Origin of the sequence: Arthrobacter sp. SLBN-112, from assembly GCF_006715225.1 — a bacterium.
Lineage (GTDB): Bacteria > Actinomycetota > Actinomycetes > Actinomycetales > Micrococcaceae > Arthrobacter.
On record NZ_VFMU01000001.1, the window covers coordinates 3,264,600 to 3,494,701 of the forward strand.

At 65.6% G+C, this 230,102-nt stretch carries 212 protein-coding genes, 1 tRNA gene and 1 riboswitch (2 of these 214 cut by a window edge); of the genes, 89 read left to right on the forward strand and 124 right to left on the reverse strand.

What is annotated here, in order from left to right:
• Positions 1–318, forward strand: the 3' portion of a protein-coding gene (locus FBY33_RS15000; protein WP_142031241.1) for a MaoC/PaaZ C-terminal domain-containing protein. The gene continues 594 nt to the left of window position 1, outside the view; 318 of the gene's 912 nt are visible here — the last part of the coding sequence; its start codon lies beyond the left edge, outside the window; it ends in the stop codon at positions 316–318.
• A gap of 24 nt (positions 319–342) precedes the next feature.
• Here FBY33_RS15000 and FBY33_RS15005 read toward each other — a convergent pair whose 3' ends face one another.
• The 5 genes from FBY33_RS15005 to FBY33_RS15025 form a co-directional block, all read right to left on the reverse strand.
• On the reverse strand, positions 343–1,395 hold the full coding sequence (locus FBY33_RS15005) for an FUSC family protein (protein ID WP_142031242.1): 1,053 nt from the start codon (positions 1,393–1,395) through the stop codon (positions 343–345).
• Positions 1,396–1,488: 93 nt separating this feature from the next.
• Positions 1,489–2,598, reverse strand: coding sequence for a serine hydrolase domain-containing protein (locus FBY33_RS15010; RefSeq protein WP_142031243.1), 1,110 nt, complete (start codon positions 2,596–2,598; stop codon positions 1,489–1,491).
• Positions 2,599–2,643: 45 nt separating this feature from the next.
• Complete coding sequence (locus tag FBY33_RS15015) at positions 2,644–3,696, reverse strand: glutathione S-transferase family protein (RefSeq protein WP_142031244.1); 1,053 nt, start codon at positions 3,694–3,696, stop codon at positions 2,644–2,646.
• Positions 3,697–3,716: 20 nt separating this feature from the next.
• Entirely contained in the window at positions 3,717–4,466 is a 750-nt protein-coding gene (locus FBY33_RS15020) for a M50 family metallopeptidase (RefSeq protein ID WP_142031245.1), read from the reverse strand.
• A 172-nt stretch (positions 4,467–4,638) separates the two neighbouring features.
• Positions 4,639–4,941, reverse strand: coding sequence for a DUF4193 domain-containing protein (locus FBY33_RS15025; RefSeq protein WP_018761323.1), 303 nt, complete (start codon positions 4,939–4,941; stop codon positions 4,639–4,641).
• A 204-nt stretch (positions 4,942–5,145) separates the two neighbouring features.
• On the opposite strand from FBY33_RS15025, the gene FBY33_RS15030 reads away from it, so the two are divergent.
• The 3 genes from FBY33_RS15030 (at position 5,146) to FBY33_RS15040 (ending at position 7,561) form a co-directional block, all read left to right on the forward strand.
• Positions 5,146–6,288: a glycosyltransferase family 9 protein gene (locus FBY33_RS15030; RefSeq protein ID WP_142031246.1), complete on the forward strand. Its 1,143-nt coding sequence runs from the start codon at positions 5,146–5,148 to the stop codon at positions 6,286–6,288.
• The gene (locus FBY33_RS15035; protein WP_142031247.1) at positions 6,285–7,256 is read left to right on the forward strand and encodes a glycosyltransferase family 9 protein; all 972 of its coding nucleotides are present in this window, start codon (positions 6,285–6,287) and stop codon (positions 7,254–7,256) included. The genes FBY33_RS15030 and FBY33_RS15035 overlap by 4 nt, the downstream gene beginning before the upstream one ends.
• A gap of 74 nt (positions 7,257–7,330) precedes the next feature.
• A complete protein-coding gene (locus tag FBY33_RS15040) occupies positions 7,331–7,561 on the forward strand; it encodes a hypothetical protein (RefSeq protein WP_142031248.1) in 231 nt (76 codons plus the stop codon).
• Between the two features lie 132 nt (positions 7,562–7,693).
• On the opposite strand, the gene FBY33_RS15045 is transcribed toward FBY33_RS15040, so the two are convergent.
• Positions 7,694–8,719 carry an NADPH:quinone reductase gene (locus FBY33_RS15045; protein ID WP_142031249.1) on the reverse strand — a complete coding sequence of 342 codons (1,026 nt, stop codon included), beginning with the start codon at positions 8,717–8,719 and terminating at the stop codon, positions 7,694–7,696.
• Between the two features lie 128 nt (positions 8,720–8,847).
• Positions 8,848–10,344 carry a phospholipase D family protein gene (locus tag FBY33_RS15050; RefSeq protein WP_235010588.1) on the reverse strand — a complete coding sequence of 499 codons (1,497 nt, stop codon included), beginning with the start codon at positions 10,342–10,344 and terminating at the stop codon, positions 8,848–8,850.
• A 384-nt stretch (positions 10,345–10,728) separates the two neighbouring features.
• Here FBY33_RS15050 and FBY33_RS15055 point away from each other — a divergent pair, with 384 nt between their 5' ends.
• The gene (locus FBY33_RS15055) at positions 10,729–11,190 is read left to right on the forward strand and encodes a GatB/YqeY domain-containing protein (RefSeq protein WP_142031251.1); all 462 of its coding nucleotides are present in this window, start codon (positions 10,729–10,731) and stop codon (positions 11,188–11,190) included.
• Between the two features lie 488 nt (positions 11,191–11,678).
• The gene (locus FBY33_RS15060; RefSeq protein ID WP_142032913.1) at positions 11,679–12,959 is read left to right on the forward strand and encodes an alpha/beta fold hydrolase; all 1,281 of its coding nucleotides are present in this window, start codon (positions 11,679–11,681) and stop codon (positions 12,957–12,959) included.
• 105 nt (positions 12,960–13,064) lie between these two features.
• Here FBY33_RS15060 and FBY33_RS15065 read toward each other — a convergent pair whose 3' ends face one another.
• From FBY33_RS15065 to FBY33_RS15075, 3 genes are all read right to left on the reverse strand, one after another.
• The gene (locus tag FBY33_RS15065; RefSeq protein WP_235010589.1) at positions 13,065–13,655 is read right to left on the reverse strand and encodes a cupin domain-containing protein; all 591 of its coding nucleotides are present in this window, start codon (positions 13,653–13,655) and stop codon (positions 13,065–13,067) included.
• Positions 13,656–14,384: 729 nt separating this feature from the next.
• Positions 14,385–15,419 (reverse strand): AAA family ATPase, encoded by a 1,035-nt coding sequence (locus FBY33_RS15070; protein WP_142032918.1) that lies wholly within the window; start codon positions 15,417–15,419, stop codon positions 14,385–14,387.
• Between the two features lie 130 nt (positions 15,420–15,549).
• Positions 15,550–17,889, reverse strand: coding sequence for a hypothetical protein (locus tag FBY33_RS15075; protein ID WP_142031252.1), 2,340 nt, complete (start codon positions 17,887–17,889; stop codon positions 15,550–15,552).
• Positions 17,890–18,249: 360 nt separating this feature from the next.
• On the opposite strand from FBY33_RS15075, the gene FBY33_RS15080 reads away from it, so the two are divergent.
• A complete protein-coding gene (locus tag FBY33_RS15080; RefSeq protein WP_142031253.1) occupies positions 18,250–18,978 on the forward strand; it encodes a PspA/IM30 family protein in 729 nt (242 codons plus the stop codon).
• A 281-nt stretch (positions 18,979–19,259) separates the two neighbouring features.
• On the opposite strand, the gene FBY33_RS20380 is transcribed toward FBY33_RS15080, so the two are convergent.
• Together FBY33_RS20380 and FBY33_RS15085 are read right to left on the reverse strand one after the other, a co-directional pair.
• Complete coding sequence (locus FBY33_RS20380; protein ID WP_160141967.1) at positions 19,260–19,436, reverse strand: hypothetical protein; 177 nt, start codon at positions 19,434–19,436, stop codon at positions 19,260–19,262.
• A 220-nt stretch (positions 19,437–19,656) separates the two neighbouring features.
• Positions 19,657–19,739: transfer RNA gene (locus tag FBY33_RS15085), tRNA-Leu, on the reverse strand.
• A 169-nt stretch (positions 19,740–19,908) separates the two neighbouring features.
• On the opposite strand from FBY33_RS15085, the gene FBY33_RS15090 reads away from it, so the two are divergent.
• Together FBY33_RS15090 and FBY33_RS15095 are read left to right on the forward strand one after the other, a co-directional pair.
• Positions 19,909–21,213, forward strand: a complete 1,305-nt coding sequence (locus tag FBY33_RS15090) for a M20/M25/M40 family metallo-hydrolase (RefSeq protein WP_142031254.1) — start codon at positions 19,909–19,911, stop codon at positions 21,211–21,213.
• Between the two features lie 11 nt (positions 21,214–21,224).
• The gene (locus FBY33_RS15095) at positions 21,225–22,385 is read left to right on the forward strand and encodes an acyl-CoA dehydrogenase family protein (protein WP_142031255.1); all 1,161 of its coding nucleotides are present in this window, start codon (positions 21,225–21,227) and stop codon (positions 22,383–22,385) included.
• A 23-nt stretch (positions 22,386–22,408) separates the two neighbouring features.
• On the opposite strand, the gene FBY33_RS15100 is transcribed toward FBY33_RS15095, so the two are convergent.
• Entirely contained in the window at positions 22,409–22,642 is a 234-nt protein-coding gene (locus tag FBY33_RS15100; RefSeq protein WP_018771130.1) for a DUF5703 family protein, read from the reverse strand.
• A gap of 40 nt (positions 22,643–22,682) precedes the next feature.
• Here FBY33_RS15100 and FBY33_RS15105 point away from each other — a divergent pair, with 40 nt between their 5' ends.
• Positions 22,683–22,949 (forward strand): hypothetical protein, encoded by a 267-nt coding sequence (locus tag FBY33_RS15105; RefSeq protein ID WP_018771129.1) that lies wholly within the window; start codon positions 22,683–22,685, stop codon positions 22,947–22,949.
• Between the two features lie 25 nt (positions 22,950–22,974).
• Here the strand turns inward: FBY33_RS15105 and FBY33_RS15110 are convergent, their stop codons facing one another.
• On the reverse strand, positions 22,975–23,910 hold the full coding sequence (locus FBY33_RS15110; protein ID WP_142031256.1) for an aldo/keto reductase: 936 nt from the start codon (positions 23,908–23,910) through the stop codon (positions 22,975–22,977).
• A gap of 51 nt (positions 23,911–23,961) precedes the next feature.
• Here FBY33_RS15110 and FBY33_RS15115 point away from each other — a divergent pair, with 51 nt between their 5' ends.
• The 4 genes from FBY33_RS15115 (at position 23,962) to FBY33_RS15125 (ending at position 27,560) form a co-directional block, all read left to right on the forward strand.
• Entirely contained in the window at positions 23,962–24,795 is an 834-nt protein-coding gene (locus FBY33_RS15115; RefSeq protein WP_142031257.1) for an undecaprenyl-diphosphate phosphatase, read from the forward strand.
• Between the two features lie 15 nt (positions 24,796–24,810).
• Entirely contained in the window at positions 24,811–26,088 is a 1,278-nt protein-coding gene (mshC, locus tag FBY33_RS15120) for a cysteine--1-D-myo-inosityl 2-amino-2-deoxy-alpha-D-glucopyranoside ligase (protein ID WP_142031258.1), read from the forward strand.
• Between the two features lie 294 nt (positions 26,089–26,382).
• Entirely contained in the window at positions 26,383–26,709 is a 327-nt protein-coding gene (locus tag FBY33_RS20750; protein WP_235010312.1) for a helix-turn-helix domain-containing protein, read from the forward strand.
• Positions 26,710–26,747: 38 nt separating this feature from the next.
• A complete protein-coding gene (locus FBY33_RS15125; RefSeq protein WP_235010310.1) occupies positions 26,748–27,560 on the forward strand; it encodes an IS3 family transposase in 813 nt (270 codons plus the stop codon).
• A 714-nt stretch (positions 27,561–28,274) separates the two neighbouring features.
• Here FBY33_RS15125 and FBY33_RS15130 read toward each other — a convergent pair.
• Positions 28,275–29,180, reverse strand: a complete 906-nt coding sequence (locus FBY33_RS15130) for a PAC2 family protein (protein ID WP_142031259.1) — start codon at positions 29,178–29,180, stop codon at positions 28,275–28,277.
• A gap of 199 nt (positions 29,181–29,379) precedes the next feature.
• Between FBY33_RS15130 and FBY33_RS15135 the strand changes: the two genes are divergently transcribed.
• From FBY33_RS15135 to FBY33_RS15220, 18 genes are all read left to right on the forward strand, one after another.
• Positions 29,380–30,063 (forward strand): HAD family hydrolase, encoded by a 684-nt coding sequence (locus FBY33_RS15135; protein WP_235010661.1) that lies wholly within the window; start codon positions 29,380–29,382, stop codon positions 30,061–30,063.
• Positions 30,056–31,255 carry a site-2 protease family protein gene (locus FBY33_RS15140; RefSeq protein WP_142031261.1) on the forward strand — a complete coding sequence of 400 codons (1,200 nt, stop codon included), beginning with the start codon at positions 30,056–30,058 and terminating at the stop codon, positions 31,253–31,255. Before FBY33_RS15135 ends, FBY33_RS15140 begins: the two co-directional genes overlap by 8 nt.
• Before the next feature lie 95 nt (positions 31,256–31,350).
• Positions 31,351–32,415 (forward strand): tRNA (adenine-N1)-methyltransferase, encoded by a 1,065-nt coding sequence (locus FBY33_RS15145; protein ID WP_142031262.1) that lies wholly within the window; start codon positions 31,351–31,353, stop codon positions 32,413–32,415.
• 83 nt (positions 32,416–32,498) lie between these two features.
• Positions 32,499–34,250 (forward strand): proteasome ATPase, encoded by a 1,752-nt coding sequence (gene arc / locus FBY33_RS15150; RefSeq protein ID WP_142031263.1) that lies wholly within the window; start codon positions 32,499–32,501, stop codon positions 34,248–34,250.
• On the forward strand, positions 34,247–35,920 hold the full coding sequence (gene dop / locus FBY33_RS15155) for a depupylase/deamidase Dop (protein ID WP_142031264.1): 1,674 nt from the start codon (positions 34,247–34,249) through the stop codon (positions 35,918–35,920). Before arc ends, dop begins: the two co-directional genes overlap by 4 nt.
• A gap of 84 nt (positions 35,921–36,004) precedes the next feature.
• Entirely contained in the window at positions 36,005–36,208 is a 204-nt protein-coding gene (locus tag FBY33_RS15160) for a ubiquitin-like protein Pup (protein ID WP_018761343.1), read from the forward strand.
• An 80-nt stretch (positions 36,209–36,288) separates the two neighbouring features.
• On the forward strand, positions 36,289–37,110 hold the full coding sequence (gene prcB, locus FBY33_RS15165) for a proteasome subunit beta (protein ID WP_142031265.1): 822 nt from the start codon (positions 36,289–36,291) through the stop codon (positions 37,108–37,110).
• 1 nt (position 37,111) lies between these two features.
• On the forward strand, positions 37,112–37,822 hold the full coding sequence (gene prcA, locus FBY33_RS15170; RefSeq protein WP_142031266.1) for a proteasome subunit alpha: 711 nt from the start codon (positions 37,112–37,114) through the stop codon (positions 37,820–37,822).
• Positions 37,823–37,831: 9 nt separating this feature from the next.
• The gene (pafA, locus tag FBY33_RS15175; protein ID WP_142031267.1) at positions 37,832–39,196 is read left to right on the forward strand and encodes a Pup--protein ligase; all 1,365 of its coding nucleotides are present in this window, start codon (positions 37,832–37,834) and stop codon (positions 39,194–39,196) included.
• Positions 39,197–39,312: 116 nt separating this feature from the next.
• A complete protein-coding gene (locus tag FBY33_RS15180; protein WP_142031268.1) occupies positions 39,313–40,281 on the forward strand; it encodes an FKBP-type peptidyl-prolyl cis-trans isomerase in 969 nt (322 codons plus the stop codon).
• A 62-nt stretch (positions 40,282–40,343) separates the two neighbouring features.
• Positions 40,344–40,739, forward strand: coding sequence for an FKBP-type peptidyl-prolyl cis-trans isomerase (locus FBY33_RS15185; protein ID WP_142031269.1), 396 nt, complete (start codon positions 40,344–40,346; stop codon positions 40,737–40,739).
• 91 nt (positions 40,740–40,830) lie between these two features.
• On the forward strand, positions 40,831–42,816 hold the full coding sequence (locus FBY33_RS15190; protein WP_142031270.1) for a helix-turn-helix transcriptional regulator: 1,986 nt from the start codon (positions 40,831–40,833) through the stop codon (positions 42,814–42,816).
• A 10-nt stretch (positions 42,817–42,826) separates the two neighbouring features.
• Positions 42,827–43,174, forward strand: a complete 348-nt coding sequence (locus FBY33_RS15195) for a hypothetical protein (RefSeq protein WP_142031271.1) — start codon at positions 42,827–42,829, stop codon at positions 43,172–43,174.
• A gap of 32 nt (positions 43,175–43,206) precedes the next feature.
• Positions 43,207–43,479 (forward strand): Sec-independent protein translocase subunit TatA, encoded by a 273-nt coding sequence (gene tatA / locus FBY33_RS15200; protein ID WP_056333928.1) that lies wholly within the window; start codon positions 43,207–43,209, stop codon positions 43,477–43,479.
• A gap of 48 nt (positions 43,480–43,527) precedes the next feature.
• Positions 43,528–44,322 carry a twin-arginine translocase subunit TatC gene (gene tatC, locus FBY33_RS15205; protein ID WP_142032920.1) on the forward strand — a complete coding sequence of 265 codons (795 nt, stop codon included), beginning with the start codon at positions 43,528–43,530 and terminating at the stop codon, positions 44,320–44,322.
• A 20-nt stretch (positions 44,323–44,342) separates the two neighbouring features.
• A complete protein-coding gene (locus FBY33_RS15210; RefSeq protein ID WP_142031272.1) occupies positions 44,343–47,267 on the forward strand; it encodes a DEAD/DEAH box helicase in 2,925 nt (974 codons plus the stop codon).
• A 58-nt stretch (positions 47,268–47,325) separates the two neighbouring features.
• Positions 47,326–48,993, forward strand: coding sequence for an amidohydrolase (locus tag FBY33_RS15215; protein WP_142031273.1), 1,668 nt, complete (start codon positions 47,326–47,328; stop codon positions 48,991–48,993).
• A gap of 96 nt (positions 48,994–49,089) precedes the next feature.
• Positions 49,090–49,833 (forward strand): polyprenol monophosphomannose synthase, encoded by a 744-nt coding sequence (locus FBY33_RS15220; RefSeq protein ID WP_142031274.1) that lies wholly within the window; start codon positions 49,090–49,092, stop codon positions 49,831–49,833.
• A 94-nt stretch (positions 49,834–49,927) separates the two neighbouring features.
• Here the strand turns inward: FBY33_RS15220 and FBY33_RS15225 are convergent, their stop codons facing one another.
• From FBY33_RS15225 to FBY33_RS15245, 5 genes are all read right to left on the reverse strand, one after another.
• Positions 49,928–50,275: an RNA polymerase-binding protein RbpA gene (locus FBY33_RS15225; RefSeq protein ID WP_026266052.1), complete on the reverse strand. Its 348-nt coding sequence runs from the start codon at positions 50,273–50,275 to the stop codon at positions 49,928–49,930.
• Positions 50,276–50,517: 242 nt separating this feature from the next.
• Positions 50,518–51,465 carry an SPFH domain-containing protein gene (locus FBY33_RS15230; RefSeq protein WP_142031275.1) on the reverse strand — a complete coding sequence of 316 codons (948 nt, stop codon included), beginning with the start codon at positions 51,463–51,465 and terminating at the stop codon, positions 50,518–50,520.
• Positions 51,466–51,487: 22 nt separating this feature from the next.
• Complete coding sequence (locus FBY33_RS15235) at positions 51,488–51,961, reverse strand: NfeD family protein (protein WP_142031276.1); 474 nt, start codon at positions 51,959–51,961, stop codon at positions 51,488–51,490.
• 128 nt (positions 51,962–52,089) lie between these two features.
• Complete coding sequence (locus FBY33_RS15240; RefSeq protein ID WP_142031277.1) at positions 52,090–52,971, reverse strand: putative RNA methyltransferase; 882 nt, start codon at positions 52,969–52,971, stop codon at positions 52,090–52,092.
• A 70-nt stretch (positions 52,972–53,041) separates the two neighbouring features.
• On the reverse strand, positions 53,042–53,722 hold the full coding sequence (locus FBY33_RS15245) for a peptide deformylase (protein WP_142031278.1): 681 nt from the start codon (positions 53,720–53,722) through the stop codon (positions 53,042–53,044).
• 53 nt (positions 53,723–53,775) lie between these two features.
• Between FBY33_RS15245 and FBY33_RS15250 the strand changes: the two genes are divergently transcribed.
• A complete protein-coding gene (locus FBY33_RS15250; protein WP_142031279.1) occupies positions 53,776–54,189 on the forward strand; it encodes a nuclear transport factor 2 family protein in 414 nt (137 codons plus the stop codon).
• A gap of 31 nt (positions 54,190–54,220) precedes the next feature.
• Here FBY33_RS15250 and FBY33_RS15255 read toward each other — a convergent pair whose 3' ends face one another.
• Genes FBY33_RS15255 through FBY33_RS15265 form a run of 3 tightly spaced genes read right to left on the reverse strand, consistent with a single transcriptional unit; the run spans position 54,221 to position 57,336 of the window.
• A complete protein-coding gene (locus tag FBY33_RS15255; protein ID WP_142031280.1) occupies positions 54,221–55,390 on the reverse strand; it encodes an FAD-dependent oxidoreductase in 1,170 nt (389 codons plus the stop codon).
• 1 nt (position 55,391) lies between these two features.
• On the reverse strand, positions 55,392–56,087 hold the full coding sequence (locus tag FBY33_RS15260; RefSeq protein ID WP_142031281.1) for a methyltransferase domain-containing protein: 696 nt from the start codon (positions 56,085–56,087) through the stop codon (positions 55,392–55,394).
• A 13-nt stretch (positions 56,088–56,100) separates the two neighbouring features.
• A complete protein-coding gene (locus tag FBY33_RS15265; protein ID WP_142031282.1) occupies positions 56,101–57,336 on the reverse strand; it encodes a type III polyketide synthase in 1,236 nt (411 codons plus the stop codon).
• 416 nt (positions 57,337–57,752) lie between these two features.
• Here FBY33_RS15265 and FBY33_RS15270 point away from each other — a divergent pair, with 416 nt between their 5' ends.
• From FBY33_RS15270 to FBY33_RS15280, 3 genes are all read left to right on the forward strand, one after another.
• Positions 57,753–58,859, forward strand: a complete 1,107-nt coding sequence (locus FBY33_RS15270) for a tyrosine-type recombinase/integrase (protein ID WP_142031283.1) — start codon at positions 57,753–57,755, stop codon at positions 58,857–58,859.
• Positions 58,853–59,191, forward strand: coding sequence for a helix-turn-helix domain-containing protein (locus FBY33_RS15275; protein WP_235010590.1), 339 nt, complete (start codon positions 58,853–58,855; stop codon positions 59,189–59,191). The genes FBY33_RS15270 and FBY33_RS15275 overlap by 7 nt, the downstream gene beginning before the upstream one ends.
• Positions 59,192–59,405: 214 nt before the next feature.
• Complete coding sequence (locus tag FBY33_RS15280; protein WP_235010591.1) at positions 59,406–60,698, forward strand: recombinase XerD; 1,293 nt, start codon at positions 59,406–59,408, stop codon at positions 60,696–60,698.
• Between the two features lie 282 nt (positions 60,699–60,980).
• Here FBY33_RS15280 and FBY33_RS15285 read toward each other — a convergent pair whose 3' ends face one another.
• Positions 60,981–61,211, reverse strand: a complete 231-nt coding sequence (locus FBY33_RS15285) for a hypothetical protein (RefSeq protein WP_142031285.1) — start codon at positions 61,209–61,211, stop codon at positions 60,981–60,983.
• A 409-nt stretch (positions 61,212–61,620) separates the two neighbouring features.
• Here FBY33_RS15285 and FBY33_RS15290 point away from each other — a divergent pair, with 409 nt between their 5' ends.
• Complete coding sequence (locus FBY33_RS15290) at positions 61,621–62,070, forward strand: hypothetical protein (protein ID WP_142031286.1); 450 nt, start codon at positions 61,621–61,623, stop codon at positions 62,068–62,070.
• A 69-nt stretch (positions 62,071–62,139) separates the two neighbouring features.
• On the opposite strand, the gene FBY33_RS20555 is transcribed toward FBY33_RS15290, so the two are convergent.
• A complete protein-coding gene (locus FBY33_RS20555) occupies positions 62,140–62,289 on the reverse strand; it encodes a hypothetical protein (RefSeq protein ID WP_200831396.1) in 150 nt (49 codons plus the stop codon).
• Positions 62,290–63,048: 759 nt separating this feature from the next.
• On the opposite strand from FBY33_RS20555, the gene FBY33_RS15295 reads away from it, so the two are divergent.
• From FBY33_RS15295 to FBY33_RS15315, 5 genes are all read left to right on the forward strand, one after another.
• Entirely contained in the window at positions 63,049–65,376 is a 2,328-nt protein-coding gene (locus tag FBY33_RS15295) for a bifunctional polysaccharide deacetylase/glycosyltransferase family 2 protein (RefSeq protein ID WP_142031287.1), read from the forward strand.
• A 314-nt stretch (positions 65,377–65,690) separates the two neighbouring features.
• Positions 65,691–66,461 carry a glycosyl hydrolase family 18 protein gene (locus FBY33_RS15300; protein ID WP_160141968.1) on the forward strand — a complete coding sequence of 257 codons (771 nt, stop codon included), beginning with the start codon at positions 65,691–65,693 and terminating at the stop codon, positions 66,459–66,461.
• Between the two features lie 65 nt (positions 66,462–66,526).
• On the forward strand, positions 66,527–67,120 hold the full coding sequence (locus tag FBY33_RS15305; protein WP_142031289.1) for a hypothetical protein: 594 nt from the start codon (positions 66,527–66,529) through the stop codon (positions 67,118–67,120).
• 57 nt (positions 67,121–67,177) lie between these two features.
• Entirely contained in the window at positions 67,178–67,579 is a 402-nt protein-coding gene (locus FBY33_RS15310) for a DUF3054 domain-containing protein (RefSeq protein ID WP_235010592.1), read from the forward strand.
• A gap of 113 nt (positions 67,580–67,692) precedes the next feature.
• On the forward strand, positions 67,693–67,974 hold the full coding sequence (locus tag FBY33_RS15315; protein WP_043456257.1) for an Lrp/AsnC family transcriptional regulator: 282 nt from the start codon (positions 67,693–67,695) through the stop codon (positions 67,972–67,974).
• Positions 67,975–67,990: 16 nt separating this feature from the next.
• Here FBY33_RS15315 and trpD read toward each other — a convergent pair whose 3' ends face one another.
• Entirely contained in the window at positions 67,991–69,046 is a 1,056-nt protein-coding gene (trpD, locus tag FBY33_RS15320) for an anthranilate phosphoribosyltransferase (protein WP_142031290.1), read from the reverse strand.
• A 148-nt stretch (positions 69,047–69,194) separates the two neighbouring features.
• Between trpD and ctaE the strand changes: the two genes are divergently transcribed.
• The 4 genes from ctaE to qcrB all read left to right on the forward strand — a co-directional run bounded on the left by ctaE (position 69,195) and on the right by qcrB (position 73,527).
• A complete protein-coding gene (gene ctaE, locus FBY33_RS15325) occupies positions 69,195–69,833 on the forward strand; it encodes an aa3-type cytochrome oxidase subunit III (protein WP_200831397.1) in 639 nt (212 codons plus the stop codon).
• Between the two features lie 86 nt (positions 69,834–69,919).
• Entirely contained in the window at positions 69,920–70,708 is a 789-nt protein-coding gene (qcrC, locus tag FBY33_RS15330) for a cytochrome bc1 complex diheme cytochrome c subunit (RefSeq protein WP_142031291.1), read from the forward strand.
• Between the two features lie 100 nt (positions 70,709–70,808).
• Positions 70,809–71,879 (forward strand): cytochrome bc1 complex Rieske iron-sulfur subunit, encoded by a 1,071-nt coding sequence (gene qcrA, locus FBY33_RS15335; protein ID WP_142031292.1) that lies wholly within the window; start codon positions 70,809–70,811, stop codon positions 71,877–71,879.
• Positions 71,857–73,527 (forward strand): cytochrome bc1 complex cytochrome b subunit, encoded by a 1,671-nt coding sequence (qcrB, locus tag FBY33_RS15340; protein WP_142031293.1) that lies wholly within the window; start codon positions 71,857–71,859, stop codon positions 73,525–73,527. Before qcrA ends, qcrB begins: the two co-directional genes overlap by 23 nt.
• 135 nt (positions 73,528–73,662) lie before the next feature.
• Here qcrB and FBY33_RS15345 read toward each other — a convergent pair whose 3' ends face one another.
• Positions 73,663–74,433 (reverse strand): GntR family transcriptional regulator, encoded by a 771-nt coding sequence (locus FBY33_RS15345; RefSeq protein WP_142031294.1) that lies wholly within the window; start codon positions 74,431–74,433, stop codon positions 73,663–73,665.
• A 158-nt stretch (positions 74,434–74,591) separates the two neighbouring features.
• Here FBY33_RS15345 and FBY33_RS15350 point away from each other — a divergent pair, with 158 nt between their 5' ends.
• Positions 74,592–74,885: an HPr family phosphocarrier protein gene (locus FBY33_RS15350; protein WP_142031295.1), complete on the forward strand. Its 294-nt coding sequence runs from the start codon at positions 74,592–74,594 to the stop codon at positions 74,883–74,885.
• A gap of 76 nt (positions 74,886–74,961) precedes the next feature.
• Here the strand turns inward: FBY33_RS15350 and FBY33_RS15355 are convergent, their stop codons facing one another.
• From FBY33_RS15355 to FBY33_RS15375, 5 genes are all read right to left on the reverse strand, one after another.
• Complete coding sequence (locus tag FBY33_RS15355; RefSeq protein ID WP_142031296.1) at positions 74,962–75,363, reverse strand: cytochrome c oxidase subunit 4; 402 nt, start codon at positions 75,361–75,363, stop codon at positions 74,962–74,964.
• On the reverse strand, positions 75,360–77,087 hold the full coding sequence (ctaD, locus tag FBY33_RS15360) for an aa3-type cytochrome oxidase subunit I (RefSeq protein ID WP_142031297.1): 1,728 nt from the start codon (positions 77,085–77,087) through the stop codon (positions 75,360–75,362). Before ctaD ends, FBY33_RS15355 begins: the two co-directional genes overlap by 4 nt.
• A gap of 10 nt (positions 77,088–77,097) precedes the next feature.
• Positions 77,098–77,970 carry an aa3-type cytochrome oxidase subunit II gene (ctaC, locus tag FBY33_RS15365; RefSeq protein ID WP_142031298.1) on the reverse strand — a complete coding sequence of 291 codons (873 nt, stop codon included), beginning with the start codon at positions 77,968–77,970 and terminating at the stop codon, positions 77,098–77,100.
• Between the two features lie 185 nt (positions 77,971–78,155).
• A complete protein-coding gene (locus FBY33_RS15370) occupies positions 78,156–78,545 on the reverse strand; it encodes a HesB/IscA family protein (RefSeq protein WP_056336786.1) in 390 nt (129 codons plus the stop codon).
• Between the two features lie 184 nt (positions 78,546–78,729).
• Positions 78,730–80,184 (reverse strand): dipeptidase, encoded by a 1,455-nt coding sequence (locus tag FBY33_RS15375; RefSeq protein ID WP_142031299.1) that lies wholly within the window; start codon positions 80,182–80,184, stop codon positions 78,730–78,732.
• A gap of 92 nt (positions 80,185–80,276) precedes the next feature.
• On the opposite strand from FBY33_RS15375, the gene FBY33_RS15380 reads away from it, so the two are divergent.
• Positions 80,277–80,879 (forward strand): DUF3043 domain-containing protein, encoded by a 603-nt coding sequence (locus FBY33_RS15380; RefSeq protein ID WP_142031300.1) that lies wholly within the window; start codon positions 80,277–80,279, stop codon positions 80,877–80,879.
• 69 nt (positions 80,880–80,948) lie between these two features.
• Here the strand turns inward: FBY33_RS15380 and FBY33_RS15385 are convergent, their stop codons facing one another.
• The gene (locus FBY33_RS15385) at positions 80,949–82,019 is read right to left on the reverse strand and encodes a quinone-dependent dihydroorotate dehydrogenase (RefSeq protein WP_142031301.1); all 1,071 of its coding nucleotides are present in this window, start codon (positions 82,017–82,019) and stop codon (positions 80,949–80,951) included.
• A gap of 92 nt (positions 82,020–82,111) precedes the next feature.
• On the opposite strand from FBY33_RS15385, the gene FBY33_RS15390 reads away from it, so the two are divergent.
• The gene (locus FBY33_RS15390; RefSeq protein WP_142031302.1) at positions 82,112–83,077 is read left to right on the forward strand and encodes an alpha/beta hydrolase; all 966 of its coding nucleotides are present in this window, start codon (positions 82,112–82,114) and stop codon (positions 83,075–83,077) included.
• On the opposite strand, the gene FBY33_RS15395 is transcribed toward FBY33_RS15390, so the two are convergent.
• The 3 genes from FBY33_RS15395 to leuA form a co-directional block, all read right to left on the reverse strand.
• Entirely contained in the window at positions 83,062–83,922 is an 861-nt protein-coding gene (locus tag FBY33_RS15395) for an isoprenyl transferase (RefSeq protein WP_142031303.1), read from the reverse strand. The genes FBY33_RS15390 and FBY33_RS15395 overlap by 16 nt on opposite strands.
• A gap of 2 nt (positions 83,923–83,924) precedes the next feature.
• Positions 83,925–84,677, reverse strand: a complete 753-nt coding sequence (recO, locus tag FBY33_RS15400; RefSeq protein WP_142031304.1) for a DNA repair protein RecO — start codon at positions 84,675–84,677, stop codon at positions 83,925–83,927.
• A gap of 84 nt (positions 84,678–84,761) precedes the next feature.
• Positions 84,762–86,501: a 2-isopropylmalate synthase gene (gene leuA, locus FBY33_RS15405; RefSeq protein ID WP_142031305.1), complete on the reverse strand. Its 1,740-nt coding sequence runs from the start codon at positions 86,499–86,501 to the stop codon at positions 84,762–84,764.
• 253 nt (positions 86,502–86,754) lie between these two features.
• Between leuA and FBY33_RS15410 the strand changes: the two genes are divergently transcribed.
• Positions 86,755–88,707 carry a M13 family metallopeptidase gene (locus tag FBY33_RS15410; RefSeq protein ID WP_142031306.1) on the forward strand — a complete coding sequence of 651 codons (1,953 nt, stop codon included), beginning with the start codon at positions 86,755–86,757 and terminating at the stop codon, positions 88,705–88,707.
• A gap of 78 nt (positions 88,708–88,785) precedes the next feature.
• On the opposite strand, the gene FBY33_RS15415 is transcribed toward FBY33_RS15410, so the two are convergent.
• From FBY33_RS15415 to FBY33_RS15435, 5 genes are all read right to left on the reverse strand, one after another.
• The gene (locus tag FBY33_RS15415) at positions 88,786–90,375 is read right to left on the reverse strand and encodes an LCP family protein (RefSeq protein ID WP_142031307.1); all 1,590 of its coding nucleotides are present in this window, start codon (positions 90,373–90,375) and stop codon (positions 88,786–88,788) included.
• A gap of 97 nt (positions 90,376–90,472) precedes the next feature.
• Positions 90,473–91,432 carry a GTPase Era gene (era, locus tag FBY33_RS15420; protein ID WP_056336755.1) on the reverse strand — a complete coding sequence of 320 codons (960 nt, stop codon included), beginning with the start codon at positions 91,430–91,432 and terminating at the stop codon, positions 90,473–90,475.
• A complete protein-coding gene (locus FBY33_RS15425; RefSeq protein ID WP_142031308.1) occupies positions 91,416–92,747 on the reverse strand; it encodes a hemolysin family protein in 1,332 nt (443 codons plus the stop codon). The genes era and FBY33_RS15425 overlap by 17 nt, the downstream gene beginning before the upstream one ends.
• Positions 92,744–93,217, reverse strand: a complete 474-nt coding sequence (ybeY, locus tag FBY33_RS15430) for an rRNA maturation RNase YbeY (RefSeq protein ID WP_018769271.1) — start codon at positions 93,215–93,217, stop codon at positions 92,744–92,746. Before ybeY ends, FBY33_RS15425 begins: the two co-directional genes overlap by 4 nt.
• Entirely contained in the window at positions 93,214–94,302 is a 1,089-nt protein-coding gene (locus FBY33_RS15435) for a PhoH family protein (protein WP_142032926.1), read from the reverse strand. The genes ybeY and FBY33_RS15435 overlap by 4 nt, the downstream gene beginning before the upstream one ends.
• A 396-nt stretch (positions 94,303–94,698) precedes the next feature.
• Between FBY33_RS15435 and FBY33_RS15440 the strand changes: the two genes are divergently transcribed.
• Positions 94,699–95,616, forward strand: a complete 918-nt coding sequence (locus FBY33_RS15440) for a GerMN domain-containing protein (RefSeq protein ID WP_142031309.1) — start codon at positions 94,699–94,701, stop codon at positions 95,614–95,616.
• Here FBY33_RS15440 and FBY33_RS15445 read toward each other — a convergent pair.
• From FBY33_RS15445 to hrcA, 3 genes are all read right to left on the reverse strand, one after another.
• Positions 95,609–96,382, reverse strand: coding sequence for a 16S rRNA (uracil(1498)-N(3))-methyltransferase (locus FBY33_RS15445; RefSeq protein WP_142031310.1), 774 nt, complete (start codon positions 96,380–96,382; stop codon positions 95,609–95,611). The two genes, FBY33_RS15440 and FBY33_RS15445, sit on opposite strands and share 8 nt — an antisense overlap.
• Positions 96,383–96,384: 2 nt before the next feature.
• On the reverse strand, positions 96,385–97,512 hold the full coding sequence (gene dnaJ / locus FBY33_RS15450; RefSeq protein ID WP_142031311.1) for a molecular chaperone DnaJ: 1,128 nt from the start codon (positions 97,510–97,512) through the stop codon (positions 96,385–96,387).
• Positions 97,513–97,599: 87 nt separating this feature from the next.
• The gene (gene hrcA / locus FBY33_RS15455; protein ID WP_142031312.1) at positions 97,600–98,613 is read right to left on the reverse strand and encodes a heat-inducible transcriptional repressor HrcA; all 1,014 of its coding nucleotides are present in this window, start codon (positions 98,611–98,613) and stop codon (positions 97,600–97,602) included.
• 172 nt (positions 98,614–98,785) lie between these two features.
• Here hrcA and FBY33_RS15460 point away from each other — a divergent pair, with 172 nt between their 5' ends.
• Together FBY33_RS15460 and FBY33_RS15465 are read left to right on the forward strand one after the other, a co-directional pair.
• Positions 98,786–99,637: a DUF3097 domain-containing protein gene (locus tag FBY33_RS15460; protein ID WP_142031313.1), complete on the forward strand. Its 852-nt coding sequence runs from the start codon at positions 98,786–98,788 to the stop codon at positions 99,635–99,637.
• 152 nt (positions 99,638–99,789) lie between these two features.
• Complete coding sequence (locus FBY33_RS15465) at positions 99,790–100,200, forward strand: DUF4870 domain-containing protein (RefSeq protein ID WP_142031314.1); 411 nt, start codon at positions 99,790–99,792, stop codon at positions 100,198–100,200.
• A 32-nt stretch (positions 100,201–100,232) separates the two neighbouring features.
• Here the strand turns inward: FBY33_RS15465 and hemW are convergent, their stop codons facing one another.
• Both hemW and lepA read right to left on the reverse strand, forming a co-directional pair.
• Positions 100,233–101,462: a radical SAM family heme chaperone HemW gene (gene hemW / locus FBY33_RS15470; RefSeq protein ID WP_142031315.1), complete on the reverse strand. Its 1,230-nt coding sequence runs from the start codon at positions 101,460–101,462 to the stop codon at positions 100,233–100,235.
• A gap of 25 nt (positions 101,463–101,487) precedes the next feature.
• The gene (gene lepA, locus FBY33_RS15475) at positions 101,488–103,344 is read right to left on the reverse strand and encodes a translation elongation factor 4 (protein WP_200831398.1); all 1,857 of its coding nucleotides are present in this window, start codon (positions 103,342–103,344) and stop codon (positions 101,488–101,490) included.
• A gap of 172 nt (positions 103,345–103,516) precedes the next feature.
• Between lepA and FBY33_RS15480 the strand changes: the two genes are divergently transcribed.
• Both FBY33_RS15480 and rpsT read left to right on the forward strand, forming a co-directional pair.
• A complete protein-coding gene (locus FBY33_RS15480; protein ID WP_142031316.1) occupies positions 103,517–104,068 on the forward strand; it encodes a type II toxin-antitoxin system PemK/MazF family toxin in 552 nt (183 codons plus the stop codon).
• Between the two features lie 169 nt (positions 104,069–104,237).
• On the forward strand, positions 104,238–104,498 hold the full coding sequence (gene rpsT / locus FBY33_RS15485; protein ID WP_043454339.1) for a 30S ribosomal protein S20: 261 nt from the start codon (positions 104,238–104,240) through the stop codon (positions 104,496–104,498).
• A gap of 88 nt (positions 104,499–104,586) precedes the next feature.
• Here rpsT and holA read toward each other — a convergent pair whose 3' ends face one another.
• From holA to leuS, 5 genes are all read right to left on the reverse strand, one after another.
• The gene (gene holA, locus FBY33_RS15490; RefSeq protein WP_142031317.1) at positions 104,587–105,603 is read right to left on the reverse strand and encodes a DNA polymerase III subunit delta; all 1,017 of its coding nucleotides are present in this window, start codon (positions 105,601–105,603) and stop codon (positions 104,587–104,589) included.
• The gene (locus FBY33_RS15495; RefSeq protein ID WP_327436756.1) at positions 105,537–107,372 is read right to left on the reverse strand and encodes a ComEC/Rec2 family competence protein; all 1,836 of its coding nucleotides are present in this window, start codon (positions 107,370–107,372) and stop codon (positions 105,537–105,539) included. The genes holA and FBY33_RS15495 overlap by 67 nt, the downstream gene beginning before the upstream one ends.
• 294 nt (positions 107,373–107,666) lie before the next feature.
• The gene (locus FBY33_RS15500) at positions 107,667–108,551 is read right to left on the reverse strand and encodes a ComEA family DNA-binding protein (protein ID WP_142031319.1); all 885 of its coding nucleotides are present in this window, start codon (positions 108,549–108,551) and stop codon (positions 107,667–107,669) included.
• Positions 108,552–108,644: 93 nt separating this feature from the next.
• Positions 108,645–109,646 (reverse strand): DegV family protein, encoded by a 1,002-nt coding sequence (locus tag FBY33_RS15505; protein ID WP_142031320.1) that lies wholly within the window; start codon positions 109,644–109,646, stop codon positions 108,645–108,647.
• An 84-nt stretch (positions 109,647–109,730) separates the two neighbouring features.
• Positions 109,731–112,256: a leucine--tRNA ligase gene (gene leuS, locus FBY33_RS15510; protein WP_142031321.1), complete on the reverse strand. Its 2,526-nt coding sequence runs from the start codon at positions 112,254–112,256 to the stop codon at positions 109,731–109,733.
• Positions 112,257–112,544: 288 nt separating this feature from the next.
• Between leuS and FBY33_RS15515 the strand changes: the two genes are divergently transcribed.
• On the forward strand, positions 112,545–114,083 hold the full coding sequence (locus tag FBY33_RS15515; RefSeq protein ID WP_142031322.1) for an FAD-dependent oxidoreductase: 1,539 nt from the start codon (positions 112,545–112,547) through the stop codon (positions 114,081–114,083).
• A gap of 123 nt (positions 114,084–114,206) precedes the next feature.
• On the opposite strand, the gene glpK is transcribed toward FBY33_RS15515, so the two are convergent.
• From glpK to FBY33_RS15530, 3 genes are all read right to left on the reverse strand, one after another.
• A complete protein-coding gene (gene glpK, locus FBY33_RS15520) occupies positions 114,207–115,721 on the reverse strand; it encodes a glycerol kinase GlpK (RefSeq protein WP_142031323.1) in 1,515 nt (504 codons plus the stop codon).
• A gap of 41 nt (positions 115,722–115,762) precedes the next feature.
• The gene (locus FBY33_RS15525) at positions 115,763–116,512 is read right to left on the reverse strand and encodes an MIP/aquaporin family protein (RefSeq protein WP_142031324.1); all 750 of its coding nucleotides are present in this window, start codon (positions 116,510–116,512) and stop codon (positions 115,763–115,765) included.
• Between the two features lie 93 nt (positions 116,513–116,605).
• Positions 116,606–118,444, reverse strand: coding sequence for a glycerol-3-phosphate dehydrogenase/oxidase (locus tag FBY33_RS15530; protein WP_142032930.1), 1,839 nt, complete (start codon positions 118,442–118,444; stop codon positions 116,606–116,608).
• Between the two features lie 126 nt (positions 118,445–118,570).
• Between FBY33_RS15530 and FBY33_RS15535 the strand changes: the two genes are divergently transcribed.
• Genes FBY33_RS15535 through FBY33_RS15550 form a run of 4 tightly spaced genes read left to right on the forward strand, consistent with a single transcriptional unit; the run spans position 118,571 to position 122,436 of the window.
• The gene (locus FBY33_RS15535; protein WP_142031325.1) at positions 118,571–119,536 is read left to right on the forward strand and encodes a sugar-binding transcriptional regulator; all 966 of its coding nucleotides are present in this window, start codon (positions 118,571–118,573) and stop codon (positions 119,534–119,536) included.
• Positions 119,537–119,555: 19 nt separating this feature from the next.
• Positions 119,556–120,425 (forward strand): aldo/keto reductase, encoded by an 870-nt coding sequence (locus tag FBY33_RS15540; RefSeq protein ID WP_142031326.1) that lies wholly within the window; start codon positions 119,556–119,558, stop codon positions 120,423–120,425.
• Positions 120,426–120,433: 8 nt separating this feature from the next.
• On the forward strand, positions 120,434–121,363 hold the full coding sequence (locus FBY33_RS15545; protein ID WP_142031327.1) for an alpha/beta fold hydrolase: 930 nt from the start codon (positions 120,434–120,436) through the stop codon (positions 121,361–121,363).
• The gene (locus tag FBY33_RS15550) at positions 121,360–122,436 is read left to right on the forward strand and encodes a glycosyltransferase family 4 protein (protein WP_142031328.1); all 1,077 of its coding nucleotides are present in this window, start codon (positions 121,360–121,362) and stop codon (positions 122,434–122,436) included. The genes FBY33_RS15545 and FBY33_RS15550 overlap by 4 nt, the downstream gene beginning before the upstream one ends.
• Before the next feature lie 12 nt (positions 122,437–122,448).
• On the opposite strand, the gene FBY33_RS15555 is transcribed toward FBY33_RS15550, so the two are convergent.
• From FBY33_RS15555 to pyrR, 13 genes are all read right to left on the reverse strand, one after another.
• Positions 122,449–124,533, reverse strand: coding sequence for a primosomal protein N' (locus FBY33_RS15555; protein WP_142031329.1), 2,085 nt, complete (start codon positions 124,531–124,533; stop codon positions 122,449–122,451).
• A 110-nt stretch (positions 124,534–124,643) separates the two neighbouring features.
• A complete protein-coding gene (gene metK, locus FBY33_RS15560) occupies positions 124,644–125,879 on the reverse strand; it encodes a methionine adenosyltransferase (RefSeq protein ID WP_142031330.1) in 1,236 nt (411 codons plus the stop codon).
• 135 nt (positions 125,880–126,014) lie between these two features.
• Positions 126,015–127,247 carry a bifunctional phosphopantothenoylcysteine decarboxylase/phosphopantothenate--cysteine ligase CoaBC gene (gene coaBC, locus FBY33_RS15565; RefSeq protein WP_142031331.1) on the reverse strand — a complete coding sequence of 411 codons (1,233 nt, stop codon included), beginning with the start codon at positions 127,245–127,247 and terminating at the stop codon, positions 126,015–126,017.
• Positions 127,248–127,285: 38 nt separating this feature from the next.
• Entirely contained in the window at positions 127,286–127,546 is a 261-nt protein-coding gene (rpoZ, locus tag FBY33_RS15570; RefSeq protein WP_003800778.1) for a DNA-directed RNA polymerase subunit omega, read from the reverse strand.
• 15 nt (positions 127,547–127,561) lie between these two features.
• Positions 127,562–128,155, reverse strand: coding sequence for a guanylate kinase (gmk, locus tag FBY33_RS15575; RefSeq protein ID WP_142031332.1), 594 nt, complete (start codon positions 128,153–128,155; stop codon positions 127,562–127,564).
• A 44-nt stretch (positions 128,156–128,199) separates the two neighbouring features.
• The gene (gene mihF / locus FBY33_RS15580) at positions 128,200–128,517 is read right to left on the reverse strand and encodes an integration host factor, actinobacterial type (RefSeq protein ID WP_200831400.1); all 318 of its coding nucleotides are present in this window, start codon (positions 128,515–128,517) and stop codon (positions 128,200–128,202) included.
• Positions 128,518–128,627: 110 nt separating this feature from the next.
• Entirely contained in the window at positions 128,628–129,506 is an 879-nt protein-coding gene (pyrF, locus tag FBY33_RS15585; protein WP_142031333.1) for an orotidine-5'-phosphate decarboxylase, read from the reverse strand.
• On the reverse strand, positions 129,499–132,813 hold the full coding sequence (gene carB / locus FBY33_RS15590; RefSeq protein ID WP_142031334.1) for a carbamoyl-phosphate synthase large subunit: 3,315 nt from the start codon (positions 132,811–132,813) through the stop codon (positions 129,499–129,501). Before carB ends, pyrF begins: the two co-directional genes overlap by 8 nt.
• Positions 132,813–134,102 (reverse strand): glutamine-hydrolyzing carbamoyl-phosphate synthase small subunit, encoded by a 1,290-nt coding sequence (gene carA, locus FBY33_RS15595; RefSeq protein ID WP_442858332.1) that lies wholly within the window; start codon positions 134,100–134,102, stop codon positions 132,813–132,815. Before carA ends, carB begins: the two co-directional genes overlap by 1 nt.
• Positions 134,083–134,601: a PH-like domain-containing protein gene (locus FBY33_RS15600; protein WP_142031336.1), complete on the reverse strand. Its 519-nt coding sequence runs from the start codon at positions 134,599–134,601 to the stop codon at positions 134,083–134,085. Before FBY33_RS15600 ends, carA begins: the two co-directional genes overlap by 20 nt.
• Complete coding sequence (locus FBY33_RS15605) at positions 134,601–135,941, reverse strand: dihydroorotase (protein WP_142031337.1); 1,341 nt, start codon at positions 135,939–135,941, stop codon at positions 134,601–134,603. Before FBY33_RS15605 ends, FBY33_RS15600 begins: the two co-directional genes overlap by 1 nt.
• Positions 135,941–136,966 carry an aspartate carbamoyltransferase catalytic subunit gene (locus FBY33_RS15610; RefSeq protein ID WP_142031338.1) on the reverse strand — a complete coding sequence of 342 codons (1,026 nt, stop codon included), beginning with the start codon at positions 136,964–136,966 and terminating at the stop codon, positions 135,941–135,943. Before FBY33_RS15610 ends, FBY33_RS15605 begins: the two co-directional genes overlap by 1 nt.
• Complete coding sequence (gene pyrR, locus FBY33_RS15615; RefSeq protein WP_056336647.1) at positions 136,963–137,550, reverse strand: bifunctional pyr operon transcriptional regulator/uracil phosphoribosyltransferase PyrR; 588 nt, start codon at positions 137,548–137,550, stop codon at positions 136,963–136,965. Before pyrR ends, FBY33_RS15610 begins: the two co-directional genes overlap by 4 nt.
• Positions 137,551–137,728: 178 nt before the next feature.
• Here pyrR and FBY33_RS15620 point away from each other — a divergent pair, with 178 nt between their 5' ends.
• Complete coding sequence (locus tag FBY33_RS15620; RefSeq protein WP_142031339.1) at positions 137,729–139,006, forward strand: PrsW family intramembrane metalloprotease; 1,278 nt, start codon at positions 137,729–137,731, stop codon at positions 139,004–139,006.
• A gap of 65 nt (positions 139,007–139,071) precedes the next feature.
• On the opposite strand, the gene nusB is transcribed toward FBY33_RS15620, so the two are convergent.
• The 14 genes from nusB to FBY33_RS15690 form a co-directional block, all read right to left on the reverse strand.
• Positions 139,072–139,482, reverse strand: coding sequence for a transcription antitermination factor NusB (nusB, locus tag FBY33_RS15625; RefSeq protein WP_018761427.1), 411 nt, complete (start codon positions 139,480–139,482; stop codon positions 139,072–139,074).
• Positions 139,482–140,045 carry an elongation factor P gene (efp, locus tag FBY33_RS15630; protein ID WP_018769313.1) on the reverse strand — a complete coding sequence of 188 codons (564 nt, stop codon included), beginning with the start codon at positions 140,043–140,045 and terminating at the stop codon, positions 139,482–139,484. Before efp ends, nusB begins: the two co-directional genes overlap by 1 nt.
• Before the next feature lie 171 nt (positions 140,046–140,216).
• Positions 140,217–140,735: a tetratricopeptide repeat protein gene (locus tag FBY33_RS15635; RefSeq protein WP_142031340.1), complete on the reverse strand. Its 519-nt coding sequence runs from the start codon at positions 140,733–140,735 to the stop codon at positions 140,217–140,219.
• Complete coding sequence (gene aroB, locus FBY33_RS15640) at positions 140,735–141,826, reverse strand: 3-dehydroquinate synthase (RefSeq protein WP_142031341.1); 1,092 nt, start codon at positions 141,824–141,826, stop codon at positions 140,735–140,737. The genes FBY33_RS15635 and aroB overlap by 1 nt, the downstream gene beginning before the upstream one ends.
• Positions 141,823–142,392: a shikimate kinase gene (locus FBY33_RS15645; protein WP_142031342.1), complete on the reverse strand. Its 570-nt coding sequence runs from the start codon at positions 142,390–142,392 to the stop codon at positions 141,823–141,825. Before FBY33_RS15645 ends, aroB begins: the two co-directional genes overlap by 4 nt.
• Positions 142,392–143,591: a chorismate synthase gene (gene aroC, locus FBY33_RS15650; protein WP_142032931.1), complete on the reverse strand. Its 1,200-nt coding sequence runs from the start codon at positions 143,589–143,591 to the stop codon at positions 142,392–142,394. Before aroC ends, FBY33_RS15645 begins: the two co-directional genes overlap by 1 nt.
• Positions 143,592–143,614: 23 nt before the next feature.
• On the reverse strand, positions 143,615–144,475 hold the full coding sequence (locus FBY33_RS15655) for a shikimate dehydrogenase (RefSeq protein WP_142032933.1): 861 nt from the start codon (positions 144,473–144,475) through the stop codon (positions 143,615–143,617).
• Entirely contained in the window at positions 144,472–146,139 is a 1,668-nt protein-coding gene (gene mltG / locus FBY33_RS15660) for an endolytic transglycosylase MltG (RefSeq protein WP_142031343.1), read from the reverse strand. Before mltG ends, FBY33_RS15655 begins: the two co-directional genes overlap by 4 nt.
• Positions 146,136–146,735 carry a Holliday junction resolvase RuvX gene (ruvX, locus tag FBY33_RS15665; RefSeq protein WP_142031344.1) on the reverse strand — a complete coding sequence of 200 codons (600 nt, stop codon included), beginning with the start codon at positions 146,733–146,735 and terminating at the stop codon, positions 146,136–146,138. The genes mltG and ruvX overlap by 4 nt, the downstream gene beginning before the upstream one ends.
• 7 nt (positions 146,736–146,742) lie before the next feature.
• Positions 146,743–149,421, reverse strand: coding sequence for an alanine--tRNA ligase (alaS, locus tag FBY33_RS15670; protein WP_142031345.1), 2,679 nt, complete (start codon positions 149,419–149,421; stop codon positions 146,743–146,745).
• A gap of 126 nt (positions 149,422–149,547) precedes the next feature.
• Positions 149,548–149,778 (reverse strand): DUF6167 family protein, encoded by a 231-nt coding sequence (locus tag FBY33_RS15675; RefSeq protein ID WP_235010594.1) that lies wholly within the window; start codon positions 149,776–149,778, stop codon positions 149,548–149,550.
• A 17-nt stretch (positions 149,779–149,795) separates the two neighbouring features.
• On the reverse strand, positions 149,796–150,170 hold the full coding sequence (locus FBY33_RS15680) for a DUF948 domain-containing protein (protein ID WP_142031346.1): 375 nt from the start codon (positions 150,168–150,170) through the stop codon (positions 149,796–149,798).
• Between the two features lie 145 nt (positions 150,171–150,315).
• The gene (rpsD, locus tag FBY33_RS15685; protein ID WP_142031347.1) at positions 150,316–150,942 is read right to left on the reverse strand and encodes a 30S ribosomal protein S4; all 627 of its coding nucleotides are present in this window, start codon (positions 150,940–150,942) and stop codon (positions 150,316–150,318) included.
• Positions 150,943–151,111: 169 nt separating this feature from the next.
• On the reverse strand, positions 151,112–152,566 hold the full coding sequence (locus FBY33_RS15690) for a replication-associated recombination protein A (protein ID WP_142031348.1): 1,455 nt from the start codon (positions 152,564–152,566) through the stop codon (positions 151,112–151,114).
• 64 nt (positions 152,567–152,630) lie between these two features.
• On the opposite strand from FBY33_RS15690, the gene FBY33_RS15695 reads away from it, so the two are divergent.
• On the forward strand, positions 152,631–153,299 hold the full coding sequence (locus FBY33_RS15695) for an acVLRF1 family peptidyl-tRNA hydrolase (protein ID WP_142031349.1): 669 nt from the start codon (positions 152,631–152,633) through the stop codon (positions 153,297–153,299).
• A gap of 16 nt (positions 153,300–153,315) precedes the next feature.
• On the opposite strand, the gene FBY33_RS15700 is transcribed toward FBY33_RS15695, so the two are convergent.
• Positions 153,316–154,140 carry a GNAT family N-acetyltransferase gene (locus FBY33_RS15700; RefSeq protein ID WP_442858333.1) on the reverse strand — a complete coding sequence of 275 codons (825 nt, stop codon included), beginning with the start codon at positions 154,138–154,140 and terminating at the stop codon, positions 153,316–153,318.
• A gap of 86 nt (positions 154,141–154,226) precedes the next feature.
• Complete coding sequence (aspS, locus tag FBY33_RS15705; RefSeq protein WP_142031350.1) at positions 154,227–156,023, reverse strand: aspartate--tRNA ligase; 1,797 nt, start codon at positions 156,021–156,023, stop codon at positions 154,227–154,229.
• A 96-nt stretch (positions 156,024–156,119) separates the two neighbouring features.
• Between aspS and FBY33_RS15710 the strand changes: the two genes are divergently transcribed.
• Complete coding sequence (locus tag FBY33_RS15710) at positions 156,120–157,376, forward strand: APC family permease (RefSeq protein ID WP_142031351.1); 1,257 nt, start codon at positions 156,120–156,122, stop codon at positions 157,374–157,376.
• An 8-nt stretch (positions 157,377–157,384) separates the two neighbouring features.
• On the opposite strand, the gene hisS is transcribed toward FBY33_RS15710, so the two are convergent.
• The gene (gene hisS, locus FBY33_RS15715; protein ID WP_142031352.1) at positions 157,385–158,752 is read right to left on the reverse strand and encodes a histidine--tRNA ligase; all 1,368 of its coding nucleotides are present in this window, start codon (positions 158,750–158,752) and stop codon (positions 157,385–157,387) included.
• Positions 158,753–158,983: 231 nt separating this feature from the next.
• Between hisS and FBY33_RS15720 the strand changes: the two genes are divergently transcribed.
• The 3 genes from FBY33_RS15720 (at position 158,984) to FBY33_RS15730 (ending at position 162,363) form a co-directional block, all read left to right on the forward strand.
• A complete protein-coding gene (locus FBY33_RS15720) occupies positions 158,984–159,802 on the forward strand; it encodes a peptidylprolyl isomerase (RefSeq protein WP_142031353.1) in 819 nt (272 codons plus the stop codon).
• A gap of 67 nt (positions 159,803–159,869) precedes the next feature.
• Positions 159,870–161,489: a DUF349 domain-containing protein gene (locus FBY33_RS15725; RefSeq protein ID WP_142031354.1), complete on the forward strand. Its 1,620-nt coding sequence runs from the start codon at positions 159,870–159,872 to the stop codon at positions 161,487–161,489.
• Positions 161,490–161,589: 100 nt separating this feature from the next.
• The gene (locus FBY33_RS15730; RefSeq protein ID WP_142031355.1) at positions 161,590–162,363 is read left to right on the forward strand and encodes a type IV toxin-antitoxin system AbiEi family antitoxin; all 774 of its coding nucleotides are present in this window, start codon (positions 161,590–161,592) and stop codon (positions 162,361–162,363) included.
• On the opposite strand, the gene FBY33_RS15735 is transcribed toward FBY33_RS15730, so the two are convergent.
• The 9 genes from FBY33_RS15735 to pdxT form a co-directional block, all read right to left on the reverse strand.
• Complete coding sequence (locus tag FBY33_RS15735) at positions 162,244–164,577, reverse strand: RelA/SpoT family protein (protein WP_442858334.1); 2,334 nt, start codon at positions 164,575–164,577, stop codon at positions 162,244–162,246. The genes FBY33_RS15730 and FBY33_RS15735 overlap by 120 nt on opposite strands.
• A gap of 207 nt (positions 164,578–164,784) precedes the next feature.
• Positions 164,785–165,801: a protein translocase subunit SecF gene (gene secF / locus FBY33_RS15740; protein WP_142031357.1), complete on the reverse strand. Its 1,017-nt coding sequence runs from the start codon at positions 165,799–165,801 to the stop codon at positions 164,785–164,787.
• Complete coding sequence (gene secD, locus FBY33_RS15745; protein ID WP_142031358.1) at positions 165,801–167,558, reverse strand: protein translocase subunit SecD; 1,758 nt, start codon at positions 167,556–167,558, stop codon at positions 165,801–165,803. Before secD ends, secF begins: the two co-directional genes overlap by 1 nt.
• A 99-nt stretch (positions 167,559–167,657) precedes the next feature.
• Positions 167,658–168,065, reverse strand: coding sequence for a preprotein translocase subunit YajC (gene yajC, locus FBY33_RS15750; RefSeq protein ID WP_142031359.1), 408 nt, complete (start codon positions 168,063–168,065; stop codon positions 167,658–167,660).
• A 212-nt stretch (positions 168,066–168,277) separates the two neighbouring features.
• Positions 168,278–169,363 (reverse strand): Holliday junction branch migration DNA helicase RuvB, encoded by a 1,086-nt coding sequence (gene ruvB / locus FBY33_RS15755; RefSeq protein WP_142031360.1) that lies wholly within the window; start codon positions 169,361–169,363, stop codon positions 168,278–168,280.
• Positions 169,356–170,000 (reverse strand): Holliday junction branch migration protein RuvA, encoded by a 645-nt coding sequence (gene ruvA / locus FBY33_RS15760; protein ID WP_142031361.1) that lies wholly within the window; start codon positions 169,998–170,000, stop codon positions 169,356–169,358. Before ruvA ends, ruvB begins: the two co-directional genes overlap by 8 nt.
• An 89-nt stretch (positions 170,001–170,089) precedes the next feature.
• A complete protein-coding gene (gene ruvC, locus FBY33_RS15765; RefSeq protein WP_142031362.1) occupies positions 170,090–170,668 on the reverse strand; it encodes a crossover junction endodeoxyribonuclease RuvC in 579 nt (192 codons plus the stop codon).
• A 32-nt stretch (positions 170,669–170,700) separates the two neighbouring features.
• The gene (locus FBY33_RS15770; RefSeq protein ID WP_142031363.1) at positions 170,701–171,456 is read right to left on the reverse strand and encodes a YebC/PmpR family DNA-binding transcriptional regulator; all 756 of its coding nucleotides are present in this window, start codon (positions 171,454–171,456) and stop codon (positions 170,701–170,703) included.
• Between the two features lie 3 nt (positions 171,457–171,459).
• Positions 171,460–172,170, reverse strand: a complete 711-nt coding sequence (pdxT, locus tag FBY33_RS15775; RefSeq protein ID WP_142031364.1) for a pyridoxal 5'-phosphate synthase glutaminase subunit PdxT — start codon at positions 172,168–172,170, stop codon at positions 171,460–171,462.
• Positions 172,171–172,261: 91 nt separating this feature from the next.
• Between pdxT and FBY33_RS15780 the strand changes: the two genes are divergently transcribed.
• Both FBY33_RS15780 and FBY33_RS15785 read left to right on the forward strand, forming a co-directional pair.
• Positions 172,262–173,554 carry a Mur ligase family protein gene (locus tag FBY33_RS15780; protein WP_200831401.1) on the forward strand — a complete coding sequence of 431 codons (1,293 nt, stop codon included), beginning with the start codon at positions 172,262–172,264 and terminating at the stop codon, positions 173,552–173,554.
• Positions 173,551–174,306, forward strand: a complete 756-nt coding sequence (locus FBY33_RS15785; protein ID WP_142031366.1) for a type 1 glutamine amidotransferase — start codon at positions 173,551–173,553, stop codon at positions 174,304–174,306. Before FBY33_RS15780 ends, FBY33_RS15785 begins: the two co-directional genes overlap by 4 nt.
• Positions 174,307–174,370: 64 nt before the next feature.
• Here FBY33_RS15785 and FBY33_RS15790 read toward each other — a convergent pair whose 3' ends face one another.
• Positions 174,371–175,732: a ferredoxin reductase family protein gene (locus FBY33_RS15790; protein WP_142031367.1), complete on the reverse strand. Its 1,362-nt coding sequence runs from the start codon at positions 175,730–175,732 to the stop codon at positions 174,371–174,373.
• Positions 175,733–175,895: 163 nt separating this feature from the next.
• Between FBY33_RS15790 and FBY33_RS15795 the strand changes: the two genes are divergently transcribed.
• Complete coding sequence (locus FBY33_RS15795; RefSeq protein ID WP_142031368.1) at positions 175,896–177,908, forward strand: M3 family metallopeptidase; 2,013 nt, start codon at positions 175,896–175,898, stop codon at positions 177,906–177,908.
• A 277-nt stretch (positions 177,909–178,185) separates the two neighbouring features.
• Here FBY33_RS15795 and pdxS read toward each other — a convergent pair whose 3' ends face one another.
• The 6 genes from pdxS to FBY33_RS15825 form a co-directional block, all read right to left on the reverse strand.
• On the reverse strand, positions 178,186–179,112 hold the full coding sequence (gene pdxS, locus FBY33_RS15800; RefSeq protein ID WP_026265780.1) for a pyridoxal 5'-phosphate synthase lyase subunit PdxS: 927 nt from the start codon (positions 179,110–179,112) through the stop codon (positions 178,186–178,188).
• Between the two features lie 137 nt (positions 179,113–179,249).
• On the reverse strand, positions 179,250–179,873 hold the full coding sequence (gene pgsA / locus FBY33_RS15805) for a phosphatidylinositol phosphate synthase (RefSeq protein WP_142031369.1): 624 nt from the start codon (positions 179,871–179,873) through the stop codon (positions 179,250–179,252).
• Positions 179,863–180,450: an HIT family protein gene (locus tag FBY33_RS15810; RefSeq protein WP_056336549.1), complete on the reverse strand. Its 588-nt coding sequence runs from the start codon at positions 180,448–180,450 to the stop codon at positions 179,863–179,865. Before FBY33_RS15810 ends, pgsA begins: the two co-directional genes overlap by 11 nt.
• Before the next feature lie 18 nt (positions 180,451–180,468).
• Complete coding sequence (gene thrS, locus FBY33_RS15815) at positions 180,469–182,478, reverse strand: threonine--tRNA ligase (protein ID WP_142031370.1); 2,010 nt, start codon at positions 182,476–182,478, stop codon at positions 180,469–180,471.
• Positions 182,479–182,594: 116 nt separating this feature from the next.
• Positions 182,595–186,086: a DNA polymerase III subunit alpha gene (locus tag FBY33_RS15820; RefSeq protein WP_142031371.1), complete on the reverse strand. Its 3,492-nt coding sequence runs from the start codon at positions 186,084–186,086 to the stop codon at positions 182,595–182,597.
• Between the two features lie 28 nt (positions 186,087–186,114).
• Positions 186,115–186,465, reverse strand: a complete 351-nt coding sequence (locus FBY33_RS15825; protein WP_142031372.1) for a DUF6504 family protein — start codon at positions 186,463–186,465, stop codon at positions 186,115–186,117.
• Positions 186,466–186,595: 130 nt separating this feature from the next.
• On the opposite strand from FBY33_RS15825, the gene FBY33_RS15830 reads away from it, so the two are divergent.
• Entirely contained in the window at positions 186,596–186,985 is a 390-nt protein-coding gene (locus tag FBY33_RS15830; protein ID WP_056336538.1) for a hypothetical protein, read from the forward strand.
• Between the two features lie 24 nt (positions 186,986–187,009).
• Here FBY33_RS15830 and FBY33_RS15835 read toward each other — a convergent pair whose 3' ends face one another.
• Positions 187,010–187,333 (reverse strand): chorismate mutase, encoded by a 324-nt coding sequence (locus FBY33_RS15835; RefSeq protein ID WP_082566821.1) that lies wholly within the window; start codon positions 187,331–187,333, stop codon positions 187,010–187,012.
• A 16-nt stretch (positions 187,334–187,349) separates the two neighbouring features.
• On the opposite strand from FBY33_RS15835, the gene FBY33_RS15840 reads away from it, so the two are divergent.
• Positions 187,350–187,772: a VOC family protein gene (locus FBY33_RS15840; protein ID WP_142031373.1), complete on the forward strand. Its 423-nt coding sequence runs from the start codon at positions 187,350–187,352 to the stop codon at positions 187,770–187,772.
• Between the two features lie 27 nt (positions 187,773–187,799).
• Here FBY33_RS15840 and FBY33_RS15845 read toward each other — a convergent pair whose 3' ends face one another.
• Entirely contained in the window at positions 187,800–188,561 is a 762-nt protein-coding gene (locus FBY33_RS15845) for an SOS response-associated peptidase (protein ID WP_142031374.1), read from the reverse strand.
• Positions 188,562–188,693: 132 nt separating this feature from the next.
• On the opposite strand from FBY33_RS15845, the gene FBY33_RS15850 reads away from it, so the two are divergent.
• Positions 188,694–188,951, forward strand: a complete 258-nt coding sequence (locus FBY33_RS15850; protein ID WP_043454512.1) for a mycoredoxin — start codon at positions 188,694–188,696, stop codon at positions 188,949–188,951.
• Between the two features lie 41 nt (positions 188,952–188,992).
• On the opposite strand, the gene FBY33_RS15855 is transcribed toward FBY33_RS15850, so the two are convergent.
• The 4 genes from FBY33_RS15855 to FBY33_RS15870 all read right to left on the reverse strand — a co-directional run bounded on the left by FBY33_RS15855 (position 188,993) and on the right by FBY33_RS15870 (position 193,005).
• On the reverse strand, positions 188,993–189,742 hold the full coding sequence (locus FBY33_RS15855) for a lipoate--protein ligase family protein (protein ID WP_142031375.1): 750 nt from the start codon (positions 189,740–189,742) through the stop codon (positions 188,993–188,995).
• A 68-nt stretch (positions 189,743–189,810) separates the two neighbouring features.
• On the reverse strand, positions 189,811–191,523 hold the full coding sequence (locus tag FBY33_RS15860) for an ABC1 kinase family protein (protein ID WP_142031376.1): 1,713 nt from the start codon (positions 191,521–191,523) through the stop codon (positions 189,811–189,813).
• A 4-nt stretch (positions 191,524–191,527) separates the two neighbouring features.
• The gene (locus FBY33_RS15865; RefSeq protein ID WP_142031377.1) at positions 191,528–192,070 is read right to left on the reverse strand and encodes a PadR family transcriptional regulator; all 543 of its coding nucleotides are present in this window, start codon (positions 192,068–192,070) and stop codon (positions 191,528–191,530) included.
• 131 nt (positions 192,071–192,201) lie between these two features.
• A complete protein-coding gene (locus FBY33_RS15870) occupies positions 192,202–193,005 on the reverse strand; it encodes a thioesterase family protein (RefSeq protein ID WP_142031378.1) in 804 nt (267 codons plus the stop codon).
• A 159-nt stretch (positions 193,006–193,164) separates the two neighbouring features.
• Here FBY33_RS15870 and FBY33_RS15875 point away from each other — a divergent pair, with 159 nt between their 5' ends.
• Entirely contained in the window at positions 193,165–193,842 is a 678-nt protein-coding gene (locus FBY33_RS15875; protein ID WP_142031379.1) for an endonuclease/exonuclease/phosphatase family protein, read from the forward strand.
• A gap of 45 nt (positions 193,843–193,887) precedes the next feature.
• On the opposite strand, the gene FBY33_RS15880 is transcribed toward FBY33_RS15875, so the two are convergent.
• The 3 genes from FBY33_RS15880 to FBY33_RS15890 all read right to left on the reverse strand — a co-directional run bounded on the left by FBY33_RS15880 (position 193,888) and on the right by FBY33_RS15890 (position 196,925).
• A complete protein-coding gene (locus FBY33_RS15880) occupies positions 193,888–195,687 on the reverse strand; it encodes a glycosyltransferase (RefSeq protein WP_235010596.1) in 1,800 nt (599 codons plus the stop codon).
• A gap of 442 nt (positions 195,688–196,129) precedes the next feature.
• Entirely contained in the window at positions 196,130–196,645 is a 516-nt protein-coding gene (locus tag FBY33_RS15885; protein WP_142031380.1) for an NUDIX domain-containing protein, read from the reverse strand.
• Between the two features lie 88 nt (positions 196,646–196,733).
• Complete coding sequence (locus FBY33_RS15890) at positions 196,734–196,925, reverse strand: DUF1918 domain-containing protein (RefSeq protein WP_142031381.1); 192 nt, start codon at positions 196,923–196,925, stop codon at positions 196,734–196,736.
• Positions 196,926–196,998: 73 nt separating this feature from the next.
• Between FBY33_RS15890 and FBY33_RS15895 the strand changes: the two genes are divergently transcribed.
• Positions 196,999–197,505, forward strand: coding sequence for a metallophosphoesterase family protein (locus FBY33_RS15895; protein WP_142031382.1), 507 nt, complete (start codon positions 196,999–197,001; stop codon positions 197,503–197,505).
• A 154-nt stretch (positions 197,506–197,659) separates the two neighbouring features.
• Complete coding sequence (locus FBY33_RS15900) at positions 197,660–198,553, forward strand: glucose 1-dehydrogenase (RefSeq protein WP_142031383.1); 894 nt, start codon at positions 197,660–197,662, stop codon at positions 198,551–198,553.
• Positions 198,554–198,580: 27 nt separating this feature from the next.
• Here the strand turns inward: FBY33_RS15900 and FBY33_RS15905 are convergent, their stop codons facing one another.
• The 4 genes from FBY33_RS15905 to FBY33_RS15920 are packed head-to-tail and all read right to left on the reverse strand — an operon-like array spanning position 198,581 to position 201,332.
• Positions 198,581–199,027, reverse strand: coding sequence for a DUF1810 domain-containing protein (locus FBY33_RS15905; RefSeq protein WP_142031384.1), 447 nt, complete (start codon positions 199,025–199,027; stop codon positions 198,581–198,583).
• Between the two features lie 35 nt (positions 199,028–199,062).
• Positions 199,063–199,638 (reverse strand): DNA alkylation repair protein, encoded by a 576-nt coding sequence (locus tag FBY33_RS15910; RefSeq protein ID WP_442858335.1) that lies wholly within the window; start codon positions 199,636–199,638, stop codon positions 199,063–199,065.
• A complete protein-coding gene (locus tag FBY33_RS15915; RefSeq protein WP_142031386.1) occupies positions 199,590–199,949 on the reverse strand; it encodes a TraR/DksA family transcriptional regulator in 360 nt (119 codons plus the stop codon). Before FBY33_RS15915 ends, FBY33_RS15910 begins: the two co-directional genes overlap by 49 nt.
• Before the next feature lie 21 nt (positions 199,950–199,970).
• Positions 199,971–201,332 (reverse strand): lytic transglycosylase domain-containing protein, encoded by a 1,362-nt coding sequence (locus FBY33_RS15920; protein ID WP_142031387.1) that lies wholly within the window; start codon positions 201,330–201,332, stop codon positions 199,971–199,973.
• Between the two features lie 260 nt (positions 201,333–201,592).
• Positions 201,593–201,762, forward strand: a riboswitch (cyclic di-AMP (ydaO/yuaA leader).
• Positions 201,763–201,765: 3 nt separating this feature from the next.
• Here FBY33_RS15920 and FBY33_RS15925 point away from each other — a divergent pair.
• Positions 201,766–202,608: a LysM peptidoglycan-binding domain-containing protein gene (locus tag FBY33_RS15925; RefSeq protein WP_142031388.1), complete on the forward strand. Its 843-nt coding sequence runs from the start codon at positions 201,766–201,768 to the stop codon at positions 202,606–202,608.
• A 104-nt stretch (positions 202,609–202,712) separates the two neighbouring features.
• Here FBY33_RS15925 and FBY33_RS15930 read toward each other — a convergent pair whose 3' ends face one another.
• Genes FBY33_RS15930 through FBY33_RS15945 form a run of 4 tightly spaced genes read right to left on the reverse strand, consistent with a single transcriptional unit; the run spans position 202,713 to position 206,109 of the window.
• Entirely contained in the window at positions 202,713–204,179 is a 1,467-nt protein-coding gene (locus tag FBY33_RS15930; protein ID WP_142031389.1) for a protein adenylyltransferase SelO, read from the reverse strand.
• Positions 204,163–205,110 carry a ribonuclease Z gene (locus tag FBY33_RS15935; protein WP_142032941.1) on the reverse strand — a complete coding sequence of 316 codons (948 nt, stop codon included), beginning with the start codon at positions 205,108–205,110 and terminating at the stop codon, positions 204,163–204,165. Before FBY33_RS15935 ends, FBY33_RS15930 begins: the two co-directional genes overlap by 17 nt.
• Complete coding sequence (locus FBY33_RS15940; protein WP_142031390.1) at positions 205,103–205,627, reverse strand: mycothiol transferase; 525 nt, start codon at positions 205,625–205,627, stop codon at positions 205,103–205,105. The genes FBY33_RS15935 and FBY33_RS15940 overlap by 8 nt, the downstream gene beginning before the upstream one ends.
• Before the next feature lie 50 nt (positions 205,628–205,677).
• Positions 205,678–206,109, reverse strand: coding sequence for a hypothetical protein (locus tag FBY33_RS15945; protein WP_142031391.1), 432 nt, complete (start codon positions 206,107–206,109; stop codon positions 205,678–205,680).
• A gap of 301 nt (positions 206,110–206,410) precedes the next feature.
• On the opposite strand from FBY33_RS15945, the gene FBY33_RS15950 reads away from it, so the two are divergent.
• The 5 genes from FBY33_RS15950 (at position 206,411) to FBY33_RS15970 (ending at position 213,477) form a co-directional block, all read left to right on the forward strand.
• Positions 206,411–207,277 carry a universal stress protein gene (locus FBY33_RS15950; RefSeq protein ID WP_142031392.1) on the forward strand — a complete coding sequence of 289 codons (867 nt, stop codon included), beginning with the start codon at positions 206,411–206,413 and terminating at the stop codon, positions 207,275–207,277.
• 64 nt (positions 207,278–207,341) lie between these two features.
• Positions 207,342–209,051 (forward strand): DUF4389 domain-containing protein, encoded by a 1,710-nt coding sequence (locus FBY33_RS15955; RefSeq protein WP_142031393.1) that lies wholly within the window; start codon positions 207,342–207,344, stop codon positions 209,049–209,051.
• 74 nt (positions 209,052–209,125) lie between these two features.
• Positions 209,126–209,593 carry a universal stress protein gene (locus tag FBY33_RS15960; RefSeq protein WP_142031394.1) on the forward strand — a complete coding sequence of 156 codons (468 nt, stop codon included), beginning with the start codon at positions 209,126–209,128 and terminating at the stop codon, positions 209,591–209,593.
• Positions 209,594–209,634: 41 nt separating this feature from the next.
• The gene (locus FBY33_RS15965; protein WP_142031395.1) at positions 209,635–210,645 is read left to right on the forward strand and encodes a polysaccharide deacetylase family protein; all 1,011 of its coding nucleotides are present in this window, start codon (positions 209,635–209,637) and stop codon (positions 210,643–210,645) included.
• A gap of 12 nt (positions 210,646–210,657) precedes the next feature.
• Positions 210,658–213,477, forward strand: coding sequence for an HAD-IC family P-type ATPase (locus FBY33_RS15970; RefSeq protein ID WP_142031396.1), 2,820 nt, complete (start codon positions 210,658–210,660; stop codon positions 213,475–213,477).
• Here FBY33_RS15970 and FBY33_RS15975 read toward each other — a convergent pair.
• On the reverse strand, positions 213,474–214,136 hold the full coding sequence (locus tag FBY33_RS15975) for a hypothetical protein (RefSeq protein WP_142031397.1): 663 nt from the start codon (positions 214,134–214,136) through the stop codon (positions 213,474–213,476). The two genes, FBY33_RS15970 and FBY33_RS15975, sit on opposite strands and share 4 nt — an antisense overlap.
• 234 nt (positions 214,137–214,370) lie before the next feature.
• Here FBY33_RS15975 and FBY33_RS15980 point away from each other — a divergent pair, with 234 nt between their 5' ends.
• The 3 genes from FBY33_RS15980 to FBY33_RS15990 are packed head-to-tail and all read left to right on the forward strand — an operon-like array spanning position 214,371 to position 215,509.
• Complete coding sequence (locus FBY33_RS15980; protein WP_142031398.1) at positions 214,371–214,628, forward strand: SHOCT domain-containing protein; 258 nt, start codon at positions 214,371–214,373, stop codon at positions 214,626–214,628.
• 39 nt (positions 214,629–214,667) lie between these two features.
• Positions 214,668–214,985: a DUF3040 domain-containing protein gene (locus tag FBY33_RS15985; protein WP_142031399.1), complete on the forward strand. Its 318-nt coding sequence runs from the start codon at positions 214,668–214,670 to the stop codon at positions 214,983–214,985.
• Complete coding sequence (locus tag FBY33_RS15990) at positions 214,982–215,509, forward strand: hemerythrin domain-containing protein (RefSeq protein WP_142031400.1); 528 nt, start codon at positions 214,982–214,984, stop codon at positions 215,507–215,509. Before FBY33_RS15985 ends, FBY33_RS15990 begins: the two co-directional genes overlap by 4 nt.
• A 66-nt stretch (positions 215,510–215,575) precedes the next feature.
• Here the strand turns inward: FBY33_RS15990 and FBY33_RS15995 are convergent, their stop codons facing one another.
• Positions 215,576–216,055: a universal stress protein gene (locus FBY33_RS15995; protein WP_142031401.1), complete on the reverse strand. Its 480-nt coding sequence runs from the start codon at positions 216,053–216,055 to the stop codon at positions 215,576–215,578.
• 270 nt (positions 216,056–216,325) lie between these two features.
• On the opposite strand from FBY33_RS15995, the gene FBY33_RS16000 reads away from it, so the two are divergent.
• A complete protein-coding gene (locus FBY33_RS16000) occupies positions 216,326–217,006 on the forward strand; it encodes a response regulator (protein WP_327436757.1) in 681 nt (226 codons plus the stop codon).
• A 27-nt stretch (positions 217,007–217,033) separates the two neighbouring features.
• Here the strand turns inward: FBY33_RS16000 and FBY33_RS16005 are convergent, their stop codons facing one another.
• A complete protein-coding gene (locus FBY33_RS16005; RefSeq protein ID WP_142032945.1) occupies positions 217,034–218,686 on the reverse strand; it encodes a GAF domain-containing sensor histidine kinase in 1,653 nt (550 codons plus the stop codon).
• 233 nt (positions 218,687–218,919) lie between these two features.
• Here FBY33_RS16005 and FBY33_RS16010 point away from each other — a divergent pair, with 233 nt between their 5' ends.
• From FBY33_RS16010 to FBY33_RS16025, 4 genes are all read left to right on the forward strand, one after another.
• Positions 218,920–219,378 carry a pyridoxamine 5'-phosphate oxidase family protein gene (locus FBY33_RS16010; protein ID WP_142031402.1) on the forward strand — a complete coding sequence of 153 codons (459 nt, stop codon included), beginning with the start codon at positions 218,920–218,922 and terminating at the stop codon, positions 219,376–219,378.
• Positions 219,379–219,447: 69 nt separating this feature from the next.
• Entirely contained in the window at positions 219,448–220,314 is an 867-nt protein-coding gene (locus FBY33_RS16015) for a universal stress protein (RefSeq protein WP_142031403.1), read from the forward strand.
• Between the two features lie 22 nt (positions 220,315–220,336).
• Entirely contained in the window at positions 220,337–222,874 is a 2,538-nt protein-coding gene (locus FBY33_RS16020) for an HAD-IC family P-type ATPase (RefSeq protein ID WP_142031404.1), read from the forward strand.
• A gap of 13 nt (positions 222,875–222,887) precedes the next feature.
• On the forward strand, positions 222,888–223,310 hold the full coding sequence (locus tag FBY33_RS16025) for an Hsp20/alpha crystallin family protein (RefSeq protein ID WP_142031405.1): 423 nt from the start codon (positions 222,888–222,890) through the stop codon (positions 223,308–223,310).
• 50 nt (positions 223,311–223,360) lie between these two features.
• On the opposite strand, the gene ppsA is transcribed toward FBY33_RS16025, so the two are convergent.
• The 4 genes from ppsA to FBY33_RS16045 all read right to left on the reverse strand — a co-directional run.
• Positions 223,361–225,790: a phosphoenolpyruvate synthase gene (gene ppsA / locus FBY33_RS16030; RefSeq protein ID WP_142031406.1), complete on the reverse strand. Its 2,430-nt coding sequence runs from the start codon at positions 225,788–225,790 to the stop codon at positions 223,361–223,363.
• A gap of 47 nt (positions 225,791–225,837) precedes the next feature.
• Positions 225,838–228,393, reverse strand: coding sequence for a cation-translocating P-type ATPase (locus FBY33_RS16035; RefSeq protein WP_142031407.1), 2,556 nt, complete (start codon positions 228,391–228,393; stop codon positions 225,838–225,840).
• Positions 228,390–228,851: a universal stress protein gene (locus FBY33_RS16040; protein WP_142031408.1), complete on the reverse strand. Its 462-nt coding sequence runs from the start codon at positions 228,849–228,851 to the stop codon at positions 228,390–228,392. Before FBY33_RS16040 ends, FBY33_RS16035 begins: the two co-directional genes overlap by 4 nt.
• 63 nt (positions 228,852–228,914) lie before the next feature.
• A protein-coding gene (locus tag FBY33_RS16045) for a heavy metal translocating P-type ATPase (protein ID WP_142031409.1) crosses the window boundary here: on the reverse strand, positions 228,915–230,102 show its 3' portion. 786 nt of this gene lie beyond the right edge of the window; only the last 1,188 of its 1,974 coding nucleotides appear in the window; the start codon falls outside the window, past its right edge; the stop codon is at positions 228,915–228,917.

Genomic DNA, 230,102 nt, shown 5'->3' on the forward strand with positions numbered 1-230,102 from the left:
CGTGCCTACGCCGCAGTGTCAGGGGATTTCAATCCGATCCACCTGAGTGTGCTCTCGGCCAAGGCCCTGGGCATGCGGCGGTCGATAGCTCATGGAATGTACCTGGCCTCGCGTGCGCTCGCAGATGTTGGGCCTGCCCGTGGCGACTCATTCACGTGGGACGTGGAGTTCGAGGCTCCCGTTTTCCTGCCCTCCCGGGTTGCCTTGGAAATTGCCACCGATCACAGCGGTTCGGGGTCATGGAAGCACTCCCGGTTCGTCGCCTGGAGCCCCCGCTCCGGGCGCCGCCACTTCAGCGGGACAGTTGCCGCGCTTTAGCCAAACCGCGCCCCGGCCCAGGGCCTAGTCCTGCGGGCGGACAGCCCGCAGGATGCGGTGGAGGCTGAGGAGGACCGACTCGGAGGCCGGAACGGTCCCCTCGGTCGATTCCCTGCCCGCTGCGGCTGCCATGCAGGCTTCCACTGCTTTTTCCGCGGCATCGAACCGCTGTTTCTGGGTCTGTTCGTCAGCCTCGCTATAGGAGGCCAGGAGCTCTCCGGTTGCCGTGATGGCAGCTGAAAGCGGTTCACTGTCCTGCAGCGGGATTTCGTACGGTAGGTCGCTTTCCCAGATGACGTCGGAGAGCACGTCCGTCATGTCCTGGATGTGGAAGGTCACCCGTTCAAGTTCGCGCAGGTCGCGGTAGTCCTTGTCAACGTCCCTGGGGTGCAGCTTCCGCCTTGGGTTCGCGCGGCGGCTGGCGTCGGCTTCCTTGACCAGGTGCCGCACCGAGCTTGCGGCCGAGGCCAGCTCGTCCGACCGCCGCGACCAGTCCTCGTGTTTGGGCGGCCATTCCTCTGTTATTGCCGCCCCCATGTCGGTCAGCTGCCGCCCAAGGGCAACGCGCAGTTCGTTCAGGCTTGAAGCCGCTGCATCAAAGTGAAGTGGCGGAAAGATGAGGAAGTTTACAGCGATGCCCACGGCCACGCCGGCACCCATCTGGACCAGGTATCCGAACGAGAAATCGTCCGCGTTACTGCCGCCTACGAGCAGGACCAGCAGGGCCGCCGTCGGAATCCAATCGCTGCCCGAACCGATACCCGGTAAGCCGCCCAGCAGCACACCGATCCCCATGAAGAGTGCCACCGTCAACGGGGAGGGCTCGGCAATGCTGACCAGGATGAAGGCGAGGCCGATTCCCATCGCCAACCCCGCGAGTGCCTGCGCCCCCTGCCGCACCGAGCCGGCGACGTTGTGGTACATGGCCACCAGGGCGCCCAGCGGCGCATAGTACGCGTAATGCGAGGCCGCACCCGGCATAAGGGGCGCGATGGCGAACGCAAGGCCCGCGGCAAGCGCCGCCTTGGCAGCCAACTGCAGCCGCTGCGCCGCAAAGGCAGCGGAAAGCCCCGCCACCGATTGTTTGAGAAGTTGGGTCCCCCGAGCCCACCGTGCATCCGGTCGCGCTTGAGTATTGCCCATCCGGACCACAGTAGGGCCGGAGGCTCCTCAGGACAAACCGGCAGCGGAGCGCCGCACTTCTGCGGCCAGGCGATGCGCCCTTCCCGGCGTCCGGCCTTCCTCCTGCCGGCGCGGGATGTAGCCGAAGCCCAGCCCGTAGGATGGATCCGCAAAACCGAGCGCAGCGTTGGCACCCTCATGGCCGAAAGCCCGGTGGCTGCCAAAATTCCGCGAAGGGTGGGGCTTCATGAAGACGACGGCAAACGCGTTGTCCAGGCCGGAAGAGCGGTCTAGGCCCCACACCTGTTCCCGGGTCATGGCCTCCACCGTCCGGCTTGCCAGGAACGGCTGCCTGCCGTCGACACCTGTGGTCGCGGCGGCGTAGAGCCGCGCCAGGCCTTCCGCTGAGCCCACCCCGCCGGCGGCGGACATTCCGGCGGCCCGGACGCCGGGGATGTTCGGCAGCTCCATGATGGTGCTGACGGGCGCGTTGCTGTTGAGGCCTTCGAGGCTGAGCGGGTCAATCCAGGCCTGGCCGGGGTCTTCCTCGTAGAGGACGTCCCGGTATCGCGGCTCAAGATCCTCCGGTAGGCCGAGGAAGAATTCCACTTCCTGCGGCTTCCGGATCCTGCGGTGGTACATATCCTGAAGCGTCTCGCCCGTGACACGGCGGCACAGCTCCTCCATCAGGATTCCAATGGTCAGGGCATGGTAACCGAACTGCCGCCCGGGCTCCCACGCGGGAGCGGCAGCGGCAAGGCGTGCCGCGGCCGCAGGCGTGGTGAACTCTTCAAGGCCGAAACCGCCCTCGACTCCCATGAGCCCAGCCTGGTGCGACAACGCTTCCCTGACCAGCAGCCTGTCCTTCCCCTGGGCCCCGAATTCGGGCCAGTAGTGGGCCACTGCCTTGTCAAGGTCAAGAACACCATCCTGGACAAGCAGGGCGATGACCATGGCCGCAACGCCCTTGGAGCAGGAATAGGCTCCGGTCAGGGTTTCGGCACCCATGTCCGGGCCACCTGTCAGGCGGACTACCGGTATCCCGTGGTGGTAGGCGGCAAGCTGTGCGCTGTAGCGGGGGTCGCCAGCAAGGAATGACTCAAACAGGGCCAGGACGTTTTCGTACCCGTCGGCCACGAAGCCAAGAGATGTCTGCATGCCCTCCAGTGTAAGAGGAAAGCGGTTTCCTACTATGGGATTGGGTTAGCGCAGCACTCCGTGTCCCGGCGCAACTTCCTCGCCTGGCCGGACGGGACCCGGCGGCGTGCCGTCGCCGAATGGCCGGCCACCCAGGGACTCCCTGCCATGGTCCTCCAGCCATCCACTCAGGTCCGGGCCGGCAGGAACAATGCCGGTGGGATTGATGTCCTCGTGCACGATGTAGTAGTGCTGCTTGATCTGCACAAAGTCGATGGTGTCCCCGAAGCCCGGCGTCTGGAACAGGTCCCGTGCGTAGCCCCACAGGTTGGGCATCTCACTCAGTTTCTGCCGGTTGCACTTGAAGTGGCCGTGGTACACGGGGTCGAACCTGGCAAGGGTGGTGAACAGGCGCACATCTGCTTCCGTGATGGTGTCGCCCACCAGGTAGCGTTGCCGCGACAAGCGGTCCTCGAGCCAGTCCATTGCGGTCCACAACCGGTCGTACGCTGCGTCGTAGGCTTCCTGGGAACCGGCGAAACCGCATCGGTAGACGCCGTTGTTGACCTCTGTGAAGACGCGCTTGTTCACCTGGTCGATCTCGCCCCGAAGGTGTTCCGGGTAGAGCTGCGGCGCCCCCGGCCGGTGGAACTCGGTCCACTCGGTGGAGAAGTCCAGGGTGATCTGCGGGAAGTTATTGGTTACAACTTGGCCAGTATGGACATCCACGATGGCAGGCACTGTGATTCCCCGCGGATAGCCCGGGAAACGTTTGAAGTAAGCCTCTTGCAGGCGTTCTATGCCAAGGACCGGATCAACTCCGCCGGGATCGAGGTCGAACGTCCAGGACCGCGCGTCATGCGTGGGGCCGGGCTGGCCCAGGGAGATCGCTTCTTCCAGCCCCAGGAGCCTGCGGACAATGACCGTCCGGTTTGCCCATGGGCAGGCGCGGGCGGCGATGAGGCGGTACCGCCCCGCTTCCACCGGCCACCCCGGTTCTCCGTTGCTGCCCGGAGAGGCGTCCCTGGTGATCCGGTCCTCAATGTAATTGGTGTCCCGGGTGAACTCGGCACTGCCGGTCACATAGGCTCCACGGGTACTGTGTGTTTCCTGGCTCATGCCCCAAGCCTATGCGCCTCCTACCGGTTCCAGGCGCCTTCCAACAGGATTACCGAGACGGGCTGCCAGGCCACCAGCCAGGACCCCGCTACCAGGAGGGTGAACAGGGCAATCCACACCCCGGAGGGAACAGACGTGGCCCGGTACAGCAGGTAGGCATCGGAGGTCCCAAGACTTCCACGACGCCGGACGTGGACCTGCGTGAGTTTGAGCAGGTCGCGGACAGCAGCCACCAGGAGTGCAAGACCGAAGATGACGGCCACGTGGCCCACGACTGAGGCCGGCGCAAGGATTGTCAGGGCGGCCGCGGCGGCGATGGCGGCGGCAGTGATGAGGAAACCGGCGAGGTTGCGCAGGAAGATGAGCGATGCGGTCAGGACCAGGGCGCTGACGGCCATGGCGGCGGGGCCCCACCCGCGGAGCCCGCACCATACAAAAGCGGCGCCGGCCATTGCAGGTACCGGGTATCCCCAGAAGCAGGACCAGGCTGCTGCAACCCTGCTCCTGCTGTAGGAGGTGGTGGTCCCGGAATGGTCCAGTCTGAGGCGGATTCCGGCCAGCCGCTGCCCGGAGGTCACGGCCGCGAACGCGTGGCCCAGTTCATGGACGGTGGTGGCCAGGAGCCCGAAGTAGCGCCAGGTGCGGCGGGGTATGGACAGCGCGACGGCGGCAGCCAGGGACAGCAGCATCTCCACCCAGGTGATGTTGGGTACGTCTGCCTGCGTGAACGCAGCTGTGAAGGCGTTCCATAAGCTGGCTGGGCTGTCCACCGTTGCCTCCTTGGCTGCCGGTCGGCGTCGTAATTGTCTTCTCCAACGCTATGCACCCCAGCTGGGTGCTGCCTTATAGGCATGGGCTTAAAGCCGAAAGGCACGCCGTGTGCGGCGTGCCTTTCGGCTTTGGTCGGGTCGTTGGGATTACCGCCCCGGGGAAGGCTGTTGATTAGCCTTCGCACTCGGTGCAGTAGCTGTGGCCGTCTTTTTGACGGGCAATCTGCGACCGGTGGCGGACCAGGAAGCAGGAATAGCAGGTGAACTCATCCTCAGCCTGCGGGATGACCTGGACTACGAGCTCCTCAGCGACAAATTCGCCGCCAGGGACGCCGGCGCCGTCCAGTCCGTCAGCCTCGTCCAACTCCTGCACAACACTGCGGGCGTCGGGAGCATTTGCTGACTGGAGCTGCTCGAGTGAGTTGTCCTGCGATTCCTTGACGTCGGAACGCAGTTCATCGTAATCGGTTGCCACTTTGGGTGCTTCTCTTTTCTTTGATTGGCTGTCGGGTATGAAACGTACAGCATAGGGCGGGTATTCCCCAACAGGGAGGGTAGATCTGCCGCCTATTGGGTAAAGGTTCAAAGGAGAAGCCGCAGGTTTTGTAAGCGCAGTGCGGCTGCATGGGCAGTGGTGGGACGGTGTGCCGGTCCCCCTGCATGACGGAAGGGGCAGTGTGTGGAACAACTCACCGCAGAGTTCGGAGGTGCAGGACAAGTCGGTGTGGGCGTCGGTCCTGTGCTGGAGAAGTTCATCGACGTGTCCAGGATTGTCGTCCTCCGTGGTGGGGGACTGGGCGACCTGATTTTCGCCATCCCGGCGATGGCCGCGTTGAAGGCGGCGTATCCCCGATCCACCATCACACTGCTGGGAACCCCCATCCACAAGGCGCTGCTGGGAGCCCTGAAGAGCCCAGTGGATGAGGTGGTGGTCCTGCCTTTCGCCGAAGGAGTCCGGCCCGGGGAAGAAGATTCAGCTGAACTGGACCGTTTTTTTGCTGACATGCGCCGCCGCAGCTTCGACCTCGCTGTCCAGCTGCACGGCGGCGGCCGCTATTCAAATCCCTTCCTGCTGCGGCTCGGCGCCCGCCACACCGTAGGGACCCGGACCGCCGATGCGGCCAGCCTCGAGCGCACCATTCCCTACCTCTACTACCAGCACGAACCACTCAGGGCATTGGAGGTAGCCGGATTCGCCGGTGCCTTCCCGGTCGATCTCGAGGCCCGGCTGGCACCCGCTGCCGGGCTGGCAACCCATAAAGCCGGCGACGGCGGTGGCGACCGCCCGCTGGTGGTAATCCATCCCGGCGCCACTGACCCCCGCCGTCGCTGGCCCGCTGACAAGTTCGCTGAACTTGCCGCAGCCTGCGCAGCCGATGGCTCGGAGGTGGTCATCATCGGGGACAGCAGCGAGCAGGATCTCGCTGAGGGGATCGCGGCCCGGGCGGGGTCGGCGGCTGTCCATTCCATGGCCGGCGCACTGGATATGGCAGGACTCGTGGCGCTGCTGGCGGAATCTGACGTGGCGGTTGCCAACGACAGTGGTCCCCGGCACCTGGCCCAGGCGCTGGGCGTGCCCACGGTCGGTATCTTCTGGGCCGGCAACGTCATTAACGCGGGGGCGCTGGGCAGGAGCCTGCACCGCGTGCACGCTTCCTGGGTTACGGCGTGCCCCACCTGCGGCATTGACGTGACCCAGGTGGGCTGGACCGCACCCCGGTGCGTCCATGACGACTCTGTAGTGGCTGGGATCGGCGTGCAGGAGGTCTACGAGGATGTCCGCAGCCTCGCCGCCACGAAATTCGCAAAGCAGGACGTATGAGCGGCCCGACGACGGCGGGACCAGCCAGCGATCGGCTTCCCGCTGACGGTAAACCGGAGCTCCTGGTCCTGCGTGCCTTGAAGCTGGGAGACCTGTTGGTGGCCGTACCTGCGCTGAAAGGCATCCGGCGGGCGTTTCCCGAACACCGGCTGCGCTACGCAGCGCAGGGGTGGCTGTCGGAAGCCCTGGGGCTGGTGGGCGGATACGAACTGTTCCCCACGCACGGCCTGGACGAGCCATTGGCGATGGAACCAGGACTGGTGGATGTGGCCGTGAACCTGCACGGCAGCGGCCCGGAGAGCCAGGGGCGGATTGAGGCACTGAAGGCCAGGCAGACCGTTGGCCACCGCAGCGCCCACCGGGATGGCCCGCCGTGGCGGCCTGAACTGCACGAGCGCGAACGCTGGGTGAGGCTCCTGGAGTGGCATGGCATCGAAGCTGACCCGCTGGACGTAGGGCTGAACACTCCCCACGTCCCCAGCCCCGTCCCCGGCGCAACAGTCCTTCACGTCGGGGCCGCTTACGGCAGCAGGCTCTGGCCAGCGGAACGCTTTGCGGCGGTGGCAGCGGCCCTCTCGGAAGCCGGGCATCAGGTGGTGTTCACCGGCGGGACCTCGGAAAGGGACCGCGCAGAGGAAGTATGCCGGCTCGCAGGACTCCCGGGCACCACCATGCTGGCCGGTATGCTGGGCCTCGGAGAGTTCGCGGCCACGATCGCCGCCGCACGCCTGGTGGTCTCTGCCGACACCGGCGCCGCACACCTGGCATCCGCCTACGGGACTCCTTCCGTGGTGCTTTTTGGGCCGGCACCGCCGGAAATCTGGGGGCCGCCCCCGGGGCCCCACGTTGTCCTGACGTGCGCGGAACTGCGTCTCGGGGACACGTTCGCGGCCCGGCCGGATCCTGCCCTGCTTGCCGTCCAGGTTTCCGACGTCATGGCTGCCGTGAGGGGGTTGGGACTGCTGTAGACCGTGCGGGATTGTCCCTAATTGAGTGCGTCTGCAGGGGTTGGCTTTGGGCCCGAGGGCCTAAAATTGGATGCATGAGCACTGAGCTGGTAATTGCTTTGGTGTTGGGGTCGGCGTTCCTATGGGTCACCATAACGCTGACCATCCTGTCCGCCATTGACCGGCCCGAAAGGAAAGCGCGCCGGCAGGAACGGCGCGAACTCCGCATGGCGAACCGGCGGATTGCGTACCGCCCGGTTGCCGCGGGTTCCCATCCCCAAGCAGGGACCCGGCATCCGCGCCGCCGCAGCCTGCACCTGCATTGACGACGGCGGGGCCCGCCCGGGTGCAGTGGCGTGGAGCACCCGGGGCGGGAAAGCACGCCCAGCCAGGCGCCCGCCGTCGTACGCCTTGCGCTGAAGGCCACCCAGCCGGTCAGGTGGCCCGGGCTGTCCTTTTCAGGGTGCCGGTGCCACGTCGATAAGTACCTTTCCGACTGTTCCCTGCTCCACTGCTTCGTGGGCTGCAGCCGTCTCTGTGAGGGCGAACCGCGTCAGGGGCAGGCCATGTTCTTCGCCTACCCCAAGCGCACCTGCGGCGAGGGCCTCGGCAACGCCGGCTACAGCATTCTGTTTCTGCTCGTCCGTGACGGTGTAGGTGAGGATGAATTGATAGCGGACATTCCTGGTCATGCTTTCGCGGATTGGGACCGTGAGCGATTCGCCGGGGTTGGCGGCGTAAATTGAGATGGTCCCGCCAGGCTTGAGTACGTGCAGGTTGGCGTCGATGTTGGCCGGTGCGTTGACGTCCACGATGATGTCCACTCCGTCGGGGGCTGCCTCATGGACGGCGTGGACGACGTCGGCCTGCCGATAGTTGATAACCGTGGCGGCGCCGGCGCGGAGGGCGAGTTCCGCTTTCCGGTCTCCGCTGACGGTTGTGATGACGGCAGCACCGGCCCACCGTGCCAGCTGGATGGCTGCGTGGCCGACGGCGCCTGCACCGCCGGTGACCAGCACGGTCCGGCCTGCCAGGGCGCCGGGGGAAAGCCTGGCCGGTCCATCCTCGCTCGACGTCAGCGCCCGGTGCGCTGTCAGTGCGGGAATCCCGAGCGAGGCGCCGGTCTCAAAGGATTCGGCGTCGGGAAGCGGCACCGCTTTGTGGGCGGGCACCACGACATATTCCTGTGCGGTTCCTTCATTGCTGCCCCAGGCCACATCCCATAGCCAGACGCGGTCGCCCACGCCGAATCCTGTCACTCCCGGACCCAGCTGGTCGATGACACCGGCTCCGTCCTGGTTGGGAACCTTGGCGGCGTCCAGTCTGCTGCTGCCGCTTCCGGCCCGTGACTTCCAGTCGGTGGGGTTCACTCCCGACACCACCAGCCGGACCCGGACCTCGCCCGGACCTGGATCCGTCACAGGCTTGTCCCGGAGCTGCAGCACCGATGAGGGACCGGTTTCCTCGTACACAACTGCCTTCACGTCTTCTCCCACGTCCGGATGCATTTGCTTTACCGCTCAAACCTACCGAACCCCTGCCGCCCAGGGAGGCAGGAAGGGCCAGGGGAAATGCCCAGGCTGGAAGCGGGCACGCGTCGGGCGGGTATTCCCTAGAAGCGGGGCGTGCCGCGGAGGCGGCGGGGCCGGCCGTCAGGGTCCACGAGGAACCGGTAAATGGGATCGGCCCACAGGCGCTGGAGGGGCGTGACGGGTTCGGTGACATGGCGGCGGACCTGCCCTGCCGGGCGGGGCGCATGGCGGCCGCCACGGTGCCACTGGTCCAGGGCATCTGCCGTGCTCTTCCACAGCTGCAGTGCTGCCCCGTTTATGTGGAGCCGTGGATCGTCTTTCTCAAGGCCCAGGTGTTCCGCCCAGAGCTCGAGCCTCAGTTCCTTGGCGAGCGGCGGGTGTGGCGGGCTGCCGGATTCTTCCGGCGGCATGCCGTCGGCGGAGGTGTCCATTACGGCGCAGGTGAGCTCGCTGTCGGTGGTCCAGGACCGCCGGTTGAAATTGTCTGAACCACAGGTGAACCAGGTGTCGTCAATGATGCAGATTTTGGCGTGGACGTAGATCGGAGTCCCCTGGCTGTTTTCGAGGTCGAATATGCCTACCCTGTCGGGTGCGGCCCGGCGGAGCATGCTGATGGCCCGCAGTTGCCCAAGGCGCTTGGGCGGTCCACTCAGTGGGCCGTCGGTGTCCGGGTACCTGGGCACAACAATGATCACGTTCAGCCCGGGGTTGCGTTCCAGGGCAGTTGCGATTCCCGCTGCCACCTCTGTGGACCACAGATATTGATCTTCGACGTAGATGACCGAACGGGCCTGGGCGAACGCCTTCGTGTAAGCGCGCGCTATGCTCCGCTCTCCATGTGGTGCGAAGGGGAATGGCGGGTGCTTCACGCCGTAGGTCCGCAACAGTTGCACGGCATGCGGACCTGCCGGCGGTGGGGGAGGAGCGGACTCGGGGAGCGGTTTGGGATGCCTGGGCATACGGGCCAGGCGCTGCAGCAGCATCCGGTACGGGGTCCGCCGGTCCAAAGGGTGCGGATCGTTCCACCGCTCGGCGAACACCGCCAACACATCTGCAACCACCGGGCCGCGCAGTTCAAGGGCGGCATCGTGCCACGGGGGCCTCTGCCCGTAACGGGAATCCATCTTCACCGCCTGGGCGTCTCCCGCATGGCCGGCGTCGTCGCGACGGCTGTGCGAAAGGTCCAGCCCACCCACAAACGCCACATCGCGGGAGGGGTCGGTACGACGGCGGATGACCACCAGTTTCTGGTGATGGGAGCCGAAGAGACGCACTCGCTGATCCAACAGCGCCTCGCCGCCTGAGTCGTTGATCTTCCGGCTGAGAAGTTCATTGGAGCGGCCGCTGATAGGGGCGGACACCCGTTCACCATGGGATCTCCAGACGAGGCCCCGTACTTCCACGCCAGAGCGCGCCAGCCCTGCGAGCAACCCGCCAATGGTCGTGCCGCCCGCCTCCAGCTGCTCGTCGGCATCGCCGCGCCAGTCCGTGAACCACACCCGGTCTCCCGCCTGCAGTACCGACAGTTCCTCATGAAGCCTGGAAAAGTAGGCTGCGCCATGTACCAGGGGACGCACCAGATTGCCTTCTGACCAGGAGCCGGATTCCGTACCGGCAGCCTGGACATCCGATGCAGCATTTCCCCGCTCAGCCCGATTCAGAAACCACTTGCCAACCGTGCTGTCCACTTGGCGCTCCTTCCGGGGCCCGGGAAACAGGCCGCTGCGATTTCCAAACTAGCCTACGGCCGGGCATGAACCTGCCGCTTCTGGTGGACGGCACCGAAAAGGTTCAAGGCAGCAACGCCCAACCGCTGCGTCGGGAATAGGCTTATGCAGGATCGTCCCAAGCGAGGGCACCTTGGCCGCGGTCCGGCTCCCGCAATGTGCGTCCGGTGGGATTGGGCCACCGACCGTAGCGACCCCATAGCTCCCATCCGCAACGAAAGAATGAGTCAGACCATGTCACTGAAGGAAAAGCTGAAGGGCGATGTCATCGTCCACATGAAGGCGGGCAACAAGGTTGGCCTGACCACCGTGCGCAACGTCCTGGGCGAAATCGAGACGCGGGAGAAATCCGGCAAGACCCCGGTGGAGCTCGATGACCTACAGATCACCGCCCTCCTGCAGAAGGAAGCGGCCAAACGCCGTGACACCGCCGCCACCTATTCTTCGGCCGGCCATCACGACCGGGCCCAGGCCGAGATCGCCGAAGCCGAGGTCATTGAGGCCTACCTCCCTAAAGCCCTGACCCGGGAGGAAGCCGAACACATCGTCGATGAGGTCATCGCCGGCCTGAAAGCGGACGGCACGGAACTGACGATGCGCTCCATGGGCGCGGTCATGAAATCTGTCACCCCCAAAATTGGCGGCCGCTTTGACGGCAAGGCCATCAGCGAGATTGTGAAGGCCCGCCTGGCGTGATCCAGAATGCCGGCCTCACACCGGGACATGGGATATGGGCCGGCGGCGATTGGGGGGCGGCATCCGGTCTCAGAGATACCTTGGCCGCCGGCCCTGTCCCTATGTGTAAGGCCCTGCCCCAGCAGCAGGATCTTGTTTCCAACGGTAAGGCCGGTTCCTGAACGACAGCCCACGTTCGCCGCAAGTTTCGCTCAAGACTGGGCCTCGTGGCCCTCTTGGATGCGACGTCCCGGGAACGCATCGGGAATCGCGACTGAAAGCAGGGTCAAAGCCTGTGGTGCGGGCCTATAGTCAAAGGGACGGCACGTGCCATTTGTGCGGATTGACCGTACTCGCGCGGCGCCACATTACAAGGAATCGAGCCCACTGTGGCCACTACCCCCGGAACGCCCCTGCCCGGCCCCCGCCCCCTGCCCAGTGGTCCAGAACATCCATCCGGCCAGGGTTCCGGCGCAAGGTGGCCCATTGGCCGCGTTGTGGCCGGAACAATGGCTGCAGGACTCTTCGCTGCTCTGCTCCTGGCAGCTGCCCCTTTCATCCGGGCGCGTGAGAGCGAGGTCACGGGTGCGGTGCTGTGCGGCTTTGCGGTGGGGTGGGGCCTGTTGGCCCTTCTGTCAGCCCGGTTCACTGACCAGCCGCAGCGATGGGCTGCAGCACCTGCGATTTTCATGGGGGCGTCCGGTTTGCTGTTGGCGTGGTTCGGCGCCCCGGTGGATGTCGTGCTCAGCTGGGTGTGGCCGCCCGCCCTGCTGGCCTTGGCGATCTGGATGTTTTTCCGTTCACGCCAGCAACTGCATAGCCGGAGCAGGCAATGGGTGCTTTACCCGGTCATCGCGGTGCTGGCCCTTGCCTCGGTAGGTGGCGCCTCCCAGACGCTGGGCGCGGCGGCTGATGCGCAGGCCTTCCCAATGCCGGGCCAGCTGCTCGACGTGGGTGGCTACAGCCTGCACCTCAACTGCACAGGCACGGGAAGCCCCACCGTGGTGCTCCAGCCCGGAGCCGGTGAGATGTCATCCAACCACATACTGATTTCGGCGGCGGTGTCCGCCCGGACACGGGTCTGCGTCTACGATCGGGCCGGCAGGGGCTGGAGCGGGCCCGCCGACACGGTCCAGGACGCCACGCAGATATCTGCGGACCTTCATTCCCTGCTGCACAGCGGCAACGTACCGGGGCCCTACGTGCTGGCTGGTCATTCCTTTGGCGGTCTCTATGTGCAGACCTTTGCCGCCAACTACCCGGATGAGGTCGCCGGCATGGTGCTTATCGATTCAACGAACCGGGCACCGGCGGCTGTGTCCCGGCCGGTTGCCGTCCGCGGGGGGTACAACCTCCTTGGCCGGGTCACGGCCTTCATCTCAATAGTGGGCCGGGTCGGTTTGCTGCGCCTGTATGCACCTTTCGAGGATGTCAACAGCCTCCCACCACAGCAACGGGACGAAATCCGCGCCAATATCGCTGACCCAGGCAACATGCGCAGCACTCTTGACGAGTACGTACAAGCGAACACCTCGATGGAAGAAGCCGCATCGCTGCAGGATTTTGCGGGCAAGCCCCTTGTCGTCCTTACAGCGGGCGTCGGCAATGACGCCAAGCACGAGGCGTCGCAGAACGGCTTGGCCACGCTGTCCACCAACAGCCTTCACAAAACCATCGATTTTGCGTCCCATGAATCGCTCGTCGCCGAACCTGACGCCGCAGCAATCACCACCCAGGCAATCCTGGACGTCGTCGGTTCGGTAAGGACTGCGGCGCCCTTGGCAAAGTGACGCCCGGGCTCACCAGCGGCAGGCTACGTCCAGCCGCTGTACTTATTTCAGTGGCCGTCGGCCAGGGCCTCACAGCAGTTGGTAAATGCACCTCTGCGCAGCCTGTTACTCCGATGCCCGGTCCTGGAGGGGCCCGACTTCGTCCGGATGGCTGTCAGTGTTTTGGTAATAGCGGACTTCGAACATTTTGGCGCCGGTTGCCGAGACCCAGGGGCCATGCTTCATGCCCGGCGGGCGGGTAGCCCAGTCTCCCGTGTTGAAAGTGCGGTTCAGGCGCTGGTCGACGAATGAACCTTCGAAGATGAATACCTCTTCCCAAAAGTCATGGACCAGGACACCGTTTGGTGACGTATCGGTTCCCGGCTCAAACTTCAGGATGCGGGTGACACAGCCGTTCCTGTCATCACGCGCCAGGACCGCTTCCGAAAGCCCTTCAATGTGTGGTGTGCAGGGCGTGAACTCCACCGATGACGTTGGAGTGAACTCAAATTCGGGTTTTGCCACTTCGCCTCCAAGTTCATCAATTAGGAGATGCTCGGTCCCAGCTGTTCCGCCGCCCCGCCCGGAGAGGGCCGGGGTGGCTGTGCTCGGTCGTCGAGTGCCCAGGAGAGTCGAGTACTCAAGCACGCGCACGCGTTCGTTTTCAAACGCGACGCGGTAATTCTCCGGGTTCGTCTGGACAGGATCCTTCGCCATGAACGGAATATACGCCTGTGGCAGCCTTCGGAACCAGAGACTTCGGGTCAACGCGTTCCATCGGCGTCTTCAATGGTGACACCCGTGGAATCGATGGCTGCCGGGCTGGTTGGTGGGCTTCCTTGTGCCCCGTCGGGGGAGGGTGGTCAGCCGCGGACTCTCCTGATCCTCATCCTGTGCTGCCTGGGGGCAGGCGTGGGACTGGTTGTTACGGGGCGGGGGCGCCGCCAGGGCCTGTGGGGCCGATAGCTGATGGGGTCAGGGGGCGGCGGCGCTGAAGCCACTCTCGAGGAGCCTTTCCTGCGGCGCCGCATCGCCAGGAGAACGAGAATGGTCAAGCCGATCCATACGAAAGCGGCAACGAATATCAAAGCTACCGCCTGACCCGTGCTCATGACTCGACTGCCTGCGCTGAGCCGAGACCGTTCCTGCAAAGGCTTCCCGAGCGGTCACCCTCGTTGCCCATACATAGCGCGACGGCAGCTGTCATCTGGGGTGATGAACGGAAAATCCAAGGAGCCTGTTTCGACAGGATGCCCGTGAACGGAAGGTCTGGCGCTGGATGATGGTCAGCAGGGGTGGACATGGCGCGTGGCTTTCCGCGATGGTTCGGCTGACTTCATAGCCCAATGAGTCAAGTTTCCGCTCGTGGGGACGGCGTGGCAATAGCATGCAGCGGCAGCTATGCCGTATTCCCGCCGCCACGAACAGGAGCCCGGCGAACTGTGGTCAGACGAACCAGCGCCACCAGCGTGGCTGCTCCGGTTCCGGCGTCGGTTCCGGTTCAGGTTCCTCGCCTAGAGCTAGCGCGGCTTCGACGATGTCGTCCCCGGTGAGCGTCATGACGGCCTCACGATCGAGCGCATCGAGGCTTTGTTCCTCGTCGAGCGACAGTCGCAGCGCCTGGCGGTTGAGCGCCTGCTCGAACAGGGTGCGGGCGAAACGGGCGTTGCCGGAGTCCTCGCCCGCGTGGAGCCCTGTGAAGATGCGGCGCAGCACCTGGTCCGCCCCCGGCTCCAGCCTGTACTCGTGCTGGGCCAGCATCTGGTGGAAGATCATCTGGAGGGCGTCGACGGAATAGTCGGGAAAAGTGATCTCACGGGCAAACCGGGAGCGCAGGCCGGGGTTCGAGAGCAGGAAGGATTCCATCAGCCGGGGGTACCCGGCCACGATCACCACCAGGCGGTGGCGGTGGTCCTCCATCCGCTTGAGCAGGACCTCGATCGCCTCGGGGCCGAAGTCCATCCGGCCGTCCTCCGGTGCCAGCGCGTACGCCTCGTCGATGAACAGGACACCGTCCAGCGCTCGCCGGATCACCCGGTCCGTCTTGAGGGCGGTCGCGCCGACGTACTGCCCCACCAGGCCCGAACGGTCGACCTCAACCAGGTGGCCTTTCTGCAACAGTCCCACCGCGCGGTACATCTCGGCCAGGAGCCGCGCCACGGTGGTCTTGCCTGTGCCCGGGTTTCCGAGGAATACCAGATGCTGTGAGGTGGCCACCTCCGGCAGGCCATGCGCCTTTCGGCGGGCCTGGACCTGGAGCAGCGCGACGAGGGCCCGCACCTGTTCCTTCACGGTTTCCAGTCCCACCAACGCGTCGAGCTCGGCCTGCACCTCGGACAGCGGCCGTGCCGGCCCGGGCCTCGCACCGATGAGATCGCCGACCAGGTCGTCCACGCGCTCTGAACCGGGCAGCTTGAGCTGATCGGCCAGGTGGCCGATGGTTTCGCGCAGGTCGTCGAGCGGGTGGCGGCTGGGAGCCATGCATCCACTGTAGTACTCGGTTCCCGAGCGGGGTGAAGTTGGCCTCACCAGTATTAACTCGCTTTTGGTCGAAGTATTCGTGCGGTTGCCGAGGTACTGCAGTCAATTCTTTACCGGCCGCTCCAGCGGGTTAGAAGCTGCCGTACTCGATCCTGGCCGGAGCACCAGTGGGAACGGTGATCCGTCCGCCCTGGAAGTCCTGAGCGGTACTGCCGTCGGCCGTGACGTAGTTGTCGGTCGTCGGGTAGCCGAGCCTGCCCCACTCAAAGCCGGTCCCGGCCCAGGCGTCGCGGGTCTTGCCGGTCGAGAGCCCAACACCTGTGGCCGGACTGGAGATCAGTGCCCCCTTCTCGAAGTTGACGTACGAGCCGCCGTCCTTCAGTCCGATCACCCTGTTGGTGCCGGGGAACCCCAGGGCGGCCAGACCACCGGCTGCGTCGAACTTGGAACTGAAGTCCGAGGGCATCGAGTACGCGCCGAGGCGCGGGGACCAGAAGATCGTCCCGCCCTGATAGTTCTGCTTGACGCCGCCGTCGACCGGAATCTCATCGCTGATGGGATAGCCGAGGTAGCCGTTCTCGAAACCTGCCTGTGCCCATGCACCGCGGGTGCTGCCGACGGAGACATGGGCTCCGGTGGCAGGGGACCAGAGGATGGAGCCGCGCTGGAAGTTCTGGTACAGGCCGCCATTCTTGATGGCCACTTGCGGGCTGACGGCTGCGCCGAGGGTGGGACCCATCTCTTCGTGCTTGGTGAAGATGTCCCCGGTAACGGCGTAGGTCCCGACATTCGGCAGGTGGTGGATGACGCCGCCCTGGTAGTTCTGGGCGACGCCGCCGGAGATGCCGTACTCGTCCGTGATCGGGTAGCCGAGGGAGCCGTGCTCAAAGCCATAGCTGGCCCAGACGTTACGGATGGAGCCAACGGAGAGGACCGGACCGACGCCAGGTGTCAGGATGATAGCGCCACCCTGGTAGTTCTGGAACGCGCCGCCGTCCTTGAGACCGGTGACGACGTCACTGACCGGATAGCCAAGTGCGCCCCACTCGAAACCGGTGGAGGCCCACTTATCCCGGATTGGACCGGCGCTGATTGCGGCACCCGATGCCGGCGAGAACAGGACCGCGCCACCCTGAAAACCCTGCCATGAGCCGCCGTCCCTGATGCCGCGGACCTCATCGGTGGTCGGGTAGCCCAGGGGGCCGTTCTCAGCGCCCTGCGCCCGCCACTTGCCGTTGATGCCGGCGGTTATGGCGTGAGTCCCGCTGGCAGGTGAGGAGAAGATGGCGCCATTCTGGTACGCCTGGTACGAGCCGCCATCCTTCAGGCCAGTAATCACGTCGCTGACGGGATACCCGAGTGCGCCGTTCTCGAACCCGGTTTCGGCCCACTTGTCCCGGATCGGGCCAAAGGCAGAGATGCGGGCACCACTGGCGGGGGAGTGCATAATGACACCTCCCTGGTAGACCTGGTAGACGCCACCGCCCCTGAGACCGCCGACCTCGTCGGTGACCGGGTAGCCCAGCGGTCCGCTTTCGAATCCGAGCGATGCCCACTTGTCCCGGGTCGCTCCCCAGGAGAAGTGTGCGCCGGATCCTGGAGACCAGACAATGGCCCCGCCCTGGTAGTTCTGGAAGGCTCCGCCGTCCTTCAGACCCCCGGTCTCGTTGGAGGAGGGGCTCCCGAGCTGGCCTGCGGGTCCACCGCCCTGCTGGTACTTCTCTGCGATGACCCCGAAAGGATTGGAGGAGTACGGCGTGAAGATGTCATCGACAGCACCCATGATGATCCGGTCTCCGGGCCGGTTGCTGCGGAGGAATCTGTTGACCACGTCCAATGTGGTGGAGAGGCAGCCGGCGGACGTGGTCCGGCCGGCGTGCAGGAAGATCGCATAGGAGGCACCCTGCACAGTGTTCATGTCGGGCTCGCGGTTGTAATTAATTACCGCTGCCTGCTCGTAGTAGCCCTGGTTCATGTAGGTGTAAAGGTTCTCGTCAGAGGACCCGCCGCTGCCCTCGAAGTATTGGTTGTAGGTGGGGCCATATTCCCCGCCCCACCGGGAGTTCGCGTTGACCGTGTGGTACACCAGAGCTGTCCCGGGGTTGGCTCGGCCAAGAGCCTCCGTGACACTGTACGAGCCGGTCGGGGACTTGAAGGTGTCCTCCCAGGTCAGCCCGGGCGGAGCGAAGCCCTTGAGGCCGGCGTAGCCCCAGTCCTGCCATTCCTGCACGTAGCTGTTGCCGGAGCGGACGCAGCCGGTGATGGTGACAACGTTGGAATCACGGTTTGTGGCGGTGGCGAAGGTGACGCGGGTGGCGCCGAAGCTGTTGTATTTGACCTGACCCGCGGACAGCCGCTGGCAGGGGTTGTTTACCTGAGATGCCGCCTGAGCGCTGCCGGCTCCAAGAATGGCATTGCCCGCGATGGCGATCACCACCAGCGCGAGTGATAGTGGTTTGGTTTGGTGCACAGTTCCTTCTTCCCGTCGACGCAGCAGGGCGCCTTCCTGATAAGCGGTGAAGCGCAGAAGGACTATAAACCCGGGCTGACATGGGGAAATACGGTTTCTGGCGCGGCTGCCCCTAGGCTACCCGTCCTGCTGCACTTCTCACGCCATCGTGTACGTGGCGGGAGATAAGTGGGCTGCGGCTGCCGCACACATAAAGCCCATGAGCATCCAGGACGGATCTCTCTTCCATTCCGAAGGCTCCGGCACTCACCCTGCTGGGCCTTTCCGCTGCCCGGCGGAACCAGGGGCGGCTCCGAGGTGCTGGCATCCGTCGATGCCGTCCACATAAAATTTGAAATCATCACCGATAGAAAGACCGCCGTGAAGCAGAGTATTTTCGCCCGTGTCGCCCAGCTGGCCAAGGCCAACCTGAACGCCCTCCTGGACTCTGCGGAAGACCCGCAGAAGATGCTGGACCAGATGGTCCGGGACTACTCGGAGAACATCCGCGAAGCCGAGTCCGCGATCGCGCAGACCATCGGCAACCTCCGGATGGCCGAGGAAGACCAGGCCCGCGCCGTGAACGACGCCAAGACCTGGGGCAGTAAGGCGATCGCCGCCTCGAAGAAGGCCGACGAGTTCCGGGCAGCCGGGAACAGCGTGGACGCCGACAAGTTCGATGCCCTGGCCAAGGTCGCCATCGGCCGGCAGATGACCGCTGAATCTACCGCCAAGGCCCAGGAACCGAACCTGGCCGCGCAGAACCAGGTCGTCGACAAGCTCAAGCAGGGCCTGGACCAGATGCGCGGCAAGCTCGGGGAGCTGACCGCCAAGCGGAACGAACTGGTCAACCGTTCACGGGTCGCCGCCGCCCAGTCCCGGGTCCATGATGCGCTCAAGGCCCTTGACGCCGGCGACCCGACCTCGGCCATCGGCCGGTACGAGGAGAACATCCGCCGGCAGGAGGCCACGGTCCGCGGCCAGCAGGAACTCGCCGCCTCATCCCTGGACGCGCAGTTCGCGTCCCTGGAAGACCTCGGCGAGCAGACCGAAGTGGAAGCACGGCTCGCCGCCCTCAAGTCCATGGACCGGAAAGCCATCGACTACTAAGGGGGCTCTGACCGAAAGGTTGTAGACACCCGGCCAGTGGACGCCATTGCCTTCCACCACGACCTCCTGGGCGCCGACGACCCGAAGAGTTCCTTCACCCTGACCTGACTGGATTTCATCCAGTCGCCGTGGCGGGTCAGGTGATGGATTCTTCCACCATCCCGGCCAGCATCTGGAACCTGACTCCGGATCCTGTTCAGCTAGGTAGGTTGGTGAAGGCGCCTACCCGATCCCAGCGGCGATGGCCGCTCCACGAAATTCCGCAGGCATCCGGCACCCAGCTAGGTCTGGGCGACCCTGTCATTGGAGTTGCGGGTCTCCGCGCTCTCGACAGGGCTCCTGAGGCCGGCCGGCGGCCCGCTCCGGGCTTTGACCAAGGCAATCAGTAAGGTCAGGATGGTGCCCATCCAGGCAATTGCGGCCAAGAACACCAGGCCGATTGCCGCTAAGGGGTGCATGCCGAAAGCCTAGGACTTAAAGGGCGGGAATCCCGGACGCAACTCCGCAGCATCGCGGCCGGAATTTCCGCAAATTCGGGCACCCGTAGCTGGGATACACAGGGCGCGAAAAGAGTGCACCCCGTTCGCTGGGCGGACCCAGGAACACCTTAAGGAGCCGGCGTGGTGGGAGAAACAAAGAAGCCCCGGAAAATCAATGATTTTCCGGGGCTTCCGTTTGTGCGCGGAGGGGGACTTGAACCCCCACCCCCTTTCGAGGACTAGCACCTCAAGCTAGCGCGTCTGCCATTCCGCCACCCGCGCAGGTGGTATTTCGGGAAGCCGTCCCGCCTTTCAGCGTTTCGCGCCTCTCCGAAGCAGCGAGAAAAACTCTAACATGACTTTCCGGGAACAACGAATCGAGGCAAGTAGGTAGGCTGAGGGCAGCGATTCAGCTCGTGCCAACCAGTCATTCCCTACCAAGGAGCCTCCAATGCCTGACGTCCTGCCCGAGGATGAAGTTGTCCGGATCTGCCAAGAACTCATCCGGATCGACACCTCCAACTACGGTGACGGGTCAGGACCGGGGGAGCGCGCCGCAGCAGAATATGCCGCAGGACTCATCGAGGAAGTGGGACTGGAGGCGGAGATCTTCGAATCCGCCCCCGGCAGGGCCAACGTTGTGACCAGGATGGCAGGGGAGGACCCCTCCGCCAGCGCCCTGGTGGTCCACGGCCACCTGGACGTCGTCCCGGCACTGCGGGACCAGTGGTCTGTGGACCCGTTTGGCGCGGAACTGAAGGATGGCCTCATCTGGGGGCGCGGCGCCGTCGACATGAAGGACATGGACGCCATGATCCTTTCAGTCCTGCGGAACTTCGCCAGGGAAGGCAGGAAGCCCAAGCGGGACATCATCTTTGCGTTCTTCGCTGACGAGGAAGCCGGCGGCGTCTACGGCGCGCGCTATGCCGTGGACAACCGCCCGGAACTTTTCGAGGGCGCCACCGAGGCCATTTCGGAGGTGGGCGGCTTCTCGGCAACTATCGGCGGGCAGCGGACGTACCTGCTGCAGACGGCGGAGAAGGGCATCTCGTGGCTCCGGCTCGTTGCACACGGACGGGCAGGCCACGGCTCGCAGATCAACACGGACAACGCCGTGACGCGCCTGGCGGGCGCCGTAACGCGCATCGGCGAGTACAAGTGGCCCATCGAGCTCACGCCCACCACCCGGCAGTTCCTTGACGGCGTGACAGAACTCACGGGCGTCGAGTTCGACGCCGACAATCCGGACCTCCTGCTCAACCAGCTTGGCACCGTGGCCCGGTTCGTCGGGGCCACCTTGCAGAACACCACGAACCCGACGCTCCTCAAGGGCGGATACAAGCACAACGTCATCCCCGAGTCTGCCGAAGCCCTGGTTGATTGCCGCACCCTGCCCGGCCAGGAACAGCAGGTACTCGAAATCGTGCGCGAACTCGCCGGCAACGGAGTGGATGTCAGCTACGTCCACAACGACGTCTCCCTTGAGGTCCCGTTCGCAGGCAACCTGGTGGACTCGATGATCGACGCCCTGCACAAAGAGGACCCCGGCGCGAAAGTGTTGCCCTACACGCTTTCGGGCGGCACGGACAACAAGTCACTCAGCCGGCTGGGCATCACCGGCTACGGCTTCGCGCCCCTGATGCTCCCGGACGAGCTGGACTTCACGGGCATGTTCCACGGCGTGGACGAGCGTGTGCCGGCAGACTCCCTCAAGTTCGGCGCCCGGGTGCTGAACACCCTGCTCACCAACTACTAAGGGGACCTGCCGTGGCTCCAGAGGACCTGCTGCCGGATGAGCTCCTGGAGCGCATCCGGGGCCGCGCCGCAGGGTACGACCAGGACAACGCCTTTTTCCACGAGGACCTGCGGGAGCTTGCGGCGGCAGGGTACCTGAAGCTTTTCGTGCCAGCGTCCGACGGCGGCGCGGGCCTCGGGCTCGAAGCGGCAGCGCAGTGCCAGCGCAGACTGGCAACGGCCGCCCCGGCCACCGCGCTGGCCGTCAACATGCACCTGGTGTGGACCGGCGTCGCGCACGTCCTCGGAGCCCGCGGCGACCATTCCCTGGCCTTCGTCCTCAAGGAAGCCGCGCAGGGCGAGGTCTTCGCGTTCGGCAACTCGGAGGCGGGCAACGATTCCGTCCTCTTTGATTCACGGACGGTGGCCACACCGGGTGCAGATGGAAGCTACTCGTTCACGGGGACCAAGATCTTCACCAGCCTCTCGCCGGCCTGGACCCGGCTGGGAATTTTCGGGAAAGACGCTTCGGCGCGTGACGGGGACGGGGAACTCGTCCACGGGTTCATCAGCCGTGTAACCCCCGGCTACCGGATCCTGGACGACTGGGACACCCTGGGCATGCGGGCAAGCCAGTCCGCCACAACGGTCCTTGACGGTGTGACCGTGGCGCCGGACCGGATCTTCCGGAAGCTGCCTGTCGGCCCCAACGCCGACCCGCTGATTTTCGCGATCTTCGCATGCTTCGAAAGCCTCCTGGCCGCCGTCTACACCGGGTTGGGTGAACGCGCACTGGCCGTGGGCGTGGAGACCGTCAAGCGCCGCACCTCGTTCAAGAACGGCGGACGCAGCTACGCGCAGGACCCCGACATCCGCTGGAAGGTGGCGGACGCTGCCATGGTCATGGACAACCTGTACCCGCAGCTCCGGTCAGTCACGGCCGACGTCGACGCCCTGGCCGACCACGGGGCCCAGTGGTTCCCCAAACTGGTGGGGCTGAAAGTGAACGCCACCGAGACGGCACGACGCGTGGTGGACCTCGCCATCCGCGTCAGCGGGGGATCGAGCTACTTCAGGGGCTCCGAGCTGGAGCGGCTCTACCGGGACGTGCTTGCGGGAATGTTCCACCCCTCCGACGACGAGTCCGCCCACAACACCGTAGCCAACGCCTGGCTGGGCCCGCTGGAAGACTAGACGGTCCGCTGGACTGTCATTCCCTAGACGGTCCGCTGGACCTGCATCACCCGGCGCCGGAGCCAAAAGCGCCTGCCGCCGCCCACGTAGAGCTTGCTGCGTTCCAATTCCCACTTGCCGTATTCGGAGTGTTCCACCAGGCGCCGGCGTGCCTCCGGCAGGGAATCATCAGGGCTGACGGTCAGTACGAGGTACTCGTACTGCCGCAGATAATCCCGCTCCCGCTGGACCGAGCTGGTGAGAAATTGTTCCTTCATTTGCTCTCCATTTTCGTCCTTTTCCGGCTAACGTGAAGTCATGAGCATCGATCCGCGTGTCGCGCTTTCGTCCCTGACCACCGCTTTGGAAGAACACCTTATAGCAGCATCGAACCGCCGCGGGGACGGTGACCCCTCTGTGGAGGCAGCCTTCTTCGCCGTTGCCGATGCCTTCGAAGTTTACGAGGACGCGCTCTACGAGGCCTACAACGAGGTCACTCCGTTGCAGGTTTTTGACGACGAGGACGAAGAGGACGAAGAAGCCGACGTGGACGAGGACGAGGACCTGGAAATCGTCGAGGAATAGCAGCGCCGGTCGAATGCGGCCGGCCCTAGAAGGCGGCGGAAACATCCTCCAGGGCCCGTGCAATCTGCGGTGGCAGCGGTGCGGGCTGGACGTCGAGGATCTCCTTCAACTGCACGGGCGTGCGGGCGCCGACAATGGCGGTGGCAACTCCCTGCTGTGACAGCAGCCATGACAGCGAGACATCCTGCGGACTGCGGCCCAGGCCGTTGGCAGCCATGCACACGGCATCCACGATGCGCGACGGCTTCTCCTCGAGGTAAGGCTCCACATAGGCCGCTTCGCTGGCCGACGCCCCGCGCGATCCGCCGGGTATGCCGCCCCGGTACTTCCCGGTGAGGACACCCCGGCCCAGCGGAGCCCAGGCCATCAGGCCCATCCCGGCATCCTCGGCGGCCGGGATCAGTTCCGCCTCCGCTGTTCGCTCAAGGAAGGAATATTCGGCCTGGACAGCCACCAGCGGCACGCTGCTGGTGGCCGCGGCCTTCGCCGCCTGCCAGCCCTTGAAGTTCGAGATTCCGACGTACCGCGCCCGGCCGGTCCGTACGGCAAATTCCAGCGCAGCCAGCGTTTCATCGAGGGGAACGTTGCCGTCCCACGCCTCCGCAAACCAGAGGTCCACATAGTCCGTGCCCAACCTGGCCAGGCTCGCGTCAAGTCCGGTGAGCATGGCATTGCGTGACGTGTCCACCGCACGGCGCCCGTCCGGCGTCGTCATCCCCGCTTTGGTGGAGATGGAAATCTCCGTGCGGGACACCACATCACCCAGGAGCGAGCCAAGGATCACCTCCGAGCCCCCGCCCGCGTAGGACGCCGAGGTATCCACGTGCCGGCCGCCGGCGTCAAGGAAAGTACGCAGCAGCTCCGACGCGTCCTGTTCATCAGTTTCCCCGCCCCAGGACCGGGTGCCCAGGGAGAGGGCTGAGACTCGCAATCCACTGTTCCCCACGTAACGCTGCTGCATAGCAGCAAGCTTACGGGCTGATGCCCTACTGCCATGCCGTAGGGTCTTAGCGTGAACTGGTTTGAAGCGGCCCTGCTGGGCCTAGTGCAGGGACTGACCGAATTTCTACCTATTTCATCGAGCGCACACCTGCGGATCGTGGGGGAATTCCTCCCCAATGCCGAGGACCCGGGCGCGGCCTTTACGGCCATCACCCAGCTCGGCACCGAGACCGCCGTCCTGATCTTTTTCTGGCGCGACATCGTCCGCATCGTCAAAGCCTGGGCAGGATCCCTCAGGGGCAGGGTGCCGCGGCACGATCCTGATGCCCGCATGGGCTGGCTGGTGATCCTGGGCAGCCTGCCCATCATCGTGCTGGGCCTGCTCTTCCAGGACCAGATCGAATCCGTGCTCCGCAGCATGTGGATCGTAGCCACCATGCTGATCGTCTTCGGACTCTTCCTCGCCGTGGCCGACGCCGTGGGCGCCCAGAAACGGGACCTTACCCACCTGACCTACAGACACGGCATCCTCTACGGGCTGGCGCAGGCCCTGGCCCTGATTCCCGGCGTCTCCCGCTCCGGGGGCACCATCACCGCCGGCCTGCTGATGGGCTACACCCGGGAAGCCGCGGCGCGGTACTCATTCCTGCTCGCCATCCCTGCGGTCTTTGGCAGCGGGCTCTACCAGCTGTACAAGGTGGTGACCAAGGAGGGCATCTCCGGCCCGTTCGGCCTGCCGGAAACGGCCCTCGCCACCGTGATCGCGCTGGTGGTGGGCTACGTCATCATCGGCTGGTTCCTGAAGTTCGTGTCCACCCGCAGCTACCGGCTTTTTGTCTGGTACCGGATCTTCCTGGGACTGGCCCTCTACCTCCTCCTCGGTTTCGGCGTCATCAGCGCCTAGGACTAGGCTTGGCTTGTGAAATCCTGGACTTCCCGCCCCGTTCCTGCCCTGCCCGGAAACATGCCCGCCCTGCGGCTGTTCGATACCGCGGCAGGCCGCGAAGTGGCGCTGGAACCGGAAACCAGGCCATCCATGTACGTCTGCGGCATCACGCCCTACGACGCAACACATATGGGCCACGCTGCCAGTTATGTGGCCTTTGACCTGCTGAACCGCGTCTGGCGGGACGCCGGCAGCGAGGTCTCCTACGTCCAGAACGTGACGGATGTGGATGACCCCCTGCTGGAACGGGCCGCGGCAACCGGCGTGGACTGGCGGGACCTTGCCGCCGAACAGGTGGAGCTCTTCCAGACAGACATGGAGGCATTGAATGTGCTGGCGCCGGACCACTATGTGGGCGCGGTCGAGTCCATCGGCCTGATTGTGCCCGAGGTGGAAAGGCTGGTCAGCCTGGGCCTGGCGTACCAGGTTGCCGGCACCAACGGGGAACCCGACGGAGATGTCTATTACGACGTCGAAGCGGCCGGCAAGCAGTCAACGGCACCGGACGCCTGGGCCTTGGGATGTATTTCCCACCTGGGTGAAAGCGCCATGCTGGAGCTTTTCGCCGAACGCGGCGGGGATCCCGGCCGTGCCGGGAAGCGGCAGGCCCTTGATCCGCTGCTGTGGCGGGTGGAACGGCAGGGCGAGCCGAGCTGGGCCGGTGGGAGCCTGGGCGCAGGCAGGCCCGGCTGGCATATCGAATGCACCGTCATCGCGCAAAAGTACCTGCCGTCGCCCTTCACGGTGCAGGGTGGCGGCTCGGACCTGATCTTCCCGCACCACGAGATGGGCGCCGGCCATGCCTACTCCCTGGCCGGGGTGCCGCTTGCCCGGCACTACGCCCATGCAGGCATGGTGGGGCTCGACGGAGAGAAGATGAGCAAGTCCAAGGGCAACCTGGTGCTGGTCTCCAAGCTTCGCGCCGCCGGTGAAGACCCGGCAGCCATCCGCCTGGCAATCCTTGCCCACCACTACCGGTCCGACTGGTCCTGGACGGACGAAGGCTTCAGCGCCGCCAAGGCAGACCTGGCAGTCTGGCGGAAGGCACTCGACCACGCTCCGGAGGGTTCGGGCCAGGCCCTGCTGGCCGAAATGCGTGAGGCACTGGCAGCGGACCTCAACGCGCCGGCAGCGGTTGCCGCTGTCTCGCGCTGGGCACGGTCCGCGAACGACGGCGGTGCTGCCGCCAGCCCCGCCGACCGCGCCCTGATTAAGGACGCGGTGGACGCCCTCCTGGGCATCCGGCTCTAAGGCTTTGGCTCGCGGCAACGGACAGCGCCGCACCAAACAGCTCAGCAGTAAACAGAAGGGGGCCGGGCCAGGATGAACTGCTCCCCGAAAGTTGGACTGAGAAATCAGTTCTGACTTTCGGGGAGCAGTTTTATGCATGGAAGAAGTTCGTTGTCTGAGGAACAGCGCGAGGCCGCGGTGGCGCTGTTTGAGATCGGGTGGGGCTCCAGAGCTGTAGCAACCAGGCTCGGGGTGGGTCGGAAGCCGATCCTCCGGTTGCACGACAGATGGCGCGTTCGTGGAGATACTGCTCTTGTGACCAAACCAGGCAACCGCGTGTATTCATTCGAGCTCAAGCTCAACGCCGTGCAGCGATATATTTCCGGCGAGACCAGGGTCGCACTGGCCAAAGAGCTCGAACTGTCCTCGCCGCATCTGATAGCCGTTTGGGCGATGCAGTTCCGGGCTGAGGGCGAGGAAGGCCTCCGCCCGAAACCTAAAGGCCGCCCAAGGAAGACCCCAGATACCCCTGCGCAGCAGGAACCGGAGCTGCAGCGGCTGCGGCGTGAGAACGAACGCCTGCGTGCAGAGGTTGCCTTCCTGGGAAAAGTAAACGCCTTGAGGGACGGGGAACAGCGCTAAAGGTTCGCGCTGTCATCGCTCTCAAGGCTGAGCACAGGTTGGAAATTCTCCTGGACGTGGCCGGGTTGGCCCGGTCAACGTTCTTCTACCACCAGGCCAAACTTAATGGCCCCGATCCGCGGGCTTCCCTGAAGACCGCTATTACAGAGATCTTCACGAAGAACCATGGCCGCTACGGGCACCGCCGGATCCATATCGAACTGCTCAAGCAAGGCTGGAGGGTCGCAAAGAAGAGCGTGCTGAAGCTGATGCGTTCCCTCCGGCTGGTCTGCAAGGTCCGAAGCAGGAAGCGGTACAACTCGTACCAGGGCGAGCAGGGGATCGTGGCCCCTAACCTGCTGAAACGCCAGTTTGACGCGGACGCCCCAAATCAGAAGTGGGTTACCGATGTGACCGAGTTCAGCGTCGGTGACCGGAAGCTCTACCTCTCACCGATCATGGACCTTTTTGACCGACAGATCATCTCCTATGCCATTGGCACGTCGCCCAATCTAGAGCTGGCCAATGCCTCGCTGCGCGGCGCCTTGGCCACCTTGGAGGACGGGCAGAAGCCACTAGTGCACTCCGACCAGGGATTCCAGTATCAGCACAACTCCTGGCGCACACTCTTGGCGGATGCCGGCGCGGTCCAATCGATGTCCCGCAAAGCCAACTGCTACGACAACGCCGTGATGGAGAACTTCTTTGGACACCTCAAGGAAGAGCTCTTCCACCGCGTCCGTTTCCTCAACACCGACTCCTTGGCTGCGGCGGTGCACGAATACATCCGTTGGTACAACACCGAAAGAATCTCCACCAAACTCAATGGTCTGAGTCCTGCGCAATACCGTGCACACGCCCTTGCGGCTTAATCCGCCGATGAGGATCTAAGTTTTCGAGAGCTGTAAGTTGCTCCAACCGTTAGGCTCAGGCATGGACTTGTCACTGTTGTGGGCCGTACTCGCAGCGCTCCTAGCCATCGTCTGCTTCGTCCTTCTGTACCGAACGACGAAAGTGGATCAAGCTAAGCGCAAAGGTCTTTTCCTACAGGTGTTTGGCCTGATGGCAGTGATGGCAATTTTCATCGTCCTATCGATAGAGCAGTAGCGCGGTTTCGTTCTTCGGAAGGAAAGGAAATAGCGTGGTCGACAGGTTCCAGGACATGCCACCCAAAACGAGGCGCTTGGTCCGAGTAGGTTCCTACTCGGCAACACCCGTCATCTTGCTCGGAGTGGTTTTGAGCATGTTCATTGACTTCCGCTTCGTACTCCTACGGTCGTGCTGGTCGCATCGCGGTCCTCGTGCCCCTCGGTGTAGCTGCTAAAAGGGAGCAGAGAGCGCTATCTGATCAGCCAAGAGAGCAGCAGGAAAAGCCGTAGTCGCATCCCCCTAGGCACGTGCCTACGCCAAGAAGGCTCCGTCCCATGTGGGACGGAGCCTTCTTAGGAAGCCGAACTTTCACAGTTAGAGTAAGTTCCTACAAATCTCAGTCCAACTTTCGGGGACCACTTCAGGATTTCTCCCGGCCCGGCCCCCTTCCCTTTAACGTCTCCGCAACGTCAGGTCCCTTTAGAGTCTCCCCAACGTCAGGGCCGGTCCTGGCCCCGCCGCTTCAGGTAGCGTTCAAATTCGCGGGCAATGGACTCGCCGCTGGCCTCAGGCAGGTCGGCGGTGTCCTTGGCTTCCTCCAGTTGCCGGACATAGGCGGCAATTTCCGGGTCCTCCGTGGCCAGTTCGTCCACGCCACGCTCCCAGGCGTCCGCTTCCTCCGCCAGCTCGTGGGTATCCAGCGGCACCTGCAACAGCTCCTCGATGCGGTGCAGGAGGGCGAGCTGGGCCTTGGGGGAGGGCGCCTGTGCCACATAGTGCGGCACCGCGGCCCACAGCGATACGGTTGGGATTCCGGCCAGCAGCGCCACCTCGGACAGGACTCCCACGATGCCCACAGGGCCTTCGTACTGTGACGCTTCCAGGTTCATCCGTTCCCGAAGTTGGGCATCATCGGACGACGTGCTCACCGGGATGGGGCGGCTGTGCGGAACGTCGGCCAGCAGCGCCCCCACCAGCACCACGTAGTCCACGCTCAGAGCCTCCGCATGCACCAGCAGCTCAGCAGTGTAGGCGCGCCACTTGTAGGACGGCTCGGTCCCCTGCACGAAGATCACATCCACGTTGGAGTTGGGCGCGCTGGCTTTGTAGATGCGGGTGGAGGGCCATTTGATCTTGCGTTCTCCGGCGGCGTTCCTGCGGACGGTGGGCCTGGTGAACTGGAAGTCGTAATACTCATCGGCATCGATGGATGCCACTTTCTTGCCGCCCCACAACTTGTTCAGGTACCGCAGCGAATCGCTGGCCGCTTCTCCGGCGTCGTTCCACCCCTCAAAGGCGGCAAGCATTACGGTTACGCGCTGTCCGTCAGCCACCGGCTGCAGGAACCGTTCCCGCTCGGGTCCGGCACCTTGTTCGGCGGTGTCTCCCTCGAAGCTATTCATTTCTTCACCCTACGTCCAAGGTGGACGCTCGTGCATGGAATGAAGCACCGCAAATCGCCGGTAAACCGCGCATAGGGCACCCGGCCTGCGTCATATTCGCCAAGGGCGTAGCCCACAGGCTCCGCCCAGCCCCGCCCCGTAGACTGGCTGCATGCGATTTCCTGCCGCCGGTTCCCCGCTCAAAGCCGTCCTATGGGACATGGACGGGACCATCGTGGACACAGAGCCATACTGGATTGCCGCCGAGCGTGCCCTGGTGGAAGCCCATGGCGGCACCTGGAGCCATGACCAGGCAATGCAACTGGTGGGCCAGTCACTGACGTTCTCCGCGGGCCTGCTCCAGCAGGCCGGCGTTGAGCTCGAAATCCGCGAGATCATCGATTCCCTGACGGCCCAGGTCATCAGCAGCGTCCAGCAGCAGGTGCCATGGCGCCCGGGCGCCCGTGAACTCCTCGAGGAACTGCACCTCGCCGGCGTGCGCTGCGCCCTGGTCACCATGTCCGAGGGGCCGCTGGCCCGCGAAGTGGTGGCCAGCCTGCCCCGCCCCTACTTTGAAGTCCTTGTGACCGGCGACACCGTCACCCGGGGCAAGCCGCACCCCGAGGCGTACCTGACCGCCGTCGAGCTGCTGCAGGAAACTGATCCTGACCTCGGCATCCACCACTGCGTTGCCCTCGAGGATTCTGTCCCCGGCGTGGCCGCGGCCGTAGCCTCCGGCGTCACCACCGTGGCGGTGCCGCACATCGTTCCACTGCCGGACGACGGCAGTTACGCACTCTGGGACTCCCTGTCCGGCCGCAGCCTGGTGGAGCTCGAAGCCCTGCTTTTGAGGGCGGAGGCAACGGGGCCTGCCGCCACGGCAGCCGGTGGCTCCCGTGGCTGAACCTGACACGCAACGGGGCACGGAACCCGGCACGCCGGCCACCACAGGACGCCGCGAGGGCATCCCGCTGGGACGCATCGCCGGCGTTCCGGTCGTGCTTGCCTATTCGTGGTTCGTGATCGCAGCCTTCACCGTCATCGCCTACGGGCCAGTACTGGCGCGGAACAACCCCATGCTCGGCATGAGCGCCTATCTCGTCGCGTTCGCCTACGCCGTCCTGCTCCTGATCTCTGTGCTGGTACACGAACTCGCCCACGCCCTCACCGCCAAAATCTACGGATGGCCCACGCAAAAGATCGTCCTCAACCTCTGGGGCGGGCACACGCAGTTCGAAAGCTTCACAGCTTCCCCCGGCCGGTCCGTACTGGTGGCGCTGGCCGGACCAGCAGCCAATTTCGTCCTCGCCGGCGGGGCCTGGCTGCTGCTGGGCACCAACAGCCTGGGAAGTGTCGCCGAGATCCTGACCAACATCTTCATGTGGGCCAACTTCCTGATCGCCGTCTTTAACGTCCTGCCGGGCCTGCCGCTGGACGGTGGCCGGCTGGTCGAGTCCATCGTGTGGAAGGCCACCGGCAGCCAGGCGAAAGGAACTGTCGCCGCCGGCTGGGGCGGGCGCATCATCGTCCTGGCGATCGCCTACTGGTTCCTTCTTCGCCCGTACCTCGCCGGCGGCGAGCCGGACTTCAGCCTCCTCATGATTACGATTCTGGTTGGCGGATTCCTGTGGATGGGTGCCTCCGCTTCAATCCAGCAGGGCACGCTGCGGGGTCGGCTCCCGCTGGTGAGTGCAGCGGGATTGTCGACGCCGGCCGTGGGCGTACCTGCCAGTGGCACCGTCAGCGACGCCCTCCGCCTGGCGGCGGCCGGAACAAAGTCAGTGGTGGTATGCGGACCGGACGGCCGGCCGCAGGGCGTGGTGGACCCTGGCGCGCTGGCCTCGGTGCCCGGTGCAGCCGCGGATTCAACCCCGGTCACCGCCATTTCTTTTCCCCTGGCTGCCGGGGCCTACGTTCCCGAGTGGTCCAAAGGGCAAGAGCTGATCCAGTTTCTTTCGCAGCTTGAGGGGCGGCACTATGCAGTGGTGGACCACAATGGCGCAGTGACCGGACTGCTGACCCAGGACGTCGTCCTTGCGGCCATCACCGGAAAGAGGCAGCGCAACGATAAGCACCCGCAGGGGCAGAACCGGTAGAGTTACCTGCCGGTCGTGCATTGCCGCCGTAAAAGCCCCGATATCCCTGGGGACTTTGCCCGCGGCACAAAAGGTTTACAGGAGCGAGGAACATCATGAGCAGCGAAACTGCGGTCAACGACGCCACGGGAGCAGCGCAGGCCGGTGCTCCCGCCGGCGGCTCGCAGCCGGTGGGAGCTGCCCGTCGCCGGGGTCCCTTCCGCGAAGGTGAGCGTGTCCAGCTCACCGACGAACGCGGCCGCATGAATACCATCACGCTTGAACGCGGTGGCGCCTTCCACACCCACCGCGGCTTCCTGAACCACGACGAGATCATCGGCAAGGTGGACGGCTCCGTTGTGGTAAACAACGTTGGCCAGCAGTACCAGACCCTCCGCCCGTTGCTCTCCGACTTCGTGCTGTCCATGCCCCGCGGTGCCGCCGTCGTGTATCCCAAGGACGCAGGGCAGATCGTCACCATGGCGGATATCTTCCCCGGCGCACGTGTGGTGGAGGCCGGCGTGGGCTCCGGCGCCCTGTCCATCTCCCTGCTCCGCGCCGTGGGCGATAACGGCTACCTGCACTCCTTTGAGCGGCGCGAAGAGTTTGCCGACATCGCCCGGGGAAATGTGGAGACCATCTTCGGCGGCCCCCATCCTGCCTGGCAGATCTCCCTCGGCGACTTCCAGGAGGAAGTGGTCAAGGCTGAGGAGCCCGGCTCCGTGGACCGCGTGGTCCTGGACATGCTGGCACCCTGGGAATGCCTCGACGCCGTCGCCACCGTCCTCGCCCCCGGCGGCGTCTGGATCAACTACGTAGCGACCGTCACCCAGCTGTCCCGTACGGCGGAAGCCATCCGCGCCGACGGCCGTTTCACTGAACCCGACGCCTGGGAATCGCTGGTCCGCGGCTGGCACCTGGAAGGACTCGCAGTCCGGCCGGACCACCGCATGGTGGCCCACACCGGATTCCTGTTGGTCACCCGGCGCCTCGCCGACGGCGTCACCGGCATTTCAGTCAAGCGCCGGCCGTCCAAGACCGAATTCAACGAAGAGGACGTCAATGCCTGGACTCCCGGCGCGGTAGGGGAGCGGGCAGTATCTGACAAGAAGCTGCGGCGGGCAGCCCGCGACGCCATCGCGGGAACGAACGTGGTGGACACGCCCGAGGTTACGAACTAGTCCACATTTCGGGAGTCTCCATCCCTACCCGGCATCTTGGGACTAATGTCTTTAAGAGAAGCGCAGGAAGGGGCTGATACATCATGGAGACACCAAACCAGGACTCCGGACGTACACCGGCAGAGCAGTCTGCCGCCAACGACCTCTCGGTTGCTGACCGCCAGGTCAACATACTTCGGGACAAGCTCAGGCACATCGACCGCCAGTTGGCAGCGGCGACGCAGAACAACACCAAGCTGGTCAGCATGCTTGAGACGGCCAAGGCGGAGATCCTCCGGCTGAAAAACGCCCTGGACCAGGAAGGGCAACCGCCGTACAGCTTCGGCACCATCCTCCAGATCAATCCGAAGCGCCAGCCTTCACCGGGCAGCAGCGGCCAGGCTGCCACCGAGGAATCGGTGGATATCTTCAACGCCGGCCGGAAGATGCGGGTGGGCGTCAGCCCCCTGGTGAACATTAACCAGCTGGCGGTAGGCCAGGAGGTACTGCTCAACGAAGCACTCCTGGTAGTTGCAGGACTCGGCTATGAACGCGCCGGCGAGCTTGCCACGCTCAAGGAGATGCTGGGGCGTGACCGTGCGCTGGTGGTGGGCCGGGCCGACGAGGAACGGGTGGTCCGGCTTTCCGGCGCGCTCCAAGCCGAGAAGCTCAGGGTTGGCGATGCCCTTTCCGTGGACTCCCGGACCGGCTATGCACTTGAGAAGGTGCCGCGCTCCGAGGTGGAGAACCTGGTGCTCGAAGAAGTTCCGGACATCACCTACGAGGACATCGGCGGCCTTGGTCCGCAGATCGAGCAGATCCGGGACGCAGTCGAACTGCCGTTCCTGCACCCCGACCTCTACCGTGAACATGGGCTTAAGGCCCCCAAGGGAATCCTGCTGTACGGTCCTCCGGGCTGCGGCAAGACCCTTATCGCCAAGGCCGTTGCCAACTCCCTCGCTGCCCGCGCCGCCGAACGGTCCGGGAACGTGGACCTGAAGAGCTACTTCCTGAACATCAAGGGGCCTGAACTCCTTGACAAGTATGTAGGTGAAACAGAGCGGCACATCCGGCTGATCTTCTCCCGCGCCCGGGAAAAGGCCTCGGACGGCAGCCCCGTCGTGGTGTTCTTCGACGAAATGGACTCCCTGTTCCGCACCCGCGGAACCGGAATCTCTTCCGACGTCGAAACCACCATCGTGCCCCAGCTGCTCAGTGAGATCGACGGCGTGGAACGCCTGGACAACGTCATCGTCATCGGCGCATCCAACCGTGAGGACATGATCGACCCCGCCATCCTCCGCCCAGGCCGGCTTGACGTCAAAGTCAAGATCCAGCGTCCCGACGCGGAAGCCGCGGCAGACATCTTCAACAAATACATCACCACGGACCTGCCGTTCCACGAATCGGATCTCGCTGAACACAACGGGGACATCCAGGCCACGGTTGACGCCATGGTCCAGCGCACGGTTGAAGCCATGTACTCCACGGACAAGTCCAACGAGTTCCTTGAGGTCACCTATGCCAACGGGGACACCGAGATGCTGTACTTCAAGGATTTCAACTCGGGCGCCGTGGTGCAGAACGTGGTGGACCGGGCCAAGAAGTACGCCATCAAGGACCTACTGACCACCCACCAGAAGGGGCTCAGGATCGAGCACCTGCTGCGTGCGGTGGTGGACGAATTCCGCGAACACGAGGACATGCCCAACACCACCAACCCCGACGACTGGGCACGCATCTCCGGCAAGAAGGGCGAACGGATCACCTATATCCGTACCATCGTCCAGGGCAAGGCCGGGCAGGAGCCGGGCAAGTCCATCGAGACGATGCCAACCACAGGGCAGTATCTATGACGGATGCAAGGGGACCTGCCGCCGGGGAATCACTCCCCGTCGGCGGTGCCATGCGGGTGATGGGGGCGGAAACGGAGTACGGCATCCACGCTCCATCCGCTCCCTCGGCCAATGCCACCATGATGAGCGCCCGGGTGGTGCAGGCCTACGCCCAGGTCACCAGGCAACGGGCGGCCGGCGGGGCAGAAACCCGCTGGGACTACACCGACGAAGAGCCCCTGCACGATGCCCGGGGCTGGACCGTGGACCGTGGCGCTGCACACCCCAGCCAGCTGACCGACCAGCCACCGGTGCTTGACGCGGAGGCGGTGGCCCTGGCCTACGGCCGTGAAGAACTCGAGCTGGACGGCCAGGACGAGTCCGGGACCCTGCTGATGAACATGGTCCTGGGCAACGGAGCCCGCTTGTACGTCGACCACGCCCATCCCGAGTACTCAAGCCCTGAGGTCACCAACCCGCGGGACGCGGTGGCGTGGGATGCTGCCGGCGACCTGGTGGGGCTGGCCGCCGTCCGCCGGCTGGCCGCGGACCCCGCCCTCCCGCCGGTCAACCTCTACAAGAACAACACAGACAACAAGTCCGTGTCCTACGGTTCCCACGAAAACTACCTCATGCCGCGGTCTGTCCCTTTCGGCGACATCGTCCGCGGGCTCACACCCTTCTTCGTCAGCCGGCAGGTGGTATGCGGCGCCGGCCGGCTGGGGATAGGACAGGACAGCTCAACGCCCGGCTTCCAGGTCAGCCAGCGGGCCGACTTCTTCGAGGCCGAGGTCGGCCTGGAGACCACCATCCGGCGGCCCATCATCAACACCAGGGACGAGCCTCATTCGACCGCCGATAAGTACCGGCGCCTCCACGTCATCATCGGTGACGCCAATCTCAGCCAGGTGTCCAACTACCTCAAGTTCGGTACCACGGCCATGGTCCTTAGCCTGATTGAGGCAGGGCTGGCTCCCAGAATCGAGGTCTATGAGCCCGTCGCGGCACTCAAAACGGTGAGCCACGATACCTCGCTCACCGCAAAGCTGCGCTTGCTGGACGGACGGCGGGTCACAGCCCTGGACATTCAGTGGATGTACCACGAGGCGGCGGCCAAGCTGGCCCAGGACACCGGCGTGGGCGACGCCCTGGACGGTGACGGGCACACCCATGACGTCCTGGAACGGTGGGCTTCCGTCCTCACCCAGCTGGACAGTGACAGGGCTGCCGCTGCCACTTCCGTGGAGTGGCTGGCGAAACTTACGCTGCTTGAGGGCTACCGGCAGCGCGATGGACTGGAATGGAACGACGCCCGGCTGGGCCTGGTGGATCTCCAGTGGGCCGATATCAGGCCGGAGAAGGGCCTCTACTACCGCCTGTTGTCCAGGAACCGCATGCAGCGCGTGGTGGAGGATGCCGCCATTGCCGCTGCGGTGACAGAGCCCCCCGCCGACACCCGGGCCTTCTTCCGTGGAAAATGCATCAGCAGCTTTGGCAAGGATGTGGTTGGCGCAAGCTGGGATTCGGTGATCTTCGACGTGCCGGGTTACGGACGGCTTCAGCGGGTGCCCACCAGGGAACCCCTAAGGGGAACCAAAGCCCTCACCGGAGCGTTGTTTGAGCGCTACCGGGAAGCGGGACCGTTCCTCGGGGAACTGCTGGGACACAACAGCACTCCGCCTGCGGCATAAACCGCGCCGGAACGCCCGTCCCGTGGCAGGATGGGCATATCGGAGGATCCGCCGGATCCACCGGAGGAAGAAGGAGGGAAACCAATGGCAGGCCAGGAGCAGCAGCAGCCGCAGTCACGTGACAGCCAGGTCGAGGACGACATCCCCGAGGCACCACCGGCACCGCCCGAGGCCCAGGCTTCGGCATCGACCGAAGGCGTGGACGACCTGCTCGACGAAATTGACGGCGTCCTGGAATCCAACGCCGAGGAGTTCGTCCGGGCATTCGTGCAAAAGGGCGGCCAGTAACCCGGACCCGGAAGGTGGCGGAAGCCGCGGACGGCCGGAATCTGTACCGACGTTGAAGTACCACGTTCAAGGAGTGATGAGTGCAGGAATCAACCGCCAACCAGGTAGCCGCCAACGCCACCTCGTCCTTTACCGAGCACCTGCAGCGGGACCGGCCCGAGCTATTGCCCTTTAGCCGGTCCCTCCAGGGTGGCGCGTCCACGGCTGTCCCGGTGCAGGTTCCACACGCCACCACGATCGTTGCCATGAGTTATGGCGGTGGTGTCCTCATGGCGGGCGACAGGCGCGCCACCATGGGCAACATCATTGCCAGCAGGCACATCGAGAAGGTCTTTCCGGCAGACCACTTCTCTGTGCTTGGCATTGCCGGAACAGCCGGCATAGCAATTGACCTGACGCGCCTCTTCCAGGTTGAACTTGAGCACTACGAAAAAATTGAAGGAACCCAGCTCAGCCTCGAAGGCAAGGCCAACCGGCTGGGGGCCATGATCAGGGGCAACCTCCCGATGGCCCTTCAGGGCCTGGCCGTTGTGCCCCTGTTCGCAGGCTTCGACACCAGCGCCGGTGTCGGCCGGCTGTTCTCCTATGACGTCACCGGGGGCAGGTATGAGGAGCACGAACACCACACCGTGGGCTCCGGGTCGGTCTTCGCGCGGGGTGCGCTGAAGAAGCTCTGGCGGCCCAACCTCACCGCAGCCGAAGCGCTGTCTGTGGCCGTGGAGTCCCTGTACGACGCCGCAGACGACGATTCCGCCACCGGCGGACCGGACACCGTCCGGCAGTTGTGGCCTGTGGTCTATACGGTGGACAGAACAGGAGCCCATCGGGTGCCCGAGGCTGACCTCGCGGCTGCTTCGCGCGCCGTGATTGAAGCACGCACCGTCGCCGGACGGGAGGCCTGACATGACCCAGCAGTTCTATGTCTCGCCCGAACAGCTGATGAAGGACCGTGCGGATTTCGCGCGGAAAGGCATCGCCCGCGGCCGGTCGGTTGTGGTCATCAGCTGTGCCGACGGCATCGCGCTCGTCGCCGAGAATCCTTCGCCGTCCCTGCACAAAGTCGGCGAAATCTACGACAAGATCGCCTTCGCCGCGGTTGGCAAGTACAACGAATTCGAAAGCCTCCGCCAGGCGGGCGTCCGCTATGCAGACGTCCGCGGGTACTCCTACGACCGCGAGGACGTCACCGCCCGCGGCCTGGCAAGCGTCTACGCGCAAAGCCTGGGGGCTGTCTTCACCGCCGAGCAAAAACCGTTCGAGGTGGAACTGGCGGTAGCCGAAGTGGGCCCCACCCAGGCCGATGACCACCTGTACCGGCTGACTTTTGACGGCTCGATCGCCGATGAGCACAGTTTCGTCGTCATGGGCGGCCAGGCAGAAAAAGTGTCTTCAGCCATCGAGGCTGGTTGGCAAGCATCCCTGGGCTTCGCTGACGCTGTCCGGCTGGCTTTGAAGGGACTTACCCCTGCCCAGGAGGGAGAGCAGCCGGCAGCACCGTTGCCGCCGGGCGCACTCGAAGTGGCAGTCCTGGACAGGCTTTCCGAAAACTCACGCGGCACCCGGCGTGCCTTCCGCAGGCTGAACGACGCGGACATCACAGCACTGCTGGCCTAGGAGGACGACATGGACAAGAGAATCTTCGGCATCGAGACCGAGTTCGGGATCTCTTACTCGAGCCCCGATTCGAGGCCGCTTGCCCCGGAAGAGGTGGCCCGGTACCTCTTCCGCAAGGTGGTCAGCTGGGGGCGCTCGTCCAACGTGTTCCTTACCAATGGTTCGCGGCTGTACCTCGATGTTGGGTCCCACCCCGAATACGCCACCGCCGAATGCGACGACCTCGCACAGCTGATCGCCCACGACCGTGCGGGTGAGCTCATCCTGGATGACCTGGTGGATGAGGCCCAGGCACGGCTGGCCGCCGAAGGCTTCAATGGCACCGTTTACCTTTTCAAGAACAACACCGACTCCGCCGGCAATTCGTACGGCAGCCACGAGAACTACCTGATTCCCCGCCGTGGGGAATTTTCCCGCCTGGCCGAAATCCTCATTCCGTTCCTGGTCACCCGCCAGCTCATCGCCGGCGCCGGGAAGATCCTGAAGACCCCGCATGGGGCCACCTATGCGTTCTCCCAGCGCGCCGACCACATTTGGGAGGGAGTGTCCTCCGCGACTACACGGTCACGGCCGATCATCAACACGAGGGACGAGCCGCACGCGGACGCGGAGTTCTACCGCCGGCTTCACGTCATTGTGGGCGATTCGAACATGTCAGAGGCCACTGCCCTGATGAAGGTCGGCACCGTGGACCTGGTCCTGCGGATGATCGAAGCGGGCGTGATCATGCGCGACATGAGGATGGAGAACCCCATCCGAAGTATCCGCGAAATCTCCCATGACCTCAGTGGCCGGGCACTGGTCCGCCTTGCCAACGGACGCCAGCTCACTGCCCTGGAAATCCAGCAGGAGTACCTGACCAAGGTCACGGCCTTCGTCCAGGAGCACGGCGCGCACAACCCGCATGTACCGCTGATCCTCGATCTGTGGGAGCGGACTCTGCACGCGATTGAATCCGGTGACACCAAGGGGATTGACACCGAGATCGACTGGGCCATCAAGAAGAAGCTGATGGACAACTACCGCGAACGCCACGGCCTGGGCCTGGACGCGCCCCGCATTGCCCAGCTCGATCTCACGTACCACGACATTTCCCGCAGCCGTGGGCTGTTCTACCTGCTGCAGTCACGTGGGGCCGTGCGCCGGATTGTCGATGACACCGTCATCAAGGGAGCCGTGGACGCACCGCCGCAAACCACCCGCGCCAAGCTGCGCGGCGACTTTGTCCGCCGTGCACAGGAACTGGGCCGTGACTACACGGTGGACTGGGTGCACCTGAAACTGAATGACCGCGCCCACCAGACGATTCTGTGCAAGGATCCCTTCCGCAGCGTCGATGAGCGCGTTGATGCGCTTCTGGACTCTATGGGCTGACGTCCAGCTTCAGGGTCTATTCTGGATAAGGTCCTTTTAACGGGACCTCTGCACGATGCTCTCCGCTGCCATGCGGAAATGTCGTATCCACCCTGCCCCGACGAAAGTTTTCCTACGTGCGCCGACTACTAGCAATCCTCCTTCCCGGCCTGCTGCTCCTGACTGCCTGCGGAGGCAACGCCTCCCAGCCCGAGCCCAGCAGCCAGTCCGCCGGGGAGACTGCAAAGTTCGACTCCCTCAAGCTGACCGACAACGGGGACAAGAAGGCCCCTGGCGTGGACTTCGACAAGCCTCTGACTGTGACCGAGCCAACCATCAAAGTGGTGTCCGAAGGCAGCGGCGACGCCGTGAAGGCGAACCAGATTGCCAAGGTCTCCATCCTGGCGCTGAACGGCACGGACGGTTCCCAGCTTGAGGATACGTTCGCCAACGAGCCTGAGAGCCTTGAGCTGAATGATGAGCTCAAGACCAGCAGCGCAGTCATTTACAACGCTTTCGTGGGCGCAAAGGTCGGGTCCAGCCTGGCGCTGGCCGTCCCCGGCCAGCAGAGTGCAGCATCGACGAACCCCAGCCCGTCTGACGGCGCCAGCCCCAGCCCGGGCGCCGCAGCAGCGCCCAGCCAGCTGCTGATCATCAAGGTTCTTTCCGCTGCCGACCCCGCCCCGGTGCTGGACAAGCCCCAGGGTGAAACCGTAACGCCGCCCGCCGGGCTGCCGACGGTCACGGAAAAGGACGGCATCCCGGAAATCAACGTTGCGGGTGCCGCGGCCCCCACGTCCCTCGTGTCGCAGGACCTGATCAAGGGCACGGGCGCCACCGTCAAGGAGTCCGACACCCTGACCGTGAACTACGTGGGCGTCAACCTCGCTGACGGCACCAAGTTCGATTCCAGCTTCGACCGCGGCCAGCCCGCCACCTTCCCGCTGACGGGCGTCATCAAGGGCTGGACCCAGGGCCTCGCCGGCAAGACTGTCGGCTCCCGTGTCCTGCTGGTCATCCCCAAGGACCTGGCCTACGGCGACGCCGGCCAGGGCCAGGCAAAGGGCGACCTGGTCTTCGTAGTGGACATCCTCGGGGTCAAGTAGCAAGACTTACAAGGACGCCGCGTCCCTCGCGGCACCCATCACACCCACGCATAGGAGCAAGCATGTCTTTTGGACAGCGGGAATTTGACCGCCAGAAGCCCGAGATTGATTTCCCGGAAGGCGCCGTCCCCACGGAACTCGTCATCACAGACCTCATCGAGGGTGACGGCCGGGAGGCCCAGGCAGGGGACACCGTCTCCACCCACTACGTCGGGGTTGCCTGGTCCACCGGCGAGGAATTCGACGCCTCCTGGGGCCGCGGCGCACCGCTGGACTTCCGCGTCGGCGTCGGGCAGGTCATCCAGGGCTGGGACCAGGGCCTGCTGGGCATGAAGGTCGGCGGCCGCCGCCGCCTTGAGATCCCCTCCGAGCTGGCGTACGGCTCGCGCGGTGCAGGTGGCGCGATTGGCCCCAACGAAGCACTGATCTTCGTCGTGGACCTCGTGGCCGTCCGCTGATTGAACGGGCAGCGCGGCAGTACTGGAGGATATTCCTCCCATACTGCCGCGCTTTCTGCGTTCCCCGGGGGAGTTTAGTAACGTAACGAACGTGTCCCTATCCCGTACTGAACGACTCCTCAACCTGCTGATTGCCTTGCTCAACACCCGCTACGGGCTGCACCGCAGCGAACTGCGCGAAAAGGTCTACCACGACACCTCCGGCAACGACGTCGCATTCGGACGGATGTTCGAGCGGGACAAGAATGACCTGCGGGCGATGGGTTTCGACGTCGAGACGCTGACGGACATGGGCTGGAGTGAGGACGACCCCGCCACCACCAGGTACCGGATCGGCAAGGAGTCCAACCGGCTCCCGGATGTCCAGCTGGGGCCCGAGGAATGGACCGTCCTCCTGCTGGCCTCCCAGTTGTGGGAGCGTGCGGCGCTGGGAACCGCCGCGCAAAGCGCCCTCCGCAAGCTTCAGGCTTCCGGCAGGATGGCCGAGGTTGAACTGCCGGCCGGGGTCCAGCCACGGATCAAACCCGCAGGGCAGGCGTTCGATGACATCGTGGCCGCCATGCACGCCCGGCATCCCGTCACATTCACGTATCTCGCGGGCACCACCGGTAAAGAGGAAGAACGCACTGTGGAGCCGTGGGGCCTGGGCAGCCGGTTCGGCCAGTGGTACCTCATGGGCTACGACCGGGCACGGAAGGCGCCCAGGCACTTTCGGCTGTCGCGCTTCACCAGCGCCGTGACCACCTTGGCAAGGGAGCAGTACACACCCCCCGTCGACTTCAATATCCGTGCTGAGCTTGACCGGCTGCCTGAACTGCCGCTGCGCACCGCCGTCGTGGACGTCAGGGAGGGGCACCTGCTGGCCCTGCGCCGCCGTGCCGTCCAGGGCGCCCTGGAGCAGGTACCAGGACAACCCCCTGAGGGCTACGACCGGCTCTTCGTGGAGTACCGGGACCCGGAGGTCCTTGCCGAAGAACTGGCTTCCTACGGACCTGATGCCCAGGTACAGGAACCGGCCGGGCTGGCCGCTGCCGTGCGGCGCAGGCTGCAGGCCGCAGCCGTGTTCAGCGACGCACCTGTTCCCGCCTACACCTTTGCCGATATCCGCTCCCGGGCCGCCCGTAAGGGGACGTCGGAGGACCAGCTCAAGCGCATGCTGCAGCTGGTGCCGTTCCTGGTCCATAACCAGGGCCTGCACATCCAGGACGTGGCACAGCACTTCGGTGTCACCCGGGAGGAGCTCGAGGCAGACCTGCGGATCCTCATCTGCTCAGGGCTGCCGGAGGGTTATCCTGACGACCTGCTCGATATCCAATGGGAAAACGACCACGTCTTCATTACCCAGGACCTTGACCTGAAGAAGCCGGTCCGGTTTACCGTGGCGGAGGCATGCGCGCTGCTGACGGGTCTTGAAACCCTCAACGGCCTGCCGGACCTTCCCGGCGGCGGTGCCCTGGAATCTGTCACGTTGAAGCTCCTGGCTGCCGCAGGCGAGGAGGGACTGCAGGCTGCCTCCATCGCCGGGCCGCAGGTTGCACCGGCGGACGCCGGAACCCATGCCACGGTGCGCCAGGCCATCGAATCCCGCTCCCAGCTCCACCTGACCTACCTGTCACCCCAGCGGGACGCCGTGACAGAGCGCGACGTTGACCCACTGCGGCTGTATTCCCTGGACAACACCTGGTACCTCGAAGCCTGGTGCCACCTGGTGGACGGGCTGCGCAATTTCCGTTTGGACCGGATACAGGACGTGCACCCCACCGGCGAACCCGCCGCCCCGCATGGGCCTCCGGAGGGCGGCGTCCCGGCCAAGCTGTTCACCGCGAACGACGACGACACCATGGTCACCGTCCAGCTCACCCGGCAGGGGAGGGGGCTGGCGGAGGACTACTACGCGGAGCGCACCGCGGAGTTGCCCGACGGCGGCCTGGTGGCCGAAATCAGGTTCGGCAACACTGCCTGGCTGCCGATGTTCGTGGCCCAGCATGGCGGTTCAGCCCGGATTTTGGCCCCGGCGGATCTCGCTTCCGTCGCGCGCGACTGGCTCGCGGCCTCGCTGGCCAGCTACGACCGATAGACTTCTCAGCATGCCTTGGTGGTCCTGGATTCTCATATGGGTGGCGCTGGTCGCAGTAGCCCTGCTGTTCTATGTCCTGCTGGGCATCCGACTTTTCCGCCAGTTCATGGCCACGATGAAGGATCTCGGTGCCGCAGGCGAAAAGCTGGGACACCTGAACCCCATTGATCTGCCGGAGGAATCTGCAGATCCGGCCCGGGCTCTGCCAGGCTCAGCCGTTTTTGCCTCACCCGCTGTCATGCGACATGATTACGAGGCATCCAAATGGGCCCGGCGCGAGGAACGCCGCCGCCGGCGGGTGCAGCGTAAAAAGGACCGGGGCCAGCCGCAGGCGCTCGGAGATCTCGACTTCACATAGAAGTAGGATGTACGTAGAGGAAAGGATTTCCCGTGGGAAGACTCTTTGATGGCCCCTGGCCCATCGTAATCATCATCGTTGTTGCTTTGTTGCTCTTCGCCGCCCCGAAGCTTCCGGCCATGGCCCGCAGCCTGGGACAGTCAATGCGGATCATCAAGTCCGAGGTCAAGGAAATGAAGAACGACGGCAAAGCCGACTCCACCGAGGCAAATGGTCCGGTGGAAGGCACCATCGTGAACCACCCCAAGGCGAAGCCCGGTGAGCCGACAGACGGCACTGACGTTCCGCCGTCGACCCGCGCCTGACCTCCCGTGGCACTGTCGCGGGCCCGTAAAGCCAACCCCGAAGGGCGGATGTCGCTTTGGGAGCACCTCAACGAGCTGAAGAACCGGCTGATTAAGTCGGCCATCGGCGTCGTCATTGGCGGCATTGGGGGCTGGATACTTTACGATCCGCTGCTGAAGGCCCTGGCTGAACCGGTCAACCGCATCTCCAATGAGACCGGCGGCCTCGCGGCCATCAACTTCGGGACCATCGCGTCGCCCTTCGACTTCAAGCTCCAGATGTCGCTACTGATCGGGGCGGTCATTTCCAGCCCCATCTGGATCTACCAGCTCTGGGCCTTCATCACCCCTGGGCTGACGTCCAAGGAACGCCGCTACACCCTCGGCTACATGGCGGCCGCCATTCCGCTGTTCCTGGCAGGAATCTGGGTGGGCTGGCTTGTGGTGCCGCAGGTGGTCCACGCGCTGACCCAGTTCACCCCGGCGGGCTCCTCCAGCGTCATCGACGCCCGGACCTACATCGAGTTCGTCACCCGGATGGTGCTCATGCTGGGCCTGGCCTTCCTGGTCCCCGTGGTGCTGGTGGGCGTCAACATGGCCGGAATCGTCTCCGGCCACACCATCCTCAAGGCCTGGCGCATCACCGTCTTCCTGGTCTTCGTCCTGGCCGCCATTGCCGCGCCGGGCGCGGACGCGATTTCGATGTTCATGCTGGCCGGACCGCTGCTTGCACTGTTCTTCGCGGCCATCGGCATCTGCATCATGAACGACAAGCGCCGCGAACGCCGCCAGGCGCGGCAGGTTGAGGAAACCGAGGCCACCGCCGATGTCGCAACCCCAAGCAGCGAACTGAAGAAGCTCTAGCCTGCCGTTAGGCTTGGGGTATGTCCTCCACCACCGGACCCTTCTCCGCCGGCCCCATCGATCCTGAAGAAATGTCGCCGGCCGAGAGATACCGTGCCAGCGCTGAACGCCGGGCCGAGGCCGCCACCTACCTTGGCGCGTTCATCCGGACCCTGGACTTCGAGCTTGACGACTTTCAACGGCAGGCATGCCGCTCCCTGCAGGAAGGCAGGGGAGTCCTGGTGGCTGCCCCCACCGGCGCCGGCAAGACCATCGTGGGGGAGTTCGCCATCTACCTCGCGCTGCAGCGGGGCCTGAAGGCCTTCTACACCACGCCCATCAAGGCGCTCAGCAACCAGAAATTCAGTGAACTCGCCGAAAAATACGGCGTAGACAATGTGGGGCTCCTCACCGGGGACACCAGCATCAACGGTGATGCGCAGGTGGTGGTCATGACCACCGAGGTCCTCCGGAACATGCTTTACGCGGACTCGGCCACGCTCGGCGACCTTGGCTACGTAGTCATGGACGAGGTCCACTACCTCGCCGACCGGTTCCGCGGGGCCGTCTGGGAGGAAGTCATCATCCACCTGCCCAGCGAGGTCCAGGTGGCGTCACTGAGTGCGACCGTTTCCAATGCCGAGGAATTCGGCGCCTGGCTGGACACCGTTCGTGGTGACACCGACATCATCGTTTCCGAGCACCGCCCGGTTCCGTTGTGGCAGCACGTCATGGTGGGTCGGCGGATCATGGACCTGTTTGCCGGGGAGACCACTTTCGACGAAATCGCCCCGCCCGTTGAGGAAGACGAGCAGCAGCCGGCCGCGTCCGGCAAGTCCCGCGACGCCGGCAAGGGGCGCGGTTTCGACGTCAACCCGGACCTGCTGACGGTGGCCCAGAGCGAGAGCCGGCAGAGCTTCCGCAGCAGGCCGGGGCCCGGGGGAAGGGGCCAGCGCGGCCGGCGCGGAAACGACCGCCCGGTCCGTGCTGCAGAGCCGATGGGGGTGCGCCCCGCCAGCCGCCCCCAGGTGATCGCCAGCCTGGACCGGATGGACCTGCTGCCGGCCATCACCTTCATCTTTTCCCGCGCCGGTTGTGAGGCGGCCGTCGCCCAGTGCGTTGCGTCCGGGCTCTGGCTCACCACCGAGAAAGAGCAGCGGATCATTGCCCAGCGCGTTGACGAGGCGGGGCAGGACATCCCGCCGGACGACCTTGACGTCCTGGGCTTTTGGACCTGGCGGGACGGGCTGCTTCGAGGCTTCGCCGCCCACCACGCCGGCATGCTGCCCACCTTCAAGGAGGTCGTTGAGAAACTGTTCGTTGATGGCCTGGTCAAGGCTGTCTTCGCCACGGAGACCCTCGCCCTGGGCGTCAACATGCCTGCCCGCTCGGTGGTGCTGGAAAAGCTGGACAAGTTCAATGGCGAAGCCCATGTGGACATCACCGCGGGTGAGTACACCCAGCTGACCGGCCGCGCAGGCCGGCGCGGCATCGACATTGAAGGCCACGCCGTAGTGCTGTGGCAGCCGGGAACGGATCCGACGGCGGTGGCCGGGCTGGCATCGCGGCGCACCTACCCGCTGAACTCCAGTTTCCGGCCCACCTACAACATGAGCATCAACCTGCTGGCGCAGTTTGGCCGGGCCAGGGCACGGGAGATCCTGGAGTCATCCTTTGCCCAGTTCCAGGCGGACCGGTCCGTGGTGGGCCTGGCCCGCCAGGTGCGGAGCCGTGAGGAATCCCTTGCCGGCTACGCAAAATCGATGACCTGCCACCTGGGCGACTTCACGGAGTACGCCCGGTTGCGCAGGGAATTGTCCGACGCCGAGAACGCCACTTCCCGTACCAAGTCCCGCGTCCGGAAATCCCTTTGCGACGACTCCCTGGCGCGCCTCCTGCCCGGCGATGTGGTCGACGTTCCCGGCGGCCGCGCCCCCGGGCCCGCCGTCGTCCTTAGCTCGGACCACACCAGCCGCGAACCCCGGCCGGCCGTGCTGACGCTGGACAACCAGTTGCGCAGGATCGGCGCCGACGACCTCGAAGGTCCCATCGCGCCGGTTACCAGGATCCGCATCCCCAAATCCTTCAACGCCAAGGTGCCCAAGTCGCGCCGGGACCTCGCGTCCTCTGTCCGGAACGCCCTGCGGGAAAACCGTCCGCCCGCCCCGGGCCAGAACCGCAACCACGACTTCGGCCGCGGCGCCGCCCTGCCCAACCAGGAAAAGCGCATAGCGGAGCTGCGCCGGGCCCTGAAGGCCCACCCCTGCCATGGGTGCAGTGAACGGGAAGACCACGCCCGTTGGTCGGAGCGCTGGTGGAAGCTGCGGCGCGAAACGGACGGCCTGGTCCGCCAGATCCAAGGCCGGACCAACACCATCGCCAAGACCTTCGACCGGGTCTGCGATGTGCTGTCCGCTTACGGCTACCTCGAAGATGCCGGAGACGGCAGGCTTAACATCAGCCCTGACGGCCAGCGGCTCCGCAGGATCTACGGCGAGAAGGACCTGTTGATCTCCCAGTCGCTGCGGCTGGGCGCGTTCAATGACCTCGACGCCGCCGAAGTTGCTGCACTGGCCAGCGTGCTGGTCTACCAGGCCAAACGCGAAGACCGGGGCCTGCGGCCGCGCATGCCCAGCGTCTCGCTGGAGACCTCCGTGGACATTGTGGTCAAGGAATGGTCCGTCCTTGAGGACGTGGAAGAGGAGAACAAGCTTCCCCTGACCGGCGAACCTGAACTGGGACTTATGTGGCCGCTGTATAAATGGGCCCGCGGCCGCCACCTGCAGGATGTCCTCAGCGGCACCGATCTTGCCGCCGGCGACTTTGTCCGCTGGGTGAAGCAGGTTGTGGACCTTCTGGACCAGCTTGCCAAAATCCCCGGCCTCGACCCGCGGCTGGCACGGCTGTGCGCCGAAGCGATCAACCTCATCCGCCGCGGTGTCGTGGCGTATTCATCCGTTCTCTAGCCCCGTTGTCCAACGCCGGCTGCTGCCGGTGCGCCCCCACCCAGGAGACTGCCCCGCCATGCCCCGCCCCGATGCAACGTCCCGCTCCGATGCCACCCCCCGTCCCGCGCCGGTGCTGTACCGCAATGGTTCGGTTTACACGGCAGCGGATCCCTTCGCAACCGCCATGCTGGTGGACGGTGACACCGTTGCCTGGGTTGGCTCAGAGCAGGCCGCATCCTCCATCGCGGACAGTTCCATGGACATCATCGACCTCCGCGGCGCCCTGGTGGCACCGGGATTCGTCGACTCCCACATCCACCTGACCGAAACCGGAATCGCGCTGGACTCGCTGCAATTGGGGACGGCCACCTCGGCCAGGGCGCTGCTGGATGCCGTCGCGTCGGCTGGCGGGGAAGGGCCCGTGCTCGGCCATGGCTGGGACGAGTCCATCTGGGCTGATCCCGCCCTGCCCAGTGCCGAGGAACTGGAGCGGGCGTCCGGCGGCCGGCCGGTCTACCTTTCCAGGGTGGACGTCCACTCGGCCTTGGTGTCGACGTCGCTGGTACAGTCGGCGGAGCTTCGCGGCAAGGACGGGTACGACGGCGGTGCCCGGGTCATGCGGGCAGCCCACGACGCCGCCCGGCTGGCAACCCGGCAGCTGCCGCAGGATGCGCTGAAGCGGCACCAGGCCCGTGCACTGGCAGAGGCCGCCGCCAACGGATATGTCGCCGTTGTCGAGATGGGAGCCCCGCACATCGGAGGCGCCGAGGACGTGCGGCTTGCCGCAGCTTGGAATGAGGCCCGTCCGGGTGCGCAGCGCTTTCCCGAGGTGCTGCCGTACTGGGGCGAGCTGGTCTCGTCCGAGGCGCAGGCCCGTTCCCTTGTGGAGCAGCTTGGTGGCGGCATCCAGGGGCTGGCAGGGGACTTAAACATCGACGGATCGATCGGATCCAGGACGGCCGCCCTGCGCACTGGCTACAGCGATGCCGGCCAGGAGCGCGGCAGCCTGTACCTCAGCGCCGACCAGGCGGCAGCCCATCTTGCCGCCTGTTCCCTGGCAGGGATCCAGGGCGGCTTCCATGTGATTGGGGACGCCGGGCTGGACGCTGCGCTGGAGGCACTGGACCTGGCAGCCAAAGAGGTGGGCGAGCAGCGGGTGAGGGCCGCGGGCCACCGCTTTGAGCATGTGGAGATGGCTGACGCCGCGGCTGTGGCCAAGCTGGCCCACTACTCCGTGACCGTCAGCGCCCAACCCTCCTTCGATGCGGCATGGGGCGGAGCCGGCGCCTTATACGAGCGGAGGCTGGGGGAGCGGAGCCGGTCGATGAACCCCTTCGCCGCTTTCTACTCCGCCGGAGTTCCTGTCTGCTTCGGCAGCGACAGCCCTGTCACGCCGCTACGTCCCTGGTCCAGCGTGCGCGCCTGCGTGGAACATAACAACCCGGAGCAGCGCATTTCCGCACGGGCAGCCTTCCTGGGCCACACGCGTGCCGGCTGGAGGGCCGCACGCCACACCAACCCCATGGCCGGACAGCTTGTTCCCGGGTCGCCGGCCAGTTTCGCCGTGTGGGAGGTGGAGGAATTGATGGTCCAGGTGGCTGCCGGCAGGGTGCAGTCATGGAGCACCGATCCGCGGGCCAGGACCCCGCTGCTGCCGGCACTGGACACGGGCTCCGATCCGGTATGCCTGCAAACCGTAAAAGACGGTGCCGAACTCTTCGCCAGCCCGGCCCTGCGTTCCTGACGCAGCAGTCCTCCGCCCTATAATGGGTAGTTGCGCCCGCCGCCGGCAAGGCCCGGCATCAGGTGCTCCGACCACCTCCACCAGGAAAGGCCCTTTGTGCGCGTCCTTACGATCATTCCCACCTACAACGAACTGGAATCGCTGCCCAAGACGCTCCAGCGCCTTCGGAAGGCCGTTCCGGCGTCGGACGTGCTGGTGGTTGATGACAACAGCCCCGACGGCACCGGCCAACTTGCCGACGGATTCGCCGCCGAGGACTCCCAGGTCCACGTCCTGCACCGCAAGGGCAAGGAAGGCCTGGGCGCCGCCTACATCGCCGGCTTCAAGTGGGGCCTGGACGCCGGCTACGACGTCCTCGTCGAGATGGACGCCGACGGCTCGCACCAGCCCGAACAGCTTCCCCAACTGCTCGAAGCCGTGGATCAGGGCGCAGACCTGGCCATGGGCTCGCGCTGGGTTCCCGGCGGCAGCGTGGTCAACTGGCCGCTGTACCGCCAGGCGATCTCCAGGATCGGCAGCACCTACGCCCGGCTGATGCTCGGCCTGCGGATCAAGGACGTCACCGGCGGCTACCGGGCATTCCGCAGGACCACCCTGGAAAAGCTCAACCTGGACCAGGTTGACTCGGTGGGCTACGGCTTCCAGGTGGACCTGGCATGGCGCGTGGCCAAACTGGGGCTCCGCATCGAAGAACGCCCCATCACCTTCGTGGAGCGCGAACTCGGCGCCTCAAAGATGAGCGGCAACATCGTGATCGAGGCAATGGTCAACGTCACCCGCTGGGGACTGGCAGCCCGCTGGAACACCCTGACAGGCAAGCTGAAGAACAAGCAGGCGTAGTCTTCCTTTCCGGAGCCGACGGCATCCGCGGAAACAGAAGAAGGGGGCGGCCCCGCACGAGAGTGCGGGGCCGCCCCCTTCTTTGGGACTAACCTTATGCCGAGCGGCGTTCTCCGCGGCGTTCGCGCAGGATGGTCAGGCGGTCCTCGAGGATCTGTTCGAGTTCAGGAAGCGAGCGGCGTTCCAGCAGCATGTCCCAGTGCGTGCGGACTGCCTTGTCATTGCTGGTGTCCGGCTTCTCGCCGTCAACCAGGAGCGCTTCCTTGCCGGTCTTGGAGACCCACACCGGAGGAATTTCCGCCTCGGAGGAGAACGTGACGAAGACCTGCTCGCCATCTGCGCAACGGTACTCGACCCGCTGGCGCGGAGCCGGCTCGACTCCGGACTCGGTCTCCATGCTCTGCGCACCAAGGCGCATGCCCCGCAGGCTGCGATCGCTCATGTTTTCTCCCTCTGTCGGTTCGCGGTTGAAATCTCCGCGTTGGCCGGTGGCAACATTGCACCGCCGGACTTCTGTGTGCATTGTGCTGCTTCATTAGATTCAACGCATTGCGAAGCTTGGTTGTTCCAGCTGGTAGTCTCCTGCCGGACAAATACCCAATTATACGCGCGTTATCCCGCCTGAACCAAAACTGGGAGGGTTCCGTGGCCGGCCACGGAACCCTCCCAGCGTTCTTTGATTACCTAGGGCTGGCTGCGCTCACCCTGCACATCGTCGAAAAGCCCGCCGGCAGCGGGGGTTTCCGCACCGGCGCCGCCGAGGGCGTTGCCGATACCCTTCAGGGCTTCGCCAACTTCACTCGGGATGATCCACAGTTTGTTGGCGGAACCCTCGGCCAGCTTGGGCAGGGTCTGAAGGTACTGGTAGGCCAGGAGTTTCTGGTCCGGGTTGCCCTTGTGGATGGCGTCGAAGACCTTCTGGATTGCCTGCGACTCACCGTCCGCACGGAGGATGGCTGCCTTGGCCTCGCCCTCGGCCTTGAGGATGGCGGCCTGCCGCTGGCCCTCGGCGGTGAGGATTGCTGACTGCTTGGTTCCTTCGGCGGTGAGGATGGCTGCACGGCGGTCGCGTTCGGCGCGCATCTGCTTCTCCATGGAATCCTGGATGGAGTGGGGCGGATCGATGGCCTTCAGCTCTACCCGGGAGACGCGGATGCCCCAACGGCCCGTGGCCTCATCGAGGACCCCGCGAAGCTGTCCGTTGATCTGGTCGCGGGAGGTGAGGGCTTCCTCCAGGTTCAGTCCACCCACCACGTTGCGGAGGGTGGTGGTGGTGAGCTGCTCCACGGCCTGGATGTAGTTGGCGATTTCGTAAGTGGCTGCCCGCGGGTCCGTGACCTGGAAGTAGACCACGGTGTCGATGGAGACCACCAGGTTGTCCTCGGTGATGACCGGTTGCGGCGGAAAGGACACCACCTGTTCACGCAGGTCCAGAAGCGGCAGCAGCCGGTCCACGAACGGGATGAGGATCGTCAGGCCGGGGTTGAGCGTCCGCTGGTACTTGCCAAGCCGTTCAACGACGCCGGCACGGGCCTGCGGAATGATCCGGACGGACCGGACCAAAACTATGATGACAAAGACGATCAGAACCACCAGCACGATGGCCAGTGCGGTTCCGCCTGCGTTTTCCATACAACTCCTTGTTCCCCAATTGTCAGGCTGTATCTGGACCGGTGGCCGCCGGGGGCGGTACCGAAACCACTGCTGTTGCGCCATCGATGGCTGCCACTACCACCTTCTGGCCCGCGGGAAGGATCCCCGCGGCGGAGCGGGCGCTCCAAATATCGCCGCCGATTTTCACCAGGCCGCCGTCGGAGGTCACGGCCTCCATCACTATGGCCGGCTCACCGATCAGCCGGTCCACGTTGGTCCGTTGCTCGGCCGGGCCCTTCTTCAGGTGTGCGAGAGCCACCGGCCGGACAAAGGCCACCATGAGCAGGGACACCACGCAGAAAACCACTACCTGGAGCCAAGGTTCTGCGCCGGCGAAGTCGGCTACCAGTGCGGCGATCGATCCGCCGCCGAGCATGATGAAAAACAAGTCAAGGGTGATCATCTCGACCACTGCAAACGCCAGGAAAGCCGTGAGCCACAATGCCCACCAGTTTTCGCCAAGCCACTCGAACATCCTTGTTTCCCCCTTCGCCACGGGGGAGCCGCATCCGCGGGCCCGCCAGCAACTGTCCTTTCATCGTAGTCCGCGGACCTGCCCCGCGGGCCCGTTCACGCCGGCTGCGGGGGATAGTGGCCAAGTCGTTACGGGGCCGCGTTGCGCTTGGGCGTGAACACGAAGAGCCGGAACTTTGCGTCGGCTGTTACCGGCTCCCGGGAGTCTTCGAGCCGGGCGGCGATCTGCCCCAGGTCCAGGTGGTGCCCGGCCGGTCCCATGAAGGCCAGGTCGGCGGCGGCGGTACGCGTCAGCTCCAGCGGGATGTCGACGTCGAGGGTGGTGTCAAGTTCGAAATGTTCCGCCATCGCCCCGGCCAGGCGCTCGTCCTTGCCCTCTTCGATACCAAGCATCCCGGTAACGGCGGCGATATCCGCAAGGTGCCCGGTTCGCGGTGTCACCACCACCAGCACGCCTTTGGGGCGAAGGACCCGGGCAAATTCGGCCGGGTTCCGCGGGGCGAAGACCACCGTGACGGCGTCGACCGAATTCTCCGCAACCGGCAGCGGCCGCCAGATGTCCCAGACCAGGTTCACGGCCTCCGGATTGAGCCGTGCAGCCCGGCGAAGGGCAAATTTGGAAATGTCCAGGCCGATTGCGGATACCTGCCGCCCCCCGGCCGCTGCGGCGTCGAGGATCCCGCGCAGATAGTGTCCGGTGCCGGTCCCCGAGTCCAGCACCACTGCACCTTTCTGGGGCAGGTGGGGCACGACGGCGGCGGCCACGGCCTGCGCCAGCGGAAGGTAGGTGCCGTTCCCCAGGAAGTTGAAGCGTGACGCCACCATCGCGGCACTGTCCGGCTCGAAGGGGCTGCCCTTGCCCACCAGGAGATTGAAATAGCCCTGCCGGGCGGCGTCGAAACTGTGGCCGTTTGGGCAAAGCAGGCGGGGCTGGCGCGCAGCCGTCGCGGCGAGGTGTTCCAGCGGATGTGAGCAGACAGGGCAGAGGAGGGGGAAATCCGCGGAAGGCATGGGAACCATTTTAGGGCGGCCGGACTTCCCGCCCCTGTCTGCTGTCACTGCCTCCGGGGAACAGCGAAGGTCAGCCGAGCGATATGCCGGCCGGCCCGTCGTCGAACCCCAGCCCTTCCCTCGCCTTATTGATGCCGGCGTCGGCCCAGTGCGCTGCATATTCGGCATTGCTGCTCAGCGACCGGAGCTGGGCGCGGTCCAGGTACAGGATGCCGTTGAGGTGGTCCGTCTCGTGCTGGACGATCCGTGCCTGCCACCCGGAGAACTCCCGCCGCTCCGCCGCGCCGTCGGGCGTCAGGTACTCCAGGAGCACGGCGTCGGGCCGCGCCACCACCGCCTGGAGCCCGTTGACGGAAAGGCAGCCCTCATAAAACGGGGCAAGTCCGGACCCCAGCGGCGTGTACCGGGGGTTGAGGATGGCCAGGAACTCCAGCGGCCTCCGGTTCCGCAACGCTGCGGCGTCCGGGTCGACGTCGAACTGGTCTTCCACCACGGCGAGCTGCAGGGGGATGCCCAGTTGCGGGGCGGCCAGGCCCACGCCAGGGGCCTCATGCATGACCTGCCGCATGACCTCGATCAGGCGGGCCAGCTCGTCTGCGGAGAGCTGGCCGTCGAACGCGGCGGCACGCTGGCGGAGCGCTGGGTGGCCGGCCTGGACGATGGGCGGGAGGGACCCGGCGGACAGGATGCGCTCAACAATCTCACGGATTTCGCCGGCGCCGGCGGTTGTTGGGGGAACAGTCTGGGTCATGGGGACAGCCTACTGGCGGATAGGTTCAGGACCCTTGAGCTAGGGTCTACTGCATGGCTGATGACTCTTTACCCCCGGCATCCCCGAAGGAGCACGTCCTGGAATTCATCCGGCTCCTTGAGGCGGGCGGGGGAGCGGAGGACATCCGGCCCTTCCTGTCGGAATCATTCGTATTGACGGAGGCTCCGCATCTCCTGGCCCCTGAAGGTTCCACCCGGACATTGGCGGAAGTGCTCACCGGCGCGGACCAGAGCCGCGGGCTGGTGAAGGACCAGCAGTTCATCATCCGGCGGACCACCTGCCAGGGCGGCCGGGTGGTGGTGGAAGCAGACTGGTCGGCGACGGTGCTGATGGATCTGCGGTACTGGGACCGTGGCGAAACCATCCGGGCCAGGACGTCCTCGGTGTTCGAGGTGCGCGACGGTGCCATCGTGAGCCAGGACAGTTACGACTGCTATTACCGGTAGCCCTGCAACTGCAGGTCTGGACGTCAGGCTATTAAGTTATCTGTTGCATGGTGAAGCGCCTGGCCGCCCACTGGTTCACCCTGGGAATGGCAGCGGCAGCGCCGATCGCGCCAGTGCGGACCCGAAGGAGCGGCCGGGACAGCGGCCTGCCCAGCATCATGTTGATTTCGGCCTGCCGGCGGGATGCGGCGGCAGCCCGGCGCCGGTTCTTCTCGAACTCCCGGACCCTCCTCCCCGTGGATTCACCCGCCAGCGCGGCACAGATCAGGGGGACCAGCTCCGCAGCGTCCAGCCAACCCAGGTTCATGCCCTGCCCGCCAATGGGGCTGATCTCATGGGCCGCGTCCCCCAGGAGCACAGTCCGCCCAGTCACCATCCGCCGGGCCGTCACCGCCCGGACGCTGAACGCGCTCAGCATGGAGTTCGTAGCTGAATCAGGCAGGAAGCCGGTCCGGCTGTGCACCAGTTCCGCCAGCTCCCGGGGTCCTGCTTCAGGCTGGGCGGGCCGGTCCAGCCGCACCACCCAGCGCCGCACCCGGCCGGGCAGTGGAAAGGACTCGACGATCCCTTCCGGTTCGAGGAACAGGACGGCCTTGTCCCCGTAGCCGCTGCCGTCGTCGAAATCCCCCATGAGGTAGTGGTCGGGATACGCCTTGCGGACCACCGGGACGCCCAGCGCGCCGCGAAGCAGTGACCGGGCTCCGTCTGCCGCCACCAGCAATGCGCCGGTGGCGCTGCTGCCGTGGCTGCTTGGGATCGTGGCACCCGGGCTGGCCTGGACCGTGGCAGTGACCTTGTCGCCGTCGTCCCGGATTGCGGTGACGTTGGCACCCCTGACCAGTGCCCCGGGGTCCAGCGCGCGGACCCGGTCCTCCAGGAGTTCCTCGGTCCTGAACTGCGGCAGGGCAAGGACAAAGGGATAGTGGTCCGAGACGGCGTCGAACGCCATGGTTCCCACTGTTCTCCCGCCGCTGACCGCCATGCCCGTCCTGATGCGGACGCCTTCCTGGACCAGGCTGGACGCAACCTGGATTCCGGCCAGTGCCTCCAGCGCCGGAGGGTGGATGCCGATGGCGCGGGTATGCCGGTTCCGTGACTCCCGCTGTTCAAGAACCTTTACCCTTACGCCTTCCTGCAGGAGCGCGGCAGCCAGGTACAGGCCCACGGGACCGCCGCCGGCGATCAGGACATCGGCGTCCACGTCAGCCCCGCCGGTACGTGATGACCTGGTGGAAGGCCGACGAGCGCTCCACGGACCAGCCCGGGGGAGCGGCGGCCGCCAACTCGGCCGGCGTGTAGCTGCGCCGGATGGAGGTGAGGCCGTCCTCCCGGATGAAGGACTGCCGGAACGGCAGGGCGGCCAGGCCGAAGAGGGCAAATGCGGCCGGGCTGCGGACCAGGTCGTTGTGCAGTACCTTCCCGGTTGCCAGGATTTCGGAGTCCGCCAGGAGTCCCCGGAGCTCCTCCGGTGTCAGATGGTGCAGCACATGATTGGAGATGACGACGTCGAACCGGGCACCTTCGCTGACCAGGTCACTGCTGTGCGCCTTGCGGAATTCGACGCCGGCCATGGAGGGGCGCTGCCGGGCGAAACGGTCTGCGCGGGGATCGGGATCGATGCCCGTGATGTGCATCGCCTTGCCGTCCCGCGCCGCCCAGCGGGCCAGCATCACGGCGAGATCGCCGCCGCCGGATCCCATGTCCAGCACCGTCAAGGGGTACGGGTGGGGCGTAATGATGGGTCGAAGCTCCTTGACGTAGAGTTTCCGCCAGCCGGACAGCACCCTGTTGATGACACCAAACTGCCGGTACGTGTTGTCCAGCAGGCGGGCATCACAGTCCGGCCGGTCCATCTGCTCGACGTCCATGGTGGCTCGTTGGCGCAGCAGGATTCCCATTTGGACAGCCCCGTCAGGCTACGGGCGCTTCGGCGGCCGTCCGGTTTTGGAACACCCTCAGGTCAGCCTCTGCGGCCTTATCCTCCCCATGCAGGGTTTGGCCGCCAGTTGCTTGCCGGAGCTTGGTGAACAGGCCGGTTTCCACGGTCAGGCCGGGACCAAAGGCCATGGAGCAGATGCGCTCGTCCCCGGCAGCACCTTCCTGGAGGGGTTGTTCCAGGATGTGCTTGAGGACGAAGAGGACCGTGGCGCTGCTCATGTTGCCGTAGCTGCGCAGGATCTCCCGTGCAGGGACAAGCTGCGCATCGCTGAGGCCAAGCCTTGACTGCACCTTGTCCAGGATGCTGCGGCCGCCGGGATGGATGGCCCAGTGGGGGATCGCCGTGTAGGGGAGTGCTGCCAGTTCCGGTTCCGTTTCCAGAAGGGGCTCCAGCGCGCCGACAATGTGGTCATCGATGATGTGCGGAACGTAGTTTCCAAGAACCATCTCGAAGCCGTTGTCGCCGATGTTCCACGCCATGGAATCCTCACCGACAGGCGTCAGGACCGTCTCGAAGTGGTCGAGCTTCATCAGCGCGGTTTCGTCGGTGCCTTGGCGGGCAGTCACGACGGCGGCTGCGGCACCATCGGCGAACAGTGCCGAGCCCATGATGGTGTCCGGGTCGTTGGATGTGCGGACGTGGAGGGAGCACAGTTCGGCGCAGACAACCAGGACGACGGCGTTGGGGTCCGCCTCGCAGAAAAGTTTCGCTGCGCGGAGCGCGGGAAAGGCCGCGTAGCAGCCCATGAAGCCCAGGTGGTAGCGCTGGACTGCCGGGTTCAGGCCAAGTTCGCGGACCAGCTTGTAGTCGGGGCCAGGGTTGAAGAAACCGGTGCAGGAGACTGTCACGAGGTGAGTTATGTCAAGTAAATCGAGTTCCGGGGCCGCTTGCAGGGCAGCGCGGGCGGCTTCCACGAACAGTTTTGTGGCCTCGCGGGCAAAGATATCGTTGCGCACTTTGGTGCTGGGATTCAGCAGCAGCCCGGTTTCCTGGTCGTAGAACTGCGGGTTTTCCGAACGGGACGCGTTGGTGAGTTCCTGCACGGCCGTGAACCTCGTCTCGATGGCTGCACCATCGAAACACGTATTGACCAGCCGTGAACCCAAACGGGACAGGCCCGGCTGGGCCGCAAACACATCACGGGCTTCGGACTGGATCAGCTTTGTCCCCGGAACTGCTGTTTCAAGTGAGCGCACATAGACCGTCATTGATTCATTCTTGACGGGCACCAGAATAAAGACAATGGGGTTTGCGGCTTTGACCAGCGCTTTTGCCCCGGCGTTTCAGAGTCGCCAGTGCGCTGGTTGCGACTCCAACCCCGGCCTAGCCGAAGGCGCCGATAATCTACATTATGTCAAGTAGTACTCTGCGTATTGCATCAGATGAATCAATTCGCCCCAATGCCCTGGAGCCTCACGGAATTGATGGGCAGCCCGGAATTCCGCGGATTTTCCGGGGGCCGTGCTCATGATTCTCGCCTTCGAGGCTGCCGCTTCTGGGCAGTGGAGTCTGGGCGTGACGTTGATTGACGGGCCTCTGAACTGCGGTTTTGTGCTGATGATGCATTTAATGAATCATTGATTCAGGTATTGAATGTTTCTTGAGGCCGATTTGGGGGCAAGCTGTGGCAGTTGATGGGTCCGGGCGCGTGCTGCAGCTAGGTTCTGTTTCTCTGCTGCATCCCGAGGAACAAACGCTGGAGGACATGTTCACGGGCTGGCGTAACCAGCAGCTCTCCCGGAACCTGCAGTTCGACACAATTGATAAGGGCATCGGGTGTGTCCGCAGGTTCGTGGACCATGTGAACGAGTTCCCCTGGAACTGGGCTCCTGAGCATGTCGAGGAGTATTTCGGGGATCTGCGCTCGATCCATCAGCTGAAGCACTCCACCATTCGTGGTTACCAGTCCACCCTTCGCCGTTTTTCGTCTTACGTGTCGAACCCGGACTATGGCTGGGACAGGGTCTGTGAGCAGCGCTTCGGGACGCACCCGTCCCAGGTCTTCTTTGACTGGAACACCGCTTCACACTCCCAGGAGTACGAAGGGCGCCCTGCCAAGCGGCCCTTCACCAAGGCCGAACTGCAGAAGCTGTTTGACTATGCTGACGACCAGGTCGAACTGATCGCAGCCTCGGGCAAAAAGGGCTGGAAGGCGGCCTACCGGGACGCCGTCATGCTCAAGGTGACCTACTCGTACGGGCTCAGGTTCAACGAGCTCCGGCACCTGCAAACCGTTGACTTCGCGACCAACCCGCAGGCGCGCAGGTTCGGGAAAGCCGGTGTCTGCAAGGTCCGCTTTGGCAAGTCACGCAAGGGCTCCCCCCACAAACCCCGCAGCGTCCTGACGGTCTTCGATTGGACCGCCGGTGTCATCGAGGATTGGCTCGCCAACGGGCGCGGCACGCTTGAAACCCTGGACCTGTTCCCCAGTGAACGCGGCGGCCTGATCTGCGAATCCACTCTGCTGCGCCGCCTCCGGCGATACCTCGCCGAGCTGGGAATGCCGATGGAGGGCCTGGACCTGCATTCCCTGCGCCGCTCCTATGCAACGCACCTGCTGGAGGACGGGTGGGATCCTAGATTCGTGCAATATCAAATGGGCCACGAACATGCCTCCACCACCGGGATCTATCAGTTCGTCAGCGACGACTTCCGGAACTCCACCCTGCGGGCTGCCTTGGACCGCACCATGGACGAAGTCCTGGGCGTGCAGATGAGAGGCCAGTGGTGAGGCGCGAAGTCGAATACAAATGGCGTCTCTCCGAGCTCATGGCGGCAAGGGGTCTCCACAACACCACCGATCTCATCCCTTTACTGGCCGAGCGCGGCATCACCTTGTCCCGGCCACAGGTCTACCGGCTCGTCAACCAGAAACCCGAACGCGTCGCACTGCAGGTCATCGCCGCGATCTGTGACATCTTCTCCTGCGGGCCCGAGGACCTCATCACCGTCACAGCAGCTGACGCCCGAGCGCGCAAAACAGGCACCAACGCCCCGAACGTCGTCGACCTGAACCGCACCGTCCGCCCGCGCCGGGCACGCATCATCGACGATGCCGACTGACAAGCCCCAAGGCCTTAGCCCCCGTAACACCAGCCGCGGCCGGCCACGCACCACCGGGACCGCCACCTGCGCACGCTGCGGCCGCAACGCCGGCCGAACCCGGGCCACCTGGCCCGAAGGACGAATCTGTGGCCCCTGTTTCACCGCCGCGACCCGAACCCACGGGACGTGCCCGGACTGCGGCCAGCATCGGCTGCTACCCGGACCGCCGGACATGAGCGGAGGGCCCCGGTGCGCACCCTGCGCCGGAATCCTCCACGACTTCCACTGCACCCGCTGCAACGGTGAAGGTGAGTTCTACCGGCGCGGCATCTGCGCCCGCTGCGCCCTCCGGGAAGACCTCAACCGGCTACTGCTGACAGACTCTTCCGACCCAGAAGCAGCCAGCAGAATCGTCGATGTCCTCTGCAAGGCAGACCGGCCCGAAAGCATCATCACCTGGAAGCGCTCCCCCAAAGTCCAAGCCCTCCTCGCCGCTCTATCCCGTGGCGAGACGCCGCTGACGCACGAAGGACTCGATGCCGCGGCTGAATCAGCGAACCGCGAAGCCAATCACCTGCGCGCTCTGTTCATACATCACAACCTCCTCCCCCACCAAGACCCGTATCTGGCCCGGTTCGAGACCTGGATCGACGACAAGCTCCGCGACTTGCCCGAGGAAATCGCCAAACCCGTCGCACAATTCGCCACCTGGCACCACCTCCGGCGCATACGGTCCATCACAACACCCGAGAAGAGCGCTCAAGCCCCGGTGCACTCGGCGAAACAGGAGATTACCGAAACCATCAAGTTCCTGGACTGGCTCTGGGACACCCACCAAGGGACAGCGGCGAGCTGCACCCAACAAGACATCGAAACTTGGCTTGCCACCGGCCCCACGACCAGAAAAGCCATCCGCACCTTCATCGTCTTCATCAAGAACACCGGGACTAACCACCGCGTCGAAATGGGCCACTACACGGCCAAAAGCCGCCCCGCGATCACCCAGGAACAGCGCGTGGCCTGGCTGCGGGAACTGCTCACCGGCACCAACGAATCCCTGCCCTACCGAATCGCCGGGATTCTGCTCCTTCTCTACGCCCAACCGCTCGTGCGGGTAGCGAAACTCCGGGCCGACGCAATCGAACCCAACGAAACCACCGGCAACGTCAGGATCACCTTCGGCATGCACCCGGTGCCTGTTCCTCAGCCCTTCACCGACTTGCTACGGGAACACCTTCAAAATCGTCCGAACCTGAGGACAGGATCAGACACCCAAAGCCCCTGGCTCTTCCCCGGAACCCGCGCCGGGCAGCCCCTTCACCCGAACACGATCATGGACAGACTCCGCAGCCTGGGCATCGACTTGCGCGGCGCACGAAACAGCGCCTTCGACGAACACCTATTAGTCTCGCCACCGCCAATCGTCGCCGACGCACTCGGATACAGCCACCAAATCGCATTCCTCCACGCCGACGCAGCAGGCGACGCCTGGTCCCGCTATGTAAACCTGCGAAGTGGACTTTGACGGCGGCATGCTCCTATGAACCTGGTAACTCGGAGCTCGCCAGGGAAGTAGGCGGTACTCTCATTTCATCTCAGCCGCTTATTGGAAAGCCTGTGAGGAAACATGCACGCGAGAATGGCCAATCAAACGGGCGACCTTTTTGACCCGCTGACAATCATCATCATTGCCGCAGTCGGCATGGCGATAGTCATCAGCGCAGGAATTGTTTGGTTCATCCGCTCTCGTCGGAAATAGGCACCCAACCCGGGCCGGCCAGCCCGGTTTCTGCTGCCAAGGCAGGGTCTAAGTGTTTGCTGTGAGGAGGGAGAAAAGGATCGTCACTGCACCAATGACAACGAAGACAACTCCACCAATCAGATAAAGGGCCGGTCGGATCACCGTAGCGGTGGACTCTCCAAGCTCACCGAAACGCCGGAAGTATGCGGCGGCCCAGTGCGCCATTCGTTCACGCTTCCATATGGAAAGCGAACCGACAAACAGTAGAACGAGCCCCATGCTCACAGAGGTGGTCATGGATCAATCTCCCACGAGGCTTAGGTGGCTTCAAGGGCCGAGAACAACTAACGCTGCGTACGCACCCTTACAGTCGTCGTTGACTGCCACGCCGCAGGATCGGATTAGATCCAGTCGGCAGCCCACGGCCGGTAATACGCCCACATGCAATCCGCAGGGATGCCAGTAGAACAATGGTTATTGCACCTGAGGCACGATCATCCCTCCTCCACCCAGCACCCGCGAGGCCAGCAAGCCCGAAGGTTTCTTTGCCGCCCGCCGAACTCTAGAGAGCCAGTCAGCATCCCGCAGCTCGAGTGAAGCAGGGTCAATAACAACTTGATGCAGCGGTGTGCACGTACGATGCCTTCAGCACTGGCGGCGGTTGGCCTGGGGATCAGTGCCCGCACTAATGGGTTAGGGGGAACCAGTGAAACGTATTGTCGGAATTGCCCTGGCCACGGCCTTTGTCCTCGGTGCCGTCGCATTCTTCCTCGTCCAGTCTGCGGACGAAAGGGCAACGACGGATATGGTTGCCCGCGCTGGACGATTCGCCATCCCGGCTGACTGGAAGCTTGCCCAGGAGATCGTTCGCTCGGAGCACTTCCTGTGCATCAGCACGAACCCGTGCCCCAGCCTCTACCGGGAATGGGACACAGGGAAAGAGCTGACCGCAAACGACGTCACAGCCATCGTGTCGGGAGTCGGCTTCGAGATGAAGACCGACCGTCCTTGCCAGCGGCAATCGAACGCCATCGGCGTCACTACCATCTGCCACTCTTCCGGCACTGACGGCGACTACAACTACATGCTCAACGTCGCCAGCCCTGACCCGAATGAACCTCAGAGCGTCACCCTCATTGTCAGACCTGTCCACTGATCCCTGGAAATCGTGAGGATTTCCTTGAGCCGCGGAACAAGGCGGCAATTCCGTTCAGTGACCGTGGGACTAGTGACGCCGCTGCATCGAGGCCCCGACCACGGCACCGATGCCAAGTCCCAGCGCGAGGCCCCAAAACGGCGTATGGAACAGTGCCAGCCCCAGGCTGATCCCCAAGGCAGCACCAAGCAGGCTGCAAATCCACAAGGCCTTGTTCACTGTGCCTCCAATATGGCTGGGCTGACCCGGCTTCCTGCTGCGACCCTACTGCATACCTATCCCCTGGGGCCTGAAAATGGGGAGCCGGCCCTGCAAGTTGGGTAGCTCCCACCCATGGCGCCATCCGCAGGGCGATCTAGCCTTTTGGACATGTCGGCAGGCCGTACAGGTCTGCTGCGGGCACGCAATGGAAGGCTTCCTATGGCTCCCTTCCATGTTCAAGCAGTCGGCGGCGGCGCCCGGTTTTCCTGATTCTTCCTAGGACGCCCCATGCTTGAATTCCCCCGACGCCAGGCCTGCATGCCTTGCCCCGCCATTTGCGGCGGATGCCGCACTGAAATGCACAAGGAGGCGCTTCGGCAAGCCCCCGGAATACCTGTGGTCCTGCTGCGACCGGCAGCTGTCAAAGTTCGGGCCATCCACGCCACAGCCCTCGCTTATACAGTGACCCACGTCCTCGTTGAGTGGGACGGAAGCACGGGCTACCACCTCGGCTGGGAAGCCGGCTGGCTTATCCGCAGGTGCCCTCAATGAACACCGGCCAGGGGCTACCTATCAGCCCTTCAACCTTGGGGGCTGCCCGGGCGGGGCCCGAAACCGGCTTAGGTAAGTACCACCCAAAACTGCAATCAGGTACGTCCTACGCGTGTTCGCCCTGAAGGCGCAAACCTATCGTCGTGGGCAGGACGGCAGCTGCTTCCCAGGCGAGGGTTCCTCCCCCGCATAAATGTTCTCCAGGTTTTCCACCCAGGGGCCTCCATGACGAACGTCTCCTCCTTTTTTCCCGACGTCCAGCCACCCGTGTTTTTCGATGCCAGCGGAAAGCGCTGGTATCGAATCCTGAACGTACTCCTGGCCGCAGCGCTGTCCGTTGTTCTGGCACTGTGCGCTGTACTGCCCGGCGCCACCGCTCCCCTGCGGCAGGGCCAGCTGAATCAGTCTCCCGACTACCCCCGCCGGCTGCTTGCCCAGCAGTATCTGAAGAACATTCCAAAGGTCGGCTACGAGCAGGGCAACGAAATCTTCCATCGCATCGCGCTTGTGGAGCGGCGTGATGGCGCCACCCTGCTGACGGACCCCTTCAGTAACGAAGTCTGGCGTGAGGCGACGCCGAAGGAAGCTAAAGCCATTGGCAAAAGGCCCTACGCTGTGGAAGCTTACGGACTTCCCCCGGACCACACGCTGATGCTGACCTTCGATGACGGACCGGACCCGCGCTATACCCCGGAGATCCTGGACCTCCTGTCGCGCGAAGGCGTTCCGGCAACCTTCTTCGCCATAGGTGACAACGTCGTCGAAAATCCCGAGATCTTTCGTCGGATAGCGCGGGAGGGCCACATGGTAGGCAACCACACCATGAGCCACATCGACTTCTGGGCGCATGACGATGCGTACAACAGGCAAGAGATTATTGGTGAGGACCGGGTGCTCCGGGCGGCGGACAATTACGCTTCGAGACTGTTCAGAATCCCCACAGGCAATCCGGAGAACAACACTCTTGCCCTGCTCCAGGCGCAGCAGCTGGGGTACCTGCACGTCAACATGGATCTGGACACCCGGGACTGGGAGTATGAGCCAGGGACCTCCGTCCCGGTTCCTGACCTCGACGGTCTCGGGCACGTCATGCTGGTCCACGACGGTGGTGGGGACAGGACGGCCACAATTGAGATGCTGAAGGAATTCATTCCCAAAGCCAAAGCCCAGGGGTATCGCTTCAGCACCCTGGAACCCATGCTGCCAGACGGGTTCGTCCCGCAACGCACCGCTGATGCCGGCCTGCCGGACAATCTCACCTTCGGAGCACTTACCGCCTATTTGGTAACGCCCAGTGTGGTGATGAACTGGCTGTTCTGGTTTGGCATCGGATCGTTGACCGTCCTGACTTTCCTGTTCGTTGTCCTCGCCCTGGCCAACAATGCCCGGCAGAAGAGGAGGAAATGGGACCCGCCTGACAGCAGGGACTGGCCCTTTGTCAGCGTGGTCCTCCCGGTCTACAACGAGGAACCGGTGGTTGCCAAGACACTCGACGCCCTGAAAGCCAGTGATTACCCGCACTTTGAAGTGGTGGCAGTCAATGATGGTTCCACGGACGCCACCCTTGACGTCCTCAGGAACTACGCCGCCGGCTGGCCACAGCTTAAAGTCCACACCCAGCCCAACAGCGGCAAGCCGGCGGCAAGCAACAACGGCATAGCGCAGTCGCGTGGGGAGATCGTCGTGACTTTGGACGGCGACACCTTGTTCGAAGCCCAGACCATCCGCATGCTGGCGCGCCACTTTGTGGCACCCTCCGGAGCCAAGGAAGTCGGCGCCGTCGCAGGACACGTGAAAGTGGGCAACCGGCGCAATCTCGTTGCCCGTTGGCAAAGCCTGGAGTATCTGTCCGGCATCTGCGTCACCCGGATGGCAGAGGGCCTCATGGGAGCGATCTCGATAGTTCCGGGTGCCTGCGCGGCGTGGCGCAGGGATGCACTGGTGAAAGCCGGCGGATACTCCGATGCAACACTTGCCGAAGACGCGGACCTGACGCTGTCCCTCCAACAGTTGGGGTACAGCATCGTCCAGGAAAACCGGGCGGTGGCATGGACCGAGGCGCCGCTCACGCTGTCAGGATTGTTTAAGCAGCGACTGAGGTGGACCTACGGCAACATCCAGACGCTCTATAAACACCGGTCCATGTTGCTTAACCCGAAGTTCGGCGCATTGGGCATGCTGACCATGCCCTACGCACTGGTCTCCGTGGTGGTCCCGCTGATCTTCATGCCATTGGCAGCGGCGGTGGCCGTACTTAGCCTCAGCCGTGGTGAATGGCAGGCCATCGCCTTGTTTTCCGCCTTCGTGACGGCAACCCACACGGTGGTCTCCCTCGTGGCGGTGGTCATGGTGCGCGAGAGTCCATGGCATCTGCTGATCGTGCCAATCTACCGGCTCATCTATGAACCGCTTCGTGCGTATGTCGTATTTGGCGCGGCCATTCGGGCATTGAGGGGATCCGCCGTCGGCTGGTACAAACCCCAGCGAACCAACAGCGCCGAACTGCCACCTTCCGCCGTCGACCACCACCCCCTCTCCCCCACCGCCCCGTGACCCTCCGGCCGTGAAAACTTTCCTGCCTTTAAAATGCTGGCATCCCGTCCTTCTCCTGGCCGTCTTCACCCTTGGCAGCTGCAGCATTGCCGGGACGGACGGCCAGCGTGCCGAAGCTGGAACAACGCCGGACCAACCCACGGCGGGATGGTTCGGGGGCTACTTTGACGTCACCCTCCCCCCACGGCCGGAACTGCGATATGCGGCCTCCGGCAAGGCCACCATGGTGCTCGCCTTCATTACAGCCGATCCAGACGAACCATGCGCCCCTTCCTGGGGCGGAACATTACAGCCTTGAGGAGGCCGGCAATAAGTTGCATCTCGACGCGCAGATACGGCAGTTCCGGGCGGACGGCAACGACGTTGCCGTCTCATTCGGCGGCCAACGGGGCCAGGACTTGTCAATAGCCTGCCACGATGCAGCAGCGCTTGCGGACGCCTACGGGACTGTCATCAGCCGGTATGGGCTGGACGTGCTCGACCTGGATGTTGAAGGATCCTCGGCTGAACCTTCCGCCATGCGGTTGCGGGCAGAGGCGGTTTCCCGGCTACAGGCAGGACGTCCGGACGGACAGCCCCTGCAGGTCTGGCTGACGCTGCCTGTCACAAGGAGCGGCCTGGACAGCGACGGGAAGAACAGTGTGGAGGCGATGCTTGCCGCCGGAGTCGACGTGGCAGGGATCAACATCATGACCATGAACTTCGGGCCGCTCGAGAACGGAGTGAGCATGCTGGCCGCATCCCGGCAGGCAGCTGAGGCCACCCATCAGACGCTGCAACAGTTGTACTCGCAGGCAGGTATGCCGGCAGATTCCGCACAGACATGGAGGAGAATCGGACTCACTCCCATGATTGGAGACAATGATGTCCGCGGCAACACGTTCACGCTTGACGACGCCGCCGGGCTAAACAGCTTCGCCGTCGAACACGGAGTAGGCCGCCTCTCCCTGTGGTCGATTAACCGGGACACCGGCTGCACCATTCAGGAGGAGTGGCAACGCCCCTCCAGCCACTGCAGCGGTATTGACCAGGACACCGGCGACTTTGCCAATGAACTCAGCCGCGGCTTCACGGACAGCAGTTGACCATGGTGCGATGGGAGACTTTTAATCTTTCCAGTCAGATTGCCGGCAAAACCGGGAGGCGGCGAATGGGCGGGCGTGCCCTGACTGCGGCAGCTACTGTCTGCGTTGCGCTCGCAGCCAACGCATGCACCGGGATTCCGCCCAGCCGCCCGGAGGAGTCCATAAAGACGGACGTCTATGTCACGGCCTATACCTGGTTCGACAACACGCCTCCCGGGTCCACCAAGATCAGCCATCCCGTCCTGCACCAAGCAGCCGGCGGCGCGGGGACCTACGCTGATCCGGTGACCATCGCCGTCGGGCATTCCCGCGCGACCGGGCAGGACGTTCTTGACATTCCTGCAGGCACCCGAATCTACCTCCCGGACGTCCGCCGCTACTTCATTGTGGAGGATACCTGCGGGGACGGGCCCGAACCCGAGGAAGGCCCCTGCCATACAGGGGCGGAGAAATACGGCAATGCAAAACAGTGGATCGATATGTGGATTGGCGGCAGGTACGAATCCCAGTCCTTCGTGCGAAAGTGCGCCCGGAAAGCGACAGGCGTCAGTACAGCCATCTTCAACCCCAGGGACCATTACCCGGTAGCTTCAGGCCACGGCGTCATTCACGACGGCAAATGCGATGCCGGCTACGGCAACAGCGTGCCTGGACAGTGAATGGCCGCGGCGAACCAGGTCCGTGGGCACACTGAATGGGCGGCTAAGCTCGAAACCATGAGCTCCTTGAAAACGAAGGCGGCGGCAGCGGCTTCCGGAAAGACGATGCTGGCAGCCGCAGTGGCCGATGTCGTGTTGATCCTTGCCTTTGCCGCCATAGGCCGCGACGCGCATCACCGGGAGGAGCCCATCCTGGGTGTGCTGCTGACTGCCTGGCCCTTCCTTGCAGGGGCAGCAGCGGGATGGGCCGCTTCCCGGGCCTGGCGCCGTCCCTTGTCGGTTCTCCATGCCGGAGTTCCCGTATGGCTTGGCAGCCTGATCGTCGGCATGCTCCTCCGGGCACTTACCGCCCAGACGGTAGTCCTACCCTTCGTCATCGTGGCCACAGTAGCCCTGGCCGTGTTCCTCGTGGGCTACCGGCTCCTGCTGGCCGTCGCCGTCCGGCTCCGCAGCCGGTAACGGAGGGCAACCGGCAGGTGGCTTCCGGGAAAGGGACCACTGTGTAATAGGCTGGCAGGAGAGACAAACCTGCCGTCCCTTGCTGCGGCGGAACTGATTGAAGGGGTACAAACGTGGTTACCGCATTTGTTCTGATCAAGACTGACGCCGCCCGCATCCCCGAGACCGCGGAGGAAATCTCCGCCATTGAAGGCATCAGCGAGGTCTACTCCGTCACCGGGGAATGGGACCTGATTGCGGTAGCGCGGGTACACCGGCACGAGGACTTGGCGGACGTCATCGCCGACCGGCTCTCCAAAGTCCCCGCCGTGGTCCACACAACCACCCACATCGCATTCCGCGCATACTCACAGCACGACCTGGATGCAGCCTTTTCCCTGGGTTTCGAGCAGTAACGCGGCGCGCCCGGCCTCAGGCGCGGGACAGGGAGACCCAACGGTCCAGGACGGCGGCGGCGGCACCGGAGTCGACTGATTGGGCCGCCCTTGCGAAGGCCCTTTGCATCCGCGCCAGGAACGGGCCCTCTGCTTTAAGGTCGAAGGCAACCAGGCCTGCCGCTGCATTGACCAGGACGGCGTCGCGGGCCGGGCCTTCCTTGCCGGCCAGCACGTCACGGACTACGCCTGCGTTCGCGGCTGCATCACCGCCGCGAAGCTGTTCGACCGTGGCCAGGCTGATGCCAAGGTCCTGCGGGGAGAACACCAACTCGTTAACTGCACCGTCACGGATCTCCCAAACGGTGGAAGGACCCGTGGTGGTCAATTCATCGAGGCCGTCATTGCCACGGAAGACCAGTCCCCTGCTCCCCCGCCGCGCCAGGACTCCCGCAACGAGCGGGGCCATTCGCGCATTGGCGACGCCCACGGCAGACGCCTGCACGTTGGCAGGGTTGGTGAGCGGACCCAGGAAATTGAATGCCGTGGGGATGGCCAGTTCGCGGCGGGGCACGGCGGTGTGGCGGAATGACGGGTGGAACACCTGAGCAAAACAGAACGTGATGCCCGCCTGTTCGGCGTTCCGGGCCACCTGGCTTATGGACAGGTCAAGACGGACGCCCAGCGCTTCGAGCACGTCCGCGGATCCAGACGACGACGACGCGGCCCGGTTGCCGTGCTTCACCACCTTCGCGCCGGCGCCGGCAGCGACAAGGGCGGCCATGGTGGAGATGTTCACGGTGTTAAGTTGGTCACCTCCAGTGCCAACGATGTCCAGTTTCTCCCCGGAAATTTCCACCGGATTGGCATGGGCAAGCATTGCCTCGACGAGGCCGGAAAGCTCATCCACGGTTTCACCCTTGGCGCTGAGGGCCACCAGGAATCCGGCGATCTGGGCGGGCGTGGCTTCGCCGGACATGATGGTATCCATGGCCCAGGACGTGTTCTCCGCCGTGAGGTCATTGCCTTTAATCAGTGCCGAAATCAGCCGGGGCCAGGTGTTGCCGGACGCTGCAGTTGCCTGTGAAGTCACCTGCTGATGCTATCGACCGATGGCAGGCGCTGACCAATGTGAACGGCTGCCGGAACTTTTCCGGGCAATTTCGCGTCTTTGTAGAAAAAGTCCTCCGAAAAGGCGGTTTGCGTTGGGCAGCACGGACTTTTACAGACATAATGTCTATGTGACATCTGCGACCCATGCCCCCAGTACCCCGGCGCACCCCACGCTGAACCGCCCCAACATGGTTTCTGTCGGAACCGTTGTGTGGCTGTCCAGCGAGTTGATGTTCTTCGCCGGTCTTTTCGCCATGTACTTCACGCTCCGCTCCACGAGTGGTGAGATGTGGGCTGAAGAGACAGCCAAGCTCAACTTCCCCTTTGCGCTCGTCAACACGATCGTCCTTGTGGCCAGTTCCTTTACTTGCCAGATGGGCGTCTTCGCTGCAGAGCGCCTGCAGCCCCGGCGTACCGGGGGTGCCCTTTCGTTCGCCCGTTGGGGAATGAACGAATGGTTCACCCTGACGTTCATCATGGGTGCGTTCTTCGTTGCCGGCCAGACCACTGAATACGCGATGCTGGTTTCCGAGCATGTCTCGCTCTCCTCCAACGCCTACGGCTCTGCCTTCTACATGACCACCGGCTTCCACGGCCTCCACGTCATCGGCGGCCTGATCGCCTTCCTGCTCATCATGGGCCGGTCCTTTGCGGCGAAGAAGTTCGGACACTTTGAAGCAACGTCCGCGATTGTCACCTCTTACTATTGGCACTTCGTTGACGTCGTGTGGATCGGCCTCTTCCTGGTCATCTACGTACTCAAGTAGCCAGCTTTGATTCTTTTTCTACAAGAGGCAGAATTTCAGGTAGCGGCTCCCGGAGCCGGCGCAGGATCGAATAAAGGAACCACCACGTGAAGGCACTCTCACAAAAGCGGCGTCACCCACTTGCAGCTGTAGCGCTGCTTCTGATGGGGCTCCTCCTCACTGGTGGGCTGTACGCCGTGGCAACCACCGTCAACGAGGCCAAAGCTTCCACCACCACCTTCAGCGCGAATGACGCGGAAGAGGGCGGCAAGCTCTTCGCGGCCAACTGCGCCACCTGCCACGGCATGGGTGCCAGTGGGTCCAAGGATGGCCCCTCGCTGGTGGGTGTCGGTGCCGCTGCTGTCGACTTCCAGGTGGGCACCGGCCGCATGCCGATGCAGATGAACGGCCCCCAGGCCCTGAAGAAGCCGGTCCAGTTTAACGATGAGCAGACCCACCAGCTTGCAGCCTACGTCGCTTCCCTTGGAGCCGGCCCGGCGATTCCTGAAGAGGACCTGACAAACGGTGGCGGCGACGCTGCTGCCGGTGGCGAACTCTTCCGGACCAACTGCGCCATGTGCCACAACGCCGCCGCTGCCGGTGGCGCACTGACCCGGGGCAAGTTCGCACCCGCCCTGGCGGACGTATCCGGCAAGCACATCTACGAGGCCATGGCCACCGGCCCGCAGAACATGCCGGTGTTCAACGACGCCAACATCACCCCCGAGGGCAAGAAGGACATCATCACCTTCCTGAAGCAGATCGAAACCACCGGCTCCCCGGGCGGCGCCGACCTCGGCTCCCTCGGCCCCGTTGCTGAAGGCCTGTTCGTATGGGTGGCCGGCCTCGGCGTCATCATCGCCTTCACCATCTGGCTGACCTCCAGGACGTCCTGACTTTCCCGCGGGAAACACACAACTTCTGCTGCCCAGTCAGCAGCTTGAAATTAGAAACTAACCCGGCAAACGCCGGGACGAGAGAAGGATGAGGCGAATTATGGGCAACCATAGTGACGGCAGTCCGAACCACTCGGGCACCGTAGCTACGGCTGGTCAGAATGAGGTGGAGAAGTTCCAGGATCCTGGAATTCCCCCGCATCGTTTGCGCCTGGCTGACACGGACCCGAAGGCCGCAAAGCGGGCAGAACGGCAGGTCGCCTTACTATTTGGCATTTCTGTTGTTGGAACCCTGATCTTCCTGGTGGCGTACTTCGCCATTGATCTGGGTGATGACTCCAGCATCGCCACCATCCGGCTCCAGAACGCCCTGCTCGGCGTAGGCACTGCCTTCGCCATGCTGGGTATCGGTACCGGCATCGTGCACTGGGCCAAGGCCCTGATGCCCGATCACGAAGTCTCCGAGGAACGCCACGCGATCCGCTACGAAGAGGACCGCCAGGCCGCTGTCCGCATCGTCGATGACATCGTGGAAGAGACCGGCATCAAGCGCCGCCCGCTGATCCGCAACACCCTGCTCGGTGCTGTGGCGCTTGCCCCGCTTCCCGCCGTCGCCATCTTCGGTGACCTCGGACCCCGTCCGGACGACAAGCTCGCACACACCATGTGGGCTCCCCAGGACGGAAAGCGCAAGCGCCTGACCCGTGACCCTGACGGAACTCCCATCAAGGCCTCGGACGTCACCATCGGTTCTGCCTTCCACGTCATCCCGGAAGGCCTGAACGAACTCGAAGAAGGCAAGCTCAACGAAAAGGCAAAGGCCGTTGTGCTGCTCATGCGCCTTGATCCCGCATCGCTGAACCCGTCCGCGGGCCGCGAAGAGTGGGGCTACAACGGCATCGTTGCCTACTCGAAGATCTGCACCCACGTTGGTTGCCCCGTTGCTCTGTACGAGCAGCAGACGCACCACCTGCTGTGCCCGTGCCACCAGTCCACCTTTGACCTCACTCAAGAGTGCAAGGTGATCTTCGGCCCCGCCAGCCGTCCTCTCCCCCAGCTGCCCATCGCAGTTGACGACGAGGGCTACCTGGTCGCTACCAGCGACTTCCATGAACCCGTAGGACCAAGTTACTGGGAGCGTGATTCGCATGAGCGCAGCATCAACAGCTGAGCCGGCTTTCGTCGCCAAAACCAAGACAGGCCGGATCACCGACTTCGTCGACGCGCGCGTCGGCGGCTCCGGGATCCTCCGCGAGTTCGGCCGCAAGGTCTTCCCGGACCACTGGTCGTTCATGTTCGGTGAAGTGGCGCTGTACTCCTTCGTCATCCTGCTTCTGTCGGGCACCTTCCTGACGTTTTTCTTCGATCCTTCAATGGCGGAGACCCACTACGACGGCGGTTACGTCCCCCTGAAGGGCGTGGAGATGTCGGTGGCGTACAGCTCCTCGCTGAACATCTCCTTCGACATTCGCGGCGGACTCTTCATGCGCCAGGTGCACCACTGGGCAGCACTGCTGTTCGTTGCATCGATCGCTGTCCACATGCTGAGGGTGTTCTTCACCGGTGCATTCCGGCGTCCGCGTGAGATGAACTGGGTTGTGGGCTGTGTCCTGCTGATCCTGGCCATGGCGGCCGGCTTCACCGGCTACTCGCTTCCGGACGACCTGCTGTCCGGCAACGGCCTCCGCATCATCGACGGTGTCATCAAGTCCATCCCGGTCATCGGAACGTACATCTCGTTCTTCCTGTTCGGCGGGGAGTTCCCTGGTACCGCCATCATCAGCCGCCTGTACATGCTGCACATCCTGCTGGTGCCGGCGCTGATCCTGCTGATGATCGTGGTGCACCTGTTCATGGTTGTCGTCCACAAGCACACGCAGTACCCCGGCCCCGGCCGCAACGACAACAACGTGGTCGGTTACCCCCTCGGTCCTGTCTACGCAGCCAAGGCCGGCGGATTCTTCTTCATCGTTTTCGGTGTGATCGCTTTGATGGCGGCGTTCTTCACCATCAACCCGATCTGGAACTACGGCCCGTACGACCCATCCCCCGTGTCCGCAGGCACCCAGCCTGACTGGTACATCGGCTTTGTTGACGGCGCACTGCGTCTGATGCCGGGCACTTTCGGCAACTGGCACGTTGAGCAGGTGTTCTTCGGACACGTGTTCACGTTCAACGTCCTGCTGCCGGCCCTGGTACCGGCGGGAATCCTGTTCACCGTTATGTTCATGTACCCGTGGATCGAGCGCTGGGTGACCAAGGACGACCGTGAACACCACGTCCTGGACCGTCCGAGGAACGCCCCCACCCGTACCGCCATCGGCATGGCAGGCTTCGTCTGGTACTGCGTCATGTGGGCAGCTGCCGGTTCCGACCTCATCGCAACACACTTTGGTGTGTCGTTGAATGACGTCACCTACTGGCTGCGCGCACTGTTCTTCATCGGCCCGGTCATCGCGTTCGTCGTGACCAAGCGCGTGGCCCTTGCGCTGCAGCGCAAGGACCGTGAAATTGCTCTTCACGGCCGTGAGACGGGCCGCATCGTGCGGCTCCCGCATGGCGAGTTCATCGAGGTGCACGCTCCGCTGGACGAGTACAAGCGCTACAAGCTGGTTGGTTTTGAGTCGCCTCAGGTCCTCCCGGCCGTCCCCAACGAGCACGGTGTCGTCACCCGCAAGGAAAAGCGCCGCGCGTTCCTCTCCCGCTGGTTCTTTGAGGACCGCGTAGCTCCCGCTACGCCTGCTGAGCTTGAGGCTGCACACGGCCACGGCCACGAGGCTGTTGAAGCGGCAGAAGGCAGCAGGAGCCTGACGCACTAGGCTTCAGCTCGCAACAGGAAAGGCCCGATCCACATGGATCGGGCCTTTCCTGTTCCCGCGCCTGTTGCCTGCCCCACCCCGCAAGGGACCTGAGCAGATCCCGGCCACTGGAAGGGCGGCCGGCGGGCGGATCGCTTAGTGGTTGCGCGCCCGCCTGGCTCCCGGCCGCTGCAGAGGCACCCACAGCTTGTACCGGTCTGCCCTGTAGTAGGACACCGAGTAGTCGACCATTGCCCTGGCTACAAACGCGTGCCGCTGGATCTTCAGCAAAGGCGCCCCCACCTCGACGTTGAGCAGGCGGGCCGTGGAGGGTGAGGCCGCAGTCGCCTCGATCATGTCCTCGCCCCACTCCATAACCAGCCCGTACTGCTCGCTGAGGACGTTGTACAGCGACGTGGGCGGTTCGCCGTCGAGCAGGCCCGGGACGCGATGCGCCGGGATGAAGTTCTCGTCCACGCTCATGGGCTCCCCGTCTGCAAGGAGCAGCCGGCGGAAGCGGACCAGCGGTGTCCCCTCATCCAGCTGCAGCTCGCGGGCCAGGAAGGCGCTGGCGGCAATCTGTTCGAAACTGAGCACCTTCGCGGCCGGCACCATGCCGCGCCGCTGCATCTCTTCGCTATAGGACGTGAGCTTGACCTGCAGGTCGAGTTTCGGCCGGCGGACGAATGTCCCCAGGCCCACCACCCGTTCGATGACCTCCTCCCCTACCAAGGCATCGATTGCCTGCCGTACCGTCATTCGTGCCAGCCCAAATCGCTCGGCCAGGTCCCGTTCCGATGGCAGGGCCGAGCCCGGCGGGCACGACTGTGCGATGTAGGCACGGAGGATCTCGCGAAGCTGGACGTAAATGGCCGTTCCGCTGGTGCGGTCTATTTCCCCCGTGATTGCGGCGGCGCCAGCTGCCATGATCGTTCTCCTGCCGTTGAGTGTCCCCTCAATTTTAGTTCGGTCTAGACCAGTTGCCGGACCGCCTGTCCCTTTCGGCCCGGAGCCGTTACGGCAGCTATATTTGGTCTGGAAATTTGCCAATGACGGAGGGGGCCGTCTTTTGAAAAGGAGTCCCTTTGCCAACAATGAAAGCCGTGGTGGCAGCGCCGGTGGGCCTGCATGCACGACCTGCCGCGGTATTCGTCCGGGCCGTTACCGACACGGGCCTCCCGGTCACCATCAGCAAGGCCGGCGCCGGCAGGGTGGATGCACGTTCGCTGCTTCAGGTAATGTCAGCTGACTTCCCACAGGGATGTGAAGTGGAGCTGTCCATCATGGAGAACGGGCTGGAAGGCGTCCAGGGCCGGGAGAAGGCTGAGGAGGTCCTCCGGCAGCTCCGCGAACTCTTGGAGTCGCAGGGCGCCGCTTAGAAGGCCTGGGACGGCATATAACGACGTCGGGCCCCACCAATCTGGTGGGGCCCGACGTCGTTATTCTTTTGCTTGCCTAGTGTGCGTGGTCGCCGCGGCTGTACTCGTATACCCAGCCCACAAGGGCCACGAGGGCGAGGCCGCCTGCGATGAAGATGATCCAGGCACCTACTGCCAGGCCCAGGAAGCCGGTGGCGCAGGCGATGCCCAGAACCAGCGGCCACCAGCTCCAGGGGCTGAAGTGCCCCTGCTCGCCGGCGCCTTCGTGGATTTCAGCGTCACTGCGGTCCTCGGGACGGAGGCCCACGCGCTTGCCGGTGAAACCGAGGTAGGCCCCGATCATGCCGGCGAGGCCGCCGACGAGCAGGATGCCCAGGATGCCCACCCACTCACCCCAGTTGGTCAGGAAACCGTAGACCAGAGCGACGGGGACGAAGAAGAAGACTCCAGAGCCAAAGATCCAGGATTCGATTTTCACTGTGCGGTGTCCTTCTGGTCGGCGTTGCCGAGAACCGATGCTGCGGGTGCCGGCGACTCAACGGTGTGGACCTGGCGCAGTTCCGGGTGGTGCAGGTCCAGGGCGGGACGCTCCGAACGGATCCGGGGCAGGGACGTGAAGTTGTGGCGCGGCGGCGGGCAGGACGTGGCCCACTCGAGCGAAGCACCAAAGCCCCACGGATCATCAACCTGGACCTTCTCAGCATTGCGCCAGGTGATGTAGACGTTCCAGAAGAACGGGATCAGGGACGCACCGAGGACGAAGGAGGCCACGGTGGAGAACTGGTTCATCCAGGTGAAGTTGTCCTCCACGAGGTAGTCGGCGTAGCGGCGGGGCATGCCCTCGACGCCGAGCCAGTGCTGGATCAGGAAGGTGCCGTGGAAGCCAAGGAACAGAAGCCAGAAGTGGATCTTGCCCAGGCGTTCGTTGAGCATCTTGCCGGTCCACTTGGGCCACCAGAAGTAGAACCCGGCGAACATGGCGAACACCACAGTGCCGAACACCACGTAGTGGAAGTGGGCCACCACGAAGTAGGAGTCCGAGACGTGGAAGTCCAGCGGCGGGGAGGCCAGGATGATGCCGGTCAGGCCGCCGAAGAGGAAGGTGATCATGAAGCCGATGCTCCAGAGCATGGGCGTCTCGAAAGTCAGCGAGCCGCGCCACATGGTGCCGATCCAGTTGAAGAACTTCACGCCGGTGGGCACCGCGATGAGCATGGTCATGAACGAGAAGAACGGCAGCAGGACGGAGCCCGTGACGTACATGTGGTGTGCCCACACCGTCACCGAGAGGGCAGCAATGGCGATGGTGGCGTAGACGAGGCCCTTGTAGCCGAAGATCGGTTTGCGGCTGAAGACCGGGAAGATCTCGGACACGATGCCGAAGAACGGCAGCGCGATGATGTACACCTCGGGGTGGCCGAAGAACCAGAACAGGTGCTGCCAGAGGACGGCGCCGCCGTTCTCCGGATCGAAAATGTGGGCACCGAACTTCCGGTCCGCGCCGAGCGCGAACAGGGCGGCGGCCAGCGGCGGGAACGCCATCAGCACCAGGATGGCGGTGATCAGGGTGTTCCACGTGAAGATGGGCATCCGCCACATGGTCATGCCCGGAGCACGCATGCAGATGATGGTGGTGATGAAGTTGACCGCACCGAGGATGGTGCCGAAGCCGGACAGCGCCAGGCCGAAGACCCACAGGTCGCCACCGATGCCGGGGGTGAAGGTGGTGTTGGACAGCGGCGCGTAGGCGAACCAGCCGAACGAGGCGGCACCCTGGGGCGTGATGAACCCGGACACCGCGATGGTGGAGCCGAACAGGAAGAACCAGAAGGCCAGCGCGTTCAGGCGGGGGAACGCCACATCCGGGGCGCCGATCTGCAGCGGCATGATGACGTTGGCGAACCCGGCGAACAGCGGGGTGGCGAACATCAGCAGCATGACGGTCCCGTGCATGGTGAACAGCTGGTTGTACTGTTCCTTGGTCTGCAGGATCTGCATGCCGGGCTCGAACAGCTCGGCGCGGATCAGCAGCGCCATCACGCCGCCCAGGCAGAAGAACACGAAGGACGCGATCAGGTACATGTACCCGATGGTCTTGTGGTCGGTGGAGGTAATCCAGTTGACGACGATGCGCCCCTTGGATTTTGGTACCACGGGAGCCGTCAGGACTCCCGTGGGTGCGGATTGGGTGTACGTAGCCACGTCGCTCCCCTTACTTATTTTCGTTCAGGTTCGGGTTGCGGTCGTACTCCACGCCGAGCAGGCCGGTGTTGCCTTCAGCCTTGAGCTGGTCCATGTGGGCCTGGAATTCGGATTCCGACACCACCTTGACGCGGAACAGCATTTCGGAGTGGTACTCGCCGCAGAGTTCGGCACACTTGCCGTCGTAGGTGCCCTCTTTAGTGGGGGTGAACCGGATGTAGTTGGTCTTGCCGGGAATCATGTCGCGCTTCTGCAGGAAGGCGGGAACCCAGAAGGAGTGGATGACATCGCGGGCGTTGAGTTCAAGGTCAACAGACTTGTTAACCGGCAGGTACAGGGTGGGGAGCTGTTCCTTGTCGATGGTGTTGCCGGTGAGGTGGGCCTGGACCCCGGCCTCATGGACGTCTTCCTGGATCACGTCGCCGGACTTGTAGTTGAAGTCCCAGGCCCACTGCTTGCCGCGGACGTCCACGACGACGTCGGCTGGCTGCGAACGGTCATCGATCGCCTGCTGGTCGCGGTCAGTGAAGTAGAAGAACACCAGGACCATGAAGATCGGGATGGTGAGGTAGAAAACTTCCAGCGGAAGGTTGAAGCTGGTCTGCCGGGGGAAGCCAACCGTGCCCTTGCGGCGGCGGTAGGCGATCAGGCACCAGATGATCAGACCCCACGTAATGGTGCCCACCACGAGCGCAGCAATCCATGAGTTGACCCAGAGGTCCATGATGCGGTCGGTGTTGCTGGTGGTGCCACGTTCAGTGGGCATCCACCCTTTCTCTACCTCTGGCGAACATCCGGTCAAAACCAACGCGCCGGCAATAGCCAAGCTTGAGATCGTGGTGATCGTTTTGCGTCGGCTGCCGGTTCGGTTCTGCGAACTCACAGACGGCCCTTCCTACTTGTTGCTGTTGTCCGGGCAGCCATCGGCGCTCCGGGCACAAAAAAGTTTTACTACTCGGTGTAGAGCTTACCGCTCCGCCGGGCGTTTCGCCCACATGTCGGCGCCGAGCCCCCGTGCCGTTTTGGACGGCAGGAAACCCGGCGCGGACATCAGGCGAAATAACCGGCTTAGTGGAACGAATCGCCGCAGGCGCAGGACCCGCCGGCGTTCGGATTGTCGATGGTGAAGCCCTGCTTCGAGATGGTGTCTTCGAAGTCGATGCTGGCGCCGCTCAGGTACGGCACGCTCATCTTGTCGACGACAACCTCGACGCCGTCGTAGTCGCGGACAGCGTCACCATCAAGGAGCCGTTCGTCGAAGTAGAGCTGATAAATCAGCCCCGAGCATCCGCCGGGCTGCACGGCCACGCGCAGACGCAGGTCGGTTCGGCCTTCCTGCTCCAGGAGGCTGCGGACCTTGCCTGCAGCGACGTCGGTCAGGTTGACCTCGTGAACGGGCAGTTCGTCGCTGGCCACGCTGGTGGCGGCGGTGCTGTTTTCGTTGGTTGCGGTGCTCATTGGCCTACCTTCTTAGGACGGTCTGGCGGCGTCGCCGTAACGGCGCCTGCCCCTACAAATACGGTATGGGCTATAGCTACATGCTACGCGCGGCAGTCCTGTAGCTCTAACTCCTGGCGTAACCGTCAAAGCACGCCGGTTGTTCCCTGGCATTCCGCTGCCCGGACTTCGCGATGCAGGATCCCTACCCGCCGGCCGTAACGCCTTCACTGTTCAGCCGCGTGAGCATGAGGGCCTCGGCCAGGATGGCGTTGCGGAAGTCACCGATGTGCAGGGATTCGTTGGCGCTGTGCGCCCTCGAATCGGGGTCCTCCACGCCGGTCACCAGGATCTGCGCACTTGGGTACACATCCGTCAGGTCGGCAATGAAGGGGATGGAACCGCCGATCCCCGTTTCAACGGCAGGAACTCCCCACGCCTCACCCAGGGCCCACATGGCAACCGTTGCCGCGGTGGAGGAGGTGTCGGTCCGGAACGGGTTCCCCGCCTCCCCCGGGGTGAAGACGACCTTTGCGCCAAATGGGGCGTGGGCCTCCACGTGCCGGCGGACCGCCTCCATGGCCTCGGCGGGGACCTGCCCCGGAGCCAGCCGCAGGCTGAACTTCGCCCGCGCGCGCGGGATGAGGGTGTTGGAGGCGACGTCCACGGCGGGTGCGTCGAAGCCGATGATCGACAAGGCCGGCTTGGTCCACAGCCGCGATGCGATGCTTCCCGTTCCTGCCAGCCGGACGCCGTCGATCACGGATGCATCCGTACGGTAATCCGCCTCCGGGATGTCGACCGTCACCGTGTCGCTGGCCACCAGGCCCTCGATGGCCACGTTGCCGTCGGCGTCGTGGAGGGTGGCAATCAGGCGGGACAAGAGGGTGGGTGCATCCAGGACCGGGCCCCCGTACATCCCGGAATGCACCGCATGGTCAAGGACCTGCACCTCAATCGTTCCGTCCACCAGCCCCCGCAGGCTTGTGGTCAGGGCAGGTACGCCGACTTTCCAGTTGCTGGAATCGGCCACCACAATAACGTCCGCCCGCAAGAGCTCGCGGTTGGCCTCCAGGAATGTGCGGAACGTGGGCGACCCCGCTTCTTCCTCCCCTTCGATGAAGAAGGTGATTCCCAGTCCCAGGGAGTCGGCAAGGACTTCCGAAAGAGCCATGTAGGCAGCAATGTGGGCCATGATGCCGGCTTTGTCGTCAGCGGCGCCGCGCCCGTAGAGGCGGCCGTTTTTCTCGACGGCGGCAAAAGGCTCTGTTTCCCACAGCGCCTCGTCGCCCACTGGCTGGACGTCGTGGTGCGCATACAGGAGGACGGTCGGTTGTCCTTCAGCGGCAGGACGGCGGGCGACGACGGCCGGACCGCCGGGCGTGCCGTCCGCCTTGTTGACGGACAGAACGTGCACTTCTTCGATCCCGGCGCCCCGGAGGAGCTCCGCGACTGTTTCGGCGCTGCGCTCCAGGGGCGTGCGGTCGAAACTGGGCCAGGCGATGCCCGGGATGGCGACGAGCTCCTTGAGCCGTGCCAGTGTCTGGTCGAACGCACGGTCTACCGCCGAACGGAGATCTTCCGTCCTGCCGGAAACCTCAGGGCCCGGTCCTGTTGTGCCGGTGGGGCTGTGCGGGGTGGCCGCCGGTGATGAAGTCATGGCCAAAACATTACCCCCGTCACATTCCGCTGCCCGCCTGGGCAGACGCGGAAGCAGGCATCGCGCCGGCTGCTGCAAGGTATTCTGTTCAGGTGTTCGGACGTAGAAAAGAAGCGCCCACGGCGCAGGAAACAGTAGACCAGCAGGCAGCGGAAGCGGCAGCGCGGCAAAACAGTGCGGCGGGCAAGGGCGCGCCTACCCCCACCCGGAAGGCCCAGGAAGCTGCCCGCAAGCGCCCGCTGGTGCCGGAGGACCGCAAGGCATCCAAGGCTGCCGAGCGCCAGGCCGTCCAGGAACAGCGGCTGAAGATGCGGCGTGCCCTGGACACCGGCGACGAGAAATTCCTGCCCCTGCGCGACAAGGGCCCGCAGAAGCGGTTTGCCCGCGACTTTGTGGATGCCCGCTTCAACCTTGGCGAGTACCTGATGTTCGGTGCCCTGGTCTTCGTGCTGGTTTCCCTTGTGGTTCCGGCCTCCAGCGACATGATGATCTACGTCCTGGGAGCTTTCTGGGTCATGTTCCTGGCAGTCTTCGTCGACGTCTTCATCCTCTCCCGCAAGCTCCGCAAGCGTCTGGCGGAGAAGTTCGGTGAGGTGGAGAGGGGCACGGTTTGGTACGGCTCCATGCGCTCCCTCCAGTTCCGGAAACTGCGGCTGCCCAAGCCCCAGGTCCAGCGCGGACAGTACCCTGCCTGAACCTGGCAACGACTTCAAACAGGCAAGCCCCGGCGGCATACCGCCGGGGCTTGCCTGTTTAACAGGTTTTCAGGGGCGGCGGTTCTTTGCCAACTGCTTGTTGATCCGCGCCGCCCAGAACGGTCCTTCGTAGAGGAACGCGGTATACCCCTGCACCAGGGTCGCACCGGCGTCGAGCCTCGCCTGGACGTCGTGGGCCGACTCCACGCCGCCAACCGAGACCAGGGCCAGGGCGCCGCCGGTGGCGCTCCTCAGCCTCTCCAGCACCTCAAGGGAACGCTCCTTCAGCGGAGCGCCGGACAGCCCGCCGGCCCCGCATTTCGCCACCTCTTCCGCCGGCGAAGACAGTCCCGAACGGGCAATGGTGGTGTTGGTGGCGATGATGCCGTCAAGTTTCAGGTCCAGGGCAAGGCGCGCGACGTCGTCGATATCCTCATCGCTGAGGTCCGGGGCAATCTTGACCAGCAGGGGCACGTGCCGGCCTGCGGCCCGGTCGGCTTCCTGTCCCACGGCGGTCAGGAGCGGCCGGAGCGTCTCAACGTCCTGGAGCAGCCGGAGGCCCGGCGTATTGGGTGAGCTGACGTTCACCACCAAGTAATCGGCTGCGGGTGCCAGGCTGCGGGCGCTGACCAGGTAGTCGTCAACGGCATCAGCCAGCTCCACCACCTTGGTTTTGCCGATGTTGACCCCGATGACGGGCCTGACGGCCGGGTACCGGCGCTGAAGCGCGGCGCGCGCTGCCTTGAGCCGGGGCGCAACGGCGGATGCGCCGTCGTTGTTGAATCCCATCCGGTTGATGACGGCACGGTCCTGCACCAGGCGGAACAACCGCGGCTTTTCGTTGCCGGGCTGGGCCTGGCCGGTGATGGTGCCTACTTCGATGTGCCCGAACCCAAGCTCGGTAAGGGCCTCGATGCCGTGCCCTTCCTTGTCGAATCCGGCAGCAAGCCCGAACGGCGACGGAAAGGTGACGCCGAAGGCGGTGGTCTGGAGCGACGGCGCCGGCGCCGTCAGTTTCCGCAGGACCTTCCCCGTACCGGAAGCATGCGCGAGCCTGATCCCCTTGAATCCGATCTTGTGGGCGCGCTCGGCGTCCATCCATGAAAAGGCCAGCCTGAAGAAAGTGGGATAAACGCGCATGCCTCCAGTTTCCCGTCTCATGGCGCGCCATACCAAAACGAAGAAGCCCGCACCGGACCGGCGCGGGCCCCGTGCCGGTTTAGCATGAGGGCATGCAGTGGCAGCAGGACATCCTGGGCGGCGACTTCGAGTCGCACTCCTTCGCGGCCGCCGGACCTGACGGGGTTGAACGGACGGCAACTCTGGTACGGCTCCGGCCGTCCGCGGCAAGGGACACTGCCGGCGGCGGCCGGCGGGCCGTTCTCTTCCTGCACGGCTGGAGCGATTACTTCTTCAACGTTGACCTGGCGCTGTTCTGGGCGTCCGCCGGTTACGACTTCTATGCGCTGGACATGCACAACCATGGACGAAGCCTGCGGCCGGAATCGCCGGGCGGCTATGTGGCCGACCTGGCCGCCTATGACGCTGAAATCGAAGAAGCGTTCCGCATTATCCGGGAGGCCGGCGCCCCAGGGCCCGTGGCCCTGATGGGCCATTCCACCGGAGGGCTGGTGGCGGCACTGTGGACCACCCGCCATCCGGAGGCGGTTTCGCTGCTGGTCCTCAACAGTCCGTGGCTGGAGATGCACGGCAGTTCGCTGGTGCGGCGGGCCGCGTCCAGCATGGTGCGCCCGGTGGCCCGTTTCCGCCCCCAGGCAGTCCTCCGGCTGCCGGAGCGCGGCCACTATTGGCGGACCATCAGCAGTGCGGCCGACGGCGAGTGGCCGCTTGATGAGCGCTACCGCCCCCGTATGGCCTTTCCGGTGCGCGCCGGATGGCTGAGGGCAGTCCTCGCCGGGCAGGCGAAGGTGGCGCGCGGCCTGGAGATTGAGGCTCCGGTTCTGGTCCTGCTCTCTAAGGGCAGCGCGAATGGGCTCCTCTGGTCAGAGGAAATGCGGCGCACCGACGCCGTCCTGGACGTCAATACCATCAGTGCCCGGGCACTTACCCTGGGCCGCACCGTGACCGTGGAACGGATCGACGGGGCCCTGCACGACGTCTTCCTCTCACCCCAACCCATCCGGGCCGATGCCTACCGGCGGCTGGGCCGCTGGTTGCGGGCCTACGGACGAGGCTGAGCCGCCTGGGCAGTTGCCGGAGGGGCCGGAGCAGCGGCGGCATCCACGGCGCCACCGTACCGGCGGTCCCGCCTGGCATATTCCTCGACGGCGGCCCAAAGGGTCCGCCTGTCCACATCCGGCCACAATGTATCCATGAAAACGAACTCCGCGTAGGCCGACTGCCAGAGCAGGAAGTTGGACAGCCGCTGCTCCCCTGAGCTGCGGAGGAAGAGGTCAACATCAGGCAGGTCGGGCTCGTCGAGGTACTTCTGTATGGTCCGCTCGGTAATGGCGCCGGGCTTCAACTTGCCGGCGGCCACATCGGCCGCAATCGCGGAGACCGCGTCCGTGATCTCGGCCCGGCCGCCGTAATTAACACACATGGTCAAATTACAGGTGGTATTGGCTGCCGTGAACTCTTCGGCCTCCTCCAGTTCCCTAATGACCGAACCCCACAGCCGTGGCCGGCGCCCAGCCCAGCGCACCCGGACTCCCCAGTCATCCAGCTGGTTCCGCTGCCTTCGCAGCACATCCTTGTTAAATCCCATGAGGAAGCGGACTTCCTCTGGGGACCTGCGCCAGTTCTCAGTGGAGAACGCGTATACGCTGACATACTCGATGCCCAGTTCGATGGCGCCTGCCATGACATCGAGCAGGGCCGGCTCCCCCGCCTTGTGCCCCTCGATCCGCGGCAGGCCCCGCTGGTTGGCCCAGCGGCCGTTGCCGTCCATGACGATGGCCACGTGCCGGGGAACGAATTCAGCCGGGATGGCTGGTGCCACTGCGCCGGACGGGTGCGGGTAGGGCGCCACCACGGGATGGGTGCGCCTGCGCGTTGCGTTGTTCTTTTTTCCCAGGGCCACTGTCAGCTACGCTCCACATGTTTGAGGGATTTCAGTACTCGTTCCAGATGCCACTGCAAGTAGGCGGCCACCAAGCCCGCTGCTTCCTTGCGATGCTGGGGCAAGGAAGCGTCCGCCGTCGACCAGTCCCCGGTCAGCAGCGCTGCCAGCAGCGTCACAGTTTCCGGGGCCGGGGCCGGGGACCCGGGCGGCCGGCACCCTGCGCAGACCATGCCGCCCAGGGGCGCAGAGAATGCGGTGTGCGGGCCCGGCATGCCGCAGCGGGAGCAGTCAGTGAAGCTGGGCGCCCACCCGCCCGTGGCGAGGGCGCGCAGCAGATAGGAGTCCAGGATGAGGCCGGCGGCATGTTCGTCGCGGCTCAGCGCGGCCAGGGCACCCACCAGAAGGTTGTACTGGGCGGTACCGGCCTCGCCGTCGACGTCAGTGAGTTTCTCCGCCGTCTCGGTCATGGCGGCCGCAACCGTATACCTGCCGTAGTCCGCAGCGATGCTGCCGCCGTACGCCCCCTTCGCCACGGCCTGCGTCACGATGTCCAGTGTCCGGCCGGACACCAACTGGAGGTCCGCCACCATGAAGGGCTCAAGCCGGGCCCCAAAACGGCTGCTGGTGCGCCGAACCCCCTTGGCGACGGCGCGGACCTGTCCGTGGTGTTTTGTCAGGAGCGTGATGATCCTGTCCGCCTCGCCCAGCTTGTGGGTGCGGAGCACCACGGCGTCGTCCCGGTACGCCCGGGAGGCAAAAGACTGTTGGACCACGATCTATCTTCCCATCCTGCCCGGCAACACGCTGCCAGGACGCGGTTGCACCGCCGGCGGAACCGGCGGCGCCACCGGCAGGTATCAGGCCTGGGCGTCCCGGATGGCGCGGTTGACTGCTGAAATCACGGCCTTGAGGGACGACATGCTGGTGTTGGCATCAATGCCGACACCCCACAGCACCCGCTCCCCCACGGCGCACTCAACGTAGGCAGCAGCCATGGCATTCCCGCCTTCTGACAGTGCGTGCTCGCTGTAGTCCAGCACGCGGACGTCCACGCCGTCCTCGTGGAGGATATTCAGCAGGGCAGCAATAGGACCGTTGCCGGTGCCGGTGCGGCTGACCTGGGCACCGTCGATGGTGAGCGAGGCGTGAAGCGTCATGCCGCCGTCGGCATCTGTTTCAGTCTTGACGGCGCCCAGCGAGTAGCGTCCCCACTGCCCGTCAGCCTCGCCGGACGGCAGGTATTCGTCCTTGAAGACCTGCCAGAGCTGGGCCCCGCTGACCTCCCCGCCCACGGTGTCGGTGCGGCGCTGGATGACGCCCGAGAATTCGATCTGCGCACGGCGCGGCAGATCCAGGCTGTGCTCGTTCTTCAGCAGGTAGGCCACGCCGCCCTTGCCGGACTGGGAGTTCACCCGGATCACGGCCTCGTAGCTGCGGCCCAGGTCCTTGGGGTCAACCGGCAGGTACGGCACCTGCCAAGTGAAGTCGTCCACCGGCTTGCCGGCTGCGGCAGCGTCGCGCTCCAGCGCCTCGAAGCCCTTCTTGATGGCATCCTGGTGGGAGCCCGAGAAGGCGGTGAACACCAGGTCGCCGCCGTACGGCGAACGCTCAGGCACGGGCAGCTGGTTGCAGTACTCAACGGTGCGGCGGACGTCGTCGATGTTGGAGAAGTCGATCATGGGGTCGATGCCCTGGACGAACAGGTTTAGGCCCAGGGTCACCAGGTCCACGTTGCCGGTGCGTTCGCCGTTGCCGAAGAGGCAGCCCTCGATGCGGTCGGCGCCGGCCATGTAGCCCAGCTCGGCGGCAGCCACGCCCGTTCCGCGGTCATTGTGCGGGTGCAGGGACAGGATGATGCCCTCACGCGGGTGCAGGTGCCGGCTCATCCACTCGATCGAATCGGCGTAGACGTTCGGTGTGGCCATTTCCACGGTGGCGGGGAGGTTGATGATCACCTGGCGGTCGGCGGAAGCCTCGAAGACATCGGCGACAGCGTTGCACACCCGCACCGCGTACTCGAGCTCGGTACCCGTGAAGGATTCGGGCGAGTATTCGTAGGTCACGTGCGTGTCGGCGAGGGTTTCCTCGTACTTTTTGCACAGCCGGGCGCCCTGCAGTGCGATGTCCAGGATGCCGTCTTCGTCCTGGTTGAAGACAACGCGCCGCTGCAATACGGACGTGGAGTTGTACAGGTGGACGATGGCCTGCTTGGCTCCGACCAGGGACTCGTAAGTCCGTTCAATCAGGTGTTCGCGTGCCTGGGTCAGGACCTGGATGGTGACGTCGTCCGGGATGTGGTTTCCCTCGATGAGCTGGCGGACAAAGTCGAAGTCCGTCTGGGAAGCGGACGGGAAGCCAACTTCGATCTCCTTGTAGCCCATGCGGACCAGCAGGTCGAACATCTTCATCTTGCGGGCCGGGCTCATGGGGTCGATCAGGGCCTGGTTGCCGTCGCGGAGGTCAACAGCGCACCACCGCGGCGCCTTGGTGATGACCTTGTCAGGCCAGGTGCGGTCCGGCAGCTCGACCTTGATCTGGTCCTGGAACGGCGTGTACCGGTAGGCAGGCATTCCTGAGGGCTTTTGTGCGTTTCGCATGATGTTCGTGGCCTTTTCTATCGATCTTCAGTGAAAGGGTGGCCGGGCAACACAAACTCCGCAGCGAGGGTGGGCCGTGCGCTAGATAGCGTCTGTGGCCTCGCCGCGGCAGCTAAGGAGAAGGAGCTCTGCACGCACTCTTTGAGCGTAACACGGGTGCGTAAGATGAAAGGGCACTACCGTCCGTAAAGTCCAGCATGCAGACGCCTCCGGTGTTCCACGGGATACAGGCGTCCAGGCAAAAGGAGTTGCAGTGCCCATTTCGGGGATCGATCTGTCCACCATTGATGACACAGTCCGGCCGCAGGATGACCTTTACCAGCACGTCAACGGCGCCTGGCTGAAAGCCACCGAGATTCCTGACGACCGGCCACTGGAGGGAACCTTCACCGCTCTTCGCGATGGGGCCGAGATCGCCGTCCGGGACATCATCGAGGAGGCTGCGGCCAAGGGCGCGGACGCCAGCGGGATCGAACGGAAAATCGGCGGCCTGTACAACAGCTTCATGGATGAAGCAGCCGTTGAAGGCAAGGGCATGGATCCCATCCGGGAGCGGCTCGGCGATGCGTTCGCCACCGGCTCGGTATCGGAGCTCATCGCACTGGCGGGCCGGTTGTTCCGGGCGGACGTGGGCGGGCTTTTCTACATCTACCCCGCCCCCGATGCGGGAAACCCCGACCGCGTCCTGTTGTACACTGGGCAGGGCGGCCTGGGCCTTCCCGACGAGTCCTACTACCGGGAAGAGAAGTTTGCTCCGATCGTTTCGGCCTACACCGCGCACGTGGAGAAGATGTTCGAATTGGCGGGGGTAGCCGATCCCCACGGTGCGGCCGGGCGGGTTGTCGGACTGGAAACGAAGCTCGCGTCCCACCATTGGGACAACGTCACCCTCCGGGATCCACAGAAGACCTACAACCTGAAGACGGCGGATGAAGCCGGCGCGCTGTTCCCGCTCCTGGCCACGTGGTTCGAAGCTGCGGGAATCGAAGAGGACAAACGTACGGAAATCGTGGTGAGCACCCCTGACTTCTTCACGGGTGCAGCCCGGCTCCTGGACGAAGTTCCAGTGGCAACCTGGCAGGAGTGGCTGGCCATGCGCGTCATCAGCGCCGCGGCACCCTACCTGTCATCAGCGTTCGTGGACGCCAATTTTGCCTTCTATGGCACCACGATCAGCGGCACGCCCCGCAACAAGGACCGGTGGAAGCGCGGTGTGGCCGTCGTCGAAGCTGCACTGGGTGAAGCCGTTGGCCAGATCTACGTGGCACGCCATTTCCCCGAATCCCACAAAGCACGGATGCAGATCCTGGTTGACAACCTGATTGAGGCCTACCGCCGCAGCATCAACGACGTGGGCTGGATGGGCGGGGACACCAAAGCCGAGGCCCTCCGGAAGCTGGAGGCCTTCCGGGCCAAGATCGGCTACCCGGACGAGTGGATCGATTATTCAGCCGTGGAAATCGATCCCCAGGATCTTTTGGGGAACGTCGAACGCGCACACAATGCCGACGTCGACAGGCACCTGGACGAGGTGGGCAAGCCGGTGGACCGGAACAAGTGGCTGATGACGCCGCAGACGGTCAACGCGTACTACCACCCGATGATGAACGAAATTGTCTTCCCTGCAGCCATTTTGCAGCCGCCGTTCTTTACCGCCGACGCCGACGACGCCGTTAACTACGGCGGCATCGGTGCGGTCATCGGCCACGAAATTGGGCACGGCTTCGATGACCAGGGCTCACAGTTCGACGGCGGCGGAGCCCTCCGCAACTGGTGGACGGACCAGGACCGCCAGGCCTTTGAGGCGCTGACGGCGCGGCTCGTGGCCCAGTTCGACGCGCTCTCCCCCACCGCCGCGCCCGGACACCATGTCAATGGCCGCCTGACGCTTGGCGAGAACATTGGCGACCTCGCAGGCCTGACCATCGCCTACAAGGCCTACCGGATCAGCCTGGACGGCAAGGAACCGGAGGTCCTGGACGGGCTGACCGGTGAGCAGCGCTTCTTTGCCTCCTGGGCGGCAGGCTGGCGGCAGGTTATCCGGCAGGAAGAAGCGATCCGGCGCCTTGCCACCGATCCCCACTCCCCCAACGAGTTCCGCACCAATGCCATCGCCAGGAACCTGGACCCGTTCCACGAAGCGTTCGAGGTTACCGCAGAGGACGGCATGTGGATGCCGCCCGCCGAGCGGGTCAGCATCTGGTAGAGCCATAGCGCAAAATGGGGCCCCGCCGTTGCCGGCGGAGCCCCATTTTGTTGCCTGCGGTTGCTGCAGCCCTAAACGCTACTGGCGAACGATCAGTTCGGGGTTGGCCTGCTGGCAGACCTTGTCCCCCGCGGTCTGGTTGACAATGTCCTGGGGCAGGGCGGCCCCAGGACTGCCACCAGCTTCGTAGGCGGTGCCGGAAGGGAAGTCACTGCCAATATAGACCTGTACACCCGACACGGCCGGAGCCGGAATCATCAGGGTGGCAGGAATGCCCAGCAACGCGGCGACGTCGGCTGCCACGTCCTCGAACCCATTGCCGTAATACACCGCTGTCTTGGCCACTGGCTGCGCAAGGAACTGGCCTGTCTGGGTGAAGCCGCCCGCCACCAACGCCTGCACGATTTCCTGGGCCCGGCCGTTCACGCCGCTTCCGTTGGCAACGGTCACGGGCTGGATGGCTTTGTTGTAGGGCGGCACGGGCGGGGTGGTTTCCGTGGGGGCGGGAGAGGGCGTTGCCGTCTCAGTGGGTGACGGCGTGGTGGGGGCCGTGGGGTCGGTCAGGTCCACGTTCTTCCGCATTGCCGAGAAAAGCTGTGCGCCCGCAGGCTCGGCGATGACCAGCCGGTTGGGATCGAGGGGCGCCGGCGCCGTGGGTACCGCCACAAACGCGACCTTGCCGATATCGATGTCCTTGAGCCGGTTGCCGATCGTCAGCAGCGTGGGGACCGAGGCCAGCCCATCATCCACTGTCAGGTTCTGGGTGACGACGTCCGCGATCTTCAGCATCTTCGCGGGGTCGGAAAGTGTTCCGTCGTCCTTGATTTTACGGGTCAGCGACGAGAGGAAACCCTGCTGCGCCTTGATGCGGCCCAGGTCGCCGCCATCGGCGAAAGCATGGCGGGTGCGGAGGAAGGCAAGCGCCATCTCACCCTGGACGGATGATGTTCCGGCGGGCAGCCGCAGCCGGGAATCAGGATCGTAGACGGCGTCGCTGATGCAGACTTCAACTCCGCCCACCGCGTTGGAAAGTTCCTTCACGGCGTTGAAGTCCGCCATCATGAAGTGGTCCACCTGCATGCCGGTGAGCTTGTTGACGGTGTCCACAGCGCAGCCGATGCCTGCCTCGCTCATGGCCTCATTGATCATCACGCCCGTGCGGGCGGGGTAGTCCTTGCCGGTCTTCTTGTCCTTGCAGTCGGGAAGGTCCACCAGCAGGTCGCGGGGAAAGCTGATGACGTTGACGCGCTTGTTGTCCTCGGAGATGTCCATCAGCATCATCACATCGGACTTGCCGTAGCCGGTGGAATCATCGGCGGTGCCGTATCCGGAGTTCTTGCCGTCACGCGTGTCCGAGCCAAGAATCAGGATCTGCAGTCTGCCCGTGGCATCGTTCCCCGGCGACTCCGTGCCCTCACCGCCGGCATTAAGCGGCGCCTTGGAGATGTTGCTTTGGAACCGAAAGAACCAGAACCCCGCAAAGACGATCCCGGCCACCAGGACCAACGCCACCAAAGCTGTCACGGCTTTGAGCCACGGCGGCATCCCACGCAGCGGGCCAAGGTGACGCGCGGCACCTACATCATGGCTGTCCGCGTGGCGGGATACCGGTCCCGGTTCGGCTGACAGGTCAGCCTCGTTGTCGCGTTTGTCGCGGCCTCGACCCACGTGGTGAACCTTCCTCTAAATACGAAATCCGGTCCATCTTAGTGGTCCAGTCTGGAAATCTTGCCTGCCGCGCTCCTGTGAACGTTCTTTTCGTGGATCAGAAGCCCAGTTTGACCAGCTGTTTCGGGTCGCGCTGCCAGTCCTTGGCCACCTTGACGTGGAGGTCCAGGTAGATGCGCGTGCCCAGGAGTGCTTCGATGCCTTTGCGGGCATTGGTCCCGACTTCACGCAGCCGGCTGCCGCCCTTGCCGATGATGATGGCCTTCTGGGATGGCCGTTCGACGTAGAGGTTGACGCGCACGTCCAGCAGGGGGTTGTCGTCCGGCCGGTCCTCCCGGGGGACGATTTCCTCCACCACCACGGCCAGGGAGTGCGGAAGCTCGTCCCGGACACCCTCAAGGGCTGCTTCGCGGATCAGTTCCGCCACCATGACTGCCTCGGGCTCATCCGTCAGTTCGCCGTCCGGGTACAGCGGAGGCGACGGCGGCATGTGGCTGATCAGCACGTCGGCGACTGTTTCCACCTGGAAACCGTCCGTGGCGGACACCGGAACAATGTCCTTCCAGCCGTCCTCCCCCAGCACCTCACGGCCGAGTGCCGCCACTGCGAGGAGCTGTTCCGTGAGCGCCTGCTTGTCCACGAGGTCAGCCTTGGTGACGATGGCGATCACCGGTTTGCGGCCGACGGCGGCAAGCTGAGCGGCGATGAACTTGTCGCCGGGGCCGATCTTCTCGTTGGCCGGCAGGCAGAAACCGATGGCATCCACTTCCGCGAGGGTATCCGCGACGAGGTCGTTCAGGCGCTTGCCGAGCAGGGTGCGGGGACGGTGCAGGCCCGGCGTGTCCACCAGGATCAGCTGGGCGTCCTCGCGGTGGACGATGCCGCGGATGGTGTGCCGCGTGGTCTGCGGTTTGGCGGAGGTGATGGCCACCTTCCTGCCCACCAGCGCGTTGGTCAGGGTGGACTTGCCCGCATTGGGCCTGCCGACGAGGACCGAGAACCCGGCGCGGAATCCGCCGAAGTCGTCCGTGGCCGCAGCCTTACTTTTCTTGCTCACGTGGAACTCCCTGCTGGGTTGCTTCGGCCTCTTCCAGGAGGCCTTCAAGGTCAGTCTCTACTCTTGGTACCGGCGCCGCAATGATATGGCTGACCCGGTTCCGCCGGCCTTCAAGCCGGTCCGCGCGCAGCGAAACACCCTGCACTTCGACGCTGCTGCCAACAATGGGGACGCGGCCAAGAGCCTTGGCGAGGAGGCCGCCTACGGTGTCCACCTCGTCGTCGTCGATTTCCAGGTCGAAGAGCTCACCGAGATCGTCGATGCCCATACGGGCGCTGACCCGGTAGGACCCGTTCCCCAGCGCGACGGCTTCCGCGCTCTCGGTGTCATACTCGTCCACGATCTCGCCGACAATTTCCTCGATCAGGTCCTCGAGGGTGACTAGTCCCGCGGTGCCGCCATATTCGTCGATCACGATGGCGACGTGAGTGGACTCCTTTTGCAGTTCCCGCAGGAGGTCGCTGACGGGCTTGGACTCCGGCACGTAGCGCACCTCGCGGGCCAGCGACTCCACCAGCGGCGGCTCCTGGTCCGTGCCCAGCTGGTGGATTACCGCGGCAACATCCTTGAGGTAGATGATCCCCAGGATATGGTCCGTGTTTTCGTTGATGACCGGGATCCGCGAGTACCCCGACCGCAGGAACAGGGACATCGCCTGGTGCAGGCTGGAGCCGGCCTCGATGCTGACGATGTCTGTCCTGGGAACCATGACGGCCCGTACCAAGGTGTCGCCGAAGTCGAAGACGGACTGGATCATCTCCGCTTCAGCGTCCTCGATCATGTCGGATTCGCTGGCCCGGTCCACGAGTTCACGGAACTCCTGCTCGCTGAAGAATGCGTCGTCACCGCCGGGAGCCCCGGGGGCTGCTGAACTTCCCAAGGCCACAAGCCAGCCCGGAACCGGTCCCAGCACGCTGGTGAGGAACCGGACCAACGGGGCGGTGAAGCGGACCACGGCCGTGGAGTGCAACCTGCCGAGCTGGCGGGGTGAAACACCGACGATCACGAACCCCAGGAGGGCCATGATGCCGGTGGCCACCAGGCCGGCGAGCCAGACGTTGTCCAGCAGGCTGGCGATCAGGACGGCGACGGCAACCGCGGAAGCCATCTCGAACCAGACGCGCCAGAACCGCAGCGCCCTGGTGTGGGCGACGGGCTCGGCAAGGATGCGCCGCATGGCGGCCCCGCGGCTCTTGTGCAGCGCTTCTTCGGCGTCGTGCCGGGGAAGGAAACTGAAGGCGGCTTCGGCCGCTGTCAGCAGGGCCGCAACGGCAAGGAAGACCAATGCCACCGCGACCAGGAGCAATTGCGTCACTGGGTGGTCTCGGCAGGTGCTTCTTTGCCGGTGAAGCCGGACAGGAGTTCCCGCTGGAGCCCGAACATCTCGGCCTTTTCCTCCGGTTCGGCATGGTCGTATCCGAGCAGGTGGAGGATGCCGTGCGTGGCCAGCAGCAGCATCTCGTCCTGCAGGGAGTGGCCGGCGTTCCGGGCCTGGACCTTCGCCACCTGCGGGCAGATGGCGATATCGCCGAGCATGCCCTGGGGTGTGGGCCGGTCGGGCGTCCCCGGTGTCAGTTCGTCCATGGGCACCGAGAGCACGTCCGTGGCGCCCGGTTCATCCATCAGTTCAATGTGCAGCTTCTCCATGGCCGGCTCATCCACCAGGAGGATGGACAGTTCGGCCTGCGGATGGATGTAGAGCTGCTCAAAAATGTACCGCGACAGGGCAACGAGCTCCGACTCTTCCACCTGGACGCCGGACTCGTTGTTCACCTCGATACTCACGCGTGTTCCCCCCGTTTTTCCCGGCTTGCCGAATGCTTGACCCGGTTCCGCTGGGCTTCATCCCAGATGCTGTACGCGTTGACAATGTCCCCGACGAGACGGTGCCGAACCACGTCGGCGGCATCCAGGACAGAGAAGCTCACGCCCTCGATGCCCTGCAGGATTTCCTCGACGATCCGGAGTCCGGAACGCGTGCCAAACGGCAGGTCCACCTGGGTGACGTCCCCGGTGACCACCATCCTGGATCCGAAACCGAGGCGGGTGAGGAACATCTTCATTTGTTCCGGCGTGGTGTTCTGCGCCTCGTCGAGGATGATGAAGGCGTCGTTAAGGGTCCGGCCGCGCATGTAGGCCAGCGGCGCCACTTCGATGGTGCCGGCTGCCATGAGGCGCGGGATGGATTCGGGGTCCATCATGTCGTGCAGGGCGTCGTACAGCGGCCGGAGGTAGGGATCGATCTTGTCGCTCAGCGTGCCCGGGAGGAACCCAAGCCGCTCCCCCGCCTCGACGGCGGGGCGGGTCAGGATGATCCGGCTGACCTCTTTTTGCTGCAGCGCCTGGACGGCTTTGGCCATGGCAAGGTAGGTCTTGCCGGTGCCTGCGGGGCCGATGCCGAAGATCACCGTGTTGGCGTCAATGGCGTCAACGTAGTTCTTCTGGTTCAGCGTCTTGGGCCGGATGGTCCTGCCGCGGCTGGAGAGGATGTCGTGGGTGAGCACATCCACGGGATTCTGCAGCGACTGGGTTCGCAGGAGGGACACCAGCTGCTGCAGCACCGCAGGCGTGATGACTGTGCCGCGGGCCACCAGGCCGCGGACCTCCTGGAGGAGCCGCATGATCCGGGGCACGTCACCTGAGGGCCCGCTGATGGACAGTTCGTTGCCGCGGGCATGGAAATTGACGTCCGGGAACTGTTCTTCGATGAACCGCAGCGCCTCATCATGGCTGCCGAGTGATTGAACCATCTGGTCGGTGTTCTCAAAGAGGACTACTTCCGTCCGGGTGCCGGGCAGGGAGTGCGGGAATTCCCCCGGACTGCCGTCGCCCGTGTTGAGCCGGCGCTTACCATTCGCTGATTCAGTCATGGTGCTGGCCCGCAGGCCTGTGGTCCCCTCAAAGATCGACATCACTTGTTTGCTTTGGCTGATGCCGGCGCCCGTTGCCCGGTACTCCTTGCCCCAGCGATCCCTCCATCTTACGCCAGCACGGGCCCTGGCCGGATACCGCGCCGCCACGGAACAGCAACAAGGAGTGCGCGGATGCGGCCTTAGGTATCAACTTCATATCGGCCTCATATCGTTCCCGTTGCAGTTGCCCCCGAGGAGGCAAAGAGCGCCGGAGCGGCTGCGCCACTATGTAATGCTGGAAATCCAGCATCAGCTGGGACACCAGGCCGCCAGGGGGATCGGCCCGCCACGCCAGGAAAGGACAAGGGCAGGACAGTGCCGGAAACCTCTGCGCCCGAAAGGGCTGGACGACCCATGGGACGTCTCCGCCCCGCCGTCCTGGCAGGAATCCTGGTTCTGGTTCCGGTCCTGGCAGCCTGCACGGCCGAGGGCGGTCCCGCACCCACCGGCACCGTCGCGTCGGTCCCGGCCACGGGCGGTACCATGCCCGACACGCTTTCCACGAGCGCCCCGTTGGAAACCACGCAGTCCTCGAACAAGGCCCCGGTCTATTGGATCGGCCGCAGCGGCGGGAACATCTTTCTTTACCGGGAATTCCGTGATGTCCCGGAGCAGGAGAACCCCGTCACCCGCGCCCTCCGGGCCATGATGTCGGAGAAGCCGCTGGACCCTGACTTCTTCACGCCATGGCAGAACCCGGACAAACTCGCCACCTCGATTTCGGGTAAGGACGTCATCACCGTGGACGTCTCCGCCGACGCTTTCAACAGCAATCTCGACGCCGACATGGCTGCCCGCGCCATCCAGCAACTCATCTACACGGCAACCGCTGCTGCCGCCAGTTCAGGCCTGATCGACACCGGCCAGCAGATCCGGGTCCGCATCCTTGTGGACGGGCACACCGATTATGTGGCCTTTGGCACCGTCCAGCTGGGCGCGCTGATGACCCGTGCCGCCGGCCTGGTGGCCCCGGTCTGGATCATTGATCCCCAGGAGAGCGCCGAGGTTCCGGGGGGCAGCGTCAAGATCACCGGCCGCAGCACATCCCCGGGGGCGAAGCTCCGCTGGCAGATCCTGCAGTCGCCGGACGGCGGCAGCAAGGCGCCCTTCCTCACCGGCGAAACCACGGCAGGGGCGGAACAGGGGCAGGCCGGCGTCTTCACGCTGGCCCTCAACCTTCCGCCCGGCGACTACGTGCTCCGGGTGGCCCAGGCCGGGTCCCCAGGGGAACCGGACCGGAACGAGGACACCAGGTCCTTTAAGGTCAGGTAGCCGTCCAGCGGCCAAGGACGTCGCTGGCAAGCACGACGGCGGCCGGCCCGGCCGTGGAGGACCGCAGGACATGGTGACCCAACAGGGCGGTCACAGCTCCTTTATCGCAGAGTTTCGTTACTTCGCGCGGACTGATGCCGCCCTCCGGGCCGACGATCAGCAGGATTTCACGGGGCCCGGTGCCGGCATTCGACTGCCACCCCTCCAGGACCGTGCGCAGCGGGCGTACGGCGTCTTCATGCAGGATGACAGCCAGGTCGACGGCCTCCACGGCAGCCGAAAGCCCGGCGGTGTCGACGGCGGGCCGCACCTCGGGAATCCAGGCACGGCGTGCCTGTTTGGCGGCTGCGGCGACGGAGGATTCCCATTTGGCGTGGGCCCGGGCGGCCCGATCGCCCTTCCAGCGGACGATGGACCGTTCTGACTGCCAGGGGATGACGGCGTCGATGCCCAGTTCGGTGGCCGTCTCGATGGCCAGTTCGTCACGGTCGCCCTTGGCCAGTGCCTGGACCAGCACCAGCCGGATGTCCGGCTTGTCTTCCGCGGTCAGGGTTCCACACTCCACCTCGAGGCCGGAGGGGGCAGCAGAGACCACTTTCCCGGTCAGCCGGGTGCCGGCGCCGTCGACAATGTCCACCGCCTCGCCCGGGGACAGCCGCTTGACGGTGACCGCATGCCTCGCCTCGGCGCCCTCGAGGACGAAGAGTTGGCCGGCAGCCATACCGGTCAACGACCCGGCGGATGTGAAGAAGACGGGGTTGCTCACCGCTACAGGTTACCGAGCCGGTCCCGGAGCTTGGAGAACATACTGCCGCTGGCAGCGAGCTTGCCCTCGGTGATCTGTTCACCGCGGAGCTTGGCGAGTTGGCGCAGGAGGTCTTCCTGCGCGGAGTCGAGCCTGGCGGGGGTGTCCACCTGGAGATGGACCTTCAGGTCGCCGCGGCCGTAGCCCCTGAGGTGCGTAACTCCGAGGCCGCGCAGGGTGATGATCTCCCCCGACTGGGTTCCGGGCTTGACGTCGATCTCCTGGGTGCCGTCAAAGGTTTCCAGGCTGACGTCCGTGCCCAGGGCAGCCGCCGTCATGGGGATGTGCAGGGTGGCGTGCAGGTCGTCGCCTTCCCGCACGTAGGTGGCATCGTTGTTAACGCGGATCTCCACGTACAGGTCACCGGCCGGACCGCCCGCGGGGCCGGCTTCACCCTGTCCGGAGAGCTGGATCCGGGTTCCGGTGGCCACGCCGGCGGGAACCTTGATGGTCAGTGACCGGCGGCTGCGGATACGGCCCTGGCCGCTGCACTCGTTGCAGGGGTCCTTGATGACCGTGCCGAAACCTTCGCAGGTGCCGCAGGGAGCCGCCGTCATGACCTGGCCGAGGATGGAGCGGACGGCCCGCTGGACCTGGCCGCTGCCGCCGCAGATGTCACAGCGTTCGGGATGGGTGCCGGGGCGGCAGCAGGATCCGTCGCAGGTGGGGCAGACCACGGCGGTGTCCACTTCGAGCTTCTTGTTGACGCCGAACACGGCGTCCCGGAGGTCGATCCGTACGCTGATGAGGGCGTCCTGGCCGCGCCGGACACGCGAGGCCGGACCGGACGTGCCGCCGGCGCCGAAGAAGGTGTCGAAAATGTCCTGGAACGCGAAGCCCTGGCCTGCGTAGCCTGCTCCGCCGAAGCCGTTGTCCGTGCCGTTCTCGTTGCCGGTGGTGTCGTAGATCCGGCGCTTCTGGGGATCGGAAAGCACCTCGTAGGCGTGGGTTACTGCCTTGAACCGTTCTGACGCGTCCGCGCCGGGGTTTACGTCAGGGTGAAGGGTGCGGGCCAGCTTGCGGTAGGCCTTTTTGATTTCTTCGCCCGTAGCTTCGGGTGAGACTCCAAGGACGTCATAGTGGCTGCTCAAAGTTCGTATCTCTTCCTTGTTGTACTTCGTTCAGTTGGGCGGCCCGGCTCTTGCTTCCCTGCCGGAGCAGGCTCCGGCGGTTAAGAGTCAGGGCCCCAAAATCCTGGAAAGGTAGCGCGCCACTGCCCTGACGGCGGCCATGGTGGTGGGATAGTCCATCCGGGTGGGCCCGAGGATCCCTACTTTCGCGGCGCTGTCCGGACCGTAACCGGTGGCCACGACGGAGGCCTCGGCAAGGCCGTCGTACGGATTCTCCCTTCCGATGCTGACAGCGACGCCGCGGTGGTCCTGGGCCATTTCGCTCAATAGCCGCAGCATCACCACCTGCTCCTCAAGCGCCTCGAGCACGGGGCCGATGCTCAGCGGGAAGTCCACGTTGGATCTGGCGAGGTTGGCGGTGCCTGCCATGACCATCCGGTCTTCCCGGCTGTTCTGCGCCAGTCCCTCCAGCCCGAGCGCCAGTGCGTGTGCCGCCTGCCGCTGCGGGTGCGGGGTTGCAGCCACGACGGCGGGCAGCGCCAGGGCCAGTTGGCTCAGCGGTGTTCCGGCCAGCGCGCCAAGGAACCGGGTGCGCAGTTCAGCCAGCGCGTCGTCCCCAAGGTCCTGCCCGACGTCGAACACCCGCTGCTCCACCTTGCCGCTGTTGGCGATCAGGACCACAAGGACCTTGCGGGGGGCGAGCAGGACGAATTCGATATGGCGGACAAGTGCCCTGCTCAGGTGCGGATACTGCACCACGGCGACCTGGTTGGTCAGCTGGGACAGCAGCCGGACCGTACGTTCCAGCACGTCGTCGAGATCGTCCGCGCCTTCGAGCAGGGACTGGATGGCGCGGCGCTCGGCGGCCGAGAGCGGCTTGACAGCCGAGATCTGGTCGACAAAGAGCCGGTAGCCCTTGTCAGTGGGAATCCGGCCGGCGCTGGTATGCGGCGCGGTGATCAGCCCCTCGTCCTCCAAGGCGGCCATATCGTTGCGGATGGTGGCGCTGGAAACACCAAGATGATGCCGCTCCACCAGGGCCTTGGACCCAACCGGCTCGCGGGAGTGGACGTAGTCCTCCACGATGGCCCGCAGTACTTCCAGCTTGCGTGGCTCGCTCACTCTCCACCTCCATCCATGGTTCGGGGCGCATGCCCCTCCCGATGCAACCCACTGTTAGCACTCGACATGCCCAAGTGCTAACAGTCTATTATGCCTCGGCCCGTTGTTAGCATTGGTACCGCTCCGGGCGGAATTCCGGGGCTGAGGACCTAGCGCTAGGCGGATCGAATCCATGGATTACCAGAACTGGGGCCCACGGGGCATATCGGCTCCCGCGCGGACGGAACTGCCTGAGGTTCCCGTGGAGCGCGGAATGGTGCTCGAGGAAGTGCAGTCCGGCTGGGTGGGTGCCGTGACCCGGGTTGAGAAATCCGGCGGGATGCATGTGGTGGCGCTGGAGGACAGGCGGGGAAAGTCCCGTTCCTTCCGTCTTGGGTTCGGTTTCCTCCTTGAAGGCCGGCCCATCCGGCTGATGCCGCCGGCGCCACGGCCTGCCGCCGCAGGCCCGGCGGCGGGCAGGACGGCCTCAGGATCGGTACGGGTGGCCGGACGGCGTGCCCAGGTCGCCAAAGCCAGCCGGATCTGGGTGGAAGGCAAGCACGACGCCGAACTGGTGGAAAAAGTCTGGGGAGACGACCTCCGGGTGGAAGGCATCGTCGTCGAGCCCCTGCACGGCATTGACGATCTGGCCGCAGCCGTGGCGGACTTCAGGCCCGGGCCCGGCCGCCGGCTCGGCGTCCTGGTGGACCACCTGGTTCCCGATTCCAAGGAGTCCCGCATCGCGGAAGCCGTCATGGCCTCCCCGGGTGCCGCAGGGAACGTCCTGATCGTTGGACACCCGTACGTGGACGTATGGCAGGCGATCCGTCCCGCTGTCCTTGGGATCGAGTCCTGGCCTGCCGTACCCCGCGGCCAGGACTGGAAAACCGGGATCCTGAAGGCTTTCGGCTGGCCCCACGCGACCAAGGAAGATATCGGCCTTGGGTGGCAGAAACTGCTGGGCGCCGTGCGCACGTATGCAGACCTCGAAGCTTCCCTGCTGGGCAGGGTTGAAGAAGTGATCGATTTCCTGACCGTGCCCTGAAGGGCGGGAGGCCGGCCGGGACCCAGTATTCTTGATAGTGCGGTTCCTTATTTGAGGCACTGCAGCATTTTTCCGGCACTGCATGCGTTTTCCCGCACTGCAGCCGCCGGAATCCGTACCCAGCACCACTTGCACCTTCGAAGGAACAGACTGTGGCAGAAAACGCACGTGATCACAGGGACGGCCAGGGCCGTTCCGAGTACCATGGCGTCCCCGCCAATGCCCTGCCGCTTACGGCCAGCGAAGACCGCCAGTGGGCAACACTCGCGCACTTCGGCGGGATCCTGGGCTGCGTCCCGTCACTGCTGATCTATTTGATCTTCCGCGACCGTGGACCGTTCACTGCCCAGGAGTCCAAGGAAGCGCTGAACTTCAGCCTGCCGCCCACCATTGCCGCCGTGCTGGCCAACATCCTGGTGTTCATCCCTTACGTCGGGAACATCTTCGCGGTTATTGCCACACTGATCTGGGTGGCGCTCACGTGCTTCTCCGTCGCCGCCGGGATCCACGTCAACCGGGGCCAGCCGCACCGCTACCAGTACAACCTGCGCTGGATCAAGTAGCGGCAGCAGGAGGATCCACGCCCCGCAGGGCGTCAGTCCGGCAGGACACGGCGCACCACTGCGTCTGCCAGGAGCCTGCCCTTCAGGGTGAGGACCAGTCGGCCGCGGAACGCAACGGCGGGATCCACCAGGCCGTCAGCGATAAGCCCGGCCACCGCGTGCCGTCCCCCGGCGCTAAGCGTCGAGAGGTCCAGGCCGGACTGCAGGCGCGCTTCCAGCATGACCCGCTCCAGGTTCCTGGTTTCCGCGTCCAGGGTTTCCCGGCCGGCGGCGGGCGAGAGCCCCTGGGACAGCCTGTTCGCATAGGCCGACGGGTGCTTGACGTTCCACCAGCGGACCCCGCCCACGTGGGAGTGCGCGCCCGGGCCGATTCCCCACCAGTCGTTGCCCCGCCAGTAGGCCAGGTTGTGGCGGCAGGCCTGTTCCGGAGTCCGGGCCCAGTTGCTGACCTCGTACCAGCCAAGTCCGGCCTCGGTGATCAGCTGGTCGGCGAGCTCGTACTTGTCGGCGTGGTCGTCGTCGTCGATTCCAGGAACCTCGCCCCGGCGCATCTGCGCGGCCAGCTTGGTGCCCTCCTCGACGATCAGCGCGTACGCGCTGATGTGATCCGGCCCGTAGGAGAGCGCGGTCTCCAGGGAGTGGCGCCAGTCGGCCAGCGACTCCCCCGGCGTCCCGTAGATCAGGTCGAGGCTGACAGCCAGTCCTGCCTCGCGCGCCCACTGCACCACCTGCGGCACACGGCTCGGGGTGTGCGTGCGGTCCAGGACCTTGAGGACGTGCGGAACGGCGGACTGCATGCCGAAGGAGACCCTGGTGAAACCGGCCTCCTTCAGGACGGCAAGGGACTCGGGTGTGACCGAATCCGGGTTCGCCTCCGTGGTGACCTCGGCGCCGTCCTCAATGCCCCACTGGTCGATCGCGGCCCGAAGGATCATGGCCAGATCTTCCGCGGGCAGCAGCGTGGGTGTGCCGCCGCCAAAAAAGACGGTGCCCAGCTTCCGGGCAGGAACGCCCGACGCGGAAAGCACCTTCGCTGCCAACGCCACCTCTGCGGCTGCCGTGCCGGCATACGCATCTTGTGAGGCTCCGCCGCCGAGTTCCGTGGCGGTGTACGTGTTGAAGTCGCAGTAGCCGCAGCGCACAGCGCAAAACGGGATGTGGACGTACAACCCGAACGCGCGGTCCGCCGCACCGTCCGCTGCCTGCGGAGGCAGCAGACCGTCCGACGGCGCCGGGTCACCGAGGGGAAGAACGCTGGGCATCAGCGGGTCCCCCACTGCGCGGTGGTCACTTCTTCTTGGCCTTGTCCTTTGATTCGTCGGTGGTGAGGGCGGCGATGAATGCCTCCTGCGGCACCTCCACCGTACCCACCATCTTCATGCGCTTCTTGCCTTCTTTTTGCTTCTCCAGCAGCTTGCGCTTGCGCGAGATGTCACCGCCGTAGCATTTCGCCAACACATCCTTGCGGATGGCACGAATGCTTTCGCGGGCGATGATCCTGGAGCCGATCGCTGCCTGGATGGGTACCTCAAACTGCTGCCGCGGGATGAGTTCGCGGAGCTTGCCGGTCATCATCACGCCGTAGGCATACGCCTTGTCCCGGTGCGTGATGGCGCTGAAGGCATCCACCTGTTCGCCCTGGAGCATAATGTCCACCTTCACCAGGTCGGCAACCTGCTCGCCATCGGCTTTCCAGTCGAGGGAGCCGTAGCCCCGGGTCTTCGACTTCAGGATGTCGAAGAAGTCGAAGACAATCTCGGCCAGCGGCAGGCGGTAACGGATTTCCACCCGGTCCTCCGAGAGGTAGTCCAGGCCGCCCAGGACGCCGCGGCGGGCCTGGCACAGTTCCATGATGGCGCCAACGAATTCGCTGGGCGCCAGGATGGTGGCGGACACCATCGGTTCGCGGACCTCGGCAATCTTGCCGGAGGGGTACTCGCTGGGGTTGGTCACCCGGACAACCTTCTTGTCCTCAAGGGTTACCTCGTACTCCACGTTCGGTGCGGTGGAGATGAGGTCGAGGTTGTATTCGCGCTCCAGGCGTTCGCGGGTGATCTCAAGGTGCAGGAGTCCCAGGAAGCCCACCCGGAAGCCGAAGCCGAGCGCAGCGGAGGTCTCCGGTTCGTACACCAGCGCGGCGTCATTGAGCATGAGCTTTTCGAGCGCGTCACGGAGCACCGGGTAGTCGGCGCCGTCCAGCGGGTACAGGCCCGAGAACACCATGGGCTTGGCGTCGGCGTAGCCGGGGAGCGACTGGGCTGCCGGTTTGGCCAGGTTGGTGACGGTGTCGCCCACCTTGGACTGACGGACGTCCTTCACGCCGGTGATGAGGTAGCCCACTTCACCGACGCCAAGGCCCTTGGAGGGTGTGGGTTCCGGCGAGCTGACGCCGATTTCCAAAAGCTCGTGGGAGGCCCTGGTGGACATCATCTGGATGCGCTCGCGCGGGTGGAGCATGCCGTCCATCACGCGGACATAAGTCACCACGCCGCGGTAGGTGTCGTACACCGAGTCGAAGATCATGGCACGGGCCGGCGCATCGGGGTCGCCCTTGGGCGCAGGCAGGTCGCGGACAATCTTGTCCAGGAGGGCTTCCACGCCGACGCCGGTTTTACCGGAGACGCGCAGGACGTCCTCCGGTTCCCCGCCGATCAGGCTGGCCAGCTCGGCTGCGTACTTTTCGGGCTGCGCCGCAGGCAGGTCGATCTTGTTCAGCACCGGAATGATGGTGAGGTTGTTTTCCATGGCCAGGTACAGGTTTGCGAGCGTCTGGGCCTCAATGCCCTGCGCCGCATCCACCAGCAGGATTGCGCCCTCGCAGGCCGCCAGGGACCTGGACACTTCGTAGGTGAAGTCCACGTGGCCGGGAGTGTCGATCATGTTCAGCGCATAACTGATGCCGTCAACCTCCCACGGCATGCGGACCGCCTGGGATTTGATGGTGATGCCGCGTTCGCGCTCGATGTCCATCCGGTCCAGGTACTGGGCCTTCATGTCACGGGCCTGGACCACCCCGGTGGACTGCAGCATCCGGTCAGCCAGGGTGGACTTGCCGTGGTCAATATGCGCGATGATGCAAAAGTTCCGAATAATGGCCGGATCTGTCGCGGCGGGCACCGGTGCGGTGCGGGCCATGGGAGACACGCAGGGTCCTTACTGTTGGCATTTCTGCAGCCACCGGCAGGCACACGAAAGGCGCCAGCGGTCCAGCCGCACATCTTGAACATCCAGTGTCCCACGTCCCGGACCCCCGCACCGCATCCTGACAGGGCCGTACAGCGTATGTCGGCGGAGCCCCCGCCGATAGGCTTACGCGATGGCCATCGATCTCCGCTCCCTTGGAAACGCGGTCCGCCGCGGCCTGCGCATACTGCAAAAACAGCGCTCCACCCCGCCGGTACCCGGCCGGGACAAAGGTCCGGGCGGCAAGCGCCCCGCACCCGGCGGCAGTGCCCCTGCAAGCACCACCGGGTATCCGGGTGATTACCGGGGCCTGGTCGTCGCCCGGTATGCCCCGCAGCCGGATGGCGATCCGGATCCGGGCGAAGTGGTGTGGGCCTGGGTCCCCTATGAAGAGGACCACAGCAAGGGGAAGGACCGGCCCGTTCTGCTGGTGGGGCATAACGGCCCATTCCTCCTGGGGCTGATGCTGACCAGCAGGGACAGGGTTCCCGCCGGTTCGGCGTCCGCTGAGTACGTTGACCTTGGTGCGGGCGACTGGGACAACCAGGGCAGGGCCAGCGAAGTGCGGCTGGACCGCATCCTGCAGATCCGCCCGGACAGCATCCGGCGGGAGGGCGCAGTGCTGGACAGGGCGCGGTTTGAAAAAGTGGCGTCGGGGCTGCGCCGGCGACACGGCTGGACCTGAGTGCCCCAAATGGCCAGTGCCGCCGCTGACCTGCTATTCTTTATTGCTGTGTGTCCGTGCAGGTCGACGGTCACTGATGGCTGGCCGCCATAGGTATCCCCACGCCGCTCAGTCAAGGCCAGCCTGAAAGCCCTCTAGACCATTTCCGCATTACAAAGAGAGTTCACACGTGGCGAATATCAAGTCCCAGAAGAAGCGCATCCTGACCAACGAGAAGGCACGCCTGCGCAACAACGCAGTCAAGTCTGAGCTGAAGACGGCCATCCGCGCTGTCAACACCGCCGTTGAGTCCGCTGACAAGGAAGCTGCTACTACTGCGCTCGTTACTGCCAGCCGTAAGCTGGACAAGGCTGTCAGCAAGGGTGTTCTGCACAAGAACAACGCAGCGAACCGCAAGTCGGCGATCTCCAAGAAGGTCAACGCACTCTAAGGTTTCCAGTTCCCACGAACTGATGGTGTGGCCGGTACCGGAAGGTACCGGCCACACGCTTTTAAGCCTGGGCGCGCCTGCGCGTGTGTTATCTGCCCTGTACGGACATGGCGATAACCGTCACCGCGTGCTCGACGGCGTAGACGGGGTCCCGGGACAGGCCCTTGACCTGCGCGTCGGCCTCCGCCGTGGCCTGGATGGAGCGCACCAGGCCTTCGGGGGTCCAGCGCCGGACGTCCCGTTGTGCCTGCTCCACGAGCCAGGGCTGCATGCCCAGTTCGGCCGCAATCTGGGCAGAGGATCCCGAGGCGCCGGCCACCCGGGCAACAGTCCTCAGCTTGGACGCGAGGGCTGCCACCAGGGGCACAGGGTCAGCGCCGGTGGCAAGGGCGTGGCGCAGCGTCGACAGGGCCACAGGGGCGTTCCCTGCCATTGCGGCGTCGGCAACCTTGAATGCTGTGGCCTCGATCCGCCCGCCGTAGTATTTGTCCACGGTGTCAGTGGTGACAGTGCTCCCTGCGTCGGCGATCAGTTGCGAGCAGGCGGCGGCGAGTTCTGACAGGTCTGCGCCCACGGCGTTCACCAGCGACTGGACGGCGTCCTGGTTGATGCGGCGTCCGCCGGCCTTGAACTCCGCCATGACGAACGAAACCTTGTCGGCGTCCTTCTTCAACGGCTGGCAGTCAACAACCGGCCAGCCGCCTTTCCTGACGGCGTCGAGGAGCTTCTTGCCGCGCGTCCCGCCGGCGTGCCGCAGCACCACGACGGCGTCCTCTTCCGGGTGCTGCAGGTACGCGAGGGCGTCGGCAAGGAAGGCGTCGTTCATCCCTTCCACGGCTTCCACTTCAATCAGCTTGCTTTCACCGAACAGTGAGGGGCTCACCTGCATGGTCAGGGTGCCGGCCTCATACCCTGCGGCGTTGATGCGGCTCAGTTCGACGTCCGGCGCGGCCGCCCTGACCTGTGACCTGATCCTGTCCATCGCCCTGATCCCAAGGTAATCTTCCGGCCCGCTCACCAGCACGATCGCAGCCGGGGCTACGTCCCGCCAGGAGGCCGTATTCGACGCCGGGGAGCGGCTTGCCCGCTTTTGCGCAACGGCCATCGAAGGTCCCTTCCGGAGGTGATATTGCAGTATCCCAGCCTGCCACGTCTGCGCCCGGGGTCCAAGCTGCGACGACGGGGGAAGTGCTGCAGCCGCGGCTCCATCAGCCCGATCAACGCCACCGTGACGGCGTGCGCTTCCCGGACCTTCCCAAGAAACCCCAGCGGCCGGGCCGCTGCCCATACGGCGGCAAGGGTCACGGCTGACAACAGCACCATTGACAGCAGCCCGGGCAGGCCCTCCGGCCAGGGAAGGGCGGAGCCAGGCAGCTGCGACGCCCACCTGGCCGTGGCAGCAACGCCGGCACAGAACATTCCGGCCATGGCTATCAGGACCGTTGCGGCCCACGGCAGCAGGACCACCAGGGGCACCGCGGCCGTTCCCAGCAGGGTCACGGGAGCCACCAGGGGCGACGCCAGGACGTTGGCCACGAGCGAATAGGTGGCAAACTGCGGCTGCAGGAGGACGATGACGGGCCCGCATAACAGCTGTGCTGACAGCGGAACCGCGACCGCCGCGGCGGCCCATCGGGGCACCGCGGCGGGGATCCAACCGATGATGGGCCGGCCCAGGAGAATGATTCCCAGCGTGGCGAGCACCGACAACAGGAAGCCGAAGCTGGTTCCCAGTGCAGGGTCGATCAGCAGGAGCCCGATGACCGCGAGGCAAAGGAAGCTCAGTCCCCGCCCTGAGCGTCCGCTGGCCAGGGAAGCGACGCCAATGGCACCCATGAGTGCTGCGCGCAGGACGCTGGCGTCGGGTCCCACCAGGACCACGAAGAGGGCCAGACCGGAAAGGGCGGCGGCTGCGGCAGGAGCACGGGGCAGCCGGAACCGCCGGCACAGCAGCAGCAAAGACCCCAACACGAGGCTGCAGTTTGCTCCGCTGACCGCTGTCAGATGGGTCATCCCCACAGCCTTCATGGCATTGTCCAGTCCCTCGTCCAGCACACTGGTATCACCGGTGACCATGCCCGGCAGGAGGCCGCGGGCATCAGGGGCCAGGAAAGCGGAAGCGGAAATAAAGCGTCCCCGGAGTTCCCTGGCTGATCCCTCCAGCGGCGAGCCGCCCGTGGCCTTGAGGGGAGCCGTCGAGGCGGCCAGCGTTCCTGCCTCCTGCTCCCCTGGCTCGGCAGGACGCAGTTTGCCCGATGCACGCAGTGTTTGCCCCGGCACCACCCCGTCCCATCCTTGCCCTCCCATGACGGTGAGGCGGGCCCGTGTCCGCACCAGCATGCCGCCTGTGGTCAATTCCCGTGTCCACACCGGCACGGACCACCGTCCCGGGGACCCGCCCGGACCCGTCATGGCCCGCGGGTTTCCCGCCACCTCGACCACGACGACCGCTGACTTGCCGGCGGTGACCGCCGCGGCCAGCGGCCCATCGAACCGTTGACTGGAGGACGCAGCGGAGTGGGCTGCGGCGGCAGCGGCCAGCATCAGGGCGACGCCCAACGCGGCGGGGAAGCTCCGTCCCCTCGCTTTCCGGCGCCCGATCCGTTCTGCCCGGCCGACGGCGGTACACGTCTTGTCCACCCGTCGGCCTCTGGCCGCGTGCACAAGGAAGAGGCCACCCATCGCCGCCAGCGCGGAGCACAGGACAGCCAGCCCCACCGGCGGCAGCCAAAGCCCGGCCACTGAGGCGCTCCAGACCAACGCTGCCGGAAGTGCCAGGCGGAGGTCGGTGCGGCGGCGTGGCCCCTCACGGCTGGAATCAGCCTCTTCCCGGGCCTTGCCGTTATTGCCTGTCCGCGTGCGGACATGGCCCACAGCACGGGTCCAGCACCCCTGGAGCGCCGCACGCCCTTGCAGCGGCCTGCGCTGTTTTGCCGGCACCCGTGGCGTAAACGGGAATGCCGGCGGGGACCACGGAGAAGGTGCGTCTGAGCGCTCCGTTTCAGCCGGGGGCGGCAGGGCCTGCGGATCCGCGCCTGCACCCTGCACGGCGGACTCAATGAACCGGTTCCAGGGACTGGGGCGCGCACTTCCGCCGCTGGAGGCCGGGCCACCCCTCCCCTGCCCTGCGTCCCTGCGGCGCCCGCCCGGTTTCGCTCCCATGGCGGCTTAGACCGTCACGAGTGGCAGCAGGGCTTCAAGCATTTTGGGCCCGACTCCATCCACGGCATCCAGCTCTTCAACACTCTTGAAAGCGCCATGTTCCTTCCGCCAGTCGACGATCCGCTGGGCCAGCACCGGCCCCACCTTCGGCAGTGTGTCCAGCGTGGCAACGTCCGCGGTGTTGAGGTTGACCTTTCCGCCCACCGATCCGGTGCCGGAGGCCCCCGTGCCAGCTCCCTCCGTGCCGTCCGGCCGTGCGGCGTCCGGTGCGGAGGACAGCGGCTCCCCGTGTTGCGGAACGTAGATCTTCTGCCCGTCCTCCACGACGAGCGCAAGGTTGAGCCTGTTCACGTCTGCGTCCTGTGCCGCACCGCCCGCGCCGGCGATGGCGTCGGCAACGCGGCTCCCCTGTTGGAGCCGGATGACACCGGGTTTGGCCACGGCGCCGGCAACATGAACCACTACTGCCCCGGCCGACGCAGCCCCGCCCTGCCCGCTGCCGGAATCGGGTGAGGTTGCCGTCCCGCCCGGGGCGGCCCCACTGTCCCCATTAGCCAAGCCGGCACGGGGAGGCCCACTGGAACTGGCAGCGCTCAAGGGAAGTACCTCCGGAGCCGCCGCCCCGGCCTGCCACCAAAACCAGGCCGCCGCGGCCGCGGCCAGGGCAGCAAGCAGCACTGCGACACGGAGCCCCACCCGCCATCGAAGCGAAGGCGCCCCGCTGGAACCGGCCCCGGAGCCACGGCTGGGTTCAGTTCCGCCCGCGCCGCCTGTTTCTCCAGATCCGCCCGGGTCGCCGGAGCCGCGGTACACAAAACCGTCAAGGCCCGGTCCGTCCTCCAGGAGCCCGGGAGCGCCCTCCCCCAGGGTTGCCCGGAGCCGGGCTCTCACATGGCGCGCCTGCTGACCTGCTGCTCCAGCATCCCGGCGTGACATAGCTCCACCCTAGGAACACGGGCGGTTGCCCGGCAGCAGCCAAAGGCGCTATGTGGAAAGATGCACTCCGGCCCCCGGCCCATCCGCCGTCCTGCCCACGATGACCGCAAGCACACCCAGCCCCGCATGGGCAGCCAAAACCGCCGGAAGGGAGCTGATCTGGGCAGGAGGACAGTCGGGAAGCGCCGCTTCCAGCCTCGCGGCCAGGCTCTCCGCCTCTTCCGGGTTACCGAAATGATGGACGGCCAGGCGCACGGACCCGGCCGGATGCGCTGCCGCCTGGGCCACCACGATTTCCTCCAGGCGTGCCACTGCCCTGGCGCCAGAGCGCACCTTCTCCAACGGGACGATCCTGCCGCCGTCGACCGCCAGGATGGGTTTGATGGCAAACACGGTGCCCAGAAGCGAGGCCGCCGCGCCGATGCGTCCGCCGCGCCGCAGCTGTTCCAGACTGGGGACGTAGAAGAAAACCTTGGTCCGGGCTGCCTGCGCTCCTGCCGCCGCAGCCACCCCGGCACAGTCGGAACCCGCTGCGGCTGCCTCCACCGCGGCCTGCACTGCCATCCCCTGCGCCATGCCGACGGTTCGGGTGTCCACCACTTCCACCGGGATCCCCACCCTGGCCGCAGCCAGCCGGGCAGCATCCGCGGTGCCGGAAAGTTCCCCCGAGATATGGACGGAAACCACTGCCTCGAACCCCCGGCGTTCGGCAGCGCGGTACGCCTGTTCAAATTGCCCTGGTGATGGCCTGGAGGTCTTGACCTGGGTTCCGGCGGCCAGCGCCACGGCGATGGTCTCCAGGATGTCGTCTTCACCCTCGCCATAGATTTCCGGGCCCACCATGACGGGCATGGGTGTCACGGTCAGGATGCCGTCCTGCGGAAGGCTGCCTGAATAGTCCGCAGGCAGGGCAGCTGCGGAGTCGGTGACGACGGCGGTGCGCACCCCGGCGCGGGCGCCGTCATGTCTGGTCCCCGGCCTGGCTCCGGGACGGAGGCCGGACAGCCGTGAACGGACCCATGGCCAGGCGGCGGCATTACTGTCAGGCAAGGGGCCTCCTGGAGACAGTGTCCGGCTCAGTTGTCACCGGCCGCCGGAAGCTCCGACGGCCGGTGGGTGCTGCGGGTGCAGCAGTTATGCCGGAACGATGTTGACCAGCTTAGGGGCACGGACAATGACTGTCCTGATGCCCCGGCCGTCCAGGGCACGCTGGACGTTTTCCGAGGCCAGGGCCAGCTCGCGGAGCTGATCCTCGGAGACGTCCGGAGACACCTCCAGCCGGTCGCGGACCTTGCCCTGTACCTGGACCACCGCGGTGACCGTGTCCTGGACCAGGAGCGCGGGGTCGTGCCCGGGCCAGCCTGCGTTGGCTACCGATGCCGGGTGGCCCAGCAGGTTCCACATGTCCTCGGCGGTGTACGGCGCGAAGAGGCTGAGGATCACGGCGACAGCCTCGGCAGCTTCGCGGACTGCCGGGTCCGCTGCGCCCGCGCCGGAGTCGATCGCTTTGCGGGTGGCGTTAACCAGTTCCATCAGCTTGGCCACCACAACGTTGAACTTGTTGGCGTCCAGCAGCTCGGCGGCGTCGGCGATGGTGCGGTGCGTTACCGAACGCAGGGCGCGGTCTCCGGTGGTGGCGTCCTCGCCGGGTTCGCTGGTTACGTCCTGGGCCAGGCGCCAGGCGCGTGCCAGGAACTTGGCAGAGCCCGACGGCGAGACATCGGCCCAGTCGACGTCGTCCTCCGGCGGGGAGGCGAAGACCATGGTCAGCCGGACCGCGTCCACGCCGAACTTGTCCAGCTGCTCACCGAGGTCAACACCGTTGCCCAGCGACTTGCTCATGGCCTTGCCGCCGTTAAGCACCTGGCCCTGGTTCAGGAGCGCACTGAACGGTTCGTCGGCGTCAATCATGCCCAGGTCGTGGATGACCTTGGTGAAGAAACGGGCGTACAGCAGGTGCAGGATGGCGTGCTCCACACCACCGACGTACTGGCCCACCGGCATCCAGTCGTTGATCTTCTCCGGATCGAAGGGGCCCTCCGTGTAGTGCGGGGAGACGAACCGCAGGAAGTACCAGGAGGAGTCGACGAAGGTGTCCATGGTGTCGGTATCCCGTTTGGCGGGGCCGTGGCAGGACGGGCATTCCACGTTGACCCATGCTTCGGCAGCCGCCAGGGGCGAGGTGCCCTTGGGGGCGAGGTCCTCGCCACGGAGGTCCGCGGGCAGGGTTACCGGCAGCTGGTCGTCCGGTACCGGGACCTCCCCGCAGGACGGGCAGTGGATGATGGGGATGGGAGTGCCCCAGAACCGCTGCCGGCTCAGCAGCCAGTCGCGGAGCCGGAAGTTTACGAACTTCTCGCCGGTGCCCTGCCGCTCCAGCATGGCGATGGCGGCCGGGATGGCCTCGGCCTTGGGCAGGCCGTCGAGCTCACCGGAATTGATCAGGGTTCCCTCCCCCGCGGTGGCCGTGCCGGTGACGGCGGGATCCTCCTCGCCGGTGTCCAGGACGGCGCGGACCGGCAGGCCGAAGGCGCGGGCGAAGTCCAGGTCACGCTGGTCATGGGCGGGCACGGCCATGATGGCGCCGGTGCCGTAGTCGGCCAGCACGTAGTCCGCTGCCCACACCGGCAGCTTCTCCCCGTTGAGCGGGTTGATGGCGTAGCGGCCGGTGAAGACGCCGGTCTTTTCGCGCTCGGTGGACTGGCGTTCGATCTCGGAGAGCGCCTTGACCTGTTCGCGGTATTCGTCCAGGGCGGCCGCGTGCTCGTCCGTGACAAGGTCGACGGCGATCGGCGCGTCGGCAGCCACCACGAAGAAGGTTGCGCCGTACAGGGTGTCCGGGCGGGTGGTGAAGACCGTAACCTCCTTGGCGGGCTTGCCGCCGTCGGCTTCGATCACGAAGTTGACGTGTGCGCCTTCGGAACGGCCGATCCAGTTCTTCTGCATGGCCAGGACGCGCTCGGGCCAGTGGCCCCGGAGCTCATCCATGTCGTCCAGCAGGCGGTCGGCGTAATCGGTGATCTTGAAGTACCACTGGTTGAGCGACTTCTTGGTCACGGTGGTGCCGCAGCGCTCGCAGGCGCCATTAACGACCTGTTCGTTGGCCAGGACGGTCTGGTCCTTGGGGCACCAGTTGACCGGGGAGTTCTTCCGGTAGGCCAGGCCGCGCTCGTAGAAGCGCTTGAACAGCCACTGGGTCCAGCGGTAGTACCCGGGATCCGAGGTGTGCAGGCGGCGCGACCAGTCAGCGGAAATGGCATACCGCTTGAAGGACGCCGCCTGGGTGTCGATGTTGGCGTAGGTCCACTCGCTGGGGTGGGCGTTGCGCTTGATGGCGGCGTTCTCCGCGGGCAGGCCAAAGGAGTCCCAGCCGATGGGGTGCAGGACGTCGTACCCCTTCTGGCGCAGGTAGCGGGCCACCACGTCACCCATGGCGAACGCTTCGGCGTGGCCCATGTGCAGGTCACCGGACGGGTACGGGAACATGTCAAGCACGTAACGGCGCTCCCGGGACCCGTCATCCACCGGGGTGAAGACCTTGAGGTCTTCCCACACCTGGGGCCATTTGGCCTCCATGGCGGTGAAACTGTAGGTGCCCTCTTCAGGCTCCGCCGATACTGTTGTTGCTGTTCCGGTCTCTGTCTCCGGCTGAACGCCCACTGCTGCCCTCTTCTGTTCTGTTACGGCATCTGTGCTGCCATAACGGCCTGATCCTCCTGCTGCCGGCCCGGCGCAATGCCCCGGACACACAAAAGCCCCTCGCCAAGGGAGGGGCTGCCGCTCAGCTGTCCGATATTCGGAGCCGGCGGCTAACTAAGCAGAAGGATCGCACGCATGGATCTACTTTAGCGCACCGGCACGCCGCCCGCCGCAGCCAGCGGCAGGCCCCGTTGCATAACCCGGGGGAAGCGCGCATGATCATCCCACAACGCAGGGAGGCGGCACACGATGTCAGAGGCAACCGCCGCCGGCTTCGCGGAAGGGGTACCCCTCTCCTTGTGGCTGGCAACCGCCGGCCGCACCGACTTTCCCAGGCTGCGCGGCACGATCGAAGTGGACGTGGCAGTCATCGGGGGCGGCATCGCCGGCCTGACGGCAGCGCTGGCCCTCAAGCGATCGGGGCGCTCCGTGGCCGTCCTTGAGGCGGGCCGGATCGGCACCGGCGTCACGGGCCACACCACCGGCAAGGTGACATCCCTGCACCGCCTGGCGTACACGGAGCTGGACCGAACCCACGGAAGGAACGCCGCGGGAATCTATGGAGGCGCCAACCAGGCCGCCGTGGAGCACATCGCCCGGGTGGTGGCGGCGGAAGGCATCTCCTGCGGTTTCCGCCGGGTTGCCAACTACACCTTCGCCGTCAGTAGGGACGCCCTGCCGGAGGTGCGCGCGGAAGCCGAACTCGCCGCCAGGCTCGGCCTTCCGGCTGCGTTCACAGCCGAGGTGCCCCTCCCGTTCCCTGTGGCGGGCGCCCTCCGGTTTGACGGGCAGGCCCAGATCCACTCCGTGCAGTACCTCCAGGGGCTCGCCGCCAGGGTGGACGGGGAGAGCAGCTTCGTCTTTGAAGGGACCCGCGCGAACGACCTTCAGGAGGGAACCCGGGTGAAGGTTGCTGCCGGAGGCGGCACGGTGCTGGCGACTGAAGCAATTGTTGCCACGAATGTTCCCTTCGGAGACCATGGCCGCTTCGAGGCACTGTGCCCGCCGCACCGCTCCTATATCGTTGCCGCCCCATTGGACACCCCTGCCCTGGACGCCACCTTTATCAGCGCCGATGAGCCGATGCGGTCGTTGCTGACCGTCCAGCTGAACGGGATGACCTATCTGCTGACCGGCGGCGAGGGCCACCCTGCCGGCGAACGGGTCGATCCGGCGTCGCGCCATGCCAGCCTGGCAGCCTTCGCGCGCAGCAAATTCGGCGCCGGACCCGTTGCCTACCGCTGGTCCACCCAGGACGGGATGCCCCTGGACGGACTCCCGTATGTCGGTCCGCTGAATCCGGACAACCGCCATGCCTTCGTCATTACGGGCCTGCGCAAATGGGGACTGACAAACGGTACCGCCGCCGCCCTGATGCTGGCCGACCTGCTCAATGGCACAGCCAACGGCTGGGCGCCTCTGTTTGACAGCAACCGCGCGCCGTCAGCGACCGGGACAAGGCCGGAAGGGGCTACAACATCAAACCTGGCCGAACCCGGGACCAGTGACGGGACCCGCACAGACGGCGCTGCACGGCAGATAGCGGACCTGGCCCCCAATGACGGCACGGTGATTGAGACTCCCGGGGCAAGCACCGCATGTTTTCGGGACGAAGCGGGCGGCATCCACGCCGTATCCGCCATCTGCACGCATCTGGGCTGCACGGTGGGCTTCAACCGGGGAGAACGCACCTGGGATTGCCCCTGCCACGGTTCCAGGTTCGACGTGGACGGGAGGGTCATCCAGGGACCCGCCACCGAGGACCTGCCGCAGCAGCCTGCCCCGTGACACCCTGCACGTGCGACGCCTTGCAATGCCTTGCACTGGGACACCCTGCACCTGGCCGGGCCTGGCGGAAAAGGCAGGGGCCGCCCCGCCGGATCGGCAGGGCGGCCCCGTGACGGGTGGAGGCTAGCGCACGTCCTCGTCGACCCACTCCATGGACTTGGTGACGGCCTTCTTCCAAAGCCGCATCTGGCGGTCCTGTTCAGCCTTGTCCATCTGCGGTTCCCAGCGCTTGTCCTCGGACCAGTTGGCGGAGCATTCCCCGAGGTCCTTCCAGAAACCGACGGCCAGTCCTGCCGCGTAGGCAGCCCCCAGTGCCGTGGTTTCAATGACCTTGGGGCGTATGACCGGGACGCCCAGGATGTCGGCCTGGAACTGCATGAGCGCGTCATTGGCCACCATGCCGCCGTCGACCTTCAGCTCGCTCAGCGGCACGCCTGAGTCGGCGTTGACCGCGTCCAGCACCTCGCGGGTCTGGAACGCGGTGGCCTCCAGAGCGGCCCGGGCGATGTGGTTCTTGTTGACGAACCGGGTGAGGCCCACGATCGCGCCGCGGGCGTCGGAGCGCCAGTACGGGGCGAACAGGCCGGAGAACGCGGGGACGATGTACACGCCGCCGTTGTCCTTGACCGACGCGGCAAGGGTTTCCACCTCCGGTGCGCTGCTGATCATGCCCAGGTTGTCGCGGAGCCACTGGATCAGCGAGCCGGTGACGGCGATCGATCCTTCGAGGGCGTAGTGCGGCTTGGCGTCGCCCAGCTTGTACCCCACCGTGGTGAGGAGCCCGTTCTTCGAGTGGACGATTTCCTCGCCCGTGTTGAAGATCAGGAAGCAGCCCGTGCCGTAGGTGTTCTTCGCTTCGCCGGCGTCGAAGGCGGCCTGCCCGAAGGTTGCGGCCTGCTGGTCGCCAAGGATGCCCGCCACCGGCGTCTCACGGAGCAGCTGGGAGCTGTGGACGGTGCCGTACACCTCGGAGGAGGACTTGATCTCCGGCATCATGCTGCGGGGCACGCCGAAAATGCGCAGGATCTCGTCGTCCCACTGCAGCGTCTCGAGGTCCATGAACAACGTCCGGGAGGCGTTGGTGACGTCGGTGACATGGACGCCGCCGTCCACGCCGCCGGTCAGGTTCCACAGGACCCAGGCGTCGGTGTTGCCAAAGACCAGGTCCCCGGCCTCTGCCTTTTCCCGCGCACCGTCAACGTTGTCCAGGATCCATTTGATCTTGGTGCCGGAGAAGTAGGTGGCCAGCGGCAGGCCCACTTTCTGTTTGAAGCGGTCCGCGCCGCCATCCCTGCCCAGTTCGTCCACGATGTCCTGGGTGCGGGTGTCCTGCCACACGATGGCGTTGTACACCGGCTTGCCGGTGGTCTTGTCCCAGACCACAGCGGTTTCGCGCTGGTTGGTGATCCCGACGGCGGCAATATCGTGCCGCGTCAGGTTCGCCTTGGAGAGGGCCGAGCCGATGACCTCACGGGTGTTGTTCCAGATCTCCGTCGCGTCGTGTTCCACCCACCCTGCCTGCGGAAAGATCTGCTCGTGTTCCATCTGGCCGGAGGAGACAATGGCGCCGCTGTGGTCGAAGATGATGGCGCGGGTGCTGGTGGTGCCCTGGTCGATGGCGATTACGTACTGGTTCATGATGACGTCCTTGTCTTGTTAATGGCTGTGGTGAGTACGGGTCAGGAAGCGGCCGTGATGATGATCGGGACAATCCGGGCGACGAGTCCGCCCAGGGCGCCGCCTACAAGCGGGCCAACCACCGGGATCCACGAATAACTCCAGTCGCTGGAGCCCTTGCCCCTGATGGGAAGCACTGCGTGGGCGATGCGGGGTCCCAGGTCACGGGCGGGGTTGATGGCGTAGCCGGTGGGGCCGCCGAGGGAAACACCGATACCGACGACGAGCAGCGCCACTGCCAGCGGGCCGAGCCCCGACGGGGTACCGCCGAGGGTGAGGATGACGAAGACCAGCACAAAAGTACCGATGATTTCGGTGATCAGGTTCCATGGGGTGGACCGGATGGCAGGGCCGGTGGAAAAGGTCCCGAGCTTGCCTGCGGGCTCCGGCTCGTCGTCGAAGTGCTGCTTGTAGGCCAGCCAGCAGACCACGGCGCCAAGGAATGCACCCACCATCTCGCCCCCGAAGTAGGTGAGGGTGGAAGCGAAGTCTACGGTGACTCCCGGCGCATACTCAGCCTTGCCATTGAGCAGCAGGCCGAGCGTGACGGCAGGGTTCAGGTGCGCGCCCGACTTGGCGGCGACGAAGACACCACAGAAGACGGCAATGCCCCATCCCCAAGTGACCATCAGGAAGCCGCCACTGTTGCCTTTTGTCCCCCGTAAAGCCACGTTGGCAACGACGCCGCAACCCAACAGGGTCAGCATGCCCGTGCCAAAGACTTCGGAGAGGAAGACTATTCCTAGAGACATCTTTGACTCCATTTCTTTGTTTAGTTGTCGGTCCTCCGCGGGTGAAGGACCGTGTGGCCGGGACGCTGTAACGCCCCGGCCGGAAACCTGGCCTTAGGCGACCAGGCTGTGCATTTCCACACGGTGGAAACGCTGCAGCACGTCCTGTGCGTGCTTGATCTCAGCAGCGCGCGCCGCAGCGTCCCACTTGAGCGGGACGGACAGAACCTCCGCCACTTCATTGAGGAGTTCACCGGTAACCAGCCCGCGGAAGGCCAGGGAGGTACGCCGGATGAGGACGTCCACAAGGTGCCCCACCTGCTCATTCGCCGCCATGAATTCCAGTTCACGGACGCTCAGTTCGCGGGTGGACCGCAGCGCGTGGTCGGGCTCGGCATCGAGGTAGGCGATGACCTCTTCGGCCCGGGTCCCGTAGCGGGTCAGCAGCCCGGCCGTGCGGTCTGCATCGCGCCCGGACGCCATGTGCGCCTTGATCCACTTCTGCACGCCGGCTTCGTCGGCAGGGAAGCCGGCGCCACCGCCGATGGGCAGTTGGGCGGTGGACACCTTGCGCTGCACACCCAGTTCGCCGAGGACCTCGTTGGTCAGGTGCTCAGCGAGGGCGCGGAAGGTGGTCCATTTGCCGCCCACCAGGCTCAGCACGACGGCGCCGCTTCCGTCACGCCCGGAGGTGCGGCGTTCGATGCGGTAATCACGGGAGACGAAGCCGGGCTGGGTAGCGTCATGGCTGGGCAGCGGGCGGACGCCCGAGAACGTGTACACGATGTCGTCAGGGGTGACGTCGATTGAGGGGAAGACGTGGCCGATCAGGTCGAAGAAGTACTGGATCTCCTCGTCGGTGCAGACGGCGTCCTCCGACATGTCCGCGTCAACGTCCGTGGTGCCTACCAGCACGCGGTCCCCCATCGGGTAGATGAGGACGATCCGGCCGTCGGTGTGCTCAAAGAAGATTTCCCGGCCGCGGCAGGCGGCGAGGAGGCCGGGGTGGTCCAGCACGATGTGGGACCCCTTGGTGCCTCCCATGAAGGACGATGCCGCACCCATTGCCCCGTTGGTGAGGTCCACCCACGCGCCGGTGGTGTTGACGATGATGTCCGCGGTGAAATCGAATTCCTCGCCGGTGAGTTCGTCGCGAAGGCGGACGGTACTTCCCCGCCCGGTCCCCGGGTTGGGCGCCGGCGACATGGACTGCAGCGAGAGGTAGTTGCTGGCGCGGGCCGTATCACCCTGAGCGCTGCCGGTTTGCACGCCGGTGCCCTGCGGGCCTCCCGGCCGGCCGGCCTTTTCGCCATCCTGCAGGACGTCCAGGGTCAGACGCTCCGGATTGTGGACCGAAGCATCGAAGTAGGTGGCGGTGTACTTGACGTCCGACCGAAGGGCGGGCAGTTCCTCGAGGGCCGCTTTGTGGGTCCGGAACTGATGCCGCGGCACCGTACCGCCGTCCCTGGAGAACGAATCGTAAAGGCTGAGGCCCGCCTTGATGAGGAACGCGCCGCGCTCCTTCGGCTTGCCCTGCTGCTTGTGGGTCAGGAAGCGCAGCGGCGCCGAAAGAATACCGGAGAACGTGCTGAAGATCGGGATGGTTGTCTGCAGCGGCTTGACGTAGTGCGGGGCAATCCGCAGCAGCCGGTTGCGTTCCACCACGGACTCGCGGACCAGGCGGAACTCGCCGTTTTCGAGGTAGCGGATGCCGCCGTGGATCATGTGCGAGGACGCGCCGCTTGCTCCCTGGCAGTAGTCACCCCGCTCCACCAGCGCCACGTCCACGCCCTGCAGTGCCAGGTCACGGAACGTCCCAACTCCGTTGATGCCACCGCCCACCACCAGTACTTTCGCGTGCGGCCGCCGCCGCAGGCTGTGGACCGACGCGCGCTCCGCCCCGGGCCGGGGCGCTGAAGCAGAGGGTTGAACAGTTGAATCCTTGGGTCCCAAAACGACTCCCTTGGGGCTTTGTGATGATGCGGTCACCACTGGATGGCGCCGCCGTTCTGCTCTATTGTTCGGAGAAATGGAAAATGGAGTCAAGGACTATGCACGAATGTGCAGAAGGGAAGTGAGATGGCACTTTCACGCGACGCAGATGCCCTCCGAGCTGCACAGATGTATTACCTGCAGGACCTGACCATGGACGCGATTGCCCGTGAACTGCACACCTCCCGGTCCACAGTTTCCCGCCTGTTGTCCTCGGCGAGGGAATCCGGTTTGGTACAAATCCAGATCCGCAACCCGCTGGACACCGGTCCCGAGCTGGAGGGGATGATCCGGCGCCGGTACAACCTGGACGTCCACGTGGTCCCCATCCTTGGGACCCTTAATGAAGCCGAAACGCTGGACCGCGTAGCCATGCAGGCGGCACGCACCATTGGGCCGCTGGTGGACTCGAACGCCATTATTGGCGTGGCCTGGGGATCGACGCTCAGTGCCGTCAGCCGGCACCTCACCAGGAAGATCACGCACGACAGCGTCATCGTCCAGCTCAATGGTGCCGGAAACATGCACACGACGGGCATCACCTACGCAAGCGACATCATGCGCAGGTTCGGCAGCGCCTATGGGGCGCGGGTGGAGCAGTTCCCCGTTCCGGCCTTCTTCGACCATGCCGCCACCAAGACGGCCATGTGGAATGAACGCAGCGTGCAGCGCGTCCTGGAATTGCAGGCCAAAATGAGCATCGCCATTTTCGGTGTGGGTTCCGTCCACGCCGACTATCCGAGCCACGTCTACGCGGGCGGGTACCTGGATGAGGACGACCTGAACGCGCTGGCCAAGTCGGACGTGGTGGGCGACGTTGCCACTGTCTTTTTCCGGGCCGACGGTTCCTCTGACGGAATCGTCCTGAACGAAAGGTCCACCGGGCCGGCGCTTGCCCAGCTCCGCCAGGTGCGCCGCAGGATCTGCGTGGTGTCGGGGGTTTCCAAGATCAACGGCCTGCGCGGAGCCCTGGCAGCCAGGCTGGCCACCGACCTGATCCTGGACGAAGCCACCGCACGGCGCCTGGTCGATTACGAGGGACTGACCAGCTGAAGTGGGTAGAGTCGTTGCCATGAGAACCTCACCCCGGCTCAGCCTGAACAACGGCGTGCTGATAGACCAGCTCGGCTTTGGGCTCTACAAGGTGCCGGCAGTAGACGCGGAAGGGCTGGTGGCCACCGCGCTCGCCGCCGGTTACCGCCATTTCGATACCGCCGCAATGTACGGGAACGAAACCGGCGTGGCCCGCGGCATCAGTTCCCAGCTGGGCGACGGTACCGGCAGCGGCGGGTCCGGGGAACTGTCCCCGTCCCTGACCCGGGAGGACATCTTCATCACCACCAAAGTATGGAACGACCATCACGGCTACGACGCAACGCTGCGTGCCTTCGATGATTCGATGGTCAACCTGGGCCTGGACTACGTGGACATGTACCTGATCCACTGGCCCTGCCCGCGGCGGGGACTGTTCCCGGAAACCTACCGGGCCCTGGAAACTCTGTACCGGGAAGGCAGGGTCCGTGCCATCGGCGTCAGCAACTTCCAGCCGGCACACCTTGACCGCCTGCTCCAAAGCGCCGAAGTGGTCCCGGCCGTCAACCAGATCGAACTGCACCCTTGGCTGCAGCAGGAAGAGCTGCGCGGCAAGCATGCGGAACTGGGCATCCGCACGGAAGCGTGGAGCCCGCTTGGCCGGGGACAGGTGCTGGCCGACCCCGTCATCCAGGCCTGCGCGGCCGAGCACGGACGGACGCCTGCGCAGGTGATCCTTCGCTGGCACATGCAACTGGGAAACATCGCCATTCCCAAGGCCAGCTCCGAAACAAGGATCCGGGAGAACCTCAACGTTTTCAATTTCGAGCTCTCCGAACGTGATCTGTTGGCCATCAAAGCGCTGGACCGCGGTCAGCGGACCGGGTCGCATCCGGACAACGTCAACTAGGCCCGCGCATGGACACCGTTAACCCGGGGGCCTCCCCCGCGCCTGCGTACCTGAGCCCGGAACTTTCCGCCCGCACCTCCACGTCCACCGTGACCATCGACGGCGGCACGGTGGCCTACTGGACGTATGAGCCACTGCAGGAGACACCGGAGACCCGCACGATCCTGGTGGTCCACGGGTTCCGCGGCGACCACCATGGGCTCCTGCGCGTCGCGGACCAGCTGCCGCAGATGCGCCTCATCATGCCTGACCTGCCCGGCTTTGGCAGGTCCGACGCCTTTGCCCGGGGACCGCACTCCGTGGAGCGCTACGGGGCGTTCATCGCTGACTTCATGGCTTCCCAGGGCCTGGGGCCGGACACCGTGCTGCTGGGGCACTCGTTCGGATCCATCGTGGCGGCGCACTTCGTAGCCAACAACCCCACGGCCGTGCGTCCCCTGATCCTCATCAACCCCATCGCCGCGCCGGCACTGGAAGGACCTAAAGGCGTCATGACGCGGCTGGCGGTGCTGTACTACCGGCTGGCGGCACGGCTCCCGCAAGGGCCGGGGCTGGCCCTGCTGCGCAACCGGCTGATTGTACGGGTGATGAGCGAGACCATGGCCAAGACGCGCGACAAGGAGCTGAGGGCCTTCATCCATGGCCAGCACCACGCGTACTTCAGTTCCTTCGCGGACCGGGACAGCCTGCTGGAGTCGTTCACTGCCTCAGTCAGCCACCATGTGGCAGAGGTGGCCGGAGAACTTGAACTGCCCGTACTGCTGATCGCGGGTGAAAAGGATGAAATCGCCACCCTTCCCAGCCAGCACAGCCTCCTGTCACGGCTTCCGGACGGGGAGCTGAAGGTGATTCCCGGCGTCGGACACCTGATCCACTACGAAACGCCGGAGCCGGCCGCCCGCTACATCCGCAGCTTCCTGAAGGACCATCCCGCGTGAAGATCGTCATTGATGCACGTTTCACCCGTACCGACCATCACGACGGCATCAGCCGCTACGGAGCCAGCCTGATCGCTGCCACGGCGAAGATCGCTGACGTCTCCATGCTGGTTTCCGACGTCCGGCAGCTTGCACTCCTCCCGGACGTGCCGTACACGCTCATCAGCAGCCCGCTGTCACCGCTGGAACTCTTCGTTGCCCGGAAGGTCAACGCCATCGGGGCGGACGTGGTGGTGTGCCCCATGCAAACCATGGGCACCTGGGGGCGGAAGTACGGGCTGATCCTGACCCTGCACGACCTCATCTACTATGAGCACCCTGCTCCCCCGGGGTTCCTGCCGGCCCCCGTCAGGGTGCTCTGGCGCCTCTACCACAAGGCGTTCTGGCCGCAGCGGCTCCTGCTCAACCGGGCCGATACCGTGGCCACGATCAGCCGGACCACAGAGGCCCTGATGGCCAAGTACCGTTTGACGAAAAGGCCCGTGCGCATTATCGCCAACGCACCCCAACCGGCGCAGGAACCACGCAAGCCGGACCACGGCGCGGACAAAACGATCATTTACATGGGTTCATTCATGCCCTACAAGAACGTGGAAACCATGGTGGCAGGCATGGCAGGGCTGCCCGGTTACACGCTCCACCTGCTCAGCCGGATCACGCCGCAGCGGAGGGCGGAACTGGAACGCATCGTCCCGCCGGGCGCCTCCGTGGTGTTCCACAACGGCGTGACCGACGCGGAGTATGACGGGCTGCTGCGCCGGGCAACGGCACTGGTGAGCCTGTCCCGGGCCGAGGGATACGGCCTTCCCCTCGTGGAGGCCATGGCGGTGGGGACCCCGGTGATCGCCAGCGACATTCCGATCTTCCGCGAAGTGGGATCCGACGCTGCCATCTACGTGGATCCGGAGTCTCCCGGGCAGTTCGCGGACGCTGTGCGGCAACTGCAGGATGAGCGGCACTGGCAGGAGATGTCGCGCCGCTCCCTGGCCCGGGCAGCGGAGTTCAGCTGGGATGAATCGGCACGCCAACTGGTGGACGCGGCGCACGAGGTAGTGGCGAAAAGGCATCACTAAGGACGTCACCACTTAGAGGACGTCAACTCCGTCCAGGCGCAGCTGCACGGGGTCCGTGGCCCGTTTGGCGGCCACGGCTGCGCGGGTCACCCGCAGGACACGGACGACGGCGGTGGCCTGGCCGTAAGGAAAGAACAGCAGTGTCCGCACGTCCTCGGCCGAGCGCCTGCCGGAGGGCGGTGCGGTCAGCAGGAGCGGCGCCGGGCCCGCGGCGCGGACTGTTATGCCCGTGCGGGCAAGGTCCGCTTCCACGGCTCCGGTGTAGTGTTCGACGGCGGCGCGCGGCCCGGTTACGGAAGCGATCCGCACCGCGGGGGGAAGCTGCAGCTCCACGCGCAGGGACAGCTCCCGCTGCGCATAGCCGGCCGGGTCCCATCGCAGCAGGGCGCCGGTGCCGGCGGTCTCCGTTGCGGTGACCACCACCAGCCCGCCGTCCGGGGCGGGGCGCACCAGGGCAGCGGCGTTGAACCAGCGGCGCACGGTGTCTTCGCCCGCGCGGAGGGTTTCCCGGCGCAACAGGGAATCACCGTCCAGCAGCAGGGCGGCGGCATACCCGGTCTCCGCGACCGGTTCGGCCCCCACCGTTGCCACCACCAGCGCCCTGCCCGCGCCCACCGCGGCTTTCACCTGGTCCCCTGAAGAGGTGATGACCGTTGTGCCGGGAAACGCCCGGCCAAGCTCCTCGGCTGTGCGCAGGACTCCGGTGGCCCCTTTCCGGAGCTGCCGGCCGCCGCAGTGGGAGCACTTCCAGTCCGGGGCCGGCGTGGAACACCACCGGCACTGCGGCAGGGCGGACGTGCCGGCCAGCGCCAGGGGTCCCTGGCAGTTACCGCAGCGGGCCGGTTCCCGGCATGCTTCACACACCAGCGAGGGCGCGTACCCTGCCCTGGCAACCTGGACCAGGACGGGACCGCGCTCGAGACCCTCCTTGGCGGCCTGCCATGCTGCGTGCGGCAGCCGCGCGATGGTTGCCAGCGGGTCCCGTTCCTGCTCGAAGCTGTCGGCAGTGCTGAGGACGCGTGGAACAGTCCTGCGGACGGTGGCACGCTCGGTTGCTACCGGGACGGCCCACCCGGCTTCCACCAGCCGCTGGACCTCGGTGCTGCGTGCATGCCCTGCAAGGAGGCAGGCAGTATTTTCCTGCTCGGCCCGAAGGAGCAGGACTTCCCGGGCATGGGCGTATGGTGCGCGCTGCTCGATGTGGAGGTCGTCGCCGTCGTCCCAGCACGCGACGAGCCCCAAGTGCCGCACCGGGGCGAAGGCGGCTGAGCGCGTACCGATGGCGATGGTGGCCGTGCCTGCGAGCAGGCGCAGGAAGCTCCGGTACCGGGGTGTGGGGCCGTCGTCGGCCGTGAGCCTGGCCACGGCCGTCCCAGGCACCAGGTCCTTGAGTGCCTGCTCCAGCCGGTCGAGGTCCCGGTAGTCGGGAACCACCAGCAGCGCGCCCCTGCCGGAGGCATAAGCTGCAGCAGCGGCCTGGGCAAGCATGGCCGGCCAACCGGCGGGACCGTAGCCCTGCAGCGGGTTGACGGCGGCGCGCGGGGATCCTCCGGCGGCCAGATGCCGGAGGAACGCGGCACCGGTGCGGTAGGCGGTCCAGGCTGAAGAGCCGGACGTGCCGGGCATGGGCTGGGCGCCCTCGACCTCGGCGGCGTCCAGGGAGCCGGGATAATCCTTTTCCAGCCTGGCGACGCGCGGTGGAACGGCGAGGCGCAGGACATCGCTGACCGTCCCTGCGTAGCGGGCAGCGACGGCGTTGGCGAGGTCCCTGACGGCGGGCGTGAGGACCGGAACCGGGGACACGACTTTTGCCAGGGGCACCAGGGTGTGCCCGGCGTCGGACTGCGCCACGCGTTCAAGGAGGAATCCGCTGAGGTCCTGGCCGTTGAACTTGACCTTGACCCGGACTCCGGGCTGGGCTGCCTGGTCAAGCGCAACCGGGACTGCGTAGTCGAAGGGGCGGTCCAGATGCGGCAGCGGGGACTCAATGAGGACCCGCGCCACCGGAAGTTGCTCCGCCAGGTCAAGGCCGCCCGGCGTCTGCCGTGTGGGGAAACCCTGCAGCAGTGAGGGCTGGACGGAACTGTCAGGAGCCATGGCAGTTACCTCCGTTCAGCGACCGGGTTGGACAGGAACAGCCAAGCACCGGGCACTGACATTGGACTTCCGGCCTGGGTGATTGTGCTTCCGCCCTGGGCGGGAGCGGACTAGGCGTTGAAGAATGCCTTGAGCTCGTCCACCCGGTCCAGGCGTTCCCAGGTGAAGTCGGGCTCATCCCGGCCGAAGTGTCCATGCGCAGCAGTTTTGGCGTAAATGGGCCGCTTCAGGTCCAGGGCGTCGATGATGGCGCGGGGCCGAAGGTCGAAGATCTCCGCGATCGCGGCGCTGATGCGCGCAGGATCCACGGTTTCGGTGCCGAAGGTTTCAACGTACGTTCCCACGGGGCGGGCCTGGCCGATGGCGTAAGCGATCTGGATCTCGGCGCGCTTGGCCAGTCCGGCGGCCACAACGTTCTTGGCGACCCAGCGCATGGCGTAGGCGGCCGAGCGGTCCACCTTGGAGGGGTCCTTGCCGGAGAAGGCACCGCCGCCGTGGCGGGCCATGCCGCCGTAGGTGTCAACGATGATCTTCCGGCCGGTGAGGCCGGCGTCGCCCACCGGGCCGCCGATCACGAATTCGCCGGCCGGATTGAGGATGTTTGCCGCCCGGGAGATGTCCAGGTTGGCGCCGGCGAGGACGGGTTCAATGACGACGGCGGCGAGGTCTGCGCGCAGCTGCTCCAGGCTTGCGCCCTCGGCATGCTGGCTGGAAATCACCACCGTTTCCACGGAAACGGGCACGTCCTTGTCGTAGCCCACCGTCACCTGGGTCTTGCCGTCGGGGCGGAGGTACGGCAGCTGGCCGGTCTTGCGGACCTCGGTGAGCCGTTCGGAGAGCCGGTGGGCCAGCCAGATGGGCGTGGGCATGTAGGAGGGGGTTTCGTCGCTGGCATAGCCGAACATCAGGCCCTGGTCGCCGGCACCCTGGAGGTCGTAGTCGTCCTCCTGCCGGCCTTCGCGTGCCTCAAGGGAGTTGAAAACGCCGCCGGCGATGTCGTTGGACTGCTGGCCGATGGAGACTGATACGCCGCAGCGGGCACCGTCGAAGCCGTTGGCCGAGGAGTCGTACCCGATGCCCAGGATGGTCTCGCGGACGATCTGCGGGATTTCGACGTAGGCGTCGGTGGTGACTTCGCCTGCCACGTGCACCAGGCCCGTGGTGGCCATGGTCTCCACGGCCACGCGGGACTCGGGGTCCGCGGCCAGCAGCGCATCCAGGATGGCGTCACTGATCTGGTCGCAGATCTTGTCCGGATGGCCTTCAGTGACCGATTCGGACGTGAACAGCCGGAGCGCGGAGGGCGTGGCCCCATGGGTCTGGGGAAGGTGCAGCGGTAAAGTCACTCAACTACCTTACTGGTTGGTGTCGGCACTCCCGTCAGGGAGAAGTCTGTAGATGTCCCCGTGCTAAGCAAAGGTGGCCGGAAACACTTCAGGCCGGGGGTGGAACAGGTTCAGCTGAAGGAAACCTGGTCCAGGTCACAAAGAAACATGGTTCAGTTCAAAGCTGACGCGGCGGATGATGGCTTCCGAAACCTCTGTCTTGGTTCCTGATGCTTCCTGTGGTTCGGAGCCGGAGCGCGACAGGATGACCACCGAATTGGAGTCCTGCCCAAAGACCTTGTCCGTCCCCACGTGGTTCACCACCAGCAGGTCGCAGCCTTTCCGCTGGAGTTTTGCTTCCGCGTAGGCCAGGACATCGCCCTGGCTGTCCCCGGTTTCGGCGGCGAAACCGACGATGAGTTGCCCGGCTCCGGCAGCACCGGCGGTGCGCTGCTCCACGAGCTCCTGCAAAATATCGGGGTTGCGGACCAGGGTAATGACGGGATCGGCGGTGTCCTCCCGCTTCTTGATCTTGGTGTCCGAGACTTCGGCCGGGCGGAAATCGGCCACGGCTGCGGACATGATGACGACGTCGGACACGGCAGCGGCGTGCAGTGCGGCTTCCCGGAGTTGCAGGGCCGTCTCTACGCGCACCACTTCCACACCCGCCGGCGGTGGAACGTCCATGTGGGCTGCCAGCAACCGTACGGAAGCGCCCGCGTTGCGTGCTGCGACGGCAAGTGCCACCCCCTGTTTGCCGGAGGAGCGGTTGCCGAGGAAGCGCACGGGGTCCAGCGGTTCGCGGGTTCCGCCGGCGCTGATGGTGACGGTGCGGCCGGCAAGGGGAAGCTGGTAGTCGCCCTGTCCCTGCAGCAGGGCCATGGCTGCGTCGAAGATCACTTGGGGCTCCGGAAGCCTTCCGGGCCCCGAGTCGGCGCCTGTCAGCCTGCCCGAGGCGGGCTCCAGGACAGCGACTCCGCGGCTGCGGAGCGTTTCCACGTTGGCCCGGGTGGCGGCATGCTGCCACATTTCGGTGTGCATCGCGGGGGCGAACAGCACCGGACCGTGGGCCATCAGCAGGGTGTTGGTGAGCAGGTCCCCGGCCTGGCCGGTGGCAGCCTTCGCCAGGAGGTCCGCCGTGGCGGGTGCCACCACCACCAGGTCTGCCTCATGGCCGAGGCGCACGTGGTTGACCAGGTGCACGTCATCGAAAACACTGTTGCTGACCGGGTTTCCGGACAGCGCCTCCCAGGTGGCGGTTCCGATGAAGCGGGTGGACGCCTCAGTGGGAATCACCGTGACGTCATGGCCGGCTTCAGTAAAAAGCCGGAGGAGCGATGCCACCTTGTAGGCGGCGATCCCTCCCCCGACTCCGAGGACTATGCGCACGTGACCTCCGTCAACAGCAAGTCAGTTCAGCGGCAGGATTACTCTGCGGCTTCGATCGGCGTGGAAACCAGCTTGCCTTCGTTGATCTCGCGCAGCGCGATGGACAGCGACTTTTCGTTCAGCTTGGTGTCAACCAGGGGTCCGACGTATTCGAACAGGCCCTCGTGCAGCTGGGCGTAGTAGGCGTTGATCTGACGAGCACGCTTGGCACCGAAGATCACCAGGCCGTACTTGGAGTCGGCTGCCTCGAGCAGCGAGTCGATCGGCGGGTTGATGATGCCTTCAAGGTTCGTGGACACGAATTCTCCAAATTCCTAGCGGGCTGACGGTTCCGGCAGGTGTGGATGCGGTGTCAGCCCCATGAGTGAAACAAGCTCGTCCGCTGCCCGGCGGACGTCGTCATTGATGACGGTGTGGTCGAACTCCGGTTCAGCAGCAAGTTCCAGTTTAGCGGTTTCCAGGCGCTGCTGCTGTTCTTCGGGTGTTTCGGTGCCGCGGCCCACCAGCCGGCGGACCATCTCGTCCCAGGTGGGCGGGGCCAGGAAGACGAACTGGGCGTCCGGAACGGCTTCCTTGACCTGGCGTGCACCCTGCAGGTCGATCTCCAGCAGCACGGAGCGGCCCTCTGCGATGGCCTGGTTCACGGTGCTCTTCAGGGTGCCGTAGGTGTTCTGCCCGTGGACGACGGCCCACTCAAGGAGTTCGCCGTCGGCGATGAGCTGTTCGAACTCGTCCTTGGTCTTGAAGAAGTAGTGGACGCCGTCCACCTCCCCGGGCCGGGGCGCCCGGGTGGTGGCTGAAACGGAAAGCCAGACTTCGGGGTAGTTGTCACGGATGTAGGTGGACACGGTGCCTTTGCCAACAGCCGTCGGACCAGCGAGGACTGTCAGTCCAGGTTTCTTGCTCACGTATTCCTTTTGCCGCAGTTGGGGAAAGACAGGCGCCGCCTGCCTCAATGCTCGTCTATAAAATCTACCAGCGCCCGGCGTTGGTGGATGCCCAGGCCCCGGACCCTGCGGGAGGCAGCGATGCCCAGCTGCTGCATGATGGCCGCGGCCCGCACCTTCCCGATGCCGGGAAGGGCCTCGAGCAGTTCCGAGACCTTCATGCGGGCCAGGGCGTCGTCCTCAAGGGCGGAGCTGATGATGTCCGCCGCGGACCTGTCGCCGTTCCGGAGGCTTTCCTTGGCTGCGGCACGGGTGGCCCTGGCCGCTGCTGCCTTGCCCAGGGCGTCGGCCCGTTCAGATGCGGATAGAGGTCGCAGGACCATCACGGACACCCCCGGATTCGGCGGATTTCATCCAAGGGCGGCCGCCCTTGGACCTGTCCTGAAACTACCCTTTGGTGCAGCCCGAATCAATGCATCCAGGCAATTGCAGCCTATTGTCCGCGCAGCCCGTCCAGTGTGCGCAGGGCGGCCTCCCGCAGGCCGCGGACCTGCGGACCTGCCGAAAGGATGTCGCGGCTGGAGGTTCCCAGGACCAGCGGGTAGGCGTCGCCGAAGGTGGCCCGAAGGTCCGCCGGCGTGGCCCCCTGCGCTCCCAGGCCGGGCGCCAGGATGGGGCCGCGGACGGCAGCGAGATCCATATCCAGATCCGTCAAGGCTGACCCCACGGTGGCGCCGACCACCAGGCCCACGGAGCCCAGGTCGCCCCCGTACCGGGAGTTTTCGGCAGCTGCCGCTTCCGTGATCCTGCGCGCCACGGAATCCCTTCCGCCAACATGCTGGACCGAAGCTCCTTCAGGGTTGGAGGTCAGCGCCAGCACGAAAACACCGCGTCCGGTTTCCGCCGCGAGGTCAAGTGCAGGGCGCAGCGACTCGAAGCCAAGGTAGGGGCTCAACGTGACGGAGTCCGCCGCCAGCGGGGACTCGTCCCGCAGCCAGGCGTCGGCATAGGCGGCCATGGTGGAACCGATGTCGCCGCGTTTGGCGTCGGCGATGCTCAGGACAGACTCGTCCCGGGCGGTGGCCAGGATTTCCTCCAGTACCGCCATGCCGGCTGATCCGTGGCGTTCGTAAAGTGCCACCTGCGGTTTTACCGCGGCAGCGAGCGGAGCCACCGCCTCCAGGACCGTCAGGGAAAAGCGCCGAAGCCCGGCGGCGTCGTCGTCCAGTCCCCAGCTCTTCAGCAGTGCCGGGTGCGGGTCGATGCCCACGCAAAGCGGGCCGCGGGCGGCCATGGCCGCACCGAGCCGGGAGCCGAAGGACTCCCGGCCGGCGGCGGATACCGGGCTGTTGGCTGATGCCTGCTCAGGCATGCTGCAGGGCCGCCTTCTGGGACTCTGCCAGTGCGGCGGCGTGTTCCTGCAGGCTGGTGACGGACCATTCGTAGGTGCGCATGGCTTCGATGGCCTGGACGGCGGCGTTGAACTCGGCCACCGTGGTGATGCACGGAATGCCGATGGACGTTGCGGCGGCGCGGAGTTCGTAGCCGTCGCTGCGGGCTTCGCCGCCGGAGGGGGTGTTGAAGACCATGTCGATCTCGCCGGCCACAATGAGGTCCGCGATGGTCCCTTCGCCCTCGGCGCTGCTGCCCTCGGCGACCTTGCGGACCGGGGTGGCCTGGATGCCGTTGCGGCGCAGGACGTCGGCGGTGCCGCCGGTGGAGACAATCTCGAACCCGAGGTCCGAGAGCCGCTTGACGCCCATGATCACCGAGCGCTTGTCCCGGTTGGCCACGGAGACGAACACCTTGCCCTCGGTGGGCAGGGCGTTGTTGGCGCCCGCCTGGCTCTTGGCGAAGGCGGTGTCGAAGTGCTTGTCGATGCCCATGACCTCGCCGGTGGAGCGCATCTCGGGACCGAGCAGGGAGTCCACCACCTTGCCCTCAAGGGTCCGGAACCGGCTGAACGGCAGCACGGCTTCCTTGACGGCGACGGGCGCGTCCAGCGGCAGCGTGGAGCCGTCACCGGTTTCCGGCAGCATCTTGTAGGCGCTGCGGAGCTGTCCGATGGTCACGCCGGTGCCGATGAGGGCTGCGGCTTTGGCCATCTGGACACCTGTGGCCTTGGACACGAAGGGCACGGTCCGGGAGGCGCGGGGGTTCGCTTCCAGGACGTACAGGACGTCCGAGGCCAGCGCGAACTGGATGTTGATCAGGCCCCGGACGCCCACGCCTTCAGCAATGGCGCGGGTGGCAGTGCGGACGCGTTCGACGACGTTGCTCCCCAGGGTGATCGGCGGCAGGACGCAGGCGGAGTCACCGGAGTGGATGCCGGCTTCCTCAATGTGTTCCATGATGCCGCCCAGGTACATGTCGGTGCCGTCGTAAAGGGCGTCGACGTCGATTTCGACGGCATCCTCCAGGAAGCGGTCGATCAGCACCGGGTGGTCCGGGGTGATTTCGGTGGCGTTGGCGATGTAGCGGGAGAGGTTGGGCTCGTCGTAGACGATTTCCATGCCGCGGCCGCCCAGCACGTAGGACGGGCGGACCAGGACCGGGTAGCCGATCTCGTCAGCGATCTTCTTGGCATCCTCGAAGGAGACGGCGGTGCCGTTCTTGGGCGCCACCAGGCCGGCCTTGTCCAGCACGCGGGAAAACATTCCGCGGTGTTCGGCGAGGTCGATGGCCTCCGGTGAGGTGCCCAGGATCGGGACGCCGGCGTCGGCCAGCTGCTGGGCGAGCTTCAGCGGGGTCTGGCCGCCGAGCTGGACGAAGACGCCCATGACGCCGCCGGTGCGTTCCTCGGCCGCGATGACCTCCAGCACGTCTTCGAGCGTGAGCGGCTCGAAGTACAGGCGGGTGGAGACGTCGTAGTCGGTGGAGACGGTTTCCGGGTTGCAGTTGACCATGACGGTCTCGTAGCCGGCCTTGCGCAACGCCATGGAGGCGTGGACGCAGGAGTAGTCGAACTCGATGCCCTGGCCGATGCGGTTGGGGCCTGAGCCGAGGATGAGGATGGACGGCTTGGAGTGGAGCGCAACCTCATCCTCCTCATCGTAGGCGGAGTAGTGGTACGGCGTGTAGGCGGCGAATTCGGCGGCGCAGGTGTCCACGGTCTTGTAGACCGGGCGGATGCCCAGTGCCTGGCGGACACCGCGGACCACTGCCTCGGAGTTGTGCGTCAGGGCGCCGATCTGTTCGTCGGAGAAGCCGTGGCGCTTGGCGCGCTTGAGCATGTCAGCGGTCAGGGCGCCGGCCTGGCGGATTTCGTGGGAGATCTCGTTGAGCAGCTGGAGCTGGTCCAGGAACCAGGGGTCGATCTTGGTGGCCTCGAAGAGCTGTTCCACGGTGGCGCCGCCCAGGAGGGCGCGCTGGACCTGGTGCAGGCGCTCAGTGGTGGGACGCTTGGCCTTCTCGATCAGCTCGGCGACTTCCCATTCGGGGACGCTGCTGAAGTCCAGCTGCGAGCCCTTCTGCTCAAGGGAGCGCAGGGCCTTCTGCAGGGCCTCGGTGAAGTTGCGGCCCATGGCCATGGCCTCCCCCACCGACTTCATGGTGGTGGTGAGGGTATCGTCCGCTGCCGGGAACTTCTCGAAAGCGAACCGCGGAACCTTGACCACCACGTAGTCCAGGGTGGGTTCGAAGGACGCGGGGGTCTTCTGGGTGATGTCGTTGGGGATCTCGTCCAGGGTGTAGCCGAGCGAGAGCTTGGTGGCGATCTTGGCGATGGCGAAGCCGGTGGCCTTGGATGCCAGTGCCGAGGAGCGGGAAACGCGGGGGTTCATCTCGATGACCACCACGCGGCCGGTGGCGGGGTCGATGGCGAACTGGATGTTGCAGCCGCCGGTGTCCACGCCCACCTCGCGGATGACGGCGATGGCCACGTCGCGCAGCTTCTGGTATTCGCGGTCGGTGAGGGTCAGCGCCGGCGCCACGGTGATGGAGTCGCCGGTGTGCACGCCCACGGGATCGAAGTTCTCGATGGAGCAGACGACAACCACGTTGTCGTTCTTGTCCCGCATCATTTCGAGCTCGTATTCCTTCCAGCCCAGGATGCTCTCTTCGAGCAGCACTTCGCTGGTGGGGCTGTACTGCAGGCCCTGTCCGACGATGCGGCGCAGGTCTTCCTCGTTGTAGGCCAGGCCGGAGCCCAGCCCGCCCATGGTGAAGGACGGGCGGACCACCATGGGGTAGCCCAGGTCAGTGGCCGCCGTGAGGGCCTGGTCCATGGTGTGGATGATGTGGCTGCGGGCTGACTCGGCACCGCAGCGTTCCACTACGCCCTTGAACTTCTCGCGGTCCTCGCCAAGTTCAATGGCAGCGATGTTGGCGCCAATGAGCTCCACGTTGTACTTCTCGAGCACACCGTTCTTGTCCAGGGCAATGGCGGTGTTCAGCGCGGTCTGGCCACCCAGGGTGGGCAGGACGGCGTCGGGGCGTTCCTTGGCGATGATCTTCTCCACCACCTCGGGGGTGATGGGCTCGACATAGGTGGCGTCGGCGAACTCGGGGTCGGTCATGATGGTGGCCGGGTTGGAGTTCACGAGGATGACGCGCAGGCCTTCCTCCTTGAGGACGCGCAGCGCCTGGGTGCCGGAGTAGTCGAACTCGGCGGCCTGGCCGATGACGATCGGGCCGGAACCAATGACGAGGACGCTCTTGAGATCTGTACGTTTCGGCATTACTTCTTGTCCTCAGTCTTGTTGTCGTTTTTGTGCTCAGCGCCTGCAGGGTGGGCGGCGTCCACGGGCTCCTTGGAAAGGTTGGCGTTCCTGCCGTCCCGCGTGCCTTCCATGAGCTCGATGAAGCGGTCGAACAGGTAAGCCGCGTCGTGCGGGCCGGCCGCGGCTTCCGGGTGGTACTGCACGGAGAAGGCCGGGATGTCCAGGCAGGCCAAGCCTTCCACGACGTCGTCGTTCAGGCTGATGTGGCTCACTTCCACCCGGCCGTAGCGTGCCTCGGGGGCCTGCGTGGCGCCGTCGAGCGGTGCATCCACGGCAAAGCCGTGGTTCTGGGAGGTGATTTCCACCTTGCCGGTGCGGCGGTCCATCACGGGCTGGTTGATGCCGCGGTGGCCGTAGCGGAGCTTGTAGGTGCCGAAGCCCAGTGCGCGGCCGAGGATCTGGTTGCCGAAGCAGATGCCGAAGTACGGCAGCTTCTCGTCAAGGACCGAGCGCAGCAGCTTGACCTGGGCGTCGGCCGTGGCGGGGTCGCCCGGGCCGTTGGACATGAAGAAGCCGTCCGGGTTGACGGCCTTCACGTCCTCGAGGGTTGCGGTGGCGGGAAGCACGTGGACGCGGACACCGCGCTCGGCGAACCGGACCGGGGTCATGGCCTTGATGCCGAGGTCGATCGCCGCGATGGTGAAGCGGGGTTCGCCCTCCCAGCCGTGGTCCTTCGGCTCCACGACGTAGGCTTCGTCCACGCTGACTTCCTCGGCCAGGCGCGATCCTTCCATGGGCGCGCTGGCCAGGACGGCGTCGACCAGTTCCTTGTCCGTGGCCTGGGCTGCCTCGCCGGAGAAGATGCCGGCGCGCATGGTCTTGTGCTCGCGCAGGTGCCGGGTGATGGCGCGGGTGTCCACGCCCTGGATGCCCACGATGCCCTGGGCCACAAGTTCTTCGTCCAGCGACCGTTCGGAGCGCCAGTTGGAGGGCCGGCGGGCTGCGTCGCGAACGATGTAGCCTGCCACCCAGATGCGCCGGGACTCGGCGTCGTCATCGTTCACGCCGGTGTTGCCGATGTGCGGGGCCGTCTGGACCACCAGCTGGCGGGCGTAGGACGGATCGGTGATGGTTTCCTGGTAGCCGGTCATTCCGGTGGCGAAGACGGCCTCGCCCAGGGCGGTACCGGTGGCGCCGTAGCTGGTGCCGCGGAAAATGCGCCCGTCTTCGAGAACCAGTGTTGCCGGAGCGGAGGTGGTTGCTGTCAATGTATTCGCTTTCACTGTCTTACTTTCCACTGGTGGCACCAGCCGCTGGGGCTGACGAAATCAAATCCTGAAGGGCCTGGTAGAGCACGTCCTTGTCGGCGGCGCGGCGGGTCCGGAAGCCGGTGTCCAGTCCGTGCGCGCCGAGCGTCCATCCGAGAACCAGCAGGCCGTCCTTTTCCACGAACTTCCCGGCCATGCCGCTGTCCTGCCGGACACCGGTGAGGGAGGATGCGGGGATGTAGAGGGCAGGCGCGCCCGACCGTTCGTAGAGGACGCCGTGCGGGTACACCGCGAGGGTGGCGTTGGTGCGGATGCCCAGCCCGTGCACGGCGATCCGGTCCAGCCAGTCGCCGGCCGTGGTGGTGGCCACGTACTGTCCTTCGGCAACGGCGATGGGCTCGCCGGGCGCGGCGGGCACCTGGGGCAACTGTTCGACGTCGGACTGGCGCTTCAGGCGGTTGCGCCAGCCTACGCCGAGGAGGACGAACACGACGGCGACCACCGCCAGCATGGCAAGTCCGGGAAGGATCTTGTCCATCAGGCAGCGCCTGCGGGAGTTGCTGCGGAGTCCGGATGGGGTGTGTTGAGTGCGCCGTCGAGGACGGTGGGGTGCCCCCTGAAGAAGGTGGCCACCACCTTGCCGGGGAGTTCCCTGCCCTTGAACGGCGAGTTGCGGCCCATGGTGGCCATTTGGAAGGGGTCCACCGTCCAGCGTGCCGCCGGGTCCACGAGGATGATGTTGGCGGGTTCCCCGGCTTCGATGGGCCGGCCCTGGTCGCTCAACCGGCCGATCTTCGCAGCTGCGGTGGAGGTGACCCTGGCGAAGTCCGCCCAGGTCATCAGGCCGGTGTCGATCATGGCGTGCTGGACCACGGACAGGGCGGTTTCAAGCCCTGTCATGCCCATGGCTGCCTGCGCCCATTCGCATTCCTTGTGTTCGCTGGGGTGCGGTGCGTGGTCCGTACCCACAACGTCGATCGTCCCGTCTGCCAGTCCGGCGCGCAATGCCTGGACGTCGGCATCGGTGCGCAGCGGCGGGTTGACCTTGAACACGGGGTCGTAGCTGCGCACCAGGTCATCGGTCAGCAGCAGGTGGTGCGGGGTGACCTCGGCCGTGACGTCGATGCCCCGTTCCTTGGCCCAGCGGATGATTTCCACCGAGCCGGCGGTGGACACGTGGCACACGTGGAGGCGGGAGCCGACGTGCTGGGCCAGCAGGACGTCACGGGCGATGATGCTTTCCTCGGCCACAGCCGGCCAGCCGGTGAGGCCCAGGACCGCGGAGACGTCACCCTCGTTCATCTGGGCGCCCGCGGTAAGGCGAGGTTCCTGCGCGTGCTGGGCCACCACGCCGTCGAACGCCTTGACGTATTCCAGCGCGCGGCGCATCAGCACGGGATCGTGGACGCAGATGCCGTCGTCGGAGAACATCCGCACCCGGGCGCGGGAATCTGCCATGGCGCCCAGCTCGGCCAACTGCTCTCCTGCAAGGCCGACGGTGACGGCGCCGACGGGGCGGACGTCCACCCAACCAGCAGCCCGGCCCAGCGTGTAGACCTGCTCCACCACACCCGCGGTGTCCGCGACCGGGGTGCTGTTGGCCATGGCGTGCACGGCCGTGTAGCCGCCCAGGGCCGCTGCCCGCGTTCCGGTCTCCACGGTCTCGGCGTCTTCGCGGCCCGGTTCGCGGAGGTGCGTGTGCACGTCCACCATGCCGGGCAGGGCCACCAGGCCGGCGGCATCGATGACAGTGGCCCCGTCGGCGCTCAGGCCGTTGCCGATCTCTGCGATGATGCCGTCGCGGACCAGGAGGTCCGCGCGGTCACCGCCCAGGATGGCGGCGCCTTGGATGAGGTAGGTTCCGGTGTTGCCTGCCATCAGTTGCTCTCCTTGGTGGACGGGGCGGCGGCATAAGCCGGGACGCGGTGGGGGGCTGGTTCCCGGGTATCCCCGGAGAGCAGCAGGTACAGTGCGGCCATCCGCACGGACACGCCGTTGCGGACCTGGGCCAGGACGGTGGAGCGGGGCGAATCCGCGGCGGCGGCGCTGATTTCCAGGCCCCTGTTCATGGGCCCGGGGTGCATGATGATGGTGTCCGTCATGCCCAGGTCGTCCAGGGCGCGGAGGCGGTTGTCGTCGAAGCCCCACCGGCGCGAGTACTCACGGGTGCTGGGGAAGAACGACGCGTTCATGCGTTCACCCTGGACGCGGAGCATCATCATGGCGTCCACGCCGTTTGCCAGGGTTTGATCCAGGTCGTAGCTGACGGTGCAGGGCCATTTTTCGACGCCGACGGGCAGCAGCGTGGGCGGCGCCACCAGGGTGACTTCCGCACCAAGGGTCCGGAGCAGCCATACGTTGGACCGCGCCACGCGGGAGTGCAGGACATCACCGGCGATGGCTACCCGCATGCCCTTGAGGTCCGTCCCTTCAGAACCGGTGCCGGCGAGGCGCGCCCAGTGCCGGCGCATGGTGAAGGCATCGAGCAGGGCCTGGGTGGGGTGTTCATGGGTGCCGTCGCCCGCATTGATAACCGCGGCGTCGATCCAGTCGGTTGCGGCCAGCCGGTGTGGAGCGCCGGAGGCCCAGTGCCGGATGACCACGGCGTCGGCGCCCATGGCGGACAGGGTCTGGGCGGTGTCCTTGAGGGACTCGCCCTTGGATACGGAGGATCCCTTGGCGGCGAAGTTGATGACGTCCGCGGACAAGCGCTTGGCGGCGGCCTCGAAGGAGATGCGGGTCCGGGTGGAGTCCTCGAAGAAGAGGTTGACCACTGTGCGTCCGCGCAGGGCCGGAAGCTTCTTGACTTCCCGCTCCCCTACGGCTGACATCTCCTCGGCGGTGTCCAGGATGCGGATGGCGTTCGAAAGGCTGAGGTCCTCGGTGGACAGGAGATGCTTCATGCGCCGCCCTCGATCACGACTTCGTTGACCGGGGTTCCGGCGTCGGATGTGTCTGTCTCTTCGAGCCGGACCCGGACCTTTTCGGCGGAGGAGGTGGGCAGGTTCTTGCCTACGTGGTCAGCCCGGATGGGAAGTTCACGGTGGCCCCTGTCGATCAGGACTGCGAGCCGGACGATGCGGGGGCGGCCAAGATCCACCAGCGCGTCCAGGGCGGCACGGATGGTGCGGCCGGAGTACAGGACGTCGTCGATCAGGACCACCACTTTGTTGTCGATGCCCGTGCGGGGCAGCCTGGTGGGGTACGGCGGCCGTGTCCCCTGGTGGGAGAGGTCGTCGCGGAACATGGTGACGTCGAGCTGGCCCACTATGGCAGCGGCATCAACGGTGGAGTCTGCGGCGGCAATTTTTTCGGCCAGCCGGACAGCCAGCGGGTAGCCGCGGCGGGGAATTCCCAACAGGACCAGGTCGCGGGATCCCTTATTGGCTTCGAGGATCTCGTGGGCGATACGAGTGAGGGCCCGGTCAATGTCCGCCTGGCTGAGGACAACCCTGGCTGGAACCGGTGCGCTGGTGACAGAAGTCAACGCTCGTCTCCCCTTTCCCCGCCTCACAGGACGGAATTAAAAAAGGAATGCTTGCTGTTCAAAATTACCACACGGCCCCGGCGAGGCCCGCCCCCGGAAAAGCGAAGATGGTCACACCCGAACGGCACGGACGGCCGGATCCTTTGTGCTGCCGTGGCTCCCGCTTAGGCTTTCGGGTATGCCGATGTATCCGCAGCAGCCTCCCTCCGGACTCCCCGACGATCCCTACCGCGGTGCCACCGGTCCCCTGCCGCAACAGGCCAACCCCAGCTGGATGGGGCACGTGCAGCCCGAACACTACCGCGCGGCACCGGGACACCAGGGCCAGCCGCTGGCGGTGTTGGTGCCGCCGGGCGCCCAGGGCACGGCCCTTCAGGCGTCGCGGACCCGCAGCGGGCTGGTGGGGCTGACGGTTGCCGGCGCCGTCCTGGCTTTCCTGAGCCTTTTCCTGGTGGTGCCGTTCCTGCTCTCCAACACCGGCGCCGGCGGTTTCCTGATTGGTTTCGTGGCGTCGCTGATCCCGCTGTCGGTGGTCCTGGCTGCGGTCCACATCATCGACAGGTGGGAACCCGAACCTAAACGGCTGCTGTTCTTTGCCTTCACATGGGGTGCTGCGGTGTCTGTTGCCGTGACCCTGCTCATCCAGCCGTTCTTTGTGATCGCCTTCCAGTTCACCGACGAGCCCGACCTGCAGACCTACATGGCCACCGTGCAGGCACCCATCGTCGAGGAATTCGCCAAGTCACTTGGCCTGCTCATCCTCCTCCTCGCGGCACGCCGCCAATTCGATGGGCCAGTGGACGGCGTGGTGTTCGCCTTCACCATCGCCGGCGGATTCGCCTTCACCGAAAACATCCTCTATTTCGGCAGGGCCATCGCGGAATCGGCATCCCCGGCAAGCGACTTCGCCCAGGTCTTCTTCCTCCGCGGCGTGATGTCCCCGTTCGCCCATGCTATTTTCACCGGGACCACCGGCCTGATTATGGGCTTCGCTGCCAGGCGCTGGCACACGGGCGCTTCGATTGCCGCTTTTTTCGTGGGGCTGCTGCCGGCCATGTTCCTGCACAACAGGTGGAACAGCATGGGCCAGGGATTCCTCCTGGACTACCTCCTGGTCCAGGTGCCCATCTTCCTCCTGGCAGTGGGCGGCATCATCTTCCTGCGGGTGGCCGAGAACCGCCTGACCCGCCAGCGGCTGATGGAGTACTCCGCAGCCGGCTGGTTTACACCGGCCGAAGTCCAGTTGCTGGCCACCCGCGGCGGCAGGCGAACGGTCCTGGCATGGGCTGCGGGTTCGGGCAGGAAGCGCCAGATGAAACAGTTCGTGAAGGCGGCCACCCAGCTTGCCAACACCCGCCAGCGGATCCTGAGCGGACGCGAGGTTGCGCTGCACCAGGCAGAGGAAAGGCAGCAGCTCCAGCGCATCGTATCCCTGCGGGCCGCCGTAGCCGGCTGAGTTGGACAGGCCGGGACGCAACAGGGCCCCGCCGAATGGCGGGGCCCTGTTGCGTGGTGGAAAGGCTACGCGAGCAGCGAAGGCTTCAGCTGCTGCAGCCGGCCCAGCAGACCGTTGATGAACTGCGGCGACTCGTCCGTCGACAGCGTCTTGGCCAGCGCTACGGCCTCGCTGACCGCCACACCGTCCGGGACGTCGTCGTTGTAAAGAAGCTCCCAGGTGCCGATGCGCAGGATGATGCGGTCCACCGACGGCATCCGCTCCAAGCTCCAGCCCTGCGAGTACGTCTCCAGGAACTCGTCGATGGCTGCCTGCTGGGACACGACGCCTTCGACGATCTCCAAGGTGTAGGGGTTGACCACCTGGTCGGTCTTTTCCCGGCGTGCCCGAAGCACGTCGAACGCCGAAACAGAGCGCTGCTCTGCCTCGAACAGAACATCCAGTGCCCTGTTGCGGGCTTTACCGCGGGCGCTCACTACTCGGTGACCCGGCCCAGGTAGCTGCCGTCGCGGGTGTCCACCTTGACCTTCGTGTTGTTCTCGATGAACAGCGGAACCTGGATCTCGTAGCCGGTCTCCAGCGTGGCGGGCTTGGTGCCTGCGGAGGAGCGGTCGCCCTGCAGGCCCGGCTCGGTGTAGGTGATTTCGAGGACGACGCTCGGCGGCAGTTCGATGTAGAGGGGGTTGCCGTCGTGGATGGCGATGTTGACCATCTGGTTTTCCAGCATGAAGTTGGTGGCGTCGCCAACCGTGGCACCGGAGACGGTGATCTGGTCGTAGTCGGAGGTGTCCATGAAGACGAAGTCCGCGCCGTCCTGGTACAGGTACTGGTAATCGCGGCGGTCAACGGTGGCGGTCTCGATCTTGAGCCCGGCGTTGAAGGTCTTGTCAACAACCTTGCCGGACATCACGTTGCGCATCTTGGTCCGGACAAAGGCGCCGCCCTTGCCGGGCTTGACGTGCTGGAATTCGATGACGTTCCAGAGCTGGCCCTCAAGCTTCAGGACCGTTCCGTTCTTAATGTCGTTAGTGGTTGCCACTGGTTTCCTCTGGTTTCTTTGTCTGGCCGCGTGGTCAGATGCTGTATGCCGGGCGGGCACGCCTTAACGGCCCGCCTGCACGTGTTTGTCAAAAATCGCGTGGATGCAAAAATTCCACAACCATTCTACCGGTAAATCGGTGCTGGCCTTTCCGCGGCCTCTGCCCGCGGCCTAGCAGGCCAGGTCCAGGACGTCCCTGGCCCGCTGGAGCGCCACCGTGGACGAGTAGATCTGGGCGGCATCGGCCGATTGCGCAACCCGCAGGTCGAGCGCCCGGGTGAAGGATTCAACCGCAGCGGAGGTTTGGCCGGCTGCGTACTGTGTCCGGCCCAGGTATTGCAGGGCGAGTGCTTCACGCGGCGTCCCGTGCGCTTCAGCCAGGAGCTGGCGGAACAGGTCAATGGCACGGTCCATGCGATGGGTGACGCTGAGCACCTCGGCTTCGAACACGCGAAGCAGGAACGATTCGGGGTCCTTGAAACGTGCCTCGGCCAGCAGTTCGGCAGCCTCGGAGGCGTGGCCCTGGACAAGGAGCACGAAGATATGGTCGGCGGGGTCCGTTGAGGCGGCCAAGGTCTCCCGCACAACATCCTCGTTGACGATCTGGGGCAGCAGGGTATCGGGGTTGATCCGGATCCCCGGGAACCCCGCCTCGGGCCAGTCCGAGGTGCCGCTCATGTCGCCCTGCATCAGGACGCGATTTCCTGGTAGGCAGCAAACAGCAGCGAGGTGTCCGGGACATCGAGGATGCCCGGTTTGGCGATGCCGTCGAGCACCACGAACCGCAGCAGGTCCCCGCGGGACTTCTTGTCCCGGCGCATGCCGTCCAGCAGGCCCTGCCAGCGGTCACGGCGGTAGGTGACCGGGAGCCCAAGCCCTTCCAGGATGCTCCGGTGCCGGTCGGCGTCGACGTCGCTGAGCCGCCCCACGCTGCGGGCAAGTTCCGCTGCGAACATCATGCCTACGGACACTGCGGCCCCGTGCCGCCAGGAGTACCGTTCCACCAGTTCGATGGCGTGCCCCAGGGTGTGCCCGTAGTTCAGGATTTCACGCAGCCCTGACTCTTTGAGGTCCTCGGAAACCACTTTCGCCTTCACCGCAACGGCCCGCTCGATGAGTTCCCGGAGCTCGGCGGAGCGCGGGTCCACCACAGCGCCGGGGTCCTTTTCCACCAGGTCCAGGATGGCGGGATCGGCAATGAAGCCGCACTTGATGACCTCCGCCAGGCCGGAAATGATCTCATTCTTGGGCAGCGTGTCCAAGGTGTCCAGGTCCGCCAGGACGGCGGCGGGCGGATGGAAGGCCCCCACGAGGTTCTTTCCCTCGGCGGTGTTGATGCCGGTCTTGCCGCCCACGGAGGCGTCCACCATGGCCAGCAGGCTGGTGGGCATGTGGATGACTTTGACCCCGCGCAGCCAGGTGGCGGCGACGAAGCCTGCCAGATCGGTCACTGCCCCGCCGCCGACGGCGACGATGGCGTCCGAGCGGGTGAAGTCGTTCTGGCCCAGGACCTGCCAGCAGAATGCTGCCACCTGGATGTGCTTGCCTTCTTCGGCGTCGGGGATTTCGGCGGTGAGGGAGGTGAAGCCGGCGGCAGCGAGTTCATCGCGGACGGTGTCACCGGTGAGGCGCAGAGCGCGGGGGTGGATCACCAGGACCCGGCGGACGCGCTCCCCGAGCAGCGCGGGAAGGCCACCAAGCAGGCCGCGGCCGACGACAACCCCGTAGTTGTTGCCGGCACCTTCGCCGGTGACGTTGATGATTGTTGATTGGGTGTTCACTTTTCAACTTCCTGTTTGGCAGCTGCATGGTTCCGCAGTGCTGCTTCCAGCCGGCCGCCGAGCTCGGGTATCGAGCCGTGGCGGACGTCGAGGGTGATGTCGGCCAGCCGCTCGTAGACAGGCCTGCGGGTGGCGAACATTGCTGTCCAGCGACCCATGGCGTCGCCGGCAAGCAGGGGCCTGCCGGCGTTTCGGGCAATCCTGTCCGCCACCGTTTCGGCATCGCATTCCAGGTACACCACCGTGCAGCGGCTGATCAGTTGCTGCGTGCCGGAGTCCAGTACCGCTCCCCCGCCCAGTGAGATAACCGTGGGGGTTCCCTCGGCTTCCTCGACGGCGTGGGCAACGGTCCTTGCCTCAATTTCCCGGAAGGCGTGTTCACCGCGGCCGGCGAAGATTTCGGCGATGGATCCATGACCGGCAACGATCACGGCGTCAGTGTCAACGAACCGGGCGCCCAACTGCTGTGCCAGTTGCTGTCCGATGGCTGACTTGCCAACGGCCATGGGGCCGATGAGCACGATCGGTCGGTCGCCAACAGGTCCGGTATTGCTGCTGTGGAGCACTACTGGCCGATCGAGTCCAGGGATGCCGGGATGTTGTCCAGGTAACCCTTGATGTTGCGCGCGGTTTCCGCCACTGAGTCACCGCCGAACTTTTCGATGACGGCCTCGGCGAGGACCAGGGCCACCATGGCCTCGGCCACCACGCCGGCGGCCGGGACTGCACAAACGTCGGAACGCTGGTGGTGGGCTTTGGCCGGTTCCCCGGTGCTGACATCGATGGTCCGCAGGGCGCGCGGAACGGTGGCGATGGGCTTCATGGCCGCGCGGACGCGCAGGACGTCCCCAATGCTCATGCCGCCTTCGATTCCGCCGGCGCGGTTGCTGGAGCGGACAATCCGGCCCTCGCCGTCGCGGACGATTTCATCATGGGCGGCGGAACCGCGGCGGGCGGCGGTGAGGAAGCCGTCGCCGACCTCCACGCCCTTGATGGCCTGGATGCCCATCAGGGCGGCCGCGAGCCTGGCGTCCAGCCGGCGGTCCCAGTGCACGTAGCTGCCAAGTCCCGGCGGGAGTCCGTAAGCCAGAACCTCCACCACGCCGCCCAGCGTTTCGCCTTCCTTGTGCGCGGCGTCCACCTCGGCCACCATGGCGTCCGAGGTTTCACGGTCGAAGCAGCGCAGGGGGTCGGCATCCAGGGCGATGACGTTGCCCGGTACGGGCAGCGGGCGGCCTTCCGGGACCGTCACGCTGGCGATGGACACGGTGTGGCTGACCAGTTCAATGCCGAGATGCCTGAGGAACTGTGCCGCTACGGTGCCCAGCGCCACGCGGGTTGCCGTTTCCCTTGCGCTGGCCCGCTCAAGCACCGGACGCGCCTCGTCGAAGCCGTACTTCTGCATGCCGGTGAAGTCTGCGTGTCCCGGGCGGGGCCGCGTGAGGGGCGCGTTGCGGGCCTGGTCGGCGAGGAGTTCGGCGGCCACGGGGTCAGCGGACATGATCTGCTCCCACTTGGGCCACTCAGTGTTTCCCACCTGAATGGCAACGGGACCGCCCTGGGTGACGCCGTGCCGGACACCGCCGAGGATCGTCACAACGTCCTGCTCGAATTTCATCCGCGCACCCCGGCCGTAGCCAAGTCGGCGGCGGGCCAGGGAGTCTGCGATGTGCCCGCTGGTGATTTCCACACCGGCGGGGACGCCCTCAATAATTCCCATCAGAGCCGGGCCATGGGATTCACCGGCAGTCAACCAACGCATAATTTCCATCCTGCCACGTAGGGCGGTCAGAACGCCCGCCGGGCAAGGCCGACTGCGTCACACATCACATCTATGACAGCTGCATTAACGTCTTCCCCGCGCCGGGTGAAGAGCCTCACCTGCTCCACGGCCTGGTACAACAGCATTTCCAGGCCAGGGACCACACGGCCACCGCCGGCCTGCCACACGGAGGCAATCAGGCTGGGCCAGGGATCGTAGGCAACATCCAGCAGCACACCCGGCGTCGGTGTCTTCAGGGCGGCAAGTTCCGCTGCGAGTCCGTCCGCCGCGCGGGGCGGCAGGGTGGAAATCACGACGTCGGCTTCCGACGTGGGGCGGGCGGCTTCCGTTAGGGAGTGGACCTCCAGGGCAACGCCAAGGCTGTCCGCGGCCGCCCGGACGTCCGCTGTCCGCGAGGCATCGCGGACGAACAGCTGTACCGTTCCGGTTCCGAGCTCCTTCAGGGCAGCGACTGCCGATGCAGCCGTCCCGCCCCCACCCAGGATGACCGCCGAAGGCGCTGCCGCGGTCCCGGCATGGCAGAGGGCGTTAAAGATGCCGGTGACGTCCGTATTGGAGCCGACCACCCTGGTTCCACCGGCGGATTCCTCGAAGGTAACGGTGTTCACCACACCCAGGGTCTGTGCCACTCCCCGCACCTCGTCCACCTGGTCGAGCATCGCGGTCTTCAGCGGCATCGTTACCGAGAGACCGCGCCAGCCAGGCTGGTGCCGGATCTGGCGCATGAAGGACGGCAGCAACTCCTCCGTGACGTCGATGGCCGTATAGCTGATCCCTGCACCCAGCTGCGCGTACGCCGACAGATGCAGCGCCGGGGATTTTGAGTGGCTGATCGGGTGGCCCAGGACGGCAGCCCGCAGGCTCATGTGCAGCGGCCCGCGTTGGCTTGGCACCAGGCGTTGTACTGCTCCACGTAGGCGTTGTGCTCAGCCAGGGTCTTGGCGAACTTGGTTTCCTTGGTGTCAAGGTTGATGGTCACCCAGTACAGGTAATCATTGGCCTTGGGCCGGGCGGCTGCATCGATTGCGGTCTTGCCGGGAGAACCGATGGGCCCCGGCGGCAGCCCCGGATTGGCGTAGGTGTTGTAGGGGTTGGACTTGTCCTTGCGCTGTTCATCAGTGAAGTTGAAGCTGCGGGTACCAAGGCCGTAGGTGACGGCGGAGTCAACCTGCAGGAACCCGCCGGTCTGGTCGTTGGGCTTGAGCCGGTTGTAAATGGCGCCGGCTACGTCACCGTAGTCGGCCTGGCCGCCCTCAGCCTGGACGATGCTGGCCACGGTAACGGCCTCATACTGCTTGGCCGGGTCCGTGATGCCCTGCGACACGAGTTCATCCGTGGTGGCCTTCACCAGCGCCTGCAGGATGTCCTTGGCCGGTGTTCCCAGCGGGAAACGGTACTCCCCGGGCGCCAGGTAGCCTTCGAGGTTCTTGGCGTTGGCGGGCAGGCCAAATTGCGCCGGCTGGTTGCTGAGGGCCTGCAGCTGCTGCACGGAGACGGTGGATCCCTCCGAAATCGACTGCAGGGATTCACTGATCCTCAGGCCAGCACTGAGGGCGAAGTAGATGACTTTCGTCTTGTCCTTGCCCACCAGGACGTTAACCGCATCGGCGTTCTTCATCTCAGTCTTGAAGATGTAGTCGCCCGGCGCAAGCGTGGCGCCGGACGCATGGAACGCCTGCATGAAGGTATCGGCGTTGGCAACGACACGCTTGTTTTCCAGGTCGGTGGCCACTGAACGGGTTCCCTCGCCGCTTTCCACGGTTATTTGGACCTCACCCGTTCCGGGACCGGGGAAGTCTGACGGCTTGCCGTTACCGAGAAGGGGCTTGAGGAACTGGGCTCCCACGGCCACGGCGGCCACGAAGACAGCGAGCGTCAGAAACAGGGCCAGCAGCCTGCGGCGGCGCCGGACCTTCTTCGATGGGCGCGGCAGTACCTGGGCTGCCGATGAGCCGGGAAGCAGTCCGTGGTCCGCATCGTGGTGGTGTTCGTCGTGGTGCTGGGCATCCACGTGGGCGTCGTCGTGGTATCCGGCGGCGTGGTGGACATGGTCGTGCACTTCCTGGTAACCGTGCGCGCCGGCCCCGTGGTGCAGGTCCGCTCCGTGGTGTACGCCTGCGTACTGGAGGTCGTCCGGGTGGTAGGCAAGGTCGTCGTGGTGCTCGACGGCGGCCTGGTGCGGGACGTCGTCGTGGGATTCACGAGGGTGAGGGTTATCCGCGGCGGCACCGTACGCGTGGGAAGGGTCCGCGTGCTGTTCATCCTGGATGGATGGCGGTACTGCCGGCGCTGCCGGCACATCCCCGGCGTGGGGCAGCGGGGCGAACGAGGGCTCCGCTGCGGGAGACGCGGCGGCCGGCGGCGCGGCGGGGGGCGGCGGGACGTCGCCGGTTTCGTAGGCGTGCTCGGGCACGGTGTCCTGCCCGCCGGTATGGGTCTTCTCCCGTGCCCGCAGTTCCTTGCGGGTCAACGGCCTCCCGGCCCCGGTATCCAGCGGGCCGGAGGCGTCGTCAATGTTGGCAGGGCTCACTGTTGCCTTCCATTATCTGAAGATTGTGCCGTGTCTGCGGGGGCGGCGCGGACGGAGTCGTCCACCCCACCGGTCCCCTGGTCCACGGACGGGGATGGCGCTGTCACGCGTGAGCCGACATCCGCTCCCCTGGCTTTTTGCATGTCGATGGCGTGCTGAAGAATACCCGCGGCCGCGACCTGATCAACTACTTTACGGTGGTCCCTGCTGCTCATGCCAGCTTCATGGAGGTTCCGGTGGGCCGTGACACTGCTGAGGCGTTCGTCCACGAGGTTCACCGGGACGGCAAGCCCCCGCCGTGAAAACTCGGCCGCGAGGAGCAGGGCGTAGTCCGTGGCCATCCTGGCCGAGGCATGTTCCTCGCCCTTCATGGTCCTGGGCAGGCCGACAATAACCTGCACCGCCCCGAGTTCCTCCGCCAAGTTGGCGATGACGCGCACGTCCGAGTTCTTCCTGGCGTTCCGGTCAAGAGTCTTGTACGGCGTGGCAAGGATGGAGTCGCGGTCGCAGACCGCCACCCCCACCCGGACGGTGCCGACGTCCACCCCAAGTTTGACGCCCAGAGGGTAGCCGCCGGCAGCAACAGGATTGGTCATAACGGGATTAGCGCCTGGAAATGGCGTCGACGACGGCTGCCAGGGCGGCGCCGACCTTTCCGGCGTCGGTTCCGCCGCCCTGGGCGACGTCGTCCTTGCCGCCACCGCCGCCGCCGAGCACTCCGGCAGCGACCCGGACCAGGGCACCGGCCTTGACGCCGGCTTCCCTGGCTGCCTCATTGGTGGCCACCAGGATCAGCGGGCGGTCGTTGGCGACACCAGCCACGGCCACGGCGGCAGCGGCCGAGCCGAGCCGGTTGCGCAGGTCAAGGGCCAGGCCGCGGAGGTCGTCGGCTCCGCTGACGGTGCCGGCGTCATGGGCCAGCACCTTGACGCCGGCGGCGTCCTGGGCGCTGTTGACCAGCTGCGCGGCGGAAGCAGCCAACTGTTCCTTGCGGAGCCGGTCCAGTTCCTTCTCGGTGGCCTTCAGCTTGGCAAGCGTCGCGGAAATCCTGTCGGCGAGCTGGCCGGACGGCACCTTCAGCAGGTCCGTCAGCTCCGTCACCAGGGCGCGCTCGGCAGCAAGGTGGCGGAAGGCCTCCATGCCGACGAATGCTTCCACGCGGCGGTTTCCTGAGCCCACGGACTGCTCGCCCAGGAGGGACAGGCTGCCGATCAGCGAGGTGTTGGCAACGTGGGTGCCGCCGCACAGCTCGCGCGACCAGGCGCCGTCGATCTCCACCACACGCACCTCGCTGCCGTAGTTCTCGCCAAAGAGTGCCATGGCGCCCATGGCCTTGGCCTCGGCCAGCCCCATGATCTTCGTTTCCACCGCGTAGTTGTTGCGGATGGCAAGGTTGGAGACTTCCTCGATTTCGGACCGGGTGGCGGTGCTCAGGCCCTCACCCCAGGCGAAGTCGAAGCGCAGGTAGCCGGCCTTATTGAAGGATCCACGCTGCGTGGCTTCCGGGCCAAGGATCTGGTGCAGGGCGGCGTGCACGATGTGCGTGCCCGTGTGAGCCTGCTCGGCGGCGTGGCGGCGTTCACGGTCGACGGCGGCGCGCACCAGGGAGTCAGTGCCGATTTCGCCTTCGCGGACGATCGCCTTGTGGACGCTCAGGCCCTTCACCGGGCGCTGGACGTCAAGGACCTCGACGACGAATCCGTCGCCGGTGATCAGGCCGGTGTCCGCGGCCTGGCCGCCGGCTTCGGCGTAGAACGGGGTTTCGGCCAGCACGAGTTCGATCTCGTCGCCGGTGGCTGCCTGCTGGACCTGGCGGCCGGCGCTGAGCAGGCCGCGCACGCGGGATTCCCCTTCAAGGTCGGTATAACCGGTGAAGACCGTCTCGCCCTGGGCCAGGATGTCCTGGAAGACGCTGACGTCCGCGTGGCCGCCCTTCTTGCCCTTGGCGTCGGCCTGCGCGCGCTGGCGTTGCTCCTGCATGAGGCTGCGGAACGCCGCCTCATCCACTTTGAGCCCGGCTTCCTCTGCCATTTCCAGCGTGAGGTCGATGGGGAAACCGTAGGTGTCGTGCAACGTGAAGGCGTCTTCACCGGACAGCGGCTTGTTGGCTGCCTTGGATTCCCTGACGGCATCCTCAAGGCGTGCCGTGCCGGACGCGATGGTGCGCAGGAAGGCCTTCTCTTCGGCGTACGCGATCCGGCTGATGCGGGCGAAGTCGGTGTCCACCACCGGGTAGACGCCCTTCATGGCATCCCGGGAGGCGGGCAGCAGTTCCGGCAGGCAGGCCTGTTCAACACCGAGGAGGCGCATGGAACGCACGGCCCGGCGGATCAGCCGGCGCAGGACGTAGCCCCGGCCTTCGTTGGAGGGGGTCACGCCGTCGGAAATCAGCATCAGGGCCGAACGGATGTGGTCGGCCACTACGCGCATGCGGACGTCGTCGGTGTGATGGGGGTCGTCAGGGGTTTCGGCGGAGGTGTACTCCCTGCCGGACAATTCCGCGGCCTTGTCGATGACCGGCCGCACCTGGTCGGTCTCGTACATGTTCTCGACCCCCTGCAGGATCATGGCGAGCCGTTCCATGCCAAGGCCTGTATCGATGTTCTTCTTGGGCAGCTCGCCCACCACATCGAAATCCACCTTGGAGCGCACATTTTCGATCTGGTACTGCATGAACACCAGGTTCCAGATCTCGATGTAGCGGGTCTCGTCGGCGAGGGGACCGCCCTCAACCCCGTACGCGGGGCCCCGGTCGTAGTAGATCTCGGAGCAGGGGCCGGCGGGGCCGGGCTGGCCAGTGTGCCAGTAGTTGTCCGACTTGCCCATCCGCTGGATGCGTTCAGCCGGGACGCCGGTGTTCTTCAGCCAGAGTTCCTCGGCCTCGTCGTCCTCTTCGTAGACCGTCACCCACAGACGGTCCGGCGCAAGTCCGTAGCCGCCGTCGTCAACGCCCGTGGTGAGCAGTTCCCAGGCGAACTTGATGGCGTCTTCCTTGAAGTAGTCGCCGAACGAGAAGTTGCCGCACATCTGGAAAAAGGTGCCGTGGCGGGCGGTCTTGCCCACTTCCTCGATGTCGCCGGTGCGGATGCACTTCTGCACGCTGGTGGCCCGGGAGTAGGGCGCTTCCTCGCGGGCCGTGAGGTACGGAATGAACGGGACCATGCCGGCCACCGTGAACAGCAGGGAGGGGTCGCTGGAGACCAGCGATGCGGAGGGAACCGCGGTGTGGCCCTTACTGACAAAAAAGTCCACCCAGCGCTTTGTGATCTCCTGCGACTTCATGAGCTGTTTTCTTACCCTTCTTGGTCCGCGCCGCCTGGCGGCACGGAAATTTCGTTCAGGTGGCACGGTTCCCGGAACGGGTTCCTGCCGGTTGTTGGCTGATGCGGGTGTGGTGCCCCGCAGGGGTCAGCGGCGGACGAGTTCAGCGGAGTCCACACCCAGGGCGGTCCGCAGGTCGGTTTCCCGTTCACGCATTCCTGCGCGGACGGCGTCGGCGAAGTCGTACATCCCGTCGGCGAGTTGCCCCACAGCGCGGTTGAGGCCTTCCGGCCCCAGCGCGGACTGGGCCTGGCTCACTTTGCGGAAGGCAATGACTCCGATGGCCACGCCGATTCCCATCCAAACAATTCTTTTCATGTTCGTTCTCTTCGAATCTAGCGGCTGCGGCGGCCGGCAGCGGGCTTCCGGCGGTTGGCGAAGGCGCTGCGCACGCCGTAGCTGAACGCGGCGACCTTGATCAGCGGCGAACCGACGGTGGCGGCCACCAGCGAGGACAGGGCCGAAATGTTGGCGGACGCATCGGAGACGTTGGATGAGATACCGTCCACCTTCTTCAACTGCTGGTTGGTGGTGGAAACGGTAGCCGTCACCTCGTCCATCAGGGGCGTGGCACCGTCGCTGATGGACCTGATGGCGGTCCGCACCTCGTCGAAGACTTTACCCAGCTTCATGATCGGGACCGCGAGCAGCAGCACCAGGAGCGCAAACACCCCGGCAGCGATCAGGCCGGCAATATCGCCACCAGACATAGACGTTCATCTCCTCGAAATTCTGTGGTTGAGCCACATCCGCGGCATGCACGGAAGGCCCGTTGCGCAGATGTCCCCCAAGTACCTTACATACAAAGAAGCCCGCGGCGCTTGCCACGGGCTTCTTTGGATACGCTGCTGGGATTTAGCGTGCGTAGAATTCGACGACGAGCTGCTCTTCGCAGGTCACCGGGACTTCCGAGCGCTTGGGGCGGCGCACCAGGCGTGCCTGCAGGGCTTCCAGCTTGACGTCCAGGTAGGCCGGAACGGCAGGCAGCACATCGCGGTGTGCACCGGCTGCGGCAACCTGGAGCGGAACCATGGTCTCGCTGCGGCTGTGGACGTGGACCAGCTGGCCCTCGCCGACGCGGAACGACGGGCGGTCCACCCGGATGCCGTCAACCATGATGTGGCGGTGCACAACCAGCTGGCGGGCCTGGGCGATGGTGCGGGCGAAACCGGCACGCAGGACCAGGGCGTCGAGGCGCATTTCGAGCAGTTCGATGAGGTTTTCACCGGTCAGGCCCTTGGTGCGGCGGGCTTCCTCGAAGGCACGGGTCATCTGTGCTTCGCGGATGCCGTACTGGGCGCGCAGGCGCTGCTTTTCGCGCAGACGTACGGCGTAGTCGGAGTCCTGCTTCTTGCGGGCACGGCCATGCTCACCGGGGCCGTACGGGCGGCGCTCCATGTACTTGGCGGCCTTGGGGGTCAGAGCGATGCCGAGGGACCGCGAGAGGCGGGCCTGACGGCGAGCACGAGTGTTGTTAGCCACTGGTGTCCTTCCAATATCTACGGTTGTCAGTGTTACTGGCCTCCAGGATGGAGAGCATCGGCCAACCGCCGCCTTTTGCTACTGGGCACAGGGCATAGCCTTCCCAAAGTGAATTGGGGAGATTTTGCGTCCGTGCCTTGCCAGACAAACATCCAGCCTACCACGGCAGCTACTTGCCCCGCACAATCTTCCGCAGGCGCTCCAGCCGCTGGGCGATGTCCCTTTCCGCGCCGTTGCCGGTGGGCTGGTAGTAGTCCCGGCCCACCAGGTCGTCCGGCGGGTACTGCTGGGTGGCCACTGCGTGTGGGGCGTCATGGGCGTACTTGTAGCCCACACCGTGCCCCAACTGCTTGGACCCGGGGTAGTGCGCGTCCCGCAGGTGCGCCGGAATCCCGACGCCGAGGCCTGCCCGCACGTCAGCTATGGCTTTGTTGATGCCCATGTAGGCCGCGTTCGATTTTGGTGCGGTAGCCAGGTGGACCACGGCCTCAGCCAGGATGATCCGTCCCTCCGGCATCCCGATCAGCTGTACCGCCTGCGCCGCGGCCACGGCGGTCTGCAGCGCGGTGGGGTCGGCCATTCCGACGTCCTCTGCGGCGGAAATGACGATCCGACGGGCCACGAACCGCGGATCCTCCCCCGCTTCCAGCATCCGGGCGAGGTAATGCAGGGCGGCGTCAACGTCCGAGCCCCTGATGGACTTGATGAAGGCGCTGATGACATCGTAGTGCTGGTCGCCGGCACGGTCATAGCGGACGGCGGCGGCGTCCAGGGCGCGCTCGGTGTGGCGAAGTTCAACGATGACCGGCTCCGCGGTGGCCGGCACGTCAGCTGCACTGTCCTCCCCCACGGAACGTTCGACGTCGTCCGCGTCACCGAAAGCCACGCCCGCCGCGGCCTCCAGCGCGGTAAGCGCCCTGCGCGCGTCCCCGCCGGACAGCCGGACCAGGTGGTCCAATGCGTCGTCGCTGAGCCGGACCTTGCCGCCCAGCCCGCGCGGGTCCTCCACGGCGCGCACCAGGAGGCCCTCGATATCGGCGTCGGTGAGGGGCTTGAGCGTGAGGAGCAGGGAGCGGGACAGCAGGGGCGAGACCACCGAAAAGGAGGGATTTTCCGTGGTGGCCGCCACCAGGACCACCCACCGGTTTTCGACGCCCGGCAGGAGCGCGTCCTGCTGGGCTTTGTTGAAGCGGTGGATCTCGTCAAGGAACAGCACCGTGGTGGTCTTGTACAGGTCCCTGGCGGTCAGGGCGTCGTCCATCACGCGGCGGACATCCTTGACACCTGCGGTGATGGCAGACAGTTCCACGAACTTGCGCCCAGGTCCGCGGGCGATCACGTGCGCCAGCGTGGTCTTGCCCGTGCCCGGGGGTCCCCAGAGGATCAGGGAAGTGGGGCCGGCGGGACCGGCAGTGTCTGCTCCCGCCCCCGCGGCGAGCTGGCGCAGCGGGGAGCCCTGGCCCAGAAGATGCTGCTGGCCCACAACCTCGTCGAGGGTGCGGGGCCGCATGCGTACTGCCAGCGGCCCGCGGGGTGAGGCCTGGCCCCGGGAAGCGGTGCTTGTCCCGGCGACGGGACTTTCGTCGTCGTCGTTTTCCGGCGCGTGCCCGAAGAGATCATCCACATAGATAGGCTACTTCCAGTTGACCCCTCCTTTTCGTCGGGGCCCTGACACCGAAGGAACCCCCATGCCTGCCCCCGCTGCCGCCAACGGTCCGCCCTCCGTCCGGACCGCGTTCGTGCCCGGTGCCCGGCTGGCCGGCTGGGCGCACCGGTTCGGCGCCTCTCACGGCGGGTACAGGCTGCAGGATGACGACGACGGCCTCCGCCTTGTGGCGGCTGACGGCACCGGGGCGCTGCTGCAGGCGCCGTGGCCGGCCGACGGGCGGCCGGGACGCGGCAGTGGACCACTGGAGCGCCTGGCCGCCCTTGCGTCCCAGCCGCGCCGGCTGGGACTGGTGCTGGTGCGGAGGGGCGGCTACGGCATCGGGGTGGCCAGCGAGGGTGTGCTGCTGGCGTCCAAGGCAGGCACCAGGTACGTCCAGTCGCGCAGCGCTGCAGGCGGCCAGTCCCAGCAGCGGTTCGCGCGCCGCCGCTCCAACCAGGCGGAGGCGTTGGTGTCGGCAGTGGCACAGCAGGCGGCCGAAGTGTTTGGTGCAGCGGCCTTCGAGTACGTGGTGCCGGGCGGTGACCGGACCCTGGCCGACCTGGTCCTGGAGGAACCGGCCCTGCGTGATTACGCCCGTCTGCCGCGCCTCGCCTACCTGGATGTGGCGGAGCCCCGGGCCGATGTCCTGAAGAAGGCCGCGGCGGACGTCTGCTCGGTCCGGATCACGGTGACCGACCCGCCAAGCTGAGCCCGCCGGGGAAGGCTCAACAGCCAGCCGGCGCGCGGCGGGGGCGTTCCTGCCGGTACCGGTAGCGGCCTGCCTCCCGGAATCCGGCTTTTACATACAACGCCTGTGCCCCGTAGTTGGCGGCGGTGGCCAGGAGCCAGAAGTCCGTCACGCCCTGTTCCACACCGGCCTGCAGCAGGGCCCGCATGATGGCTGTGCCGAAGCCACGGCGGCGGGCGTCCGGCAGGGTGGCCATGCAGTAGAGGCCGCCATGCCTGGTGCCGTCAGGAAGGGCAAGGCGGCCGACGGCGGCGGCCCTGCCGTCGGCGTCACGCACCAGGGCATACAGTGACGGGCACCCTTCGAGAATTGCCTGTGCAGTTGCCAGGGCATCCTCCCCTCCACGGCCGTCCACCTGCCACCAGACCCGCAGCCAATCCGGGGACGGCACCGATGACAGTTCGACCGATGACGGCCCGGTCGCCGCGGTGGCCGGGCCGGCGGCCGGGTGCTGATCCGCCGTTGCGCTGCGCGTCATGACCACGGTTTCGGACTGGCGGGTGAAGCCATCAGCGTCGAGCAGGTCGTGGAGTGCCGGCGCGGCAGGGTTGTCGAACAGCTGGAAGATGACAGGCAGGCGTCGCCTGCGGTACCACGCCCGGGCTTCGCGGAGCAGGCCGGGAAGGTCGTCACCGGACTGGCCGGCGGTGAGGGAACGCGGCCAGATGGAGTTGGCGCGCTGGGTCACGCCGCCGGCTGCGCGCAGGGTCCAGCCGCCGGCGTCGTGCCGTTCCAGGGCAGGCCAGGCGGCATCCATGGCGGCTTCAAGGTCCAGGCTCTCGATATTTCCCAGGGTGGACAACGGGCGGCTCCTTTGTTAACAGCGAAGGCTCCCCGGTGGTCCGGGGAGCCTTCCTTGGCCGCTGCCTTATGGCAGCATCCGTGCTGCTACTGCTTCTCTTCGGGCTTCTTCTCTTCCGGCTTCCTGGCCTCAGGCTTGAAGTCCACGCCTGCCTCCTTGCGCTGCTGCGGCGTGATGGGAGCCGGAGCGTCCGTGAGGGGGTCGTGGCCGCCGCCGGACTTCGGGAAGGCGATGACATCGCGGATGGACTCAACGCCCGCCAGCAGCGACACGACGCGGTCCCAGCCGAAGGCAATGCCGCCGTGCGGCGGGGCGCCGTACTTGAACCCCTCCAGCAGGAAACCGAACTTCGTCTGGGCGTCGTCCTTGTCCAGCCCCATCAGCTCGAACACCCGCTCCTGCACGTCGCGCTGGTGGATACGGATGGAGCCGCCGCCGATTTCGTTGCCGTTGCAGACGATGTCGTAGGCGTAGGAAAGCGCCGATTCGGGATCCTTGTCGAAGGTGTCAAGGAACTCCGGCTTGGGCGAGGTGAAGGCGTGGTGGACAGCAGTCCACTGCCCTCCGCCGACGGCGACGTCACCCGAGGCAACAGCGGCTGCGGCCGGCTCGAACATCGGGGCGTCCACGACCCAGCAGAAGGCCCAGGCGGTGGGATCGATCAGGCCCGTGCGGTGGCCGATCTCAACGCGTGCAGCGCCCAGCAGGGCACGCGACGGCGTCTTCTCACCCGCGGCGAAGAAGATGCAGTCGCCAGGCTTGGCACCAACGGCGTCAGCCAGGCCGGCGCGCTCGATCTCGGTAAGGTTCTTGGCCACCGGTCCGGCAAGCTCGCCGTCTTCCTTGTAGAGGACATACGCCAGGCCCTTCGCGCCGCGCTGCTTGGCCCATTCCTGCCAGGCATCAAGGGCGCGGCGTGCCTGCGAGGCGCCGCCAGGCATGACGACGGCGCCGACGTAGGGCGCCTTGAAGACACCGAAGTTGGTGTCCTTGAAGAAGTCGGTCAACTCGGTCAGTTCCTGGCCGAAGCGCAGGTCCGGCTTGTCCGAGCCGTAGCGCGCCATCGCATCGGCGTACGTGATGCGCTGGATGGGCGTAGGGATGTCGACGCCGATGAGCTGCCACACCGCTTTGACGATGTTTTCGCCGAGCCGGATGATGTCGTCCTGGTCCACGAAGCTCGCCTCGATGTCCAGCTGCGTGAACTCCGGCTGCCGGTCCGCACGGAAGTCCTCGTCCCGGTAGCAGCGGGCAATCTGGTAGTACTTTTCGAAGCCGCCCACCTGCAGGAGCTGTTTGAACAGCTGCGGGGACTGCGGCAGCGCGTACCAGGAACCCGGAGCCAGGCGTGCCGGAACCAGGAAGTCACGGGCACCTTCCGGCGTCGAACGCGTCAGCGTGGGCGTCTCGATCTCCACGTAGCCCTCATGGTGGAGCAGTTCGCGCGCCACCCGGTTCGCCTCCGAACGGAGGCGCAGGTTGCGGCTGGGGCCGGGACGGCGTAGGTCCAGGTAGCGGTGCTTGAGCCGGGCTTCCTCGCCGACTTCCACGTGCTCGTCGATCTGGAACGGCAGCGGGTCCGAGGTGTTGAGGATGGTGACGTCCTCGGCGATGACCTCGATGTCGCCCGTGGCCAGCGCCGGGTTCTCGTTGCCTTCCGGGCGCCTGGATACGGTGCCCTTGACCTGAAGGACGTACTCGTTGCGCAGTCCGTGGAACACTTCTTCCTCGCGGACCACCACCTGGGCCACGCCGGAAGCATCGCGCAGGTCCACGAATGCCACACCACCGTGATCACGGCGGCGGCCCACCCAGCCAGCCAGGGTTACGGTTTGTCCAATGTGCTCGGAACGAAGGGATCCGAGGTCATGTGTGCGCAGCACAGCACGCCTTTCTGCGGGAAAACAGTGGGAAGTCAATATGATCGTTGCGGGAACGATCCCGTCCGAGTTTACCCGTTGGAAAGGGACTGCCGCCGCATGAACGAACCTCAGCAGCTGCAACGCAGGCTGGGAACCTTTGACGCCACAGCCATCGGCCTGGGGTCCATGCTGGGCGCCGGGGTGTTTGTGGTGTTCGCCCCTGCCGCGGCCCTGGCCGGGAACCTGCTGGTCCTGTCCGTGGTGGTTGCGGGGGTTGTGGCGTACTGCAACGCCGTGGCCTCTGCCGCCCTCGCCGCGAAATATCCCACCAGCGGCGGCACCTATGTGTACGGCCGGAAACAGCTCGGCGAATGGCCCGGCTTCCTGGCCGGTTGGGGTTTCGTCACAGGCAAGACGGCGTCCTGCGCTGCCATGGCTTTGACGTTCGGCAGTTATGTGGCGCGGGACTATGCAGTCCCGGTCGCCGTGGCCGCCGTCGTGGCCCTCACCGGCGTCAACCTGCTGGGGATCACCCGCACCGCGCTGCTGACGCGGATCCTGCTGTGCCTGGTCCTGGCCACACTGGTATTCGTTGCCATCGCCGCCATACTGGGTCCGCACCCCGCGGCGGAACCGGCAGGCGCGCCCTCCGGGGGTGCCGGCGGTGTCCTTCCTGCCGCCGGGCTGATGTTCTTCGCCTTCGCCGGTTATGCCCGGATCGCCACCCTGGGTGAAGAGGTCAAGGATCCTGCACGGGCCATCCCCCGCGCCATTCTCGCGGCCTTGGCAGCCGCTTTCGCCATCTACCTGGCCCTGGCGCTGCTGCTGCTGAACCATCTCCCGGGCGGGCGGCTCGCTGCCACCCGGACCCCACTCCTGGACGCCGTGCTTAACTCAGGGCTGGCGGCGGGCGCGCCGGTGGTGCAGGCCGGGGCCGCGGCTGCGTGCCTGGGCGCACTGCTAGCCCTCATTACGGGCGTGGGCCGCACTACTTTGGCCATGGCACGTGAACGCGACCTTCCCGGTCCACTGGCCCACGTGGGCGGCAAACACACAGTCCCGTTCGTCGCCGAACTTGCCGTGGCCGCCGTCGTCATTCTGCTCCTCCTGACCACCGATGTCATGACGGTGGTGGGCTTTTCAAGTTTCGGCGTGCTGCTGTACTACGCGGTGGCCAACGCCTCCGCTTTTACTTTGGAAGCGCATCCGGGGTACGCACCTAAGTGGTTGAACGCCGTCGGCTTCCTGGCATGCCTGGTGCTGGCCTTCACGCTTCCGCGGGCCTCTGTGCTCACTATGGCGGCCGTCCTTGCCGCCGGAGTGGCTGGGCGCTGGCTGGTGCTGCGGTTCCGGCAGCACCAGCCAGCGCCGTAAACGCCCGCCTAGACCGAGGCTGCGGCCGCGGTTGTCTCTACCTGCACTGCCAGGTCCTCCAAGGGCGGCATCCAGGTTTCAGGGGCCGCCAGCACCTGCTCGCCGGTGCGGATGTCCTTGACCTGGTGGGTACCGTCCTCGTCCGTGAACCACACAAACGGGATTCCCCTGCGGTCCGCGAACTTGATCTGCTTGCCGAACTTCTCGGCCTTGGCCGCAACTTCGGTGGGAATGCCCCGGCTGCGCAGCAGTGCGGCAACGTCCTGGGCAGTACCCCAGCTGTTGTCATGGTTCAGGGCCACCAGCACTGCGGTGGGAACGGAGCGGGAGGCTTTGGCGAGGTCCTGGCTCAGGATCCGGGACACCAGGCGGGTGACGCCGATGGAAAGCCCAACCCCCGGGAATTTGCGGTTGCCCTTCGACGCCAGGGCGTCGTACCGGCCACCGGAACAAATGGATCCCAGCTGTTCGTGGCCCACCAGTACGGTTTCCACCACCGTGCCGGTGTAGTAGTCCAGGCCGCGGGCGATGCTGAGGTCCGCCAGCACCTTCCCGGGAGCCCGCTGCACCGCCGCGTCGATGACCTGCTCCAGCTCGTCCAGGCCTTCATCAAGGAGTTCGTTGGTGACACCCAGCGCGCGGACCTGCGCCACAAAGGACGTGTCTTCTGTGCGGATCGCGGCAAGCTGCAGGGCTTTCTGCGCCTGTTCGTCGGTGGCGCCGAGTTCCGCCTTCAGCAGCTCGGCCACCTTCGCGGGGCCGATCTTTTCGAGCTTGTCGATACTGCGCAGCACGCCCGCGGTGTCATCGAGGCCGATGCCCCGGTAGAAACCTTCAGCGAGCTTGCGGTTGTTGATCCTGAGGCGGAAATCGGGGATGGGCAGGGCACTGAGTGCCTCGGCGATGACCAGCGCGATCTCGACGTCGTAACGGAACGGAAGCTCGCCGTCGCCCACCACATCGATGTCCGCCTGCGTGAACTCGCGTGCCCGGCCTTCCTGGGGCCGCTCGCCCCGCCACACCTTTTGGATCTGGTAGCGGCGGAAGGGAAAGGCCAGGTAGCCGGCGTTTTCCACCACGTAGCGGGCGAAGGGCACCGTCAGGTCAAAATGCAGGGCAAGCGCATGGGGATCGGCTTTGCCGCCCTTGACCGGGTTATCGCTCTCGTCCTCCTGGAGCCGGCTGAGTCCATACACTTCCTTGTCGATCTCACCCTTGCGCAGCAGCTGCCCCACCGTTTCCACGGCGCGGGTTTCGATCGACGAGAACCCGTGCAGTTCAAAGACCCGGCGCAGGGTATCGAGCACATGCAGCTCCACCAGCCGCTCCTCGGGAAGCCACTCGGGGAATCCGGACAGGGAGGCGGTGCGTGCCATGGGGAAGGTTCTCCTTAGGAATGGAAGGTGCGCCGGAGCTGCCGGCCCCGCCCGCGCAACGGCGGGCATACGGCGGCAGAACAGCCGGCCATGCATAAACTATGTGCGGCAGCCAGTTTATGCGTCATCCGTGTGCATCTCTAATGTGGCGGACGCGCACAGCCTGGCCCTTAATACCTGCGCCCTGCGGCCACCCGCCGGGCAAAAGCAGCCCGACGACGAGGAGGACCCTTGGCGGCCAGTTCACGCAGTGCACGCGAAACAAAGCGGCGCATCCAGCAGATGGAGGCCAAGCGTGAGCTCCGGCGCACCCAGGAGAAGCGCCGGAAGCGCGACAACCTCGTGGCCGCCGGCGCCGGAACCGCCGCCGTGCTGATCGCCGTCGTCCTTCAATTCACGGCGTTCGCCGGAAATCCCACCGAGGACGAATATGCCGCCGCGCAGGCGGGGCTGACGGATCCGTCAGCCTCTGCAAGCGCCCCGGCCACACCTTCGGCACCGCCAACCAACGGACCAAACATTCCGTCCGCGGACACGGCAGCGGGCAAGACGTTCACTGGCGAGTTGCTGCTGAACGGCAGCCCGCTGGGCGTGGAAGTGGACGGAACCAAGGCTCCGCAGGCGGCCGCAGTCTTCAAGTCGCTCAGCGACGAGGGCTACTTCAACGGCAAGTCATGCCACCGGCTCACCACCGCGGACCAGTTCGGCGTGCTGCAGTGCGGCTCCCCCAACGGGGACGGGCAGGGGGACCCGAATTACACGTGGGGTCCGCTGGAGAACACGCCCGCCGACAACACCTACCCTGCAGGCACCATCGCCGTGGCCCGCACGGGGAACAACGCCTACGGCAATGGAACGCAGTTCTTCATTGTTTACAAGGACACCGTCATTCCTGCAGACACTGCAGGCGGCTACACCGTGGTGGGGAAGGTGACGTCGGGGCTTGATGTCGTGTCCAACATCGCAGCCGCAGGCATCACCCCCGCGGCTGGCGACACGGACGGCGCGCCAAAACAACCAGTCACGATAGACTCGTTCTCTCTGAAGTAGGAAGCCGGGCCGGACAGGCCACGGTGCAGCACGTGAGTATTTCCCTCCAAGCGAAAGACTTTTAGCGGTGACAGACAGTCAGAAATCCGACGAAACAGCAACAGATGTGACCGAAACAGCGGCTCAGGCCGAGGTTGGCGATACTGGGGCCGATGCCGGGCAGTCCCCCTTAACCCCTGAAGCCGCGGCTTCCGACGAGAGTGCAGGGCAGGCCGCCGAAGACCAGGGCGCTGGGGACCGGGGCGAGGACCGGAGCGCTGGGGACCAGGACAGCGGGACCGCCGTTGAAGAGTCCGCGCCTGCCACAGCTGCTCCGAACGCCCCGGCTCCCGGACCGCGGCCCTCCGCTCCGTCGCCCGCAGCTTTCGCATCGCGTCCCAAGCCTGCTGCCGCCGCTCCCGCGGCAGCCACGGTTCCTGCTGCGCCCGGCACGTCTGTTGCCGAGGCGGCCAAATGGGGCAGGGTGGAGGGGGACGGCCACGTCTACCTGACCATCGATGGCGAGGAACACTCCGTGGGCCAGTACCCGGGTGTCAGCGACGACGAAGCGCTGCTGTACTTCGCGCGGAAATACGACGACGTTGTGGCCCAGATCGTGCTCCTGGAGCAGCGGGTCAGCTCCAAGGCCCCCAGCACCGACATGCAGAAGACCGTAACGCACCTGCGCGAACAGCTTGCCGAACGGAACATGGTGGGTGACCTCCGCTCGGCCGACGCGCGCCTGGACAAGCTGGCAGGCCAGATCACCGAACTGGAAAAGGCCGAAAAGGCCGAGCACGACGCCGTCCGCGCCTCTGAGCTCGCAGCCCGTGAAGCCATCGTGGCGGAAGCAGAGGAAATCTCCGGCCAGGATCCCGCACAGACACAGTGGAAGACCTCCAGCGCGAGGATGAATGAACTCTTCGAGAACTGGAAGGCAGCCCAGAAGAGCGGTGTCCGCCTGGGCCGCAGCAACGAAGACGCCCTGTGGAAGCGCTTCCGCGCCGCCCGAACCGTCTTCGACCGGCACCGCCGGGCCTACTTCTCCCAGTTGGACAGCAACAACTCCGCTGCAAAGGCCGCCAAGGAGAAACTGATTGCCGAGGCCGAGGCACTCTCCACGTCCACCGACTGGGGCTATGCTGCCGGTGAATACCGCCGGCTGATGGACCAGTGGAAGGCCTCGCCGCGGGCAAGCCGCAAGGACGACGATGCGCTCTGGGCGAGGTTCCGCGCCGCCCAGGACGTCTTCTTCACGTCGCGGCAGGCCGCCAACGAGGAGATCGACCAGGAGTATGCCGCCAACCTCACGGTGAAGGAGGCCCTGCTGGCCGAGGCCAACGCCATCCTGCCTGTGAAGGACCTGGCAGCAGCCAAGAAGGCGCTCCAGTCCGTCCGTGACCGGTGGGAGGAAGCCGGCAAGGTCCCCCGCGCAGACATGGGCCGGATCGAAGCCGGGCTGCGGAAGGTTGAGGACGCCGTGCGCCATGCGGAGGAAGAGCAGTGGCAGCGGTCCAATCCCGAGCGCAAGGCGCGTACCAACAGCGCGCTCTCGCAGCTGGAATCCGCTATCGCCGGGCTCCAGGACGACCTTGCCAAGGCTGAGAAGAGCGGCGACCAGCGCAAGATCAAGGCCGCCCAGGAAGCACTCGAGGCACGCCAGGCCTGGCTTGACCAGATCCAGCGTTCCGCCAGCGAGCTTGCCTGACCTTCCTGTCCTGAACTGATGGGCACAGGCCCGGTCCCGGTTATCCACATAACCCGGACCGGGCCTGTGCCTGTTAATGGCGTCCGGGCAGGATGGGGGTATGGCCACACCTCCAGCTTCCTCCGCCGCCGGACCGGGCAGGGAAGCGTCCACTGCCGCCTTCCGGGCGGGCTGCCAGGCAAACGGTGCGGAGCCGGCGGCGCCGCCGCGCTTTCCGGACCTGTACGCACCCGGCGTGCCTTTCGCCGGCCCTGAACTGCAGTCATTGGCAGCCGACGGGCTGCTGGCCCGCTTCCACCAGCATGGCTACACCCTCCCCGGAATTCCGGCATCACCGCAGCTGCGGGCCAGGGCTGCTGCTGGAGCCGTCCCACCAGCTATAAGGCAGCGTGTTGTGGCCGGACGGCTGACGGCGGCCTGGATCTACGGCTGCGCAGGGGAACCGGACAGGCTGGCGCTGCTGGTGGATGCGAAGCGGAGGGTGTCCAGCCTCCGGAATACACGCGGCTGCACGCTGCACGAGGTGAGGCTCGGACCGTTCGATGTGGTCAGCCTGGGCGGACTGATGGTCTCCAGCCCTTTACGCACCGCCCTCGATATCGCCCTGCACGTGGAGGCCGAACGCGCCGTACCCGCACTGGCCGGGTTACTCGCCCGGCCGCAGCAGGATGTCAGGCTCCGCCTTCTGGTGCGCGCCATCGAGGCTACCCCACGGGTACCGCACAAACGGGCTGCTTTGGAAAAGCTTGCCCTGCTAGCTCCGGCGCTTGTTCCCGGTAGTGCGATAGACGTCGAAAACCCCGTCGATCCGCCGGACGGCACTGAGCACGTGGCTGAGGTACTTGGGGTCCCCCATCTCGAAAGCGAACTTTGAGATGGCAACCCGGTCCGTGGACGTGTGGACGCTGGCAGCGAGGATGTTGACGTGGTTGTCCGACAGGACCCGCGTCACGTCCGAGAGCAGGGATTTCCGGTCAAGGGCCTCAACCTGGATTTCCACCAGGAACACACTGGACTGCGTGGGCGCCCAGTCAACGTCCACGATCCGGTCCGGCTGGTCCTTCAGGTCCGAGATGTTGGTGCAGTCGGTGCGGTGCACCGACACGCCGGATCCCCGGGTCACGAAACCGAGGATCGGGTCCGGCGGAACCGGCGTGCAGCAGCGCGCCAGCTTCACCCACACATCACCAACGCCACGGACCACAACGCCGGAGTCGGAGAAGCGGGCCTTGCTGACCTGCGTGGGGATGCTGACCTCTTCGACGTCATCATCCGCGCTCTCGTTGCCGCCAAGGCTCTCGATGAGCTTCTCCATGACCGACTGGGCGGAAGTGTGCCCGTCGCCCACGCCGGCATAGAGGCCGGAGATGTCCGCGTATTTGAATTCCTCGGCCACGGCGGCCAGCGCCTCGTGCGTCATCAACCGCTGCAGCGGAAGGTTCTGTTTCCGCATGGCGCGGGTCAGCAGCTCCTTGCCGCGGTCAATCGCCTCTTCGCGCCGTTCCTTGCTGAACCACTGGCGGATCTTGTTGCGCGCCCTGGCGCTCTTGACGAAGTGCTGCCAGTCCTGGCTGGGCCCGGCCCCTTCGGCCTTGGAGGTGAAGATTTCCACCCAGTCACCGTGGTTAAGCTCGCTGTTGAGCGGGACCAGTTTTCCGTTGACCCTGGCGCCGATGGTGCGGTGGCCCACCTCGGTGTGCACGGCGTACGCAAAGTCCACCGGCGTGGATCCCGCGGGAAGCGCCATGACTTCGCCCTTGGGGGTAAAAACGAACACTTCACGGGCGTTGATTTCAAAGCGCAGCGAATCCAGGAACTCACCGGGATCGGACGTTTCCTGCTGCCAGTCCACCAGGGAACGGAGCCACCCCATGTCGCCATCCCGGGGGCTTCCGGGGCCCACCGCGGTGCGGTTGGGCTGATCCTTGTACTTCCAGTGCGCTGCGACACCATACTCGGCGCGGCGGTGCATTTCATGGGTCCGGATCTGGATTTCGACAGGCTTGCCGCCTGGACCAATCACCGTGGTGTGCAGGGACTGGTACATGTTGAACTTGGGCATCGCGATGTAGTCCTTGAACCTGCCGGGCAGCGGGTTCCAGCGCGAGTGCATGGTGCCCAGGGCGGCGTAGCAGTCGCGGACGGAGTCCACCAGGACGCGGACGCCCATGAGGTCGTTGATGTCGTCGAAGTCCTTGTCGCGGACGATCATCTTTTGGTAGATGGAGTAGTAGTGCTTGGGCCGGCCTGTGATGGTGGCTTTAATCCGGGCGGCACGCAGGTCCTCGGTGATCTGGTCGCGGATGACGCCAAGGCTCTTTTCCCGCTCCGGTGTCCTGTCCCCCACCATTCGGACGATCTCTTCGTACACCTTGGGGTACAGCGCAGCGAAGGACAGGTCCTCAAGTTCCCACTTGATGGTGTTCATGCCCAGGCGGTGGGCCAGCGGCGCAAAGATCTCCAGGGTTTCCCGGGCCTTTCGCGCGGAGGACTCGGCCGATACGAAGCGCCAGGTCCGGGCGTTGTGCAGCCGATCCGCCAGCTTGATCATCAGCACCCGGATGTCCTTGGCCATGGCCACGACCATTTTGCGGACGGTCTCGGACTGCGCGGCCTCGCCAAAGCTGACCTTGTCCAGTTTGGTGACACCGTCCACCAGCATGGCCACTTCAGGCCCGAAGTCCCGCTTCAGGTCAGCGAGGGTGTAGGAGGTGTCCTCGACCGTGTCATGCAGCAGGGCAGCAGCCAGCGTGGTGCCACTGAGGCCCAGTTCCGCGAGGATGGTGGCCACTGCCACCGGGTGGGTGATGTACGGATCCCCGCTCTTGCGCTTTTGCCCGCGGTGGCAGCGCTCGGCGACATCGAACGCACGCTGGATGAGGTCAAAATCCTCTTTTGGATTGTTGGCGCGTACCGTCCGCAGCAGCGGCTCGAGGATGGGCGAATAGGTGGCGGGTCCCCGTCCGGTCAGGCGGGCAAGCCGGGAGCGGGTGCGCTCCCGGCGGCCGGGAAACGTGGCGCGTGATCCTGAGTTATCGACGGGAACCAAGGAGCCCGGGCGTGCGGAAGGTGCCGCACCGGTTTGCATACCGGCAGGATTCTTTTCCTCCTGTGCCGTTGGCGCTGACGCCGAACGTTCTTCCAATGAAGTACCCCTCACCACCGACTTAATTACCTCAGTCTATTCCTCCGGGCAGCGACTTTTATAACCGGGCCTGCACAGGCAAAAGGCCGGGCGGCGCAAAGTGTGCGCCGCCCGGCCTTTAGGTGAATCAGGACTGGATATGGTTGCCGGTCAGGCCTTGGCCGGCGATGCCGGAACTGCCCGTTCCGCTGCTCCGGCGCGGCGCTGCTCAACACGCCTTGCCTGCTTCACGAGGTCCGGTTCGCCCTGGCGGAGCCACGCGTACATGGGCGCAGCCACGAAGATGGTGGCTGCTGTACCGATGAGGATTCCAACGAACAGGGCCAGGGACAGGTCACGGAGGGTTCCTGCGCCCAGGAGGCCGGCTCCAATGAACAGGATGGCCCCCACGGGGAGGATGGCCACCATCATGGTGTTGATGGAGCGCACCAGCGTCTGGTTCACGGCCAGGTTGACCTCCTCGCCAAAGGTCCGGCGGGTGGAGGCGTCGATTCCACTCGTGTTTTCCCGGATCTTGTCGAAGACCACCACGGTGTCGTACAGCGAGTAGCTGAGGACGGTGAGGAAACCGATGATCGCCGACGGGGTGACTTCGAAATCACTGAGGGCGTACACGCCGGCCGTGATGAACATGGTCACAGCCATCCCGGCAAGCGCCGAGAGGGACATCTTCCAGGTGCGGAAGTACAAGGCCATCAGCAGGGCCGCGAGCAGCACGAACACCACCAGGCCGATCAGCGCCTGCTTGGTCACGTCGGCACCCCAGGTGGGACCAACAAAGGTGGAGGTCACCTCATTGTCGGTAACGCCATAGGCGCTGGTGAGGCCCTGCTTGATCCGGAGGGTCTCGTCATCGGTCAGCTTGTCGGTCTGGATCCGCATGGTGTTGCCGGCGACGTTGGCCACGCGCGGCACACTGCCGGACACCACGTCCGTGACTGCCTTCTCGCCGATGGCGGCATCGGTGGTCTTAACGTTGGACACCGTGAATTCGGAGCCGCCGCGGAACTCGATGCCGAGGTTAAAGCCCCCCTTGGCCGCGGGGATGATGATGGACAGGGCCACGCCCACCAAGGCGATGATGAACCAGATCTTCTTGGCACCCACGAAGTCGTAGGAGCGCTTTCCGGTGTAGAGCTCGTTGCCGAAAGTGGCGAAGCCTGACATTACTTGTTCTCCTTCGCGGAGGTCTTGGACGAGCCAGCCAGCTGTTCCTGCTTCTCTGCCAGGCGCCGTTCGGCGATGGTCATGCGGCGTTCGGCCTCGGCCGCAGCACCGGCGTTCTTGCTGCGGACGGCGACGGGCCGGTCCTCCGGAGTACGGATGCGGCCGGCACCGCGGTACAGCGGCACGGCGCCAAGCCGTTCGGGGTCGAGCCCGGAGAACTTGTGGCCTTCACCGAAGAACCGGGTGCGGGCCAGGAGCTGGAGCGTGGGGTGGGTGAACATGAACACCACGAGCAGGTCGGCGATGGCGGTCAGGCCCAGTGTGAAGGCGAACCCGCGGACGTTGCCGACTGCCACGAAGTACAGGACCAGTGCGGCCAGGAGGTTGACTGCCTTGGAGGCCAGGACGGTGCGCTTGGCCCGCTTCCAGCCGTTTTCGACGGCGGATACCAGGCCGCGTCCTTCGCGCAGTTCGTCCCTGATGCGCTCGAAGTAGACGATGAAGGAGTCGGCAGTCTGGCCGATGGCCACGATGATGCCGGCAACACCTGCCAGGGACAGCCGGTAGTTCTCGGTCCAGCCGAGGATCGCGATGGCCAGGTACGTGAGGGCACCGGCCACCACCAGCGATGCGATGGTAACGAAGCCCAGGGCGCGGTACTGGAACAGCGAGTAGACCACAACGAGCAGCAGCCCGATCAGGCCGGCCAGCAGGCCCATGCGCAGCTGTTCGCCACCGAGCGTGGCGGAGATCTGCTGTTCGCTCTGGATGTCGAAGCTGATGGGAAGGGCGCCGAACTTCAACTGGTCCGACAACGCCTTGGCGGTCTGCTCGGTGAAACCGCCGGTGATCTGCGGACGGCCGTCGGTGATGACGGCCAGCGAACGCGGCGCGGAGATGACCTGGTCGTCCAGCACAATGGCGAACTGGGACTTGGGGTCGGTGCCCGACTCGCCGCCGGCCGCCACGTAGAACTGGTTCAGCCGTTCGGTGACCTCTTTGAACTTTGCCGTGCCTTCGGCGTCGAACTGGATGTTAACCGCCCAGTCATTGGTGACCGCGCCCTGGGCGCCCTGCTGGAGCTGGAAGGACGAGGTGACGATGTTGCTGCCCTTCACCTCCACGGGACCCAGGATGTACTTGATGGCAGGCGTCTTGTCCGTGGCAGGTTCGCAGGTCACCAGCGGCTTGGCGGGATCTGACCGCTCGGATTTTTCGGCAGCAGCGCTGTTGCAGTCCAGGGCCTCGAACTGCTTGTAGATCTCCGGCGTGATCCAGTTGGTGTCACTGCTGTTGGCCGGCTCAGCGGTCGGCTTGGGCAGCTGGTCCTCAGGGGTCTGCGACTCGGGGGGAACTGCTGCGCCGTCACCGTTGAGGAGGACAGGGCGGAAGTTCATGTCCGCTGAGGCCTGGATCAGGTTGCGGGTTTCGGCCGACGGTGTGCCGGGAAGGCTGACCACCACATTGCGCCCCGACTGGGTGCTGATTTCCGCTTCGGAGACGCCGGAGCCGTCAACGCGCTGGCGGATGATCGCCACGGCCTGGTTGAGCTGCTGTTCGTTGATGTCCGAACCGCCCTCCACCTTCGGCGCCAGGATCATCTGGGTGCCGCCCTCAAGGTCAAGCGCCAGTTTTGGTGCCCAGCTGGCCTGTCCGGCGATGGTGCCGCCTGCCAGGACGGCGGTCAGCGCTGCCAGGATTACACCGAGCCAGACCAGGACGCGGAGTCCGGGTGTCTTGCGGCCAGTTCGTGCCATTGTCGATCTTTCTCTTATTCGCGGAGAAACCGCCGGAGCGGGCTGTTGCCTGCGCCGACGGTGATCCGCAGCGGTAGAGGGAGGAAGGGGCCAGCGGGCCTAGCTGTCCTTTTTGCCCTCATCGTTGAGGCGCTTCAGGGTTTCCTCGGGAGTCTCGGGGCCAACCGCGGTGCTGCCGGTCTCCGTGGTGGTGAGGGATGACGCATCGTCCGGAACCACCGGGGAGGCCTCGGCAGGCTCCGCGGCGGGTTCTGCGGCAGGCTCGACAACCTTGGTGACGGCCTGACGGTGCACAGTGGCCAGGTTGCCGGGGGAAAGTTCAAGGGTGACCTTGTTCTCGGCCTCGTCGATGTCCACGATCCGGCCGAAAAGGCCAAAGCTGGTCATGACCTCCACGCCCGGGGCAAACTTCGACTGGAGCTCTGCCTGCTGCTGCTGCGTCTTCTTGTTGCGGCGAAACATCATGAAGATGAAGACGCCGAGCATGACGAACAGGAGAATTGACATTGGATCCAAGGGGAATTCCGTTCTTTAGCGTGGTGTAGCTGGGTTCTCCAGCGACGTCGGCTTCGCTTCGGCCGGGGTGGATGTGCGGTGCAGGCAGAACGCCTGACATTTTCCTTCCCCAAGCGACGGGGGCGTCAGGGCCACCCGCGAAACAAAGACCCGAACGTGCCGGGCGTCATACCAGTCTAAAGGGAAAAGCTGGAGGGAGCCTGCTATTGGCTTTCCGGGGCCCAGTCCGACGCGGTCGAAGCCCCGTCTGCGGGCTCGAAAAGGTCCAGCTGCTCCTGCGCGAAGACGCCGGACGGGATGGCGTAGCCCAGGTGCGTCCAGGCCGGCGCCATGGCGATCCTGCCGCGGGGCGTGCGGCCCAGCAGGCCCTCCCGGACCAGGAAGGGTTCGGCGACGGTCTCAACCGTTTCGGTTTCTTCCCCAACGGCGATGGCGAGGGTGGACAGACCGACCGGTCCGCCGCCGAACTTGGTGATGAGGGCATCGAGGACTGCGCGGTCCAGCCGGTCCAGGCCCTTTTTGTCCACTTCATACATGTCCAGGGCAGCGGAAGCAGTCCGGGCATCGATTTGGTCGACGCCGTGCACCAGCGCCCAGTCCCGGACGCGCCGCAGCAGCCGGTTGGCGATACGGGGCGTGCCGCGGGAACGGCCGGCGATTTCAGCGAACCCGGCCGAATTGACCTTCAGGTCCAACAGGCCGGCGGAACGGCGCAGCACCAGTTCCAGCTCCGGGACGGAGTAGAACTCTAGGTGCCCGGTGAAGCCGAAACGGTCGCGCAGCGGTCCCGGGAGCAGTCCGGCGCGGGTGGTGGCTCCCACCAGCGTGAACGGCGGCAGCTCCAGCGGGATCGCGGTGGCACCGGCGCCTTTGCCCACCACGATGTCAACGCGGAAGTCTTCCATGGCCATGTACAGCATTTCCTCGGCCGGCCGGGACATGCGGTGGATCTCGTCGAGGAACAGGACCTCGCCCTCGGAGAGCGAGGAAAGGATTGCTGCGAGGTCCCCGGCGTGCTGGATGGCAGGTCCGCTGCTGAGCCGGAGCGGGGCGTTCATCTCGGCGGCGACGATCATGGCCAGGGTGGTCTTGCCGAGGCCAGGAGGACCGGAGAAGAGCACGTGGTCTGCGGTCCGTCCGCGCATCCGGGAAGCCTGGAGCACCAGCGACAGCTGCTTGCGCACCCGGTGCTGGCCAACGAAGTCATCCAGGTTCTTGGGCCTAAGGGCTGCCTCAATGGCACGCTCCTCCGGCTCCTCCCCCGCTGCGACCAGGGACGGTTCAGCCACGGCTGCCTACGCGGTTGCCTGCCCGTGCGCCGTCCTGGCCCAGCCAGCGGAGCGTGGTGCGCAGGATTTCAGGCACGTTGCCGCGGAAGGACACTTCGGGATCCTCGGCCAGCGCTTTGTCGATGCTGGCGGAGGCGTCCTTCTCAGACCAGCCCAGGCTGGTCATGGCCGCCACCACCTGGGGCTTCCAGGCGGCTTCTGCAGGCGCAGCGGCCCCAGGGGCCGCAGCGGTTCCCTGTGGGACGAGCTTTCCGGCCAGCTCCAGCACGATCCGGCCGGCCACCTTGGGACCGATCCCCGGCACCTTCGTGAAGGTCTTGCTGTCCCCCGTGTGCGCTGCCACCCTGATGGCTTCGGGATCGTGGACGGCCAGGACTGCAAGGGCAAGCCTGGGGCCAACCCCGCTGACACTGAGCAGGACGTCGAAAACCTCGCGTTCGTCGTCGGAGGCGAAACCAAAGAGTGTCAGGGAGTCTTCCCGCACAATCAGGGACGTGAACAGCTGGCCCTGTTCGCCTACGCGCAGCCGGCTGAGCGTCTGGGGTGTGGCGTTGACACTCATCCCGGCACCATTGAGGTCAATCACGGCCGTGGACAGGCCAACATGGGCTACGGTTCCGCGGAGGAAACTGATCAAGGCCGGGCTCCCGTTGTACCGCCGGCCTCACAGCGAGGACCCGACTATCCGAACATATCTACGAATACCCTAGCAAGCGGCAGGGACAATCACCGTGCGCGGCGCGCCTTGGCCTCCGCCTCGGCCCATGCACGCTGGGCCGGTGTCAGTGAGGAACTGCCTGGACCCGTGGTGGCCACGGCAGCGCCGCTTCCCGCCCGCCACGCGTGCGTGATGGCCAGCGCCAGGGCGTCCGCTGCGTCTGCCGGGCGCGGCGGTGCGTCCAGGCGCAGGATCTTGGTCACCAGCTTGGTCACGGCTTCCTTGTTGGAGGACCCGCTTCCGGTCACCGCGGCCTTGACTTCCGACGGCGTATGCAGCGCCACGGGGATTCCGCGGCGCGCGGCGGCGGCAATCACCACGCCGGACGCCTGGGCCACGCCCATGACCGTGCTGACATTGAGCTGGGAAAAGACACGTTCGACGGCGAGCACCTGGGGTTCGTAGCGGTCCAGCCACTCGTCGATGGCCAGGGCGATCACCAGGAGCCGCTGGTCCAGCGTCTCCTCGGGCGAGGTGCCCACCACGCCGACAGCCACCATGGTGGCCCGCCTGTTCCGCTCGACGTCCACCACGCCAATGCCGCAACGGGTCAGTCCCGGGTCAACCCCGAGTACGCGCAGCGTCACGGGCGTGCAGTTTCAGCCGGCACCGCCGGGCGTCACTCGGATTCCAGGGCAGCCTGGACTTCGTCGCTGAGGTCGGCGTTGCTGTAAACGTTCTGGACGTCGTCGAGGTCTTCGAGGGCATCGGCAAGCTTCAGGAACTTGCGGGCGCCGTCCACATCCAGCTCAACCTGCATGGAGGGCACGAACTCGACTTCGTCGGTGTCGTACTCGATGCCGGCTTCCTTGAGGGCCTCGCGGATGGCGGGAAGATCGGCCGGTTCCGAGTGGATCTCGAACGTCTCGCCGTTGTCCTTGACTTCCTCGGCACCTGCCTCGAGGACGGCCATCAGGACATCGTCCTCGCTCAGGCCGTTCTTGGGCAGGTTCACAACGCCCTTGCGGGTGAAAAGGTAGCTGACGGAGCCGGGGTCGGCGATGGTCCCGCCATTGCGGGAAATGGCCAGGCGGACCTCGGAAGCTGCGCGGTTCTTGTTGTCCGTAAGGCACTCGATCAGCAGCGCCGAGCCCTGGGGACCGCGGGCTTCGTACATGATCTCGGTGTAGTCCACCACTTCGCCGGTAAGGCCGGCGCCGCGCTTGATGGCACGGTCGATGTTGTCATTGGGGACCGAAGTTTTCTTCGCCTTGGTTACAGCCAGTTCCAGGCCGGGGTTGCCGGCGAGGTCGGGGCCGCCCATCCTGGCGGCAACTTCGATGTTTTTGATCAGCTTGGCGAACGACTTTGCGCGGCGGCTGTCAATGATCGCCTTTTTGTGCTTGGTCGTTGCCCATTTGGAGTGGCCTGACATGCTTTACGCTTCTCCTCTGATCATGCGGATAAAAAGTTCGTGTACGCGTTTCTCGCCGGTCACTTCCGGATGGAAGGAGGTGGCCAGCAGCTGGCCGGAACGCACTGCGACAATTCTAGCCGTCCCCGGGAGCGATGCGGCGTGGGACGCCTGGCCGGGGTCCGCCGGTTCCACTTGGGCCAGGACCTCCACGTCCGCGCCCACCCGCTCCACCCAGGGGCCGCGGATGAATACGGCGTGCACCGGTTCAACGCCCGATTCGGTGGCGCTGAAGTCCAGCCCCTTGAAGTCCAGGTCGGTTTCAAAGGACTCACGCTGCCGGCCGAAGGCATTGCGGCGGACAGTGATGTCCAGGCCGCCGAACGTCTGCTGGGGGGCGCCCGAAAGATCGGTGGCGGGATCGGCGATATCAGAGGCGAGCAGGATCATCCCGGCGCACGAGCCGTAAACCGGCAGGCCCTCGGCGATGTACTTCCGGAGCGGGTCTGCAAGGTCAAAGGCCCGGGCCAGCTTGTCGATGGTGGTGGACTCCCCACCGGGAATGATGAGTCCGTCCAGGCCGTCCAGCTCCCCGGGGCGGCGGACAGCCACGCCCTGGGCACCGGTAGCTTCGGCGGCGCGCAGGTGCTCGCGGAAATCTCCCTGGAGGGCCAGGACACCAATCCGCAGGCCCGAGCCCACGCGCGCAGGAGCAGCAGAAGGGGGGTTTGTCATCCCTCCAGCATACGGGGCACAGGCCCATTGCTGCTGCCGCGGGGATGCGGCCGGCAGAGGTTGCATGCCGCTGCTGGGATATATTCAAAACATGGTCTTCTTCAGTGTTCCGCTCGGCAAGCTGGTCCGCAGGGTGTCCCGGCTGCGGGGCGGCGGGTCCGCCCTTCCAGGACTGGTGGTTGAGAAAATCGACCCCGGCTTCATGCGGCGGACACTCACCACGCTGCCCCACGGTGTGGCTGTGGTCAGCGGCACCAACGGCAAAACCACCACCACCAAAATGGTGGTCGAACTGCTGGAAAGCCAAGGCCTGAAGGTCTTCACCAACCGCACCGGCAGCAACTTCACCCGCGGTGTGGCGGCGGCCCTGCTGGGCGAAGTGGACTGGCGCGGCCGGCTGGACGCGGACATCGCCGTGCTGGAACTGGACGAAGCCCACGCTGTCCATTTCGTGAACAGCGTCCCGCCCCGGTATTGCCTGCTGCTCAACGTGCTGCGCGACCAGCTGGACCGCTTTGGTGAGATCGATAAAACGGCGCAGCTCCTGCAGCACATCGCCGCCAAGACCACGGGAACAGTGGTCCTGAACCGCGAGGACCCAAGGGTTGCCAGGATCGCGGACACGCTCACGGGACAGGAAGTCAGGTACTTCGGCCTTGACGACTCCCTGCTGGGCACCTTTCCCAACGACGATGACATGCGCGCCGCCCCGGGCTCCCCCGCCCCGGCGGGCCTGCCGGAAAAGCCCGCAGCCGACGTCGTACTCCGCAAAGTGGGCGCGGACAGCGCTCAGTTTGAGTACGACGGCGGTACGGTCACCACGGCGATGAAGCTGCGCGGTGTGTACAACATCTTCAACGCTGCCGCGGCGCTGACGCTGGCCCGCAGCATTTGCGGCGGAGGCGCCGCGGCTGCAGACCATGCCACCTTGCTCGAAGCCCTGTCCAGGGTGGCGCCGGCCTTTGGCCGCGGTGAAAGCCTTACCGTCGACGGCCAGCCGCTGGACCTTGTGCTGGTGAAGAACCCCAGCGGTTTCCGGCTGGGGCTGAAATCCTTCCCTGCCGAGGGCTACGCCACCATGATCGCCATCAACGACAACTACGCAGACGGACGGGACATGTCCTGGCTCTGGGACGTGGAATTCGATTCCCTGCGCGAAGGCGGCGTGGACGTGCTGACCGGATCACGCGCCTACGACATGGCGCTGCGGCTTCAGTACGACGACGTCCGCGTCGGAGCGGTGCAGACCGACATTTCCGCCGCCCTGGCAGCCTTCATCCGGGAAGGCAGGGACAGGCCGAAACGCATCTTCTGCACCTACACCGCTATGCTGGCCATCCGCCGCGAGCTGTCCAAAATCACCACCGTGGAGGTTGTCTCGTGAATCCGGCAGAAGCAGTGGCCGCCGGCGGCCAGTCCAAGGGAACCATCCGCGTGGTCCAGCTCTACCCGCGTGACATGAACATCTACGGAGACTGGGGCAACGCCCTGGTCCTGAAGCGCCGGATCGAATGGCACGGTTACACCCCTGAACTGCTGGAGTACAACGTGGGCGATCCCTTTCCCGAGGGCGTGGACATCGTTGTCGGCGGCGGGGGCCAGGACAGCGGGCAACTGGTGATCCAGGACGACCTGCAGGCACGGGCCGGCCAGCTCAAGGAACTGGCGGAGGACGGTGCGCCGATGCTGGTCATTTGCGGTCTCTACCAGCTTTTTGGCCAGTACTTCAAGACCCGCACCGGCGCCGTCATTCCCGGCATCGGCATCCTGGACGTGGAAACCCACGGCACCGATGAGCGCCTGATCGGCAACGTCAAGGTCTCCACTACGGAGTTCGGGGAAGTCCTGGGCTACGAAAACCACAGCGGCCAAACCACTCTGGGCAGCGGTGTGCGGCCACTCGGTACCGTGGCCAAGGGAATGGGAAACAACAGCAACGACGGCCATGAAGGGGCCCGGTACCGCAACATCGTTGCCAGCTACCTGCACGGCTCCCTTCTGCCCAAGAACCCCGCCATCGCCGACTTCCTTATCCGCACCGCGGCGGAGCGGAAGTTCGGCAGCTTCTCCCCGGGCAACCCGGACGACGGCTACGCCGTACTGGCCCGTGAGCACGCTGTCCGCCGGCCCCGCTGACCTGGGACACTCCCGACCTTAACCACCGCTGAACGGCAACCCTGCCGGACTGGCAGATCGCAGGTCACCGCCACTGGAAATACTCCCGGTGAATGTTGGCCCTGCGAACACCTGCGCCCCGGAAGGCCTTACGGAACTGCCGCAGCATGGCGTCCGGTCCGCCCATGAATACCGAGAGCTCGCGGGCTTCGGTGCCCACGGCGGCCAGGACCGCCTCCGGGGTCAGCCGTCCGTCCCTCCCGGTGTCCACTAAGTGGACCGTGAGCCGTGGCTGGTTCCGGGCGATGGCAGAGATCTCATCGGCAAAGGGGGACGGGCCCGCTGAGGTGACGAAGAAGTGGACATCGTCGTGGAGCTCGCCTTCCAGGGACCGCAGCCAGCTGAGGAAGGGCGTGATTCCCACACCGCCGGCGATCCAGACCTGATGCGCTGTTCCGCGGTGCCGGTCAAAGCGTCCGTAAGGTCCACCCACTACGGCGGGCATACCCGGCTGGACCACGTCCGGAAGCCTGGCCGTATGGTCGCCCAGCGCCTTGACCGTGATGCTGATTCCGCCTTCCAGCGCCGGCCCCGAGATGGAAAACGGGTGCCGCTGCCAGCCGTCCGCTGTTTCCAGGTAGACCATGGCGAACTGCCCGGGTTTGAAGGCCAGCGGCCGGCCCAAGGGACGCAGTGCCACTTCCACCAGGTCCGGCGCAACGGGCCGGACCCCTGCCACCTGGTAGTCGTGGTGGGGCAGGAAATGCCGTGCCAGCAGTTCGCGGTAGGCATAGAACCCCAACCCGGTTCCACCGATGGCCACGTAGCTCCAGCGAAGCGCGGGCACAGCCTCAAACGCACTGGCGTCGAGGAGGCCGTGCAGGAACCCGGCGGCCAGGAACAGGCCCGTCAGCCGGTGGAAGCCGCGCCACCGCTCGTAGCCGCCCAGCAGCCGGGCGGCCAGCTGGACCGGCCTGGTCCTCAACGAGGTGCGGACCAGCCCGCGGACAGGCGCGGGAAGCATGGTCCGCCAGCGTGGCAGGACTGCCCATACAACCAACGCGGCGAGCCCGCTGATGGCAATCACGGCCAACGTTTTGCCCACGCTGGTTGCCTCCGGATTGGCGGCAAGTTCGATATGGGGCAGCAACAGGATGGTTGCCGTCATCGCCGCCCTGCGGTGCCAGATGGCGGCGTGGTCAATGCCGCCGAAAACCGGCTCAACGTGGGGCAGGGTGCTGACCAGGACCAGCGCGATCGAATACAGCAGGACGGATTCGCCGCCGAAGAGTTGCCCTACGTGCCCCAGGACGGGTTCGCCCGCAGGCCGAGCGAGGAACCAGAAGACGCCGTAGGCCCCCGCCAGCACCACGATTGCGCCCGGACCAAGCCACCGGAACGGCATTCCCAGGAAGACGGTTCCCTGCCCGGCGCCACCCTTGGTCATGGCCACGGTCCTTTCATCATGACAAACCGTTGCGCGTCCCCTGCAGGAGACGGTAGATGCGGTCCGGGGCGGACCGTATAGCGGCCATTGTAGGGTTACCAGCTGGGAGGACGTGCCCAGCCCCACAATTGAGAAGCCTGTCCCGCTGTGAAAGGTTTAGCCCATGACCAATCCGCTCCTTGCCGCCAGTCCGCTGCCCTACGGCCTGCCGCCCTTCGAAGCCCTCGCCGTGGAGCAGTACCGCGAAGCCATCGAGGCAGGATTGTCTGCCCAGCTGGACGAGATCAAGGCCATCACCGGCAATGCCCAACCAGCCACGTTCGAAAACACCGCCCTGGCCATGGAACGCTCCGGGCAGTTGCTGAACCGCTCGGCCGCGGCGTTCTTCACCTTGGTGTCCGCCGACGCAACAGAGCAGATCCGGGAGCTCGAAACGGAGCTGTCCCCGCGGTTCTCGGCCCATCAGGATGAGGTGTTCCTCAACAGGGCGCTGTTCGATCGGTTTGCCGCCATCGATACGGAAAAATGCGATCCCGAGTCCTCCCGCCTTGTAGAGGAGTACCTCAAAGAGTTCCGCCAATCAGGCATCCAGCTGGATGCACCGGGCCAGGAACGGCTGCGCGCCATCAACGCCGAACTGGCACGCCTGGGTACCGAGTTCGGCCAGCGGGTCAAGGAAGGGATGAAGTCCGCCGCACTGCTGCTGGACGACGCGGGGGACTTGGCCGGCCTGCCGGCCGACGACGTCGCCAGCGCCGCGGAAGCAGCCCGCGCCGCCGGTCACGACGGCAAATACCTGCTCACCCTGATCCAGCCCGGGAACCAGCCTGCCCTCGCCGCCCTCGAGAACCGGAACGTCCGCCGTCGCCTGTTCGAAGCATCCGTGGCCAGGGGCAGCGACGGCGGCAGCCTGGATGTCCTTGACCTGGCCAGGGAGATGGCCGGGCTGCGGGCGGAGAAGGCAAGGCTGCTGGGATTCGACAACTACGCAGAGCTGGTGGCGGACCGCCAGACGGCCCCCGACTTTGAGGCAGTCCGGACCATGCTGAACCGGATGGCGCCGGCCGCCATCCGCAACGCCGACGCCGAGGCGGCAGCGCTGGCCGAAGTTGCCGGCCACCCGCTGGAAGCGTGGGACTGGGCCTACTATTCGGCAAAGGTGCGGCGGGAGAAATATGACGTCGATGAACAGGCGCTCCGACCCTACTTTGAACTCAACCGCACCATCACCGATGGCGTGTTCTTTGCAGCAACGTCGCTGTACGGGATCACCTTCCACGAGCGGGCCGACCTCCACGGCTACCATCCGGACGTGCGCATCTGGGAAGTGCGCAATGAGGACGGCTCCGCGTTGGGGCTGTTCCTTGGCGACTACTATGCGCGTGAATCAAAGCGGGGCGGCGCGTGGATGAACTCGCTCGTTGACCAGTCGGCCCTGCTGGGCACGCGGCCCGTGGTGATCAATACCCTCAACATTTCCAAGCCGCCCGCCGGCGAACCCACTCTTCTCAGCCTGGACGAACTGCGCACCCTCTTCCACGAGTTCGGCCACGCCCTGCACGGCCTCTTCTCGAAGGTCACCTATCCGCGCTTCTCCGGAACCGCGGTGCCGCGGGATTTCGTGGAGTACCCGTCGCAGGTGAACGAAATGTGGATCATGCGGGCGGAGGTGTTGTCCAACTACGCACGCCACCACCTCACCGGTGAGCCCCTTCCACAGGACATCGTGGACAGGCTGGAGGAGTCCCGGCTCTGGGGTGAAGGTTTTGCCACCACCGAGTACCTGGGCGCCGCCCTTCTTGACCTGGCGTGGCATGTGCTGGAGCCGGACGGCGTTCCCGACGATGCGTTGGAGTTCGAGGCCAAGGCCCTGGCGTCGGCCGGAATTGCGCACCCTCTGATTCCGCCCCGGTACCGGACCGGGTACTTCCAGCACATCTTCGCCGGTGCCGGATACGCTGCAGGCTACTACTCCTATATCTGGAGCGAGGTGCTGGACGCCGACACCGTGGACTGGTTCCGCGACAACGGCGGCCTGACCCGCGCCAACGGCGAACGCTTCCGCCAGGAGCTGCTCTCCCGCGGCAACAGCCGCGAACCCCTGGAGTCCTTCCGCATACTGAGGGGCCGCGACGCAAGGCTGGAGCCGCTGCTAAAGCGCCGCGGCCTCGAGTAACCCCCATCGAGTGCTCCGTACTTGTCGCTGTCAGGCCCGATAACGACAAGTACGGAGCAATCGATACAAAAAACGACGCCGGTCCCCCACCCGAGAAAGGTCAGGAACCGGCGTCGTCAGTTACAACAGGGGAAGGCAACGGGCGGCGCGGTCCGGCAGCGTGCGTAAAAGGGGCCCTGCGTCCCCGCTCGCCGCGAAGCGGCTTTAGCGGGGACGCGGGGAATAGCACGCAGACGACCAGCGCCGCCAGGCGCCAGAAGGCACCAGGAGTAGAGAGTTACCAGCCGCGCTCAGCAAGCCGGTGCGGCTGGGGGATCTCGTCGACGTTGATGCCCACCATGGCTTCGCCGAGGCCGCGGGAGGCCTTGGCGATGACGTCGGGGTCGTCGAAGAAGGTGGTGGCCTTCACGACGGCGGCGGCGCGCTGGGCCGGGTTGCCGGACTTAAAGATGCCCGAGCCGACGAAGACGCCGTCGGCGCCGAGCTGCATCATCATGGCCGCGTCAGCGGGGGTGGCGATGCCGCCGGCGGTGAACAGCACCACGGGAAGCTTGCCGGCAGCGGCGACTTCCTTGACCAGTTCGTACGGGGCCTGCAGTTCCTTGGCCGCAACGTAGAGCTCGTCCTCGGGCAGTGAGGAAAGCCGGGCAATCTCGGAGCGGATCTTGCGCATGTGACCGGTGGCGTTGGAGACGTCACCGGTGCCTGCTTCGCCCTTGGACCGGATCATGGCCGCGCCCTCGTTGATGCGGCGCAGGGCCTCACCGAGGTTGGTGGCACCACAGACGAAGGGAACCTTGAAGTTCCACTTGTCGATGTGGTTGATGTAGTCGGCCGGGGTGAGGACCTCGGACTCGTCGATGTAGTCGACGCCGAGGGACTGCAGGACCTGGGCTTCGACGAAGTGGCCGATGCGGGCCTTTGCCATGACAGGGATGGAGACCGCATCGATGATCTGGTCGATCATGTCGGGATCGGACATGCGGGACACGCCGCCCTGGGCACGGATATCGGCCGGAACACGTTCCAGCGCCATGACTGCCACGGCACCGGCGTCTTCGGCGATGCGGGCCTGTTCGACGTTGACGACGTCCATGATGACGCCGCCCTTGAGCATCTCGGCCATGCCGCGCTTCACGCGGCTGCTGCCCGTGACGCTGTTCGCGGACGAACCGGCCTCGTTGCTTACATCAGGTGTAGACACAAAAACCCCTATGGGTAGACAGATGATCTTCGCCGGGCATGCGGCGGCAGCTGCCGGACGTGCACGCACGGATTGCCGGGTCCGTTGACCGGGCACTTATATACTAGTCCCCCGCCGCCCGGCCGGCTTAATCAGGCTTAATCAGCCGGCGACGGTTCCGCCAGCGCCTGCCGACGCACAGAGAGGACGCGCTGGACAACGGTAATAAAGCTGGCAACCGCCAGGAGGACCAGGGTGGCCAGGAGCACCACCGGCGGGAGTCCGAGGCCGGTGAGACCTGTGATGACCAGGACGGAGACCAGGCGTTCGGCCCGCTCTGCGACCCCGACGTTCGCCGTGAAGCCCAGGGACTCCGCTTTGGCCCGGGCGTAGGAGACCACCATGCCCAGGACAAGGCAGAGCAGGGCTGATACGGCGATGGCCATGTTGTTGCCACCGGTAAAGAACCAGATGGACACCCCGGCGAACAGGGCGCCGTCGGCAATCCGGTCCAGGGTGGAGTCGAGGAAGTTCCCCCAGCGGCTCTTCACGCCCTGCATCCGCGCCATGATGCCGTCCAGGACGTCGGAAAAGATGAAGGCAGTGATGAAAAGGGTGCCCCAGAAGAGCTGGCCCAGCGGGTAGAAAACCAGGGCCCCGGCCGCAACCCCTGCGGTGCCGAGGATGGTTACCGCGTCCGGGGAGACACCAATCTTCAGGAGCCAACGGGCCAGCGGGGTGAACAGCGCGGTGAAGAATCCGCGGGCGTGCCTATTCAGCATCCGACTCCCCGGGCCAGGCTTCAGCCACCTGCCGCCGGACCTCATCAAGGGTCTGGGTGATGGCCTTGGTCTGGGCGATGATGGGGAAGAAGTTACCGTCACCGCCCCAACGGGGAACGATGTGCTGGTGCAGGTGTGCGGAGATGCCGGCTCCCCCCACCACCCCCTGGTTCATCCCCAGGTTGAACCCGCCGGGGTTGGACACCTTGCGCAGGACCCGCATGGCGGTCTGGGTCAGGTCAGCGAATTCTGCTGTCTCTTCAACTGTGAGGTCCGTGTAGTCGGGGATGTGCCGGTACGGGCAGACCAGGAGATGCCCCGGGTTGTAGGGAAACAGGTTCAGCACCACGTAGCAGGTCCGGCCGCGGTAGACGATGAGCGCCTCTTCGTCAGTCCTGTTCGGGCCCACGCAGAACGGGCAGTCGTTCTCGTTCTTGAACTGGTGCTGCCCGCCCTTGATGTAGGCCATGCGGTGCGGAGTCCACAGGCGCTGGAAGGCGTCGGGGACACCGGCGAGGGCAAAGTCGTCGGTAACGCCGGCATCGCCTGGATATCCTGCGCCTGTGTTCTCCTGCACTGTGCTGCTTCCGTTCGGCTAGCTGGTCCGGTTGCGGACGGCGTCGGTGATCCGCTTGACTGCTTCCGCAACAGGCACGCCGTTGTCTTGGCTGCCGTCGCGGAAACGGAATGAAACTGCGCCCGCCTCCGCATCGTCGCCGCCGGCGATCAGCACGAACGGGATTTTGTCCTTGCTGGCGGTGCGGATCTTCTTGGGGAACCGGTCCGTGGAAGTGTCCACCTCGGCGCGGATACCCTCCGCCTTAAGCTGGTCGACGACGTCGAACATGTACTCGTTGAACGCCTCCGCTACGGGGATGCCCACCACCTGGACCGGAGCCAGCCACGCGGGGAACGCTCCGGCGTAGTGCTCGGTGAGGACGCCCATGAACCGCTCCACCGAGCCGAAGAGCGCGCGGTGGATCATCACCGGACGCTGCCGGCTGCCGTCAGCGGCCTGGAATTCCAGCTCGAAGCGCTCGGGCAGGTTGAAGTCCAGCTGGATGGTGGACATCTGCCAGGTTCGGCCCAGCGCGTCCTTGGCCTGCACGGAAATCTTGGGACCGTAGAACGCGGCTCCACCCGGATCGGGCACCAGTTCCAGCCCGGACTCCTGGGCCACCTCGGAAAGGGTCCTGGTGGCTTCCTCCCAGGCGGCGTCGTCGCCAACGTACTTCTCCGGGTCCTTGGTGGACAACTCCAGGTAGAAGTCATTCAGCCCGTAGTCCTTGAGCAGGTCCAGGACGAAGGTCAGGGTCTTGGTGAGCTCGTCCTTCATCTGCTCGCGGGTGCAGTAGATGTGGGCGTCGTCCTGTGTCATGCCGCGGACGCGGGTGAGGCCGTGCACCACGCCGGACTTCTCGTAGCGGTAGACCGAACCGAACTCGAACAGCCGCAGCGGCAGCTCGCGGTAGGACCGGCCGCGGGAGCGGAAGATGAGGTTGTGCATGGGGCAGTTCATCGGCTTCAGGTAATAGTCCTGGCCGGGCTTGCGCACGGTGCCGTCCTCATTGAGTTCCGCGTCCACATGCATGGCGGGGAACATGCCGTCCTTGTACCAGTCCAGGTGCCCGGAGACCTCGTACAGGTGGCCCTTGGTGATGTGCGGGGTGTAGACGAACTCGTAGCCGGCCTCGACGTGCCGCTGGCGCGAGTAGTCCTCCATCTCCTTGCGGATGATGCCGCCCTTGGGGTGGAAGACCGGCAGGCCGGAGCCCAGCTCGTCGGGGAAGGAGAAGAGGTCCAGCTCCGAACCGAGCTTGCGGTGGTCGCGGCGCTCGGCCTCGGCAATGCGCTCCTGGTAGGCCTTCAAGGCGTCCTTGGTGGGCCAGGCGGTGCCGTAGATGCGCTGCAGCTGCTGGTTCTTCTGGTTGCCCAGCCAGTAGGCCGACGACGAACGGGTCAGCGCGAAGGCGTTGGAGATCATCTTGGTGTTGGGCAGGTGCGGGCCGCGGCAGAGGTCGCACCAGACGGTGGTGCCTTCCTTGCGCTCCACGTTGTCGTAGATGGTGATGTCGCCGGCGCCGACCTCCACGTTGACGCCCTCGCCGGCCTCAGCGGCGTCGTTCTTCTTTCCCAGGAGTTCGAGCTTGTAGGGCTCGTTCTTCATGGCTTCGCGGGCCTCGTCCTCGGAGACGACGCGGCGGACGAATTTCTGGTTCTGGTTGACGATCTTGAGCATCATCTTTTCGAGGGTCTTGAGGTCCTCGGGGGTGAAGGGCTCGGCAACGTCGAAGTCGAAGTAGAAGCCGTCGGTAATGTAGGGGCCGATGCCCAGCTTGGCGTCGGGACGCAGCTGCTGCACGGCCTGGGCCATGACGTGGGCGGTGGAGTGGCGCAGGACGTTCAAGCCATCGGGGGAATCAATGGTGACGCCTTCCACCTCGGCACCTTCGGGCAGTTCCTGGTCAAGGTCCTTCAGTTCACCGTTAACGCGGGCCACAACGACGTCACGGCGCTCAAAGAAGAGTTCCGCACCGGTTGTCCCGGTAGTCACCTTGGTCTCTTCGCCATCGACGAGAAGGGTGATCTGCTGGGCATCTGACACGGGTGTCTCCTATTCAAAGTTAAGGCTTCATAGCTTGTGGCATACGGGGACCACAGCCAGCCACCGTCAATGCTATCGGTTCAGGTAAGGGCCGACCAACGCGGCACACAGCACCATCACCCGTTAAAACCCGTGATGGCCAGTGTCCTGCTGATGCCGTCCAGGGGATGCGGGCCGTCCTGGGCAGCAGCCGGTGTGGCCTCCGGGAAGGGCAATGCCTCCGTCCGGCTCAGGTCCCAGGCCATGCTTGCGCTGATGCTGATCCCGCGGGGGCCGGTCCTTCGGGTAGTGCCGCGGATCAACAACAGGCGGGTTCCGAACAGAAGCGGCCCTGCATTTTCCTGGGCTTCGTGGAAGAAGACGGAATCGACGCAGCCCGTGCCGTCGTCGATGCTGATGAACACCACCCTCCTGCCGCCACGCATGGGTGGGGTCTGGGTGGCAACCCGCACTCCTGCCACCAGCACTTCTGTCCCGTTGCGCAGGCTGAGGAGTTTATCGGCAGTGGTGACGCCCAGCCTTTCAAGCAGGGGACGGTGGCTGTCCATCAGGTGCGTACTGACATCCACGGCCATGAGGTCAAGTTCCGCCCGGACGTTTTCCACCAGCGTGGGGGCAGGGAGCCCGGGCTTGATGTTGCGCAGTTCAATATCGCCCAGGGGAAGGGACAGTTGCCCTTCCAGCACGTCCACCCCCTTACGGGCGCCGTTGGCCGACTGGAGCTGCTGCAGGTGGTGCACCAGGTCTGCCCGGTTTGCTGCTCCCCCGGCCTCCTTGTGCAGGGCATCAAAGGCCCCCAGCTGCGCGAGCCGCCGGATGCTTGGCTTGCTGAGCCGCGAGCGCGCGCGGAGGTCTGCCAGGGAGTCATACGGCTGGCCGGCAACTGTCCGCTTCAATTCGGCAGCGGACAGCCCGTAGATGCCGTTCAGGCTGAGCCGTATCCCAAGTCTTCCGGCGTCCCGGCCGGAATCAATCCGCTCCACCCGGTATTCTGCTTTGCTCCGGTTGATGTCCAGGGGAAGGATGGGGATGCCCAGCCGGCGTGCTTCGGCCACCAGCAGCCTCTTGGGATACATCCCGGGATCGTGCTCCCACAAGCCGGCAAGGAACGCTTCAGGGTGGTGTGTCTTCAACCATGCGGACTGGTAAGTGGGGACGGCGAAGGCAGCACCATGGGCTTTGCAGAAGCCGAAACTGGCAAAGGACTTCAAAGTCCCCCATACTTTGTCCACCACCTCCGGGGTGTACCCCCTGGCCTTGGCGTTCCGCCGGAAGTACTCCTCCACCTGGGCTTCACCGGTCTCATTGCTCAACGCCCGGCGGAACTCGTCCGCCTTTGCCAGCCCGCAGCCGGTCATGATGTCGAGGGTCTTCAGGATCTGTTCGTGGAACACCGTGACCCCATGGGTTTCCTGCAGCACCGGCTTGAGATCCGGGTGGGGATAGACCTCCGGGGCGAACCCGTGCCGGTGCTCCAGGAAGGGCCGCACCATGTCGGATTTCATGGGTCCGGGACGGAACAGCGAAATATCGATGATGAGGTCGTTGAACTCCCGGGGCGCCATCTTCCCAATCAGTTCCCGCTGCCCCGGGGATTCAATCTGGAAGCAGCCAAGGGTATGCGTGCTTCTGATCAGTTCATAAGTGGCTTCGTCGTCGAGGGGGACGGCATTGAGGTCGATCAGGCCGTCCCCGGCGATGTAGTCAGGCCCTGTGCCGCTAGGCCCTGCCGGATGCTTTCCCGCTTCCACCACCTCTTCCTTGCTGGGATGGATGCGGATGATCTCCCGGACCGCGAAGGCCATGGCGCTTTGCATGCGCACGCCCAGGACATCGAGTTTGAGCATGCCCATGGGGTCCATGTCGTGTTTGTCGAACTGGCTCATGGGCAGCCCGAGGCCGCTTGGCTGGACCGGGGTGCGGTCCAGGAGCGTGGCATCACCCAGGATCACCCCGCAGGGGTGCATGGAGATGTGGCGGGGCAGCCGGTCCAGGCGTTCGGTGAGGTCCACCAGCAGGTCAAGCTGCTGGTTCCCGTCAGTGTCGCGCTGCTCCACCCTGCCGGCAAACTCACGGAGTTCGGGTTTTTCCTGCAGGGCTTCACGGAACTTCCGGGCGGAAAAGCGCCACAACTGCTTGGCGATCTCCCCCACCTCGCCGTCGTCCATGCCCAGTGCCAGCCCGGCGTCGCGGACAGCCCCCCGCGCCCGGTATCCGTTTTGCATGCTCATCAGGGTGACCCGCTCTGAACCGAACCGGTCAAAAATCCTGCGGTACACGTTGTGGCGTTCGGCGCTCTCAACATCAATGTCTATATCCGGCAGCGTGGCACGGTCGTTGGAGAGGAAACGCTCGAAAATCAGGTCGTGCTGGAGGGGATTTACATGGCTGACCTCGATCAGGTAGTTGACCAGGCTGGAGGCACCGGATCCCCTGGCAGCCGCCCTGACCCCCATGTCCTGGATCATCCGGGACACCTCCGCCACCGTCAGGAAATAGGAAGAGAAACCGAGGGTGTTGATGATGCCAAGCTCATGCTCCAGCCGGGACAGCATCTCCTGTTCCCGCATACCGGAGATCCCCGGGAAACGCCTGTCGATCCCTGCATGGCAGCGCTGGATCAGTTCGGCATGCGGGTCCTGGCTGATGCCAATGACAGACGCCTCAGGAACTACGGGCTGTTTCCACCCCATATCAGTGGTGGGGTCTATCCGGCAGAGATCGGCGAGCGCCTCTGTTTGCGCCATCAGCTGTTTGAGGTCTGCGGCACCATAACCGGCAGCGGAAATGATTTCCTTTCCCAGCCCCAGCATCTGTTCTGGGGATTTCAGCCATCCCTGTCCGGTTGGCTGCAGGAGCGGTTCCCCTGCCAGTTCCGGAAGGGACTTCAGCGTCCGGGCAGAGTCCAGGACATCGGCGGTTGGTGCGCCGTCCGCGGCACAGTACCTGACGGCGTTGGTGAGGATTGCGGGTACGTGGTGTTCCTCGGCGAGCCTGAGCATGCGGACTGCATGAGCGGTGCTGAACGGACTCCCCGGAGCGCTGAGCTGGGAGACGATTTCCGCCACTACAGTTCCTGCAGGCATCGCATCCAGCCACTGCTTGAACAGGGTCCGGGGACGCAGGTAGCGCCGGCCTCCCATGGCCCGTCCGACGTCGGAATCCGGACCAATCAGGACGGTCAGCACCGGCTTGAGGGTTTGGGGGTCAAGGGTGCGGGAAGCCAGTTCGGCGCGGGTGACGGCGGCCGGCACGGCGCCGCCGGCTTTCCCTGAAGTCCTGGCGTGGGCATCGGATACCAGCCGGCACAGCGCACGGTACCCGGCACCATGGTTGTTGCCGCGGGCAAGCACCACCACCCTGCCGGCTACCTGCGTGCGGTGATCGCCGTCGTCGTCAAAAACTGCCAGGTCCACCCCCACAATGGGGTCGATGCCCGCCGCCATGCATGCCTTAAGGTGCTTGATGGTGCCGTACAGGCCGTCCCGGTCGGTGCAGGCCAGGGCAGTGGCGCCGCCGGCCGCGGCCGCCAGTGCCAGCTCTTCAGGCCAGGAGACGCCGTAGTGGGCACTGAATGCCGTGGAGACGTGAAGGTGGGTAAAACTCATGCTGGTCAGGGTTCAGGCTGTTCTGTGGTCATGCTGTTTTAGGGCGAAGGGCGTCATGGATCCGCAGCAGCCGCCAACGGCCACTGCGGATATGGCGGGTCAGGTCAAGGGTGAGCGGTTCCGCGCCGCCAGGTTCTCCCTGCCCTGCGGAACCGGACGCCACCGGGGCAGGCTGCACCTGGATCCGCCAGATTTCGTGGTCCACTACGCCAGGCCCGCTTCCCAGCGGAGCCCGGGTGTCCTCCGCCCACCATTGCCGGCGTTCATACCAGCGGACGGGTTCGGCACAGACGAGGTAAGACGTTCCTGACCAGGTCAAGGATTCAGGCTGCCCGGCAGCGGAACACACCACGTCAACGGACTCGCTGAACATGCCCACGCGCGCCTCCCGGATGGTGCTTCCTCACAAGGATTCGAATATGTATTCGAATAAATCAAGTCTACGCCGGGAGGCCGGTAAAACATAGGCGGGGGTGGACGGAGCGTGCGGCAGGTAGCAGGATGATGGCATGAGTACCGATGACGCACTCCTGAAGCAGGCAAGCATCAAGACGCAGGACTCCACCCTCGTTGCACGGTTCGATATCGACGGCGCCATCCCGGATTCGGGCGCTTACGTGGTGGGCCTGATGGGAGCCTCGCCGGACTATTCAATGCAACGCAGGCTGTGTATTGAATTCATGAACGGGGAGGCAATTGCCTGCTACTCGTTCAACCGGGACCAGGGAATCGAGGAAGACTACGACCTGTCCGGAGTGTCCCACTCGGAGAACAGCATCACCGGAAGCTTTCCCCTCACTGCCCTGAACGGACTTGGGCAGGGGCATGTCCTGTCGGCCTTCAGCGAGGCGGACGGACGGGAGTTCCAGCACGGGGTGCCGGTGGAGGAAACCCTTTAGGGTTCCTCCACCACATTCTGCATGTCAGCTGTTCTTGTTGTGGATCCGCAGTTCAAGTTCAATGAATGCGGAGATCATCGCCCGGTAGGTTGATTCGACGATGTCTGGATCTATGTCCTTCTTCTCCGCAGCGGACCGGACGTGCTCAATGATCCGCTCCACCCTGCCCGGGGCACGGACCTCGGCGTCGTCGCCCTTGAGCGTCCCTGCGATCCTGATCAGCCGTTCGCGCCGGGCGATGAGGGTGACAATCTGTTCATCCACCTCGTCAACGGCAACCCGAACGGCAGCGAGCTGTTCCTTGTCGGCCCGGGCATCCCTATCGTTTCCTTGAATTGTCGCCATCATCTGACAGTATCGAAGCATGGAGCCCAGAGTCGACTTTATCTCCCTCGGAGTCCGCAATGTTCCGGAATCGCGCGCCTTCTACGTCGACGGCCTCGGCTGGCCGGTCCACCGGGAGGTTGCCGGCGAGGTGCTGTTCATCCAGGTGAACCACGGCCTGGTGCTCTCCCTCTGGGACGTACACCAGATGCAGGCCGAAGCGGTCACCAGCCCGCCCGCAGGCGTCCCCTCCATCACCCTCAGCCACAACGTGGGAAGCCCCGGGGAGGTGGACAGGGTCATGGCGGAGGCCGCGGAGGCGGGCGCTGCCATCATTGCCGAGCCGGTCACCAAGCCGTGGGGCGGCTACACGGGCTACTTCGCCGACCCCGACGGATACCGCTGGGAGGTGGCGTACAACCCCACCTGGGGAGTGGACGACGCCGGCCGCGTCACCGTCTGACACCCGCCGCACCACGGGCGGCGGCTGCTAGAACAGGGCTTCCACCGGGCGGATCAGTTCCGGGCCGTTGTTGCGGACATTGCCCACTTCCTTGCCGACGGAATCCACCGTCCAGTCGGCGGCGGCATTCTTAACCCCGGACCGCACCAGGTCCACGAGCCCGGCGGCGTCATCCGCCTGCGGGTCCAGCCACGCTTCCATGGTCTCCCTGTCCATGGGCAGGGGGACGCGGTCGTGCAGCTCCGTCAGCTTCCCGAAAATGGTTGACTCCGAGCCCGGGGGCGGTGTGTCTGCCGTAAGGATGGACGTTGAGAGCAGCCAGCGGCCCGGATCCCCTTCGGCGACGGACGGGTCCTTCCACCACTCGTAAAGACCTGCGAAGACCAGCCCGTGGTCCTTGCCCGGGTGCACGTAGTACGGCTGCTTCGACTTTCCCGGACCCTGCTTCCATTCGTAATAGCCATCGGCCGGGACCGCGCAGCGCCGGGACTGGACCGCCTTCCGGAACGCCGGTTTTTCCAGCACCGACTCGCTCCGGGCATTGATCATGCGGGAGCCGATGCCGGGATCCTTGGCCCAGGACGGGACCAGGCCCCAGCGCGCCACGTGCAGCTGGCGTACCTGCCGGGGCGCGGCACTGTCATCAACCAGGCGCTCCAGCACGATGGGTACGGCATCGGTCGGGGCCACATTCCACGACGGCGGAATGTTGACCTCGTTCTCCAGCTCGGCATCGAATTCGGCCAGGAGGTCCCCCACGGCACGTGCCATTACGTAGCGTCCACACATGGCACCAGCTTGCCACCGCCCGCCACATACTGTCATCCAGTGCCCCGGCAGGCCTTCGACACCGGGGAATACCGCCGGCCGCGCTACGGTTGACGGTAAGGAAACCTTTCAAGCGACGTTTAGGAGATCCCTGTGGACTTCACTCCCGAATCCGGCACCATCACCATGTTTTCCACCACCTGGTGCGGCTACTGCAACCGGCTGAAGAAGCAGCTGGACGCGCAGGGCATCGGCTACACGGAAATCAACATCGAAGAGGTGGACGGCACTGCCGAACTCGTGGAGCAGCTGAACGGCGGCAACCGCACGGTTCCCACGGTGCTGTTCCCGGACGGTTCCGCGGCCACCAACCCGTCGGCCGCCGAGGTCAAGAGCCGCCTGGCTGCCTGACCATTCCCACGGCATGCGGCATCGCCGCAACCCATTGCGGGTCATGCCCCCAGGCTGCTGAACGAAGCAGTTTCCAGGGCGGCATGGCCCGCATATGTTTCCAGCAGGGCCTGCTCAACGGCTGCCACGTCCAGGCCGGGGACCAGATCGTTGGCGGCGCCGGCGGTGGCAGGATCCCAGTCCAGGCCGAGTGCAGCATAGGTCTCGGTAAGCACCTTGCGGATCGGCGCGGAATCCTCCACCACAATGACTGAGCTGAAGAGCCATCCGCCGGAGACCACGCGCTGCGCTGTACCCACCAGTTTCACCCGCCGGGAGTTCTCCGCCGGGTCCGTTCCATGCACGCTGAATTCACCGGGACAGTACTCCCCCGGGATTTCCCCCACCGCCGCCTGCACCCGGACGCTCCGCAGCGCCTGCGCAAACAGTTCACCAAAGTAGCCAAACCTGGTTTTGGAACCGGCGACGGCGTCCGCGTCCGGCTCGATATGGTCCACCACCAGGGTGCCCTGATGGTATGCAGCTGCGCGTCCGCCTGCCCGCCGGACCAGGGGTTCGAAGCCGTTGTCCCTGCAGGCCTGGGCTGCCGCGTCGAAGCCGGGCAGGCGGGTGTCCCGCTGCCCGAACGCAACGGTGGGAGCGGGGCGGTACAGCCGCAGGGTGGGGCCAATGCCGCCGCCCCTGGCCCGGGCCAAGAGCTCCAGGCCGAATTCGAGGTCGCGGCCCGCGCCAAGGGACACGTCCTGCCGCACCACGGTGAGCGTGCGGAGTCCAGTACCGGTGTGGTGCATTGTTGCGAAGCTCCTGGGTTGAGGGCGGACGGGCCTTCCTTAGGTTACGCCCGACGGCGGCAGCGGCCTTAACGCCCCCGGCGCCCCGCCCACAGGGCGTGCAGCAGGGGAAGGGATGATGTGGCCATCAGCACGTTGCCGAATGCCAGGTCGTCGGCGCGGACGATGGCGCCGGCCACCAGCAGGCCAACGAAAACCACGGCGGAGCCGAGGCGCCTTCCTGCCCGTTCCAGCCGTGCCGCCTGCCGCTCCAGCCGCGGAACACCCACCTGCAGCGATCCCTCCTCAAGCCGGCCGGCCAGGGCATCCAGCCGGCCGGGCAGGCGGAGGGCCACACCCGCGGCGTCCACCGCCTGCCGGGCCACGTCCTGAACAAGGTTCCCGCGCTCGTCGCGCAGCAGCTGTGCCGCATAGGGTTCCACCGAATCCCAGAGGTTGAAGCGTTCATCCAGTGCGCTGCACACCCCGGATGTCAGGGACATGGCTCGGATGATCAGCAGGAAATTCTCCGGCAGCTGGAACGGCAGCGAGCGGACCACGTCCCCAAACTCCACCGCGAAATCGCGGAACTCCCGGGGGTCAACTTCGCGCAGCTCGGCAAAGCCCATGCCGCCGAAGCGGGCAAAAAGCTGGGTCATGGCGCGTTCCAGGCCGATGCTGTCCGCTGAGGGCATCAGGACGCCCACGTCATTGATTGCCGCCACCAGTCCCTTGCCGTCGCGGGCAGCTGCGGCGATCAGGAGCTTCCGCAGGCCGCTGCGCGTGGAGGCAGTAACCTCGCCCATCATGCCGAAGTCGATGAACGTCAGTTTCCAGGGAAGTCCGCCTGCGCCTGCAGGGACCGGGGTGACGAAAATGTTCCCCGGGTGCGGGTCGGCATGGAAGAAGCCGTTGGCGAACAGCTGGTCGAACATGATGGCGGCAAATACCGGGGCAACCGCGGCGGGATCGATGCCGGCAGCCCGGAGCGCACGGACATCGGTGATCTTGATGGCCGTAACGTCCTCGAGCGTAAGCACACGGCGGGTTGTCCGCTCCCAGACAACCTCCGGTACAGCCACCCGGTCATCACCGGCAAAATCGGCCGCGAAGCGCTCGGCGTTGACCGCCTCGTGCAGGTAGTCAATCTCCTGCAGGCTGATCTGCGCGAATTCCTCCACCAGGGCGCGCACGTCGGCGCGGCGGGAGACGAGCCGGACGTGGCTGAGCCAGCCGGCCACCTTCCGCAGCGCGGCCAGGTCGACGTCGACAATGGCACCGATGCCCGGACGCTGCACCTTCAGGACCACAGCGTCCAGGCCGGTATCCCCGGCGTCCAGGGGGCACAGGTGCGCCCTGTGGGCCTGGCCCAGCGAGGCGGCTGCAATCGGGGACTCGTCCACCGAGGCGAACACCCGGTCCGGGGGCGCGCCCAGTTCCCCTGCCGCCAGGGCAGCAATTCCCGGGAAGGCTACCGGCGGCACTTCATCCTGCAGCCCTTCGAGCTCTTTGGTGATCTCCGGAGGCAGGACGTCAAGCCTGGAGGACAGGAACTGGCCCACCTTGATCATCAGGCCGCCGAGTTCCACGGCCAGGTCATGGAACCGCCGGGCAAAGCGCTGCATCCGCCGGGAACGCGTCCGGGCGGCGACCCCGCCAAGACCGATCCGCGGCAGGAACAGCTCGAACCACCACGTGGCAGCAAGGTTCGCGGCGGCGAAGCGCAGGATCCGCCGGTAGCGCCCACGGTGCTCCCGCACCGCGGGCGGCGGGTCCGCCCTGGCATGGACGATCGAGGACACCCCGTCAGTCCTGGGCGAGGATGGCGTAGAGCCGGCGGCGGGCCTCGTCCAATACAGCCACTGCCTGCTGCACCTGTTCGGGTGAACCGGTCCGGCCCACCTGCGCAGCTGCCTGCGCCAGTTCAATTCCGGCTTTTGGGAGGGACCCCGTTCCGCCGCCGCCCATGGCAGCGACGGGGTCCCATGGTGCGGATCCGTGCTGGGCCGCCACCTCCTCGCGGCCGGCCTCGGTCAATGAGTAGATCTTCCGCCCGTTGGATTCCTCGGCGCTGATGGATCCTTCATCGGCCAGCAGCTGCAGCGTGGGATAGACAGAACCCGCGCTCGGCTTCCAGCTGCCGCCGCTGCGCTCCTCGATCTCCCGGATAATCTGGTAGCCGTGCATTGGCCGTTCCGCTAGGAGGGCCAGCACGGCTGCCCGCACCTCGCCTTTCCCGGCACGGGTTCCAACCCGCTTTTCAAACCGGGAGCGCAGCTCCTCCACGGCCTGCCACATGCCGTCAAGGTTGTTCCCGCCGAATCCCCCTACAGGGTGTGAAGCACGCATGATGGACTCCTTTGCCGATCGCGAACGATATACAACGATACTCAGCGATATATGCCGTGCGCCATACCCGGAGACAATGGCACAGACGGCGGCAGCGGCAGGATCTGCGCAGCGTCGGGAGTTATGCAGCGTCAGGACCTGCGCAGCGTCAGGATCTGTTCAGCCCGCCCGAATGGGCCCTGCCGGTCGTGCAGCACGGTGGACGTGAGCCCGATCCCGTCCCGGCCAAACGACACGGCGTTGTCCAGTCCCAGCCATTCGCCCTCCGGCCGCCGGTACATGTGGATCTGCAGGTCCAGGTTGGGGAAAGCGTAGCTGTCCTTGCCCGGCGGCACGCGGGCCGCGATGCCGTTCGCGGTGTCCACGAGCCCCATGAGCCGGACGAAGTCCCCGCTGTCCGCACGGTCGGTGAGGGGGTGGTCGGTACGGAGCCACACTTTCCCGGCCCCCGGACGGTGCCCTTCGGCCACGCGCATTTCAAGGGACCGGATGTAGCCTCCGGGCCATACAGCGGCGCCATCGTAAGGCTTGCATTCGTCAGGGCCGGGTATCGCAGCATCTTCAATGGCGGCCACCTCCGCGGTGTCACTGGTCTGCAGCCGCCACCCCATGGCGCGGATCGCGGTCCGGCCCCCCGCCACCAGCTCCGCCTGCACCAGCTCGATGGTCCTGCCGGGCCGCAGTGTGGTGGTGTCGATGCGGAACTCGCCGCCCGGGATCAACCCAAGGATTTCGTAGCTGACCCGGGCCATCCGCATGTCCTCACGCGGCTGGTGCCGTTCCAGGACATCTGCCATGAGCCCCGAAGCGGGAGCCATGTGCTGTTCGTGGACGTTCCAGGCGCCCTGGGCATGGATAGTGGACCGGAACCGGCCACCGCCAAGGTCCTGGTAGTAGAAGTTGCCTTCGGCGAGCTCGGGCAGGTCTGCAGTCAAGGCTGGCCCCTTACGGAAAGTCAGTGAATTGCCAGTAACTCTATCCCGAGCCGGCCGTGGAGGACGCGCTGCGGCAGGCAACGAAATGTTGGAGGGTGCGACCGGCAATCGGACTAGAGTAAGGAACTGGTCCTGTCAGCAACCCTCAAAAGAGGTTCCATGCGCGTCATCAGCTACAACCTCCGCAAGCACAAGGCCAGCGGCGAGCTCCTCGCCCTGGCCAGGAACCACGACATTGATGCTCTGTGCCTCCAGGAAGTGGATTCCAGCGACCTTCCGGAGACCCTTGGCCCCCTGCAATTGGCCGATGCCACCAAGGGCAACCGGCTGGGGCTGGCCATCTATTACCGGGCCAGCCGCTTCACCGCACTGGACACGCAGTCCTTTGCCTTGAAGAAATCCATGCATGACCGGGTCCTGGCCCCCGCCCATGAGCGGCTCATCGGAACGCGGGTCATGGACAACGAAACCCAGCATGAACTGGTGATCGGCTCATTCCACGCGGCCCCGCTGACGGCATCAAACTCGCTGCGCAGGAAGCAGATCCATGCCGCGCACGCCGAACTGCTGAGCATGGGCAAGGGCCTTATGACGCTGATGGTGGGCGACTTCAACTACCCGTTCTTCACTAAGAACCTGGACATGCACATGAAGAATTCAGGCTATGCCCTCTCGCTGAGCAACCGGCGGACCTACACCCGATACAAGGTGTTCAAGGGCCATTTCGACTTCGCCACGTCACTTGGCCTGGATATCGCCAGCGTGGAAACCCTGCCGCGCGGCAACTCCGACCACCTGCCCATCCTCGTGACCGCCGAGTACGGCGAAGGCTACTAGCCCGAAACACAGCCCCGGGAAGACGCAGATGCTCCGCGTGGGCGCTTACGGCGTTGGCAACTGGTAGATGCGCGCGTCGGCATTGCTGAAGACGAGTTCCACGCCGTCCTGCGCCTTCAGCCAGTCTTCGAGTTCCGCATAGTTGCGTTGCGTGCTCTGGCCTTGGAGCTCAAGGCTTGCCTCTGTTGACCGCATGAGCAGCACGTAGGCACCTGCAGGGTTGTGCCGGGCGTAGTTGTAGAAGATCGGGCCGCAGGTCGCCGCGGACAGGTCCCGCCGGCACAACTCGTCCATGGTGCGGTACCGGTGTTCCAGGTAAGCGTCGCTTCGCCACGGTGTGGGGTGGGCAGCGGAAATGATCGCCGCCCCGTGGGGTGCGAGCCGCTCGACTTCGGCGACGGCGGCCGTCTCACTGTCGGTGAAGATGTCGAACTTTGTGTTCCCGAACCTGCTGGTCTCGATCAGCACTGACAGCAGCAGGAAAGTGGGAATGAGGCCCATCACGGCCAGGAACGGAAGGCGTGTACCGCCGTCCCTTGGCAGCAGGACAGAGGAGGCCTGCAGGGCGATGAAGGGCAGCGCAAACAGCGAGACGCGGATGAGCATTTCGCCGCCGTATGACTGCATCGGGAAGAGCAACAGCGGGGTGACGGCAAGGAGGACCACCCTGATGTCGAGACGCTTCCTGTGCCAGTCGCGTACCGCCCCTGCCGCAGCAAGGGCCCACAGGACGAGGGTCAGGAGCATCCGGACCTGCACCACGAGCGAGTGGCCGGGGGTCCCGGTCACTCGGTCGACGACGTTCGCCGCAATCGCGCCTTGGAACCCTGCATCCTCCAGGGGCGGATGTCCGACGAGATAGGCACTGGCGGGGTAAACCAGCCAGAGCGCAAGCACCACAGCGGTGATCAGGGGCAGCCGGCTGGTCCAGACACGCCCGCTGAGGCTGAGGGCGGTCATTGCAATGAGCATCATGAAGGGCGTCAGCTGGTGGCTTGCACAGATCACCGGGACAAGCAGGAGGGCGACGACGAATGCGCCCACCCGGTGCTGCGGTCGGTGCTCCCAGGGCGACTTCCCTCGCCACCAAGCCGCCAGTTCAGCGGGCCGGAAGCCGCGGAACGTGCCGGGGTGCGCAGCCAGCGGGCCGACGAGCAGGGCGATCACAACGAGGTACAGGAAGAAGGCGAAGGCCTGGGGAGAGAGGTAGTCCTGGTCCTGCCAGTTACCGAGGCAGAAAAGCCAGAGCACAAGCCACAGCCGCCGCGGATCAGCGGTCAGCGACCGGGTAAGGACCCCCAGGGCGGCGAGCCACAACCCTACGTCAAACACCGGAGCCCACAGCGCTATGCTCACCGGTTCGAGCCCTGTTGCCTTGATGACCGTGGCCAGGAGGGCAAAGAAGCCAGGCCAGTTGAAGTACGCGTCAATGTCCGGATCCACCGCTTTTGTGCTCGATAGCGCGTCGGCGATCCCAAGGTGCCGGAAGGCTACTTCGCCCCGGGGTATATCGGTGACAAATGCTGCGGTCCCAAAGAGCTCCACCACAAGCACCGCGAGGAGCCACAGCATGACCGGGCGGCCGGCCGGTCCGCGGGCATCCCCCCGCAATGCCAGGACGAAGGTGATGTTAAGAAGTGCGAGCCCCACCCAGTACGGGTAGGGCAGTACGGCGACGAGGCCAAGATCGCTGTTGACGGGCACGCCCACGGTGGAAGCCGCCCCCGCAGCAAGCACCAACGACACGGCCCCTGCCAGCGCCAATCCCAGGTCGCGGGGCCTCACGCCTCCGTTGCGGCTGGTGGCATGAACCGCGGCGACTGTTGCGTCTTCTGCCTGGGGCACCGGAGCGCGGCCGCCATCCTGGGCAGCCCGGCTTCCCCGTAGCCTGGCGAAAGCACTACCGGCAGAGCGCGGCATCGTGGTCCTCAGGCTGTTTGCTTAGCGGGGCTCCTGGTCTTGAAGTTGCATTCGGTGACAGGGGCGGAAAAGACAACAGGCTCACCCACCTTGCTTCGTTGCACGGATTTATGTTCAGCCAAAGGGTTATGGCGCCAAAAGTGCGAAACGTCAGAGCTGCTGCGGTGCTGGACGGTCACCTGGCCGGCAATTCAGCGGCCTCGACTTCGCCGTAGCTTGGAGCATACGGGCTGATCAGGCGGCGGGCACCAGTAGTAGGTACCTAATTTCGCGCCGGCTGTACCTAGAATTTACCGCCGCACGTAGGGGGGAAGACGGCCTCTGCCCGCAATCCAGCTTTCACGGAGGGGCCAAGGCAAGGGCAGGCCTACCAGGATTCGTCGGTATCCAGCCTCGACAGCAGGTCCGGCCAGGAGGCCGCGAAGCCGGGGTGCAGCTCCAGGGAGTCCACCTCGGCCACCGGGATCCACAGCAGGGCGATGCTCTCAGGGTCGCTGATGACGGGTTCGAAGGATTCCCGCACCCGGACTACCACTGTGGTGTAGGACCAGTAACCGTGGTCCAGCACCGAGGTGAACAGCACTTCGACGCTTTCGGACGGGACGGCAGCCTCCTCGTAGGCTTCGCGGAGGGCGCCGTCCACCGGTTCCTCGCCCTCGTGCAGCGCCCCGCCGGGCAGGCCCCAGGTTCCACCGTTGTGGCTCCAGACGGCACGGTGCTGCAGCAGCACGCCTTTTGCGGGGTCGTAGGCCAGGACGCCGGCTGCGCCAAACCTGCCCCAGTACCGGCCGCGCTCCCCTTCCACCCAGGCGTCGCCCGGGTCGCGGGGACCGGTGCGGGGCGGCGGAGTGGAGGACGTGCTGGCGGACGGGAAGAAATCCATTGCTCCAGTCTGACAGGTGAAGCAAGGACAGGTGAAGAGAAGCACCGGCAGGTTAAGCGTGAAGCACCGGCAGGTGTACTCCGGACCGTCAGGTCTCGTGCCCGTGGTCGACGGCGAAATCGCCGCCGGGGTACATAACCGTTTCGTGCCCGTCGTCGAAGCGGACAACGTAGGGTGGGCTGCCGCCCTCGCCACGGACTTCCAGGATCACCCCGTGCCGGTCCGAGGACCCGACGGTCCTTCCATGCACCACAATGCGGTCACCTTGGGCTGCCTCCATGGCAATCACCTCCAAGCCCCCAGATTACGACTCATGATCGCACGCGAACAGGGCCCCATGGCAGGATTCCGGTATGGCGTTGAACCTGGTCCTGATTGCCGACACCCATGTCCCCAAACGAGCCCGGAACCTGCCCGGGCAGGTGTGGGACGCCGTCGAAAATGCCGACGTGGTGTTCCATGCAGGCGACTGGGTGGAGGCGGCGCTGCTGGACGAGTTCGAACGCCGCAGCAATCGGTTCCTGGGCGTTTATGGCAACAATGACGGCCCGGAACTGCGCCGCCGCCTGCCCGAAACCGCCACCGCCACCCTCGGCGGTGTCCGCTTTGCGATGGTCCACGAGACGGGGCCGGCCAAGGGGCGCGAACTGCGGTGCGAGGCGCTCTACCCGGATGCCGATGTTTTGGTCTTCGGCCACAGCCATATTCCCTGGGACACGGTGTCGCCGAACGGGCTGCGGCTGCTGAACCCGGGCTCACCCACGGACCGCCGCCGCCAGCCTGCGTGCACCTTCATGGAGGCCACGGTTGACGCGGGGCAGTTGGCGGAGGTCCGCCTGGTGGAAGTCCAGCGCGGCTGACCCGCCCGGGCCGCTTGGCAGGAAACAGAGTCTTGCCTAGGCTAGGAACCGTAAGCATGCTTAGCTTTTTGTTCCTCAACAAGGCGCAACCGCAGGCTGCTTCAGTATCCGGGGCGACGAACCAGCCCGTGTCCGCACGAACAGGAGGACCACCATGACTGACCAGTACACCTTCCGTAATCCCGTGACTGCCTACGAAAAAATCTCCCCGCCCAAGCAGCACCAGCCCGAGCCGGGCCTTGATGCGGAACTGGAGCCCAAGGCCGATCTCGGCGAGGAAACCTACCGCGGAACCGGCCGGCTGGAAGGCCGCCGCGCCATCGTGACCGGCGCGGACTCCGGCATCGGGGCTGCAACGGCGATCGCCTTTGCGCGGGAGGGCGCCGACGTCGTCCTTTCCTACCTGCCGCAGGAAGAGGAGGATGCCTCCCGGATCGCCGGGATCATCGAAGCGGCCGGCCGCAAGGCCGTCAAGGTGCCGGGTGACCTCAAGGACTCCGCTGCCTGCCGCGACCTGGTGGATACTGCGCTGGCCGTCCTGGGGGGACTGGACATCCTGGTGAACAACGCCGGGAAGCAGGTGGCCCAGGAGGATCTGGAGGACATTACCGACGAGCAGTTCGACCACACGCTGAAGACCAACGTCTACGCGATGTTCTGGGTGACCAAGGCCGCCGTGCCGCACATGCCCGCAGGCTCCACGATCATCAACACCACGTCCATCCAGGCCTACAACCCGTCCCCCACGCTGGTGGACTACGCCACCACCAAGGCGAGCATCAACAACTTCACCAAGGGACTGGCCCAGCAGCTGGCACCCAAGGGAATCAGGGTGAACGCCGTGGCTCCCGGTCCCATCTGGACGCCCCTGCAGGTCAGCAGCGGCCAGCCCAAGGAGCAGCTGCCGGAGTTCGGCCAGTCCACGCCGCTGGGCCGTGCCGGCCAGCCTGCCGAGCTGGCCCCCGCCTACGTCTTCCTGGCGTCCCCGGAGTCCAGCTACGTGGTGGGCGAGACGCTGAACGTCAACGGTGGCAGCCCCACGCCCTGACAACTCCCCCGGCGGCTCCGGGCACGGTCAGTCGGCCGCGTCCCGGTCCGCCAGGAGATCGTCGGTGGCGGGGTCGGGCTCGCCGTTGAAGAACTGGGCCAGGACCGTCTTGAACACTGTTTCTCCGGGTGCCGCCCGGAGAAACAGTGTCATGGAGGAGCGGAGCTTCTTCGCGTCGATGCCGCCGAAAATGTCCTCGGCCGATTGGTCGGCGTGGTTTGCCAGGACTACCGCGCACTCCAGCAGCCGGGGCCCCAGCACCTCGTGGTCCAGGTAGGCCCGGGCTTCAGCGAGTGACGAAATGGCGTATTTGCGCGACATGGCACTCTGCCCCAGCCCGGCAATCTGAGGGAAGACGAACCACATCCAGTGCCCGGACTTCCTGCCGACCTGCAGCTCCCCCAACGCCTGCTCATAAGCTCCGCCAGAGTTCTGGGCGGCAACAAAGCGCTCAAGGTCAAACGTCTCATTCATGTGGTTCTCCTTGTTTGGCCTGCTCAGGGTTCAATTTACGGGGTCAATTCGTTCGAAAGCGCACCGGCCGCCGCCCGCAGTTCCGGGTCCGGGTCCTCCCGCCACCGTGCCAGTACAACGCCGGCCCGCTGCCGTTCACGCTCCCCCAGGCCTGCCAGGAGCGGCACCAGGACATCGGAGAGCAGAGGCTCCGTGAGGTCCGCCGCCTGGGCTGACCGAAGGAATCCTTCCAGTCGCGTGAGGTCCGAATGCCGGAGCAGCCCCACCTTTGACTGCAGCAGCACGACGGCGGCAAGGCGCCGTTCGAAAACCGGGCGGGATCCGGGCCTTGGCTGCCCCCACAGGGCAGAGGCGAGCATCACAGTGCCGTCGTGGTCCAGGTCCTTGAACTTGCGGAGGGCGTCGCGGACCGTGCCGCGGACTGCCCCTATGGAGGAACCGTACGAGGCCAGGACGCCGCCCAGCCGGTTTCCGACATCGTCTGCCCGGTACCAGGCGCCCTCGTTCTGCAGGGTCCGGTCCACGAACTCCGCCGCAGCGGACACAACGTCCGGGGCGCCCGTCACCGTCCGCGCCCCTGGGAGGCGTGCCGGATGCAAAACGGGGTCCATGGGCGTGCTTCCAGCCTGCCTTCGGCGATGGCTTCCCCGCAGACGGCGCAGGTTCCATAAGTTCCCCCGGCAAGCCTTGCCAGGGCCGCTTCGATCTGGTCCAGGCCGGCCGAGCTTTGCTTCAAGAGCGCCGATGCCTGCGAAAGTTCGAAGGCGATCGTGGCGCCCTCCGGATCATGTTCGTCGTCCACGTTGGAATCCTGGCGGGCCGAATTCGCCGCGGCGATGTCCGCGCGCAGCGCCGGCAGCAGCGCCACCCGCCGCGCCCGCTCCTCTTCGAGCAGCACACGGAACCGTTCGAAATCTGGCATGGGGAAAGCCTAGCGCGTCAGTCAGTACCAGTTCAGGGACACGGAATGGTTCCACGCACCGCAGGGCGAACCGTAGCGGTCACGGATATAGCCCAGGCCCCAATCGACCTGCGTCCGGTAGCTGGTCAGCCAGTCGCTGCCGGCGCTGGCATACTTGCCCGGCGGCAGCGCCTGCGCAATCCCGTAGGCCCCGGACCAGGCGTTGGTGGCGGTGGTCAGCCAGTTGGATTCCTTGGTCCACAGCTGGGCCAGGCACAGAAACTGGTCCTGGCCCCAGCCGAAGGCAGCAAGGCGTCCGGACGCGTAGCTTTTTGCCCCGGCCGGATCGTTGACAGCTCCACCGGGAACGGAAGGAACGACGACGGCGGGCGGGCTTGGCAGGGCCGGCGCCGGTGGCGGCGCAACCGGAACGGCAGGAGCTGGATTGTTGGCAGGCGCGGCCGGTGCCGAATTGGCCGGTGCCGGATTCGCCGGGACGGGATTAGCCCCAGCAGCTGGGGCGGCGGGTGCGGGCTGCTTGGGCTGCTGGGCGGCAGCCGCTGCGGCCTTGGCGGCAGCTTCGGCCTGGCGGCGGGCCTGCTCCTCCGCGGCGGCGCGCTTTGCCGCCTGGGCCGCCTCGTAGGCCGCCAGCGCCGCCTGGCCCTGGCGATACTCCCCCTCAAGGGCCGCCGTCGTACCCTTCAGGGCGGCAAGCTGGGCAGTCAACTCGCCGCTGTGCTGCTGTTCCTCGGTGACCTGCCGTGCCAATGCGTCCCGGGCTGAACTGGCGGCCTCGGATTTAACCTTCGCCTCCCCGGCCAGGCGTTCCCGCTCGCTCCTGGCAACCTGTTCCTGTTCCCTGAGCACAGCGGCCACCTTTCCTGCCGCTGCCGCCTTATTCACCAACGCAGCAGTCTTATCCCCTACAATCTTGACCACGTTGAGCCCCTGGGTGCTGTTGGTCCCCAGCGCGTCGAGCGCCACGAAGAATCCGGTGTTGGTCCCGCCGGTCTTGTACGACTGGACGGCCAGGGCACCGATGTCCTTCCGGTAGCGGGCCAGCTGGTCGTCTGCACGGGCCGCCTGCGCGGACAGGGTCCCCAACCGGGATGTTGCCAATTGGAGCTCCGCATCCGCTTCGGCGTAATCGGCGGCAGACCGGACCGCCGCATCCCCGGCCGCCTCCGACTGCGCCTGAAGATCGTCCAGGAGCCCGTTGATGGCGGTGATCTCCGCGGCCTTTGCCGCTTCAGACGACTGTGCCTGCTGCACCTCGCTCCACGAGGGATATCCGCCGGGCGGCGGCTCCTCCGCTGTGGCCGGCAACATGGTGGCGCCGGCCAGGGCGATCGCCATGGAGCCTGCGAACAGCGGGAAGAACCGATTGGTAACGAACAGGGGCATAGTCCCGAAGCCTAGCGCCGGGGACCATGGCGAAGCAGGCGTCCGTGGCCAGATTGTTACCGTTCGGCGCCCGTTTCGGGGTTCTCGTCATCTCCCCACGTCAGCCCCGGGATCCGATGTACATCAAGACGTTTGCCGAATTGAGAGAAAAACCTCGTATGTTATGCAAATGTGACAATCACGCTGAGCGCGGGTTATGGTCTTTGGGTGTCCCTCTCAGACGGGACATTCCCATCAGTATGCCGAGCCCTGCCGCTGATCATGGGATTCAACCGTTTTCCAGATGGCAGGGACGGGGGAACCACGTTTCCACGGCCATTTGTGGCCTTGGGGTTAAGTCGATAGCGCTCCGCCCGCGGAGCCCGCTACCGGCCGGGCATCTCCAGCCCGAACCCGACAGCTCACCCCGCAGGCATGGGAGAGGCGATCAACCGTGTCAAAAAATTCCATTACTGCCCGTCACCGCGCGACTCCGGCCCGTTCCATTGTGCTCGAGGGCCTCGCCGTAACCGCCAAGACCCAGGCCCGCTCGCTGGGCCGCCCGGCGCTCGCAGTTGCTGCAGCGTCCGGCATTGCATTCGGCGTCGGAGCCCCGGCCCATGCAGGTGTCACCGGTCCGGACACCACTGAGAACACCAGCGTCCAGGCATACTCGGCACCGGCAGCCCCGGCAGCAGCACCCGCCGCGGCAGCCGGAAACGTCCACACCGTCGTAGCGGGCGACACCATCGGGGCCATCGCTGCCGCCTACGGCGTCAGCCTCAACGACGTCCTGTCCGCCAACGGACTGGGCCTGTCCTCAGTCATCTACCCCGGTGACCAGATCCAGATCCCCGGTGCAGGCTACACCGCAGCACCGGCTCCGGCCCCCGCCGCGGCTCCGGTCCAGGCTGCAGCCGCAACCGCACCGGCGAACACCGGCATGAACATGTCTTACGCTTCCGCCACCCCGCTGGCCTCCACCGGCACGGGTACCGGCGCTGCGATCCTGGCATCCGCTTACAGCCAGGTTGGCGTGGGCCAGGACTGCACCGCAATGGTTGAAAAGGCCCTGCGCTCCGTCGGCAAGTCCGTCGGCGACCTGGCCCCCACCCAGTTCTTCCAGTACGGAACTGTTGTCAGCGCCCCCGCCCCCGGTGACCTGATCATCACCTCCGGCCACGTGGGCGTTTACGCCGGCGACGGCCAGGTTGTCAGCGGCGGCGTCAACGGCTACAGCACCGAAGTCCACTCCATCAGCTGGCTCAGCGGCTACTCCGCCGTCCGCGTAGCCTAGGCTCCCCGGCGCTTCGCAACCAGCGGAGCCGGTCAGAACAGGAGGGCGGCAGCCGGGTATTCCCGGCTGCCGCCCTTCTGCCGTTTTTCCGCCGGCACGAGCCGTCAGGTCCCGCAGAAGGTCATGTAGTTGCCGAAATCTTCAGGGGCACCCTCGGCGTAGCGCTCCAGCCCGGGACGTTCGGTAAAGGGGGCACCGATGGCCTCGAGCAGTTGCTGCAGGGGCGCGAGGTTTCCTTCGGTGGCAGCTGACAGGGCCTCCTCCACGAGGTGGTTCCGGGGAATGTAGAGAGGGTTCACGCTGTCCATCAGTTCCGCATCGGGCTCCATGGCCTGCCACCGCTCCGCCCAGGCATCGAACGCGGCCAGATCAAGGACCATGCCGCGCACGGGACGGAGGTCGCCCCGGGCGGCCTTGCCCAGGTTACGGAAGAACAGGGTATAGTCCACCGGGCCGTCCTTCAGGATGGCGATCGCATCGTCCACCAGGGCTGAGGCGTCGTCACTGTTCTCCCCGCCGCCTCCCAGGCCCAGCTTGCGTTTCATGCCGCTGGACCACGCCCCGCTGTACTGTCCGCGGAACCGGCCGAGCACCTCCACGGCCGGGGCAACCGCCTTTTCCTGATCCTCGTCGATGAGCGGCAGCATCGCCTCGGCGAGCCGGGCAAGGTTCCATTCGGCAAGCACCGGCTGGTTGGCATAGGCGTAGCGTCCACTGACGTCAATGGAACTGTAGACGGCGGCGGGATTGAACGCGTCCATGAACGCGCACGGGCCGTAGTCGATGGTTTCCCCTGAGATGGTCATGTTGTCCGTATTCATGACACCGTGCACGAATCCCACCATCATCCACCTGGCCACCAGCTCCGCCTGGGCGGAGACGACTGAGCCGAACAATGCCAGGTAGGGGTTTTCGGCTTCGGCAGCGTGCGGATAGTGCCTGCCGATGGCATGGTCCGCCAGCCGCTTCAGGAGGTCCAGGTTTTCCGTGGCCCGCGCGTACTGGAAGCTGCCAACGCGCAGGTGGCTGCTTGCCACCCGCGCCAGGACGGCACCGGGCAGCATGCCGTCGCGCCGGACCTGCCGTCCGGTTGCCACCACGGCGAGCGAGCGGGTGGTGGGAATGTGCAGGGCGTGCATGGCCTCACTGACCACATATTCACGGAGCATGGGCCCGACGACGGCACGGCCGTCCCCGGCGCGGGCGAAAGGCGTGCGCCCCGAGCCTTTGAGATGGACGTCCAGGAGGCGGCCGCTTTGGTCAGTGACCTCCCCCAGCAGCAGCGCACGTCCGTCACCCAGCAGCGGCGAGTAACCGCCGAACTGGTGCCCCGCATATGCCTGCGCTACCGGGGTGGCGCCAGCGGGAACGTGATTACCCACCAGGAGCCGCACCCCTTCGCGGCTGCGCAGGTACTGCGGATCGAGCCCCAACTCCCGGGCGAGCTTGTCGTTCAAAACCAGAAGTTCGGGACTGGGTGCTTCCTCGGCCTGCCAGGGAACGGCCAGTTCTGCCAGTTCCCGGGCGAAACGGCCGTTAAAAGTGACCGTGGATTCAGTTGCTGCCGTCATGGTTTAACCCTATCGCCGTAGTGTCGCCTGCCGCTTCCCGCACCGGTTGCCGCCGATGGGGAACGGCGATGCGCTGCAGGTCTTCAGCAGCAATGACCGTGGCTTCCGGAGCCCGGGCCCTTGCCTGCTCCGCGAGGTGGGAGACGTCGTTTCCGTACCGTGCTGAAAAATGCGTGAGCACCAGTGTCCGGGCCTTCCCTGACGCCGCCAGTTCACCTGCCTGCCCGGCGGTGAGGTGCAGGTATTGCCGGGCCAGGCCGGCGTCGTCGTCACTGAACGTGGACTCCGTGACCAGCAGGTCGGTGCCTGCTGCCAGTTCATCGGCACCGGGGCACGGTGCGGTGTCCATGATGAAGGCAAACCGCTGGCCCGGCCTGGGAGTGCTCACGTCCTCCAGCCGGACTGCCCCCAGGACCCCTTGCCGCTGCAGCCTGCGGACGTCGGATCCGCCGATGCCCGCAGCCCTGAGCCGCTCCGGCAGGAAAGTGCGGCCCTCGGGCTCGGTGACAAGGTAACCGTACGTCTCGATGCGGTGCTTCAGGGGCCGGACCTCAAGGCCTTCCGCCACGTGCCCGGCGCCGGAATGCGGATGCAGCCGCAGGTCGAGGCCGGGAGAGCTGACGGCCACCAGGGCCCGGACCACCTCCTCGCCGGACGCCGGATAATGCAGGTGGACCGGGTGCCGCACTCCGTCCAGGGCCATCCTGGAGAGGACTCCGGGCAGGCCGTAGCAATGGTCCCCGTGCACGTGGGTGAGGCAAATCCTGGTGATGCTGCTTGCCGTTGCTCCGGCATGGATCATTTGGCGCTGGGTACCCTCACCGGGATCGAAAAGCAGCCCTTCGCCGTCCCAGCGCAGCAGGTAGCCGTTGTGGTTCCTGGTCCGCGTCGGAACCTGTGATGCGGTGCCCAGCACCACGAGTTCACGCACCGCTGGTGTCCGCCGATGCGGCATGCAGCCCCTTGGCGTAGGCGGCCTGGCCGGCGTGCTGGAGGCAGTCCCCCAGGATACTGACCAGCCGCACCCCCAGGGTGACGGGCGGATCCCAATGCCGGTCAACAACACGGTCCAGGTCGGGATCACCGATTCCTTCGAGGACCTTTGCCGTCTGCCGGTGGACAGCTTCGTAGTACTCCTGCAGGAGTTCCCGGGATGCGCGGACGGCGTCCACCTGCTTGCTGGAATGGCCATAGCCCGTGTCGCTGTCCGCCAGCGGGAGCCCAAAGCGGGCAACGAATCCCTCCATCGTCCAGACCTGCTCCAGGCCCGACGCGGCGGCAACCTGGGCATCTTCCACCCGGCCCATGTGCCAGACCAGCCAGGCGATGGAATTGCCGTGACCTGCGGGACGGCGCTGCAGCTGCCCCTCATCCAGCCCGTCCAGCACCTGGCCCACCAGGCCCGGGAGACGGTCGAAGGCCTCCAGCAGCAGTTCCTTGGATTCCATGATTCTCCTCCCCTGCGGACGGCGCCTGGCGGCTCCTCCCCCCGGCCTTGCTAGCGTTCCAGGTCGTCGGGCTCGAACTCGCTAAGGGGGGAGCCGCCGAAGTTCTCCTCGTCGTCACTGGCGTCTGCTTCCAGGCCGGTGGGGTTTTCGCCGAAATCGACATCGGCTGCTGCTTCGCCCAGGGTGGGGGTGTCCGGCGGCACCTGCTCGTCGCCTGAGCGGTACCGCGCCTGAGCGCTTTCGTCCCGCAGTGTCTGGTCGCTCAGGAAGTCCTGCTCTTCGCCCGAGACTGCCTCGTCCTGCAGCAACGGGTCCTCCTGCCAGCGGTCCGGGTTGTTTTCGGCTGCACCTGGGTAGCTGTCCGGTTCCCCCATGACAGGGTCGAGCTCCAGTGACGACGCCGCGCCCGGAGTTTCGTCGAGAAGTATGTCCTCTTCCTGCACAACTTCCAGCTCATCGTCGGGGAGGTTCTGTTCAGTCATGATGATGCCTTTCTCTTTAAGTCCGGCGGACAATAGTAAGCATACTGAGGAACTGTGCCGCCTGTGAACCTTCGACGCTCCAGGGCACCTCGCCCCAGGCCCCTAAAATCATCCATCGATTGCTCCGTACGTGTCGTTTTCAGGCGCCAAAACGACACGTACGGAGCAATCGATGGGGTGCACGGGGCAGCAGGGGGCGCTGAACAGCGCTTCCGTGACTTTTGGCCCTAGAGTGCCGGTGGCGGCGGGGCCAGTCTGGAACAGCAGGAAGACCAGTTCACGATGAGCAGGAAGTGCCGCCATGACATCCCAGAAACCCATCGCTGTGGGCACCAACGATTCAGCGCAAAGCCAGGCCGCGGTCCTCTGGGCAGCGCGCCGTGCCCACCGGGCAGGCCTGCCGCTGGTGATCGTCCACGTCGTAGACGACCGGTGGGTTGCCGAACCCTACCCTTGGTTCGGAACTCTCCAGCAGGCCGGTGAGGAACTGCTCAAGACCGCCGCCGGCAGGCTCGAAGGAAGCGTCCCCGTTACCCCGGACACGGTACTGCTTACCGGAAGCGTGGGCGGGCAGCTGGCCAAGTATTCGAAGAAGACCTCGATGATGGTTATCGGCTCAGGCAGCGGCCACCTCGGCGGCGCCCTCGCAGACCGTGCACTCCAGGTGGCCACCGCCGCCAAGGTCCCCGTCGCCGTCGTTGGAACCCAGGACCTGGAAGGCCGGTCCGGTGTGGTGGTCGGTGTAGACGGATCCGCGGAAGCTACGCAGGCCGTCGCCTTCGCCGCTGCCGAAGCAGACCGCGATGGAGACGAACTCACAGTCGTCTATGCCGTCAATGCTCCAGATCCCGTCATCGACGCCGGGCTGACGCCGGCTGCGCTTGCGGACCTCATCGTGGACGAGGAACGGATTGTGCTTTCTGAAACCGTTGCCGGGCTCAAGGAAGACTATCCGGACCTGACCGTGCACCAGCAGCTCGACAGCGACAGGGGTGCGGTGGACGCCCTTGTGGCGGCCGCGGCCGGAGCACGGCTGCTGGTGGTGGGCAGCCGCGGCAGGGGCGCCTTCAAGCGCCTGCTGCTCGGTTCCACCGCACACGGCGTGCTGAAGCACCTCCCGTGCCCCACGATCATCACGCGGACTGACGCCGTACCCGGCACCATCTAGGCCGGGACAGCCTGCCCGTCCTTCTCTCCCCCGTCCACGCACCCCCAGCGGAAAGTCCCACGCCATGAAAAAGCCCGCCGCCATCATCATGCTGGTCCTCGGGATCCTGATCACCATTCCAGGGCTGGCTGCGCTGGCGGGAGGAGCCGTAGCCTCGGCGGTGGGATCCATCCAGGGGGACGGCTTCCTGACCTCCGGCACATCCCGTTTTTCCGTTAATTCCTTTGCCCTTACCTCGCCACGGGCCGATGCCATTGGCGAGGACGTTCCCGGCAGGCTTCCCTTCGACGTCGGCACCCTGCGCCTGCGGGTTAATTCAGTGAGCCCCGACAAACCGGTGTTCATTGGCATCGGCCCGCAGGCCGATGTCGAACAGTACCTGTCAGGCGTGCACCACTCGGAGCTGCTCAACATCCGCCAGCGGCCCTTCCGGGCCGAATACCGCGACGTTCCGGGCGGAAACCCCGCATCACCACCTGCCAACCAGCGCTTTTGGACCGCATCCGTGTCAGGGTCCGGAGAGCAGGAGCTCACCTGGAACATCACCCCGGGCACATGGGAAGTGGTGGTGATGAACGCCGATGCCTCGTCCGGCATCGATGTCCAGGCGCAGGCCGGCTTCCGCTCAGACCTGATCCGGCCGGCAGCCACCGGCCTGTTGGTGGGCGGGCTCATCGCCCTGGTGATCGGTATTCCCCTCATCATCTTCGGCGCCATGGGACTGGGCCGGCACGCCGCGCGGCCAGCCGGCGGTCCGTCAGCCGGCGGTCCGTCAGCCGGCGGTCCGGCGATGCCAGGGCAAGGCATGCCGGCGCCCGCGATGGCCGGGCCGGGAATGGCAGGGCCAGGCCAAGAGCCGGGGGCCCAAGTGCCGGGCGGCCAGGTGCCGGCTGGGCAAGTTTCGGGATGGCAGGGACCAGCACCGGCACCCTGGGGCCAGCCAGGGGCGCAGGCCGCGGCGGCAGCTCCGGGGGCACCCCCGCCGCAACCGTTCACTACGGCAGCGGAAGACCGCCGCGGCTATCCCGCACGGCTTTTCGGCACCATCGATCCCGGGCTGTCCCGCTGGATGTGGCTGGTCAAGTGGTTTCTGGCCATCCCCCATTTCATCCTGCTCTTCTTCCTCTGGTTCGCGTTGGTCATCACCACCATCGTGGCGGGCTTCGCCATCCTGTTCACTGGCCGGTATCCGAGGGCCCTGTTCGATTTCAATGTCGGCGTCATGCGGTGGAACTGGCGGGTGGCGTTCTACGCCTATGCCGCCGTCGGCACCGACCTCTACCCGCCGTTCACCCTCAAGCGCACCAATTACCCGGCCGACTTCGAGGTGGACTACCCGGAACGGCTGTCCCGGGGCCTGGTCCTGGTGAAATGGTGGCTCCTGGCGATCCCGCACCTGCTCGTGGTGGCCGCGTTTACCAACACCGCGTGGCGGTGGCGCGCAGACAACAACTACTTCGGCACGACCTATGAACAGAGTGCGGGCCCATCCCTGCTGGGGTTGCTGGTCCTGATCGCGGCAGTGATCCTGCTGTTCACCGGCCGCTACCAGCGCCCGCTGTTTGATTTCATCCTTGGCGTTGACCGCTGGATCTATCGGGTCCTGGTATACACCGCGCTGATGCGGGACGAATATCCACCGTTCCGGCTTGACCAGGGGCCCCTCGAACCCGAGTGGTCCGAAGCGGTGATTCCCCCAGCGGCGATTCCCCCCGTGGGAACACCTCAAGCCGGCCCGCCGTCCGCCGGCGGGCCGCCCGCCGGCGCGCCGTGACCTTCGGCCCTAGCCCCGCCGCGGGGCTGCGGGCATGATGGGCGTGACAGCGAGGGTCCGACGAGGGAGCAGACATGAGCATTGCCGGGGCACCAATTGCCAGGATCGTGGTAGGCGTCGACGGATCGGAGCCGTCCCTGGAGGCGCTCCGCCAAGCCCAACGGTTTGCCACTCCCCTCGGTGCCAAGGTCCAGGCCATCGCCTGCTGGGAGTACCCGCAGGTGTACTCCGGCTACGTCATGATGGGCATTGAAGGCTTCGAGGAGGGCGCGAAGAAAATCCTTGACGAGGCAATGGAACAGGCTTTTGGTGCCGAACTGCCGGCCAATGTCACCGCAAGCCTTGTCAGGGGCCATCCCCGCGAGGCGCTGATCGACGCCAGCCGCGATGCCGACATGATCGTTGTAGGGCGCCGCGGGCACGGCGGGTTCGGCGGACTGCTCCTGGGCTCCGTCAGCTCCGCCATCGTGGCCCATGCCCACTGCCCCGTGCTGGTGGTCCACACGCCCGAGGGCGGGGCCCACGCCGCCGAAGGTTCCTGAGCTGCCCGGCGGCGGGAAGCCACTGACGTCCAGGGCGGGTGATGGCATTGCCGCTCAGTGAAGCACGACGGCGGACGCTCGCCATAGCGCTCGCCGCCGCCCTGGTCTTCGCCATCGCCCTTGCCCTGTTGCTGCCGGCACTCACGGCCGGTCCGCCGTCGGCTGCGCCGTCCGCCTCACCGGCGCCGTCTTCCGCGCCTCCCAGCCAGTCCGCACTTCCCAGCCAGTCCAGCCCGCCGGTCCCGGCCGTGTCCCCTTCCGGCCAGCAGGGGCCACAGGAAACGGAGACGCCGGAAGCCGGCCAGATACCGGTGGAGCCGCCCATCACGGTTCCCGGACCGCAGCCCACGCAGGCTCCGGCCGAGCCCACCCCACCGGAGGAGCCCGCCGCTCCCCCGCAGCCGGCGCCGTTTCCGGACTCCCTCCGCGGCCAGGACCTGACCGTCATCCCGGGAGCGGGGCGCGTGGTTGCCCTCACGTTCGATGCCGGCGCCAACGCGGCGGGACTGCCCGGCATCCTGTCCACGCTCTCCGCCAAAGGCGTTACCGGGACCTTTTTCCTGACCGGCAACTGGGCTGCCAACAACCCGCAGTCCGTGGCACGGATCGTGGCCGCCGGGCACCGGGTGGCAAACCATTCCATGACCCATCCCGGCTTTACCGGGCTGGGCGCCGACCAGATCACCCAACAGGTGCGGGGCGCCGAGCAGACAATCCTCGCCGCCGGGGCCGATCCGAGGCCGCTGTTCCGATTCCCCTACGGCGAGCGGGACGCCCGAACCATCGCGGCGGTGAACTCGCTGGGCTACGTGGCGGTCAGGTGGACCGTTGACACCCTGGGCTGGAAAGGCACCAGCGGAGGTGCCAGCCTCCAGTCGGTGGCCGACCGCGTCCAGGCGGGGCTGCAGCCCGGCGAGATCGTCCTCATGCACATCGGGTCCAACCCGGATGACGGCACCACGCTCGACGCCGACGCCCTCCCCCAGGTCATTGACCGCATTGCTGCTGCCGGGTACGGCTTCGCCACCCTCGACGCCCTGCTGGGGCAGTGACAAGCCGGCACCATGGCGAAGACCAGGCCCTCCCGTGGCGGGGAAGTGCGTCCCCAGCGGCCGGAATCGAACGTCACGCGGCGCCGGCCGGACAACGCCCCTGATCCGGCACACCATGGGCTCCCCGTCCATGAAGTGGTCCTGCTGCTGGAAACGGATGCCGCGAGGGGCCTGGGCCAGGAAGAGGTAGCGCGCCGCCGCGCCCAGTTTGGCGCGAACCAGCTTCCCAGGTCCAAGGGCAGTGGCATTGCCCGGAAGCTGGGACGGCAATTCAACAACCCCCTGGTCTACGTCCTGCTCGCCGCCGCCGCCGTCACCGTGTTCCTTGGAGAATTCCTGGACGCGGGGGTCATCCTCGCGGTGGTCCTGGTCAACACGGCGATCGGCTTCATCCAGGAAGTCCGGGCAGAAGCGGCCTTGGACGCGCTGCACTCGCTGGTCCGCACCCAGGCCGCGGTCATGCGCGGCGGCGAACGGAGGCAGGTTCCCTCCGAGGACCTGGTCCCCGGCGACCTTGTGCTGCTGGAGGCCGGCGACAAGGTACCGGCCGACCTGCGCCTGGTGCGGCTGTCCGCCTTGCGGGTGGACGAATCGGCGCTTACGGGAGAATCGGATCCCGTGTCCAAGGACGAGGTAGTGCTCCCGCAGGTCACGCCGGTGGCAGACCGGAGGAACATGCTGTACAGCGGCACCCTGGTAACCGCAGGCACCGGAGCAGGAATCGTCGTCGCCATCGGCGGCGAAACCGAACTTGGCGAAATCCACCGCCTTATGGGTGCGGTCCGGCCGGTGGCCACGCCGCTGACCCTGAAACTGGCACGGTTCAGCTCGACGCTTACCGTAGCCATCCTTGTCCTCGCCGCCGTGGCCTTCATTGCCGGCCTGGCGCATGGCGAGCCTCCGGGGCAGATGTTCACTGCCGCCGTCGCACTGGCCGTGGGAGCCATCCCGGAAGGCCTTCCCGCCGCCGTCACGGTGACGCTTGCCATTGGCGTCCGCCGCATGGCGCGCCGCCGTGCCGTGGTCCGGCGGCTGCCGGTGGTGGAAACGCTGGGCAGCACCACGGTGATCTGCTCTGACAAGACGGGCACCTTCACTGAGAACCAGATGACAATCCGTGCACTATGGACGCCCTCCGGCACCTATGACGTCTCAGGTTCAGGCTACGGGCCTGCTGGACACATCACCCCGTCGGCAACGGGGCATCCGGGAGGCACGCACCGGGATGTGACGGACGCGCCGGAGCATCCGGTGGACGGGGATGCAGCGCTGCAGTGGTCCCTCCTGGGCGGTGCAGCATGCAACGACGCCAAGGTTCACAGGGAGGGATCCACATGGCAGGTACGGGGCGACCCCACCGAGGCCGCGATGCTGGTGGCGGCAGGGAAAGGCGGCGTGGACGTCGCCGGCTTCCTGGCCGCGAATCCCCGGCAGCAGGAACTGCCGTTCACGTCGGAGCGGCAGTTCATGGCCACCCTGCACGGTTCCGCGCCCCCGGAAGGGGGCGGCGTGGTGTTCGTCAAAGGTGCTGTGGAACGGATAGCCGACCTCTGCTCCCACGAAATGGACACTCACGGCGCCGACAGGCCCGTCCGCCGGCAGGCAGCGCTCAATGCAGCACACGCGCTCGCGGACAGCGGACTCCGTGTCCTGGCCACCGCCATGATGCGGCTCCCCGCCGACGGCCGCCCTCTTTCCGGCATCGAATTGCGGGGCGGGATGACCCTGACGGGGCTCCAGGCCATGCACGACCCGCCGCGGGAAGCGGCCGCAGCGTCCGTAAAGGCGTGCCAGCGCGCCGGGGTGGCGGTGAAGATGATCACCGGGGACCATGTCCGGACCGCGGTGACTGTGGCTGCCGCCGTGGGCCTGGCCGCCGGCCGCGACACGGGGACAGCCCTGACGGGTACGGAGCTGGACGCCATTCCGGCAGATCAGTTTGCCGGTGCGGTGGAACGGGCAACAGTTTTCGCCCGGGTTTCGCCGGAACAGAAACTCCGCCTCATCGGGGCCCTCCAGTCCCGCGGACACGTGGCCGCCATGACCGGGGACGGCGTCAACGACGCCCCTGCCCTTCGGCAGGCGAATGTGGGCATTGCCATGGGGCGGAGCGGAACGGAAGTGGCCAAGGAGGCATCGGACATCGTCCTGACCGATGATGACTTTGCCACCATTGAGGCCGCGGTTGAAGAGGGCCGGAACGTCTTCGACAACCTGACCAAATTCATCGTGTGGACCCTGCCCACCAACATGGCCGAGGGGCTGGTCATCCTCGTGGCCATCCTGCTGGGGGCAACGCTGCCCATCCTGCCCACCCAGATCCTGTGGATCAACATGACCACCGCCGTGGCCCTTGGACTGATGCTGGCCTTTGAGCCCAAGGAACCGGGGTTGATGTCCCGTCCGCCCCGGCCGCCGGACCGGCCCCTCCTGACGTGGGCCCTTACCGTGCGGATCCTCCTCGTTTCGGCGCTGCTGGTCGCAGGAGCCTGGTGGCTGTTCGAACACGAACTGGCCGTTGGCGCATCTGTTGCCCAGGCCCGCACGTCCGCCGTCAACCTTTTCGTCGCCGTGGAGGTTGCCTACCTCTTCAGCTGCCGGTCCCTGGCCCGGCCGGCCTGGCGGATCAGCCCTTTCAGCAACCGATGGCTCCTGGTTGGCGTCGCGGTCCAGGCGGCTGGCCAAGCGGCCCTGACCTACGCGCCGCTGATGAACAGCCTCTTCCACACCGCCCCCATCAGCGGGGAAGCCTGGCTGCGGATCCTTGGCCTCGCCCTGCTTGCATCCCTGGTCGTCGCCGTGGACAAACGTTTACGGCGGCGGGGTTTTTAGTTCCTGCCACCGGCGGATGCAGCAACCCGCATAAGGCGCAACAAGACCAGTCCTGTGACCAGCGCCATCACTGCGGCCATGAGGACTGCAGCCCCCATGCCAATGACGGCGATCAGCCACGCAGGCTGGCCCGGTTGCCACAAGGGCGGGGCAACCAGCATAAAGACCGCCAGGCCCGCCGCCCAGGCTGCCGCGCTTCCAGCAATCCAGCGCCATGCCCGGCTGGCGTGGCGCCGCAACTCAAACCACTGGGCAGTTCCAATGGACACGAGCAGGAGGACCGCGGCCGCAGACCCCGCCGTCATCCAGGCCGCAGGCGGCCAGTCCTGCCAAACCTCGAAGGCCGACGGCAGCATGCCCACGGACCAGGCAAACGCGGCGCCGCCCGCGGTCAGCAGGACCCAGCGGCCCGCGGAGATCCGCGGCAGCCGGCTCCGCAGGACATAGGCCTGGAACCATCCGAGGACAGCTCCTTCGGCCAGGCCGGCCAGCACCAGGAGCACGAATTCCGCACGGGGCCAGACAGGTACCGCGAGAAATTGGGCAAAGGCCGGGGCGAGGAAGCCGAGGCTCTCGCCCAGGGTCACCCAGCCCACCCAGGCGGCGAGGAAGGCACGGCGGGCTGTCCCGCCGTCGTCAGTACTTTCTGCAACGCCCACCTGGCCATCCCCGTCCTCCGCACGGCTCCCTCTCCGGAGCCGGACGCCCCTCCAGACTCGCTATGGCCGGCCTCCGCCGCCAGTGCCAAAAGTACCGGGGGCGGCCACTTCTGCGCTTCGCGGCACACCTCACGGGACAGGACTAATGGCTCTGCCCGCGGCACCAGCCGAATCCGATACTGAAGGGGAAGGCGGACGGTTGGCGTCCGCCTCCACGTGACCGGAGGTCGTGAAGTGTACGGCTGGAATGACGGCATGGGCCTTTGGGGCTATGTCCTGATGAGCATCAGCATGGTGGTGGTTTGGGGAGCAATCATCACCGGCATTGTCCTACTGGCCCGTTCCCTGCGGGCGCCCTCCCCGAATGCACCCCAGCCCCCGTCGCCCCGAACGGCAGAGGACGTGCTGGCCGAGCGTTTTGCACGCGGCGAGGTCGACGTCGCGGAATACCAGAACAGGCTGGCTGTCCTGCGCGGCCACCCGGGTACCTGAGTTCCGGCTCCCCGCAGGCAATGGACAGTGGGTGCAGCTGTGCCGCTCTCTGAGTTTGAAAAACGCGAACTCGACCAGATCAGCCATGGACTGGCCGAGGAAGACCCCGGCTTCGCCGCCCTGCTTGGCCGGGATGCCTTTGCGCTGTCCCTTCGGGCCCGGTTCAGGCGCGGGTTGCTCCTCGTCGCGGCAGGCATCTGCATCCTGCTGCTTGGCCTGGTGGTCCGGGTTCCCTGGCTGGGCATTGCTGGGTTCGCCATCATGAACGGTGCCGGATACTGGGCCGTCAAGGACCTGCGCTGGTCGTCCCGGGCCACGAACCGGCAGGTCACCCAAATGGAAGGCAACAACGAATGAACGCTGGAACAGGTAAGGACGCCACGGCCGAGGTGCGGGCGCTGCAGGCCGTTGAAGCCCACCATGCGGACATGCTGCGGCAATTGAACGCGCTGGTGGGACTGCTGACCGAGGCCGTGGAGGCACGGGACCCCGCCGCCGGCCAGGAAACGCAGGCTGCGTTGCTGGACTGGTGTGACCGGGAGCTGGTGCCGCACGCCCTGGCAGAGGAGGGACCCCTGTACAGCGGGCCGCACGCGGCCCCCGAAGCCAAGCTGCTGGTGGACGGAATGCTGGCCGAGCATCAGGTGATCGTGGGCCTGGTCGAGGAGCTCAGGACGGCCGACGGCGTTGCTGCCGCAGTGGCCGCAGGTGCCATCCAGCGGATTTTCGCCCTGCATCTGGACAAGGAAAACCGGCTTTTGATGCCCTTCGTTATGCAATCCCCGGAGCTGTCGCTTGCCCAGGCCGTTGAAGGACTCCACGAACTGGTGGGAGAGGGCGCCGCCCACCACCATCACGGGCAGGGCCACCACAGCCACTAATACCGGGGCAAAGAGTCCGTACGACGGCGGTGTGCCGGGTCTGTCAGTCAGGGCACCCCGTGTCGATCAGGGCGCCGCAGATGGCTGCGACTGCGTCCCGTCGAGGTGGCCCGCGTCCGTCTCCTCCGGGGCGTGCACCACCAGCACCGGACAGTGGGCATGGCTCACGCAGGCAGAGCTCACCGAACCAAGGATGAAGCTGCCATGTCCCCGCCTGCCCACGATCAGCAGGGAGGCGTTGCGGCTCGCGTCAATCAGCAGCGGGCCCGGTTTACCCCGAACCAACCGTGCGTGCACAAAGGGCGGCAGCTCGTCGAAGGCGTCTGCCAGCGCCTGCTGGAGTACCTGGTGGGCCGCATATTTGAACCCCTCGATCCCTACCGCGAGATACACCCCGTAGCCGGCAGGCACGTCCCAGCAGGCCCATGCCTCCACGGTCGCAGACAATGGCTCCGCCATGGCCCGGGCTACCCGGAGCGCGGCGATGGAGGCATCGGATCCATCCACCGCAACGATGATCCGGGGGTGCGGTTCAGGGGCACTCATGCCGGCTCCATTCACTGTTGTTGCCACAATCCCCCTCCAGGGGTTCCCTCCTGCGGGCGTCGTCCCAGAATGGTGCAGAACCGCCTGCCGGGGTAGGGCCGAAAGTCATGACGGGAACAGCACCGCAAGTCCCCGGCCACGGTGCCACCCACCGGCGGACTTAGGTCCCTTCCCGGTATGAGGCCCGCTGGGGAACAATGGGGTCAGGCCCTCCCGGGGGCCGCCCCGCGTGGATGCGGGTTTTGGTCGTGAAGATTTTGGGAGCGTTCTATGCACATGCATGAAGCTGGATCTGATGAAGCAGCAGGATCATCCGGGCAGGTGCGCGTGTTCATCCTCGATGACCACGAACTGGTCCGGCAGGGACTGAAGGACCTGCTGGAGGGCGAAGGGTTCCTGGTGGTGGGCGAAAGCGGGTCCGCGGCCGAGGCCACCCGCCGGATTCCTGCCCTGCACCCCGACATTGCCATCCTCGACGGAAGGCTTCCCGACGGCACGGGCATTGAGGTGTGCCGGGACGTGCGTTCCCTCGATCCCCGCCTGCGCTGCCTGATCCTCACCAGTTACGACGACGAACAGGCCCTCCGGGGCGCAGTCCTGGCCGGCGCCTCCGGATACATCCTGAAACAGATCAGGAGCGATGACCTCCTGGCGGGCATCCGCAAAGCGGCTGCCGGCGAATCCCTGTTCGAACCGGGAGTCGAGCAGCAGATCATTACCGGCCTTTCCACGGTCCCCACCGATCCCCGGTTGGAGGGCCTGAGCGCGCAGGAGAAGAAGGTACTGGCCCTGATCGGCCAGGGCCTGACCAACCGGCAGATCGGCGACGAGCTGTTCCTGGCCGAAAAGACGGTTAAGAACTACGTTTCATCCATCCTGGCCAAACTGGGCTTCGAGCGAAGGACGCAGGCCGCCGTCTTCGTCACCAAAAGCTCGACAGACACTGCCTGACAACCCGCTCCCCCCCTGGCAGAGGCATCAAGCGAGCCGGGCGGACCACGTCACGGATGTGCCGGCACCCGGCACGCTCTCGATGATGCAGCTGCCCTTCAACAACTCGGCGCGATGGCGCATGTTCGCCAGGCCGCTGAGGCGGGCAGGCTCGGAGAAGCCCCGGCCGTTGTCGCTGATGAGGAGCTGGACCTGGTCCTGTCCCACGTCAACAAGGACCTCGATGTCCTCAGCGCCGGAATGCCGCAGCGCATTGCTGAGGCCCTCCGAGAGCACGGACAACAGATGCACCGCCACGTCGTCCCGGATCGAGTCCACCGCTCCGTTCAGGGAAACCTTGGGAGTTATGGCGTAGCTGCGGGAATTTTCCCGGACTGCGCGCAGGATCTGGCCCGTCAGCGGTTCCCGTTCCTCGTCGGCGGTACGAAGGGAATAAATCGTATCCCGCAGCTTGCGGATGGTGTCATCGAGTTCAGTGGTCACAGCGGCGATGCGTTCATGCGCCACAGGGTCCATTGTGTAACGGCGCAGGCTCTGGATGCTCAGGCCGGCAGCGAACAGGCGTTGGATCACCAGGTCGTGCAGGTCCCGGGCAATCCGTTCCCGGTCGCTGATAAGGAGGTTTTGTTCCCGCAGGGCATTCACGCGCGCCAGGTCCAGGGCCAGTCCGATCCGGCTTCCAAAGATGGCACTGGACTCTGCCTCAGCCTGGGTGAAGGCCGCCGCTCCCTGGGCGCGTGCCAGCAGGAGGACGCCGTTATCGCTGCCGGCGTGCCCCAGCGAACAGACGAGGACAGAACCAAGCTTCCCTGCCACCTCGTCGTCGAACACCTGCCGGGGGTCCTTGGCAACGAAAGACCCGCCGTCGTCAATAACGCCGGACACCGCACCTGAGGCCATCAACTCCTGGCCTGCCTGGAGACCTTGCACGCCAAGGCATGAACGGCAGCGAAGCGTACCGTCACCGGCCGGCACAGCCACCACCGCAAGCGCCGAGTCCGATACCTTCAAGGCGGTGTCGGCAACCAGGTCGAGGATGTCCGCGTTCCCGGGATGCGGCGCCATGATCAGCCGGCTGCTCAGCTCCATGCCTGCCTCCAGCCATTTCTGCCGGCGGTTGCTGTGTTCAAAGAGGCGGGCGTTCTGAATGGCGACACCGGCGGCAGCGGCCAAGGCAACCGCAAGTTCCTCATCGTCGGTGGTGAAATCCTCGCCACCCTGCTTTTCCGTCAGATAGAGGTTGCCGAACACTTCATCGCGGACACGGACGGGGACTCCCAGGAAGGTCTTCATGGGCGGGTGGTTTGGGGGGAACCCGGAGGTAATGGGATGACGGCCAAGGTCATGGAGCCTCAGGGGCCTTGGCTCGCGGATGAGCAGGCCAAGGACGCCATGCCCTGTGGGCAGGTCACCAATGGAACGGATCCCTTCTTCATCAATCCCCACCGTGATGAAGTGGCTCAGGGTCCGGTCTTCACCGATCACGCCCAAAGCACCGTACCGTGCACCAACCAGGGCGCAGGCAGACCTGACGAGGCGGTCCAGTACGGCCTCCAGGCTCAGATCCTCGGCGAGGGCCACCACTGCGGCCAGCAGGGCGTTGATGCGCTCCTGGGTATCCAGCAGCTCCTCGCCCCGGGCGGTGAAGTCCCGCACCGGATCTTCGACGCTGTCCCTCATCGGCCGCCAGGGCTTCTCAGTGCTCACGTTCCACCTCCTGCGGCAAGAGCCTGCGGCGCTGCGGGTCCTTGTCGCGATCCAAGTGTCCGGAACGGAAGTGCCTGCCCCCGCCCACAAGTCCGCCTTCACATGAGCATGAAGACATGTCCTGGGATCATTGTAGAAGCCCCCGTCAACTGCCGGCGGGACCTTCTTCCCTACCGGGGAGCAATTCCCGGCCCTAGGCTACGGCCATGAACACAGCAGCTGCAGAACCGGAAATCAAAGAACTCGGCGTCCACGATTGCTGGAAGTACCTTCGGTCCACGTCCATCTGCAGGATTGCCTTCACTGACGGGGAGGCCTTGGAAAACTACCCCGTGAATTTCGTTCCCAGCAACGGCACCCTGCTGATCCGTACCGGCGAAGGCACAAAGCTCGCCTCCCTGACGGACCGGAAAGCCGTAACGGTTGAGGCTGACGGAATGAACCAGTACGGCACCATCGCCTGGAGCGTCATCCTCAAAGGGCACGCGCTGGTGGTGTCCGATGAAGAGGAAACACGGGACGCGATGGAGGCGGGCCTGTCTCCCTGGCAGCCGGGCCAGAAGAACGTCCTGCTGCGGATTACGCCGGAGGAAATCAGCGGCCGGAAATTTGTGATTGCGGCGCCCACCCATTGGTGGCCGCCCAGGGAGCCCGCCGCCGGTTAGGCGGATTTCGATTAGCGCCACGTGGCGCCAGCCAGAACCCTTTCCAAGTACCCCAAAGGATGGACCCCCATGGCACCTGCCAAGCCAATCGCCGTCGGCATCACGGATACCTCGGCATCCAACGCTGCCCTGTTGTGGGCAGCAGCCCGGGCCAACAGGCTGCAGCGTCCCCTCGCCGTCGTAAATGTTGTGGACGACCGCTGGATGGCAGCCGAAGTCCTGCCCTACCTCGAGATCCTTCGTGAATCAGGACTGGCCTTGTTGAAGGAGGCCGGCGAAAAGGCGACCGCTGCCGAACCGGGCCTGCAGGTTACCCTCCAGCTGCTCGAAGGCGGTGTTGGCGCCGCCTTGGGTGACTATTCCAGGAATGCCTCCATGCTCGTCCTTGGCACCAGCGGCCACACGCGCGGTGCCCTGACTGACCGGGCACTCCAGGCAGCAGCCACGGCCGAGTGCCCGGTAGCGGTCATTGGGGACGGCCAGGAGCCGGGCCGGGGCATTGTGGTGGGCGTGGATGGATCACGGGAATCGACGCAGGCGGTGGCCTTTGCGGCCGCCGAAGCTGACGCGCTCGGGGAGGAACTCACCGTCCTTTACGCCTTCACCGGCCCCAGCCGGTGGATCGCGGCCGGCCTTCCGCAGAGCAGCTTTGCCACCCATGTAATGGAGGAAGAGCAGATTGTGCTGTCCGAAACTGAGGCGGGCCTCCGTCAGGACTACCCGGATCTTTCGGTCAACACCGTGATGGAAACCGTCCTTGAGCCGGCCGACGCCCTGATGCGTGCCGCCGCGGGGTCACGGCTGCTGGTCCTGGGCAGCCGTGGAAAAGGTGGCTTTGAAAGGTTCGTCCTGGGGTCCACGGCACATGCGGTCCTGACCCAGCCGCCGTGCCCCACCATCATCACCCGCCTGCACAAGCAGCAGCACCAGGACTGACGGGGGCGGGCTGCCTGGCCGGATGTCAATAACCGGGGAGAACGGAGCATCGGTTCCGGGCATGGACTTCAGCCATGCCCGGAACGGGCTCTCCACCGCCGAAGTGCGCGAGCGGACGGCCGCCGGACGCATCAACAGCGTGCCGACGGCAACCAGCAGGAGCGTCGGCGACATTGTCCAGGCGAACGTGTTCACGCTTTTCAATGGCGTGGTGGGAGGCTGCTTCATCCTGCTCCTGGTCCTTGGGCAGTGGCGTGACGCGCTTTTCGGCCTGTCCGCTGTCAGCAATTCGCTGATCGGCATCGTCCAGGAGTACCGGGCCAAGCGTTCCCTTGACCAGCTGGCCATCTTGCAGGCGGCCAGGAACACCGTGATCAGGAACGGCGCCAGGGAGGTCATCTCCTCGGAGGACCTGGTTCCGGACGACCTCGTGGTGCTCAATGCCGGAGACCAGGTCATGGCGGACCTGGTGTTGCTCGGCGTAGGCGGGCTTGAAGTGGATGAGTCCCTGCTGACGGGCGAGTCCGAGCCGGTCCCCAAACAGGGCGGTGCGGTGCTGCTGTCAGGATCGCTGATCCTCGCAGGCAACGGCCGTGCCACCGTGCTCCGGGTGGGGCCGGAGACCTTCGCGTACCGGCTGGCAGCAGAGGCTCGGCGCTTCTCCCTGGTCACATCGGAAATCCGAAGGGGGCTGGAGAGGGTGTTCACCGTGATCACCTGGCTGCTGCTGCCCACCGCCCTGCTGCTCACGAATGCGCAGATGCAGGACCAGGGTGGATGGGCCGGAGCCATGGAATCGGGACGGTGGGTACCGGCCGTCGTGGGAGCCGTGGCGGGCATCATGGCGATGATTCCGCTCGGCCTGCTGCTGATGACCAGCGTAGCTTTTGCCGTAGGCGGTCTCCGGCTTGCCCGCCGGAAAGTCCTGATCCAGGAACTCGCCGCCGTGGAAGTACTGGCACGGGTGGATGTCCTCTGCCTGGATAAGACCGGCACCCTGTCCTCCGGCGCCATCGTGTTCGATGCCATCCACGACGCCGGGACCGTCCATGACGCCAGGGCCGCCCACACGGCCGGGTGGCGGCAGGCGCTGGAATGGTTTGGCGCCCACGCGGATGCCAGCAGTACCGCCGCGGCGATCGGGGCGGCCTTCCCCGTGCAGGAACCCCTCCGGGAAGATGGGGCAGTGCCGTTTTCCTCCGCGCGGAAGTGGAGTTCGGTGACCTTCGCGCCGGAGTCCGCTGCTTCCGGCTCCTGGATCCTCGGAGCCCCCGATTCCGTACTCGGCTCCCCCGGCTGTGCCGAGGCACACGAAAAGGCAGCAGCCCTCGCCTCCAGTGGCCTCCGGACGCTGGTCCTGGCGCACCTGCCGGCGCCAATGCCGCCGGACGCCGCCGAGGCAGGCCTGCCTCCCGGGCTGGTGCCGGTCCTGCTGCTGACCTTCCGCGAGAGCATTCGCGGTGACGCCGCCGCGACGCTCGACTACTTCCGCCGGCAAGGGGTCACCGTCAAGATCATTTCCGGCGACGATCCCCGGACCGTAACAGCCCTTGCCCGGGAGGTGGGCTTTGGAGGCGGAATTGCCTTTGACAGCAGGGCGCTTCCCCATGATCCTGTCCTGCTGGAAGAAACGGTGGAGTCCCACAGCCTCTTTGGAAGTGTCACGCCGTCCCAAAAGCGGGACCTGATCCAGGCGCTGAAACGGCGGGGGCATACCGTGGCCATGACGGGGGACGGAGTGAACGATGTCCTGGCGCTCAAGGAGGCGGACCTGGGCATCGCCATGGACTCGGCATCACCTGCAACCAAGGCCGTGGCCCGCCTGGTCCTTCTTGACGGGCGCTTCGAAAGGCTGCCGGCGGTGGTGGACGAGGGACGCCGGGCCATCAGCAACATCGAACGCGTCTCCCTGGTCTTCCTGAGCAAGACTGTCTATGCCACGGTCATCTCGGTGGTCACCGGCATCCTGTTGCTGGCCTTTCCGTTCCTGCCGCGCCAGCTCTCCGCCCTGGACGGACTGACCATCGGCCTGCCGGCGTTCTTCCTGGCCCTGCAGCCCGGCGGCCAGCGTTATGCCCCCGGATTCCTGCGGCGTTCCCTCGCCTTCGCGGTCCCGGCCGGCATCTGCACCGCCCTGTGTGTCCTGGCGGTCAGCGCGTATGGGCAGTTGTGGGGTGGGCACAGCCTTCAGTCCGCGCAGTCTGCAGCCACCATAACCCTGGGCCTGGTGGCAGCGTGGATCCTGGTGATGGCATCACGGCCCCTCAACCGGGTGAAGGCGTTGATCCTTGCCGGGATGTACGCGGGACTGGTCCTGTTGTTCACCGTTCCCTTGACGCAGGAGTTTTTCCGGGTGGAGTGGCCGCCCGCCGGCCTGCTGGCTGTAGCGGTTGCCATAGCCGCGGCCGGGTGCGGGGCCATCGAACTGGTGGGCCGCTTGACCCGCCGGCCCCCGGCGGGCGCGGGCGAAACCGGGCTGGGACCTTTGACTCTGGAACCGGATTCACGGGAAGGGGATGGTGGAATTGCCGGGCAACGCGAAGGTCCGGCTTCGACATGAGCAGGAGGCAACAATGACTGACCTGATGAAATGGTTTGATAACCGCCGCTCCCCCATGGATGTCATCGAGCGGCTTTTCGAAGGTGATATGGGGTCCTCCGCCATCCGGGTTGAAGAGATGGTGGACGGAAACACCCTCGTGGTGCGGGCCGAGCTGCCCGGCGTCGACCCGGAAAAGGACGTGGACGTGACGGTCACGGACGGCGTCCTGACCATCAGGGGCGAGCGGCAGGAAAAGAAGGAGCACAAGGACAAGGACAGCTACCGGTCCGAGTTCCGCTACGGTTCCTTCGTCCGGCGGATTCCCCTCCCCAGCGGAGTGCAGCAGGACGACGTCACGGCTTCGTACAAGGACGGCGTCCTTGAAGTGCGTGCCCCGATTCCGGAGCAGGGACAGGGCACCGGGCCCTCCAAGATCCCCGTCACCAGGAGCTGAGAACGTTTAACGTACGACGCCGGCGCCTGGCCCTGTGAGGGCCAGGCGCTTTATTGCCCCTTGGCCAGGGCTGCGGCCAAGGCTGCTTCCGCTGCCGCGATAACCGGAAGTGTCCGCACGTAGGTGTCCGGGTTCAGGGACACCGAATCGATCCCCTGGCCCACCAGGAACTCTGCGAGGTCCGGGTGGTTGCTGGGCCCCTGTCCGCAGATTCCGATCTTGATGCCGGCAGCATGGGCCTTGGTGATGGCCTCGGCAATCATGGACTTCACCGCCGGGTCCCGCTCATCGAACAAACCTGAAAGTTCCTCCGAGTCGCGGTCCACCCCCAGCACCAGCTGGGTGAGGTCGTTGGAACCGATGGAGAACCCGTCAAAGCGTTTGGCAAACTCTCCGGCCAGGACCACGTTGGAGGGAATTTCGCACATCATGTAGAGCTGCAGTCCTTCCTGGCCCCGGACCAGTCCGTGCTCTTCCATCGCCTCTATGACCTGGTCCGCTTCCCGCACGGTGCGGCAGAAGGGGACCATGACAATCACGTTGCCGAATCCCGCCTGCTCGCGTACGCGTTTGAGGGCTTTGCACTCCAGCGCGAATCCCTCGCGGTAGTGGCTGCTGTAGTAGCGTGAAGCGCCGCGGAAACCCAGCATGGGGTTCTCCTCAAGACGCTCGAAGGCGCTGCCGCCCACCAGGTGGCTGTACTCGTTGCTCTTGAAGTCGCTGAGCCGGACAATCACCGGTTTGGGATGGAAGGGGGCGGCGATCTTGGCGATCCCTGTGGCCAGCACGTCGATGAAGTACTCCTGCGGGTCCTGGTAGCCGCTGGTGAGCTGCCGGATGAGTTCCGCCTCCTCCGGGTCCGCCACCCTTTCGGGATGGACCAGGGCCATGGGGTGGATGCGGATCAGGCTGTTGATGATGAACTCCATGCGGGCCAGGCCAACACCGGCCGCGGGCAGCCGCCACCACTTGAACGCGGCTGCCGGGCTGGCGATGTTGATCATCACGTTGGTGCGGGTTACCGGCAGGGCCTGCATGTCCATGTCTTCCACGGTGAACTCCAGCAGCCCCTCATAGACGCGGCCCTCCTCGCCGTCCGCGCAGGACAAGGTGACCTGGCCGCCGTCGGGCAGGACCTCCGTGGCGTTGCGTGTCCCCACGACGGCGGGCACCCCCAGTTCCCGGCTGACAATGGCCGCGTGGCTGGTAGGGCCGCCGTGGTCGGTGATGATGCCTGCGGCCCGCTTCATGATGGGCACCCAGTCCGGGTCCGTCATCCGGGTGACCAGCACGGAGCCGTCAACGAAGGATTCGATGTCCTTGGCATCCCGGACCACGCACGCCCGGCCCCGGGCTATGGAGTCACCGATGGCGGCACCCGTGACCAGGACCCGCCCGGGCTGTGCGAGGTGGTAGGTGCGGAAGGTGGAGGCACTCCGGCGGGCCTGCACTGTCTCCGGCCTTGCCTGCACCATGAAGAGTTCGCCGGTTACCCCGTCCTTGGCCCACTCCATATCCATTGGCCGCCCGTAATGGTCCTCCACGGCCACGGCCCAGCGGGCCAGCAGGACCACCTCGGGGTCCTCCAGCACCAGCGAGCGCTGCTCACGGTCTGTGGTCTCAACGGTCCGCGTCCTGGCATCCCCGCCGTGGCTGTACACCATCTTGCGTTCCTTGGCCCCAAGCTGGCGTTCAATGACGGGGCTGAAGCGCCGGTCTGCGAGGAGCGGCTTGAACACCTGGTATTTGTCCGGGTTGATGGTTCCCTGGACCACGGTTTCACCCAGCCCCCACGCGGCGCTGATGACCACCACGTCCGGAAAGCCGGACTCGGTGTCAATCGAGAACATCACCCCTGATGCGCCCAGGTCGGAGCGGACCATCCGCTGCACCCCGACGGACAGGGCAACGTCCAGGTGGTCGTAGCCCTTTATTTCGCGGTAGCTGATGGCGCGGTCCGTGAACAGGGAGGCGTAACAGCGCCGGCACGCCTCAAGGACCGCGCGGGCGCCGGCAACATTCAGGAAGGTTTCCTGCTGCCCGGCGAAACTGGCGTCGGGCAGGTCCTCAGCCGTGGCGCTGCTGCGGACCGCGACGGCAACCTCTGCCTGTCCGGCGCGGTGGCAGAGTGCCCGGTAGTGTTCCTGGATGTCAGCGGCGATGCTTTCCGGGAACGCGGCCTGCAGGAACAGTTCACGGATCGCTGCGCCCGCCTGGCGCAGCGTCAGGGTCCCGGCACGCTGTTCCCCGATATGCTTCCTGATCCGCGGCTCCAGGTCATTGGCGGCAACAAATGCGCGGTAGGCAGCGGCCGTCGTGGCGAATCCTTCGGGGACCCTGACCCCTGCCGATTGCAGTGCACGGCTCAGCTCCCCCAGGGAAGCGTTCTTTCCTCCCACCGAGGGGATGTCCGCGATCCCTGTGTCTTGGATCCACTTGACGTTGATCTCGGTAAGGGAGGTTTCTGCGGCGGCACTCATGGCTCGATTCTGGCCTCCGGCCAATGGGGCAGGCAGAGTCTTTGGTCCTAGCCGCGCCGCAGCCGGCCGCGGACCGATTTGTGGATCCAGTCCGCAAGCAGGACGGCGGGAGCAGCGAGCAGCGCAAGAATCAGGCCCATGGGGGTCGGCGGCGCCTGGCCCAGCAATGCGGCCAGAGAGGGCACGAACAGGCACACCGCCAGGATGGCCAGTTCAGCCAGCACAGCCCACACCAGCAGCCTGTTCGTGCCCCAGCCCAGCGACCAGGGCGGCAGGGTGGCGCTCCGGCACGCGAATGCGTTGGCAAGCTGGCCCAGCACAACGGCGGTAAACGCGGCGCCGGAGGCAGCCATCAGGAGCCCTGCTTCGGGAACCTGACCACGTGTCCAGCCCCCATCGGCCAGGACCGCCGAGAACACGGCCATCTCCATGGCCGCCTCCACTGGCCCCAGGATGCAGAAGACCCGGATGACCAGCCGCCGGTCCATCAGGTGCCGGCGTTCGGGCGGACGGGCCAGGACGTGCCTGCCGGGCGGCTCGGCGCCAAGGGCCAGCGCCGGCAGCAGGTCGGTGCCGATGTCCAGGGCGAGGATTTGCAGGACGCCCAGGGCGAGCGGAAACTGGCCGCCGGAAAGGGCCCAAATCACGAAGGGCGTCAGTTCCGCCACGTTGTCGGTGAGGTGGTACGTGAGGAACCGGTGGATGTTGGCGTAGGTGGCCCTGCCTTGTTCAATGGCCGCCACGATGGTGCCGAAGTGGTCATCGAGGAGGACCAGGTCCGCGGCTTCCCGGGCCACGTCGGTCCCGCTCAACCCCATGGCCACCCCGATGTCCGCCGCGCGAAGGGCAGGGCCGTCGTTGACGCCGTCCCCGGTCATGGCCACCACGTGCCCTCGGGCCTGCAGGGCCTTGGCGACGCGAAGCTTCTGCTCAGGTGAGACCCGGCTGACCACCACTCCGTCACGGTCCAGGAGTGCACCGAGTATTTGCTCATCCTCTGGAAGGTCAGCGCCTTCCAGGACGTATTCAGGGGTGCCGGCCAGGCCGATCTGGCGCGCTATCGCTGCCGCCGTAGCCGGGTGGTCCCCTGTGATCATGGCGACTTTCAGGCCGCCCTGCCGGGCGGTGCGTATCACCTCGCCCACATCCGGCCGGGGCGGGTCCTGCAATCCAATCAGGCCCAGGAGCTCCATACCGGTTTCAAGTTCGGCTGCCGGGCTGGTGTCCCAGGCATCGGGTGCTCCTTCAAGGCTCCGCCGTGCCACGGCAATGACACGCAGGCCCCGTGTCGCCATGACCTCCACCTGCTCCTTGGCCGCTCCCGGAACGGACTCACACAGCGGGAGGACTGTTTCGGGGGCACCTTTGCAGAACAGTTCAGGACCCACGAGGGCGGACTCCCGGCGCCGGACCGGGTCGAACGGCAAGCGGCGCGCGGGGGAAGGCCCTGGTCCGGTGCCCGTCAGCCGGCGGGCCAGGGCGTCCATGGCTGCTTCCATCGGGTCCCCCTGGGCATGCCACTGACCGTTGTGCAGTTCGGCCCTGCCCTGTGAAGCGGTACGGGCTGCGAGCGCCGCCTGGGCCGCCCTGTCCACGCCCGGGCCCTCGATGAGCGCTTCCGGGTCATATCCCTGGCCCGTCACCTGGACTGTCCCTTCCGTGGTGAAGACCTCGACGGCGTTCATCCGGTTCTGTGTCAGGGTCCCTGTTTTGTCGGTGCAGATGAAGGTGGTCGAGCCCAGGGTTTCCACGGCTTCGAGGTTGCGGACCAGTCCGTTGCGGGATGCCATGCGTTGGGCACCCATCGCCAGTGACAGCGTGACGGTGGGCAGGAGCCCTTCCGGAACCAGTGCCACGGCAACCCCGATGGAGAACAGGAAGGAATCGCGCCATTGAAAGCCCACCAGCAGCGATGCCAGGAAGAAGACCGCCGCTATGCCCAGGGCCACGCCTGCGGTGACACGCACAATCCGCCGCAGTTCGAGGGACAGCGGCGTGGGAGGTGGAACAGCTCCGCTGGTCAGGGCGGCGATCCCGGCCAGCCTGGTCCCGGCACCGGTGGCGGACACGGCGGCCTCTCCGTAGCCGTTGACCAGGAAGGTTCCGCCCCATACAGGATCGCCTGCGGCTTTGGGCACGGGCTCGCTTTCGCCGGTGAGCATGGATTCGTCCACGTCGCAGGCGGACGCCGACAGCAGATCCATGTCTGCGGGCACACGGTCGCCGGAAGCGAGCAGCACCAGGTCCCCGACCACCAGCTCGCTGGCGTGGACCTTGCGCACCTTCCCGTCCCGCCGCACCACCACGTCGGCGGGCAGCAGGCTGCGCAGCCTTGCGGCGGCGTGCTGGGCGCGTTCCTGCTGGATGTGGGCGAACACCCCGTTGACAATGACGACGACGATGATCGCCACCGCCAGTTGAGGCATGTCCGCGATGAAGGCCAGGCCGGCGGCGCACCACAACATGAGGGCGAAGAAGTGCGTCATCTCCCCCCAGAGCTTCCGCCATTGCGGGACGGTTATTTCCGGGGGAAGCTGGTTGGGGCCTGCCTGCTTCAGGAGCTGCGCGGCCCGTTCAGAGCTCAGGCCCTCCGCGGTCCTCACACAGGGTCCGCCTCCTGCCCCACCAGGAGCACCGGGCATTTCGAGTGGGCCGCGCATGCCTTGCTGACCGAGCCCATGGAGGACTTCAGCAAGCCACCTTCTCCGTGCCGTCCGACCACCAGCATCTGGCCCCGCCCGCTCTCCTCCACCAGCACTTTCGCCGGCGGTCCGAACTTGACGGTCACGTCGATGTTTTCCGGCCGTTCTCCGGAGAATGCCCGGCCCAGGGCATCCTCGACCAGGCGGCCGGCAGCGTCCTCAAGCCTCGCGGTGAACTGCCTGTCCGCCCCTTCCAGGCGGGACATGACCAGGTAGTCCGGCATCCCGATGCATGTGATGACTTCGAGCCGGGTGCCCAGGCGGGCTGCCAGGGTGCCGGCGTAGCGGAGGGCTGCGGAGGAGTACTCTGAACCATCCACGCCCACGATGACTGGTTTGGCCCCTGTTTCTGCGTTCATGGACACCACGATCCCGGCTGGGGGTTGCGGCGGGAAGGGCCAAAAGTCATGCCGGCCGGTGGCTTAGCCCGCGCGTTTCGGATCGGGACGGCCTTGCAGGTCGGCAGCGCTTTTAAGGTCGGCACCGCGCAGCGCCCTCAGGCCGTTGAGGATGGTGGCCAGGTCCACCAGTTCCTGCAACAGGGCCCCGACGACGGCTGGGATGTAGCCCGTCATGGCGATGGCCATCAGCACCACGCTGAGTCCTATTCCGGTCCAGATACTCACCAGGGCCACCGCCACGGTCCGCTTTCCAATGGCCACGGCCTGGGCCACCTTGGAAAGGTCGTCAAGCATGACCACCACGTCCGCCGATTCGCTGGCCGCGGTGGCCCCCTTGGCGCCCATGGCGATTCCCACATCCGCCGCGGCCAGGACGGGTGCGTCATTCACGCCGTCACCCACCATCAGGACCGGCCGTTCCCGGATGGCGGCCACCGTATCGACCTTGTCTTCAGGAAGGCAGTCAGCCTGGACGTGCCCGATCCCCGCTTCCTCGGCGATGTGTGCCGCCGTAGCGCGGGCATCCCCGGTGAGCAGCATGGTGTTCCGCACGCCGAGGCCGCGCAGCAGGTCAAGGGTATCCACAGCATTGCGGCGCAGTGGATCCTTCATGATCAGCGCCCCGGCGTACTCGCCGTTCACCGCCACATAAACAGCCAATTGGCCGCTCCGGACTGCTGCTTCGCGGAACCCGGTGGACGAACTGCGGACCAGGCCGGCTTTTCCCACCACCACCCGCTGGCCGTCGCAGACAGCTTCCACCCCGTGCGTTGCGCTCTCCGTCGCTTGCTGTACCGGGAGGAGTCCCAGTCCGGCCGACTCTGCCGCTTCGATCACGGAGGCCGCCAGCACGTGGGAAGAGTACTGCTCCGCCGAGGCAGCCAACTGCAGGATTCGTTCGCTGCCCAAGGCCTCACCCGGGCCTGGCGCCACTTGGATGCCATCCAGGACGGGCCGCCCTGACGTGAGCGTTCCAGTCTTGTCAAAGACGGCGGTCCGGGCCTTCGCAAGCTGCTCAAGCGTCCCGGTGTTCTTGATGATGATCCCCTTGTGGGCTGCCTGGCTGGTGCCGGCCAAGAACGCTACGGGGGCAGCGATCAGGAGCGGGCAGGGCGTGGCTACCACCAGGACCTGGGCAAAGCGGAGCGGCTCACCCGAGAGGAACCAGGCGGTCCCGGCCATGGCCAGGGCCAGGAGGGTGAAGGGAAC

What these genes read in the sequence shown, in the direction of transcription:
- FBY33_RS15010 (WP_142031243.1), bottom strand. Translation starts at nt 2,598, where the DNA reads ATGCAGACATCTCTTGGCTTCGTGGCCGACGGGTACGAAAACGTCCTG.
- FBY33_RS15015 (WP_142031244.1), bottom strand. Translation starts at nt 3,696, where the DNA reads ATGAGCCAGGAAACACACAGTACCCGTGGAGCCTATGTGACCGGCAGT.
- FBY33_RS15035 (WP_142031247.1), top strand. Translation starts at nt 6,285, where the DNA reads ATGAGCGGCCCGACGACGGCGGGACCAGCCAGCGATCGGCTTCCCGCT.
- FBY33_RS15040 (WP_142031248.1), top strand. Translation starts at nt 7,331, where the DNA reads ATGAGCACTGAGCTGGTAATTGCTTTGGTGTTGGGGTCGGCGTTCCTA.
- FBY33_RS15055 (WP_142031251.1), top strand. Translation starts at nt 10,729, where the DNA reads ATGTCACTGAAGGAAAAGCTGAAGGGCGATGTCATCGTCCACATGAAG.
- FBY33_RS15060 (WP_142032913.1), top strand. Translation starts at nt 11,679, where the DNA reads ATGGCTGCAGGACTCTTCGCTGCTCTGCTCCTGGCAGCTGCCCCTTTC.
- FBY33_RS15065 (WP_235010589.1), bottom strand. Translation starts at nt 13,655, where the DNA reads ATGGCGAAGGATCCTGTCCAGACGAACCCGGAGAATTACCGCGTCGCG.
- FBY33_RS15070 (WP_142032918.1), bottom strand. Translation starts at nt 15,419, where the DNA reads ATGGCTCCCAGCCGCCACCCGCTCGACGACCTGCGCGAAACCATCGGC.
- FBY33_RS20380 (WP_160141967.1), bottom strand. Translation starts at nt 19,436, where the DNA reads ATGCACCCCTTAGCGGCAATCGGCCTGGTGTTCTTGGCCGCAATTGCC.
- FBY33_RS15090 (WP_142031254.1), top strand. Translation starts at nt 19,909, where the DNA reads ATGCCTGACGTCCTGCCCGAGGATGAAGTTGTCCGGATCTGCCAAGAA.
- FBY33_RS15100 (WP_018771130.1), bottom strand. Translation starts at nt 22,642, where the DNA reads ATGAAGGAACAATTTCTCACCAGCTCGGTCCAGCGGGAGCGGGATTAT.
- FBY33_RS15105 (WP_018771129.1), top strand. Translation starts at nt 22,683, where the DNA reads ATGAGCATCGATCCGCGTGTCGCGCTTTCGTCCCTGACCACCGCTTTG.
- FBY33_RS15110 (WP_142031256.1), bottom strand. Translation starts at nt 23,910, where the DNA reads ATGCAGCAGCGTTACGTGGGGAACAGTGGATTGCGAGTCTCAGCCCTC.
- FBY33_RS15130 (WP_142031259.1), bottom strand. Translation starts at nt 29,180, where the DNA reads ATGAATAGCTTCGAGGGAGACACCGCCGAACAAGGTGCCGGACCCGAG.
- FBY33_RS15135 (WP_235010661.1), top strand. Translation starts at nt 29,380, where the DNA reads ATGGACGGGACCATCGTGGACACAGAGCCATACTGGATTGCCGCCGAG.
- FBY33_RS15145 (WP_142031262.1), top strand. Translation starts at nt 31,351, where the DNA reads ATGAGCAGCGAAACTGCGGTCAACGACGCCACGGGAGCAGCGCAGGCC.
- arc (WP_142031263.1), top strand. Translation starts at nt 32,499, where the DNA reads ATGGAGACACCAAACCAGGACTCCGGACGTACACCGGCAGAGCAGTCT.
- dop (WP_142031264.1), top strand. Translation starts at nt 34,247, where the DNA reads ATGACGGATGCAAGGGGACCTGCCGCCGGGGAATCACTCCCCGTCGGC.
- FBY33_RS15160 (WP_018761343.1), top strand. Translation starts at nt 36,005, where the DNA reads ATGGCAGGCCAGGAGCAGCAGCAGCCGCAGTCACGTGACAGCCAGGTC.
- prcA (WP_142031266.1), top strand. Translation starts at nt 37,112, where the DNA reads ATGACCCAGCAGTTCTATGTCTCGCCCGAACAGCTGATGAAGGACCGT.
- pafA (WP_142031267.1), top strand. Translation starts at nt 37,832, where the DNA reads ATGGACAAGAGAATCTTCGGCATCGAGACCGAGTTCGGGATCTCTTAC.
- FBY33_RS15185 (WP_142031269.1), top strand. Translation starts at nt 40,344, where the DNA reads ATGTCTTTTGGACAGCGGGAATTTGACCGCCAGAAGCCCGAGATTGAT.
- FBY33_RS15195 (WP_142031271.1), top strand. Translation starts at nt 42,827, where the DNA reads ATGCCTTGGTGGTCCTGGATTCTCATATGGGTGGCGCTGGTCGCAGTA.
- tatC (WP_142032920.1), top strand. Translation starts at nt 43,528, where the DNA reads ATGTCGCTTTGGGAGCACCTCAACGAGCTGAAGAACCGGCTGATTAAG.
- FBY33_RS15210 (WP_142031272.1), top strand. Translation starts at nt 44,343, where the DNA reads ATGTCCTCCACCACCGGACCCTTCTCCGCCGGCCCCATCGATCCTGAA.
- FBY33_RS15215 (WP_142031273.1), top strand. Translation starts at nt 47,326, where the DNA reads ATGCCCCGCCCCGATGCAACGTCCCGCTCCGATGCCACCCCCCGTCCC.
- FBY33_RS15225 (WP_026266052.1), bottom strand. Translation starts at nt 50,275, where the DNA reads ATGAGCGATCGCAGCCTGCGGGGCATGCGCCTTGGTGCGCAGAGCATG.
- FBY33_RS15230 (WP_142031275.1), bottom strand. Translation starts at nt 51,465, where the DNA reads ATGGAAAACGCAGGCGGAACCGCACTGGCCATCGTGCTGGTGGTTCTG.
- FBY33_RS15235 (WP_142031276.1), bottom strand. Translation starts at nt 51,961, where the DNA reads ATGTTCGAGTGGCTTGGCGAAAACTGGTGGGCATTGTGGCTCACGGCT.
- FBY33_RS15240 (WP_142031277.1), bottom strand. Translation starts at nt 52,971, where the DNA reads ATGCCTTCCGCGGATTTCCCCCTCCTCTGCCCTGTCTGCTCACATCCG.
- FBY33_RS15245 (WP_142031278.1), bottom strand. Translation starts at nt 53,722, where the DNA reads ATGACCCAGACTGTTCCCCCAACAACCGCCGGCGCCGGCGAAATCCGT.
- FBY33_RS15250 (WP_142031279.1), top strand. Translation starts at nt 53,776, where the DNA reads ATGGCTGATGACTCTTTACCCCCGGCATCCCCGAAGGAGCACGTCCTG.
- FBY33_RS15260 (WP_142031281.1), bottom strand. Translation starts at nt 56,087, where the DNA reads ATGGGAATCCTGCTGCGCCAACGAGCCACCATGGACGTCGAGCAGATG.
- FBY33_RS15265 (WP_142031282.1), bottom strand. Translation starts at nt 57,336, where the DNA reads ATGACGGTCTATGTGCGCTCACTTGAAACAGCAGTTCCGGGGACAAAG.
- FBY33_RS15280 (WP_235010591.1), top strand. Translation starts at nt 59,406, where the DNA reads ATGAGCGGAGGGCCCCGGTGCGCACCCTGCGCCGGAATCCTCCACGAC.
- FBY33_RS15285 (WP_142031285.1), bottom strand. Translation starts at nt 61,211, where the DNA reads ATGACCACCTCTGTGAGCATGGGGCTCGTTCTACTGTTTGTCGGTTCG.
- FBY33_RS15295 (WP_142031287.1), top strand. Translation starts at nt 63,049, where the DNA reads ATGACGAACGTCTCCTCCTTTTTTCCCGACGTCCAGCCACCCGTGTTT.
- FBY33_RS15305 (WP_142031289.1), top strand. Translation starts at nt 66,527, where the DNA reads ATGGGCGGGCGTGCCCTGACTGCGGCAGCTACTGTCTGCGTTGCGCTC.
- FBY33_RS15310 (WP_235010592.1), top strand. Translation starts at nt 67,178, where the DNA reads ATGAGCTCCTTGAAAACGAAGGCGGCGGCAGCGGCTTCCGGAAAGACG.
- qcrA (WP_142031292.1), top strand. Translation starts at nt 70,809, where the DNA reads ATGGGCAACCATAGTGACGGCAGTCCGAACCACTCGGGCACCGTAGCT.
- qcrB (WP_142031293.1), top strand. Translation starts at nt 71,857, where the DNA reads ATGAGCGCAGCATCAACAGCTGAGCCGGCTTTCGTCGCCAAAACCAAG.
- FBY33_RS15345 (WP_142031294.1), bottom strand. Translation starts at nt 74,433, where the DNA reads ATGGCAGCTGGCGCCGCCGCAATCACGGGGGAAATAGACCGCACCAGC.
- FBY33_RS15370 (WP_056336786.1), bottom strand. Translation starts at nt 78,545, where the DNA reads ATGAGCACCGCAACCAACGAAAACAGCACCGCCGCCACCAGCGTGGCC.
- FBY33_RS15375 (WP_142031299.1), bottom strand. Translation starts at nt 80,184, where the DNA reads ATGACTTCATCACCGGCGGCCACCCCGCACAGCCCCACCGGCACAACA.
- FBY33_RS15385 (WP_142031301.1), bottom strand. Translation starts at nt 82,019, where the DNA reads ATGCGCGTTTATCCCACTTTCTTCAGGCTGGCCTTTTCATGGATGGAC.
- FBY33_RS15390 (WP_142031302.1), top strand. Translation starts at nt 82,112, where the DNA reads ATGCAGTGGCAGCAGGACATCCTGGGCGGCGACTTCGAGTCGCACTCC.
- leuA (WP_142031305.1), bottom strand. Translation starts at nt 86,501, where the DNA reads ATGCGAAACGCACAAAAGCCCTCAGGAATGCCTGCCTACCGGTACACG.
- FBY33_RS15435 (WP_142032926.1), bottom strand. Translation starts at nt 94,302, where the DNA reads ATGACTGAATCAGCGAATGGTAAGCGCCGGCTCAACACGGGCGACGGC.
- FBY33_RS15440 (WP_142031309.1), top strand. Translation starts at nt 94,699, where the DNA reads ATGGGACGTCTCCGCCCCGCCGTCCTGGCAGGAATCCTGGTTCTGGTT.
- FBY33_RS15460 (WP_142031313.1), top strand. Translation starts at nt 98,786, where the DNA reads ATGGATTACCAGAACTGGGGCCCACGGGGCATATCGGCTCCCGCGCGG.
- hemW (WP_142031315.1), bottom strand. Translation starts at nt 101,462, where the DNA reads ATGCCCAGCGTTCTTCCCCTCGGTGACCCGGCGCCGTCGGACGGTCTG.
- FBY33_RS15480 (WP_142031316.1), top strand. Translation starts at nt 103,517, where the DNA reads ATGGCCATCGATCTCCGCTCCCTTGGAAACGCGGTCCGCCGCGGCCTG.
- holA (WP_142031317.1), bottom strand. Translation starts at nt 105,603, where the DNA reads ATGGCCGTTGCGCAAAAGCGGGCAAGCCGCTCCCCGGCGTCGAATACG.
- FBY33_RS15515 (WP_142031322.1), top strand. Translation starts at nt 112,545, where the DNA reads ATGTCAGAGGCAACCGCCGCCGGCTTCGCGGAAGGGGTACCCCTCTCC.
- glpK (WP_142031323.1), bottom strand. Translation starts at nt 115,721, where the DNA reads ATGAACCAGTACGTAATCGCCATCGACCAGGGCACCACCAGCACCCGC.
- FBY33_RS15525 (WP_142031324.1), bottom strand. Translation starts at nt 116,512, where the DNA reads ATGTCTCTAGGAATAGTCTTCCTCTCCGAAGTCTTTGGCACGGGCATG.
- FBY33_RS15535 (WP_142031325.1), top strand. Translation starts at nt 118,571, where the DNA reads ATGGCACTTTCACGCGACGCAGATGCCCTCCGAGCTGCACAGATGTAT.
- FBY33_RS15540 (WP_142031326.1), top strand. Translation starts at nt 119,556, where the DNA reads ATGAGAACCTCACCCCGGCTCAGCCTGAACAACGGCGTGCTGATAGAC.
- FBY33_RS15545 (WP_142031327.1), top strand. Translation starts at nt 120,434, where the DNA reads ATGGACACCGTTAACCCGGGGGCCTCCCCCGCGCCTGCGTACCTGAGC.
- FBY33_RS15555 (WP_142031329.1), bottom strand. Translation starts at nt 124,533, where the DNA reads ATGGCTCCTGACAGTTCCGTCCAGCCCTCACTGCTGCAGGGTTTCCCC.
- mihF (WP_200831400.1), bottom strand. Translation starts at nt 128,517, where the DNA reads ATGGTCCTGCGACCTCTATCCGCATCTGAACGGGCCGACGCCCTGGGC.
- pyrF (WP_142031333.1), bottom strand. Translation starts at nt 129,506, where the DNA reads ATGCCTGAGCAGGCATCAGCCAACAGCCCGGTATCCGCCGCCGGCCGG.
- carB (WP_142031334.1), bottom strand. Translation starts at nt 132,813, where the DNA reads ATGCCGAAACGTACAGATCTCAAGAGCGTCCTCGTCATTGGTTCCGGC.
- FBY33_RS15600 (WP_142031336.1), bottom strand. Translation starts at nt 134,601, where the DNA reads ATGGACAAGATCCTTCCCGGACTTGCCATGCTGGCGGTGGTCGCCGTC.
- FBY33_RS15605 (WP_142031337.1), bottom strand. Translation starts at nt 135,941, where the DNA reads ATGGCAGGCAACACCGGAACCTACCTCATCCAAGGCGCCGCCATCCTG.
- FBY33_RS15610 (WP_142031338.1), bottom strand. Translation starts at nt 136,966, where the DNA reads ATGAAGCATCTCCTGTCCACCGAGGACCTCAGCCTTTCGAACGCCATC.
- FBY33_RS15620 (WP_142031339.1), top strand. Translation starts at nt 137,729, where the DNA reads ATGCCGATGTATCCGCAGCAGCCTCCCTCCGGACTCCCCGACGATCCC.
- FBY33_RS15635 (WP_142031340.1), bottom strand. Translation starts at nt 140,735, where the DNA reads ATGCAGGGCGACATGAGCGGCACCTCGGACTGGCCCGAGGCGGGGTTC.
- FBY33_RS15655 (WP_142032933.1), bottom strand. Translation starts at nt 144,475, where the DNA reads ATGAGCCTGCGGGCTGCCGTCCTGGGCCACCCGATCAGCCACTCAAAA.
- ruvX (WP_142031344.1), bottom strand. Translation starts at nt 146,735, where the DNA reads ATGACCAATCCTGTTGCTGCCGGCGGCTACCCTCTGGGCGTCAAACTT.
- alaS (WP_142031345.1), bottom strand. Translation starts at nt 149,421, where the DNA reads ATGAAGTCGCAGGAGATCACAAAGCGCTGGGTGGACTTTTTTGTCAGT.
- FBY33_RS15675 (WP_235010594.1), bottom strand. Translation starts at nt 149,778, where the DNA reads ATGAAAAGAATTGTTTGGATGGGAATCGGCGTGGCCATCGGAGTCATT.
- FBY33_RS15680 (WP_142031346.1), bottom strand. Translation starts at nt 150,170, where the DNA reads ATGTCTGGTGGCGATATTGCCGGCCTGATCGCTGCCGGGGTGTTTGCG.
- FBY33_RS15695 (WP_142031349.1), top strand. Translation starts at nt 152,631, where the DNA reads ATGCCTGCCCCCGCTGCCGCCAACGGTCCGCCCTCCGTCCGGACCGCG.
- FBY33_RS15710 (WP_142031351.1), top strand. Translation starts at nt 156,120, where the DNA reads ATGAACGAACCTCAGCAGCTGCAACGCAGGCTGGGAACCTTTGACGCC.
- hisS (WP_142031352.1), bottom strand. Translation starts at nt 158,752, where the DNA reads ATGGCACGCACCGCCTCCCTGTCCGGATTCCCCGAGTGGCTTCCCGAG.
- FBY33_RS15730 (WP_142031355.1), top strand. Translation starts at nt 161,590, where the DNA reads ATGGCCACACCTCCAGCTTCCTCCGCCGCCGGACCGGGCAGGGAAGCG.
- FBY33_RS15735 (WP_442858334.1), bottom strand. Translation starts at nt 164,577, where the DNA reads ATGCAAACCGGTGCGGCACCTTCCGCACGCCCGGGCTCCTTGGTTCCC.
- secF (WP_142031357.1), bottom strand. Translation starts at nt 165,801, where the DNA reads ATGTCAGGCTTCGCCACTTTCGGCAACGAGCTCTACACCGGAAAGCGC.
- secD (WP_142031358.1), bottom strand. Translation starts at nt 167,558, where the DNA reads ATGGCACGAACTGGCCGCAAGACACCCGGACTCCGCGTCCTGGTCTGG.
- yajC (WP_142031359.1), bottom strand. Translation starts at nt 168,065, where the DNA reads ATGTCAATTCTCCTGTTCGTCATGCTCGGCGTCTTCATCTTCATGATG.
- FBY33_RS15770 (WP_142031363.1), bottom strand. Translation starts at nt 171,456, where the DNA reads ATGTCAGGCCACTCCAAATGGGCAACGACCAAGCACAAAAAGGCGATC.
- pdxT (WP_142031364.1), bottom strand. Translation starts at nt 172,170, where the DNA reads ATGACAAACCCCCCTTCTGCTGCTCCTGCGCGCGTGGGCTCGGGCCTG.
- FBY33_RS15780 (WP_200831401.1), top strand. Translation starts at nt 172,262, where the DNA reads ATGGTCTTCTTCAGTGTTCCGCTCGGCAAGCTGGTCCGCAGGGTGTCC.
- FBY33_RS15790 (WP_142031367.1), bottom strand. Translation starts at nt 175,732, where the DNA reads ATGACCAAGGGTGGCGCCGGGCAGGGAACCGTCTTCCTGGGAATGCCG.
- FBY33_RS15795 (WP_142031368.1), top strand. Translation starts at nt 175,896, where the DNA reads ATGACCAATCCGCTCCTTGCCGCCAGTCCGCTGCCCTACGGCCTGCCG.
- pgsA (WP_142031369.1), bottom strand. Translation starts at nt 179,873, where the DNA reads ATGCTGAATAGGCACGCCCGCGGATTCTTCACCGCGCTGTTCACCCCG.
- FBY33_RS15820 (WP_142031371.1), bottom strand. Translation starts at nt 186,086, where the DNA reads ATGAGTTTTACCCACCTTCACGTCTCCACGGCATTCAGTGCCCACTAC.
- FBY33_RS15830 (WP_056336538.1), top strand. Translation starts at nt 186,596, where the DNA reads ATGAGTACCGATGACGCACTCCTGAAGCAGGCAAGCATCAAGACGCAG.
- FBY33_RS15835 (WP_082566821.1), bottom strand. Translation starts at nt 187,333, where the DNA reads ATGATGGCGACAATTCAAGGAAACGATAGGGATGCCCGGGCCGACAAG.
- FBY33_RS15840 (WP_142031373.1), top strand. Translation starts at nt 187,350, where the DNA reads ATGGAGCCCAGAGTCGACTTTATCTCCCTCGGAGTCCGCAATGTTCCG.
- FBY33_RS15845 (WP_142031374.1), bottom strand. Translation starts at nt 188,561, where the DNA reads ATGTGTGGACGCTACGTAATGGCACGTGCCGTGGGGGACCTCCTGGCC.
- FBY33_RS15855 (WP_142031375.1), bottom strand. Translation starts at nt 189,742, where the DNA reads ATGCACCACACCGGTACTGGACTCCGCACGCTCACCGTGGTGCGGCAG.
- FBY33_RS15865 (WP_142031377.1), bottom strand. Translation starts at nt 192,070, where the DNA reads ATGCGTGCTTCACACCCTGTAGGGGGATTCGGCGGGAACAACCTTGAC.
- FBY33_RS15875 (WP_142031379.1), top strand. Translation starts at nt 193,165, where the DNA reads ATGCGCGTCATCAGCTACAACCTCCGCAAGCACAAGGCCAGCGGCGAG.
- FBY33_RS15885 (WP_142031380.1), bottom strand. Translation starts at nt 196,645, where the DNA reads ATGGATTTCTTCCCGTCCGCCAGCACGTCCTCCACTCCGCCGCCCCGC.
- FBY33_RS15890 (WP_142031381.1), bottom strand. Translation starts at nt 196,925, where the DNA reads ATGGAGGCAGCCCAAGGTGACCGCATTGTGGTGCATGGAAGGACCGTC.
- FBY33_RS15895 (WP_142031382.1), top strand. Translation starts at nt 196,999, where the DNA reads ATGGCGTTGAACCTGGTCCTGATTGCCGACACCCATGTCCCCAAACGA.
- FBY33_RS15900 (WP_142031383.1), top strand. Translation starts at nt 197,660, where the DNA reads ATGACTGACCAGTACACCTTCCGTAATCCCGTGACTGCCTACGAAAAA.
- FBY33_RS15905 (WP_142031384.1), bottom strand. Translation starts at nt 199,027, where the DNA reads ATGAATGAGACGTTTGACCTTGAGCGCTTTGTTGCCGCCCAGAACTCT.
- FBY33_RS15910 (WP_442858335.1), bottom strand. Translation starts at nt 199,638, where the DNA reads ATGGACCCCGTTTTGCATCCGGCACGCCTCCCAGGGGCGCGGACGGTG.
- FBY33_RS15915 (WP_142031386.1), bottom strand. Translation starts at nt 199,949, where the DNA reads ATGCCAGATTTCGAACGGTTCCGTGTGCTGCTCGAAGAGGAGCGGGCG.
- FBY33_RS15920 (WP_142031387.1), bottom strand. Translation starts at nt 201,332, where the DNA reads ATGCCCCTGTTCGTTACCAATCGGTTCTTCCCGCTGTTCGCAGGCTCC.
- FBY33_RS15930 (WP_142031389.1), bottom strand. Translation starts at nt 204,179, where the DNA reads ATGACGGCAGCAACTGAATCCACGGTCACTTTTAACGGCCGTTTCGCC.
- FBY33_RS15940 (WP_142031390.1), bottom strand. Translation starts at nt 205,627, where the DNA reads ATGGAATCCAAGGAACTGCTGCTGGAGGCCTTCGACCGTCTCCCGGGC.
- FBY33_RS15945 (WP_142031391.1), bottom strand. Translation starts at nt 206,109, where the DNA reads ATGACTGAACAGAACCTCCCCGACGATGAGCTGGAAGTTGTGCAGGAA.
- FBY33_RS15950 (WP_142031392.1), top strand. Translation starts at nt 206,411, where the DNA reads ATGACATCCCAGAAACCCATCGCTGTGGGCACCAACGATTCAGCGCAA.
- FBY33_RS15955 (WP_142031393.1), top strand. Translation starts at nt 207,342, where the DNA reads ATGAAAAAGCCCGCCGCCATCATCATGCTGGTCCTCGGGATCCTGATC.
- FBY33_RS15960 (WP_142031394.1), top strand. Translation starts at nt 209,126, where the DNA reads ATGAGCATTGCCGGGGCACCAATTGCCAGGATCGTGGTAGGCGTCGAC.
- FBY33_RS15965 (WP_142031395.1), top strand. Translation starts at nt 209,635, where the DNA reads ATGGCATTGCCGCTCAGTGAAGCACGACGGCGGACGCTCGCCATAGCG.
- FBY33_RS15970 (WP_142031396.1), top strand. Translation starts at nt 210,658, where the DNA reads ATGGCGAAGACCAGGCCCTCCCGTGGCGGGGAAGTGCGTCCCCAGCGG.
- FBY33_RS15990 (WP_142031400.1), top strand. Translation starts at nt 214,982, where the DNA reads ATGAACGCTGGAACAGGTAAGGACGCCACGGCCGAGGTGCGGGCGCTG.
- FBY33_RS15995 (WP_142031401.1), bottom strand. Translation starts at nt 216,055, where the DNA reads ATGAGTGCCCCTGAACCGCACCCCCGGATCATCGTTGCGGTGGATGGA.
- FBY33_RS16000 (WP_327436757.1), top strand. Translation starts at nt 216,326, where the DNA reads ATGCACATGCATGAAGCTGGATCTGATGAAGCAGCAGGATCATCCGGG.
- FBY33_RS16005 (WP_142032945.1), bottom strand. Translation starts at nt 218,686, where the DNA reads ATGAGGGACAGCGTCGAAGATCCGGTGCGGGACTTCACCGCCCGGGGC.
- FBY33_RS16010 (WP_142031402.1), top strand. Translation starts at nt 218,920, where the DNA reads ATGAACACAGCAGCTGCAGAACCGGAAATCAAAGAACTCGGCGTCCAC.
- FBY33_RS16015 (WP_142031403.1), top strand. Translation starts at nt 219,448, where the DNA reads ATGGCACCTGCCAAGCCAATCGCCGTCGGCATCACGGATACCTCGGCA.
- FBY33_RS16020 (WP_142031404.1), top strand. Translation starts at nt 220,337, where the DNA reads ATGTCAATAACCGGGGAGAACGGAGCATCGGTTCCGGGCATGGACTTC.
- FBY33_RS16025 (WP_142031405.1), top strand. Translation starts at nt 222,888, where the DNA reads ATGACTGACCTGATGAAATGGTTTGATAACCGCCGCTCCCCCATGGAT.
- ppsA (WP_142031406.1), bottom strand. Translation starts at nt 225,790, where the DNA reads ATGAGTGCCGCCGCAGAAACCTCCCTTACCGAGATCAACGTCAAGTGG.
- FBY33_RS16040 (WP_142031408.1), bottom strand. Translation starts at nt 228,851, where the DNA reads ATGAACGCAGAAACAGGGGCCAAACCAGTCATCGTGGGCGTGGATGGT.